The organism is Streptomyces sp. NPDC048383, from assembly GCF_040651775.1.
In the GTDB taxonomy this organism is placed as follows: domain Bacteria; phylum Actinomycetota; class Actinomycetes; order Streptomycetales; family Streptomycetaceae; genus Streptomyces.
This window is the reverse complement of record NZ_JBEZKS010000001.1, coordinates 86,749-312,938: the sequence shown is the minus strand read 5'-3', so window position 1 is coordinate 312,938 and position 226,190 is coordinate 86,749. Positions and strand designations below refer to the sequence as shown.

Below are 226,190 nucleotides of genomic sequence, written 5' to 3'. Positions count from 1 at the left end.
GGTTCCTCCAGGACGAGGCGGATCTCGGTGACCTCGTAGCCGGCCCGGTCGAAGGCGGCGGCCATGGGGAGGTTCACCACGTCGGTGGTCGCCGTGACGCGCTCGGCGCCGGCCGCGGCGTGGAAGCGGGTGATCTCGCCGAGGACCTCGTCGATCAGGCCCTTGCCGCGCTGCTCGGGGACGACGCCGAGGTAGCCGACGTTGCGGTGGTACGGGGTCGCGGAGGGGATCGCCATCCCGGCGAGCGTGCCGTCGGGCAGGTGCGCCAGCCGCCACCAGGAGCGTTCGCCGGGGCAGTCGAGGTAGTAGGCGAAGTCGGCGCGGGCGAACTCCTCCTCCGTCATCGTGGCGAGTTCCTGCCGGGTGTTCAGGTCGAGGCTGCCGCGGGAGAGGCGGGCGAAGACGTCGAGGAACTCCTCGTCGGTGCCCTCGCGGAAGACGAGCCGGCCGGTGGGCTCCGGGACCCCGGTGGCCGGGGTCCACTCGTAGCGCAGCCGCTCGACCTCCTGCGTCAGACCGGCCCGTCGGGCGGCCTCCTGGCGCCAGGCCACGGCTTCGACGAGCGCCGGGTCGGCGCGCCAGTCGCGCGGCAGGGAGAGGTTGTACAGGGGGGCCTTGCCGAAGGCGGCGTGCCCGGCGGCCAGCAGGCCGGCGGTGAGCGCGGCCGGGTCGGCGACGTCCTCGCGGACCTGGAGGCAGTCGAGGGCGACGGGACGCTCGCTGTCGGCCCGCCCCCACCACAGGGCGCGGGCGAGCACCTCGCCGTCGTCGTCCTCGGCGAACCAGATCCACTCGGGGCGGAACTGCCCGGCCGCGAGTTCCTCGCGGACGCGGTCGGCGGTGAGCGCCGCCACGGGGCCGTGCGCCGGGAAGGCGAGGGCCCGGTCGAGGTCGGCGGGGTCTGCGGGGTCTGCTGTGGCAGCGCGGAATGTCATCGGGGCGATGATCACACGGCGGATCCGGTCCTGACCAGGGGTTATCCACACCGACCCGCCCCGGCGGGCGGGGAACCCGCGGCCCGGACCGACGCACCGCCGAGGGCGACACACCGCCGAGGCCGACGCACCGCCGAGGCCGACGCACCGCCGAGGGCCGGCCTTCCCTGGGGAAGGCCGGCCCTCGGCGGATCGGTGCGCGCGCCCGGTCGTGGATCGGTGCGCGCCCGGTCTACGACCAGGTGATGAGCCGGCGGGGGTGTTCCAGGACCGCCGCGATGTCGGCCAGGAAGCGGGAGCCGAGCTCGCCGTCGATCAGACGGTGGTCGAACGACAGCGCCAGGGTGGTGACCTGACGGGCCTTCACCTTGCCCTTGTGGACCCACGGCTGGAGCTTGATCGCGCCGACCGCGAGGATCGCGGACTCGCCGGGGTTGATGATGGGCGTACCGGTGTCGACGCCGAAGACGCCGACGTTGGTGATGGTGATCGTGCCCTGCTGCATGTCGCCGGGGGAGGTCTTGCCGTCGCGGGCCGTGGCGACCAGTGAGGACAGCGCCTCGGACAGCTCCGGCAACGTCTTGGCGTGGGCGTCCTTGATGTTCGGGACGATCAGGCCGCGCGGGGTCGCCGCGGCGATCCCGAGGTTGACGTAGTGCTTGAGCACGATCTCCTGGGCCGCCTCGTCCCAGGACGCGTTGACGTCCGGGTTGCGGCGGATCGCCACGAGGACGGCCTTGGCGATGAGCAGCAGCGGGTTGATCCGCAGCCCGGCCAGGTCGGGATCGGCCTTGAGCTCGGTGACCAGCTTCATCGTCCGCGTCACGTCGAGGGTGATGAACTCGGTGACGTGCGGGGCGGTGAAGGCGGAGCCGACCATGGCTTGGGCGGTGACCTTGCGGACGCCCTTGACCGGGATCCGGGTCTCGCGCGCCGAGGGGTCCACGGCGACCGCGACGGCGGGCGCCGCGACGGCCTGCGCCGCCGGAGCGGCCACGGGCGCCGGGGCGACGGCCTGCGGGGTGATCGCCGCGGCGGCCGCGGCGTGCACGTCCTCGCGGGTCACGACGCCGCCCTGACCGGTGGGGACCACCGCGGCCAGGTCGATGCCGAGGTCCTTGGCGAGCTTGCGCACGGGCGGCTTCGCCAGCGGGCGCTCGCCCGTCGGCTGCGCCGGTACGGCGACGGCGACGGCGACCACGGCAGGAGCCGCGGCGGGAGCCGCCGGGGCCGGCGCGGTGCCGTTGCGGGCGGGCACGCCCTCGGCGGCCTTGCGCGGCCGGCGCTTGGTGGAGGCCGTGGACACGCCGTACCCGACGAGGACGGGCTGGCGGGCGGCGGGCTCCGGCTCGGCGGCCGCGGCGGCCTCCGAGCCCGTCGCGACGGCGGCGGCCACGGGGGCCTCGGCGACCGGGGCCGCCCCGTCCGCACCGGCGTCGGCGCCGGTCCGCACCGAGATGATGACCTGGCCGACGTCGACCGTGGTCCCCTCCTCGAAGAGGAGGGCGTGCACGACCCCGTCGAAGGGGATCGGCAGCTCCACGGCCGCCTTCGCCGTCTCGACCTCGCAGACGACCTGCCCGTCGGTGACGGTGTCACCGGGCTGGACGTACCACTTGAGGATCTCGGCCTCGGTGAGGCCCTCGCCCACGTCGGGCATCTTGAATTCGCGGATCGTCATCGGGGCACTCCTCAGTACGCCAGGGAGCGGTCGACGGCGTCGAGCACCCTGTCCAGGCCGGGCAGGTACTCGTCCTCCAGGCGGGCCGGCGGGTACGGCGCGTGGAAGCCGCCGACGCGCAGGACCGGCGCTTCGAGGTGGTAGAAGCAGCGCTCCGTGATGCGCGCCGCGATCTCGGAGCCCATACCGAGGAACACCGGCGCCTCGTGGACGACCACGAGCCGGCGGGTGCGCTCCACGGAGGCCTGGAGCCCGTCGAAGTCGACCGGGGACATCGAGCGCAGGTCCACGACCTCGATCGACTTGCCCTCCTCGGCGGCCGCGGCGGCGGCCTCCAGACAGACCTTCACCATGGGGCCGTAGGCCGCCAGGGTGACGTCGGTGCCGGAGCGGGCGACGCGCGCCTTGTGCAGCTCGCCGGGGATGGCCTCGACGTCGACCTCGCCCTTGTCCCAGTAGCGCCGCTTCGGCTCGAAGAAGATCACCGGGTCGTCGCTGAGGATGGCCTGTTGGAGCATCCAGTAGGCGTCGCTCGCGTTCGACGGCGAGACCACCTTGAGGCCCGGTACGTGCGCGAAGAGCGCCTCGGGGGACTCGCTGTGGTGCTCGACGGCGCCGATGCCGCCCGCGTACGGGATGCGGATGACGACCGGCATCTTGATCTTGCCGAGCGCCCGGGCGTGCATCTTCGCGAGCTGCGTGACGATCTGGTCGTACGCGGGGAAGACGAACCCGTCGAACTGGATCTCCACGACCGGCCGGTACCCGCGCAGGGCCAGGCCGATGGCGGTGCCGACGATGCCCGACTCGGCGAGCGGGGTGTCGATGACCCGCTCCTCGCCGAAGTCCTTCTGCAGCCCGTCGGTGATGCGGAAGACGCCGCCCAGCTTGCCGACGTCCTCACCCATGATCAGGACCTTGGGGTCCGTCTCCAGGGCCTTGCGCAGCGACTCGTTGAGCGCCTTCGCGATCGACATCTTTTCGATGGCCATGGTGGTCACTCCCCACCCTCGAAGGACGCGAGGTAGGAGGCGAACTGCGCCCGCTCCTCGTCGACGAGCGCGTGCCCGTCCGCGTAGACGTTCTCGAAGATCGCCATCGTGTCGGGGTCGGGCATGGCCCGTACGACCTCGCGCACGCGCTTGCCCAAGACCTCGCTCTCCGCCTCCAGCTCCGCGAAGAACGCCTCGTCGGCGCCCCCGGAGGCCAGCAGGTGGGCCTTCAGGCGCAGGATCGGGTCCTTCGCCTCCCAGGCCGCGGTCTCCTCGTCGCGCCGGTACTTCGTCGGGTCGTCCGAGGTGGTGTGCGCGCCCATGCGGTACGTGAACGCCTCGACCAGGGTCGGGCCCTCGCCGCGGCGCGCGCGCTCCAGCGCCCAGCGGGTGACCGCGAGGCAGGCCAGGACGTCGTTGCCGTCGACGCGGACGCCGGGGAAGCCGAAGCCCTGCGCGCGCTGGTAGAGCGGCACGCGCATCTGGCGCTCGGTGGGCTCGGAGATCGCCCACTGGTTGTTCTGGCAGAAGAACACGACCGGCGAGTTGTAGACGGCCGAGAAGGTGAAGGCCTCCGCGACGTCGCCCTGGCTGGACGCGCCGTCGCCGAAGTACGCGATGACGGCCGAGTCGGCGCCGTCCTTGGCCACGCCCATGGCGTAGCCGGTCGCGTGCAGCGTCTGCGAGCCGATGACGATCGTGTACAGGTGGAAGTTGTTGATCGTCGGGTCCCAGCCGCCGTGGTTCACACCGCGGAACATGCCGAGCAGGTTGGTCGGGTCGACCCCGCGGCACCAGGCCACGCCGTGCTCGCGGTAGGTCGGGAAGACGTAGTCGTCGTCCCGCAGGGCCCGGCCGGAGCCGATCTGCGCCGCTTCCTGGCCGAGCAGCGAGGCCCACAGGCCCAGCTCGCCCTGGCGCTGGAGGGCGGTCGCCTCGCCGTCGAAGCGGCGGGTCAGGACCATGTCGCGGTACAGCCCGCGCAGGTCGTCGGTGGTGATGTCCGCGACGAAGGGCGCGAACTCCGCGAGGTCCGGATGGTCCGCCACCTCGACCCGTTCTCCTTCGGGCGTCAGCAGTTGTACGAGCTGAGGCTCGGCGTCGTGCGGCTGTGCGGTGGCGGCGGCGGTCTTGCGGGCGCTCGCCGCGCCGGCTGCCCGCTTGGTGCCGCTGCTGCGTCGCGGCTTGCGCGCGGCAGTGCTCTCCACGGTCACGTGTGCTCCTCCGTCGGTCCGGCACCCGGGTTCTCCGGGGTCCAGTGCGGCTCACCTGCATCTGTACCCGCGCACGGGGTGGGTGCGCGTCGAGTACGGGATTCAGGCGTGACAGGTGCCCCGGCGAGTGCCCTGCGCAATGCACGTTACCCAGTGCGTCGTATAACCGCGAAACCCCGTTTGACCTGCGATTTTGCTTGGATATCCAAGTAAATCGGCGGGAGCGCGAACAACCACTGGTCACAGCCTTGCAGGGGGCCGGAACAACGGCACGTTATCCCGGGTAACTCCGGCAGGGAAGGGGTGAGTGTGTGAAACTGACTTCGTGCGCGAAGACGGAAAAATCAAGGTATTCCTCCTGGACGACCACGAAGTGGTACGTCGGGGTGTTCATGAGCTGTTGTCGGTCGAAGACGACATCGAGATCGTCGGTGAGGCCGGTACCGCGGCGGACGCGCTGGTGCGCATCCCGGCGACCCGCCCCGACGTCGCGGTTCTCGACGTGCGGCTCCCGGACGGCAGCGGCGTCGAGGTGTGCCGGGAGGTGCGCTCGCAGAACGAGGACATCAAGTGCCTGATGCTGACCTCGTTCGCCGATGACGAGGCCCTCTTCGACGCGATCATGGCCGGCGCCTCCGGTTACGTCCTCAAGGCGATCCGCGGCAACGAACTGCTGAGCGCCGTACGGGACGTGGCGGCCGGCAGGTCGCTGCTGGACCCCGTCGCGACCGCACGGGTGCTGGAGCGGCTGCGCGACGGCAAGAACGGCAAGGGCGACGACCGGCTCTCCAACCTCACCGAGCAGGAGCGCAAGATCCTCGACCTGATCGGCGAGGGACTGACGAACCGGGTCATCGGCGAGCGGCTGCACCTCGCCGAGAAGACGATCAAGAACTACGTCTCCAGTCTGCTCTCGAAGCTCGGCATGGAGCGCCGCTCCCAGGCCGCCGCGTACGTGGCCCGCCTCCAGGCGGAGAAGCGCGCGTAGCTCCCCCCGACCCCCGGGCCGATGACGCACGGTGACGGACCCCCGGGGGACGGTGCCCGACCCCGGGGCCGCCGGTGGCGCCCTCGGCGCTCTCGGCCCATTCGGGACCAACGTCCCCGATGATCGGGGCGGGATCCCCTTTCCCGACGCCGCGTCGGTGCCGGACAGTGGTCGCATGTCCCCTGAGGAACTCCACGCCATCGAACTGCTGCGCCGCGTGCCCTACGGCCGAGTCGCCACCAGCATGCGCGCGCTGCCCTTCCTCGCCCTCGCCCGCCACATCGTGGTGGACGACAAGGTCGTCCTGAGAATGCACGCCGGTTTCGGCCATCACCAGGCCTGCAACGGCAGTGTCGTCTCGTACGGGGCGGACAACTTCAATTCCCCCGACGAACGGTTGTGGTCGGTGCAGTTCACCGGCACCGCGGAGATCGTCGAACCGACCAACGGGGAACTGGAACTATTCGGTCCGGGCCCGCATTTCGTGGACGGCGCGGTCTTCGATCCGGTCTACATGCGCATCGAACCCCAACTCGTCACCGTCCACACCCTGGCCGGGAACACGAACCGCCGGGAACGGCAGTACCAACACGCATTGTGATCATCGGACGGACCGACCTCGCGCGCGGGTACGCGAAAGGGCCCGGCGGAATTGGTTCCGCCGGGCCCTTTCGCGTACTTCGGATGCGTTCGGGTGCCTACTCGACCGGGTTCGCCGGGCCGCCCGTGACGGGGTCCGTCGGCTCCTTCGTCGGAGGCTCCTTCGTCGGAGGCTCCTTCGTGGGGGGCTCCTTCGTGGGGGGTGTCGGGTCCACCGGCGTGGTCTTGCTCGCCGTCGGGGTCGGGCTCGTGCTGGCGCTCGCCGTCGGGCCCGTGCTCGGCGTGAACCTGTTGCTCTTGGTCGGGTTCGGCGCGTACGTCTCCTCGTACGTCTTCGAGGTCGACGGCGCCGAGGGGCTCGACTCGGGTTCCGGGCTGGTCTCCCCCGGCTTGCTCTGCGAGGCGCCCGGCGAGCTCTGGTTCGTGCTCGGGGTCTTGTCCTTGTTGCTGTTGTTCTCGCTGACGTTCTTCCACGCGTACGCCACACCGCCGGCGATGGCGAGCACCGCCACCAGCGCGAACAGCATCATCTTCCAGCGCCCGCCGCGCGGACGCTCGTCGTAGCCGCCGTAGCCGCCCTGACCGCCGCCCGGGCCGCCGTGACCGCCGCCGCCCGGGAACGCGGAGCCGTCGTCCGGGTTGAGCGGCGGCACCATCGGCTGCTGGAACTGCGAGGTCGTGGAGTGCGCCGAGTACTGGCCGCCGTTGCCGTTCGCCTGCATCGCCGTGGTCGGCGAGCCGGGCTGGCCGTGCGGGAGGGACATGGTGACCGGACCGGTGTTCCAGGTGCCGGTGTTCGCGCCCTGCTCCTGGAGCATCTGGAGCGCGTACTGGGTGAGTCCGCGCATCTCCTCGGCGCTCTGGAACCGGTCGTCCGGGTCCTTGGCGAGCGACCGCATGACCAGGCCGTCGAGTTCCTTCGGGATCGAACCGCCCTCGGGCAGCTGCGAAGGCGGCACCGGGGCGTCCTGCACGTGCTGGTAGACCACCGAGAGCGGGGTCTCGCCGGTGAAGGGGGGCCGCAGCGCGAGGAGTTCGTAGAGGAGGCAGCCGGTCGCGTACAGGTCGCTGCGGTGGTCCACGGCCTTGCCGAGGGCCTGTTCGGGCGACAGGTACTGCGGGGTGCCCATGACCATGCCGGTCTGGGTCATCGTCGACTGCACGCCGTGCAGGGCGCGGGCGATGCCGAAGTCCATCACCTTCACCGCGCCGGTGTTGGTGATGATGACGTTCGCGGGCTTGATGTCACGGTGCACGATGCCGTGCTGGTGGGAGTACGCGAGGGCTTCCAGCACGCCCGAGACGATGATCAGCGCCTGCTCGGGGCCCGGGGCCTCGGCGCTGATCAGCAGGTCGCGGATGGTGCGGCCCTCGACGAGCTCCATCACGATGTAGGGGACGACGTTCGGTCCGACCCGGTCCTCGCCCGAGTCGTACACGGCGACCACGGCGTGGTGGTTGAGGCCGGCGACGGACTGGGCCTCGCGCGTGAACCGGGCCTTGGACACCGGGTCCTCGGCGAGGTCGGCGCGCAGCAGCTTCACGGCGACGGTACGGCCCAGGCGCACGTCCTCGGCGGCGAAGACCTCAGCCATGCCGCCGCGGCCCAGGCGGTGGGTCAGCCGGTAGCGGCCGTCCCCGACGATGCCGCCCGCGCCCCAATGTTCAGGACCGTCGGCCATCCCGGCGCCGTTTCCCTCGGGTTCGGGTGCCATCAGTCCTCGCCGTCGTCTCTCTCGTCCGCTCTAGCGGTGGGTCCTCATCGGGTCCTCATCGGGTGCTCCGACGAACGCTACAGCCTCCGAACCGGTCACCGTCCGGACGAAGGCGGCGCGTGCCCCCGTGGTCACGGAACGGGTACCTGGCTTGACGTGTGCTTGCCCTCCGGCAGACTGGGCGCCACATGCGCTCAGCCGGACGCGTGGGGACGCAGCCCGAGGGGAAGCAACAGTCATGAGCCAGGACGGCACACAGGGCCGGTACGCAGGCGGCTCTCTGGCCGGCGGCCGTTACCAGCTAAGGGATTTGCTGGGTGAGGGCGGCATGGCGTCGGTCTACCTCGCGTACGACTCCGCGCTGGACCGGCAGGTGGCGATCAAGACCCTGCACAGCGAACTGGGGCGCGAGGCGTCCTTCCGCGAGCGGTTCCGCCGTGAGGCGCAGGCTGTTGCGAAACTGTCGCACACCAATATCGTCTCGGTCTTCGACACCGGCGAGGGCGAAGTCGTCTTCGGCGGCTCCGGCGGCGGCGACAGCACCGTGATGCCCTACATCGTCATGGAATACGTGGAAGGTCAGCCCCTGGGCTCCGCCCTGGAGGCCGACATCCGCCAGTACGGCGCGATGCCCGCGGACAGGGCGCTGAAGGTGACGGCCGACGTGCTGGCCGCGCTGGAGACCAGCCACGAGATGGGGCTGGTCCACCGCGACATCAAGCCCGGCAACGTGATGATGACCAAGCGCGGCGTCGTCAAGGTGATGGACTTCGGCATCGCCCGCGCCATGCAGTCGGGCGTCACCTCGATGACGCAGACCGGCATGGTCGTCGGCACCCCGCAGTACCTCTCCCCGGAGCAGGCCCTGGGCCGCGGCGTGGACGCCCGTTCCGACCTGTACTCGGTCGGCATCATGCTGTTCCAGCTGCTGACCGGGCGCATCCCCTTCGACGCGGACTCGCCGCTGGCCATCGCGTACGCGCACGTGCAGGAGGAGCCGGTGGCTCCGTCGACCATCAACCGGGCGGTCACCCCGGCGATGGACGCGCTCGTCGCCCGGGCGCTGAAGAAGAACCCGAACGAGCGCTACCCCACGGCCGCCGCCATGCGCGACGACCTGCTGCGGGTGCTGTCGGCCGGCCGGACGGGCGCGCCGGCGATCGTGCCCGGCGCCGTCACCGGGGGCAGCGGCGCCGGCGTGGGTTCGGCCGTGTTCCCGCCCGTCGACTCCGGGTTCCAGGCCCCGCCGCCGCAGTCGCTCCAGCAGCCCTACCAGGCGCCGTCCCCGTACGCGCCGACGCCCCCGCCGCAGCACCACCAGGGCGGGTACGCGTACCCGCAGCAGGGCGTGCACACGCCGGCGCCGCAGCAGTACGCGCCGCAGACGCCGGCGCCGTTCACCATCTCCCCGTCGCACCAGGGCGGCGCGACGGGCGGCTCGGGCGGTGGCCGGCGGAACACGCCGGTCGTGGTCGGCGCGATCGTCGTGGCCCTGCTGGCCGTCGGCGGTCTGATCGCGGCGCTCTCGATGAACGGCAAGGACGAGGACCCGCAGGCCGGCCCGGGGCCGAGCGCCTCCGCGTCGGCGTCCGCGTCCGGTTCCGCCAAGGCGGGCTTCAAGGGGCCGGACACCTCGCGCACGATCGACGTCGAGAAGTGCAAGAAGCCGTCCAAGGCCTACAAGGACGCGAACAAGGTCATCGCGCCCGACCTGCGGTACAAGAACCTCCGCTCGGTCAAGGAGTGCCTCCAGGCCGCCGGCTGGCGCTACGAGATCGAGACGCGGGACGAGGCGGTCTACGGCCAGGACACCGTCCTGGAGCAGCTGCCCGCGGCCGGTGACGACGTGGCGAAGGACGACACGGAGTTCAAGCTGATCGTCTCCAGCGGCAACCCGCAGTAGGACCCGCGGAGGGGCCCGTAGCAGGACCTGCGGGAGGACCCGTAGGAGGAACCGTAGGAGGAGACGGTCGGTCCGGGGCTTCCCGGGCGACCCGCACGACACACCCGGCATCCCGGGCCACCCCGATGGGCGGCCCGGGATGCCGCTTTTGCCCCACTATGTAAATCTGAGCACGAACCTGCCGCCGTCGGCCCGGTCATTCGGCCGCCCATTAGCCCGCCCGTCCGCCGCTCCGCCGCTCGGTCCTCGGTCTTCCGCTTTGCCGGATCTCGGTTTCCGCTTCCTCGGTCAACCGGAACGGGAGGGGCTCCCCGTGACTCATCGCCTCCGCGTCCCGCACTGGGCGGCCGGAGCCGCGCTCGCCGCCGCGCTGCTGGTCACGGCGCCGGCGAGCGCCGCCCTCGACGTCGCCGCGGCCACCGTCGCCGGTCGGACCACCGACGCCGACGGCGGGCCCCGCGAGGACCTCGCCGGCAGCGCCGCCGGGGAGGGGCGGGAGCGGCCCGGGCGCCCGGTCGGCGAACCGGCCTCCGTGGACGTGGCCCCGGTGTCGCGTCCGCTGCGGCCGGTCCACCCCGTCCGGCCCGCGCACCCCGTACGGCCCGCGCAGCCGCCGCCCGGCGAGCCGGTCCTCCCTCCGGAGGTCGCGCCCGAGCCGCGGCCGCCCGCCGCGGCGAGCCCACCGTCCTCCGTCACCGCGATGGGCACCGGGCCGAACGAGCGGGCCGCCGATCTGGCCGCCCACATACTGCCGCTCGGCACCGGGCTGGCCCTGATGGGACTGGGCCTCGGCTTCATGGGGATGCGGCTGCGGCGCGGCCGCTGACCGCCCCGGAACCGGCCTCCTCGGGGCCCGTGACCACCCCCGGATCCTCCCGGGGGTCCTTGCGAGCAAGGGCATACTCGGTATACATACTGAGTATGTCCATTCGCCACGGTCTTCTCGCCCTGCTGGAACGGGGCCCCCGGTACGGCTCCCAACTGCGTTCCGAATTCGAATCCCGCACCGGCTCCACCTGGCCCCTCAACGTCGGGCAGGTGTACACCACCCTCGGCCGCCTGGAGCGCGACGGACTCGTCGCCCCCGGCGGCGAGGACGCGGCCGGACACACCCTGTACGCCATCACCGACACCGGGAGCGCCGAACTGCGCGAGTGGTACGAGCGCCCCGTCGACCGCACCAACCCGCCGCGCGACGAGCTGTCCATCAAGCTCGCCATGGCCGTCGGCGCCCCCGGCGTGGACATCCGCGCCGTGATCCAGTCCCAGCGGCACGCCACCGTGCGCGCCATGCAGGACTACACCCGGCTCAAGGCCAGGGCCCTCGGCGCCATCGAGAGCGGCGAGGCCGACGAACGCGACGACCTCGCCTGGCTGCTCGTCCTGGAGCAGCTGATCTTCCAGACCGAGGCCGAGGCCCGCTGGCTCGACCACTCCGAGGCACGGCTCGTACGGCTCTCTCAGCAGGCCGGCCGGACACCCGCCGGGCCCGCCGCCCCCGCTCCGCCGGGGACCGCCACCGACGAGCCCGCCACCGAGCCCACCGCCGGCGCCACCGCCGGCCGGCCCCGTACCGCCCGACCGCGGCGGGGCTGACCACCGTTCCAAGGGGAACCCCTCATGCCCGACCAGCACACCACGCAACCCGTACTCCAACTGGACCGGCTCGTGCGCACCCACGGCAGCGGCGCCACCGAGGTGCACGCCCTGCGCGGGATCGACCTCGTCGTCCACCCCGGCGAACTCGTCGCCGTGATGGGCCCGTCCGGATCCGGCAAGTCCACGCTGCTCACCCTCGCGGGCGGCCTCGACACCCCGACCAGCGGCCGGGTCCTCGTCGAGGGCCTCGACATCACCACCGCGAGCCGCAAACAACTCGCCGCCATGCGCCGGCGCAGCATCGGCTACGTCTTCCAGGACTACAACCTGATACCGGCCCTCACCGCGGCCGAGAACGTGGCGCTGCCCCTCGAACTCGACGGCGTCCCCGCCCGCAGGGCCCGCGTCGCCTCCATCGCCGCGCTGGAGGAGATGGGCCTCGCGCAGCTCGCCCACCGCTTCCCCGACGAGATGTCCGGCGGCCAGCAACAGCGCGTCGCCATCGCCCGCGCGCTGGTCGGCGACCGCCGACTGGTCCTCGCCGACGAGCCCACCGGCGCCCTCGAATCCGAGACCGGTGAATCCGTACTGGCCCTGCTGCGCAACCGCTGCGACGCGGGCGCGGCCGGGATCCTGGTCACGCACGAACCCCGCTTCGCCGCCTGGGCGGACCGGGTCGTCTTCCTGCGCGACGGCACCGTCGTGGACGAGACCCTGCGCAGCGGCGCCGACTCGCTGCTCTCGGGGCGGGCGGCCGGCCTGTGACCTCCCCGTTCGGCTCCTGGTTCCACCCCTGGGTCGCGGCCCTGCGCATCGCCCGTCGCGACGCCTGGCGCGCCAAGGGCCGCAGCGCCCTCGTCCTGTCGATGATCGCCCTGCCGATCGTCGGCGTGAGCGCCGCGGACCTCGCCCTGCGCAGCGGCGAGCTCTCCCCGCAGCAGACCCTGACCCGCGAGCTCGGGGCGGCCGACGCCCGGATCACCGAATCCCACGTCGACGCCGCCGTGTTCCAGCACCCGGACGGCGAGCACTACGCGCCGGTCGGCGGCTACGACGCCTACCGGCCGGGCAAGCAGCCGCAGGCGCAGCCGCTGAAGGCCTCGGTCCCCGCGGGCGCCCGGTCCGTCCAGGACACCTCGGGCCACACCAAGGTGCACACCGCGCACGGCCTCCTCGCCACCGAACTGCGCGAGCTGGACGTGCACGACCCGCTGACCCGTGGCCTGATCACGCTCGACCGCGGCCGACTGCCCTCCGGGCGGGGGGAGGTCGTCGCCACCAACGCCTTCCTGAAGGCCTCCGGGCTGTACGTCGGCTCCTCGGTCACCCCGCGCGGCTCACCGACCGCGTACAAGGTGGTGGGGGCGTACGAGCTCCCCTCCGCGCTACGGACCACGGAGCTGCTCGCCCTCCCCGGCACCCTGTTCGCCCCGCTGAACAAGGCGCTCCAGGCCACCGGAGCGCCGGGGGTGACCGAGCGGACCTCGTACCTGGTCTCGGTCGGCGGCGATGGTTTCACGTGGAACATGGTCAAGGAGGCCAACACCAAGGGCGCGCTCGTGCGTTCCCGCGCCGTGGCGCTGAACCCGCCCGCCGACTCCGACGTCCCGCTGTTCCGGCAGACGCCCAAGGAGCAGTTCGAGCTGACCGACGCGGGCGGCACCCTCACCGAGCGGGCCGTCCTGGCCACCGTCATCGGCCTGACCATGCTGGAGGTGTGCCTGCTCGCCGGGCCCGCCTTCGCGGTCGGCGCCCGGCGCTCGCGCCGCCAGCTGGGGCTGCTCGGCGCCAACGGCGGCGACCGGCGGCACATCCGGGCCGTCGTGCTCTCCGGCGGCCTCGTGATCGGCGCCGTCGCGGCCGTGATCGGCACCGCGGTCGGTGTGGCCCTCACCGTCGGGCTGCGGCCCGTCCTGGAACAGCAGCTCGGCGCCCGCTTCGGCGGCTTCGACGTCCGCCCGCTGGAACTGCTCGGCATCGCCCTGCTCGCCGTGCTGACCGGGCTCCTCGCGGCGGTCGTGCCCGCCGTCACCGCCTCCCGACAGACCGTACTGGCCTCCCTGACCGGCCGTCGGGGCGTCCGCCGCGCCAACCGGGTGTTGCCCCTCGTCGGCCTCGCCGCCGTGGCCGGGGGCACCGCGATCGTCCTCTACGGAGCGACCCGCCAGGTCAGCACCACCGTCGTCGCCGGGGGCAGCGCCATCGCCGAACTGGGCGTCGTCGCCCTCACCCCGCTCCTCGTCGGCCTGTTCGGGCGGCTCGGACGCCTGCTGCCGCTCTCGCCGCGGCTCGCGCTGCGCGACGCCGTCCGCAACCGGGGGCGTACCGCGCCGGCCGTGGCCGCCGTACTGGCCGCCGTCGCGGGGACCGTGGCGGTCTCCACCTACGAGCACAGTCGTGACGTACAGGCCCGGCACGAGTACGTGGCCGAACTCCCCGCCAACGTCGGGACCCTGACCGCCAATGACAACACCGGGCACAAGGACGTCCCGGCCCTGCGCGCCACCCTCAGCAGCACGCTGCCGGTCGCCGTACGGGCCGATGTCGACCGCTTCGTGGTCGGCAACCCGAACTGCGAGATGCGCGACTCCGACCTGACCTGCGGACGCGTCGAACTCATCACCCCGAAGGAACAGCGCTGCCCGCTCCTCGAAGCACCCGGCGGGGTCGACTCCTTCGCCCCGGCGCAGGCCCGTGAACTGCGCAAGGACTCGCGGTGCGCACCGCGCACGCACTTCTCGGCGCCCGATGTGGTCATCGCCGACGAGAAGCTGATGACCGTCCTCGCGGTCACCGACCCCGGATCCACCGCCGCCCTCAAGGAGGGCCGGCCGGTCTCCTTCGAACCGCACGACGTGAAGGACGGGAAGATCACCCTGCGGGTCGTCACCGACCAGGCCGCCGTAGAGGAGGCAGCCGGGAAGAACGCCGAAGTCCCCGGCCGGGACACGGTGCTCGCCGTCCACACGGCCCCGCGTCCCGCCGAGGCCTGGGGCATCCGACTGGTCGTACCGCCGGCCGCCGCGAAGAACGCGGGCCTCGCCACGGCTCCCGTCGGCGCCTGGTTCAGCCTCGACGGGAAGGCGACCGGCGCGCAGCGGCAGACGCTCGACGGGGAGATCGACCGGATGGGCGCCGACGCCCGGTTCAGGATCGAGGAGGGCTACCAGAAGGAGAGCACCCTCGGCGTCCTCGTCCTCACCGTCTTCGCGGGGCTGATCACCATCGGCGCGGCCGGCATCGCCACCGGCCTCGCGCAGGCCGACGCCGAGGCCGACCTGAAGACGCTCGCGGCGGTCGGCGCGGCCCCGCGCGTGCGACGCACCCTGAGCGGCTTCCAGTGCGGGGTGGTCGCCCTGATGGGCGTGGTCCTCGGCTCCGCCGCCGGGATCCTGCCGGCGGTCGGGCTGCGGCTCACCCAGGAACGCGAACAGGAACGCCTGATCCGCAACGGCATCGAGAGGGGCTGGGCCACGGTGCAGGACACCGAGCTGTACGTGCCGATCGCCGTGCCCTGGCCCACGCTGGCCGGACTGCTGATCGTGGTCCCGCTGGGGGCGGCGCTGCTCGCGGCGCTGGTCACCCGGTCGAGCGGCGCACTGGCCCGCCGCGAGGCCGGCTGACCCCCGCGACGGGGGCCGGGCCGATGTTCCGGCCCCCGGACAGGGTGGATCACGCTCCCGCGGGGGCACACCGTGTGAGTACGCAGGTGTGCGAGAGAATGACGGCATGGAGATGCCGAGGAGTGAACGGTCGCAGGACAGCCCCCCGAACGTCCTGATCGTGGGACAGGACGGGATGGCGGTCGGCGGCGCCGATGACGAGTCGCGCGAGGTCCCGGTGACGGAAATGGTCGAACAGCCCGCCAAGGTCATGCGGATCGGCAGCATGATCAAGCAACTCCTGGAAGAGGTACGCGCCGCGCCTCTCGACGAGGCGAGCCGGGTCCGGCTCAAGGACATCCACGCCGCCTCCGTCAAGGAGCTCGAAGACGGCCTCGCACCGGAACTGGTCGAGGAACTGGAGCGCCTGTCCCTGCCGTTCACCGAGGAGGCCATTCCCTCCGAGGCGGAACTGCGGATCGCGCAGGCACAGTTGGTGGGTTGGCTGGAGGGCCTCTTCCACGGCATCCAGACGGCCCTGTTCGCGCAGCAGATGGCGGCGCGGGCCCAGTTGGAGCAGATGCGCCGCGCCCTGCCGCCCGGCGGATCGCACGAGGACGACGAGGACGGCCCCCACGGCGCGGTCCGCTCCGGCCCGTACCTCTAACCCCGCCCCACCCGGCGGGCCCGGAGCCCCAGGCCCCGAGCCCGCCACCACTCTGCGGGGGCGCGATCCGATCCCCCCGCCCCAGCCCTGCCGGCGTTTGAGGCGCGGGCCCGGGCAGCGCCCGATCCAGCCCCGCCGGCGCTTGGGGCGCGGGCCCGGGCGGCGACCAACCCAGCCCCGCCGGCGCTTGGGGCGCGGGCCCGGGCGGCGACCAATCCAGCCCCGCCGGCGTTTGAGGCGCGGGTCCGGGCGGCGCCCGGAAACCCCCGACCCCACCGCCCCCACGCGGCACAGGCCCGGTCACCCCCTTCCCGCCCCGCCAACACTTGAGGCGCGGGTCCGGGCGGCGCCCGGAAACCCCCGACCCCTCCAGCCCCGCCGGCGATTGAGGCGCGACCCCACGCCGCCGGTGGACAACCCCCGGCCCCCATACTCAAGGGCATGACCTACGACGCGATCGTCCTGGCCGGCGGCGCCGCCCGCCGCCTCGGCGGGGCCGACAAGCCGGGCCTGCGCGTCGGCGGCCGCGCCCTGCTGGACCGGGTCCTCGACGCGTGCGCCGACGCCGGGACCACCGTCGTGGTCGGCGGCCGCCGGGCGACGGCCCGCCCGGTGCGCTGGGCCCGGGAGAACCCGCCCGGCGGCGGCCCCGTGGCCGCGCTGGACGCCGGGCTGCGGGCCACGACGGCCGGGCTGGTCCTCGTACTCTCCGCCGACCTGCCCTTCCTCGACCGGGACACCGTCCGCGCGCTACTGACCGCCGACGGGCCGGACGGGGCCCTGCTCCGGGACCCCGACGGCCGGGACCAGCCGCTGGTCGCCGCCTACCGCGCGGAGCCCCTGCGCCGCGAGATCGCCCTGCTCGCCACCGAGCACGGCACCCTCAACGGGCTGCCGCTGCGCGCCCTGACCGCCGAGCTCGACCTGACCTCCGTCACCGCCACCGCACCCCTCGCCTCCTTCGACTGCGACACCTGGGAGGACCTGGCGTCGGCCCGGGCCCGGATCAGGGAGCATGGGACCGTGCTGGAGCAATGGATCAACGCCGCCAAGAACGAGCTCGGCATCGACGTCGACGTCGACGTCACGGCCCTGCTCGACCTCGCCCGTGACGCCGCCCACGGCGTCGCCCGGCCCGCGGCTCCGCTGACGACCTTCCTCGTGGGCTACGCGGCGGCCCGCGCCGAGGCGCAGGGCGCCGACCCGGCGCAGGCCGTCCTCGACGCCTGCCGCAAGACCGCCGAGCTGGCCCTGCGCTGGGCCGACGAAGCGACCCCCGCCGACGGCAAGCCCGCCGACGCCAAGCCCGCCGAGGCGGGCCCCGCCGATCCCCAGGAGAGCGGCTCAGGATGACCCGTACCGACGCCGACGGCGCCCTGGACGAAGCCCTTGCCCTGGTCAGCCGCGATGCCCGGGCCGGGGCCGCCGGAGGCCACCGCGCCACGGCCTGGCCGCACGCCCGGGCGGCGGCCGTCCGGGCCGGCTCGGGCGTACGCGGCCGCAGCCACCGGGTACCGCTCCCCGACGCGCTCGGCGAGGTGCTGGAGGCCCCCCTGGAGGCCCTCAGCGACCTGCCGTCCTTCGACACCTCCGCCATGGACGGCTGGGCCGTCGCCGGACCCGGCCCCTGGCGGACCCGCCCCGGCGGGGTCCTGGCCGGGACGGAGCCGCCGGCTCCGCTCGCCGACGGCGAGGCCGTCAGGATCGCCACCGGCGCCCGCGTCCCGGCGGACACCAGCGCCGTGATCCGCAGCGAGCACGTCCGCGAGGTCGGCGCCCAACTGCACGCCGAGCGGGCCGTCAGCACCGGCCAGGACATCCGTCCGCGCGGCCAGGAGTGCCGCTCCGGGGACCTGCTGCTGCCCGTCGGCTCCCTCGTCACCCCCGCCGTCCTCGGTCTCGCCGCGGCCGCCGGGTACGACGAGCTGGTCACCCGGCCCCGGCCCCGCGTCGAGGTGCTCGTCCTCGGCGACGAGCTGCTGGCCGAGGGCCGACCCCACGACGGACTGATCCGCGACGCCCTCGGCCCGATGCTCGGCCCCTGGCTCACCCGGATCGGGGCGCAGGTCACCGGTACGCGCCGGCTCGGGGACGACCCGGCCGGGGCGCAGGCCCTGTACGAGGCCGTCGCCGGCTCCTCCGCGGACCTGCTGATCACCACCGGCGGCACCGCGTCCGGTCCCGTCGACCACGTACACCCGGTGCTGGCCCGCGCCGGTGCCGAGCTGCTCGTGGACGGGGTCGCCGTGCGCCCCGGGCACCCGATGCTGCTGGCCCGCATCGGCGACCGGGCGGACGGGCGGCACGTCGTCGGCCTGCCCGGCAACCCGCTGGCGGCCGTCTCCGGGTTGCTGACCCTCGCCGAACCCCTGCTGCGCGCCCTCGCGGGCCGCCGGCAGCGGCCGCGCTACACCGCGCCGGTGCAGGGGGACGTGCCCGGCCACCCGCACGACACCCGGCTCGTGCCGGTGCTGCTGACCGACGAACATGCCGTGCCGCTGCGGTACAACGGCCCGGCGATGCTGCGCGGCGTGGCCGCCGCCGACGCGCTGGCCGTCGTACCGCCGCACGGCGCACGATCCGGGCAGGACCTCGAAATCCTCGACCTGCCCTGGGCTTCGGGGGGATGTTTCACGTGAAACTTCACGGCCAGGACGCCATGGCGCGCGGCGCGGACGAAAAACTCGTCTCGCGCCGCATCAAGCTGCCCAAACGCGTCGTCGAGAAGCCGCTGCGGCAGGTGAGCCGGCGGCTGCTGATGGCCCTGTTCGTGCTCTGTCTGACGGTTCTGATCGTCTGGCTCGACCGCGAGGGGTACCACGACAACGCGAACGGGTCGGTCGATCTCCTCGACTGCGTCTACTACGCGACCGTCACCCTGTCCACGACGGGCTACGGCGACATCGTCCCGCACAGCGACACCGCGCGGCTGGTCAACGTCCTGTTGATCACCCCGCTTCGGGTGCTGTTCCTGATCATCCTGGTCGGCACCACCCTGGAAGTGCTCACCGAACGCACCAGGGAAGAATGGCGGCTGAGTCGCTGGAGGAAGAACTTGCGCGAGCACACGGTCGTCGTCGGCTTCGGTACCAAGGGCCGTTCGGCGCTGCAGACCCTGCTGGCCACGGGCCTCAGCCGGGAACAGGTGGTCATCGTCGACCCCAGTGCCAAGGTCATCGACACCGCCAACGCGGAGGGGCTCACGGGTGTGGTCGGCGACGCCACCCGCTCGGACGTCCTGCTGCGCGCGGAGATCCAGAAGGCCCGTCAGATCGTCATCGCCACCCAGCGGGACGACACGGCGGTCCTGGTGACGCTGACGGCACGCCAGCTCAACCGGGGCGCGAAGATCGTCGCGGCGGTCCGCGAGGAGGAGAACGCGCCGCTGCTGAAGCAGTCCGGCGCGGACGCGGTCATCACCAGCGCGAGCGCGGCCGGACGGCTCCTCGGGCTGTCGGTGCTCAGCCCGAGCGCGGGCACCGTGATGGAGGACCTCATCCAGCAGGGCAGCGGCCTCGACCTGATCGAACGCCCCGTCAACAAGTCCGAGGTGGGCCGCAGCGTGCGGGAGACCGACGACCTGGTGGTGAGCGTGCTGCGCGGCCACCGTCTGCTCGCCTACGACGACCCGCACGCGAGCCCGCTCCAGTTGACGGACCGGGTCATCAGCATCGTGCGCGCCACGCGTCCGCTCTCGCCCAATGTGACGTTCGGCCCGGTGGAGTAGGCCCCCCGGACGGGTCGGTGCCGGGTCGGTGCCGGGGCCGCGCCGGGTCGGTGCCGGGTCGGTGCGGGGCCGCGCGCCGGGTCGTACGCGGCGGCGTCCTGCCGTCGCGGGGCGCCTTCGCGTAGCCTCCGGGCCATGCATGCGATCACGATCGAGCAGCCCGGTGGCCCCGAGGCCCTGGTCCGGGCCGACGTACCCGATCCGGTGGCCGGCGAGGGGGAGGTGATCGTCGCGGTCGCGGCGAGCGCCGTGAACCGCGCCGACGTCCTCCAGCGGCAGGGTTTCTACGATCCTCCGCCCGGCGCCTCCCCCTACCCCGGCCTGGAGTGTTCCGGCCGCATCGCCGCCCTCGGGCCGGGCGTGTCCGGCTGGTCGGTGGGCGACGAGGTGTGCGCGCTGCTGTCCGGCGGCGGTTACGCGGAGCGGGTGGCCGTCCCGGCGGGGCAGCTGCTGCCCGTGCCGGCGGGCATCGACCTGGTGACGGCCGCCGCGCTGCCGGAGGTCGTCGCGACGGTGTGGTCCAACGTGTTCATGGTCGCCGGGCTGCGTCCCGGCGAGACCCTGCTCGTGCACGGCGGCTCCAGCGGCATCGGCACGATGGCGATCCAGCTCGGCAAGGCGGTCGGCGCACGGGTCGCGGTGACCGCGGGCGGCAAGGAGAAGCTCGCGCGCTGCGCGGAGCTGGGCGCGGACATCCTCATCGACTACCGCGAGCAGGACTTCGTGGAGGAGCTGCGGTCCGCCACCGGCGGCGCCGGCGCGGACGTGATCCTCGACATCATGGGCGCGAAGTACCTGGCGCGGAACCTGGACGCGCTGGCCGTCAACGGGCGACTCGCCGTGATCGGGATGCAGGGCGGCGTGAAGGCCGAACTGAACCTGGGCACCCTGCTGGCCAAGCGCGCGGCCATCACCGCCACCTCGCTGCGGACCCGGCCGCTGGAGGAGAAGGCCGCCATCATCGCGGCCGTACGCGAACACGTGTGGCCACTGGTGGCTGCGGGGCGGGTGCGCCCCGTGGTGCACGCGACGTTCCCGATGGCCGAGGCGGCGCAGGCCCACCGGGTGCTGGAGTCCAGCGCCCATGTCGGCAAGCTGCTGCTGACCGTGTAGGGCCGGAACGCGTCCTGCGCCTCGGACGGGCGGAACTCGGACGCGCGGCGGAACGGGTGGTACGGCCGGGCGGGGTGGGGGTCCCGCCCGGCCGTGTTCCCGGGGCCGCCGCCCCGGGAGTCCTCGGCCGCGGCCCCGGCCGCCCGGTTCAGGACGGGCGGCCCGGGGCTGCGGATCGCAGGCCTCGGATCAGAGGCTTCGCACCGCAGGCCTCGCGATGGAGGCGTCGCGGCGGAGACCTCGCGGTGGAGGTCTCCGATCAGAGGCTGCGCAGCAGCACCGACGGGGATTCCACGCAGTCGGCGACGTACCGCAGGAAACCGCCGGCCGCGCCGCCGTCACAGACGCGGTGGTCGAAGGTCAGCGACAGCTGGACGACCTTGCGCACGGCCAGCTCCCCCTGGTGCACCCACGGCTTGGGGATGATCCGGCCCACGCCGAGCATGGCCGCCTCGGGGTGGTTGATGATCGGAGTGGAGCCGTCGACCCCGAAGACCCCGTAGTTGTTCAGCGTGAACGTCCCGCCCGTGAGGTCGGACGGTGCCAGCTTCCCCGCCCGGGCCAGCTCGGTCAGCCGGGCGAACTCGGCCGACAGGGACTCCGGGCTGCGGTCCTGCGCGTCCCGGACGACCGGGACCATCAGCCCCCGCTCCGTCTGCGCGGCGAAACCGAGGTGCACGGCCGGGAGCCGGACGATCTCGTTCGCCGCCAGGTCGACGGTGGAGTTGAGCTCGGGGTACTTGGCGAGCGCGGCCGTGCAGATCCGGGCGAGCAGCGCCAGCACCGAGATCTTCGGCCCGTCCACGGCGTTCATCGCGGCCCGGGCCGCCATCAGTTCGGTGGCGTCCGCGTCGACCCAGCAGGTGGCCTCGGGGATCTCGCGCCGGCTGCGCGAGAGCTTCTCGGCGACGGCCCCGCGCAGTCCCTTGAGCGGGATCCGCTCGCCTTGAAGGGCGGGTCGGGCCGCCGCGACGGGCGCCGCGGACGTGACGGACGGCGTGGGCGCGCCCGCCAGGGCCGCCTCGACGTCGGCCCGCAGGATCAGTCCCTGCGGACCGGATCCGTGCAGGGCCCGCAGGTCGAGCCCGTTGTCCCGGGCCAACTTGCGCACCAGCGGCGAGATCACCGGAACGGGCCCGCCGGCGACCACCGGAGCGGCCGCGGCCACGACCGCCGGGGCGGCCTGCGGAGCGGCCACAACCACCTCCGCCGGAGCGGCCTGCGCCGCACCCGCCGGACGGACCCGACGGCGCCGCGCCGGCCGGGAGTGGTCCGTGCCGTAGCCGACCAGCACGTTGCCCGACCCGGACGACTGCTCCGCCGGCTCCGGCTCCGGCATGGTGCCCGAACCGACGGCCACCGTGATCAGCGGGGCGCCGACCGGGAGTTCCGTACCCTCCTCGCCGAAGCGCGCGGTGACCACGCCGCCGTACGGGCAGGGCACCTCGACCATCGCCTTGGCGGTCTCGACCTCGACGACCGGCTGGTCGATCTCGACCACGTCGCCCACGGCCACCAGCCAGCGGACGATCTCCGCCTCGGTGAGCCCCTCCCCGAGGTCGGGCAGCTTGAACTCCAGTACCTGCGGCATCAGTTCTCCCACTGCAGGCGGGCCACGGTGTCCAGGATCCGGTCCACACCGGGCAGGTGGTGCTTCTCCAACATCGGCGGCGGGTATGGGATGTCGAAGCCCGTCACGCGCAGCACGGGCGCCTCCAGGTGGTGGAAGCACCGCTCCGTCACGCGGGCGGCGATCTCCGCGCCCGGTCCACCGAAGCCGCCGGCCTCGTGGACCACGACCGCGCGCCCGGTCCGGCGTACGGAGGCCACGACCGTGTCCTCGTCGAACGGGACGAGCGAGCGCAGGTCCACGACCTCCAGGTCCCAGCCCTCCTCGCGGGCCGCCTCGGCCGCCTCCAGACAGACCGGCAGCGACGGCCCGTAGGTGATCAGCGTGGCGCTCGTGCCCGCCCGGCGGACCAGCGCCTTCCCGATCCCGGGGACCTCGTCCGGGGCGTCCGGCGACCACGGCGACTTCGACCAGTACAGCCGCTTGGGCTCCAGGAAGACCACCGGGTCGTCGCTAGCGATCGACGCGCGCAGCAGCCCGTACGCGTCCTCGACGGTCGCCGGGGTGACGACCGTCAGACCGGGCGTGGCCACGTAGTACGCCTCGGAGGAGTCGCAGTGGTGCTCTACGCCGCCGATGCCCCCGCCGTACGGGACGCGGATGGTGATCGGCAGCGGCATCGCGCCCCGGGTGCGGTTGCGCATCTTCGCGACGTGCGAGATGAGTTGCTCGAAGGCCGGGTACGCGAACGCGTCGAACTGCATCTCCACGACCGGCCGCAGCCCGTACATGGCCATGCCGACCGCGGTGCCGAGGATCCCGGCCTCCGCGAGCGGGGTGTCCGTCACTCGGTCCTCGCCGAACTCCTTCACGAGGCCGTCCGTGATCCGGAAGACCCCGCCGAGCGCCCCGACGTCCTCGCCCATCACGTGGACGGTCGGGTCCTCGGCCATCGCGTCGCGCATGGCCCGGGTGAGGGCCTGCGCCATCGTCGCGGGCTTCACCGCCCGCTGTGCCACCGTGCTCACGCCTCTTCCTCGGCTTCCAGTTCGGCGCGCAGCAGGTCGGCCTGCTCGCGCAGTCGTCCGGTCTGCTCCGCGTAGACGTGCGCGAACAGGTCCATCGGGTCCACGACCGGTTCGGCGTTCATCCGCTCGCGCAGGTTCGCGGCCATCGCCTCGGCCGCGTCGCGCGCCTCCCGGATGCCGTCCTCGTCGAGGATCCCGCGGGCGGTGAGCTCGCGCTCCAGCAGTTCCACCGGGTCGTGCGCCTTCCAGGCCTCCACCTCGGCGTCGGTGCGGTAGCGGGTCGCGTCGTCCGCGTTCGTGTGGGCCTCCATCCGGTACGTGATGGCCTCGATGAGGGTGGGTCCGCCGCCGGCGCGGGCTCGCTGGACTGCCTCGGTGAGGACCTCGTGCATGGCCGCGACGTCGTTCCCGTCGACCAGTCGGCCGGGCATGCCGTAGCCGACGGCCTTGTGGGCCAGCGTGGGCGCCGCGGTCTGCTTGGCGAGCGGGACGGAGATGGCGAAGCCGTTGTTCTGGACCAGGAAGACCACCGGGGCCTGCCAGACGGCCGCGAAGTTCAGCGCCTCGTGGAAGTCGCCCTCACTGGTGCCGCCGTCACCGACCATGGCCAGCGCGACGACGTCGTCCCCGCGCAGCCGGGCGGCGTGGGCGACGCCCACCGCGTGCGGCAGCTGGGTGGCGAGGGGGGTGCACAGCGGGGCTATCCGGTACTCGCGCGGGTCGTACCCGGTGTGCCAGTCACCCCGCAGCAGCGTGAGCGCCTGTACGGGGTCCAGGCCGCGGGCCACGGCCGCCAGGGTGTCCCGGTAGCTCGGGAAGAGCCAGTCCTGCTCCTCCAGGACCAGCGCGGCCGCGATCTCGCAGGCCTCCTGGCCGACGGTGGACGGGTACACGGCGAGACGGCCCTGCCGGGTCAGCGCGGTGGCCTGCGCGTTGTAGCGGCGGCCGCGCACGAGTTCGGCGTAGTACCGGCGCATCAGCGCCGGGTCGAGGCGGTCGGCCGCCTCGGTGCCCAGCACCCGGTACGGCTCGGGGTCCGGAAGCAGCGCCGCTGCGTCCGTACGGGGCCTCCAGGCGGGCGGCGGGGTTACACGGTGGGACGCACCGGCACCGGGCAGCTCTTGGACCGTCATGGCGGCGTACACCTCCTCGTGGGAAGCGGGCAGGGAGTGCCCCGGATGTGAGGCCCCTCACCAACCGATTGTTCGGTTGTCCGGGCAATTTGGCTACAGGCGGCTCCAGGCTGTGGACAAACTGGCGCCGGGGCCGTGGGATGGGTGCAGGACGTCCAGGAGAGGGAGGCATCGGGCAATGCCGGATGAACAAATGGCCGGAGCCGGTTCCGGCCCGGTCCCGCCGGGGGCGGTCACGGGCGCCCCTCCGGTGCCTTCCCGCCCCCTGGATCCGATCGACCGGTCGATCATGCGGCTGCTCCAGGCCGACGGCCGGGCCTCCATACGCTCGGTGGCCGAGCAGGTCCACGTGTCGCGGGCCAATGCCTACGCCCGGATCAACCGGCTCATCGACGACGGGGTGATCCGTGGGTTCACCGCCCGGGTGAACCACGAACGAGCAGGTCAGGGCGCTTCCGCCTATATCACCCTGAAGATCGTCCAGAATTCCTGGCGGACGGTGCGCGAGCAGCTGCGCGAGTTGCCGGGCGCGGCGCACATCGCACTGGTCAGCGGCGACTTCGACGTACTGCTGCTCGTCCACACCCCGGACAACCGGACCTTGCGCGAGCTGGTCCTGACGCGTCTGCAGTCCATCCCGGAGGTCCTCTCCACGCGCACGCTGCTGGTTTTCGAGGAGACGGACCTCCTCGACCCGGGCCCCGCCACCGGGCCGGCCCTCACGGAGGAGTGAACGACCGCCCCGCACAGGACACCGGTACGACTGATCCGACCGGGTGGTGCGAGGGGGCGTTCGACAACGCGAGTGCGCCCCCCGGATTCCGGGGGGCGCACTCGGTCGCACTCACATCGCGGGTCGCGCCGCCGCGTCCCTACGAAGCGGCGTCGCGCCCCTTCGGGGTCGCGCGGAGCCCGTCGAGGGCCATGTGGACCACCGCGTCGGCGAGCTGCCCGTGGTCCGCGCCGGGGTGCGGGCGGTACCACTCGACGAGCGAGTTCACCATGCCGAACAGCAGCCGGGTGGCGAGCCGGATGTCCACGTCCGCACGCAGGTCCCCGTCGCCGGCGGCGGCCTTCAGCAGGTCGGCGACCCGGTGGTCGAACTCGCGGCGCCGCTCCAGCGCCCAGCGTTCGGTGCGCGTGTTGCCCCGGACCCGCAGCAGCAGCGTCACGTACGGCAGTTCGCCGAGCAGCACCTCGACCGTCCGCCGCGTCACGTACTCGACCCGCTCCACCGCCCGGCCGCGTACGGCGCCGGGTTCGTCGAGGACGGCGAAGAGGCCGTCCAGCGCGCGGCTGACGGCCCGCAGGAGCAGTTCCTCCTTGCCCGCGACGTGGTGGTAGATGGAGGACTTGGAGATGCCGGCCGCTTTGGAGAGGTGCTCCATCGACGTGCCGTCGTAGCCGCGCTCGTTGAAGACCTGGACGGCCACCGCGAGCAGCGTCTCCGGGGTGTAGGTGTCCCGCCTGACCGTGGTCATGCCGTGTCCTCCCCCTCGTCTTCCCCGCCCGCCGCGTAGCCCAGCCTGAACAGCGCCAGCGAGGGCGCGTAGCGGCCGCCGGGACAGCGTTCGTCCAGGTTGTGCAGCAGGTCGTACGCCCAGTCCGGGCCGAGCCGCTCGTGCCAGGCGGTCGGGCCCAGCGGGTAGTTGACGCCGAGCGTCATCGCGGTGTCGATGTCCGCGGCGTCCGCGACGCCCCGCGCCACGGCGTCGGCGGTCAGGTCGATCAGCATGGCGACGGTCCGGGCGACGATCATGCCGGGGACGTCGCCGATGACGGAGACCTTCTTGCCCAGCTTCTGGAAGAGACCGACGGCCTCCGCCAGGGTCCGCGCGCTGACGTCCTCGCTCGCGGAGAGCGCGACGCGGCCGGCGCCGCGGTAGTCCAGGGCGAGGTCGAAGTAGACGACGTCGGTGAACTCGACGGAGGTCTTGCCGTCCGCGAGCACCAGCTGGCCCTCACCGGGCAGCTGGATGTACGGACCGCCGTGTCCGGTGGCCGTCACCGCGATGCCGGCCTCCTCGATGAGCTCCGCCAGGACGGCGGCCGGGCCGAGGTCGCCGACCACGGTGACCTTGTCCGGCGCCTCCTCGGGCCCCGCGGTGTGCGGCTCGGGCAGCCGGACGTCCTCCCCGTACGGGAACCACCCCTGTCCGGACTTGCGGCCGAGCCGACCCGACTGGACCAGCCGGCGCTGGGCGAGCGAGGGGGTGAACTTGGGGCTGCGGAAGAACGAGTCCCAGACGGAACGGGTGACGGCCTCGTTGACGTCCTGGCCGATCAGGTCGGTGAGCTGGAACGGCCCCATCCGGAAGCCGCCGCTCTCGCGGAGCACGGCGTCGATGGTGGCCGGGTCGGCGCCGCGCTCCTCGTACACCGCGAAGGCCTCCGCGTAGAACGGGCGGGCGATCCGGTTGACGATGAATCCCGGGGTGTCGGAGCAGTTGACCGGGGTCTTGCCCCAGCCGAGCACCGTGCCGTGGGCGCTCTCGGCCACGGCGGGGTCGGTCGCGTGTCCGCTGACGACCTCGACGAGGGGCAGCAGCGGCGCGGGGTTGAAGAAGTGCAGGCCGAGGAAGCGGCCGGGGTGGCGCAGGTCGGCGGCGAGTTCGGTGACCGAGAGGGAGGAGGTGTTGGTGGCCAGCACCGCCTCGGGCGCGATCACCGCTTCCAGGGCCGCGAAGAGGGTGCGCTTGACCGTGGCGTCCTCGACGACGGCCTCGATGACGAGGGCCGCGTCGGCGAGGTCGGCGAGGGTGCGCGCCGCGCCGATCCGGCCGATCGCGTCCTCGGCCTCGGCGCGGTCCAGGCGGCCCTTGGCCGCCATCCGCTCGACGCGGTCGCGCACCAGGCCCGCCCCGGCCTCGGCGAAGGCGGGGTCGATGTCGTGGAGCAGCACCCGGTGACCGGCGAGGAGGGCGACCTGGGCGATGCCCTGCCCCATGGTGCCGGCGCCGACGACCGCCACAGTGCGGGACCGCTCGATTGCTGTCATGTCCTGATCCTCCCGCACCGACTTATCCACAGGCCTGCCGGGCCCTCTTGTCCCGACCGATCGTTCGGTTACTCTAACTGCAGTCTGCTCTTCTTCACCCGCCCCTGCCTGATCTCAGCCTGATCCTGCCCGGCTCAACGAGGAGTTGGTCCCTGATGGCCGCCGAGCTCACCCTCCCCCAGCTGTCCGAGAAGCACCGGCCCACCCTGGACCAGGCGCTGGCTGCCATCCGCAGCCGCGCCTACTGGTCCCCGCACCCCGAACACCCCAAGGCGTACGGGGAGACCGCCCCGGCCGACGGGCTCGCCGCCTTCGAGGCCGTCCGCGGCACCCGCTTCGACCTCGACCAGCCCGGCACCGACGGCTGGACGGGCGGCGAGGTCTCCCCGTACGGCCCGGAGCTGGGCGTCGAGTACCCGCACGCCGACCCGGACGTCCTGATCCCCGCGATGCGGGCCGGCATGAGCGCCTGGCGGGACGCCGGGCCCGAGGCCCGCGCCCTGGTCTGCGTCGAGATCCTGGCCCGGATCGGCGCGCGAACGCACGAATTCGCGCACGCGGTCATGCACACCAGCGGCCAGGCCTTCATGATGGCCTTCCAGGCGGGCGGCCCCCACGCCCAGGACCGTGGCCTGGAGGCCATCGCCTACGCGTACGAGGAGCAGACCCGGGTCCCCGGCCGGGCCGACTGGTCGAAGCCGCAGGGCAAGCGCGACCCGCTGGAGCTCGGCAAGACCTTCACGGCCGTCCCGCGTGGCGTCTCACTGATGATCGGCTGCAACACCTTCCCCACCTGGAACGGCTACCCGGGCCTGTTCGCCTCCCTCGCCACCGGCAACCCGGTGCTGGTCAAGCCGCACCCGCGCGCCGTCCTGCCGCTGGCGCTCACCGTCAAGGTGGCCCGCGAGGTCCTCGCCGAAGCCGGCTTCGACCCGAACCTGGTGGCCCTCGCCGTCGAGCGCCCGGGCGAAGGCATCGCCAAGACCCTCGCGCTGCGCCCCGAGGTCCGGATCATCGACTACACCGGCTCGACGGAGTTCGGGGACTGGCTGGAGACCAACGCCCGCCAGGCACAGGTCTACACGGAGAAGGCGGGCGTCAACACCGTCGTCGTCGACTCCACCTCCGACTACAAGGGGATGCTCTCCAACCTGGCGTTCTCGCTGTCCCTGTACAGCGGCCAGATGTGCACCACCCCGCAGAACCTGCTGATCCCGCGCGACGGCATCGGGACGGACGCCGGCCACAAGTCGTACGACGAGGTCGTCGCCGACCTCGCCGCCTCGGTCGGCGGCCTGCTGGGCGACGACGCCCGGGCCAACGCCCTGCTCGGCGCGCTGGTCAACCCGGACGTCAAGGCCCGCCTGGAGGCGGCCGCCTCCCTCGGCGAGGTCGCGCTGACCTCCCGCGAGGTGGTCAACCCGGAGTTCCCGGACGCCGTGGTGCGCACCCCGGTCCTGGTCAAGCTGGACGCCGGCAAGCCGGACCCGGACGCCGCCTACCTCTCGGAGTGCTTCGGTCCGGTCTCCTTCGCGGTCGCGGTGGACTCCACCGCCGACGCGCTGGAGCTGCTGCGCCGCACGGTGCGGGAGAAGGGCGCGATGACCGTGGGCGCCTACACGACGTCCCCGGACACCGAGCGGGCCATCGAGGAGGTCTGCCTGGAGGAGTCGGCGCAGCTCTCGCTGAACCTGACCGGCGGGGTCTACGTCAACCAGACCTCGGCGTTCTCCGACTTCCACGGCTCCGGCGGCAACCCGGCGGCGAACGCCGCCCTGTGCGACGGCGCGTTCGTCGCGAACCGGTTCCGGGTGGTGGAGGTCCGCCGCCAGGCGTAACCCGTACGGGGCGCCGGGCCGACCGGGACGCCCCCGGTCGGCCCAGGCCCCCGGTATCGGCCGGGGATCCCGGTCGGGGCGGGCCCCCGGTATCGGCCGGCCCCGACCGGGGCGGTCCCCGTACCGGCGGCCCGGCCGCCCCGGCTCAGCCGGGAAGACCGGCCGTCCGGGTCGTCGGACCCGTCGGCTCCTCCCGCTCCGAAGCCCGCGAGGAGCCGTCCAGCCGCGCCATCCTGCGCAGGGCCGCCGCGAACATCGCGTCGCCCATGACGATGCCGACCACGACCTCCTCGATGAGGTGCTCCCGCGCCGACCCCCGCGCCCCACGTGCGCCAGGTCGGCCCGCGCCACGGCCTCCGCCGCCGTCGCGTACGCGTCGAGCACCTCCGCGAAGCCGCCGTGCCCGATCCGGGACAGCGTCGCCGGCCCGGTGGCCAGGGCCCGCGCCTGCGGACTGTCGGGCGGGACATGCCAGTCCCGCTCCGTGATCCTGCGGCGCGGCCGCCCCTAGGCGTCCTCGCCGCCCTGCGCTCCGGCCGGGGGGCCGCCCCAGTGGAAGAGGGTCATGGCCACGCTGGTGGCCAGGTTGTAGCTGGAGACCTGGGGGCGCATCGGGAGGGAGACCAGGTGGTCCGCCCGGGCGCGCAGCTCCGGTGAGATGCCGTGCCGCTCGGAGCCGAAGGCGAGGAGGGCGTCGTCGGGGAGGGTGAGGCCGCGGATGTCCGCGCCCTCCGGGTCGAGCGCGTACAGCGGCCCGGCCGGCAGCTCCTCAAGGGCGAGCCGTTCGACCGTGGTGGCGTAGTGCAGGCCGGCGCCGGCCCGGACCACGTTGGGGTGCCAGGGGTCGAGGTCGCCACGGGTGACGACGCCCGTGGCGCCGAAACCGGCGGCGAGGCGGACGACGGCGCCGACGTTGCCGAGGTTGCGCGGGTTGTCGAGGACCACGATCGGCGCCGGCCGGGGCCGCCGGGCCAGCGCCGCCCGCCCGGCGGCCCGGTCGGGCCGGACGGCGAGCGCCGCGACGCCGGTCGGGTGGACGCGGGGCAGCAGGTCCTTGAGCGGGGCCCGCAGCACCAGCCGTCCCACCTCCGGGGCCACGTCCGGAGCCAGCTCTGCGGCCAAGGCGCGTACGGCGTCGGGGTCGTCGGCGACGACCGCCCGAATCTCCGCGCCGAAGCGCAGGGCGTGCTTCAGCGCGTGGAACCCGTCGAGCAGGACGGCCCCGTCCCGCCCCGCCTCCTCCCGCCACCGGCGCACGGTCTCCTCGGGACTCCGCTGCTCACTCATGCGCCGACCCTACGACGCCGGGGGCGGGGCGCCGGCCCCAGCCCCGCGCTCCACCACCGCTGCCGTCACCACCCCTGCCGTCACCGCCGCGGCCTCGGCCGCCGCCGCCTCCGTCGCCTCCGTCGCCGTCAGCGCGCCGGCGCGCCGGGTTCCGCCGCGACGGGCTCCTGCGGGGCCCGGGGCTCCTGCTCCGCCCCGGGCTCCCGCGCGACCGGCACCCGTACCCGCCCTCGGCCCGGCCCCCGCCCCCGTACGGGACGCAGCGCCGCGGCCCGCGCCCCGAGCCACACCAGGAAGGCCGTCGGCAGGAACACCGCGTCGGCGGCGATCATCGCCAGCGAGAAGAAGGGCAGCCCCAGCAGCAGCGCGATGCCCGCGTGCTCCAGCATCATCACCGCCAGCAGCACGTTCTTCACGCGCCGGTCGAACAGCGTGAACGGGAAGGCGACCTGCACCGCCACCGTCCCGTACGACAGCAGCATCACCAGCGTCCCGCTGCCCGCCAGCAGCCCGGACAGCCCCGGCCACGGCGTGAAGTAGTCCAACCCGAGCGGGTAGTACAGCGCGGTCCCGTCCTGCCAGCGCGACCCCTGGATCTTGTACCAGCCGGCCGTCGCGTAGATCAGGCACACCTCCGCCATGATCACCAGCATTCCGGCGTTGTGCAGCACGTTCGCCAGTACGTCGAGCACCGCCCGGGCGTCGCCGTCCGGCTCGAAGCGGTCGACCAGCCACCACAGCCCGAGCCCGACCCACAGCGCGGCGAACGCGGCCAGCCAACCGGTGCTGAACCGCCCGATCAGCGCCCCGTACGCCAGTACGACGCCCAGCACGCCCCACAGCACCGGCCCCGCCGCGCCCGCCGAGGCGCTGCCGCGCAGCCGGACCCGGCGCGCGTCCAGCGACCACACCTGAGCGCAGCGGGTGAGGACCAGGTAGATCGCCATCAGGTGGATGACGTTGTCCCCGCCGTCGCCCATGAAGACGCTGCGGTTCTGCAGGGACAACACGCCGACCATGAAGACCACGGACGTCGCACGGGTGCGCCAGCCCAGCACCAGCAGCAGGCTCGCGAGCACGGAGAGGGCGTAGACGATCTCGAACCACAGCGTGGAGTCCGACCACATCAGGACCGTGAACGCCCGGTTCGAAGCGATGAGCCGCTCGGCCAGCTGCCAGCTCCACGGGCTGTCGGGCCCGTACAGCTCGTGGCGGTTCGGGAGCTCGCGCAGCAGGAAGAACAGCCAGGTCCCGGCGAAGCCGATGCGGACCACGGCGCTCTGGTACGGGCCCAGCGCCCGCCCCGTCACCCGGGTCAGGGCGGCGGCCGCCCGGGCCCGGGGACCCGGCCGCTTCACACCGTCCACCACGGCAGCTCCCGGTAGTACGTCTGGGTGTCCGTCTTCTCGGTGCTCCAGCTCGGCGCCGCGACGGCGGCGGTCGCCGAGCGCAGCTGGATCCGCTCGATCCGGCGGCCGGCGGCGCCACTGCCCTCGCCTTCGGTGATCCGGTCCAGGGCGATCCGGCGCAGGTATTCCTCGGCGAGCGCGCCGCGGTCGCCGTTCGGGCGGTTGTTCTCGTCGTGGGAGCCCGTGAAGAAGTCCCAGGCGCGACGCAGCTCGTTCTGCTCGGTGTGGCTCGGCAGCAGGCTGTGCCGGATGGCAGCGCCGTCCTCGGCGGACAGGTCGCGCCAGCCTCCGGTGACCACATCGCCCCCGGGGGCGCGGACCTCGGCCCGCACCTGCACGGAGATGTTCTGCTGGAGGGGGTTGGGCGCGAAGAGCTTCCAGTTCTGTTCGAACTCGGGATAGACCCATCCGTCGACCAGGTCCGCGTGCTGCTTGCTCAGCGTGTTCGAGGGCGCGACGTGCAGGAAGACGAGCGCCAGGTGCAGGCCGGCGGCGACGGCCACGGCCGCCAGCCCCAAGGCCGCCACGATCCGGTACGGGGTGGGCAGGCCCGCCATGCCGGGGGTCCGGGGCGGCGCGGCGGGCCCGTCCGGCCCTTCGGACGGGGCCGGATCCGGGCCGGAATCCGGGGCGGGATCCAGTACGGGATCCGCGGCCTCCGGTGGCGCCGCGCGGGCGTCCTCCGCCGGGCCGGAAGGTGCCGGAACGGCCGTCGGAAGGACTCCTTCCGCAGGCCCGTGCTCGTTCGAAACCATCCCGCCCCGATCATCCGGCGTCCACAGGGTTGCCCACAGAGGTTGACACCCTACGGGCCGCCGTCTCACCATTGAAGAGGATGAACCGAACGATCGGTCGGTCGGGCGGACGGAAGAATCTGACAGGGAGCCGAGATGGTCGCAGTGACCCCGGAATCGGGCCCGGGCACGGCAGCGGCGGCAGGCGCGACGGGCGGCATCGAGGAAGACCTCGTCGCGCAGCTCGCCGCGGCCTTCGACGCCGCGGTGGCGGCGGACGAGCGCGTGGAGCCGCGCGACTGGATGCCCGACGAGTACCGCGCCTCGCTGGTCCGACAGATGGCCCAGCACGCCCACTCGGAGATCATCGGCATGCAGCCCGAGGCCAACTGGATCACCCGGGCGCCCTCGCTGCGCCGCAAGGCGATCCTGATGGCCAAGGTGCAGGACGAGGCGGGCCACGGCCTCTACCTCTACAGCGCCGCCGAAACCCTCGGCACCAGCCGCGACGAGCTGCTCGACAAGCTCCACGCCGGCAAGCAGAAGTACTCCTCGATCTTCAACTACCCCACCCTGACCTGGGCGGACGTCGGCGCGATCGGCTGGCTCGTGGACGGCGCGGCGATCACCAACCAGGTGCCGATCTGCCGCTGCTCCTACGGCCCGTACGCCCGCGCCATGGTCCGCATCTGCAAGGAGGAGTCCTTCCACCAGCGCCAGGGGTACGAGTTGCTCCTCGCCCTCTCGCAGGGCACCGAGGCGCAGCACGCGATGGCGCAGGACGCCGTGAACCGCTGGTGGTGGCCCTCCCTGATGATGTTCGGCCCGCCCGACGACGAGTCGGTCCACTCCGCCCAGGCGATGGCCTGGCGGATCAAGCGGCACTCCAACGACGAGCTGCGCCGGCGCTTCGTGGACATCGCCGTCCCGCAGGCCGAGTCCCTCGGCCTGACCCTGCCCGACCCCGACATCAAGTGGAACGAAGAGCGCGGGCACCACGACTTCGGCGCCATCGACTGGTCGGAGTTCTGGAACGTGCTCAAGGGCAACGGCCCGTGCAACGAGCAGCGGATCAACCAGCGTCGGACGGCGCACGAGGAAGGCGCCTGGGTCCGCGAGGCCGCGGCGGCCTACGCCGAGAAGCACACCAGCACCGGACGAGAGGTACAGGCATGACGCAGAACTGGCCCCTGTGGGAGGTGTTCGTGCGCTCGCGCCGCGGCCTCTCGCACACGCACGCGGGAAGCCTGCACGCCCCGGACGCGGAGATGGCCCTGCGCAACGCCCGCGACCTCTACACGCGGCGCGGCGAGGGCATCTCCCTCTGGGTCGTGCCCTCCACGGAGATCATCGCCTCCTCGCCGGACGAGCGGGACCCGTTCTTCGCGCCGTCCGCCGACAAGCCCTACCGGCACCCCACCTTCTACGACATCCCCGAGGGGGTGCGTCACCTGTGAGCAGCACCGACACCACCCTCCTCACCGGCTCGACGGCCGCGGCCGCGCTCGCCCTCGGCGACGATGCGCTGATCCTCTCCCACCGCCTGGGCGAATGGGCCGGTCACGCCCCCGTCCTGGAGGAGGAGGTGGCCCTCGCCAACATCGCCCTCGACCTGCTCGGCCAGGCGCGCGTCCTGCTGTCCATGGTGGGCGACGAGGACGAACTGGCCTTCCTCCGCGAGGAGCGGTCCTTCCGCAACCTCCAACTGGTCGAGCAGCCCAACGGCGACTTCGCCCACACCATCGCCCGGCAGCTCTACTTCTCCTTCCACCAGCACGAGCTGTACGGGGCGCTGGCCGCCGGGAACGGCCCGTTCGCGGCGCTGGCGGCCAAGGCCGTCAAGGAGACCGCCTACCACCGCGACCACGCCGAGCAGTGGACCCTGCGCCTCGGTGACGGCACGCAGGAGAGCCGCCGGCGGATGCGGGCCGGGCTCGACTCGCTGTGGAAGTACACCGGCGAGATGTTCCGGCCCCTCACCGGACTGGACGGATCCGACGGCCTCGACGGGTCCGACGGCCTCGGCCTGGACCGGGCCGACCTGGAGGCTCGCTGGCTGACCGCCGTGGGCGGCGTCCTGGAGCGGGCAGGCCTCGCCCTTCCCGAAGGGCCGCGTACGGGGGCCTGGGCCGCCGGCGCGGGCCGCGAGGGCCTGCACACCGAGCCGTTCGGGCGGCTCGTCGCGGAGATGCAGCACCTGCACCGCAGCCACCCGGGAGCGTCCTGGTGACCGGGACCGCGGGAGCCCTGGGCATGACCCGCCTGGAGGCGGAGCTGGCCGAACTCGCCGGCTCCGTCCCCGACCCGGAACTGCCGGTGCTCACGCTCGCCGAGCTGGGCGTGATGCGCGGAGTCCGAATGCACCCGGACGGGCACGCCGAGGTCACCCTCACCCCGACCTACACCGGCTGTCCGGCGATCGAGGCCATGTCGGCCGACATCGAGCGGGTGCTGACCGGCCACGGCATCCCCGAGGTGCGGGTCGTCACCGTGCTCGCCCCGGCCTGGTCGACCGACGACATCAGCGCCGAAGGCCGGCGCAAGCTGGCCGAGTTCGGCATCGCGCCGCCCCGTCCGCACGCCGCCGGCGGGGCGGTCCCGCTGACCCTGTCGGTGCGCTGCCCCCAATGCGGCTCCACCGACACCGAGCTGCTCAGCCGGTTCTCCTCCACCGCGTGCAAGGCGCTGCGCCGCTGCGTCGCCTGCCGCGAACCGTTCGACCACTTCAAGGAGCTGTAGATGGCCGTGTCTGTGCCCTCGGCGGACCCGGGCCCCACGCGCCCCGCACGCCACGGCGCCTTCCACGCGCTGACGGTGGCGGCGGTCGAGCGGCTCACCGACGACTCGGTGGCGCTCACCCTCGCCGTGCCCCCGGAACTGCGCGAGGAGTACCGGCACGCGCCCGGCCAGCACCTCACCCTGCGCCGCACCGGCTCCGAGGGCGGCGGCGTCCGCCGCACCTACTCGATCTGCTCGCCCGCCCCGACCGTCGCAGGCCCGGGCCCCGTCGCGCTGCGGGTCGGGGTGCGGCTCGTGGAGGGCGGCGAGTTCTCCACGTTCGCGCACAAGGAGATCGCTGCCGGGGACGTGCTCGACGTGATGGTCCCGGCCGGTCGCTTCGTGCTGGACCCCGCCGCGGCCCCGGCCGCCGCGCACTACGCGGCCGTCGTCGGCGGCAGCGGGATCACCCCGGTCCTCTCGATCGCCGCGAGCCTGCTCGCCGCCCGGTCCGACGCCCGCTTCTGCCTGGTCCGCAGCGACCGTTCGGCCGCCTCGACGATGTTCCTGGACGACGTGGCGGACCTCAAGGACCGCTACCCCGACCGCTTCCAGCTGGTGACCGTGCTGTCCCGCGAGGAGCAGGAGGCGGGCCTGCCGTCCGGCCGGCTCGACCAGGCGCGGTTGACGGCCCTGCTGCCCGCGCTGCTGCCGGTCGCCGAGGTGACGGGCTGGTTCCTGTGCGGACCGTACGGACTGGTCCAGGGCGCCGAGCGGGCCCTGGGCGAACTCGGCGTCGCCCGTACCCGGGTGCACGAGGAGATCTTCCACGTCGAGGACACCGCGCCGCAGACCCCCGCCCCGAGCGCCGCGCCGTCCCGCGTGCGCGTCACCGCCCGGCTCGACGGCCGGTCGGGCACCTGGCCCGTCCAGGAGGGCGAATCCCTGCTGGACGCCGTGCTGCGGGGCCGCGCGGACGCCCCGTACGCCTGCAAGGGCGGCGTGTGCGGCACCTGCCGGGTGTTCCTGGTCGGCGGCGAGGTCCGGATGGACCGCAACTTCGCGCTGGAGGCCGAGGAGACGGACGCCGGGTTCGTGCTGGCCTGCCAGTCGCACGCGGTGAGCGAGGAAGTGGAGATCGACTTCGACCGCTGACCCGCCGGCCGGTGACCGCTGAACCGCGGAGCTGCCGGACGGCAGCGGCGCGGGACCCGGGCCGCCGAGCGAACCCGGACGGCCCGGGCCCTCCCCCCTGTGCAATTCCTCCCGCCTGCTCTATCTTGACGGACCGTCAGATACGCGAGCGGGACCGCTCCGGTGCACGCGGGAGGACAGGCAGTGGACTTCACCTTCACCGAAGAACAGCAGGCGGCCGTCGAGGCGGCCAAGGCCGTGTTCGCGGACGTCGCCCCCGACAGCGTGCCGAGCCCCGCACTCACCCCGGGCGCCGTCGCCGACGAGTTCGACCGGCCGCTGTGGGGCAGCCTCGCGGGGTCCGACCTGCTGAGCCTCGTCCTCGCCGAGGAACACGGCGGCGCCGGCCTCGACACCATCGCCCTGTGCCTGGTGCTGCGCGAGGCGGCGAAGGTACTGGCCCGGGTACCGCTGCTGGAACACTGCGCCACCGCCATGGCCGTCCAGGCCCACGGCAGCCCCGAACTGGCCTCCGCCCTGCTGCCCGGCGCCGGCGCCGGCACGCTGGTCCTGACCGTCGCCGCGCACGGCCGCACCGGCCACGACCCCGCCGAACTCGCCGTCATCGCCCGCCGCGACGGCGCCGAATGGACCCTGGACGGGGTGCAGACCTCCGTCCCCTGGGCGCACAGCGCCGACTGGATCGCCGTACCCGCCCACCGGGGCGACGGCGAGGCCGTGCTCGCGCTCGTCCCGCGGCCCGCCGGCGGGCTCACCCTCGCCGACCAGTACTCCACCAACGGGGAGCGGCTCGCGGAACTGACCCTCGACGGGGTCCGGGTGCCCACGACCCACCTCATCGAAGCCCCCGGCGCCTGGGACCGGCTCCGTCAGCTCCTCGCCACCGGAACCTGCGCCCTCGCACTCGGCCTCGGCGAGAGCGTCCTCACCATGACCAGCGAATACACCGGCAAGCGGGAGCAGTTCGGCTTCCCCGTGGCCACCTTCCAGGCCGTCGCCGTACAGGCCGCCGACCGCTACATCGATCTGCGCGCCATGGAGGTCACCCTCTGGCAGGCCGCCTGGCGCCTCGACGCGGCGACCGACGGCGCGGGCGGCCCCCTGCCCAGTTCCGGTGACGTGGCGGTCGCCAAGATCTGGGCCTCCGAGGGCGTACGCCGGGTCGTGCAGACCGCCCAGCACCTGCACGGCGGCTTCGGCGCCGACACCGACTACCCGCTGCACCGCTTCCACGCCTGGGCCAAGCAACTGGAGCTGCAACTCGGGCCGGCCGCGGCGCACGAGGAGGCCCTGGGCGACCTGCTGGCCGCCCACCCCCTCGCCTGAACCGGCCCGCGAGGGTGCCCTAGCAGAGCGTCAGAGCACGTCAGAGCACGAAGGCCGGGTTCCCGTTGTCCGTGACCATCGGGCGCCCGGCGCCCTCCCAGGCCTGCATTCCGCCGTCCACGTTCACGGCGTCGATGCCCTGGCGCACCAGGTACTGGGTGACCTGGGCCGAACGGCCGCCGACCCGGCACATCACGTGCACCCGGCCGTCCTCCGCGATGGCCTCGGTCAGCTCACCGAAGCGCGCCACGAAGTCGCTCATCGGAATGTGCAGCGCGCCCTCGACGTGCCCGGCCGCCCATTCGTCGTCCTCGCGGACGTCCAGGACAAAGCCTTCGGAGGGCACCGCGGCGGCGTCCACCGAGGGGAGCGGTCCGAAGTTCATAGCTGTCGCCTTCTCTCTTCGCGGATCTGGCCTGCCAACCTACCCGGCGAGGGCCTTCAGCTCCGCCTCGCGCTCGGAGACCTGCGCGAGCAGCTGCTCCGCGATCTCCTCCAGCAGCCGGTCGGGGTCGTCCGGCGCCATCCGCAGCATCGACCCGATCGCACTGTCCTCCAGCTCCCGGGCCAGCACGGACAACAGTTCCTTGCGCCGGGCCAGCCACTCCAGCCGGGCGTACAGCTCCTCGCTCTCGCTCGGCCGCGCGGCCGCCGGCACCGGACCGGCCGCCCACTCCTCGGCCAGCTCGCGCAGCGACTGCTCCTCCCCGCGCCCGTAGGCGGCGTTGACCCGCGCGATGAACGCGTCCCGGCGCTCGCGCTCGGCCTCGTCCTGGGCGAGGTCCGGGTGCGCCTTGCGGACCAGCTCCCGGTAGAGCCGACGAACCTCCTCCGAGGGCCGCACCCGCTGCGGGGGCTTGACCGACCGGCCGGTGAGCATCGCGGACGCGTCGTCCGGCATCCCGTCGGAGTCCAGCCAGTCGTGGAACAGCTCGTCGACGCCGGGCATCGGCATCACCAGGGAGCGCGCCTCACCGGCCCGCCGCAGGTCCTCGGGATCCCCGCTGCGCTCCGCCTTGGCCTCCGCGATCAACGCGTCGAGTTCGTCGAGCCGCGAGTACATCGGCCCGAGTTTCTGGTGGTGGAGGCGGGAGAAGTTCTCGACCTCGACCCGGAAGGTCTCGACCGCGATCTCGAACTCGATGAGGGCCTGCTCGGCGGCCCGCACGGCCCGGTCCAGCCGCGCCTCCGGACGCTCGTCGGCGGAGTCCGGGGGAGCCGCCGAGGCCGCGGAAGCCTCGGGCCCGCCGGGGACTGCCGGCTCGGGGTGCTCAGTGCGCTCGGGGTGCTCGGTCTGCTCGCTCACCCGGCCAGCCTACGGCCCGTCCGCCCGGGCGGTGTTTCACGTGAAACACCGCCCGGTTTCACGTGAAACGTCCCCGCGGGCTTCATGACGCACGCTCCCGGGCTCCGCCGGCACTCCCTCAGACCCCGGCCTCCGCCGCGATCCGCCCGGCCCGGACGGCCGCCACCAGGTCGGCGTGGTCCGCCTCGGTCCGGTCGGCGTACGCCATCGCGAAGGCGGCCATCGCCTCGTCCAACTCCTCGTTCTTGCCGCAGTACCCCGCCAGCAGCCGCGGATCGGCGCTGTGCGCGTGCGCCCGGGCCAGCAGGGCGCCGGTCATCCGCCCGTAGTCGTCGAACTCCGCGGCGGTCAGCGCCGCCGGATCCACGCTGCCCTTGCGGTTGCGGAACTGGCGCACCTGGAAGGGGCGCCCCTCCACCGTGGTCCAGCCCAGCATGATGTCGGACACCACCTGCATCCGTTTCTGCCCGGCCACCACCCGACGGCCCTCGTGTTCCTCCACCGCCGCGTCGAAGCCCAGCCCGGGCAGGTACGGCAGCAGCACCGACGGCCGGGCCTCCTTCACCTGGAGCACCAGCGGATCACCCCGGTGATCGAGCAGCAGCACCACGTACGAACGCGTCCCGACACTGCCCGTCCCCACCACCCGGAACGCCACGTCCTGGATCGCGTAGCGCGCCAGCAGCGGCAGCCGATCCCCCGACAGGGTCTGCAGGTACGGGCCCAACGAGGCCGCCACGGCCCCCGCCTCCTCGTCACCGACGCGGCGCAGCACCGGCAGCGCGTCGACGAAGCACCGCCCGCCGTCGGCCCCGATCTCGGTGGACCTGGCGGCGAACCGGGCCGAGGTGTTGTTGCGGGCCTTCGCGGAGACCCGTTCCAGCGTGCCGAGCAGGTCCCGGGCGTCGGTGTGCGAGACGAGCTCCTCGTCCGCGATGGCGTTCCACGCGTCGAGCGCCGGCAGCTTCGCCAGCAGCCGCATGGTCCTGCGGTACGCGCCCGCCGCGTCCAGCGCCGCCGCCCGGCAGGTGTCCTCGTCCGCGCCCGCCACCCGCCCGGCCAGCACCAGCGAGGTGGCCAGCCGCTTCACGTCCCACTCCCACGGCCCGACGACGGTCTCGTCGAAGTCATTGAGGTCGATGACGAGCCGGCCGCTCGCGTCCCCGTACAGACCGAAGTTGGCCGCGTGGGCGTCGCCGCAGATCTGCGCCGCGACGCCGGTCACCGGGCCTCCGGACAGGTCGTGCGCCATCAGCCCGGCCGCCCCGCGCAGGAACGCGAAGGGGTTCGCGGCCATCCGGCCCACCCGTATCGGGGTCAGCTCGGGAACCCTGCCCTCGTTGGACTCCTCGACGGCCCGCACCGCGTCGGGCCGGTCGGTGGGAGCCCCGAAATGGGCGTGGGCCGCACGCGGCACCCGCCGGCGCAGGGCTTTGCCGGCCTCCTTGGCCGAGCCCGCCAGCGGCCGCGGAGCGAACCCCTCGACCTGCGGAATCCGCCCGCCCGCGGGCTCCGACGACGCCGCCGTGATCGCGGCCGCGACCCCGCCGGCTCTCCCGCCCACCGTGCTCTGCTCCGGTACCGTCACCATGTCCCGCCGCCCCCGCACCTGTCGCTCGTGTCGGCCGAGGCGGCCGACTCCCTGCCGGCCCGGCCGTTTTCGGCCCGACCGTATCTAGAGCCCGGCATCCCTGGCCAGCAGGGCCGCCTGTACGCGGTTGTCGCAGCCCAACTTCGCGAGGATCCGGCTCACGTACGTCTTCACGGTGGCCTCGCTCATGTGCAGCCGGCCGCCCGCGTCCGCGTTGGACAGGCCCTCCCCGAGCAGGGCCAGCACCCCGCGTTCGCGTTCGCTCAGTTCGGCCACCCGCCGCCGGGCGGCCTCGCCCCGGCCGGCGACCCGGCCGGTCGCCAACTGGTCGACCACGTGCCGGGTCGCCGAGGGGGAGAGGTAGGCGTCCCCGGCGGCGGCCGCCCGGACCGCGCCGATGAGCTCGCCCGGCGCCGAGTCCTTCAGCAGGAAGCCCGCGCCGCCCTCACCGAGCGCCCGCAGCACGTTCTCCTTCTCACCGAAGGTGGTCAGGATCAACGCCCGCACGTCCGGTACGGCCCGCCCCAGCTCGCCCAGCGCGGTCAGTCCGTCCATGACCGGCATCTGGATGTCGAGGAGCACCACGTCGGGCGCGTGGGAGCGGGCGAGTTCCACCGCCTCCCGGCCGTTCCCGCCCTCCGCGACGACCTCGATGTCCGGCGCGGAGGTCAGGATCATCCTGATGCCCGCCCGGATCAGTGGCTCGTCGTCGGCGATCACGACTCTGATCACTTTGGCTGTCACCGCGCTCCTACTGCTTGACCTCGTAGGTCTGCTTCTCGACGAGCTTGCCGTCCCTGAAGCAGAACCGGAACACGTCGTCGGTGGACAGGTCGTCCGAGTCGTCCTCCGACAACAGCGCCAGACACTCCGCCCCCTCGGGCCGGACGGGCCCCTTACGGTCGAGGCCCGACGTCAGGATGCTGTCCCCGGAGGGCAGCCGGTCCCGGATCGTCTGCTCCGCCTCGCCGATCCGCACCGCGTCGTACTCGTCGCGGCCGATCATCGCCTTGTTCGCGGAGCCCACCAACAACGCCACCCCGGCACCCACGACGATCATCAGCAGCACGAGGGCCGCGACGGCGATCCCACAGCCCAGGGCCCAGCCCCCCGTCCGATTGCGCAGGGGCGTCGCCAGTTCGCGGTCCACCGCCGCCCAGTCCAGCGGCGGCGCTCCCTTCGCCGCCGTCGCCACGGCCTGCGAACGCTGCCCGAAGTCGTCGGCGACGTCGTCGACCAACCCGGCCGGCTCCGCGCCGTACGGGAGCACCCCGGCCACCCGGAAGCCCCCGCCCTCGGCAGCGGCCGCGTGCACCATGCCGCCGACCAACCGGGCCCGTTCCCGCAGCCCGGTGAGCCCCTGCCCGCCCGACACCACCTCGCCGACCCCGGGGCCGGCCGCCGGCCCGTTGGCGATCTCCACCACCAGGGAGTCGTCCTCGTACCGCAGTTCCACGGTGATCGCGGCCCCCGGAGCGTGCTTGTAGGCGTTGGTCAGCCCCTCCTGCACGATCCGGTACGCGGCGTGGTCGCAGGCCGCGGCCAGGGGACGGGGTTGCCCCGTCACCGAAAGTCGTACGTCGGTCCCGGAGCCCCGCGCCGCCTCCACGATCCCGCCGATCCCGGCGACCCCACGGGCGGCGGGCTGCGCCTCCTCCGCGGGCAGCGGCGCCTCCACCCCGTCCCGCAGGATGCCGACGACCTCGCGCAGTTCGTGCATCGCCGCAACGGAGGCCTGCCGCAGCACGCCGACCGCCTCGCGCTGCCGCTCGGTGATCGCTGGATCCACCTCCAGCGCCCCGGTGTGCACGGAGATCAGCGCCAGTTGGTGGCCCAGGCTGTCGTGCATGTCCTGGGCGATCCGCTGCCGCTCCCGCAGCCTGGCCTGCCCGGCCACCATCGTCCGCTCGCGCACGAGCTGGGCGTTGCGTTCCTGAAGGGCGCTCAGCAGGGTCCGGCGCTGGTGCCAGTACCGGCTGGCCAGACCCGGCATGACCGTCGACGCCAGGAACATCAGCGTGGAGAACACGATCACCAGCAGCGGACGCAGCTGCGACCACTGGTCGATGAGGCTGATGCCCACTTCCGCGACGAAGGCGACGACGAAGACGCTCAGCGCCCGACCGACGCCGACGATCCGCCGGCCCGCGGACCAGCCCAGCACGATCGTCACGAGAAACACACCGGGCAGCAGCCCGCTGGCCGCGGCGCCCACGATCAGGGTCGTCGCGGGCAGCCGCCGGCGCAGCAGCGTGAGCGCGACCACGAGCACGGCGGCCGCGGTCGTCTTCAGCCCGGAGCTCTGGCTGAGTTCGTCGACGCCCACGCCGAGCAGCGCTATCACCGCGGCGATCGTCAGGTCCCCCGCGAACGCGCCCCGGGACCAGGGCTCCGGCCCTGTCAGCCAGTCCCAGCCCGCCCGCGCTCTCGCCCTCGTATCCACCCGAGCGACCCTAGACACCCGCCACACCTCCGGTCAGCCTCCTTTCGTCGCAGCCCGCGCGACGAAAGTCGGACGGCGGGCGGACCGCGGCCGACGGACGGAAAACCGAAGGAATTCGGGGCGGCCGTGGCCCCGGCGGCGAACCCGCCGCCGTCACTCGGCCGTGCCCTCCTCCACGGGAGGGGCCCGATGGCCGACAATGCAGGAAGCCCCGATCCGGATTCCGGATCGAGGCTTCCTCGATGTGGGCGAGGGGGGATTTGAACCCCCACGTCCCGAAGGACACTGGCACCTGAAGCCAGCGCGTCTGCCGTTCCGCCACTCGCCCGAGCAGCTCTCCAGTGGATCTTCCCTTTCGGGCCGTTCCCCTGGCGACGTCGAAAGATTAGCACGTCGGACGGGGTGGATTCACATCGCTTTTTCGGCACTCCGGCAGGGCGTCCGGGACGGCCCCTCCCGCACTCCCCGCCGGGTGCGGGACACTGTCACCTGAGCACCCCTACGATCCCTTGTGAGCACCAACACTCCTGCGCACGGGACCGGAGGGGAACCAGCCGAATCCGCCACGCGTGGATACGATCAGTAAGCAGTACAGGGCGACAACGACGGAGGAGGTGCCCCATGGGAGTTCTGAAGCGGTTCGAGCAGCGACTCGAAGGTCTGGTGAACGGCACCTTCGCCAAGGTGTTCAAGTCCGAGGTCCAGCCGGTGGAGATCGCCGGAGCCCTCCAGCGGGAGTGCGACAACAACGCCACCATCTGGAACCGCGAGCGGACCGTCGTCCCGAACGACTTCATCGTGGAGCTCAGCGCGGGCGACTACGAGCGCCTGAGTCCCTACTCCGGCCAGCTCGGCGACGAACTCGCGGGCCTCGTCCGCGACTACGCCAAGCAGCAGCGGTACAGCTTCATGGGCCCGATCAAGGTGCACCTGGAGAAGGCCGACGACCTCGACACCGGTCTGTACCGGGTTCGCAGTCGTACGCTGGCTTCCAGCACCTCCCAGGACGGACCGCAGGCCGGGCAGCAACAGCAGCAGGGTCAGCAGGGCGGATACGGCTATCCGCCGGTCGCCGCCCCGCCCATGCCCTCGGGACCGCCTCCGGGCGGACCCGGCAACCGCCCGGGACCGGGCGGCCCGGCTCCCACCGGCGCCCCCGGCACCACGCGCCGCTGGATCGAGATCAATGGCACACGCCACCAGATCTCGCGCTCCACGCTCGTACTCGGCCGAAGCACCGAGGCCGATGTGCGGATCGACGACCCCGGCGTATCGCGCCGGCACTGTGAGATCCGGACCGGAACACCCCCGACGATCCAGGATCTCGGGTCCACCAACGGCATCGTGGTGGACGGACAACACACCACCCGCGCTACGCTCCGCGACGGCTCGCGGATCGTCGTGGGCAGCACCACCATCATTTACCGGCAAGCCGAAGGGTGAAGCGGGGGCAATGTCAGAGCTGACCCTGACGGTCATGCGGTTGGGTTTCCTGGCCGTTCTGTGGCTGTTCGTCATCGTGGCCGTTCAGGTCATCCGCAGCGACCTGTTCGGCACGAGAGTGACCCAACGCGGCTCGCGCCGCGGCGGCGCCACCAGTGCGCCGCAGCAGGCCGGGCGGCAGTCCGCGCCACCCCAGCAGCGCCAGCGCCGGGGTGCGCCGACCAAACTCGTCGTATCCGAAGGCACCCTCACGGGCACCACGGTGGCCCTCGCCGGCCAGACGATCACGTTGGGCCGTGCCCACGACTCCACGATCGTGCTGGACGACGACTACGCCTCCAGCAGGCATGCCAGGATCTACCCCGACCGTGACGGCCAGTGGATCGTCGAGGATCTCGGGTCCACCAACGGCACGTATCTCGACCGGACCCGGCTCACCACCCCGACGCCCATTCCGCCGGGCGCACCGATCCGCATCGGCAAGACCGTCATCGAGCTGCGGAAGTAGTACGAGAATGAGCGAGCGGAGCGAGCGAGCCGCGGCGGTCCGTCCCACCGGGGACACGGACCCGAGCGCGCTCCCGACCGGAGGGTGGGCAGTGTGGCTCGAGACCGGTTGTACCCGGAGGCAGCGTCGACAGGGCAGGTGCGCATGAGTCTGTCCCTGCGTTTCGCCGCCGGATCGCACAAGGGCATGATCCGCGAGGGCAACGAGGACTCCGGCTACGCCGGTCCCCGGCTCCTCGCGATCGCCGACGGCATGGGCGGCCAAGCCGCCGGCGAGGTCGCCAGCTCCGAGGTGATCTCGACCCTCGTGCAGCTCGACGACGACGTCCCGGGCTCCGACATCCTCACCGCGCTCAGCGTGGCCGTGCAGCGGGCCAACGACCAGCTGCGCGTGATGGTCGAGGAGGACCCCCAACTGGAGGGCATGGGCACCACGCTCACCGCCCTGCTGTGGACCGGTCAGCGCCTCGGGCTCGTCCACGTCGGTGACTCGCGCGCCTACCTGCTCCGCGACGGCGTCCTCACCCAGATCACCCAGGACCACACCTGGGTGCAGCGCCTCGTCGACGAGGGGCGCATCACGGAAGAGGAAGCCACCACCCACCCGCAGCGCTCGCTCCTCATGCGGGCGCTGGGCAGTGGCGACATCGTGGAGCCCGACCTCTCGATCCGCGAGGTCCGGGCGGGTGACCGCTACCTCATCTGCTCCGACGGACTGTCCGGCGTCGTCTCCCACCAGACCATGGAGGAGACCCTCGCCGACTACCACGGCCCCAACGAGACGGTGCAGTCCCTGATCCAGCTCGCCCTGCGCGGCGGCGGTCCGGACAACATCACCTGCATCGTCGCGGACGTCCTCGACACCGACAGCGGCGACACCCTCGCCGCCCAGCTGAACGACACCCCGATCGTCGTCGGCGCGGTCGCCGAGAACCAGCACCAGCTCTTCGACGGCGGCAACGCCATGCAGACCCCGGCCGGACGCGCCTCCGGCCTCGGCCGGCAGGCCGCTCCGCCCGCCGGGTCCTTCGGCCCTCCCGGCAGCGGCGAGGCCCAGGGTTACGGACACCCCGACCAGAACCCGGGCGGCGGCGGTTACGGCAGCTTCGGCGAACCCGACGCCTACGAAGCCGACGCGCAGTACGAGGACACGTACGACCACCCGCGCAGGCGCCGCAGCAAAGGGCGCAAGTGGACCACCCGCACCCTGATCCTGCTGATCGTGGCCGGTGTCGTGGGTGGTGGGCTGTACGCGGCGCACCGGTGGACGCAGACCCAGTACTACATCGGCGTCAAGGGCGAGCACGTCGCGGTGTACCGCGGCATCAGCCAGAACCTGGCCTGGATCCACCTCTCCAAGGTGGAGACGGATCACCCCGACATCGAACTGAAGTACCTGCCGTCCTTCAAGCGCAAGCAGGTCGAGGCCACCATCACCGAAGGCAGTCTCAACGGCGCCCGCAAGAAGGTCGACGAGCTGGGCACCCAGGTCGCGGCCTGCAAGAAGGACGAGACCCGCCGCGCCGCCGAGGCGCAGAACAACCAGACGCCCGGCCCCGTTCTGACTCCCACGGAGCAGACGATGGCCGGTCTGTGCGAAAAGCAGTAGAGATACGCGGGCACAGGGGGCCTGCCACACCATGAGCGTTGTCACCAACACGACCACCATCGGCGCCATCGAGGCGCCGAGCCGGCGGAACACCGAGCTCATGCTGCTCGTCTTCGCCGTGGTCATCCCGATCTTCGCGTACGCCAACGTCGGCCTGGCGATCCACGACGAGCTCCCTCCGGGCATGCTGCTGTACGGGCTCGCCCTCGCCGTGCTCGCCGGCATCGCGCACTTCATCGTGCGCCGCTACGCGAAGTACGCGGACCCGCTGCTGCTGCCGATCGCCACGCTGCTCAACGGTCTGGGTCTCGTCCTGATCTGGCGGCTCGACCAGTCGGAGCGGTTGCAGAAGCTCGCCAAGAACAACTTCGGCGCCTTCTCGGAGTCCGCGCCGCGGCAGATGATGTACACGGCGATGGCCATCGCCCTGTTCGCCGTGGTGCTGCTGGTCCTCAAGGACCACCGCGTGCTCCAGCGGTTCACGTACATCTCCATGGCCGGCGCGCTGATCCTGCTGATCCTGCCGGTCGTCCCGGGTCTGGGCGCGGACGTCTTCGGCGCCAAGATCTGGATCAGCGTCGGTGGTTTCTCCATCCAGCCCGGCGAGTTCGCGAAGATCGTCATCGCGGTGTTCTTCGCGGGCTACCTCATGGTCAAGCGCGACGCCCTGGCGCTGGCCAGCCGCCGGTTCATGGGCCTCTACCTGCCGCGCGGACGCGACCTCGGCCCGATCCTGATGATCTGGGCGATGAGCCTGCTCGTCCTCGTCTTCGAGAACGACCTCGGCACCTCGCTGCTGTTCTTCGGCATGTTCGTGATCATGCTGTACGTGGCCACCGAGCGGACCAGCTGGATCGTCATCGGTCTGCTCATGTCGATCGGCGGGGCCGTGGTCGTCGCGTCCTTCGCGAGCCACGTCCAGGCCCGTGTCGACGCCTGGCTCGACCCCTTCGGTTGCTACGCGACGTCGGGGGCCTGCGAGCAGGTCGGCCAGTCGATCATGAGCTTCGGTTCCGGTGGGGTGCTCGGCACCGGCTGGGGACAGGGCAACTCCGACCTCATCGGCTTCGCCGCGAACTCCGACTTCATCTTCTCCACCGTCGGCGAGGAACTCGGCCTCACCGGCGTCATGGCCTTCCTCCTGCTCTACGGCCTGATCATCGAGCGGGGCGTGCGCACCGCCCTCGCCGCCCGCGACCCCTTCGGCAAGCTCTTCGCCATCGGGCTCTCCGGCGCCTTCGCCCTGCAGATCTTCGTCGTCGCCGGCGGCGTCATGGGCCTCATCCCGCTCACCGGCATGACCATGCCGTTCCTCGCGTCGGGCGGCTCCTCGGTCCTCGCGAACTGGGTGCTCATCGCGATCCTCATCCGGATCAGCGACACCGCACGCCGACCCGCCCCGGCCCCCGCCCCGTCCCCCGACTCCGAGATGACCCAGGTGGTCCGCCCGTCATGAACAAGCCCCTGCGCCGCATCTCGCTGTTCTGCGGGCTGCTCGTCCTCGCGCTGCTCATCCGGACCAACTGGCTGCAGTACGTCCAGGCCGAGGACCTCAGCACCCGCAAGGAGAACCGTCGGGTCCTGATCGCCCAGTACGCCACCGAGCGCGGCAACATCATCGTGCAGGGCGGGCAGCCCATCACGGGTTCCGCGGAGACCCCCGGCAGCGACTTCAAGTTCAAGCGGACCTACGTCGACGGCCCCCTGTGGGCGCCCGTCACCGGGTACGCCTCGCAGGTGTTCGGCTCCACCCAGCTGGAGAACATCGACGACGGCATCCTCACCGGCAACGACGACCGGCTGTTCTTCGACCGCACGATCGGCATGTTCACCGGCGAGAAGAAGCAGGGCGGCAACGTCGTCACCACCCTGAACGCGGCCGCCCAGAAGGCGGCCTTCACCGGTCTCGGCAACCGCAAGGGCGCCGTCGCCGCCATCGACCCGCGCACCGGCGCCATCCTGGCCCTGGCGAGCACCCCGTCCTACGACCCGTCCAGCTTCGCCGGGTTCTCCCAGGCCGACGGCAAGGCCTGGGCCGATCTGAACGCCAGCCCGGACAAGAACCTGGTCAACCGCGCCCTGCGCGAGACCTACCCGCCGGGCTCCACCTTCAAGGTGGTCACCGCCGCCGCCGCGCTCGAGAACGACGTCGTCACCGACATCAACGCGCCGACCGACACCCCCGAGCCCTACATCCTGCCCGGCACCCGCACGCCGATGGTCAACCACGCGAGCGGCTGCGAGAAGGCCAGCCTCAACGAAGCGCTCCGGGTGTCCTGCAACTCGGTCTTCGCGAACCTGGGCGACAAGGTCACCCGCGACAAGATGGTGCAGACCGCCGAGAAGTTCGGCTTCAACGACACCATCGACACCCCGGTCCGCGCCTTCGCGAGCGTCTACGACAAGACCATGGGCCGGGACGGCAACGCCCAGAGCTCCATCGGCCAGTTCAACACCGCCGCCACCCCCCTTCAGATGGCCATGGTCTCCGCCGCCATCGCCAACGACGGCAAGCTGATGAAGCCGTTCATGGTCGACCAGCTGACCGCGCCCAACCTCGACGTGATCGAGAAGCACGAGCCGCAGGAGATGAGCCGACCCCTCTCCGCCGCGAACGCGCAGAAGCTCCAGCAGATGATGGTCAACGTCGTCGACAAGGGCACCGGCAGCAACGCCAAGATCAAGGACACCGTCGTCGGCGGCAAGACCGGTACCGCTCAGCACGGCGAGAAGAACGCCAAGCGCCCCTACGCCTGGTTCATCTCCTACGCCGAGAACCCCGACGGCACCTCGCCGGTCGCGGTCGCCGTGGTCATCGAGGACAGCGGCGCCGACCGCGAGGACATCAGCGGCGGCGGTCAGGCGGCTCCCGTCGCCAAGGCCGTCATGGAAGCCGTACTGAAGAACAAGGGATGACACGCGGGGGCGGGGTCCGAGTGCCCGGTACCGGTCCGATATCAGCCTGTGGTCACGAACGGATCACCGACGATCGGCCGGTAGCCTTGCCGCGAACAGCACACCGCCGGACCACACACCGGTGCGGTCGGGACTGACGGAGAGGGCTGCAAACGTTATGGAAGAGCCGCGTCGCCTCGGCGGCCGGTACGAGCTGAGCCACGTGCTCGGCCGTGGTGGCATGGCCGAGGTCTACCTCGGCCACGACACCCGGCTCGGCCGTACCGTCGCCGTCAAGACCCTGCGCGCCGACCTCGCCCGCGACCCGTCCTTCCAGGCCCGGTTCCGCCGTGAGGCCCAGTCGGCCGCGTCGCTCAACCACCCGGCGATCGTCGCCGTGTACGACACCGGCGAGGACTACGTCGACAACATCTCCATCCCGTACATCGTGATGGAGTACGTCGACGGCTCGACCCTGCGCGAGCTGCTCCACTCCGGCCGGAAGCTGCTGCCCGAGCGGACCCTGGAGATGTGCATCGGCATCCTCCAGGCCCTGGAGTACTCGCACCGTGCCGGCATCGTGCACCGCGACATCAAGCCCGCCAACGTGATGCTGACCCGGACCGGACAGGTCAAGGTCATGGACTTCGGCATCGCCCGCGCCATGGGCGACTCCGGCATGACGATGACGCAGACGGCCGCCGTGATCGGCACCGCCCAGTACCTCTCCCCCGAGCAGGCCAAGGGCGAGCAGGTCGACGCGCGCTCGGACCTCTACTCCGCGGGCTGCCTGCTCTACGAGCTGCTGTGCGTCCGGCCGCCGTTCGTCGGGGACTCCCCGGTGGCCGTGGCCTACCAGCACGTCCGCGAGGAGCCCCAGCCCCCGTCGAACTTCGACCCCGAGATCACGCCCACGATGGACGCCATCGTCCTCAAGGCACTGGTCAAGGACCCCGACTACCGCTACCAGTCCGCGGACGAGATGCGGGCCGACATCGAGGCCTGCCTCGAAGGCCAGCCCGTCGCCGCCACCGCCTCCATGGGAGCGGCCGGGTACGGCTACCCCGACCAGGGCGGCTACGGCCACCAGGGCTACGACCAGCCCACCACCGCCCTGCGCTCCCCCGACTCGGGCCAGACCTCGATGCTGCCGCCGATGCCCCCGGGCGACAACGGCTACGGGGACCAGGGCCACGGCGGCGGCTACGACCAGAACGGCCACGGCCGCCGCCAGAAGAAGAGCCGGGCCTCCACGGTCCTGCTCGTCCTCGCCGGCGTGCTGGTCCTGGTCGGCGCGATCCTGATCGGCCAGGCCCTCTCCAGCAACACCGCCGACAACCGGCCCAACGTGCCGAAGTTCATCGGCGACACCCTCGAATCGGCACAGGGCCGGGCCCAGAGCGTGGGCCTCAAGGTGGTCAAGGAGGGCGACGAGCCCTGCGACAACCAGCCGAAGGGCAACATCTGTTCGCAGGTCCCGGCCGCCGACCTGAAGGTCGACAAGGGCACCGAGGTCAAGGTGAAGGTGTCCGCGGGCGCCCCCAAGGTCCCGGTGGTCGACGTGGTGCGCATGAAGTACGAGCTCGCCGAGTCCACGCTGAAGAGCAAGAACTTCCAGGTCGAGAAGGAACTCAGGGAGTCGTCCGACGCCAGCCCGGGCATCGTCCTGGAGCAGAACCCCAAGAGCGGGACCGAGGCCGAGAAGGGCTCGGTCATCAAGTTGATCGTCTCCAAGGAAGTCTCCAAGGGCACCGTCCCGGACCTCACCGGGAAGACCCGGGAGGAAGCGATCAAGCTGCTCACGGCCGCCAAGCTGAAGCTCGGCAGCACCACCGAGGTCGAGCAGCCCGGGGCGGCGCCCAAAACGATCGTCCAGCAGCAGTACCAGCCGGGTGAGCAGCTGACCAAGGACACCCCGGTCAACGTCAGCATCGCCAAGGCGGCGGCGGCGCCGACCCCGGTACCGCTGCTGTTCGGTCGGACGGTGGCCCAGGCCAAGGACGACCTCAAGCGGGCGGGCCTGGTCTTCGGATCGGTGCTGTCCGGCCCGGCGGACGAGAACGCCACGATCCTGCAGTCCGACCCCACGGCCGGTACCCCGCAGCCGGCGGGCACCGTCATCAACGTCCACACCTCGCCCGGCAGCGGCCAGGGCGGCCAGCAGGGCGGCGGGAACAACGGCGGCGGCGGAGGCTTCATCGGTGGCCTGGGCGGCCGCTGACCGCCCGCCCCACCCCGCACGAACAAGGCCCGGCCCCTCTCCACGGAGAGGGGCCGGGCCTGTTTCACGTGAAACGACGGAGACCCTGTCTCACGTGAACGGCTGAGGCCCCGTTTCACGTGAAACATGAGCCGACGGCACTCAGCGCAACTCCGCCGGCGGCGTCCGCTTGTCGTCCACCTTCTCCGTCCGCACCAGCTCGCCCCACACGATGTACCGGTACTTCGAGGTGTAGACGGGCGTGCAGGTGGTCAGCGTGATGAAGCGCCCGGGGGCCGTGCGGCCCGACTCCTTCGGGACCGGGCTGATGACGTCCACGTTGTACTTCGAGGTCTGCCGCAGCTCGGCGAAGACCTTGTACACGTACCAGGTGTCCCGGGTCTCGAAGACGATCGCGTCGCCGTTCTTCATCTTGTCGATGTTGTGGAACTTCGCCCCGTGCCCGTCACGGTGCGCGGCCAGCGAGAAGTTGCCCTTGGCATCCCAGGGCAGGGCGGACTTCACCGGCTCCGTGTAGTACCCGGCGACCCCGTCGTCCAGGGTGTCCGGTGCGGTACCCGGCTTGACCAGCACCTCGCCGTTCTTCATCGCCGGTACGTGCAGGAAGCCGATGCCGTCCCCGGTGTCGAGGGCGCCGGGTTCGGCGGGCGCGCCGGCGGCGGGCGGCGGGCTCTCCTGCCAGAGCTGGCGGATCTCGTCGCCGCGCGCCGAGGCCGCTCGGTCCGCGAGGACGTTCGTCCACCACAGCGAGTACGCCACGAACAGGGCCAGGACCAGGCCCGTCGTGATCAGGAGCTCCCCCAGCAGGCTCAGGAACCCGGCGATCACGCTGCGGTTTCGGGGCGGCGGTGCGGAGCGGCGGCGGGCACGAGACACTGCGGATTCGTCCTTACGGGCTGTTCAGCGCGGGCGGTGCGCCCTGACTGCGGGGGCGTTCTTCGGTCATCCTGCCCCATACGATCATCCGGTAGGTGCTCGTGAACTCGGGAGTGCAGGTCGTCAGTGTGATGTACCGGCCCGGGCCGGTGAATCCGGAGCCCTCGGGCACCGGCTTGATCACGGAGACGTTCGTCGGGGGAGTCTGCGGCAGGATCGAGGTCATCTCGTACGTGTAGAACGCGTCCCGCGTCTCCACGACGATCGGGTCCCCCGGCGCCAACCTGTTGATGAAGCGGAAGGGTTCGCCGTGCGTGTTCCGGTGGCCGGCCACCGCGAAGTTCCCCTGCGGGTCGGACGGCATCGCCGTCTTCAGCGCGCCCTCGCCGTAGTGCCCGACCATGCCCCGGTCCAGCACCTTCGGCTTGCTGATGCCCTCCGCGACCGGCACCTTCAGGTCCAGCTTCGGGACGTGCAGGATCGCGAACCCCTGCCCCGGTTCGAAGGCGGCCGGCGGGGGCGCGCTCCCGCCGGCCGTCGCCGGGTCCGGGGCGCGTTCCCAGGTCTGCCGCAGGGAGCCGGCGGCCCCGTTCGCGGTCCGCTGCGCCAGCAGGTTCGTGTACCAGAGCTGATAGGTGACGAACAGCAGCATCACCAGGCCGACGGTGATGAACAGCTCACCGACCGCCCGGCTCAGCACCACGACCGGCCCCCCGGAGCGTGGACGGCCGCGCCTGCGGCCCCGCCCGCCCCGGCGGCGCCCCCGTGCGTGCGAGCGCTTCGCGGCCTCCTGGGCGGCCTTGCGCCGCGCGGCCCGGCCCTCGGTGGGCGCGGACGGCGCGACCGTCGTCACGCGACGGCCTTGCCCACCACCGGGGCCAGCCCCACCGAGCGCTCGACGGCTCCCGCGTCCCCGCAGCGGACCAGCCAGTTCGCGAGCATCCGGTGCCCCCACTCGGTCAGGACCGATTCGGGATGGAACTGCACGCCCTCGACGTCGTGCTCCCGGTGCCGCAGGCCCATGATGATCCCGTCCTCGGTGCGCGCCGTGACCTCCAGCGCGTCGGGCAGGGTGAGGGGCTCGGCCGCGAGCGAGTGGTAGCGGGTTGCGGTGAAGGGGGAGGGCAGTCCGGCGAAGACGCCCAGGCCCTCGTGCACCACGGGCGAGGTCTTGCCGTGCAGCAGCTCGGGGGCCCGGCCGACGACGCCGCCGTAGGCGACGGCCATCGACTGCATGCCGAGGCAGACCCCGAACACCGGGACGCGGGTGTCGGCGCAGTGGCGGACCATGTCGACGCAGACGCCGGCCTCTTCCGGAGTGCCGGGTCCGGGGGAAAGGAGCACGCCGTCGAAGCCGTCCTGGGCGTGGGAGAGTTCGACCTCGTCGTTGCGCAGCACCTCGCATTCGGCGCCGAGCTGGTAGAGGTACTGGACCAGATTGAAGACAAAGCTGTCGTAGTTGTCGACAACCAGAATGCGCGCGCTCACGGAGTGGCTCCCGATCCCTCGTCCACCGTCACATCGTTGAACGGAAGGAGCGGCTCGGCCCACGGGAAGACGTACTGGAACAGCACGTACACCACCGCCAGGACCAGTACGAGTGAGATCAGCGCGCGCAGCCACGCATTGCCCGGCAGGTGCCGCCAGATCCAGCCGTACATTCCGTCCGCGTCCCTTTCGCTCCACGCACCGCGGGGGCGGTACCGCCACAGCCTAAAGGCAGCGGCCCCGCGGGGTGGGTCACCCGGACGATCCCCCTGCTCGGGCGGGCTCCGCGGAGCGGGTGTCCGTGAGTTCCGCCCAGACGACGAGACGGTGGCTGTGGCCCCACTCCGGCTCGCAGGTGGTCAGGGTGAGGTACTTGCCGGGCGCGGTGAAGGGGGACTTCTCCGGTACCGCGTCCACGACCCCCGTCTCGGTGGGCAGGACGCGCAGGGCGGGGGCGCGGACCGTGTACGTGTACCGGTGCGTGGCGTCCCGGACCTCCACGGTGTCCCCCGCCCGCAGCTTCGGGACGTCCTTGAACGGGTCTCCGTACGTCCGCCGGTGCCCGGCGACGGCGAAGTTGCCGGTTCCGCCGGGCAGGGCCGAGCCCGCGTAGTGGCCGAGGCCCTTCTTCAGCAGCTCGGGGTCCGTGCCCTCCAGGACGGGCTTGGTCCAGCCGGCGCCGAAGCGCGGGACGGTCATCTCGGCGAAGGCCCGGCCGCCCGTCGGAGGGGGCGCGGGGGGCGCGGTCGCGGCCGGGGCCGCGGCGGGTTCCCCGGGCCGCCGGGAGGGCGGGGACGGGGCCGAGGGAGCCCCCGGGGCCGCGGCGGCCCAGCCGGCGCGCAACCGGTCCCGTTCGCCGTCCATGGCGCGGTCGGCCTTCACCCCGGTCCACAGCAGCACGTAGGCGACGAAGAGGACGATGAGCGTGCCGACCGTCAGGCACACCTCGCTGAACGTCCGTACCACCAGGCGCAGTACGACGTCAGGGCGCGGCGGACTCCAGCGGCTTCGCATAGTGGAGGTCCACTGTGCCGGAGTAGCCGGGCAGTGTCAGCTTCTTCTCCTCGTCCACTTTCCAGCCCAGCCCGTAGGCGTTGACGTAGAGCTGGTAGTTCTGCAGCGCGGGGGAGTCCGCCAGGGCCTTGCGCAACGCGCCCGGGTCACCGACCGCCGACACCTTGTAGGGGGGCGAGTACACGCGGCCCTGCAGGATGAGGGTGTTGCCCACGCAGCGCACCGCGCTGGTGGAGATCAGCCGCTGTCCCATGACCTCGATGCCCTCGGCGCCACCGAGCCAGAGGGCGTTCACCACGGCCTGGAGGTCCTGCTGGTGGATAACGAGGTCGTTCGGCTGTGGTTCCGGCACGCCCGGGACGCGGGCCGTGGCGTTCGGCGGCGCGTCGTTCAGGGTGACGGTCAGACCCTTGCCGGAGAGCTCCTCGGTGCCCGAGGCTGTGCGCAGGGCGGCCAGCTTGGCGTCCTCGGCCTTGGTGCTGCCGTCGTCGCGGTCGGCGAGGGCGTCGACCTGGCGGCGCAGGGCCGCGGCGCTCCTCTCCAGCTCGGCGTTGTCGGCGCTGCGCTCGTGGATGAGGTCGGACAGCTTCAGCAGAGACGTGTCCGTGCGGATGTTCGTACCCTTGGACGTGTTGAAGCTGGTGACGAAAATGAGGCCGGCCAGGGCGAAAACGGCGGCCGTCAGCAGCCGGACCGATCCGGCCCGCATACGGGGACCCGCGGAGGAGTCGTCGGAATTGCTCAACGTACCCTTCTCCTTCAACGCCACAGGTCCACTACGCTAACGGACGCCCGGGGCAGGCAAGGTCCCCCAGCGCATCGACAGGAGAGCCCCTCGTGCCGAAGTCACGTATCCGCAAGAAGGACGACTACACCCCGCCGCCGGCGAAGCAGGCGCAAACGATCAGGCTGACGAACCGCAGCTGGGTCGCGCCGGTCATGCTGGCGTTCTTCCTCATCGGTCTCGCGTGGATCGTCGTCTTCTACGTGACCGATACCCAGCTGCCGGTCGAGGCCCTGGGCAACTGGAACATCGTGGTCGGTTTCGGCTTCATCGCAGCGGGGTTCGGCGTCTCCACGCAGTGGAAGTAGCACGCGTCCGGCGTCGGCCCGAGGCGCATCCGGCGCCGGAACGCAAGCTCTCCCCATGAGTTATCCACAGCGTCATCCACACCTGAGGAAAAGACAGAAGATCTGTGGATAACTCTGTGGAGAGTTGACGCCGGTGTGATCAGGTGAGTGCGGCCGTCCGGACCAGGACCACCGCCACCGCCAGTAGGAACACCGCCGCACACGTGCCCCACTGGATGAGTGTGCGCTTCCTGCCCGTGGCCGGGCCGAGCAGGCCCAGCGCCACCAGCGCACCGGTCACCAGCCCGCCGATGTGGGCCTGCCAGGACACCGACCAGCTGCCGCCGAACGGTACGAAGGTCACCACCAACATCAGCACCAGCGTGACCATCACCGGCCGCATCTCGTACCGCAGCCGGCGGGCGAGGACGACGGTGGCGCCGAGGAGTCCGCAGATGGCGCCCGAGGCGCCGAGCGTCGGGGTGTTCGGCGCGGTCAGCAGGTACACGAGCGCGCTGCCGCCGAGCCCGGACAGCAGGTAGAGCGCCAGGTAGCGGACGCGGCCCAGGGCCGCCTCCAGCGGGCCGCCGATCACCCACAGGGCCAGCATGTTGCCGATGATGTGCCACCACTCGACGTGCAGGAACGTCGAGGTCAGCAGCCGGTGGTACTGGCCGGTGGCGACCCCTTCGACGGGGGCTCCCCAGTACTCGACGTAGCGGCCCAGCAGCTCCAGCTGGATGGCCAGCCCCGGAACGAGGAACGCGGCGAGGAACACGGCCGCGTTGATCCCGATCAGGACCTTGGTGACGAGTACCGGATCGCCGGCGACGATCCCGCCCGCGACGGTGCGCGGGGTGTTGGCCGCGGCCGCGTGCCCCGTACCCGAGCCGCCGCGCACGCACTCGGGGCACTGGAAGCCCACCGAGGCGCTGATCATGCACTCCGGGCAGATGGGGCGCTCACAGCGGGCGCACGTGATGCCCGTGTCACGGTCCGGGTGGCGGTAGCAGCCCGGCAGACGGTCGGTGTCCATCGGTCCCCTCGATCGGCGGCGGGACAGCGGCGCCCCGCCGGTCCGGTACACAACCAGGACGGACGGGCGGGGCGGAAAGGTTCCCGGGAGGCGGGTCGGGGGAGCGGTCAGCCCTTGTCGAGGCTCGCGCCGCGCTTCTCGATGACGACGGACTGGATGATCACGTCGTCGACCGGCCGCTCGGTGCGCGGGTTGGTCGCGCCCGAGGCGATGTCGTCCACGACCTTGCGGCCCGCCGCGCTGCTGACCTCGCCGAAGATGGTGTGCTTGCGGGTCAGCCAGGCGGTCGGGGCGACCGTGATGAAGAACTGGGAGCCGTTGGTGCCCGGCCCGGCGTTGGCCATGGCGAGCAGGTAGGGCTTGGTGAAGGCAAGGTCCGGGTGGAACTCGTCGGCGAACTGGTAGCCGGGGCCGCCGGTGCCGTTGCCGAGCGGGTCGCCGCCCTGGATCATGAAGCCGCTGATGACGCGGTGGAAGACGGTGCCGTCGTAGAGCGGGGCCGTGGTCTTCTGGCCGTCCGTGGGTCGGGTCCACTCGCGGGCGCCCGTCGCGAGTTCCACGAAGTTGCGGACGGTCTTGGGGGCGAAGTTCGGCAGCAGCTCGATCTCGATGTCGCCGTGGTTGGTCTTCAGGGTGGCGTAGAGCTTCTCGGCCACGAGTCTGCCTTCCATAGTCATCACTGTCAGTCCCGATCCTCCCACGGAGGGCAGTGCCGTACAGAAATCCTCCACCCGTATGCCCTGTCACACATGCCCGGCGGCGTCAGGGCAGGCATGATCCGAGCAAGGGTGGAAAGGTGAACCGTGTCCGCCACCGAGGAGGAGAATCCCGTGACCCGCAAGGACAGCGTGCGCCTGGCCGCCGAAAGCGCCAGGGATACCGTCCGGCACGCAGCGGAAGTGGTGGCGCCGTACGCGGAAACCGCCAAGGACGCGGCTGTGCACTACGCACACGAGGCGAATGAGCGACTGGCGCCGATCATGTCGAACGCGGCCAACGAGGCCGCCCGGCAGGCCCGTACGACGTACGACAGCCATGTGCATCCACGCCTGAAGCAGGCGCGCACCCACGTACCGCCGGGCGTGGACCGGGCCGCGACGCAGGCCGTGGTCTCCACGCGCCACGCGGCGCGGCAGGCCGCCGACTACACCCAGCCGAGGATCGAGAGCGCCATCGCGGCCGCCACGCCCGTGGCGGAGGAGGCCGCTTCCCGGTCCACGGCCGCCTTCGCGGCGCTGCGCGGCCAGGTGTCGGCGAAGGAGGTCCAGAAGCTGGTGCGCCGCCACGAACGGCGCGCGAAGTGCGGTCGGGCGGCGCGCGGCGTCGCCCTGTTCGGCGTCGTGGCACTGGGCGCCTTCGCCGCCTGGAAGTGGTGGGACCGCCAGTCCAACCCGGACTGGCTCGTGGAGCCCCCGGCGGCCACTGAGCTGTCGGACCGCGACGCCGACCCGGCCGCTTTCGACGAGGAACTGGCGCAGAAGGAGCGCGAGGCGGGGGCCGACCCGGAGGGCACCCCCAACAAGCAGCTCTGACGAACGGTTCCGACGGCAGCGGCCCCCGCACGGGAGCGGCTCCGAGGAACGGCGGTACGCGAAGGGGCCCGGATCCACCAGGATCCGGGCCCCTTCGCGCGTCACGGCATCAGCCCGGGAGGGTGAGCACCATGCCCGGGTGGATGAGGTCCGGGTTGGGGCCGACGACGCCCCGGTTCATGGCGTAGAGCTCGCGCCAGCGGCCCTCGTTGCCGAGCTCGCGGCGGGCGATGGCGGACAGCGAGTCCCCGGCCCGGACCGTGTAGGTGCGCTTCTTCGCCGCCGCCGGCTTGGGCGCGGCCGCGGGCTTGGGAGACACCGGAACGGCCTTGTGCGCGGCCGAGGTCGGGCTGGGCGCCGCGGGGGCCCCGGGCGCGGTGCTCCTGGGCGGCGCCGCGGCGGACTTGGGCGTGCCCGGGGGCCGTGGCGCCACGGGCACCGCCTTGTGCGCGGCGGACGTCGGGCCGGGCGCGGCGTGCGTCGCGGCCGGCTTCGGCGGCGCGGCCGCGGCCATTCGGTCGGCGGCCGCCTTGGTGGCCGCCGCCGCGTCGGTGTACTTGGATCCGATGTCGGCCGGCGCGTTGGGCGCCGCGGGCGGGGAAGCCGCCGCGGACCGTTGTTCCACCTGTTCCCGCGTCTTCTCCGCCTCGTGTTCCTTCTTCTTGTCGGACTTCAGGAAATCGAAGAGTCCCATGTGCGTGCGCCTCCGGCGTGTGTGGCCCCCTGGCTCGGTGCCTGCCCCCACTCTCGGACACCCCGGGCCCGGCGGCCCTGCGACTGGGCCGTACGGGGGACACCCGCGGGCCCTTACTGACGGGCCCGGCGGGCCGGCCGCGGGCTCTCCGACGGGGTGCCCAGGGAGCCCCCGACGAGCAGCTTCAGCCCGCGCACGAGGGCTTCGCGGTCGGTCGCGGAGAGGGACCCGAGGGCCTCGGAATGCACCCGGTCGACGATCCGGGTGCTCTCGGCGGCGACGGCGGCACCCCGCTCGGTGACCGCGATGACCCGGGCCCGGCGGTCGGTGGCGGAGGGCCTGCGCTCGGCCAGTCCGGCCTGCTCCAGGGCGTCGACGGTGACGACCATCGTCGTCTTGTCCATGTCCCCGATCTCCGCGAGCTGGATCTGGGTGCGCTCCTCCTCCAGCGCGTGCACCAGGACGCAGTGCATCCGGGCGGTGAGGCCGATCTCGTCCAGGGCAGCGGCCATGCGGGTGCGCAGGACGTGGCTGGTGTGGTCCAGGAGGAAGGAGAGGTCGGGCTCGGTCCGGGTGGGCGCCATCGCTGTCATGGATCCAGGGTACAACTCGATCCGAAAAATATAGTCTGCAACGAAACTATCTGTTACGGTCACATCATTCGCCGAGCGCCGCACCGCCCCGCACACCCCGCGCCCCGTCCCGACTGGAGAGACCGATGCCCACCGCCATCGACGCCCGCACCACCCCCGCCGCCCCACCCGCCGGCGGCCTCCGCTCCCGCTGGACCGCCCTCGCCGTGCTCTCCACCGGCATGCTGATGACGATCCTCGACGGCAGCATCGTCACGGTGGCGATGCCCGCCATCCAGAGCGACCTGGGCTTCACCCCCGCCGGCCTCAGCTGGGTCGTGAACGCCTACCTGATCGCCTTCGGCAGTCTCCTGCTGCTGGCCGGCCGGCTCGGCGACCTGATGGGCCGCAAGCGGATGTTCCTCGCCGGCACCGCCGTCTTCACCGTCGCGTCCCTGCTCGCCGGCTTCGCGACCTCCCCCGGGATGCTGATCGCCGCCCGCTTCCTGCAGGGCGTGGGCAGTGCCATGGCCTCCGCCGTGAGCCTCGGCATCCTGGTCACCCTCTTCACCGAACCCCGCGAACGCGCCCGGGCCATCGCCGTCTTCTCCTTCACCGGAGCGGCCGGGGCCTCGCTCGGCCAGGTCCTCGGCGGAGTGCTCACCGACGCCCTCGACTGGCACTGGATCTTCTTCATCAACCTGCCCATCGGGGCCGCCGCGCTCGCCCTGGCCCTGCCCGCGCTGCCCTCCGTACGGGGCCTGGGGCTGCGCGCCGGAGCCGACGTACTGGGCGCCGTGCTGGTCACCTCGGGGCTGATGACGGGGATCTACGCCGTCGTCAAGGTCGAGGAGTACGGCTGGACCTCCGCGCACACCCTCGGGCTCGGGGCCCTCGCGGCCGCCCTGCTGGCCGGCTTCGTCGTGCGCCAGGCCAGGACCGCGAACCCGCTGATGCCGTTGCGGATCTTCCGCTCCCGCACCGTGACCGGTGCGAACCTGGTGCAGATGCTGATGGTGGCCGCGCTCTTCTCCTTCCAGATCCTGGTCGCCCTCCACCTCCAGCGGGTCCAGGGCTACGGCGCGGCCGAGACCGGCCTCGCGATGCTGCCCGCCGCCCTGGCCATCGGCGCCGTGTCCCTCGGCGTCTCGGCGCGACTGAACGCCCGCTTCGGCGAGCGGGCCGTCCTGCTCGCGGGGCTCGCCCTGCTCGTCGTCGGACTCGCCCTGCTCACCCGACTCCCGGTCGACGCCGACTACGTCACCGACCTGCTGCCGGTGATGCTGCTGGCCTCCGGCTTCGGCCTGGCCCTGCCGGCGCTCACCACCCTGGGGATGTCCGGCGCGGGCGAGGAGGACGCCGGCCTCGCGTCGGGTCTGTTCAACACCACCCAGCAGATCGGCATGGCCCTCGGGGTCGCCGTCCTCTCCACCCTGGCCGCCTCCCGCACCGAGGCCCTGACGGCCTCCGGACACGGCCCCGCCGAAGCCCTGACCGGTGGCTACCACCTCGGCTTCGCCGTCGGCGCCGGCCTGCTGATCGTCGCCACGGCCCTCGCGGCCGGCCTCCTGCGCACGGACCGACGCTCCTGAGCCCCGCTCGGCGCCGCCCCCGAACAGGGCCACTGAACAGGGCCGCAACCAGGCCCCGTTCGGCCCGTACGAGCCCGGAGCCGCCCGGGGTCGCCGTACGAAAAAAGGTCCCCTGACCAGCGTTTCCGCAGGTCAGGGGACCTTTTACACGTGGAGCCTAGGAGATTCGAACTCCTGACATCTGCCTTGCAAAGGCAGCGCTCTACCAACTGAGCTAAGGCCCCGTGAGGGGGTACGCGCCGCTCCCCCGGAAGGGAGAGGTCGTTCCGCAGGACAGAGTACCCGGTGTACCCCCTCATCCCGCAAAATGATAGGGACTCCCGCCCCGCGAGCACGCTCCGTAAGATGCTCGCGAGGTTCGCACCAGCGAAGGGGAGTAGTAAGAGTGGACGCAGTACAGCAAGAGGCCACGGCCAGAGCCAGGGAGCTTCAGCGCAGTTGGTACGGGGAGCCGCTGGGCGCGCTGTTCCGACGGCTCATAGATGACCTCGGACTCAACCAGGCCCGCCTCGCTGCCGTCCTCGGCCTGTCGGCGCCGATGCTGTCCCAGCTGATGAGCGGCCAGCGCGCCAAGATCGGCAATCCGGCCGTCGTCCAGCGGGTCCAGGCCCTCCAGGACCTCGCCGGCCAGGTGGCGGACGGAAGCGTCAGCGCGGCGGAGGCCACGGACCGGATGGACGAGATCAAGAACACCCAGGGAGGCTCCGTCCTCAGCAACAGCGGTCAGACCACGACGAGTTCCGGGGCTCCGACCGTCAAGCGCGTCGTCCGCGAGATCCAGTCGCTGCTGCGCTCGGTCTCGGCGGCCGGCGACATCATCGACGCGGCGGACACCCTCGCCCCCAGCCATCCGGAACTGGCAGAGTTCCTCCGGGTGTACGGCGCGGGCCGCACCGCGGAGGCGGTGGCCCACTACGAGGCCCACCAGAACTGACGCACGACGATGACGGGGGACGGGCACAGCGATGGGTGAGGTCTTCGCCGGCCGGTACGAACTGGTCGATCCGATCGGACGCGGTGGTGCGGGCGCCGTCTGGCGGGCATGGGACCACCGGCGGCGCCGCTACGTCGCCGCGAAGGTGTTGCTGCAGAGCGACGCCCACACCCTGCTGCGGTTCGTGCGCGAGCAGGCGCTGCGCATCGACCACCCGCACGTGCTGGCCCCCGCCAGCTGGGCGGCGGACGACGACAAGGTCCTGTTCACCATGGACCTCGTCGGCGGCGGCTCCCTCGCCCATGTGATCGGGGACTACGGCCCGTTGCCGCCCCGCTTCGTGTGCGCGCTGCTCGACCAGCTCCTGTCGGGGCTGGCGGCGGTGCACGCGGAGGGCGTCGTCCACCGCGACATCAAACCGGCCAACATCCTGATGGAGGCCACCGGAACCGGGCGGCCGCACCTGCGGCTGTCCGACTTCGGCATCTCGATGCGCAAGGGCGAGCCCCGGCTGACCGAGACCAACTACGTGGTCGGCACGCCGGGTTACTTCGCCCCGGAACAACTCATGGGTGCCGAACCCGACTTCCCCGCCGACCTCTACGCGGTCGGACTGGTCGCCCTGTACCTGTTGCGGGGCCGCAAGCCCGATTCCCAGGCCCTGGTCGAACACTTCCTGGCCCACGGCACCCCGGACGCCCCCGAGGGCGTCCCCGTGCCGCTGTGGGACGTCATCGCGAACCTCCTGCAACCCGACCCCCAGACGCGGTTCCGGACGGCCACGGGGGCCCGCAAGGCCCTCGCCGGAGCCGTCGAGCTGCTGCCGGCGCCCTCCCCCGAGTCGGACCCGGTGGAGGTGTTCGACCAACTCGGCCCGCTCCCGGCCGGTTTCGACCCCCAGGGCCCCCGGACCCCCCGGACCTCCCAGTCGGGCCAGGCCCCCCAGCCCCCCGCCGGCGTCACGAGCACCGACCCCACCGGCACCACGGCCCCCGCAGCCCCCACGGGCCCCCTGGCCGCGCCGGAGCCGTACGCCGCGCCCGCCACTCCCCCCGGCTCCGCAGCGGGCCCCACGGCCGATCCGGGCCCCGCCACGGCCCCGACGGCGGGCTCCTTCGGCGGCGCGCCCACCCGGGCCGACGATCCGCGCGGTACGCCCCCGGTCGCCGCCACCGCCGGCTTCGGACCCCCGCCCGGCTACGGGCCCTCGGAGACGGGCAGCTTCCACCTGCCGCCGCCGGTCCACCCGGGCTCGCCGGCCGAGCCGGCCACCACCCCGCACCCGGCCCCCGTACCGGCCCGCCGGAGCGGCATCGCCCCGCCTCCGACGAAGGTCACCGCCGGCATCCTCACGGCGGCGCTGCTCTGCTTCGCCCTGGGCATCTGGGCCCTCACCCAGGTCTGACCCCGGGCGCCGGACACCGGACACCGGCACCGGCACCCCGGTGCCCGTACGGCCGCCCTCAGACCGCCCTGCGCGCCCCGCCCCGCCGCGCCAGCAGCGTCCACGCGCCGAGCACCAGGAGCAGTACCGTCCCGGTCCCGAAGCCCGCGCCCGCCACGATCCGCATCACGGAGCGGTCGCCCTCGGCCGCGGCGGCCTCGGGAGCGGTGAGCCCCTCCTTCGCGGCGGTCCGGTCGGCGCCGCCGACCCCGAACCCGGCCGCGGTGAGGCTCTCCTTGTACGCGGGTCCCGAGCCCGGGGTACCCGTCACCTCCAGCCGCAGCGTCAGCGGCACCGGTGTGGCGTCCTCGGTGAACTCCCCCACCTTGCCGCCCATCGTGACGGCGAGGTAGTACCAGCCGGCCAGCCGCACGGGCCGCTGCTCGGCGCCGTCTGCGAAACGGTTCTCGTACGCCACCGGCGCGGTCTTCGGCAGCGTGACGGCCGCCTGCTTGCCGTCGTAGGAGGTGTCCTCGGAGTGCACGAGGGCGCGGTAGGGCGTGTACAGCGACACGGTGAGCCCGTTGGAGGCGGAGCCGTACTGCTTCGTCATCCTGGCCGCCGCGATCTCCGCGCCGACCCCCAGCTGTTGCCCCCAGTCCAGCGGCACCCGGTAGAAGCGCGTCTGCCCGGGCCGCAGGTCGTCGCGCCACACCCCGGAGTCCAGCGCCCGGGCGTCGTTGAAGCCGGTGCCGCCGCTACGGGCGACGGGGTCCGTACCGGGCAGCGTCGGCGCCGCCGAGGGCCAGACACTGGCGGCGGCGCTCGGCGCGGTCCCGGCGACGGGCGCCGGCTCGCGCTGGACCCGGATCTCCACCGGCCACGCGGCCCGGTCGGAGTCCTTCGCCGCGGACCGGGTGAGCTTCGCGTAGTAGGTCCCCCCGGCCTGGCAGTCGGCGTCCTCCTCCAGCCGCCGGGAGCCGACCGCCGCGATGGGCACCGCGTCGTAACCGAAGGAGATCCGGCCGGGGTTGGCGGGACAGGCCTTGCCGCCGGCGGTCATGACCTCGACCTCCAACCCGTCGCTGTAGCCCACCTTGGCGCCGGCGGGCGGGCGCAGCACCGCGGAGACGTACACGGTGGAGGTGCTGTCGAGGCCGAGCCGGTAGACGCGTTCGCCGGGCGCGAGGGTGTCCTCGTAGACCGCGCCGACGTCGAGCAGCGGGGCGTCCGCCGTGGAGGGCTTGCCCGCGACGGGGGTGGCGCCGTCAGCCGGTCGGTACTGCGGCAGCGGCGGCGGGGATCCGGGGCCGGCCGCGTACGCGGCTCCCGGCAGCCAGGCCAGCAACCCGAGGGCCGTCGCCCCGGCCAGCAGCGTCTTCCGCACGCGCACCATCAAGCCCACCCCGAGTTTGCTCACGCAAGTCAAAACTTTGCATACTGGAACAATTGCTCACAGCGCAGCACGAAGCCCCGGCAGCAGCGGCAGCCGGGGCTTCATGAGATCAACCGTGGGTCTCACACACCGGAACCAGAGGGCACGGAGTCAGTTGCCTCCGTCCACAGGTCCTGCTCGGCGCGATCCGCCTGGATCTGGCGGTACACGAGGAGCCCGCCGATGGCGGCCAGTGCGACCAGGAGCAGCTTCTTCACCGCGCGACCTCGTCCTTCGTTGACGTTGGGGACTTCTGGCCGCCAACAATACACACCGACCGATATCCGACCGGTGCCCGTCGGCCGACACCCGACCCCTCCACCGACCCAACGAAGAAGGACCCCCGGGCCGAGGCCCGGGGGTCCTTCTTCACTGTGGGGCTAACAGGATTTGAACCTGTGGCCTCATCCTTATCAGGGATGCGCTCTAACCAACTGAGCTATAGCCCCATCCGCGCCGCGCGCTGACTCCTGAAGATTAGCGCACGGAGCGGGTCGAGCCAAAATCCGTTCCCGCCGGCCTCCCCGCGGGCTTCCCCGCAGGTCAGTCAGTGGGTCGATCAGCAGGTCATTCGTCCTCGGCCAGCGTGAGTTCCACGCCGCCCACGAAGCCCGCCGACAGGTTGTAGATGAACGAGCCCAGCGTGGCCAGTGCCGTCATCAGCACCACGTCGATCACCGAGATGACCGACGTGAAGATCAGCACCCGCGGCAGCGACAGGAACGACTGGAGGTCGAACCCGTTGCTCTCGTTCGATCCGGTCGCCTCGCTGATCGTGCCGCCGACGGTCGAGAAGATGCCCATGGCATCCATGACCATCCACAGCACGGCCGCCGCCACGATCGTGCACACGCCCAGCGCGATCGACAGCAGGAAACTGACCTTCATCACCGACCACGGGTCCGCCTTGGCGACCCTCAGCCGCGCCTTGCGCGTCCTCGGTGCCGTACGGACTCCCGGCCGGGCTCCGCGCTGCGCACCGGGGCCCGCCGGCGCCGCGTAGGCCTGCGGGGGCTGGTACGGCTGGCCGTCACGGTCCTGGCCCTTGTCCGTCGGTGCCTTCGGCTGGGCCTTGGACTGAGCCTTCGACTTAGGTTCTCGGGTGTCCGTCACGGTTCCCCCCTGGGAGTCCGCGGCGGGGCCACGGGCACCGTTCGCTCCAGTTTTGGCCGGTCCGGCGCCCGTGGCTCCACTCACGCTTACTCCTCGTGCTCCCCTGCCGAGGGCTCCGTGCCCTCGGCGGCCTCGGCGGCCTGTCCGTCGGCTGCCCCGGCCTCGATGTCCGAGTCGATGTCCGACTCGATGTCATCGGCCTCATCAGCTTCCTGACCCGCCTCGGCGTTACGAGCGATGCCCACCACGGCATCGCGCTTGCCCAGGTTGATCAGCTGGACGCCCATGGTGTCACGGCCGGTCTCCCTGACTTCGTTGACTCGCGTGCGAATCACACCACCGCTGAGCGTGATGGCGAGAATCTCGTCCGTTTCGTCGACCACCAGCGCGCCGACGAGCGACCCGCGGTCCTCGACGATCTTCGCTGCCTTGATGCCCAGACCACCACGTCCTTGGACGCGGTACTCGTCGACCGGCGTCCGCTTGGCGTAGCCGCCGTCGGTCGCGGTGAAGACGAACGTACCCGGCCGGACCACGCTCATCGACAGCAGCTCATCGCTTCCGCGGAAGCTCATGCCCTTCACGCCCGAGGTCGCGCGGCCCATCGGACGCAGCGCGTCGTCGGTCGCGGTGAAGCGGATCGACTGCGCCTTCTTGCTGATGAGCAGCAGGTCGTCCTCGGCGGACACCAACTCGGCGCCGATCAGCTCGTCGTCGGCGCCGCTCTCCGTCTCGCGGAGGTTGATCGCGATGACGCCACCCGATCGGGGCGAGTCGTAGTCCTTGAGCGCCGTCTTCTTCACCAGGCCGCCCTTGGTGGCCAGGATCAGGTAGGGCGCCGCCTCGTAGTCGCGGATCGCGAGGATCTGGGCGATCTTCTCGTCCGGCTGGAAGGCCAGCAGGTTCGCCACGTGCTGACCGCGGGCGTCGCGGCCGGCGTCCGGCAGCTCGTACGCCTTGGACCGGTAGACGCGGCCCTTGTTCGTGAAGAACAGCAGCCAGTGGTGCGTGGTCGAGACGAAGAAGTGGTCGACCAGGTCGTCCTGCTTGAGCTTCGTGCCGCGCACGCCCTTGCCGCCGCGCTTCTGCGAGCGGTAGTCCTCGGTCTTGGTGCGCTTGACGTAGCCGCCGTGCGTGATCGTGACGACGATGTCCTCTTCGGCGATCAGGTCCTCCATGGACATGTCGCCGTCGAAGGGCACCAGCTTGGAACGCCGGTCGTCGCCGAACTTCTCGACGATGACCGCGAGTTCCTCGCTGACGATCTGCCGCTGGCGCTCCTCGGAGGCCAGGATCGCGTTGTACTCGTTGATCTTCGACTGGAGCTCGTCGTGCTCGGCGACGATCTTCTGCCGCTCCAGGGCCGCCAGGCGCCGCAGCTGCATTTCGAGGATCGCGTTGGCCTGGATCTCGTCGATCTCCAGGAGGCCCATCAGGCCCTCGCGCGCGATCTCGACGGTGTTGCTGCGCCGGATGAGGGCGATGACCTCGTCGATGGCGTCCAGGGCCTTCAGCAGACCGCGCAGGATGTGCGCGCGCTCCTCCGCCTTGCGCAGGCGGAAGCGCGTGCGCCGGACGATGACCTCGATCTGGTGCTGCACCCAGTGGCGGATGAAGGCGTCGATCGACAGGGTGCGCGGCACGCCGTCCACCAGGGCCAGCATGTTGGCGCTGAAGTTCGACTGCAGGTCGGTGTGCTTGTAGAGGTTGTTCAGCACGACCTTGGCGACCGCGTCCCGCTTCAGGACGATCACCAGGCGCTGGCCGGTCCGGGACGAGGTCTCGTCGCGGACGTCGGCGATGCCGCCGACCCGGCCGTCCTTCACCAGGTCGGCGATCTTCTGCGCGAGGTTGTCGGGGTTGGTCTGGTACGGGAGCTCCGTGACCACCAGGCACTGGCGGTTCTGGATCTCCTCGACCTCGACCACCGCGCGCATCGTGATGGAGCCGCGCCCGGTGCGGTACGCCTCCTCGATGCCCTTGCGGCCCACGACCAGGGCACCGGACGGGAAGTCCGGGCCCTTGATCCGCTCGATCAGCGCGTCCTGGAGCTCCTCGTGCGAGGACTCCGGGTGCTCCAGCGCCCACTGGGCACCGGCCGCGACCTCGCGGAGGTTGTGCGGCGGGATGTTGGTCGCCATGCCGACCGCGATGCCCGCGGAGCCGTTGACCAGCAGGTTCGGGAAGCGCGCCGGCAGGACCGTCGGCTCCTGGTTGCGGCCGTCGTAGTTGTCCGTGAAGTCGACGGTCTCCTCGTCGATGTCCCGGAGCATCTCCATGGCCAGCGGCATGAGCTTGCACTCGGTGTAGCGCATCGCGGCCGCCGGGTCGTTGCCCGGGGAGCCGAAGTTGCCGTTGGAGTCCACGAGCGGCATGCGCAGCGACCACGGCTGGGCCAGGCGGACCAGCGCGTCGTAGATCGAGGAGTCGCCGTGCGGGTGGTACGTGCCCATGACGTCACCGACGACGCGGGCGCACTTGTAGAAGCCCTTCTCGGGTCGGTAGCCGCCGTCGTACATCGCGTACAGCACGCGCCGGTGGACCGGCTTCAGGCCGTCCCGGACGTCGGGCAGGGCGCGGGAGACGATGACGGACATCGCGTAGTCGAGGTAGGAGCGCTGCATCTCCGTCTCGAGCCCGACGGGCTCGATCCGCAGCACGGGCTGCTCCTCCGCGGAATTCTCGGTGTTCTTGGCGGGCTGGGTGGTTTCGTCGGCCATTGCTGGTCAGAAGTCCTTTCAGGCGGTCATGAGAGCCGACTCAGATGTCGAGGAACCGAACGTCCTTGGCGTTGCGCTGGATGAAGGAGCGTCGGGCCTCGACGTCCTCTCCCATCAGCACCGAGAACAGGTCGTCGGCCTGCGCCGCGTCGTCCAGGGTGACCTGGCCGAGCACGCGGTGGTCGACGTCCATGGTGGTGACGCGCAGCTCCTCGGCGTTCATCTCGCCCAGACCCTTGAAGCGCTGGATCGAGTCTTCCCTGATCCGCTTGCCGTTCTGCTTGCCGAGCTCGACCAGGGCGTCGCGCTCGCGGTCCGAGTACGCGTACTCGAAGTCGTCGCGGCCCCACTTGATCTTGTAGAGCGGCGGGCGCGAGAGGTACACGTGCCCGGCCTCGACCAGCGGCCGCATGAAGCGGAACAGGAAGGTCAGCAGCAGGGTGTTGATGTGCTGGCCGTCGACGTCGGCGTCCGCCATCAGGATGATCTTGTGATAGCGGAGCTTCTCGATGTCGAAGTCCTCGTGCACACCGGTACCGAAGGCACTGATCAGCGCCTGGACCTCGGTGTTCTGGAGGATCTTGTCGATCCGGGCCTTCTCGACGTTCAGGATCTTGCCGCGGATCGGCAGGATGGCCTGGTACATCGGGTTGCGGCCGGACTTCGCGCTACCGCCGGCGGAGTCACCCTCGACGATGAAGATCTCGCACTTGGTCGGGTCGTTCGACTGGCAGTCGGACAGCTTGCCCGGCAGCGAGGCGCTCTCCAGCAGACCCTTGCGGCGCGTCAGGTCGCGGGCCTTGCGGGCCGCGACGCGCGCGGTGGCCGCCTGGATCGACTTGCGGATGATGTCCGAGGCCTCGACCGGGTTGCGGTCGAACCAGTCGTTCAGGTGCTCGTGCACGACCTTCTGCACGAAGGTCTTCGCCTCCGTGTTGCCCAGCTTGGTCTTCGTCTGGCCCTCGAACTGCGGCTCGCCCAGCTTCACCGAGATGATCGCCGTCAGACCCTCGCGGATGTCCTCGCCGGCGAGGTTGTCGTCCTTCTCGCGGAGCAGCTTCTTCTCCCGCGCGTAGCGGTTGACCAGGCCGGTCAGCGCCGCGCGGAAGCCCTCTTCGTGGGTGCCGCCCTCGTGCGTGTGGATCGTGTTCGCGAAGGAGTAGACGCCCTCGGTGTACTGCGAGTTCCACTGCATCGCGATCTGGACCGAGAGCATGCGCTCCTTGTCCTCGGCCTCGACGTCGATGACGGTCGGGTGGATCAGCTCGCCCTTGCGCGAGTTGAGGTACTTCACGAAGTCGACGATGCCGCCCTCGTAGTAGTACTTCACCGTGCGCGCGGGGGGCTCGGCGATGTCCGCGTCGGGGTCGTCCGCGCCGACCGTGGCCTTCGCCGACTCGCGCTCGTCGGTCAGCGACAGGGTCAGGCCCTTGTTGAGGAAGGCCATCTCCTGGAAGCGCCGCGAGAGCGTCTCGAAGGAGTACTCGGTCGTCTCGAAGATGTCGGGGTCGGCCCAGAAGGTGACCGAGGTGCCGTGCTCCTCGGTCTCCTCGTTCTTGGCGAGGGCGGCCGTCGGGGCGCCGAGCTTGTAGTCCTGGGTCCAGCGGAAGCCGTCGCGCCTGACCTCGACCGCGACCTTCGTCGACAGGGCGTTCACGACGGAGACGCCGACGCCGTGCAGACCACCGGAGACGGCGTAGCCGCCGCCGCCGAACTTGCCGCCCGCGTGCAGGACGGTCAGCACGACCTCCAGGGCCGGCTTGCCCTCGGAGGGGACGATGTCGACCGGGATGCCTCGGCCGTTGTCGATGACCCTGACCCCGCCGTCGGGCAGGATCGTCACGTCGATGGTGTCCGCGTGCCCGGCCAGCGCCTCGTCGACGGAGTTGTCGACCACCTCGTAGACGAGGTGGTGCAGGCCGCGCTCACCCGTCGATCCGATGTACATGCCGGGCCGCTTGCGGACCGCGTCCAGGCCCTCCAGGACCTGGATGTTGCTTCCGGTATACGAAGATCCACCGGCCTCGGCGACCTCGCCGCCGGCGGTGGACTCGTTCTTGTCGTTGGAGTTGCCGGAATCGGCCACGAAGCGCCCTTTCTGGCACAGCACAGGCCGTACTCCGGGCCAGCAGGCATGCAAGCAGGAGCGGCTGCGTCGATCTGCGTTGTCAGCGTTTGTCACCGGTACTCGACTGGTGATCCCGCAACCGGGCGGGATTGTCTCCAGTCTACCGGTACCACTGACATGAATGGGGGTTTGCCGGTACCTGAGTACGCATGTGCCGCCCTGAACCTCCTCTCTCCGACTCCCCATATCCGGGGAGGGGCTCAAAGTGGCTCACACGGGCATCCAGAGCTTCGGGCTGTCAACCCGCGACTACCGTGAGGGACACCACCCGCGACCGGGTCCCGCCGGCCCCGCCGCGGCCGGGCCGCGACAGGCCGGAAGCCGCCGCTCCCAAGGGAACGACGGCTTCGGGGAGGGGCGGGCGGGAGGCGCCCCGCGGCGCCGGCTCACCCGTACGTGTCGCCCGGGCCCCGACTGCCCGGGCTGCGCCAGGGTCCGTACCCCTTCGGCCGGCCGGCCGGCCCCTGCACCTTGATCAACCGGACGGTGCCCTGACCGAGGTCACCGTTGAGCCGCGCCACCAGCTGCGGGGCCAACAGCTTCAGCTGTGCCGCCCACGCCGAGGAATCGCAGCGCACGGCCAGCTCGCGGTCCTCGTAGCGCTCCGGCACGCAGTGCGCCGCGATCTCCGGGCCGACGATCTCGGGCCAGCGCTCCATCACCCCGGCCACCGCCATCGGCATCTCCCAGCCGCGCTCCGTGCGCAGCCGGTCCAGCGCGGCCATCAGCGGCATCGGGTCCCGACCGTCCGCCCGGGCGCCCGAGCGCAGCCCGGGTTGGTACGGGCGCTTCTTGCCGCTGACCGCGTTGCCCCGGGCCCGGGCCTGCTCCCGGGCGGCGGCGAGGGCCTGGCGCGCCAGGTCGACCCCGGAGGGTTCCGGGGTCCTGCGCTCCTCCTGCCCGCCGGCGTTCACAGTCGGGTCACCTCGCCGCCGGAGACCGCGAAGCGGGTCCCCGTCAGGACCGACGGCACGTCGTCGTCCACCGCCGCCGTCACCAGGACCTGCTCGCCGGGAGCGACCAGCTCCGCGAGCCGCTCGCGGCGCCGGGTGTCCAGCTCCGCGAACACGTCGTCGAGGACCAGCACCGGCTCGGCGCCCTCCGAGCGCAGCAGCTCGTAGGAGGCCAGCCGCAGCGCCAGCGCGTACGACCAGGACTCGCCGTGGCTGGCGTAGCCCTTGGCGGGCAGCTCGCCGAGGCGCAGCAGGACGTCGTCGCGGTGCGGGCCCACGAGGGTGACGCCGCGCTCGATCTCCTGCTTGCGGACCCCGGTCAGCGCGGCCAGCAGGACCTCGTGGAGCGCCTCGCGGGTGCGCGCGTCGCCGCTGTCGACGGGTTCGCCGGCCGAGGACCTGTAGCTCAGCCCGAGGGGGCCGCCGCCGGGCGCGAGCTGTTCGTAGGCCTTGTCGGCGAGCGGCAGCAGCGTCCCGATCAGGTCGAGCCGCTGGGCCAGCAGCTCCGCGCCGACGCGGGCCAGGTGCTGGTCCCACACGTCGAGGGTGGACAGGTCCATGGAGCGGCCGCCGTGCCGGCGGGCCATCGCCGCGGATTTCAGGAGGGTGTTGCGCTGTTTGAGCACCCGCTCGTAGTCGGAGCGGACGGCCGCCATCCGCGGCGACCGGGCGGTGACCAGGTCGTCCAGGAACCGGCGGCGCTCGCCGGGGTCGCCCTTGACCAGCGCGAGGTCCTCGGGGGCGAACAGCACGGTCCGTACGATTCCCAGTACGTCCCGGGGCCTGACCTGCGAGGACCGGTTGATGCGGGCGCGGTTGGCGCGGCCCGGGTTCAGCTCCAGCTCCACGAGCTGTTGCCGCTCGCCCTGGGTGACGGCTGCCCGGATGACGGCGCGTTCCGCGCCCATCCGGACGAGGGGCGCGTCCGAGGAGACCCGGTGGCTGCCGAGCGTGGCGAGGTAGCCGATGGCCTCGACGAGGTTCGTCTTGCCCTGCCCGTTGGGACCCACGAAAGCCGTGACGCCCGGACCGAGGGGTACCTCGGCCCGGGCGTACGAGCGGAAATCTGCCAGGGAGAGATGCGATACGTGCATGATGCGCCGACCTCCCCCGGCTTCCTGCTGTGGTGCTGTTCGTGCTCTTGGTGCTCTTCGGTACGGGTGCTGGTGGTGCTACTTCTTCTCGACCGCGTGGCCGCCGAACTGGTTGCGCAGCGCGGCGATCATCTTCATCTGCGGGGAGTCGTCCTGGCGGGACGCGAACCGCGCGAACAGCGAGGCGGTGATCGCCGGCAGCGGCACCGCGTTGTCGATGGCCGCCTCGACCGTCCAGCGGCCCTCGCCCGAGTCCTGCGCGAAACCGCGCAGCTGCTCCAGGTGCTCGTCCTCGTCCAGCGCGTTGACGGCGAGGTCCAGCAGCCAGGAACGGATGACCGTGCCCTCCTGCCAGGACCGGAACACCTCGCGGACGTCGGTGACCGAGTCGACCTTCTCCAGGAGCTCCCAGCCCTCGGCGTAGGCCTGCATCATGGCGTACTCGATGCCGTTGTGGACCATCTTCGCGAAGTGGCCCGCGCCGACCTTGCCCGCGTGCACGGCGCCGAAGTCACCTTCGGGCTTGAGGGCGTCGAACACCGGCTGGACGGCCGCGACGTGCTTCTCGTCGCCGCCGTACATGAGCGCGTAGCCGTTCTCCAGGCCCCAGACGCCGCCGGAGACGCCGCAGTCGACGAAGCCGATGCCCTTGGCCTTCAGCTCCTCGGCGTGCTTCTCGTCGTCCGTCCAGCGCGAGTTGCCGCCGTCCACGACGATGTCGCCGGGCGAGAGCAGCTCGCCCAGCTCGTCGACGGTGGACTGGGTCGCCGCACCGGCGGGGACCATCACCCACACCACGCGGGGGGCCTGCAGGCTGTCCACAAGTTCCCGCAGGGTGTGGACATCCGCGAGGTCCGGGTTGCGGTCGTATCCGATGACGGTGTGGCCTGCGCGGCGGATGCGCTCGCGCATGTTGCCGCCCATCTTGCCGAGACCGACGAGACCAAGCTCCATCAACTGGTTCCTTACGCGTTGTGGCCGTCGTTGCCGCAGGCTCCCCGGCGCACCGGGTCACCCACCGGATCCGAGCCTACGCCGGGGCGTGCACGGCGGCCCCACGGGCCGTGGCGTCCGTCCAGGGAGTTCCCAGGCGTTCTGGACTCCCCGGAGCCCGTCCTGTGGACGCCGTCGGGCCCGGCCCCGCGGCCTGCGGGAACGGGCCCGAAGGGCACGACGTCAGCCGGACAGGCGCACCGGCATGATCAGGTACTTGTAGGCCTCGTCGGCCTCCGCGTCGACCGCGGGGCGGCCGCTGAGCAGCGCCGGCTTGGTCGAGGTGGTGAAGCTCAGCTGCGCGACCGGCGAGTCGATCGCGCTGAGGCCGTCCAGCAGGAAGGTCGGGTTGAAGGCGATCGAGATGTCGTCGCCGTCCAGCTTCGCGTCGACGCGCTCCACAGCCTGTGCGTCGTCGCTGGAACCGGCTTCGAGGATCAGCACGCCCTGCTCGAAGCTCAGCCGGACCGGGGTGTTGCGCTCGGCGACGAGGGCGACGCGCTTGACGGCCTCGACGAACGGGGCGGTCTCGATCACCGCGATGGAGTTGAACTCCGTCGGGAAGAGGGTGCGGTACTTCGGCAGGTCGCCTTCGAGCAGCCGGGTGGTGGTGCGGCGGCCGGCGCCCTCGAAGCCGATGAGGCCCTCGCCCGCGCCGGAGCCCGAGAGCGCCAGCGTGACGGTGTCGCCACTGGTGAGGGACTTGGCGGTGTCCAGGAGGGTCTTCGCGGGCACCAGGGCCACGGCGGAGGCGTCCGGGTTCTCCGGCTTCCACAGGAACTCGCGGACCGCGAAGCGGTAGCGGTCGGTGGAGGCGAGGGTGACGCGGTCGCCCTCGATCTCGATGCGGACACCGGTCAGCACGGGCAGCGTGTCGTCACGACCGGCGGCGATGGCGACCTGGGCGGCGGCGGAGGCGAAGACCTCACCGGGCACGGTGCCGGTCGCGGTCGGCATCTGCGGCAGCGCCGGGTACTCCTCCACGGGCAGGGTGTGGAGGGTGAACCGCGAGGAGCCGCAGACCACGGTCGCCCGTACACCGTCTGTGGAAATCTCCACCGGCCGGTTCGGCAGGGCACGGCAGATGTCGGCGAGCAGGCGGCCGGACACCAGGACGGTGCCGTCCTCCTCGACGTCGGCCTCGACGGAGACCCGGGCCGAGACCTCGTAGTCGAAGCCGGAGAGGGACAGCTTTCCCTCCTCGGCCTTCAGCAGCAGGCCCGCGAGTACCGGCACCGGCGGCCGGGCCGGGAGGCTGCGGGCAGCCCAGGCCACCGCCTCTGCGAGTACGTCGCGCTCCACCCGGATCTTCACCGGAACCGCCTCCTGCTGTTGCTCGCTCGTCTGCCGGCCTCGTCGTCGGCTCGTCGGTGCCTCGACCGGTTGCCGGGGACCAGTCTGACGTACGGCGCCGACAGTCGGTGCGGCCGGCGGTCAAGTCGGGGACGAGGCGGCGGCGAGCTCGATCGACGAGTTGTGCACAGGACCTGCTTGAAAACCGAAACCGGGCTAACTCTCCATGGGGGTAGTAGTAGGGCCTGTGGAAACGGTGGATAAGCCCGTTTTCCCAGGTCAACCCCGGTTTTTTATCCCCACACCCTGTGGGCGGCACCGGTGGACAACACGGTGTCCCTGTGGAGAACGAAAACTTCTGCACAGGCCGTCCCCAGACGACCCTCACTACTCCACAGGTGCGTCCCCAGCTTTTCCCCAGTACTCCACAGCCCAAACGTCGACGTCCGTGTGACCGCTTTCACTCGGGGCGGTGACGGGAGGTGCCGCGTTGCCGAACAGTGGACAACGGTGTGGAGAACCCTGGGGAACCTGTGCACAGGGTGCGGGAACCTGTGGGCCGGCGGTGGACGAAGCCGTGGATGAGCCTGTGGATGAATTTTTTGTCCACAGGCTGTGGATCGGGCTTGCGCACAATTCCACAGGTGGCTGACCTGCCCTGATGGGCCCTCAACCTGCGGTCCTGTGGACAGATTGTGGGCGGCGGAAACTGTCCTCAGGCTGTGGACGGAAGAAAGTCGGCCAATCTGTGGATGAGTTGCTCTGCAGGGGGCGTATTCGAACAGAGCAGGGGCGCGCGATCGGAAAAGGGCGCCCCCGGTTCGGCCCGGAAGCGCCCCTGTTCTCGCGTGTGAAGGGCCCGGCACGGCTGCCCGGAGCCCGCGTCAGGCGTTCTTGATGCGGTTGGTGAGCTCCGTGACCTGGTTGTAGATGGACCGTCGTTCCGCCATCAGGGCCCGGATCTTGCGGTCCGCGTGCATGACGGTGGTGTGGTCCCGACCGCCGAACTGGGCCCCGATCTTGGGCAGCGACAGGTCCGTCAGCTCCCGGCACAGGTACATGGCGATCTGCCGCGCGGTGACCAGCACCCGGCTCCGGGAGGAGCCGCACAGGTCGTCCACGGTCAGCCCGAAGTAGTCGGCGGTGGCGGCCATGATGTCGGAGGCGGTGATCTCGGGCGCGCTGTCCTCGCCGCCCGGGATCAGGTTCTTGAGCACGTCCTCGGTCAGCCCGAGGTCGACCGGCTGCCGGTTGAGGCTCGCGAACGCCGTCACCCGGATCAGCGCCCCCTCCAGCTCGCGGATGTTGCGCGAGATGCGGGAGGCGATGAACTCCAGTACCTCCGGCGGGGCGTTGAGCTGCTCCTGGACGGCCTTCTTGCGCAGGATCGCGATGCGGGTCTCCAGCTCGGGCGGCTGGACGTCGGTGATCAGACCCCACTCGAAGCGGTTGCGGAGCCGGTCCTCAAGGGTGACGAGCTGCTTGGGCGGCCGGTCCGAGGACAGCACGATCTGCTTGTTGGCGTTGTGCAGCGTATTGAAGGTGTGGAAGAACTCCTCCTGCGTCGACTCCTTGCTCGCGAGGAACTGGATGTCGTCGACCAGCAGGATGTCCATCTCGCGGTAGCGCTTGCGGAAGGCGTCGCCCTTGCCGTCGCGGATGGAGTTGATGAACTCGTTGGTGAACTCCTCCGAGCTCACGTACCGCACCCGGGTGCCGGGGTAGAGGCTCCGCGCGTAGTGCCCGATGGCGTGCAGCAGGTGCGTCTTGCCGAGGCCCGACTCCCCGTAGATGAAGAGGGGGTTGTACGCCTTCGCGGGCGCCTCGGCGACGGCCACCGCGGCGGCGTGCGCGAAGCGGTTGGAGGCACCGATGACGAAGGTGTCGAAGAGGTACTTCGGGTTCAGTCGTGCGGTCGGCTCCAGGGGCCCCGTGGACCCGCCGGACGGGGACGGCGGCGGCGCGGGGCGGCCGGGCGCCGGGCGCGGCGAGGGCTGCTCGTACTGCTGGCTCTCGTACTTCTGGTTCCCGTACTTCTGCTGTTCGTACTTCTGCTGTTCGTAGGAGGACTGGTCCCCGTACTTGGACTGCTCGTAGGAGCCCTGGTCGTAGCCGCCGGGTTCGGGCTGCTGGAGGTAGCCCGGCTGGGGGGAGGCGTACGGGTCGCGCTCGGGGAAGCCGCCGAGCCGCTGCTGCTGCCAGCCGTAGTCGTCCTGCTGACCGCCGCGGGGCCAGGCGCCGGGCTCCGGCCGCTGCTGCTGGTAGTCCGGATAGGCGGGGCGGGCGGTGGGGAGGTCGTCGCCCGGGCCGGTGTGACCGGTGTGACCGCCGGGGCGCTGGCCGCCGTACGGCTCGTAGCCCTCGCGCTGCGCGGAGGGCGGGGAGGACGGCGCGGGCTCGCCCGCGGAGTCGTCGACGGTGATGGCGATGCGGATGGGCCGGCCGCACTCACGGCTCAGCGCGTCGCTGATCAGCGGGGCGAGGCGGCCTTCGAGGACGCGCTTGCCCCACTCGTTGGGGACGGCGAGCAACGCGGTGTCGGCGACCAGGGCCAGCGGCTGGCATCGTTCGACCCACTGCTTGTCCTTGGGCTCGATGCCTTGCTGACCCTCGCCGAGCAGCTTCTCGAGCACGCGTGGCCACACTGCGGCAAGATCGGCGGGTACGTCAGCCACAGAGCACGCTCTCTCACAGGGGGTCCCGTCCCACGAAGGTGTGGTTCTTTGGGACGGTCGGGACAAAAAACAGGGATCGGGCAACGGTAGTCAGGCCGATGGCCACGGTTCAAGTCGTTGTCCACAGCCTGTGCACAGTGTGCGTCAGACGAGCTCGGTTTGACCGGATGGCGTAGCCGCGCGTACCGTGACGAGGTCGAATTGTCGATGGCTGCTGCCGCCTGCCTACCGATGGGCGAAGGTCACGTCAGTGATCATTTAGCGGTGTCCACTCGGGCGAACACGCGAGTTCCTCGTGGGCGCACGGTGACAGCCAGGCGATGTACCGCCATAACGATTCATTCTCTGGAGCCCCCGAGTGAGCAAGCGCACCTTCCAGCCGAACAACCGCCGTCGTGCCAAGACCCACGGCTTCCGCCTGCGGATGCGTACCCGTGCCGGTCGCGCGATCCTCGCGAACCGTCGTGGCAAGGGCCGCGCCGCCCTTTCCGCGTAACAACGCGCAGGTCGTGACGTCGTGCTGTCTCCCGAAAATCGGCTGAGGCGGCGTGAGGACTTCGCGAGCGCGGTGCGCCGGGGTCGGCGGGCAGGACGCCCGCTCCTCGTCGTCCACCTAAGAACAAGCGGTGCAACGGACCCGCACGCGCCGGGGGAGATCCATCCCTCGCCGCGTGCGGGTTTCGTCGTCAGCAAGGCCGTCGGCGTCGCGGTCGTCCGTAACCGGGTGAAGCGTCGTCTGCGCCATCTTGTCCGCGATCGGCTGGCCCAGCTGCCCGCCGGTAGCCTGGTGGTAGTGCGGGCCCTGCCCGGATCGGGCGATGCCGGCCATGACGAGCTGGCCCGCGACCTGGACGCCGCCTTGGCGCGGCTGCTGGGAGGCGTCGCTCGATGAAGTACCCGCTGCTCGCTTTGATCAAGCTGTACCAGTGGACGATCAGTCCGCTGCTCGGGCCGGTGTGCCGCTATTACCCCTCGTGCTCGCACTACGGGTTCGCGGCCATCGACCGGCATGGTGCGGTGAAGGGGACGGTTCTGACCGCCTGGCGGATCCTGCGGTGCAATCCGTGGTCCCCGGGTGGTGTGGATCATGTCCCACCCCGGAAACGCCCGCGTTGGCACGAGCAGCTGCGCAGTGCGTTGCGTAGATCTCGCAATGCTCAAGGAGCCTGATTAGTGGACACGATTGCCAGTCTGTTCAGCTTTATCACCACACCCGTGTCGTGGATCATCGTGCAGTTCCACTCGCTGTACGGCGCGATCTTCGGTCCGGACAGTGGGTGGGCCTGGGGCCTGTCCATCGTGTCCCTGGTGGTCCTGATCCGTATCTGCCTGATCCCGCTCTTCGTGAAGCAGATCAAGGCGACCCGTGGCATGCAGGCGCTCCAGCCGAAGATGAAGGCGATCCAGGAGCGCTACAAGAACGACAAGCAGCGTCAGTCCGAAGAGATGATGAAGCTGTACAAGGAGACGGGCACCAACCCGCTCTCCTCGTGCCTTCCCATCCTGGCGCAGTCCCCGTTCTTCTTCGCGCTGTACCACGTGCTGGCGAGCATCGCCAACGGCAAAGAGATCGGCTACATCGACGGTCCGCTGCTGGCGAGCGCCCGCCAGGCGCACATCTTCGGTGCCCCGCTGGCCGCGAAGTTCATGGACAGCGCCGAGAAGGTCGCCGGCCTGGACGCCTCGATCACCGATGTGCGCATCGTCACAGCGGTCATGATCATCATGATGTCGCTGTCGCAGTTCTACACGCAGCGCCAGCTGATGCAGAAGAACGTCGACCTCTCGGTCAAGACGCCGTTCATGCAGCAGCAGAAGATGCTCATGTACATCTTCCCGGTGATCTTCGCGGTCATGGGCATCAACTTCCCCGTCGGTGTCCTCGTCTACTGGCTGACCACGAACGTGTGGACCATGGGCCAGCAGATGTACGTGATCAACCAGAACCCGACGCCGGGCAGCAAGGCACAGGACGAGTACCTGACCCGTCTGCTGAAGCGGGTCAGTGCGCACGGCGCCGTCAGGGGCCGGAGCAAGAAGAAGATCGTCGCGGCGATCGTGGCCAAGGGCCCGGAGCGCAACGACAACGAGCGGAAGTTCATCACCGCGCTCACCAAGCAGGGCATGGCCGCGCAGGCGGACGGCTCCGTGATCACGAGTACTGAGGCCACCGCGGACGCGGATGCGGCGAGCGGCGGTGTCGCGACCAAGCGGCAGCAGCCGAAGCGGCAGACGAAGGCGAAGCGTCAGACGCCCCCCAGCAAGCCCTCCAAGAAGTAAGAAGGAGTCCCTCCCGTGACGGAAGGCACCACCACCGCCGCCGCTGAGAGTGGCGACACCCTGACCCGCCTGGAGCAGGAGGGTGAGATCGCGGCCGACTACCTTGAGGGTCTGCTGGACATCGCCGACCTGGACGGCGACATCGACATGGACGTCGAGGCCGACCGGGCCGCGGTCTCCATCGTCAGTGACTCCTCCGGCCGCGACCTGCAGAAGCTCGTGGGCCGCGACGGCGAGGTCCTGGAGGCTCTGCAGGAGCTGACGCGCCTGGCCGTGCACCGGGAGACCGGGGACCGGAGCCGGCTGATGCTGGACATCGCCGGCTTCCGGGCGAAGAAGCGCGAGGAGCTCACGGCCCTGGGTGCCCAGGCCGCAGCGGACGTGAAGGGATCGGGCGAGCCGCTGAAGTTGGCTCCGATGACCCCGTTCGAGCGCAAGGTCGTCCACGACGCCGTGGCGGCCGCCGGTCTCAAGAGCGAGTCCGAGGGCGAGGAGCCGCAGCGCTTCGTCGTTGTGCTCCCGGCCTGACCGGAACATCATGTGGTCGGCCCCGTCTGTGTCGCAGGCGGGGCCGATGTTTGTAAGCCTGACAGTTGAACGACACGGTTTTGGCGTGAGCGGTTCTGTACGGAAGGACGGTCCCCGTGACGGAGGCAGCTGAGCTTCCCCCGGCGCCTGAAGAGGCGCGCGCGGTGTTCGGTGAGTTTTTCCCGGAAGCTGTGCGGTATGCGGAGCTGCTGGCGGACGCAGGAGTTCAGCGCGGTCTGATCGGACCGCGCGAGGTGCCCCGGTTGTGGGAACGGCACCTGCTGAACTGCGCGGTCCTGTCGGAGGTGGTGCCCGAGGGCGTCACCGTCTGCGACGTGGGCTCGGGCGCGGGTCTGCCCGGCATCCCGCTCGCCCTGGTCCGCCGGGACCTCAAGATCACCCTGTTGGAGCCCCTGCTCCGCCGCACGAACTTCCTCCAGGAAGCCGTGGAGCTGCTGGGGCTGGACCACGTGACGGTGGTGCGCGGACGGGCCGAGGAGATGCTCGGCAAGGTCCAGCCGGTGCACGTGGTGACGGCCCGCGCGGTGGCGCCCCTGGACCGCCTGGCGGGCTGGGGCGTTCCGCTGCTGCGTCCGTACGGCGAGATGCTGGCGCTCAAGGGCGACACGGCGGACGAGGAGCTGGTGGCGGCCAAGGTCGCGCTGGCCAAGCTCGGCGTGGTGAAGACCTCGGTGCTCCACGTCGGCGAGGGCATCGTGGATCCCCTGTCCACGGTCGTGCGCGTCGAGGTCGGAGAAAGCCCGGGCGGGGTGAGGTTCGCGGCCAAGCGGGCCAAGGCCGCGCGGACGAGCAGGACGCGCCGGCGCCGCTGAGTGTTGCCAAGGCCCTTCCATAAGGGGGGCGCGGTCGGGGATTTCGGGCGTGTTGGGCTCTATAGGTCGGGATTGCGGAGTGTCGTGACGGCCTGAAGACCCTGTCCGGGCATCGTGTTTCACGTGAAACGTCGCTCTTTGCTGCACGGAATCATCAGCCGCGGCCGTGCGGCTGCCGCCCCCCGTTCCCGCAAGGACACGGGGGGTACGGAGTTGTCCACAACGGTGGATTCATCCACAGGAGTACGGGCCCCGCTGGTTCGCGACCCCGGTGACATGGCAGGCTCTGTTCATCGCGAGCCCGCTGCCGAGGAGAGTGACACCGTGCGGTCCGACGCCAACCTCGCGGGGCCGATGACCGATCCGGTCCCAGGTCCCCGCTCTGCATCGCCAAGCGATGTTTCACGTGAAACATCGCCACCGCCCCTCGTCGACAACGACGACATCAGCGAGAGCCCCATCGGCCGCGCCGCGCACGTGGACATCGAGGGCCTGGGACGCTCCAGCGTGGCGCTGCCACGGCCCGCGGACACCCGCGTCATGGTGGTGGCCAACCAGAAGGGCGGCGTGGGCAAGACCACGACGACCGTGAATCTGGCCGCCTCGCTGGCCCTGCACGGTGCCCGGGTCCTGGTGATCGACCTGGACCCGCAGGGCAACGCGTCCACGGCACTGGGCATCGACCACCACGCCGAGGTCCCGTCGATCTACGACGTCCTGGTGGACAGCCGTCCGCTCATGGAAGTCGTGCAGCCCGTGGTCGACGTGGAGGGTCTCTTCTGTGCCCCCGCCACGATCGACCTGGCCGGCGCGGAGATCGAGCTGGTTTCGCTGGTGGCCCGCGAGAGCCGGCTCCAGCGGGCGATCCAGGCGTACGAGCAGCCGCTCGACTACATCCTGATCGACTGCCCGCCCTCCCTGGGCCTGCTGACCGTCAACGCCATGGTCGCGGGTGCGGAGGTGCTGATCCCGATCCAGTGCGAGTACTACGCGCTGGAAGGTCTCGGTCAGCTGCTGCGCAACGTCGACCTGGTGCGCTCGCACCTGAACCCGACGCTGCACGTGTCGACCATCCTGCTGACGATGTACGACGGCAGGACGCGGCTGGCCTCGCAGGTGGCGGAGGAGGTGCGCACGCACTTCGGCAAGGAGGTGCTGCGCACGAGCATTCCGCGCTCGGTGCGCATCTCGGAGGCCCCGAGCTACGGCCAGACCGTGCTCACGTACGACCCGGGTTCCAGCGGCGCGCTCTCCTACCTGGAGGCGGCGCGGGAGATCGCCCTGCGCGGTGCCGGAATCCATTACGACGGCCTGAACGCCCATGCGGGCGCGGGCACCAACAGTACGCAGAGTATGGCGGAGGGGATCCAGTGAGTGAGCGACGTAGGGGGCTGGGGCGGGGGCTCGCAGCGCTGATCCCGGCTGCTCCGCAGGAGAAGACGCCGGTCGGCGCCGGTTCGACGTCTCCGTCGGCGATGCCGGTGCTGACATCGGAGCGGGGCATCGCCGCGGCGAAGCTGGCTTCGCTGTCGCAGGCGGCTGTTTCACGTGAAACACCGGAGCCGGAGACGGCCGTGGATCGGGTGGCGGCGAGCGCCGCCGAGTCCACGGAGCCGGAGACCGGCGGAGCGGCGGTGGCGATGTTCGCCGAGCTGCCTCTGGAGCGGATCAAGCCCAACCCGCGCCAGCCGCGCGAGGTGTTCGACGAGGACGCCTTGGCGGAACTGGTGACCTCCATCCAGGAGGTGGGGCTCCTCCAGCCGGTGGTCGTCCGGCAGTCGGGTCCCGACGCCTATGAGCTGATCATGGGTGAGCGGCGCCTGCGGGCTTGCAAGGAGGCCGGACTGGAGCGGATCCCCGCGATCATCCGGGCGACCGAGGACGACAAGCTCCTGTTGGACGCCCTCCTGGAGAACCTGCACCGGGCACAGCTGAACCCCTTGGAGGAGGCGGAGGCGTACGACCAGCTATTGCACGACTTCAAGTGCACCCACGACCAGCTGGCGGACCGGATCGGGCGCTCGCGTCCCCAGGTCTCGAACACGCTGCGGCTGCTGAGGCTGCCGCCCAAGGTTCGGCTCAAGGTGGCGGCGGGCGTGCTGTCGGCGGGACACGCGCGAGCGCTGCTGCCGGTGGAGGACGCCGAGCAGCAGGAGCTGCTGGCGACCAGGATCGTGGAAGAGGGCCTCTCGGTCCGCACGGTCGAGGAGATCGTGTTCCTGATGGGCTCGGAGCCTTCCGGCCCGGCGAAGCCGAAGGGCCCGCGGGCCGGCGCGCGGGTGGCGCCGGCGCTCAGCGAACTGGCGACGCGCCTCTCGGACCGGTTCGAGACCCGGGTGAAGGTCGACCTGGGTCAGAAGAAGGGCAAGATCACCGTCGAGTTCGCGTCCATGGAGGACCTGGAGCGGATTCTGGGCACCCTGGCGCCCGGTGAGGGACGGGTCCTGGAGCAGGGGCCATCGGGGGAGTAGCCCGGATGGCCGAGGGACGGGCCGTGCCGGCGTGAGCCGGTGCGGCCCGCCCGCGCGTCAGCGCCTGATTTCGGCCCCCGTTTCCAGCCCCGCTTTGCGCAGCGACGCCATTCGGTGGCCGCCGGGAGCCGTCCGCACGTGAGGGGCGCGGGGGCTGTGGATACGATGCCGTCATGGGTCGTCGGCTGGTACCGCTCACCCTGGACAACCTCCAGGACCTGCCCAACCGTTGCCGGAACTGCGTGTTCTGGGAGCTGGATCCTGTCAGCGGTGGGGCCGCGGTCAAGGCGGGTACGTCGGAGGTTCAGAAGGAGGCCTGGATCTCCGCCGTTCTGCTGGACTGGGGTTCCTGCGGCCGGGTGGTCTACGTGGACGAGGTTCCGGTGGGCTTCGTCCTCTACGCCCCGCCGGCCTACGTGCCGCGGGCTGCCTCGTTCCCGACGAGTCCGGTGTCCCCGGACGCGGTGCAACTGATCACGGCATGGATCATGCCGGGTTACCAGGGCCAGGGCCTGGGCCGGGTGATGGTTCAGACGGTCGCCAAGGACCTGCTGCGTCGAGGCTTCAAGGCGATCGAGGCGTTCGGCGACGCGCGGTGGGAGCGGCCCGCGTGCCTGCTGCCCGCCGACCATCTGCTCGCCGTGGGCTTCAAGACGGTCCGTCCCCATCCCGCGCACCCGAGGCTGCGCCTGGAACTGCGGACGACCTTGTCCTGGAAGGAAGACGTGGAGCTGGCTCTGGACCGTCTGCTCGGCGGAGCGCGCAAGGAGCCGGCGCTGCGTCCGTTGTGAGTACGACCTGAACATGTGAAACGGTCCGCCCCTTGAGGGGGCGGCCCGTTTCACGTGCAACACCGCTGGATCAGCCGGCGGCCTTGACCTCGACGAAGTCCGAGAGGTCGCGCAGGATGGCGGCCTTCGGCTTGGCGCCGACGATGGTCTTGGCGACCTCGCCCGCCTGGTAGACATTCAGGGTCGGGATGGACATGACCCCGTACTTGGCGGCCGTGGCCGGGTTCTGGTCGATGTTGAGCTTGACGATCTCGATCTGATCGCCGTACTCGGCGGCAATGGCCTCGAGCGAGGGCGCGATCTGGCGGCACGGACCGCACCACTCGGCCCAGAAGTCCACCAGCACGGGCTTCTCGCTGGCGAGGACGACGGTGTCGAAGTCGGCGTCGGTCACGTTCTTCAGGTTGCCGGCCACAGCGGGCTCCTTCTTCCTGCGGGGTGTGGGGTGTGGGGAGGGAACAGCGGGTCAGACGGCCGCGTGCGCGTGCTCGGAGTCCGAGAGGGCGGCCAGGAAGCGCTCCGCGTCGAGAGCGGCGGAGCAGCCGGTGCCGGCCGCGGTGATCGCCTGACGGTAGGTGTGGTCCACCACGTCGCCGGCACCGAAGACACCGGTGACGTTCGTACGGGTGGAGGGCGCGGCCACCTTGAGGTAGCCCTCGTCGTCCAGGTCGAGCTGGCCGGTGAAGAGCTCGGTCCGCGGGTCGTGGCCGACGGCGATGAAGAGGCCGGTCACGGGGAGCTCGGAGGTCTCACCGGTCTTGGTGTTGCGCAGCGTGAGCCCGGAGAGCTTCTGCTCGCCGTGGATCTCCGCGACCTCGCTGTCCCAGGCGAACTTGATCTTCGGGTCGGCGAAGGCGCGGTCCTGCATGGTCTTGGAGGCACGCAGGCTGTCGCGACGGTGGACGATGGTGACCGACTTGGCGAAGCGGGAGAGGAAGGTGGCCTCCTCCATCGCGGTGTCGCCACCGCCGATCACGGCGATGTCCTGGTCCTTGAAGAAGAATCCGTCACAGGTGGCGCACCAGGAGACCCCGCGCCCGGAGAGGGCGTCCTCGTTGGGCAGGCCCAGCTTGCGGTGCTGCGAACCGGTGGTGACGATGACGGCCTTGGCGCGGTGCACCGTACCGGCGGTGTCGGTGACCGTCTTGATCTCACCGGTGAGGTCCACGGAGACGATGTCGTCGGGGATGAGCTCCGCGCCGAAGCGCTCGGCCTGGTCACGCATGTTGTCCATGAGGTCCGGGCCCATGATCCCGTCCCGGAAGCCGGGGAAGTTCTCGACCTCGGTCGTGTTCATGAGCGCGCCGCCGGCGGTGACGGCGCCTTCGAAGACCAGGGGGTTGAGCGAAGCGCGTGCGGTGTACAGGGCGGCCGTGTAACCGGCCGGCCCGGAGCCGATGATGATCACGTTTCGTACGTCGCTCACGGGTTCTTTCCTCGTCTCTGCGGACTGCGTGTTGCCTACCGGGGGCCGGTGCGGACTCTCACCCCACCCAACGGATCCTACGGCGCGCGCATTCCCCGCTTGTCCAGTAAGGAACCGGAACAGGTCAGCCGCGGGGATAGGTGCGCGTCAGGAGCGGCGTTCCCGGAGCTTTCGTGGCGGAGTCCGTGCAGGCGGCCGGCACCACGTACGCGTCCACGAGGGCCGGGTCGCCGGGGTGCGGCAGAACGACGAGGTAGACGTCCGTGCCCTCGTAGGTGCCACGGTCGGTGGCGAGCGGGGCGTCGACGCGGCCGGTGGACTGCTGGACACAGGGCGGTACGGGGTTCGCTTCCGCGGCGCCCCGGCGGTCGGAGGGGGCCGGCGCGGGGATGTTCTCCAACCCCATCGTCTTGTTGGTCGCGGCCGGCGGGGACTCCACGGCGTCGCCCGTCTTCGCGGTGTTCCCGGTGGTGCCGGTGTCTCCGGCGGCCAGGAGTCGGCGGACGCTGTCCTGGAGGCCCTGCGCGGTGTACCCCGCGCCCGGCGTACGCTCCGCGGCGGCCGAGGAGTCACCGCGAACGGCGGTGGCGGAGTCGTGGGAGGTGCTTCCGGTCAGCCCGTCGACGAGGAAGACGGCCAGCACGCAGACGGCTGCCCCGGCCAGCCCCGCGAGCACCGCGATGCGGCGACGGGCCCGGCGGCGACCTGGTCCGGTGGAGCCGGACGGGTGACCCGAGGGGTGGCTGGACGCACCTCGGCCCGTGGTGCGGTCGGAGCCTTCGGGCGATGTTTCACGTGAAACGCCGGTCGACACCCCCGCGGTCGGCGCCCCAGCGCCCTGCTCCCCATCACTCGGTGTGTGATCGCTCGGTGTTTCACGTGAAACGTCGGCATCCGCGTGGGCACGGTCGGAGGCCGGCGCGGGGGCGGTGGAAGCCGTGCGTGTGCCGGTCGAGTCGAGCAGCGCTTCGGCGGCGAGGGCCGCGTCGATCCGGCCTGCGATGGCGGCGGGCATCCTCGGCGGCCCCGGAAGGGTGCCGAGGAGGCCCCGGATCTCCTGGAGCGAGGTCAGGACATCCGCGCACAGGGAGCACTCCCCGAGATGGCGGCGCACTTCGGCGCCGCGCGACGGGGCGAGCAGTCCTTCGGTCAGGTCGGAGATCTCCGAGACCTCCGGGTGCCGGATCGTTCCGGTCGTGGGGCTCACGGTCGTCCACCTCCGCCCTTCACAGCGTCTGGGTCTGGGTCCCGGGGTTCTGCCGCTGGTGGGACGGGCGTCCCCGGCGTCCGGTTCCTTCCCCGCTCCGAGGTGCTGTTATCCGCGGCATTCGTGCGCAGATGAGTGAGCATCGGGACGAGTTTCGCCCGGCCGCGCGCGCACCGGCTCTTCACGGTCCCGGTGGGGACGTCCAGGATCCGGGCGGCTTCGGCGACGGGGTATCCCTGCATGTCCACGAGGACGAGGGCGGCCCGCTGATCGGCCGGGAGGGTGCCGAGAGCGGCCAGCAGCTGCCGGTGGAGGTCCTGGCGCTCCGCGGGAGCCTCGGCGGACTCGTGGGGCTCCAGGAGCCGCTCCAGGCGGTCCGTGTCGTTGAGGGGGGACGTTCGGCGGGAGGCGGCCTTACGGGCCCGGTCGAGACAGGCGTTGACGGTGATGCGGTGCAGCCAGGTGGTGACGGCCGAATCCCCGCGGAAGGTGTGGGCGGCCCGGTAGGCGGAGACGAGGGCGTCCTGCACGGCGTCGGCGGCCTCCTCGCGGTCGCCGAGGGTGCGCAGGGCCACGGCCCACAGCCGGTCGCGGTGGCGGCGTACGAGCTCACCGAAGGCGTCGGGATCACCGGCGACGTGCAGCGTCAGAAGTTCCTGGTCGCTGTGGTCGCCGGTCGTGGCGTGGTCCAACGGTGAGCCCTCCCCTGCCGTCCGTCAGCCCGTGAACTTCACATCCGTGATGCCCTGCTTGTAGCCGGCGCTGCTGAAGGCGTCGACGGGAGCCTCGGGCATGGCGGTGATCCACAGCAGTACGTAGCGCGACTTCACCGGCTTCTCGACGGTCAGGCGCACGTTCCGCTCCTTCGCCGTGGTGCCCGCCATCTTCTTGGCGGGCGCGACGGTCGTCTTCAGGTCCGGGTCCAGGGAGTCGGCCGCGTACAGCGCCAAGGTGGTGTGCTCACCCGTGAACCGCAGCCCTATCGACGCCTCGTTCACCTCGCGCTCGGCCCCGAGGTCGTAGACGATGCCGACGCCGCTCTTGATCGTCAGCTTCGGGCCCTCGAAGAAGCTCTTGGTCCGCCAGTACGAGGAGGCGTCACCGTCGTACGTCTTGGCGACGCCGTCGGAGTTCTGCGGGTTCCCGTCGGGGTAGTACTCCGCGGCGTCCTTGATCGAGAGCGGTACGGGGGCCTTCTTGACCGGTGCGTCGTCGTTGGACTGCTGCTGTTGCTGGTTGCCGTTGTTGCCGTTGCCCTGGTTGCGGTGCTCCAGGAGCGAGTCGGCGAGCTGCCAGCTGCCCAGGCCGAGTGCGGCGATCAACAGGGCGGCGACGCCCCACTTCAGGGCCCGGCCGGTACGGCTCTGCAGCGGCGGCGGCGGAATCGCCGCGACCTGGGCGGCGGGGCCGCCGGGCGCCAGGGGCCGACCGTAACTGCCCTGCTGGTACGTGGTGTGCTGGTACTCCGGGGGTGCCGTGAAGGCCGGCTCCGGCGGCCGGATGCGCGGCATCGCGGTGACGGCCCTGGACAGTTCCTCCGGCGTGGTGCAGGCGGGTTCCTGACGGGACGCGGTGGCCCCGTCGTTGGCGAGGGCGCGCATGGCGAGCTCGCCGAGGCCGCGGTGGACTCCGGCGCGGACCTGGTCGGGGGCGATCAGGCCCACGCCCTTGGGCAGGCCGGCGAGGCCATAGGCGTCCGTCTCGTACGGCCAGCGCTGGGTGAGCGCGGCGTACAGCAGCGCGCCGATGGCCTCCGTGTCCGCGCGCTGCGGGGTCTCGCTAGTGATGCCGCGCAGCGCGGCGTTCACCGCGAGGCCGCGGATGCGGTACTGGCCCGTGGAGGTGCGCAGTATCGCGCTGGGCGTCAGCCGCAGGTGGGCCAGCCCTTCGCGGTGGGCGGCGGTCATGGCCTGGGAGACCTGGCTGACGAGCTGGTAGGCCTCGTGGGACTCCAGCGGTCCGGCCGCGAGGATGGCGGTGAGTTCGGTGGCGTCGGGCAGCCACTCGTGGACGACGTAGACGAGGTCGTTCTCCTCCACGGCGTCGAGGACCTGGACGAACCGGGGGTCGCCGAGCAGGGCGGAGGAGCGGGCGGCGGCCAGCACCGTACGGGCCCTCGGGTGGTCGGCGGGCAGCAGGTGAACGCCGACGGCACGACGGAGCTTCTCGTCCATCGCGCGCCAGCTGCTGAATCCGTCCAGACGGGTGACGCACTCCTCCAGGCGGTAGCGTCTGGCGAGCTTGTGGCCGCTGTGGAGTTCCGGCGCGGCCACGGGGGCCGCGTGCGTGCGTTCGCCGTCCTTGTCGGGCATGGGTCCGTCCGCGGCTCGTCCGTTCTGGGTGTCCACCCCGTCGGCCGTGGCCTTGGCCGCTCCTGCGACCAGCGGCTCGTCGCCGCTGTTGTCGGCCACGTCGACGGCAGCCGTGCTACGTTCCGCCACCGTCGTCCCCGCCTCCCCATCCGTTACGCGCTGTCGGCCAGTCCGCGAAGCCATGCCAATTGTGCCCACAGTCCGGCGCTCTGCACGACACGCCAGGGAGGTCGGGTCCTGCGGTGGGCGTCCGCATCAGCGCCCCAGACGTCCACGGACCATCCCGACCATGGAGTTGAGCTCTTCGATCCGCATCCGCTTGGCGGCGATCAGGAACACCGCGCCCAGCGCGATGGTGCCGGCGACGAGAGCGGCGAGGGAACCGACGACTCCGCTGCCCAGCCACTGGGTGACCCCGTAGGCCACACCACCCGCGACGACGGCGGCCGGCACGCAGGCCCCGATGAGCCGCGTGTAGGTGCGCATGACGTGGGCGCCGTCGAGGTCGCCGCCGAGACGGTTCTTGAGTCGGCGCCAGGCGACACCGACGCCCACCGCGTAGCCCAGTCCGTAGGCGGCGGCCATGCCGACGACGGCCCAGCGGGCGGGGAGGACGAAGAAGGCGATGGTGGAGGCACCGGCGTTGACGGCGGCCACGATGACCGTGTTGAAGAAGGGGGTCCGGGTGTCCTCGTAGGCGTAGAAGCCGCGCAGGACGACGTACTGGACGGAGTACGGGATCAGGCCCAGACCGAAGGCCATGAGGACGAAGCCGATGTTGCGGGCGTCGTCCGCGCCGGACCCGGCGTACAACAGGGTGGCCATCGGGACGCCGAGCGCGAGGAACGCGAAGGCGCAGGGCACGATCGCGACGGCCGAGGTGCGCAGGCCGTAGGAGATGTCGTCACGGACCGCGGCGGCGTCACCGTCGTGCGCGGAGCGGGAGATGCGGGGCAGGACGGCCGTCATGACGGAGACGGTGATGATGGCCTGCGGCATCTGCCACAGCAGCAGGGCGTAGTTGTAGGCGGTGATACCGGTACCGCCGTGGCCCTGCGTACCGGCGAGCGATCCGGCCGTGGTGGCGAGCTGGGTGACGACGATCAGGCCGAGCTGGTTGACGAGCACGAAGAAGAAGGTCCACTTGGCGAGGCCCGCGGCCTTCCCGAGGCCGTGGCCCTTCCAGTCGAAGCGCAGGCGCGGCTTGAACCCGGCGTCGCGCAGGTAGGGCAGCATCGCGAGGGACTGGACGACCAGGCCCAGCAGGGTGCCGATGCCGAGCAGCCGGACGCCCTCGGGCGTGATGCTCCCCTCCGTCATGCCCGTGGAGGTGAAGCCGCCGAAGGCCCAGATGAAGGCGCCGAAGGTGGCGATGACGACGATGTTGTTGAGGACCGGGGTCCACATCATGGCGCCGAACCGGCCGCGCGCGTTGAGGATCTGACCGAGGACCACGTGCACGCCCATGAAGAACATGGTGGGCAGGCAGTAGCGGGCGAAGGCCACGGCCACGTCGAGCCGCTCGGGGTTGTCCGCGATGTCCTGCGACATCATCCCGATCAACAGCGGGGCGGCCAGGACGCAGACGGTGGTGACCGCGCCCAGCAGGACCACGACGAGGGTCAGCAGCCGGTTGGCGTAGGCCTCGCCGCCGTCGTCGTCGTTCTTCATGGCCCGGACGAGCTGGGGGATGAAGACCGCGTTGAGGGCGCCGCCGCCCACGAGCACATAGATCAGGGTCGGCAGGGTGTTGGCGACCTGGTAGCTGTCGTTGAGGGCGGCGACACCGATGGCGCCGGCGATCATCAGGGTGCGGGCGAAGCCGGTGAGGCGGGAGACGATCGTGCCGGCGGCCATCAGCGCGCTCGACTTGAGCAGGCTGGAAGCGCGCCCGGCGGGCTTGGTGGGGGCCGGGGCGGCCACCGGGGCCTCCTCGACCGGGGTGCGGGGGGCCGCCTGCTGGTCCCGGTACAGGTGGGCGAAGGCGTCCGGCTCCGGCGGGTCCTCGGCCGCCCCCGTCACCAAGGAGTCCACGCCGACGAACTGCGTGGTGGTGGCGTGGTCCCCGTACGGCAGGTGACGCGAGGGGCCGTCCGGCTCGGGCGGCGGCGTCTGGGCCCAGACGCGCGGGTCGGGGCCGTGGGAGGGCGCCTGCGGAGCCGCGTAGAGCGGGGCCGCTTCCTGGTAGGTGCCGGGGGGCGGCGGCGGGTGGGACGCCCGGTCGTACATGACCTCGGCGACCGGATCCTGCGCCGACAGGTCCTGCGCCCGGTACGGGTCGTAGGCGTAGGCGTCCTGGACGTAGGGGTCGTGGTCCGGCGCGGGCCCGGGCGCCGGAACCTGCCCGGGCACGGGAGTGCCCGGCGCAGTGCCCTGGGAGGGCGTTTGCCCACCAGCGCCCTGCGCGCGGTCACCGTCGTACGGCGCGTTCATCGCAACCCCACCTCATCGTCCCCAGGCCGACCGGCCACGGCATCGCTCAACGGTCCACTGTCTCACTCGGGCCGGACCCCTCGGCGCTTTGCGGTCCGGTGTCCGGGGACTCGTCACTCGGCTGCGTGCTCTCCTCCGCGGCCGTGCGGGCCGCGACACGCTTGCGGCTCGCGTACATCTTGATGCCTGCGAGGACCAGCAGCAGCACGCCGCCCGCCATGACCAGCATGACCGTGGGCGTGATCTCCGTCGCATCGACGGTGAAGGTGCGCTCCTTGCCGTACGGCACGCCGTCCTTGGTGAAGAGCTGCGCGGTGACTTCGACGGGCCCGCTCGCGGTGGCGTTGGCGATGAACTTCACCGTCTGGCTGTGCCCGCCCTGGACGTTCACCTCCTGCTGCGCCTCCCCGCTGTCGTCGAACATCAGGCGGGTGGGGTTGGCGGACTTCACGCGGAGCACCAGGTTGTGCACGTCCTGGACGAGGCTGTTCTGCACGCTGACGGGGATCGTCGCGCTGTGCCCGGACAGGGTCGCGTCGGACTTGGGGATGACCTTGACCTTCTCGGTGAGCCCGATCAGGTATTGCTGGACCTCCTCCCGGTAGAGGCGGCCCTCCTCGGGGCGGCCCCGCCAAGACGTGGACATCTCCCGGTTGGTCGTGTTGCCGAAGGGGATCTCGACCCGGTCCGGCGCCGTGAGGATGACCTTGAAGTGGTCCAGGGTGTTCTGGGTGGTGCGGATCTTCTCGAAGGCCGACACCGGGAGTTCCTGCTTGCTCAGGGACTCGGGGTACTGCCCGGCGCCCGGCACCTGGGTCGAGGCGCCCGGGTCGGGCTTGGCGGCGGCCGCCGCCTCCAGATCGGAGGGCTGGCTCCAGCGGGCGCCCTGGAGGCCGCGCAGCGCGAGGGCCATCGAGTCGGCCTGGCTGACGGTGGGCATGCGCTGGGGCGCGACCACGTAGCTGCGGGGCTCGTCGCCGTTGTGCAGGTTCAGCGCGAGGCTGTGCGCGAGGAACTGCTGCACGGCGAGCGTGGAGTTCGCGGCATGGGACATGTCGCCGCCGAAGGCGGTGGACAGCTCGGCGTCGGCGACCACGGCCGTGGTGCCGGCGCCGATGGGTCGGGCGGCCGAGGGCGTGTAGCCGAGGGCACCGCTCTCCTGGAGGCTGTCGCTGCGCGTAAGGACGTTGTGGGCTCCGGCCGAGGTGGCGACGTTCACGATCGCGGGGTCGATCGCGCCTTCCACGGGCCAGGAGAAGTCGGTGGACGGGGTGACGTGCAGCACCGTCTCGACGGCCTGCTTCGCCTTGTCGGTGGCGGGTCGCAGTTGACCGAGGGTTCCCGAGACGTCCTTGCCGTGGTGGGCCAGGGAGGCGATGTCCGGGTCGGCGAACGGCAGCGCGACGACCTTCTTGCCCTGGACGGCGTTCTCCAGGTCGCTCAGCCAGCGCTCGGCCACGGCCTTGTTCTTGCCCTGGACGGGCTTGCCGCCGGGTTCGGGGCTGCGGACCCGGTAGCCCTTGGTCATGGCGTCGACGGTGGTCAGCAGGTCGGGGTCGATGACCCAGGTGACGGGCAGGTCCTTGCCCAGCGCGACCATCCGTTCCAGCCGGCCGCCCGCCGCCAGCTCCTGGGCGAGGGAGTCGTCGAGGAACACCGGGGTCTGCAGTTCGTCCGAGCCGCTCTCCGCCGTGACGCGGGTCGTGGAGATCAGCGGCCACACGTAGGTGAGCGAGGAGCGCTTCGCGGCGGGATCCGGCTGCCAGGGGAGGAAGGTCCGCTGGATGCCGAGGACCCGCTCGGCGGGCCGGCTGTCGGTCGTCCCGGATACGGAGACCCCGAGCTGGTAGACGCCGTCCGCGCCCAGCTCCAGCTTGTTGACCGGCACCTTGATGGAGAACGGCTTGCCGACCTTGGAGGGGAGCGAGTCGAGCTTCACGGCGAAGGCGCTGTCGATCTCCCCGGGATCCACACCCGGCCGGAAACCCTTGCGTTCCGCGACCTCGTCGATGGCCGACCGGTCACTCACCATCGGTCCGACCCGCAGCCCGACGTGGGCGCCCTTGATCGTCTCGGAGCTGTTGTTGACCACGGTGCCGGAGATCGTCAGCGTGTCGCTCTTGACGGGAGCGCTGGGGCTCACCTCGTCCAGCTGGACGTCGACCGAGCCGTCGGCGGCCTGCGCCGGCGGGGCGGGAGCGTAGATCAGAGCGGCCAGCACCGGCGTCCCGGCGAGCAGGACCACCGCCCGCCGCAGCCAGCGGCGCCGGGCAGGGGTGGGAGTTCCCCCCTGGATTTCTGCCGCCTCGGCCACGCGCTCGCCCGTCCTCGAAGTGTCAGTGGTCGTCGTTTCTGCGTCCACGCATGGTAACGAGGCGCGCTGTGCGCGAGTGCCGCGCCTTGCTCCACATGATCGGGGGCGGCCCTCGGGCACCCCGGCGCCGGGGTGCCGTAAAACGAGGGAGCCCGTGCCGGGCGGGCCACGTACCCTTTTCTGTTGTGCCGAATGCCAATGAAGACACCCCCAGTGCCCTGAATCAGGTGCAGCGCCGCGCGGTCAGTGAACTGCTGCGGGTCGCTCCTGTCGCCGACGAGCTCGGCCGCCGGTTCCAGCAGGCGGGCTTCCGCCTCGCCCTGGTCGGCGGGTCCGTCCGCGATGCGCTGCTCGGGCGTCTCGGCAATGACCTCGACTTCACCACGGACGCGCGTCCCGAGGACGTCCTGAAGATCATCCGGCCGTGGGCCGACTCCCTCTGGGACGTCGGCATCGCCTTCGGCACGGTCGGGGCACAGAAGCAGGGCTTCCAGATCGAGGTGACGACGTACCGCTCCGAGGCGTACGACCGCACCTCCCGCAAGCCCGAGGTCTCCTACGGCGACTCGATCGAGGAGGACCTGGTCCGCCGCGACTTCACGGTCAACGCCATGGCCCTGGCCCTGCCGGAGCAGGAGTTCGTCGACCCGCACGGCGGCTTGGAGGACCTGGCCGCGGGCGTGCTGCGCACGCCCGGCACCCCGGAGGACTCCTTCTCCGACGACCCGCTGCGGATGCTGCGCGCCGCCCGGTTCGCCGCGCAGCTGGACTTCGAGGTCGCACCCGAGGTGGTCGCGGCGATGAAGGCGATGTCCGACCGGATCGAGATCGTCTCGGCGGAGCGGGTGCAGGGCGAACTGAACAAGCTGCTGCTGTCGGCCCACCCCCGCAAGGGGCTGGGACTGCTCGTGGACACCGGTCTCGCGGACCGCGTGTTGCCCGAGCTGCCCGCGCTGCGGCTGGAGAGCGACGAGCACCACCGGCACAAGGACGTCTACGACCACTCCCTGATCGTGCTGGAACAGGCGATCGTGCTGGAGGAGGACGGCCCCGACCTGGTGCTGCGCCTGGCGGCCCTGCTGCACGACATCGGCAAGCCCCGCACCCGCCGCTTCGAGAGCGACGGCCGGGTTTCCTTCCACCACCACGAGGTGGTGGGCGCGAAGATGACCAAGAAGCGCATGACCGCGCTGAAGTACTCCAACGACATGATCAAGGACGTGTCCCGGCTGGTGGAGCTGCACCTGCGCTTCCACGGCTACGGGGACGGCGAGTGGACCGACTCCGCGGTGCGGCGCTACGTCCGTGACGCGGGCCCGCTGCTCGGTCGGCTGCACAAACTGACCCGCTCTGACTGCACCACGCGCAACAAGCGCAAGGCCAATGCCCTGTCGCGCACCTACGACGGACTGGAGGAGCGCATCGCGCAGCTCCAGGAGCAGGAGCAGCTGGACGCGATCCGGCCCGACCTGGACGGCAACGAGATCCAGCAGGTACTGGAGGTCGGCCCCGGACCGGTCGTGGGCAAGGCCTACGCCTTCCTGCTGGAGCTCAGGCTGGAGAACGGCCCGATGGACCGCGAGGCGGCGGTGGCAGCCCTGAAGGAGTGGTGGGCCACTCAGGACGCGCAGGGCTGAAAGGAGTCCCGCCGGTGTTTCACGTGAAACGCGCTCGCTGTTTCACGTGAAACACCGGATCCGTTTCACGTGAAACGGCGGACGAGGACGGCGGTACGAGGGCGGTGTTTCACGTGAAACACCGCCCTCGGCGTTGCAGGAGCACGGCCGTGGCGGCGTAGAGCAGGGACACGGTGACGATGAGGGTGATCGAGCGACCGTCGGCCGGGAGCATGAGCGAGGCCACGGCGGCCGCTCCGACGAACGCCACGTTGAACAGGACGTCGTAGACGGAGAAGACCCGCCCGCGGAACGCGTCGTCCACCCGGGACTGCACGACCGTGTCGGTGGCGATCTTGGCGCCCTGCGTGGCGAAGCCGAGGACGAACGCGGCGACGAGCATCGGGCCGGGGGCGAAGAAGAGTCCGAGCGCGGGGACGAGGACGGCCGCACCGGCGGCGCAGACCGTGATGCAGCCCAGGGTTCCCAGCCGGGCCACCAGCCAGGGCGTGATGACGGCGGCGACGAAGAACCCGGCCCCCGAGACCCCGACGGCGATGCCCAACAGGGCCAAGCCGTCGGCCTCGTTGTCCGACCAGGCGTACCGGCAGAGCATCAGCAGCGTGACGGTGAGGGCCCCGTAGCAAAAGCGCATGAGCGTCATCGCGGTGAGGGCCAAGGCGGCGTCGCGCCGTTCGGCGAGGTGCCTGAGCCCCCCGGCCATGCCCCGCACGGTGAGGGCAGCGCCCTCGGCAAGTGACGGGTGAATTCGCCCGGGTGGGTGGTCGGGTCCGAGCAGATCCACGGCGAGGCGCAAGGAGGCCAGGGCCGCACACAGGTAGAGCCCGGCGCCGAGCAGCACGACGAGGGCGTTGCTGTCGGAGGCCAGGAGCCGGACGAGGAAGGCGAGGCCGCCCCCGCCCACGGCCGCGAGGGTTCCGGCGGTCGGGGAAAGGGCGTTGGCCGTGACCAGTTCGGCGGGTCCCACGACGCGGGGTAGCGAGGCGGCGAGGCCGGCCAGGACGAAGCGGTTCACCGCGGTGACGGACAGGGCCGAGGCGTAGAAGAGCCAGTCGGGTACCTGAGCGACGATCAGCATGCCGGTCACACAGGCGAGGAAGGCCCGCAGCAGGTTGCCGTGGAGGAAGACCTGGCGACGGCGCCACCTGTCCAGCAGCACCCCGGCGAAAGGACCGATCACCGAATACGGCAGCAGGAGCACCGCCATGGCCGAGGCGACGGCCGCGGGCGAGGTCTGCTTCTCCGGTGAGAAGACCACGTAGGTCGCGAGCGCGACCTGGTAGACACCGTCGGCGGCCTGCGAGAGCAGCCGAACGGCGAGCAGGTTGCGGAAGTCCCTCAGGCGCAGGAGTACGCGCAGGTCACGTACGACAGGCATGAGGGCAAGGGTCACACACGCCGAGGGTCCCCGGACACATTGTCCGGGGACCCTCGGCGGAAGAGCAGTCGAAGACCAGGTGTCCGCAGGACACGTGGGTGTGACTAGCGCTCGACCTCGCCCTTGATGAACTTCTCGACGTTCGCGTAGGCCTCGTCGTCGAAGTACTGCACCGGCGGGGACTTCATGAAGTAGCTCGACGCCGACAGGATCGGGCCGCCGACACCGCGGTCCTTGGCGATCTTCGCGGCGCGCAGGGCGTCGATGATGACACCGGCGGAGTTCGGGGAGTCCCACACCTCGAGCTTGTACTCGAGGTTCAGCGGGACATCGCCGAAGGCGCGGCCTTCGAGGCGGACGTAGGCCCACTTGCGGTCGTCGAGCCACGCCACGTAGTCGGACGGGCCGATGTGGACGTTCTTCTCGCCGAGCTCACGGTCGGGGATCTGCGAGGTGACGGCCTGGGTCTTGGAGATCTTCTTCGACTCCAGGCGGTCGCGCTCCAGCATGTTCTTGAAGTCCATGTTGCCGCCGACGTTGAGCTGCATGGTGCGCTCGAGTCGGACGCCGCGGTCTTCGAACAGCTTCGCCATCACGCGGTGCGTGATGGTGGCGCCGACCTGGGACTTGATGTCGTCGCCGACGATCGGGACACCGGCCTCGGTGAACTTGTCGGCCCACTCCTTGGTGCCGGCGATGAAGACCGGGAGGGCGTTGACGAAGGCGACCTTGGCGTCGATGGCGCACTGCGCGTAGAACTTCGCAGCGGCCTCGGAGCCGACGGGGAGGTAGCAGATCAGGACGTCGACCTGGCGGTCCTTGAGGATCTGGACGATGTCGACCGGGGCCTCGGCGGACTCCTCGATGGTCAGGCGGTAGTACTTGCCCAGACCGTCCAGGGTGTGACCGCGCTGGACCGTGACGCCCGCGTTCGGGACGTCACAGATCTTGATGGTGTTGTTCTCGCTGGCGCCGATTGCGTCCGAGAGGTCGAGGCCGACCTTCTTCGCGTCGACGTCGAACGCGGCGACGAACTCGATGTCACTCACGTGGTAGTCGCCGAACTGGACGTGCATCAGACCGGGGACCTTGGCCGCCGGGTCGGCGTCCTTGTAGTACTCGACGCCCTGCACCAGCGAGGCGGCGCAGTTGCCCACGCCGACGATGGCTACGCGAACCGAACCCATTCCGGTTGCTCCCTGTTTGTTCTCGGAACGAGGCCTGCGAGATGCAGGCCTCACTTTGCAGTTTCGTCGGACGGTCCGGGTCGTCTCCGATCCCGTCCCGCCCGCTCGCTCTCGATGAGCTCGTTCAGCCAGCGCACTTCACGCTCCACGGATTCCATGCCGTGTCGCTGCAGCTCAAGCGTGTAGTCGTCGAGACGCTCCCGTGTGCGGGCGAGTGAGGCGCGCATCTTCTCCAGACGCTCCTCCAGCCGGCTGCGGCGGCCCTCCAGTACCCGCATGCGTACCTCACGTTCGGTCTGACCGAAGAAGGCGAAGCGGGCGGCGAAGGACTCGTCCTCCCAGGTGTCGGGGCCGGTGTGGGAGAGGAGCTCTTCGAAGTGCTCCTTACCTGCGGCCGTCAACCGGTAGACGATCTTGGCGCGGCGCCCTGCGAGTGAAGCGGCGAGAGCGTCTTCCGGGGCGTTGCCCGGCTCTTCGATCAACCAGCCGTTGGCGACCAGCGTCTTGAGGCAGGGATAGAGAGTCCCGTAGCTGAACGCCCTGAACACCCCCAATGAGGTGTTGAGCCGCTTGCGGAGCTCGTAACCGTGCATGGGGGATTCGCGAAGCAGGCCGAGGACGGCGAACTCGAGGATGCCTGAGCGCCTGCTCATCCGCCTGCCCCTCTCTGCCTCTGAGTTTATGCCGAGCTGATGTATCGACTCGATACATCCAGACGATAGAACGGGCGGCCGTCCGCGACAAGGGGTGACGTGGTGACCGGCGTCACATCACCAATTCGCGCGACGCAAGGTGCCTGATTTGGGGTGAACTTCGGCACTGGTCGGGTTTTGGCCGTGCGTAGTCTGTGCGGCAACACAACGGGGGAACCGGAATTCACCAGCCGCTTCCAGGCCACTCGCCTGCCCGAGGAGTAGTCGTTCGATGAGCGAGCACCGCCGCAAACCGCCGCAGCCCCAGGGCGGCGGACGCGCCGCGTCCCGCCGGGCCGCGCAACCGCGCCCCGGAAGGGGTGCCGGGTCCGGGCATGACGTCCCCACGGCGTCACCCAGCGGACCCCACGCAGAGCAGACCGCACACGCCGGACGCGCGGACGCCCGCCGGGCCGGCCGGCGCGGAACCGCCGGCCCCGGCGGGAAGAGCAGGGGGGACCGGCTCGTCGACTACCCGCGCGCCGGGAAGGACGGCTGGAAGCGCTTCGTACCCTCCTGGAAGCTGGTCGGAGGCACGTTCCTGGGCTTCTTCGCCGTCATCGTGGCGGGCGCCGGCATCGGCATCGCCAGTGTCGGCACCCCGGACCCGAACAAGGCCGCCGAGGCGCAGAACAACGTGTTCCAGTGGGCGGACGGCACCCAGATGGTCGCCACCGGCGGTTCCACCAACCGGCAGATCGTGCCCATCGACCAGATCCCCCTGTCGATGCGCAACGCGGTGATCGCCGCGGAGAACGAGTCCTTCGAGACCGACAAGGGCGTCGACCCGACGGGCATCGTCCGCGCGGTGGTGAACATGGCCACCGGCGGGTCCACGCAGGGCGGCTCGACGATCACCCAGCAGTACGTGAAGAACATGTACCTGGACTCCGAGCAGACGCTCAAGCGGAAGGTCACCGAGCTCTTCATCTCCATCCGGCTCGGTGTCTCCGAGTCGAAGGACACCGTCCTCGCGGGCTACCTCAACACCGCGTACTACGGCCGCGACGCCTACGGGATCCAGGCCGCGGCCCGTGCCTACTTCGGGAAGGACGCCAAGGACCTCAACCCGTCCCAGAGCGCTTTCCTGGCGGCGCTCCTGAAGGGCCCCAACCTCTACAACCCGGACGGCGGCATCGGCACCGCCGCCACCCCCGAGGCCAACGAGAAGAGGGCCCGGGGACGCTGGGCCTGGGTGCTCGACCGCGAGGTCGCGGTGGGCCGCATGGAGCAGTCCGAGCGGGACAAGTACAAGGAGTTCCCGGCCCGGGTCGATTCCGAGCAGGCCCGCGGCATGTCCGGCCAGACCGGATACCTCGTCGAGGTCGCCAAGCAGTACGTCCTGAAGACCACGGGCATCACGGCCGAGAAGATGGCCCTGGGCGGCTACACGATCCGGACGACCTTCGAGAAGTCCAAGGTGGAAGCCCTGTCCAAGGCGGTGGAGGACACCCGCAACGACTTCCTCGACGAGAAGAAACGGCCCCAGTACGACACCTTCGTACAGTTCGGCGCCGCCTCCGTGGACGTGAAGTCCGGGGCGATCGTGGCGCTGTACGGCGGTCCCGGCTGGGACCACAAGCACTTCACCAACAACGCCAACACCTCGGGCGTGCCGGTGGGCTCGACCTGGAAGCCGTACGTGCTGGCCGCGGCCATGGAGTACGGCACCCAGAACTCCAAGGGCTCGGGCATCTCGGTCGACAGCAAGTACCTCGCCGACGACCTCACGGTGATCACCAACCGGCAGGGAAAGCCGCTGCGGGGCAAGGGCGGCGAGCCGTTCAAGCAGAAGAACGAGAGCCCGCAGGCCTTCGGCTACGTGACCCTCGACGAGGCGATGCGGCAGTCGATCAACGTCCCGTTCGCCCAGCTGATCTTCGACGTCGGCCACGACAAGGTCCGCGGGGTCGCCCGGTCCACCGGCATCCTCGACGAGTCGATGGACCCCGACGACAACGCCTCCTTCGCCCTCGGCACCTCGACGCCCAGCGCCATCCGGATGGCCGACTCGTACGCCACCTTCGCCGCCTCCGGTACCCACCACGAGCCCTTCTCCGTGACCAAGGTCACGGAGGACGGTCAGGACCTGCCCGGCTTCGAACCCCCCAAGTCGGTCCGGGCCATGGACGACGCCATCGCGGACAACATCACCAAGGTCCTGCGCAACGTCGTCGAGAACGGCACCGGCATCAAGGCGAAGAAGCTGGGGCGGCCCGCCGCGGGCAAGACCGGCACCACCGACCTCAACAAGTCGGCCTGGTTCGTCGGCTACACCCCGGAGCTCTCCACCTCGGTCACGTTGTTCCGCAACGATCCGAACTCCAAGGACAAGGCGCTGATGTCCATGAACAACGTGGGCGGCGTCGACTCCATCCACGGTGGTGACATCCCGGCCGTGATCTGGACGGAGTACATGCGCGAGGCCCTCAAGGGCACTCCGATCAAGCAGTTCCCGGAGCCGGAGGACATCGGCGTGACCGCCGACGCCTCCGGCGCGCCCACCCCGACGCCCCCGGCGCCCTCCTACTCGCCCTCCCCGACCCCGTCGGCCCCGCCGTCGAGCTCGGCGCCCCCGGTGTCGCCGTCCCCCTCCCGGGGCGGCAGGCCGTCCTGCAAGCCGTGGGCCGGTCTGTACTGCGACCCGGAGACCGCGGGCGGCACCACCGACGGGGCCGCGAACGGCGGCATCGGCGGCAACGGGGGGAACGGCGGGAACGGCGCCAACGGCGGCGGCCCGGGCGGTGACGACGGCGGAGCCGGCGGCTTCCCGGACGGCGGCGCCGGCGAAATGCCCTCCCCGTCCGGCTCGGGCCGGCCCGGCCGACCCGGCGGCTCCACGAACTGGGGCATGAACATGGGCGCCTCCGGCTGACCCGCCCCACCCTCCACACCGGCGAGGGCCGTCGCATCCGTGCGGCGGCCCTCCCGCGTGTCCGACCCGGTACGGCAGGATGAGCGCATGACCAAGGTGCACGAGGAGCGGCCCGTCCTGCCCACGGAGCAGGACGAGGTCGCCGCGGCAGGCAGCGAACTGATCGGCGGCCCCATCGGCCGCCATGCCCGCCTCGGCGGCCACTGGTTGGGACCGGTGCGCGTCGTGGTGCTGGTGGTCCTCGGGCTGTTCGCCCTCGGAATGGTGCAGAAGCTGCCCTGCTACGACTGGGCGTGGTTCCGCGGAGCGGCCTCCCAGTACACGCACGCCTGCTACTCCGACATCCCGCACCTGTACTCCGCGCGCGGCTTCGCCGACGGCCTCGTGCCGTACTTCGACCGCTTCCCGGACCAGGACCCGAAGTACGGCGACATGCAGTTCCTGGAGTACCCGGTGCTGACCGGGGCCTTCATGCAGGTCGCCTCCTGGCTGACGCCGACCTCGGGCTCCCTCCAGCACCGCGAGCAGATGTACTGGATGGTCAACGCGGGCATGCTGATGGCCTGCGCGGCCGTGCTGGCCGTCTGCGTGGCCCGGACCCACCGCCGCAGGCCCTGGGACGCGCTGCTCCTCGCCCTGGCCCCCGCCTTCGCACTCAACGCGACGATCAACTGGGACCTGCCGGCCGTGGCCCTCACCGCCGTCGCCATGTTGATGTGGTCGCGCAGCCGTCCGCTGGCCGCCGGCGTCTTCATCGGTCTCGCCACCGCCGCCAAGCTCTACCCCGCCCTGCTGCTCGGCGTCCTGTTCGTGCTCTGTTGGCGGGCGGGGAAGTGGCGGGCCTTCGGCGCGGCGGCCGGCGGGGCCGTGGTCGCCTGGCTCGTGGTGAACGCGCCGATCATGTTGTTCGCCTGGGACGGCTGGAAGCGGTTCTACGTGTTCAGCCAGGAGCGACCGATCGACTTCGGCTCCGTGTGGCTGCTGATCTCCCAGCGCAGCGGCAACCCGCTGGAGGGCGCCAACACGTACGCGACGCTCCTCACGCTGCTGATGTGCCTGGCCATCGGTCTGCTGACGCTGACGGCGCCCAGGCGCCCCCGGTTCGCGCAGCTGGCCTTCCTGGTCGTCGCCGCGTTCATCCTGGCGAACAAGGTCTACTCGCCGCAGTACGTGCTGTGGCTCATCCCGCTGGCCGCGCTGGCCCGCCCGCGCTGGCGGGACTTCCTGATCTGGCAGGCGGGCGAGGTCGCGTACTTCCTGGGCATCTGGTTCTACCTCGCCTACACGAGCAGTGGGGACAAGCACCAGGGCCTGCCCCTGGAGGGCTATCAGTTCGCCATCGCCGCCCACCTGGTGGGCACGCTCTACCTCTGCGCGGTCGTGGTGCGGGACATCCTGCTGCCCGAACGGGACGTCGTACGGCGCGACGGCTCCGACGACCCGTCCGGCGGTGTCCTGGACGGGGCCGAGGACAGGTTCGTGCTCCCGAACGCAACGAAGGCGCCGCGGGAAGCGGCGCCTTCGCGGGGACAGCGGGTCGACTGGGGCACGAACCCCGGCGACTGATCGGGTCAGGCGTCGAGCACCCGGTCGAACTGGGTGGTGGTGTGGCGCAGGTGCGCCACCAGCTCGTCGCCGACCTTGGGCTCGGTCGCGTCCGAGGGCACGAACAGGATCGACACCTGCATGTGCGGGGGCTCGGCGAACCAGCGCTGCTTGCCCGCCCACACGAAGGGCGAAAGGTTGCGGTTCACCGTGGCCAGGCCGGCGCGGGCGACGCCCTTGGCGCGCGGCATCACCCCGTGCAGGGCCTTGGGGGCCTCCAGCCCCACCCCGTGCGAGGTGCCGCCCGCGACGACGACCAGCCAGCCGTCGGAGGCGGCCTTCTGCTGACGGTAACCGAAGCGGTCGCCCTTGGAGACCCGGGTGACGTCCAGGACCGCACCGCGGTACTGGGTCGCCTCGTGGTCGCCCAGCCACAACCGGGTACCGATGCGGGCCCGGAAGCGGGTCTGGGGGAACTGCTGCTGGAGCCGGGTCAGTTCCTCGGCCCGCAGGTGGCTGACGAACATGGTGTGCAGCGGCAGCCGGGCCGCGCGGAGCCGGTCCATCCAGCCGATGACCTCCTCGACGGCGTCCGAACCGTCGGGGCGGTCGAGCGGCAGGTGCAGGGCGAAGCCCTCCAGCCGGACGTCCTCGATCGCCGTCTGGAGCAGGCCCAGGTCCTGCTCGGAGACGCCGTGGCGACGCATCGAGCTCATGCACTCGATGACGACGCGGGCGCCGACCAGGCCCCGGACCCCGTCCACCGAGGACACCGAGCGGATCACCCGGTCCGGCAGCGGCACCGGCTCCTCGCCCCGCCGGAACGGGGTGAGGACGAGCAGGTCGCCGCCGAACCAGTCCTTGATGCTGGCGGCCTCGTACGTGGTACCGACGGCCAGGATGTCGGCGCCCATGCGGGTCGCCTCCTCGCACAGCCGCTCGTGTCCGAAGCCGTAGCCGTTGCCCTTGCAGACGGGGATCAGTCCGGGGAACTGGTCCGTGATCTGCTTCTGGTGCGCACGCCAGCGCGCGGTGTCGACGTAGAGCGTGAGCGCCATGCCCGTCCGGAACCTCTCTTGGTGGCTGCTTGGTGCAGCGGTGCGATGTGTGGGTGAGGGAGGGGATCAGCGGCGGGACATATACATGTCGAGCGCCTTGTGCAGCAGCTTGTTCAGCGGGAAGTCCCACTCGCCGACGTACTCGACGGCCTCGCCGCCGGTGCCGACCTTGAACTGGATGAGGCCGAACAGGTGGTCGTTCTCGTCCAGCGTGTCGCTGATGCCGCGGAGGTCGTAGACGCTCGCGCCGAGCGCGTACGAGTCGCGCAGCATGCGCCACTGCATCGCGTTCGACGGGCGGACCTCGCGCTTGTGGTTGGCGGAGGCGCCGTACGAGTACCAGACGTGCTGGCCGACGGTGAGCATCGTGGCGGCGGCCAGCGGCTCCCCCTCGTGCGTGGCGATGTACAGCCGCATCCGGTTCGGGTCCTCGGAGTTGAGGGCCGTCCACTGGCGCTGGAAGTAACTGAGCGGGCGCGGGCGGAACTTGTCGCGCTCGGCGGTGATCTCGTAGAGGTGCTGCCAGGTGGGCAGGTCCTCGTAGCCGCCCTGGACGACCTCGACGCCAGCCTTCTCGGCCTTCTTGATGTTGCGGCGCCACAGCTGGTTGAAGCCCTTGAGGACGTCGTCCAGCGAGCGGTTCGCCAGCGGCACCTGGAACACGTAGCGGGGCTGCACGTCGCCGAATCCGGCGCCGCCGTCCTCGGCCTGCTGCCAGCCCATGCGGCGCAGCTTGTCGGACACCTCGAAGGCGCGGGGCTCGATGACCGAAGCCTCGACGTCACGCAGGCGCTTGACCTCGGGGTCCTGGATGCCGGCCTTGATGGCGGCCGAGTTCCAACGGCGGATGACGACGGGCGGGCCCATCTTCACGGTGAAGGCGCCCTGGTGCTTCAGGTGCGCCAGCATCGGCTGGAGCCATTCGTCCAGATTGGGGGCGTACCAGTTGATGACCGGGCCCTCGGGAAGGTACGCGAGGTAGCGCTTCACCTTGGGCAGCTGGCGGTACAACACGAGCGCGGCACCGACGAGTTCGCCGGACGCGTCGAACCAGCCCAGGTTCTCGGAACGCCACTCGTTCTTCACGTCGGCCCACGCCGGGACCTGGCAGTGGCTCGCCGAGGGCAGGCTCTGGAGATATCCCAGATGCTGCTCTCGACTGATGGTCCTCAGGGACAGGCTCATGCGGGGCGTCTCCTCCGGCGGCTTCGCTGGCTATGGCGCGAAGCCTACTGCGACGTGGGCGCCACCCATCTGGGGGACGGGCCGGGCCCGGGCCGGTGGAAGCCGGCGCCCCGTCGCGGAGGTCCCCCGGTCAGCCCAGCCAGCCGCCGAAGAGGCCGCCGTGCGCCATGCCGAGGAAGAAGCCGATGGCAGCCGCGCCAAGGCCGATGATCAGCACGAAGCGTTCGCGTGTCGTGATGGAGATGAACTGTCCGTAGCCGCCGGTCAGGATCCCGATCAGTCCGGCCCACGAGCTGATCAGGTGCAGGTGGTGCCAGAACGCCGTGATGAACGCCACGGCGCCGAGTACGAGGGTGGCCGCCATCAGGGTGTCCTGGAGCGGGTGGGGCTTGCCGTCCGTCGCGAGGAGAGAGATGGGGGACTGCGGTCGCATTGCCTGTGCCATCGGAAGGCACCTCCTGGCTGGAGCAGAGCGGTGGGACGGGGCTGCCGCCGGTAGGCCGGGGCATAGCACCGAGCACACCCGATGCATACAGATTGTGGCCCCCTCCCGGCGGATTTCAACCGGAAGGAGTCGACGGGGTAGTCTGTACGGTCTGCGCGGTGTCTGTTCTCGGACGCCGTGCGCACGCATCACGACCCTCCTGCCACGGAACGACCGTGGCCGCTGAGTCCAAAGGAGGTGGGTTCCACATGCGTCACTACGAAGTGATGGTCATCCTCGACCCCGATCTCGAGGAGCGCGCTGTCTCCCCGCTGATCGAGAACTTCCTTTCTGTCGTCCGTGAGGGCAACGGAAAGGTCGAGAAGGTCGACACCTGGGGCCGTCGTCGTCTCGCTTACGAGATCAAGAAGAAGCCCGAGGGCATCTACTCGGTCATCGACCTGCAGGCCGAGCCTGCGGTCGTCAAGGAGCTTGACCGCCAGATGAACCTGAACGAGTCGGTTCTCCGGACCAAGGTCCTTCGCCCCGAGACCCACTGAACTTCGGTTCAGCGGTAATCGGGACCGAGTAGTACACAGCAGCCCAGCAGCACATCCCCGCCGAGAGGTTCATCCATGGCAGGCGAGACCGTCATCACGGTCGTCGGCAATCTCGTCGACGACCCCGAGCTGCGCTTCACCCCCTCGGGTGCGGCGGTCGCGAAGTTCCGTGTCGCGTCCACTCCCCGCATCTTCGACAAGCAGACCAATGAGTGGAAGGACGGCGAAGGCCTGTTCCTGACCTGCTCGGTCTGGCGTCAGGCGGCCGAGAACGTCGCCGAGTCCCTTCAGCGGGGCATGCGCGTCATCGTGCAGGGCCGGCTGAAGCAGCGGTCGTACGAGGACCGTGAGGGTGTCAAGCGCACGGTCTACGAGCTGGACGTCGAGGAAGTCGGCCCCAGCTTGAAGACCGCCACGGCCAAGGTCGCCAAGACCTCGGGTCGCGGAGGCCAGGGTGGATACGGCGGCGGTCAGCAGCAGGGTGGCGGCGGCGGCAACTGGGGCGGAGCCCCCGGTGGCGGCGGTGCGCCCCAGGGCGGCGGAGGTTCCTCCGACGACCCGTGGGCGTCCAGCGCGCCGGCTGCCGGTGGCCAGCAGCAGGGTGGCGGCGGGGGCGGTTGGGGCGGAAGCTCCGGCGGCTCCGGCGGCTCCGGCGGTGGCTACTCGGACGAGCCGCCCTTCTAGGGCAGCTCGCATCCACTTCTTGATCACACAGGAGAGACACAATGGCGAAGCCGCCTGTGCGCAAGCCTAAGAAGAAGGTCTGCGCGTTCTGCAAGGACAAGACCGCGTACGTGGACTACAAGGACACGAACATGCTGCGGAAGTTCATTTCCGACCGCGGCAAGATCCGTGCCCGCCGCGTCACCGGCAACTGCACGCAGCACCAGCGTGACGTCGCCACGGCAGTCAAGAACAGCCGTGAGATGGCACTGCTGCCCTACACGTCCACCGCGCGATAAGGAAAGGGTGACCGAATAATGAAGATCATCCTGACCCACGAGGTCTCTGGCCTCGGCACCGCCGGCGATGTCGTCGACGTCAAGGACGGTTACGCTCGCAACTACCTGGTCCCGCGTGGTTTCGCGATCCGCTGGACCAAGGGTGGCGAGAAGGACGTGGCACAGATCCGCCGCGCCCGCAAGATCCACGAGATCGCGACCATCGAGCAGGCCAACGAGTTCAAGGCCAAGCTCGAAGGTGTGAAGGTCCGTCTGGCCACCCGCGCGGGTGACGCCGGTCGTCTCTTCGGTTCCGTCACGCCGTCCGACATCGCCACGGCGATCGAGGCGTCGGGTGGCCCGAAGGTCGACAAGCGTCGCGTGGAGCTGGGCGCCCCGATCAAGACCCTCGGTTCGTACCAGGTCTCCGTGCGTCTGCACGCCGAGGTCGCCGCGAACGTGGGCATCGAGGTCGTCGCCGCCTAAGGGCAGCGCATGAAGGGCCGCACCCCTCAGGGGGTGCGGCCCTTCGTCATTTCCTGGTGCGCTCGGGGCGAGGGCGGGGTGACTGTTTCACGTGAAACAGGGGTGGGGGTGTTTCACGTGAAACGAGGTCGACCCGGCGCTTCCTGTTTCACGTGAAACGAGCGCGTCCCTGTTTCACGTGAAACGGCCGATGCGTTTCACGTGAAACGGCGGCCGGCAGGCCCCCTCCGCGAACTGGTCAGCGGGTGGCTCCGGCCACCAGCCACCGCCCGGAGCGGGCGCGCAGCTGGAGCGTGATCATGCGGACCACCATCATCAGTGTCATCGCCCACCAGAGAGTGGTGAGGCCCCCACCGAAGACGGGTACGAGCAGGGCCGCCGGGGCGAAGACGGCCAGTGTCACCAGCATGGCGCGGGCGAGGTAGGGCCCGTCCCCGGCGCCCATCAGGACCCCGTCCAGCACGAAGACGATCCCGGAGACCGGCTGGGACACGGCCACGACGAGCAGGGCCGGCAGCAGGACGTCCTCGACCACGGGATCGCTGGTGAAGAGCGGGATGAAGACCGGGCGGGCGACGACGACCAGCAGGCCGAGGACGATGCCCGAGACGATCCCCCACTGGACCATGCGGCGGCAGACCGCCCTGGCGCCCTCGGTGTCCCCGGCACCCAGGTAGCGGCCGATGATGGCCTGCCCGGCGATCGCGATCGCGTCCAGGGCGAAGGCGAGCAGGCTCCACAGGGACAGCAGGATCTGGTGGGCCGCGATGTCGGCGTCACCGAGCCGGGCGGCGACGGCGGTCGCGATCATCAGGATGGCCCGCAGGGACAGGGTGCGGACCAGCAGGGGCGCTCCCGCCCGGGCGCAGGCCCGGATGCCGGCCTTGTCGGGGCGCAGCGAAGCGCCGTGCCGTCGTGCTCCGCGGACGACCACGAAGAGGTAGGCGGCCGCCATCGCGAACTGGGCGATGACCGTGCCCCAGGCGGATCCGGCGATGCCGAGGCCGGCGCCGTAGACCAGGGCCACGTTGAGGACGCCGTTGAGCGCGAAGCCGCCGATGGCCACGTAGAGCGGTGTACGGGTGTCCTGGAGCCCGCGGATGACGCCGGTGGCGGCCAGCACCATGAGCATGGCCGGGATCCCGAGGGCGGAGATCCGCAGGTAGGTGATCGCGTACGGGGCGACGGTGTCGGACGCTCCGAAGAGGGACACCAGCCCGGGCGCGGTGGGCAGGATCACGGCCGCCACGGCCGTACCGAGCAGGAGTGCGAGCCAGATGCCGTCCATGCCCTGTCGGATGGCGGCCGGGAGGTCGCCCGCTCCGACGCGCCGGGCCACTGCCGCGGTGGTCGCGTAGGCGAGGAAGACGAAGACGCTCACTCCGGTCATCAGGAGTGCGGCGGCGATGCCGAGGCCGGCCAGCTGGGGGGTGCCGAGGTGTCCCACGATGGCGCTGTCTGCCATCACGAACAGGGGTTCGGCCACGAGTGCGCCGAAGGCTGGGACGGCGAGGGCGAGGATCTCGCGATCATGCCGTCTCGGGGCAGCCTTGGCAGCTGGGGGGGCCTGTGTCATGCGCTCAATCCAATCTTCCACAGGTAATGGATGCAAGCTTTTTTGGATCCTTACCGAGGCGCTGACTTGCGGGTTCTTCGCACCCCATTGGAGGCGATCTTGAGACAGTGGCCAAGAATTTTCTCCCGCTGTCTCGCGGAGCGAGAAAACAGCAGGTCAGGCGGGGTGCTGACAGGGGTCGGGTGATTTTGTCCACAGCGTCGTCCCCCGGTCCGTACACAGCTTCTGGCGACTTACCCACAGCATTGGCGCCGTCGTCCACATCTCATCCACACAGCCTGTGGATAACAAGATTGGCTGACGCCGCCCGCGGCCCTACCGTTGAGCGTTGCCCGACGCGCCACAGCCGATCCGGGTGCCCCAAATGTCAGAGCCGTGTCGTAGAAAGAGTGGCACGGCGAGGTCCGCGCAGCGGACGGGAGGAGGCGGCCCGGTGAACATGCCCGAGCCCATGGACGACCCCTGGGCCGACAGCGGTCCCAGTGACCGTCTGCCCGCCCGTCAGCGCCGCGGCGGCGAGGGTGGTGGCCGCAGGGACAAGCAGGACGACGCCGGCCGCGAGGGCGGCTCCTGGGACGGCGGCGGGGGCGGCTTCGAGCGGGTTCCTCCGCAGGACCTCGACGCCGAACAGTCCGTGCTCGGCGGCATGCTGCTCTCCAAGGACGCCATCGCCGACGTGGTCGAGGTCCTCAAGGGCCACGACTTCTACCGTCCCTCGCACGAGACGATCTACCAGGCCATCCTCGACCTGTACGCCAAGGGCGAGCCGGCCGACCCGATCACCGTCGGCGCGGAGCTGACCCGGCGCGGTGAGATCAGCAAGGTCGGCGGGGCCTCCTACCTGCACACCCTGGTCCAGTCCGTGCCCACCGCGGCGAACGCGGAGTACTACGCGGAGATCGTCCACGAGAGAGCCGTCCTGCGGCGCCTCGTCGCCGCCGGTACGAAGATCACGCAGATGGGATACGCGGCGGACGGCGACGTCGACGAGATCGTCAACAGCGCCCAGGCCGAGATCTACGCCGTCACGGAACAGCGGACCTCCGAGGACTACCTGCCGCTGGGCGACATCATGGAGGGCGCCCTCGACGAGATCGAGGCGATCGGGTCCCGCAGCGGCCAGATGTCGGGCGTACCCACCGGGTTCACCGACCTCGACTCCCTCACCAACGGCCTCCACCCGGGCCAGATGATCGTCATCGCCGCACGTCCCGCGATGGGCAAGTCCACGCTCGCGCTGGACTTCGCGCGGGCCTGCTCCATCAAGGCCAATCTGCCCAGCGTCATCTTCTCCCTGGAAATGGGCCGCAACGAGATCGCGATGCGCCTGCTCTCGGCGGAGGCCCGCGTGGCGCTGCACCACATGCGTTCGGGCACGATGACCGACGACGACTGGACCCGACTCGCACGCCGGATGCCCGACGTCTCGGCCGCGCCGTTGTACATCGACGACTCCCCGAACCTGTCGATGATGGAGATCCGGGCCAAGTGCCGCCGGCTCAAGCAGCGCAGCGACCTCTCCCTCGTCGTCATCGACTACCTCCAGCTGATGCAGTCGGGCGGCTCCCGCCGTCCGGAGAGCCGCCAGCAGGAGGTCTCGGACATGTCCCGAAACCTCAAGCTGCTGGCCAAGGAGCTGGAGGTGCCGGTGATCGCGCTCTCCCAGCTGAACCGTGGTCCCGAGCAGCGCACCGACAAGAAGCCGATGGTCTCCGACCTCCGTGAGTCGGGCTCCATCGAGCAGGACGCCGACATGGTGATCCTGCTCCACCGTGAGGACGCCTACGAGAAGGAGTCCCCCCGCGCGGGCGAGGCGGACCTGATCGTGGCCAAGCACCGAAACGGCCCCACGGCCACCATCACCGTCGCCTTCCAGGGCCACTACTCCCGCTTCGTGGACATGGCCAACACGTAGACCGCGTCAGGCGCGGGTTCTCGGATCCCGCTGGAATCGTTGATCCGGCGGATCAACCGGACCAACGCCACCGTGGAGATGGGTCCGGACGGCACGCTCACCGATGCCCTTGCCCGCCGGGACGTGCTGAGGTTGCGTCACTCCGTGGTCACCGCGGCGGCGGACGCGGCGGCGGGCAAGGACGAGCGGGGATACGGGCGACAGCTTCGGTCCGAGTTGATGATGCTGTCCGCGCTTCCGGTCGCGGAACTGCGCGGTAGGCGGATGCGCTCGCCCGGGACATCCGTGAGATCGATATGCGGATCCAGCGTACGAACTGGGAGGCCGATCTGCTGGACTGAGCCGTCCGGCCGGTGGCGACGATGTGGAGCAGGTAGCAGTTTCGGGGGCGTGCACACACCGAGGGCTGGCGGTTCCCCAGCTCCTTCTTGGCGCGTGAAGAGCAACGCGGGGTTCGACTCCCCCTCAACAGCGCAGCTCAGCATCGCGTACAGGTAAAGGTGCACCACGCACAGCACATCACCACGTGCAGACCCGACACTGCGACGGTGGGTTCGGGGTCTTCCACATCGCAGCACCGCAGGGTGCGGGCCTACGGCCGGGCAGTCGTGCTGACCTCGGACGACGGGGGAAACGAGAGGTGCTCCTTCGCGCGGTTGTGGTACCCAGGGATCATGGACGCTCTCTCTGAAGACCTGGAACTGCTCCCCGAGACCCGGCGCGCGCTGCGGCACCGGATCGCCGTCGCGCAGAGCGAGGGCCGGGCGCCCTCCGTGGTGGCGGCGGTCGTGCGCGGCGGCGACGTGGTCTGGGAAGGGTCCCGTACCTCCGTCGAAGGACACGGACCGGACGGGAACGTGCAGTACCGGATCGGCTCGATCACCAAGACGTTCACCGCCGTCCTGGTGCTGAGGCTGCGCGACGAAGGGCTGCTCGGCCTGTCGGACCCGCTGGAGAAGCATCTGCCCGGGACGGGTGTCGGCGAGGTGACCGTCGCCCAACTGCTGTCCCATGCGGGCGGGCTGGCCGCCGAGACCCCCGGCGCGTGGTGGGAGCGCAGTCCGGCGACGCTGCGGCCGGAACTCGCCGACGTACTGGGTGACGAGCCGTTCAAGCACTCCCCCGGCAGCCGGTTCCACTACTCCAACCCCGGCTACACCTTGCTGGGTTCGCTGGTCGAGGCGCTGCGGGGGAAGCCGTGGGAGGACGTTCTGCGCGCCGAGGTGCTGGAGCCGCTCGGCCTGGACCGGACGAGCGGCAGGCCGCAGGCTCCGCACGCGGGGGGTTGGGCCGTGCACCCGTGGGCCGACGTGATGATGCCCGAACCCGTCGAGGACCTCGGCCTGATGGCCGCGGCCGGGCAACTGTGGTCCACGACGAAGGATTTGGCTCGCTTCGCCGACTTCCTGCTCCGCGGTGACGAACGGGTGCTGAGCGCCGCGACGGTACGGGAGATGCGGACCCCGGTCGCGCCGCCGGAGCCCGGCGCCGCGGATTCCGGGTACGGGCTCGGTGTTCAGCTGGCCACGAACGGGGGCCGCCGACTGGTCGGGCACGGCGGTTCCCTTCCGGGCTTCGTCGCCGGCCTGTGGCTGAGCGAGGCCGACGACCTGGCCGCCGTCGTGCTGGCGAACTGCACGTCGGGGCTGCCGCCGACGACCGTCGCCATGGACCTGCTACGGATCGTCGCCGACGCGGAACCGCGCCTCCCCGAGCCGTGGCGTCCCTCCGGAGAGGCCGACCGGGTGCCGGTGGAGCTGACCGGGCCCTGGTACTGGGGGACTTCGCCGCACGTGCTGCGGCTGCGGTACGACGGCTCCCTGGAGCTGGGCCCGGTGGGGGCCACCGGTCGCACGGCCCGCTTCCGTGCGGAGCCCGACGGGACGTGGACCGGTCTCACCGGCTACTACGCGGGCGAGACACTGCGGGCCGTACGCCGTGAGGACGGCTCGGTGAGCCACCTCGACCTGGCGTCGTTCGTCTTCACCCGGGAGCCCTACGACGCCCAGGCCCCGGTGCCCGGGGGCGTGGACCCCCAGGGCTGGCGGGGCATCGGCTGAATCCGGGGCGGGGACCAGGGGTGCGGGCTGTCGGCTGCGGGGCTCAGCCGACGAGTTCGCGCTCCAGCGGAGTGCGGAAGCGCGGGGTGACCCGGGCGTCGCCCACCCACGCGGCGAGCCGGTCGGCCTCGGCGGTGACCGCCTCCTCGGCGTCGCGGCCACGGTCGACGAGCAGTCGCCAGACGATCGCGCCGTTCGGCCGCTGGGCCCAGCCGCCGATGACCTCGCCGTTCCACCACACGGTCGGGCCGATGTTGCCCGCGTAGTCGAACAGGGCGCCGCGGTGGGCCGGGTCGAGATGGAAGCCGCGGTCGGACCAGCCCATGCCGCTGGGGTCGAGGCCGGGCAGCAGGGCCGCCCAGGGCTCGGGAGCGGGTTCGGGGGCGGTGTCCCCGGAGAGGACCAGGGCCGTCCCCCCGCCTTCCAGGAGGACCTGTTCGGGACCGACGGCGACCAGCGCCTTGCGTACGTCGGTCAGCGTCCAGCCGGTCCACCACTTCAGGTCGGCCTCGGTGGCCGGGCCGTAGGCATGGAGCCAGCGCCGGGCGATCTCGGCGCGTGCCTCGGCGGCCGGTACCTCGGGCCAGGGCCGGGTGTGGACCCAGCGGTACTGGCTCGACGTCCACGACCCGCGCGGGCGGTCCCGGCGGATGCGGCCGTCGGCGGCCAGGAGGCGTATGACGCGGGTGGTGACCCCGGTCTCGGTCTCGTACTTCTTGCCCCGGCCCACGGTGATCTTCTGCTGGAGGTCGGGGACGACGGCGGACAGCCCGCTGCCGGTCAGGGGGCCGTGGGCGTCGAGGGCGTCCAGGGCGGTGGCCTCGGTGCGGGCCAGCCAGTCGGCGTCCAGTCCCCGGCCGTCCTCGGCGAGGTGCTTGAGGAGGGTCCGCCGCTCCTTGGCGGCGATGCCCCGCGCGGTGGACGCGTCGACGTGGGGCGCGAGCTCCGCGGAGACGGCGAACAGCGTGTTGCGCATGCTGAGCAGGCGGACCAGGCTGACGTCCTCGTAGAGGGCCCGCTCGATCGTCTCCGGACCGCCTCCGACCAGCCGGGCACGGGCGGAGAGGTAGATCGTCGCGGCGTCGGTGGCGTGCAGGGCGACCACCGCGTCGGCTGCCTCGGGCACGGTGGCGGCGTGGGCCGAGGGGGCCAGCCGGTGGCGGCGGCCGAGCCGGTGGCGACGCTCGACGGTGGTCACGATCGGGAGGCTGGGGCTCATCCTCCCGATCGTAGGGCGGGCCGCCGCCGGGAGCCCGGCCCTTGCCGCGTCGCTCAGAGCTGGAACTTGAACCCGACGTGGGAGGCAGTGAAGCCGAGCCGCTCGTAGAAGCGGTGGGCTTCGGTGCGGGTCACATCGGAGGTGAGCTGCACCAGCAGGCAGTTCTCCTGTCGGGACCGGTCGATCGCCCATTCGATGAAGCGGGTGCCGAGGCCGCTGCCCCGTTCGTCGGCGTGGACGCGGACGCCTTCGATGATCGCGCGGGTGGCCCCCGTGCGGGAGAGTCCCGGGACGAAGGTGAGCTGGAGGGTGCCCACCACGCGTTCGCCGCGAACGGCGACGACGATGTGCTGGTTGGGGTCGTCGGTCAGGCGCTTGAGGGCGGCCACGTACGGCGCGAGGTCGTCCGGGGTCTCCCGGTCGGCGCCGAGCGGGTCGTCCGCGAGCATCTCGACGATGGCCGGCAGATCGGCCTCGGTGGCGGGGCGGATGCTCAGCTCGTGGGTTTCGGTCATGGTGCGCTGTTCCTTCTGTCAGCCGGCCGCGACGGTCAGGGGGGCCCAACGACGGGTCCAGTCGCCGGGCAGGCCGGGGATGTTCCGGGTCATGACGGCGTTGAACGCCACCGATGCGAGGCCCCGTTCCTTGAGCCAGGCGAGGAGTTCCTCGTGGCGTACGTCGACGTCGGTGCGCAGGGGCCGGTCGGTGGTGGCCGCCAGCGCGGTCACGAGTGCCCGGGCGCTCGCGGTGTCGCGGGCGATCAGCGGGCCCACGACATGGGTGTCCATGTTGGGCCAGATGGCCGCGTACCCGACGAGCTCGCCCCGACCGTTCTCCATGACGAGGATCCGGTCGGCGAACGCGGGCAGGCGAATGATCAGGTGGGTGCGGTCGGTGCCGAACACCTCGGTGTCCAGTCGGATGATGCCCGGGATGTCGTCGGAGGTGGCCGGGCGGACGGTTTCGCCGTTCGGGAGCGGATCACCGCCGGTGGGGCGGAAGGTGCCCACCAGCATTTCGGCACGACCCGTCGTGTCGAAGCCGAGCTCCTCGTACAGGGGCCGGCCGTACGGTGTGGCGTGCAGGGTGAGGGGGATGCCCGCCAGAACCTCGTCGCAGACGTGGGTCATCAGGCGGCGGCCCAGGCCCCTGCGGGCGTAACGGTCCGCGACGAGGACCATGCCGATGGCCGCGAGGTCCGGCTTGACCCTGCTGGGGCCGTAGCGGGTGACGACGCAGGCGGCGGCGAGTCCTTCGCCGTCGGGGGCGTCGATTCCGTAGGCGTCGCCCGCGGCGAGGAGCAGTCCCCACTTGTGGTTCTCGCGGGGCCAGCCGCGGTCCTCGGACAGATCGGCGCAACGACGGAGATCGTCCGTGGTGAGCAGGCGGATCGGCAGTTCGATGAGCGGTGGTGGTGTCACCTGCCCAGCCTGGATCATGGGCCGGGTGGCCGTCCAGGGGGTATGGCTGCGCGGCCGCCACCGACGTTTCACGTGAAACCGTTGAGGTTCAGGGGTACGCGGCCATCCTTCCCGTGACACAGTCGCTGGTTTCACGTGAAACAGGCGGCCCCGTTTCACGTGAAACACGCTGTTTCACGTGAAACGGAGCGGCTAGCCTCGACGACCATGACAGCGCTGCACCTTTTCGATCTCGACGGGACCCTGATGTTCGGCTCGGCCGCGCCGGTCGAGATCTCCCGGCAGCTCGGCATGGGGGTTGAAATCGCCCAACTGGAGCGGTCCTTCGCCGCATACGAGATCACCCCCCACCAGTTTTCGGCAGCGGTACGGGAGCTGTGGTCGGAGCTGACGCCCGCCCACGTGCGGGCGGCGTTCGACGGGTCTCCGTGGCTGGCCGGCATCCGGGACGTCTGGCAGGAGATCCGCGAGCGCGGGGACTACTGCGCGGTCATCTCGCTGTCCCCCTCGTTCTTCGTCGAACTCTTGCTGGAGTGGGGCGCCCATGCCGCCCACGGCTCGGTCTTCCCCCAGGTGCCCTTCACCCGGCCCGTCGACCTCGCGGGGATCCTGACACCCGAGGGCAAGGTGGGCATCGCCGACCAACTGTGCGCACGGTTCGGCGTGACCCGGGGCGACTGCGTCGCGTACGGGGACTCGCTGACCGACACCATGCTCTTCGAGGCCGTTCCGAAGTCGGTGGCGGTCAACGCTCGTCCGTACCTGGCCGAGCGGGCGACGTACGTCTACGAGGGCCGCGACCTCCGCGAGGCCTATCAGCTCGTGGGGGTGGCCCGCCCGTAAGTTGAGGCATCTTAAGGGGAAGGAGGGTTCGAAACGCAGATTTTTCCCATTCCCCCGCAGTGCTCTTGATCGGCCGGCACGCTGTGAACCCCGGAACCACGGATTCGAGGCCGTGGCGCGCGCACACCGACCGAGATGCTCGAAGCGAGGCACCGCATGGACGCTCCGCCCACCAGATCGGCCAGACCGACAGGCCGGATACCCTCCGGGGGCGGTGCGAAGGAGCCCTCCCCGGACGCCGTGCTCATCCACCGGACCCTTGCCGAGATCGCACCCGTCGCCGACAAAGTCACCTCGTACTTCTACGCCTTGGTCTTCACCGGGCACCCCGAGGTGCGGGGGATGTTCCCCGCCGCCATGGACATCCAGCGCGACCGGTTGCTGAAGGCGCTGCTGACCGCCGCCGAGCACATCGACGATCCGGACGTGCTCGTCCCGTACCTACGCCGACTGGGCACGGGGCACCGCAAGTACGGGACCATGGCCGGTCACTACCCGGCGGTGGGAGAGGCCCTGATCGGGGCGCTGTCCCGGTACGCCGAGTTCACCTGGGGGCCGGAGACCCAGGCGGCCTGGGTCCGCGCGTACACGGCCATCTCGCAGATCATGATCGACGCAGCGGCCGAGGACGAGGTGAAGGCGCCCGCCTGGTGGCACGCTGAGGTCGTCTCGCACGACCTGCGCACCTCGGACATCGCGGTGCTGACGGTCCGCCCCGACCAGCCGTACCCCTTCCTGGCGGGCCAGTACACGAGCCTGGAGACCCCGTGGTGGCCACGGGTCTGGCGGCACTACTCCTTCGCCTCGGCGCCGCGCGCCGACGGCCTCCTCTCCTTCCACGTCAAGGCCGTACCGGCCGGCTGGGTCTCCAACGCCCTCGTCCGACACGCACAGCCGGGCGACGTGCTGCGGCTCGGGCCGCCGGCGGGATCGATGGTGGCGGACCACACGACCGACAACGGCATGCTCTGTCTGGGCGGCGGCACGGGTATCGCCCCCATCAAGGCGTTGATCGAGGACGTCGCCGAGCACGGCGAGCGACGGCCCATGGAGGTCTTCTTCGGGGCGCGCAGCGACAACGACCTCTACGACAAGGACACCCTGCTGGGGTTGCAGCGCTCCCACCCGTGGCTGTCGGTGCGCCCGGTCGTGGGTGGTGGCCTGGACGGGCAGCTGCCACAGGCCGTCGGTGAGCACGGGCCCTGGAGCTCGTACGACGCCTTCGTCTCGGGGCCGCCGGCGATGATCCGCAGTGGTGTGGACGCCTTGAAGCGGATCGGCATCCCCGGGGAGCGGATCCGCTACGACGCGTACGAGGAGCTGGCGGGCGTAGCCGGCTGAGCCCGGTACGGGCCCGCCGGCTCCCCGGCGTGCTCAGCCCAGGTCGGGGGCGTGCATCGCGCGCACCCCCTCGATGTTTCCGTCGAGGTAGTGCCGCAATGACAGCGGTACGAGGTGGACGGCGGCGATCCCGACCCGGCTGAAGGGGACGCGGACGATCTCGTACTCGCCCTCGGGTTCGTCGATCTCGGGGCCGTGGCGCTGGGAGAGGTCCATCGATTCGAGATGGCAGACGAAGAAGTGCTGCACTTTCACGCCGGTCACTCCCCCGGCGGCGATGTGCTCGACGGTGTCGACGAAGCAGGGCACCACATCGGTGATCTTGGCGCCGAGTTCTTCGTGGACCTCGCGGTGCAGGGCTTCCACGACGGTGTCGTCCGAGGGCTCCACCCCGCCGCCCGGGGTGACCCAGTACGGGTCGAGGCCGGGCTTGGTGCGCTTGATGAGGATCAGGTCGCCACCGTCGAGCAGGATCGCGCGGGCGGTGCGTTTGACCACGGGTCGTTCGGTCATGGGAGAAGAGTGGCCCGGTGGGCACCGTCTGAAACGCACCGCAGTCCGAAAACGGGGGGCTCACCAGTGCGCGGCGGCGCGTAACCGGTGGGCGGGGTCGACGAGGGCGGCCCCATGGGGCACCGCGACCAGTACCAGTTCCTCGTCGCACGGGGTGGAAGCCGCGAACAGCCCGCCGCGTGGTCGGGACGTCGTGACGACGAGGTCGTGCCGGCCGGAGCCCAGCACGTCAGGGTCGCCTCCGCGCCGGTGTATTGGCCTTGTTCGTGTGGTTCTGCACTTCCGGAACCCGGGGCGGTCCGAGCCACCAGGGGGAGGCTCGGACCGTTTCCCGTGTCGTTCAGGACGTGGAAGCCGCGCGGTCAAGGGCCCGCAGCACATCGGCGACGAGGTCCTCGGGGTCCTCGGCTCCGGCGGAGAACCGGATGAAGCCCTCCGGCACGGCGTCGCCGCCCCAGCGCCCGCGCCGCTCGGCCGTGGAACGCACTCCGCCGAAGCTCGTGGCGTCCTCGACCAGGTGCAGGGCGGCCATGAAGCGTTCCGCGTGCGCGCGGTCGGGCAGTGTGAAGGAGACCACCGAGCCGAATCCGGACATCTGCCGGGCCGCCGTCTTGTGGGACGGGTCCGAGGGGAGGCCGGGATAGCGAAGGCCTGTCACCTCGGCGCGGTCGGCGAGAGCTTCGGCGAGCGCGAGGGCGTTGCCCCACTGGCGCTGGGCGCGCAGTTGGATCGTCGCCAACGAGCGGTGGGCGAGCCAGGCCTCCATGGGACCGGGAATGGCTCCGACGATCTTGCGCCAGCGGCGGACGCCCGCCGCGAGCGCGGGGTCCCGGCAGACGACGTAGCCCAGCAACAGATCGCCGTGGCCGGTGAGGCCCTTGGTACCACTGGCGACGGAGAAGTCCGCGCCGAGTTCCAGCGGCCGCTGCCCGAGCGGCGTGGCGAGGGTGTTGTCGACGGCGACCAGGGTGCCGCCGGCGTGCGCGGCCTCCACGAGACGGCGTACGTCGCACACGTCGAGCCCCGGATTGGAGGGGGTTTCGATCCACAGGAGGCGGGCGCCGTCGAGCACCGTCAGCTGGGCGTCGCCGCCGGTCGGGGCGGTGCGCACCACGATCCCGTACGCCTCCAGCTGCTCCCGGAGCAGCGGCAACGCCTGGTAGCCGTCGTCGGGCAGGACGACGGTGTCGCCGGTGCGGGCCTGGGAGAGGAGTACGGCGGAGATCGCCGCCATGCCGGAGGCGAAGACGATGGTCTCCACGCCGTCCTGCCCGGGAGCCTCCAGTTCGCCGATGGCGCGTTCCAGCAGGGTCCACGTGGGGTTGCTGTCTCGGCCGTAGGTGTACGGGCCCGTCACGTCCCCGGGGAGGTGGAAGTGGGCGGCGAACACGGGACCGGGCAGGGTCGGTTCGTTCTTCACGGCTTCCGGGAATCCGGCGCGCACGGCCCGGGTTCCGTCGCCGTACCGGTCCGTCGTGGCGCTCTCGCCGGCGGGATGGTCGTTCACGGGGTGTGCTCCTTCACCGCGGTGCGTACCGCGTCCAGCAGGCCGGGGCTCGCGGCCTCGACCAGTTCCAGGCATTCCTCGAACCCGTCGAACGGGCCGTAGTACGGGTCCGGTACGTCCAGTGCGTCCGGTGCGCGGTCCGGCGCGGCCGCGGGGTCGTAAGAGCGCAGCAGCCGGACCTTGGCGGCGGCCCCGGGGTTCGGCGCGAGGGTCCGCAGGTCCTTCAGGTGGCCGGCGTCGAGCGCGATGACGAGGTCGCGGCGGTCGAACCAGGAGGCCCGGAACTGTCGGGCCCGGTGGTCCTGCTCGTACCCGGCGGCCTCCAGCACGGCCACGGTGCGCGGATCGGCGCCGTCGCCCTCGTGCCATCCGCCGGTGCCGGCGCTGTCCACCTCGACCAGGCCCTCCAGCCCGGCCTCGACGACGTGGGCGCGGAAGACCGACTCGGCCATGGGCGAGCGGCAGATGTTTCCGGTGCAGACGAAACAGACGCGGTACATCGTCGGCCGGTCAGTTCTTGTCGGGCAGGGCCAGGTTCACGGCCCAGGAGACGACGGAGATGATCAGGCCGCCGAGGACCGCGGTCCAGAAGCCGTCCACGTGGAAGCTCAGGTCGAACTGCTGCGCCAGCCAGGAGGTCAGGAGCAGCATCAAGGCGTTCACGACCAGGGTGAACAGGCCCAGGGTGAGCACGAAAAGGGGGAAGGAGAGCAGCTTCACCACGGGCTTGACGAGGAAGTTGACCAGGCCGAAGACCAGCGCGACCAGGATCAGGGTGAGGGTGCGTCGGCCGGTGCTGCTGCCGTCGTCGAGCGTGATGCCCGAGAGCAGCCAGATGGCCACGGCCAGGGCCGCCGCATTGGCGACCGTCTTGACTACGAAATTCGTCATGTGTCTGATCGTGGCAGAGAAGATCCTGGTCGAACATCAGCGGATCCCACGGCAGTAGCGAACGAGGGGCACAGCAACCATGAAGGCCTTCCGGCTGGATGAGCTCGAAGCGGAGAGAGCGGCCAACGACGGCGCCTACCTGCAATTCCTGCGGGAACGGAACATGTCGGCGGGGCTCTACGCCCTCGACGCGGGTCAGAGCGATCCGCAGCAGCCCCACCAGCAGGACGAGGTGTACGTCGTCGTCAGCGGGCGGGCTTCGATCACGGTCGGGGAGGAAACGACGGTGGTGGCCAACGGCAGCGTCGTCTACGTACCGGCCGGGGTGCCGCACAAGTTCCACCACATCACCGAGCCCCTGAAGGTGCTGGTCGTGTTCTCCCCGCCGGAGGGCTGAGGGCGCGGGGCCGGGGCTGTCTTCCCGGGGGTCGGTGCCCGGCCCCCCTAGGGGGCGGATCAGGGGGTTCCGGGGGCTCCCGGCACCCCGGCCGTGGCCGCCGGCTCCTAGCATCGGGAGCAGGAAGTCACGGATGAGGAAGAGGTAGAAGACATGGACGGGATCCGAGCGGTATTCGCGGGCATGCCCTGGTGGGTCAAGTGGATCGCCGTTCCGGTGCTGGCCATCCTGGTGTTCGGCGGGGTGATCACCAGCATCATCGGCACGCTGATCGGCCTCGTCTTCAAGCTGCTGCTCTTCGTCGCGCTCGTCGGCGGTCTGATCTTCGTGGTCAAGAAGTTCACCGGCAGCGGATCGAAGGCCTCCTCTTCCTCCTCCGAGTGGTAACGAACCCGCGACCCGGGCGATAGGGATTGACCCAAGCGGGGGAACGCGACACGGCAAACCGCCCACACCGCTGGAATCGGCGGATAGGGTCGCAATCCGTGTCGCTCCCCTGGGCACGTCAGCCCGGTACTCCGCTCCGGACGGGCGGTCGGGTCCGGAGCGTCCGAGCAACACCCCCAGGAACGACGGCACACGCGGGGGCGGCCCCCGCAGGGCGGGCCCCCAAGCCCGCCGCCACGCCTGGGGGTGAGCTTTGTCTTCGGTTCACAATGCCGGTGTGCCGACTCTGATCGGTTCGGTGCAGCGAGCGCTGAGGCTGCTGGAAGCGGCGGGCTCCCACGCTGGGGGAGCTCCGGCGAAACAACTCGCGCGCGAAGCCGGGCTGCAGCTCCCCACCGCGTACCACCTCCTGCGCACCCTCACCCACGAGGGCTATCTGCGCCGCGAGGGAGGGGTGTTCGTCCTCGGACCCGCCGCCGGGCGGCTGGCCGGTGCCGGACTTCAGCAGAAACGTCGCAGCATGATCCTCGACTCCCTCGCGCACTTCCGTGACGCGATCGGAGCCCCCGTCTACTTCGCGGTCTACCGCGAGGGTGAGATCGAGGTCGTGGGCGTCTCGGACACACCCGCCTTCCCCGCCTGCGAGGAGTGGGCCGACTTCCGGGAGACCGGCCACGCGCACGCCATCGGCCAGTGCCTGCTGGGCCAGCTCGACGAAAAATCGCGCAAGGACCACTACGACCGTCACCCGGTCGAGGGCATCACCCCGTACACCGTGCGCGACCTCCACGCACTGGAACAAAGAATCGCTTCCCTGGAGCGGATGCAGCCGGTTACGGAGCGTCAGGAGTACGCGTTGGGTACGGTGTGCGCCGCCATCCCGATCACAGCGGGCGATACCGCCGCAACCATGGCCATTTCGCTCCCCGCGCACCAGGAAAACCGGTTGCCCCATGCGATGGAACGGCTGCGGAGTGAAGTAGGCGCGCTGTTGAGCACCCTCTCGTTCTCTATCAGTATCTGAAAACTCACTCCTTGTGATCTCCCAGCGCTTCCACCACTCTTGTCAAGAGGGCTTGGGGGACCATTCCTGGCCACTTCCACTACAGCGGGGTAGGCAATGCGCGAGTCGGTACAGGCAGAGGTCATGATGAGCTTCCTCGTTTCCGAGGAACTCTCGTTCCGAATCCCGGTGGAACTCCGGTACGAAGCTCGTGACCCCTACGCAGTACGCCTCACCTTCCACCTTCCCGGAGACGCGCCCGTGACCTGGGCGTTCGGCCGGGAACTGCTTCTCGACGGCATCAACAAGCCGTGCGGTGACGGCGATGTGCACATCGCCCCCAGCCACCCGGACGAGCTGTCCGACGTCCACATCCGTCTCCAGGTCGGCGGGGACCGGGCGCTGTTCCGCGCCGGCGCGGCGCCGCTCGTCGCCTTCCTCGACCGCACGGACCGGCTTGTTCCGCTCGGTCAGGAGCGCAACCTGGGTGATTTCGAGGGAGATCTCGACGAGGCGCTCGACAAGATCCTCGCCGAAGCCCAGCACAACGAACGGAACGCCGGCTGAGGGAGGCACCCCCCACCCGTCGCTCAGCGCTTGCGTCGCCGCCCCTTGCCGCCGCGGACCGGCCCCGAAGCCGCCGCGGCGGCCGGGGCGCCCGGCCGGTCCGCCGAGACCACCAGTGCGGCCAGGGCCGTCGTCACGGGCACCGACGCGACGAGGCCGATCGAGCCCACGAGGGTCCGTACGATCTCCTCCGCCACCAGTTCGCTGTTCGCCACCGCTCCTATGCTGCTGTTGGCGATCGAGAACAGCAACAACAGGGGCAACGCGGCGCCCGCGTAGGCGAGTACGAGGGTGTTCACCACGGAGGCGATGTGGTCGCGGCCGATCCTGATCGCCGCCCCGTACAAGGCGCGCGGCCCCATCTTCGGGTCGGCCTGGTGGAGTTCCCACACCGCCGAGGTCTGGGTGACCGTCACGTCGTCGAGTACGCCGAGCGAGCCGATGATCACACCTGCGAGCAGCAAACCGCTCATGTCGATGTCGGGGTAGAGACCGTGGATCAGGCCGGTGTTGTCATCGGTGTTGCCGCTCAGGAACGCCCAGTCGATGAACACCGAGCCCAACAGGCCGATCAGCAACAGCGAGACGAGCGTGCCGAGAACGGCGACCGAGGTCCTCGCCGTCAGCCCGTGGCACATGTAGAGGGCGATCAGCATGATCGCGCTGGCTCCGACGATCGCGACGACCAGGGGGTTCGAGCCCTGCAGGATCGCCGGGAGGATGAACAGGGTCAGGATCGCGAAGCTGATCACGAGGGCGATGAGGGCGAACAGTCCCCGCAGTCGGCCGACCACGACGACGGCCACCGCGAAGATGCCGGCCAACAGCGCCATCGGCAGCTTCCGGTTCACGTCGATCACCGAGTACTGGAGGTCCCGCGGGGCGTCCGGCGCGTGGGCGACGACCACCTCCTGGCCCTGCTCCAACTGCCGCGGCGCCCCCGGCTGGACGATCTCGAAGAAGGCGCGCCCCTTGTCCGGACCGCTGCCGACCACGACGGTGGCCTTCTTGCAGTCGCCGTTCTGCGCGGCGTCCGCCTCGCGGCCCTGGGGGGTCGTGAGGTCGCCCGTCGCCGGTACCTGCGAGGCGTTCACCGATTTGCAGTCGACGCTTTCGAGCGCGACGACCTGCCCCTGCTGGGTCTGCCGGTCGAAGCCCACGCCGGTCCGCTCGTGGGCGGGTGCGCCGCCCGGCCACAGGACCGCCATGCCGATGAAGACGGCCGCGGCGAAGGGGATCAGCACCGCGGCGATGACCTTGCGCAGGTGCTGGGAAACGGGAGCCGCCGGCCCGTGACTGTGGCTGTGGGAATGGCCTGGGGCGGGCACGGCCGCATGCCCGTGGGGTGCGGGCTCATGGTCGTGGTGACCCGTGGGTTCGGTGGGCTCGGTGGGGGGCTGCGGCGAGGACGTCACCGGCAGATCATCGCAAGAGATGAGGGGGCCCACTGTTCAGCACGCCACAGATGACGCTAGCGTGGGGGCACCTTTGCACAACGCGGGAGCTCGGAGCACCGGGCTGAGAGGGCGCTGATCACCGTACGCACATGAGAACGCGTACGGGAAGAGGCTGCGTCGACCGCCGAACCTGTTACCGGGTAATGCCGGCGTAGGGAGATACGGTCTCATGACCATTCAGGACGCACGCACGCCTGCCGTCAGCCAGGACGCCGACGGCGGGAACGAGCGCCAGCCGGGCTGGCACAAGGGTTACGTGGCGGGCTCCCGCCCCGACATCCGGGTGCCCGTCCGCCAGGTCCACCTCACCAACGGCAAGGACGTGACGCTCTATGACACGTCCGGGCCGTACACCGACCCCGGGATCGAGACGGACGTCCGTCGGGGCCTCGCGCCGCTGCGCGAGAACTGGATCATCAGCCGTGGCGACACCGAGGAGTACGCGGGCCGCCCCGCGCGCCCCGAGGACGACGGCATCAAGCACACCTCGCCCCGTGGCGGCCTCAAGAACCTGGACGCGGTCTTCCCGGGCCGTCCGCGGCAGCCCCGCCGCGGCCGTGGCGGGGCCGCCGTCACCCAGCTCGCGTACGCCCGACGCGGCGAGATCACTCCGGAGATGGAGTACGTCGCGATCCGCGAGAACGTCTCCGCCGAGGTCGTCCGCGAAGAGATCGCCGCAGGTCGCGCGGTCCTGCCGGCCAACGTGAACCACCCCGAGATCGAGCCGATGATCATCGGCAAGCGGTTCCTGGTGAAGGTCAACGCCAACATCGGAAACTCCGCGGTCACCTCCTCCATCGAGGAGGAGGTCGACAAGATGACCTGGGCCACCAAGTGGGGCGCCGACACGGTCATGGACCTCTCGACCGGCCGCAACATCCACACCACGCGCGAATGGGTGCTGCGCAACTCTCCCGTCCCGATCGGCACCGTGCCGCTCTACCAGGCGCTGGAGAAGGTCGACGGCCGCGCCGAGGACCTGACCTGGGAGATCTATAAGGACACGGTCATCGAGCAGGCCGAGCAGGGCGTCGACTACATGACGGTCCACGCCGGCGTGCTGCTGCCGTACGTGCCGCTGACCGCCCGGCGCAAGACCGGAATCGTCTCCCGCGGCGGTTCGATCATGGCCGCGTGGTGCCTGGCGCACCACAAGGAGAACTTCCTCTACACGAACTTCGAAGAGCTCTGCGACATCCTCGCGACCTACGACGTCACGTACTCGCTGGGCGACGGCCTGCGCCCCGGCTCCATCGCCGACGCCAACGACGCCGCGCAGTTCGCCGAGTTGAAGACGCTGGGCGAGCTGAACACCATCGCCAAGCGCCACAACGTCCAGACGATGATCGAGGGCCCGGGCCACGTCCCGATGCACAAGATCAAGGAGAACATCGACCTCCAGCAGGAGATCTGCGAAGAGGCGCCGTTCTACACGCTCGGCCCGCTGACCACGGACGTCGCGCCCGCCTACGACCACATCACCTCGGGCATCGGCGCCGCGATGATCGCCTGGTGGGGCACGGCGATGCTCTGCTACGTCACGCCCAAGGAGCACCTGGGCCTGCCGAACCGCGACGACGTGAAGACCGGAGTCATCACCTACAAGATCGCCGCCCACGCGGCGGACCTGGCCAAGGGGCACCCGGGCGCCCAGGAGTGGGACGACGCCCTGTCGGACGCACGGTTCGAGTTCCGCTGGGAGGACCAGTTCAACCTGGCCCTCGACCCGGACACGGCCCGTGAGTTCCACGACGAGACCCTGCCGGCCGAGCCGGCCAAGACCGCGCACTTCTGCTCGATGTGCGGTCCCAAGTTCTGCTCCATGAAGATCTCGCAGGACATCCGCCGTCAGCACGGCGGGGACCTGAAGGCCGACGAGATCGAGGCGGGCATGGCGGAGAAGTCCGCCGAGTTCGCCGCTGCGGGCAACCGCGTCTATCTGCCGCTGGCGGACTGACGCACTGTTCGGGGGGAGTGCTGCTCCCGCCCGGCGGATTTCCGTCGGTCGGGAGCAGCGCCATGTCCGGGCGCTGAGAGTTCGGGGGGCGGGAGTTCGAACGTACCGGCCCGGGAGCTCGACCCTTGACCTGGAGCGCGCTCCAGGTCCTAGAGTGCGGCCGCATGACCATGGGATACCGAAGTCTTGGCGGTACCGGCATCGAGGTGAGCGCCCACTGCCTGGGCACGATGATGTTCGGCGCGATGGGCAACCCGGACCACGAGGAGTGTGTGCGGATCATCCATGCCGCACTCGACCGGGGCATCAACTTCGTCGACACGGCGGACATGTACTCCGCCGGTGAGTCCGAGGTGATCGTCGGCAAGGCGCTCACGGCGCGGCGCGACGACGTGGTGCTCGCCACGAAGGTCCACTTCCGGATGGGCGAGGGCCGCAACCGCAGCGGCAATTCGCGGCGGTGGATCGTGCGGGCGGTGGAGGACAGCCTGCGCCGGCTGGACACCGACTGGATCGACCTCTACCAGGTGCACCGGCCGGACCACACGACCGATGTCGAAGAGACCCTGGCGGTCCTCGGCGACTTGGTCCGGGCCGGCAAGATCCGCGCCTTCGGGTGCTCGACGTTCCCCGCCGAGGAGCTCGTCGAGGCGCACCACGTGGCGGAGCGGCGGGCGTTGCCCCGGTTCCGCACGGAGCAGCCCCCGTACTCGATCCTCGCGCGGGGGATCGAGGCGGACGTGCTGCCCGTCGCGCTCCGGTACGGAATGGGAGTGCTGACCTGGAGCCCGCTCGCGTCGGGGTTCCTGAGCGGAAAGTACCGTCTCGGTGGGCCGATCGACCTGACCTCGGGACGGGCGGCGCTCACGCCGGCACGGTTCGACCCGGCGATCCCGGGCAACGTCGCCAAGCTGGAGGCCGTGGAACAGCTGGTCGAGCTCTCCGAATCCATCGGCTGCACGCTGCCCGAACTGGCCGTGGCCTTCCCCCTCGCCCATCCCGCCGTCACCTCGGTGATCATCGGGCCTCGCACGATGGAGCAGATGGAGTCCCTGGTGAAGGGCGCCGGGCTGGTGCTCGACAACGCGGTGCTGGACCGGATCGACGAGATCGTCGCGCCCGGCACCAACCTCTACCGCCCGGACGGCGTCTGGCGCCCGCCGGCCCTGGCGGACGCCGGCCGCCGCCGCCGGGCCCTGGGTGATCGCGCCGCCGCGTCCTAGAACGCGGCGGGCCGCGACGTTTCACGTGAAACGGGAGCCTTCGTTTCACGTGAAACCCCCGCGGACGGGGGGCAGAGGGCGGCTACGGCGAATGCGCGGTTGTCCTGCGTCTGGCGCCGGTACGCCTCCGGCAGGTCGGGCATCGCGAGCAGCCGGTCGCAGGCGCTGAGGGAGGCGTTCATGTCGCCGACCCAGTAGGCGTTGATCGAATGCTCGAAGAGCAGCCCCCACCGGTAGACCCAGGGCTGGACGAAGAGCAGATCGTCCGGTGTCGGCCGATCCAGTACGGCTGCGGTGATGGCATGCGCCGAGTGGTAGCGGCCGAGCATTCTGAGTCGGGCGGCGAGCTCGTAGCAGGCCTCCAGCCGGTCGGGACGCGAGTCCCAGGCCCGGGAGAGGGCGTCCATCGCGGCGGGCCAGTCGCCGGTCTCACCGTGCAGGACGCCGACTTGGAGCAGTGCGTAGTAGACCTCCTCGGCCCAACCGCCCATACCGGCGCGGCGCTCGTAGAGCTTGATCGAGGCTCCGGTGTCACCCATGTCCCGCAAGGTCTGGGCGAGGTAGAAGACGGTCCGGGTGTTGGCGGGGTCGCGCTGGAGTTCGGCGCCGAGCAGCCGGGCGTCCCGCTCAAACTTGTCGTGCCGGGAGCCGCCGTCGGCGTGGTCCTCGATGACGAGGGCGTCGAGGTTCTCCTGAAGGCCGGGGCGCTGGTCGTTCTCGTCGCGGCGATCGCAGGTCAGGTACTCGTGGGTGACGCCCTCGTACCGCCAGGGGAGATCGGCACGGACCAGGCGCTTGATGCGGTACTCGGTGGCGCCCGCGTGGCGGAGCATGTACGAGTCCGCGGTGAGGGTGGGCAGCGGCCCTTCGGGGCGCAGGACGTGGTCGGCGTCGAGGAGCAGGAGGTAGTCGGCCTTGCCGAGCCCGTGTCTGATGTTGAGGCTGCGGTTGTGCCCGAAGTCGACCCACGGTTCCTCGTGGAGCTCCCCGGGGATTCCCTCCAGGGCCGTTCGGATCAGTTGTCGGGTTCCGTCCGTGGATCCCGTGTCGGAGATGGCCCAGGTATCGATGAGCCCCCTCACCGACGCGAGGCAGCGTTCGATGACGGCGGACTCGTTCTTCACGATCATGCAGAGGCAAATCGTCGGCTTCACGGCCGCTGACCCTAGGGACGGTGCCGCCGGCGAGGGGCGAGGCACGCCGGAGCCCGAACCCGGGTGGCCCTCGCGGGAGGCCAATTGGACCCTCCCCGATGAGCCGTTCCGCTGACGCCAGGGCGCGTCGTCGCGCCGCGCGGCCGGGGGTGTCCTCAAGATGTCGCCCGGAGTCCGGGCCGATGTCCGAACTTCGGAGAAGCATTCGATCCCGTGCGCGCGAGGAGCGGCAGATGAGTTCTGAAGACAGGTCCCGATCCATTGCGAGGCCCTTGCCCCGACGAGCGGGCTGGCTGGCCGGAGGAACATTGGCCTCCGTCCCCCTGGTCCTGGTGGGAATCGTGGCTCCGACGGCCTTCGCCGTGTCGCCCACCGCGAACGTACCGAGCGTACGGAGCGGTGGCGGGGAGCCCTGCAAGCCGTCGAAGCAGAGACCGGACCGCGGTGACGACGCGGCGGCGGCCAAGGCGGACCCGGGCAGGGACGACTGCAAGGTCGGACCGACCGGACCGCGGGGCCCCCGAGGACCGAAGGGCGCGACGGGTGCGACCGGCCCCCAAGGTCCGACGGGTCCCCAGGGCCCGACCGGCCCGCAGGGTGCGACCGGCCCCTGTAGTGACATCGACAGCTACGCGCCTTCGAACACCGAGTCGTTCAGTGCGGCCCTCACGAACGGCATCGCCTACGCCGGCCGCTCCAGCTCCACGGGCGGGGCCCCCGTCTGGCAGGACCTGACGAACTCGGACAACCCGAACTACCCCTTCGGAACGGCCTGCAGCATTTCGATCATCGACCAGGGCAATGACGCCTACATCAGGGTCCTGACCACCGACGGCAGGGTCTACCAGACGCACGGTGACACCAACGGCAGCAACTTCATCTGGGACGAGGCCTGGATCGAACTCACCCCCGCCCCCACGCCGGGCACCCTGAGGGCCAAGCAGTTCAAGGGCGACCTGCCGCACGGAGCACCCCTGAACGCCGGTTCCTAGCCGGTCACTCCGGTTCGTGTCCCGGGCCGCCGAAGTCCGGGCTGGTGAAGTCCGGGGACGCGTAGCCCGGTCGGGGTCCCTGTGAGGCGGATCCGGGACTGGTGAAGTCGGGCCGGGTGTATCCCAACTGGGGGATGCGCCCGGCCCCCGGTGTGCGGGGGGTCGGATAGCCGTCGGCGCTCGGATCGGCCAGGGCGTCCCGCAGGAACGGGACGATGCCCCGCTCCAGCAGCGCGTTGCGCCACGCTTCCCGGGCCCGCGAGAGCTCTTCGGGGATCACCGCGGTCTCCACTGGGGCGACCTCCGTCGAACTGTTGCGCAGGGCGGTCACCAACAGTCCGATGACCGCGAACAGCAGGGCGGCCACGGTGAGGGCCCCGAAGAGCCAGCCGGCCGTCAGCATCGTCTTGGCGAAGGCCGGCTCGGGCTCGATCAGCTTCAGGCCGTAGCCCACCAGCAGGAAGATCAGCATGGCGGTACCGGCCAGGACGGGCGCCAGGACGGCGACCACGGCGCTCACCCCGGCCCCGTCGTCCCGGTCGCCCGTGGCGTACTCCCCACCGTCGGCGGAGGCCGACAGCGCCTCGCCGCGCAGTTCCGCGCGGACCTTCACGTAGTGGTCGTACTCGGCGGCCGCCGCAGCGGTCAGCAGCGCGATGGCGTTCAGTGCCATCGTGCGCAGTTGCTCGGCGTTCAGCCGTTCGCCCACGCCGGCGAGCTCGGGCCGCTCGTCCGCCGTGCGCAGTGTTTCGTCGAGGAGCCGATCGAACTCGGGTCGGTCTTCGGTCAGCAGGTGCGGAGCGCTGGTCATGTGCATCCCCCGATGCTCCGTACAAGCCGGTTTGCCCGCGTAGACCCCGGGCACCGGCACAAACGGAGGAGAGCCTGCTACGGATAGAGCGATGGTAGAGCGCCCCTGCCACGCCGTGACAGGGGCTTTGCCGAAATACCCCGCTCCGAGAACGCTCAGTCGCGCAGAGGTAGTTGAACGACGAGAAGTTTGCCCGCCATGGTGACGCCGCCGTCCATGGCGATGGCGAGGCCCTCCGCGTACACGTGCGGCCCGTCCACGGCCTCCGGGCCGCGGGACTCGTCGCCGTCCTCGGTGCCCACCTCGCCGAGCAGGTAGGGGATCGGGCTGTGACCGTGGACCACGCGGCCGCCGCCGTAGGTGCCGAGCAGTTCCCGTACGGCGTGCGGGCCCGTCTCCTCGTCGCGGAAGGCGAAGCGCTTGGTGAACTTGCGGAACAGGTCCCAGGTGATGTCGGCGTCGTTGCGGTTGAGGAGCTCGTGGATGGTGTCGTTGACGTCCTCGATGGAGTCGCCGTAGTCGAGGTACGCGGTGGTGTCGGAGTGCAGCAGCAGGTGGCCGTCCTCCAGCGTGGTCGCGTCCAACCGGGACATCCACTGCAGGTGGACGTCCTCCAGGCGCTCCATGTCGGTGCGTTGGCCACCGTTGAGCAGCCAGGCGGCCTGGAAGGTGGCCGTCCCCGCCCCCGATTGGACGGGGGTGTCGCCGAACCGCTTGGCGCCGATCAGCAGCAGCTCGTGGTTGCCCATGAGGGCCTTGCAGTAGCCGCCGGCCGCGGCGGCCTCGGCGGAGAGCCGCATGACGAGGTCGATCACGCCGATGCCGTCGGGCCCGCGGTCGGTGAAGTCGCCGAGGAACCAGAGCCGCGCGTTGCCGGCGGACCAGCGTCGGTCGGCGTCGATGAGGTCCTGCGCCTGGAGTTCCGTGACCAGTTCGTCGAGGTACCCGTGGACGTCGCCGACCACGTACAGCGGGCCCGGGCCGGAGGCGGGGGCCTCCTGGGGCACGTACTGGACCTGGACGGTGTCGTCGGGGCCGCCTTGGGCGCCGCGGCCGATGACGGGCAGGTCCCGCTGCGTGGGCGTGTAGCCGTCGTCGGGTTCGTCGTCCGCCGGCTCGGGTGCGTGGACGTCCGCGTGGGCCGCGGCCGTGCGCTGGTGCGGGACCGTCTCCGGCGCGGGCCGGGCCGTCGGCGCGGAACCGAGGTACTCGGGGTGTGCCGGCGCGTAGCCGGGCACCGGGGGCGCGGGCGTCGAGGCCCCGCCGTAGTACGCGGGATGCCCGCCGTACCCGGGTGCGTCCCCGGGTGGGTTGGCGGACGCCTTGTGCTGCGCGGGTTCGCTGACCGGCACCCGGAAGTCCCGCAGCGTGTCCGTCCGCATCGCGGGTCCCTGACCGGCCCCCTGAGTCATCGACCCCTCCACCACCGTCGCGCTGCCGTACACCTGCGGACCCTCCTGACCTCCGGGTCGGAGGGTCCGTGATGTCGTGCGCCCATCATAGGAATGCGGCTCGCGCTCTGTGACGCACCAGGGGTGGTGAATCCTGGCCGGGGCCTGTTGTTCCTACTGTTTGTCCGGATATCGGTGTTGCTGAAATCCTCGGCGGGGTCGTCGACCCCGCCGCGTCATGGTCCGGAGGTCAGTCCTGGGCCGGTGAACGGGGTGGACTGACGGTGGTTCGGGGCGTCCTGCGCTGTGAGGAAGTGCGGATGATGAGTTCGGTCGGAACGACCTGCTCGACGGGCCGTCCGGTGTCGACCCCCTCGATCGCGTCGATCAGCAACTGCACGACGGCGGTTCCGATGCGGCGCGGTTTCAGGGAGAGCGTGGTGATGGGCGGTTCGGTGGTGGCGTAGACGGTGGACTCGCTGCAGCACACGAGGAGCAGGTCCTCCGGAACGCGCAGGCCGTAACGCCGGGCCGCGGCGAGGAGGTCGGTGCCGTTGGGGTCGAAGAGGCCGTACACGGCATCGGGCCGGTCGGGCCGGGCGAGCAGTCGATCGGCGGCCACGGCCCCGGCGCACGGGTCGTGGGCGGGGTAGGACTCGTAGACCGGGTCCTGGCCCACGCGTTCGCACCAACTGAGGTAGGCGGTGGTGGAGAGCCGGGTGTAGGTGTCGGTGGTGGTGCCGGTCAGCAGCCCGATGCGGCGGGCGCCGGCGGCTGCGAGGTGGTCGAGGAGGCCGAGGACGGCCGCTTCGTGGTCGTTGTCGACCCAGGCGGTGACGGGAAGGGTGCCGGCGGGTCGGCCGTCGGAGACCACGGGGAGTCCCTGACGGACCAGCTCGCTGACCACGGGGTCGTGGTCGGACGGGTCGATCACGACGGTGCCGTCCAGGGCCACGTTGGACCAGACGTCGTGTCGTGAGGTGGCGGGGAGGATGACGAGGGCGTACCCACGGGCGAGCGCGGCGGAGGTGGCGGCCCGTGCCATCTCCGCGAAGTACGCGAATTCGGTGAAGGTGAAAGGTTCATCCCCGTACGTCGTCACGGTCAGGCCGATGAGGCCCGACTTGCCGGTACGGAGGGTGCGGGCGGCCGCGGAAGGGCGATAGCCCAGCCGGTCGGCCACCTCGCGGACGTGGCGGCGGGTGGCGTCCGGCAGCCGCCCCTTGCCATTGAGCGCGTCGGAGACGGTTGTGATGGAGACGCCCGCTGCGGCGGCCACGTCTCTGATGCCGGCCCGGCCCTGTCGGCCGCCGACTCGCCGGGTGGTCTCGGCCCGGCTCACCTGATGCTTCCCTGCTGCTGTCATGGCGAGCCGATAGTAGGGCTCGGTGGGGTGGGTGGTCCGGGTGCATATGCACGCGTTGACAGGCACGATTCTGCATGTTTCGCCACCCCCAATGACCTTGGAAGTGAAGGTCATTGGGGGTTTCGACCGAGGGTGCCGCTTGTCGTCGGGTCCGGGCATGCCAAAACGGAGCCGCCCCGGACGGGCTGCAACTCACCTTCACGAGGGACGCGCGCCACGGCGCAGGCCACCGGCGCGCGCATATATGCGTGCGCTCCCCCGGTGTTCCGGGCGCCCGCCATTCTCGGATCGACGGAATCCTCATAAGGTGAGCAGTATTGAGTCGACGGTGCCGTCGACGGGACGGTCGAGGAGGACCTGCGGTGAGCGAGAAGAGCCCGAAGCTGCGCGCCGAGCTGGACGGCATTCCCACCTACAAGCCCGGAAAGCCCGCTGCCACCGGCGGGCCCGTGGCGTTCAAGCTGTCCTCGAACGAGAACCCGTACCCGCCGCTGCCGGGTGTCCTGGAGAGCGCGGTCGCGGCCGCGGGCCGCTTCAACCGCTACCCGGACATGGCCTGCACCGAACTGGTGAACGAGCTGGCCGACCGGTTCGGGGTGCCGGTCGAGCACATCGCGACGGGCACCGGCTCCGTAGGAGTGGCCCAGTCGCTGATCCAGTCCACGGCGGGCCCCGGCGACGAGGTCATCTACGCCTGGCGGTCCTTCGAGGCCTACCCGATCATCACGCAGATCTCGGGTGCGACGTCGGTCCAGGTGCCCCTCACCGACGGGGACGTGCACGACCTGGACGCCATGGCCGAGGCCATCACGGACCGGACGCGCCTGATCTTCGTCTGCAACCCGAACAACCCCACCGGCACCGCGGTGCGCCGCGCCGAGCTGGAACGTTTCCTGGACCGGGTGCCCTCGGACATCCTGGTGGTGCTGGACGAGGCGTACCGCGAGTTCGTCCGCGACGCCGACGTCCCGGACGGCATGGAGCTCTACCGCGACCGCCCGAACGTCGCCGTGCTGCGCACGTTCTCCAAGGCGTACGGACTGGCCGGCCTACGGGTCGGATTCGCGGTCGCGCACGAGCCGGTGGCGGCCGCGCTGCGCAAGACGGCGGTCCCGTTCGGCGTCAGCCAGCTCGCCCAGGACGCGGCGGTCGCTTCGCTGCGCGCCGAGGACGAGCTGATGGGCCGGGTCGGTTCGCTGGTGGGCGAGCGCGCGCGGGTGCACGGCACGCTGCTGGCCCAGGGTTGGACGGTCGTCCCGGACACCCAGGCCAACTTCGTGTGGATGCGGCTGGGGGAGCGGACCGCCGAGTTCGCGGCGGCCTGCGAGAAGGCCGGTGTGGTGGTCCGGCCCTTCGCGGGTGAGGGCCTGCGGGTCACGATCGGTGAGACCGAGGCGAACGACCTCTTCCTGCACACGGCCGCGGCGTTCTTCAAGGAACTGTAGCCACGGCCTTCAAGGAGCTGTAGCCACGGCCGAGGTCCGGGAGCGCACGGCCGCGTGGCCGTGGCGCCGGACGGCGGCCCCAGCGGGGCGCGCTTACGCGAGCTCGACGCGGATGGGGTCGCCGTCGCGGACGGTGGACAGCAGGCGGGGGTCGCCGTCGAACGAGCCGAGGACGTTGCACGGGCTCGCCAGGCGGCTCTCGTCTCCGCGCGAGATGGGCGTGGGGCCGTAGGGCAGCGCGAGCGCGTCGCCCTCGGTCCAGAACGCGACGGTGCCCGGCGCGACGACCTGCTGGGCGTCGTGTTCCAGGGCGACGGACACACCGGTGTCGAAGTAGACCTCCTCGCCCCAGGTGTTGGCGGAGGCGGAGATCGGGAGGGCTTCGACGAGGGCCTTGCTGGTCGGGGTCTCGTCGAGGGTCGCGGTGAGCTGGCCCGAGGGCCAGGAGATTCGTATCTGCATGCGCCGCATTCAACAATCTGTTGAATGTCTTGGCTAGGGGGACCCCCGCCTCATGGACGCCCGAACCCGTGCGCCATAATGCTTGTGAATGTGAACGCGTTCACAAGCGTGTCCTGCTTATCCCGAATTGGGTGGGACGCAAACGGCAGACTGCCGCTGTTACCACGGTGACCCGAAGGAGACGAGGACGTGGACCTAGCTTTGGCGCCGGAGACGCTGGCGCGATGGCAGTTCGGCATCACCACCGTCTACCACTTCCTGTTCGTCCCCCTGACGATCTCGCTCGCCGCGCTCACCGCCGGCCTGCAGACCGCATGGGTGCGGAGCGAGAACGAGAAGTACCTCAGGGCCACCAAGTTCTGGGGCAAGCTCTTCCTGATCAACATCGCGATGGGTGTCGTCACCGGCATCGTCCAGGAGTTCCAGTTCGGCATGAACTGGTCCGACTACTCGCGCTTCGTCGGCGACATCTTCGGGGCGCCACTGGCCTTCGAGGCCCTGATCGCCTTCTTCTTCGAGTCCACCTTCATCGGCCTGTGGATCTTCGGCTGGGACAAGCTGCCCAAGAAGATCCACCTCGCCTGCATATGGATGGTGTCGATCGGCACCATCCTGTCCGCGTACTTCATCCTCGCGGCCAACTCCTGGATGCAGCACCCCGTCGGCTACCGGATCAACGAGGAACGCGGTCGCGCCGAACTCACCGACTTCTGGCTGGTCCTCACCCAGAACACCGCGGTGACCCAGTTCTTCCACACGATCACGGCGGCCTTCCTGGTCGGCGGCGCGTTCATGGCCGGCATCGCCGCGTACCACCTGGCGCGCAAGAAGCACGTGCCGGTCATGCGGAGCTCACTGCGCCTCGGCCTCATCGTCATGATCATCGCCGGTATGGGCACCGCCATCAGCGGCGACCTGCTCGGCAAGGTGATGTACAAGCAGCAGCCGATGAAGATGGCCGCCGCCGAGGCCCTGTGGGACGGCGAGGCACCCGCCCCCTTCTCCGTCTTCGCATACGGCGACGTCGACAAGGGGCACAACAAGGTCGCGATCGAGATTCCCGGCCTGCTGTCCTTCCTGGCCAACGACGACTTCACCTCCTTCGTCCCGGGCATCAACGACGTCAACAAGGCCCAGCAGGAGAAGTTCGGACCGGGCGACTACCGGCCCAACATCCCCGTCGCCTATTGGGGCTTCCGCTGGATGATCGGCTTCGGCATGGCCTCGACTGCCATCGGCGCCCTGGGCCTGTGGCTGACGCGCAAGAAGTTCCTGCTGCCGCAGGGTCTGCGCACCGGGCCGGACGAGGTGCCGAACCTGGTCCTCTTCAAGAAGGCGCTGAGCCCGCGTTTCGCCAACCTGTACTGGGTCGTCGCCCTCTGGACCATGGGCTTCCCGCTCATAGCCAACTCCTGGGGCTGGATCTTCACCGAGATGGGCCGCCAGCCCTGGGTCGTCTACGGGGTCCTGCGCACCCGGGACGCCGTCTCGCCGAACGTCACCCAGGCAGAGGTCCTCACCTCGATGATCGGCTTCACCCTGCTGTACGCCGTCCTCGCGGTGATCGAAGTCAAGCTGCTCGTGAAGTACGTCAAGCTCGGCCCTCCCGAACTCACCGAGGCCGACCTGAACCCGCCGACGAAGATCGGCGGGGACGACAAGAACCCCGACCGTCCGATGGCCTTCTCGTACTGAGACAGCGGAGACCACCCCATGCAACTCCACGACGTCTGGTTCGTCCTCATCGCCGTCCTGTGGATCGGCTACTTCTTCCTGGAGGGCTTCGACTTCGGAGTCGGCGTACTCACCAAGCTGCTCGCCCGTGACCGCACGGAGAAGCGGGTCCTGATCAACACGATCGGGCCCGTCTGGGACGGCAACGAGGTGTGGCTGCTCACCGCCGGCGGGGCGACCTTCGCCGCCTTCCCCGAGTGGTACGCCACGCTCTTCTCGGGCTTCTACCTGCCGCTGCTGATCATCCTGGTCTGCCTCATCATCCGGGGCGTCGCCTTCGAGTACCGGCACAAGCGGCCGGAGGACAAGTGGCAGACCAACTGGGAACACGCGATCTTCTGGACCTCGCTGATCCCCGCGTTCCTGTGGGGCGTGGCCTTCGCGAACATCGTGCGCGGAGTGAAGATCGACCAGGACATGGAGTACGTCGGCACCTTCCTCGACCTGCTCAACGTCTACTCGATCCTCGGCGGCCTGGTCACCCTCACCCTGTTCACCTTCCACGGCGCGGTGTTCACCTCGCTCAAGACGGTCGGCGACATCCGGGAGCGCTCGCGCACGCTGGCCACCCGGCTCGGCGTGGTCACCGCGGTGCTGGCGCTCGTCTTCCTGATCTGGACGCAGGCCTCGCGCGGTGACGGATGGAGCATGATCGCGATGGCCGTCGCGGTGCTCGCGCTGGTCGGAGCCCTGGGCTTCAACCTGGCGGGCCGTGAGGGCTGGTCGTTCGCGCTCTCGGGGGTCACCATCGCGGCCGCCGTCGCGATGCTGTTCCTGACGCTCTTCCCGAACGTCATGCCGTCCTCGCTGAACGACGCCTGGAACCTCACGGTCACCAACGCCTCGTCCAGCCCGTACACGCTGAAGATCATGACCTGGTGTGCGGCCGTGGCCACCCCGCTCGTCATGCTCTACCAGGGCTGGACCTACTGGGTGTTCCGCAAGCGGATCGGGACGCAGCACATCGTCGACGCGCACTGACGCGCACTGACGCCGAGGGGCCCGCTCCCGCCGATGCAGGTTCCTCCTGTTCGACCCGATGTCCGACTCTCCTGCTCGACCCTGCCGAGGAGATGTTTCACGTGAAACCGATCGACCCGCGCCTGCTGCGGTACGCCCGTTCCACCCGCCTCTTCCTGGGAGCGGTGGTGCTCCTCGGGCTTGCCGGAGCGGGGCTGGTCGTCGGCCAGGCGATGCTCATCGCCGAGATCGTGGTCGGGGCCTTCGAGCAGGGGCTCGGCGCCGGTGAGCTGCGCACCCCGCTGCTGCTCCTCGCGGCGGTGGCCGTGGGGCGCGCTCTGGTCGCTTGGCTCACGGAGCTGGCCGCACACCGGGCCGGGGCGGCGGTCAAGTCCGAGCTGCGGGTCCGGCTGCTGGACCGGGCCGCAGAGCTGGGCCCCGGCCCCGCCGGCGGCCGGCGGACCGGGTCCCTGGTGGCCCTGGCCACCCGGGGAGTGGACGCGCTCGACGACTACTTCTCCCGCTACCTGCCCCAGCTCGGCCTGGCCGTCGTCGTACCGGTGGCGGTCCTCGCCCGGATCGTCACCGAGGACTGGGTGTCGGCGGCCATCATCGTGGTCACCCTGCCGCTGATCCCCCTGTTCATGATCCTGATCGGCATGGCCACCCAGTCCCGGATGGACCGCCAGTGGCGACTCCTGTCGCGCCTGTCGGGCCATTTCCTGGACGTGGTCGCCGGACTTCCGACGCTGAAGGTGTTCGGCCGGGCCAAGGCCCAGGCCGAGTCCATCCGCAAGATCACCGACGACTACCGCCAAGCGACGATGCGCACGCTGCGCATCGCCTTCCTCTCCTCGTTCGCGCTGGAACTGCTCGCCACGCTGTCGGTCGCCCTGGTCGCGGTCACCATCGGCATGCGGCTCGTCCACGGCGAACTCGACCTCTACACCGGACTGGTCATCCTGATCCTGGCGCCGGAGGCCTACCTGCCGCTGCGCCAGGTGGGAGCCCAGTACCACGCGGCCGCCGAGGGCCTGGCCGCCGCGGAGGAGATCTTCGAGGTGCTGGAGACGGAGCCGCCCGCGACGGGTGGCGGCGTCCGGGTGCCGGACTCCGCGCTGCGGATCGAGTTCGACGGCGTCGAAGTCCGCTACGAGGGCCGGAGCGCGAGCTCACCCGGTCCGGTGTCGCTGGTGGTCGAGCCGGGCGAGTGCGTCGCCCTCACCGGGCCGAGCGGCGCGGGCAAGTCCACACTGCTGAACGTGCTGCTGGGCTTCGTCACGCCGACCGCCGGACGGGTCCGGATCGGGGCCGTCGACCAGACCGAGCTGTCCCTGGAGCAGTGGCGGGAGCGGATCGCGTGGGTGCCGCAGCGGCCGCACCTCTTCGGGGGGACCATCGCCGAGAACGTACGACTGGCCCGGGCCGACGCCTGTGACGAGGACGTGGAAGCCGCGCTCCGGGACGCCGGGGCGTGGGAGTTCGTCGCCGCGCTGCCCGGCGGAATCCGTACGGCGCTGGGTGAGGGCGGGGTCGGCCTGTCGGCGGGGCAGCGCCAGCGCCTCGCGCTGGCCCGGGCCTTCCTCGCCGACCGTCCGGTGCTGCTGCTGGACGAGCCGACGGCGGCCCTGGACGGGGAGACCGAGGCGGCCGTCGTGGACGCCGTACGCCGCCTCGCGGTGGGCCGGACCGTGCTGCTGGTGGTGCACCGCCCGGCACTGCTGGCGGTGGCCGACCGGGTGGTCGCGGTGGGCGAGGGCGCGGCCGACGCCGTGGGGCCTGTGGACGGGGACGCCGGGCCGGTCGACGGGTCCGTGACGTCGGAAACCGGGTCGGTGACCCCGGCCGACGGCCGGGGGGCACCGCCCGCCGCCGAGATGGCGCGCGGTCTGGTCCCGGTGGCGGACCCCGGGGAGTGGATCCTCGGGCCGACCGTCGAACGGGTCGCCGCCGCGGGCCGCACAGGGACGGGCGGTGGCGACCCGCTGAGCCGGGTACGGGCCACGGCCGCCGCCTGGCAGGGACGCTTCCGGCTCGGGCTGCTGCTCGGGGCGCTCGCCGTCGGGTGCAGCGTCGGGTTGCTGGCCGTGTCGGGATGGCTCATCTCACGCGCCTCCGAGCAGCCTCCGGTGCTCTACTTGATGGTGGCCGTCACGGCGACGCGGGCCTTCGGCCTTGGCCGGGCCGTGTTCCGCTATGCCGAGCGGCTCGTCTCGCACGACGCCGTCCTGCGGATGCTGGCCGACCTGCGCGTCTCCGTGTACCGCCGGCTGGAGCGGATCGCCCCCGCCGGACTGCGCGAGCAGCGGCGCGGGGACCTGCTGTCCCGGCTGGTGGCCGACGCCGACGCCCTTCAGGACTACTGGCTGCGCTGGCTGCTCCCCGCCGGTACGGCGGTGCTGGTCGGCACCGGGTCGGTGGCGTTCACGGCCTGGCTGCTGCCGGAGGCCGGTGCGGTCCTCGCGGTGGGGCTGCTCGCCGCCGGTGTCGGGGTCCCGCTGATCAGCGGTGCCTGCGCGCGGCGTGCGGAGCGGCGGCTGGCTCCGGCGCGCGGCGAGCTCGCCACCCGGGTCGCCGACCTGCTCACGGGTACGGCCGAGCTCACCGTCGCCGGGGCCTTGGCCGGCCGCAAGGACCTGGCGCGGGAGAGCGACGGGGTACTGACCCGGATCGCCTCGCGCGGCGCCTTCGCCACCGGCCTCGGTGGCGGCCTGTCCGCGCTGGTGTGCGGGCTGACCGTGGTCTTCGCCGCGCTCGCCGGCGCGGCCGCCGTCGCCGGCGGGCGGCTCTCCGGGGTGGCCATGGCAGTGGTCGTGCTGACCCCCCTCGCCGCGTTCGAAGCGGTCAACGGGCTTCCGCTCGCGGTCCAGTACCGCCAGCGGGTGCGTCGCAGCGCCGAGCGGGTCTACGAGGTCCTCGACGCGCCGGTGCCGGTCACCGAGCCGGCCGAGCCCCTGGAGGCACCGGTCGCGCCCTTCCCGCTGCGGTTGACCGGCCTTGCCGCACGCCACCCCGGGCAGGAACGGGACGCCCTTCACGGGACGGACCTGACCCTGGACGCCGGTCGCCACATCGCCGTGGTCGGGCCGTCCGGCTCGGGCAAGACCACGCTGGCGCAGGTCCTGCTGCGGTTCCTGGACCCGAGCGACGGTACGTACACCCTGGGCGGGATCGACGTACGGTCCCTCGACGGCGACGACGTGCGCCGCGCGGTGGGGCTGTGCGCCCAGGACGCCCACCTCTTCGACAGCTCGGTCCGCGAGAACCTGCGGCTGGCCCGTACCGGGGCGAGCGAGGCAGAGCTGCGCGAGGCGCTGGCGGCGGCCCGGCTCCTGGAGTGGGTCGAAGGACTTCCCGACGGGCTGGACACCCTCGTCGGTGAGCACGGTGAGCGGATCTCGGGCGGCCAACGACAGCGGCTGGCCCTGGCCCGGGCGCTGCTCGCGGACTTCCCCGTGCTGGTCCTGGACGAGCCCGCCGAACATCTGGACCTGGCGACCGCGGACGCGCTGACCGCGGACCTGCTGGCAGCGACCGAGGGCCGGACCACCGTACTGATCACGCACCGGCTCGCCGGACTGGACGCCGTCGACGAGGTGCTGGTCCTGGACCGGGGCGCCGTCGTCCAGCGCGGCGGATACGCGGAGCTGGCCGCCGTCGAGGGGCCGCTGCGCACGCTCCTGGACCGGGAGCGGGAGGCCGACAAGTTGTTGGCCGGCCGCGGCTGAGGTCCGCCGGACGGCTGTGCCGGGCCCGGTACGGGACGCGCCGTGTGACGCGTTCCGCACGCGGCGACTTTCACCACCAAAGGGGACTAACTAGGCTCAAGGGCATGTCAGCCCAGGAGTCCCAGGAAACACCGGAACCGACCCGCGGAGCACCGGACCCGCTGGAGGCCGCCACCCAGGCCACCCGGAGTCTGCAGGGGCTGTCCACCGAGCTGACCGCTCGGGTGCCGCAACTGCTGGAGGCCATGCGCTCGGTCGGTACCGGCCTCGAACTGCACTCCACCCTCGACCGCATCTGCGAGACGGCCGCCGAGCTCGCGGACGCCCGGTACGCCGCGATCGGTGTCGTCGACACGGAGGGGCGCGGCCTCTCGGACTTCGTCACCTTCGGCGTCAGCACGGAACTGGCCCGCCGGATCGGGCACCGCCCCGACGGCAAGCGGGGCCTGCTCGGCGCCCTCATCTCGCACCCCGACACGGTGCAGCTCGCCGACCTCACGAAGGATCCTAGGTCGGCGGGTTTCCCGGCGCACCATCCGCCCATGAAGACCTTCCTCGGCGTCCCGATCCGGGTGCAGGGCGAGATCTTCGGCAATCTGTACCTCGCCGAGAAGAACGGCGGCGTCGAGTTCAACGACTACGACGTCCACATGGTCCGGGTCCTGGCCACCGAGGCGGGCATCGCGATCGGCAACGCCCGGCTGTACGAGGCCGCCACCCAGCGCGAGCGGTGGATCGACGGCTCGGTGGCCGTCACCACGGCCCTGCTGTCCGGCGGCGACGCGGACGACGCCCTCTCGGTCGTCGCCGAACAGGCCCGTAGGCTCGCCGACTCCGCCGCCGGGATCGTGTTGCTGCCGGCGGAGGACGGCGGGATGGAGATCGTCGCCGTCTCCGCCGAGAACCCGGCCACCTCGCTGGGCGTGGTGATCCCGGCCGACAGCCCGGTGGTGGGACGACTACTGGAGGGCGAGCCGGTGTTCGTCGACGACGCGGCCGGTGATCCCCGCATGATCGGCAAGCTGACCAGCCAGTACGGCCCGTGCATGATGCTGCCGCTGCACAGCGGCGGGCGGGTGCTGGGCGCGCTGGTGACCCCCCGGGCCCGCGGCGGGCGGCCGTTCACCGAAGCGGAACGGACACTGGCCACGCAGTTCGCCTCACAGGCCGCGCTCGCGCTGATGATGGCCGAGGCACAGCGGGACCGGGAGCGCCTCGCGGTGTTCGAGGACCGCGACCGGATCGCCCGTGACCTCCACGACCTCGTGATCCAGCGGTTGTTCGCGACGGGGATGATGTTGGAGGGCGCCCAGCGCAGGTCCATCGTCCCGGAGGTCGTGGACGGGGTCGGCAAGGCCGTGGACGAGTTGGACGTGACGATCCAGGAGATCCGTACCGCGATCTTCGCGCTCCAGCAGGGACCGGCGGAGGCCCCGTCCGGGCTGCGCACCCGTGTGCTGCGGGAGATCAACATGGCTGCCGTGCCGCTGGGCTTCAAGCCGGCCCACCGGTTCCTCGGCCCGATCGACGCGGTGGTGGGCGAACTCGTCGGCAAGAACCTCATCGCCGCGCTGCGCGAGGCCCTCTCCAACGCGTTCCGTCACTCCGAGGCGTCCCGGATCGAGGTGGTGCTCGACTCGACCATCACCCTGGCCGACGGCCGGCCCGGAGTGCGTCTGGAGGTCGCGGACGACGGAGTGGGCATCGCGGAGGGCGGGCGCCGCAGCGGACTGCGGAACCTGCGCCGACGGGCCGAGTCCCTGGGCGGGTCCAGCTCGTACGGTCCGGGCATCGGGGAGGACGGGGGCGGGACCACCCTGCTGTGGGAGGCCCCGCTCTGACCTCCGCCCTCGTCGCGCTAGCGCTCGTGCGGAGTGCGTTCGGCGAGGATGCGCTCGATGACCACCGCGACCCCGTCCTCGTTGTTGGCGACCGTTCGGCCGGACGCGGCGGCGATCACGTCCGGGTGGGCGTTGCCCATCGCGTACGAGGTGCCCGCCCAGCGGAGCATCTCCACGTCGTTCGGCATGTCGCCGAAGGCGACGACCTCGGCGGCAGAAATGCCGCGCTCGGCGCAGCACAGCGCCAGAGTGCTGGCCTTGGAGATGCCCAGCCCGCTGATCTCCAGCAGGGAGGTCGGACTGGAGCGCGTGATCGCTGCGTACGCGCCGGCCGCCGAGCGGGCCAGGGCCAGGAAGTCGTCCGGGCCCAGTTCGGCATGGTGTGCGAGCACCTTCAGCACCGGCGCCGCACTGTCGTCCAGCTCTTCGCTCAGCAGCTTCTCGGCGGTGGCCACGGAGGCGCCCGGGTCCTGGAAGAACGGCGGGTACGTCGGCTCGTAGTTGATGCCGGTGGTCAGCTCGACGGCGAAGGAGGTACCGGGCGCGGCGGCGCGCAGGGTGTTCACCACCGTCAGAGCGGTGGCCCGGGGCAGCGCCCGGACCTCCACGAACTCTCCGCCGGAGCGGAGGTCGACGACGGCGGCGCCGTTCGCGCAGATCGCCAGGCCGTGGCCGTGCACGTGGTCGCTGACCACGCCCATCCAGCGGGCCGGGCGGCCCGTGACGAAGAAGACCTCGATCCCGGCTTCCTCGGCGGCGGCGAGGGCGGCGATCGTGCGGGGCGAGACGGATTTGTCGTCGCGCAGCAAGGTGCCGTCGAGGTCGGTGGCGATGAGCCGGGTCGCTGGGGTTGGCCCGTCCGGGCGCTGGGGAGCCGAGGTCACGGACCCATCTTCGCCCATGGTCACCTACCGTCCGACCACGTTCGGCTGGAGATGTTTCACGTGAAACCGATCTCGCTTCCATCGATGTTTCACGTGAAACGAGGTGCCCGTACGGCTCCGCTCGGGGGCGGGTGGTGCGAGATGTGCGGTTGGTGCACCCGTCGCCGTAGGCTCGAACGCATGAGTTTGCGTCTGAGCACTGTGATCCTCCCGGTCCGTGGCTGGCACGAAGGAGGCCGTGACCAGTGGCAGCGGGCCGAGCGGCTCGGGTTCCACACCGCCTACACCTATGACCACCTGAGCTGGCGGACCTTCCGCGACGGCCCGTGGTTCGGTGCGGTGCCCACCCTGACCGCCGCGGCCGCCGCCACCGAGTCGATCCGGCTGGGCACGCTGGTCACCTCGCCGAACTTCCGGCACCCGGTGACCCTCGCCAAGGACCTCATGACGCTGGACGACATCTCCGGTGGGCGCGTCACCCTGGGCATCGGGGCCGGTGGCAACGGCTTCGACGCCGTCGCCCTGGGCCAGGAGCAGTGGTCCCCCCGCGAGCGGGCCGACCGCTTCGCCGAGTTCGTACCGCTGCTGGACCGCCTGCTGACCGAGGGCGCGGTCACCCACCACGGCACGTTCTACTCCGCCGAGGAAGCCCGCAACATTCCCGGGTGCGTCCAGCGCCCGCGGCTTCCGTTCGCCATCGCGGCGACCGGTCCGCGCGGGGTGAAGCTCGCCGCGAGCCTGGGCCAGGCCTGGGTGACGGCCGGCGACCCGAAGGTCTTCGAGGGAACGCCCGAGCAGTCGCTGGAGGCGCTGCGGGCGCAGGTGGGCAAGTTGGAGAAGGCTCTGGTGGAGATCGGGCGGGAGTCCGAGACCATCGAGAAGGTGCTGCTGACCGGCTTCACCCCGGAGCGCGGCACGATGCTGGAGTCCGTGGACGCGTTCGTCGACTTCGCCGGTCGCCACCGTGAGCTGGGGTTCACCGAGCTCGTCATCCACGCACCGATCCCCGACTCCGACTTCGCCGCGGACGAGGCGGTCTTCGAGAAGATCGCCACCGAGGCGCTCGCGCAGCTGGACGCCTGACACGGAGCCGCGCCGCCGCAGGGCCGCGCGTCCGTGCCGACCACCGACGCTTGGCTGCACGGTTTCACCGGCCCCGGTCCGGGCACCGCACGAAGCGGTCCGGACCGGGGCCGGGGCGTGTCAAGCGTCGGGCGAGCGGTGCGCGACGCCCGGCGTCAGGCGCCCGCCGGGTCGGGCAGCAGGGCCGCCAGGGTTCGTTCCGCCTGCGGCAGCAACCACTCCGGGACGACCTCCGCGGGCAGGCTCTTGACCTCCTCGATCAGTGCCGCCATCCGCGCGGCGCCCGCCTCCGGCCGGCCCAGTTCCTGCTCGGTCCAGGCGGCGTTGTTCAGGCACTGGAAGCGGCCCGGCAGGTAGTCGATGCCGAGCGCGGCGTAGAGGGCGGCCGCCCGCTCCCACAGGTCGACCTCCTCCCGTCGCAGCGCCTCGATCCGGTCCGTGCCCAGCCTGGCGGGGGCCTCGGTGCCCGTCTCCCCCGAGCCCGCCTCCCCCGCGTCCTTCTCCCCCGCGTCCGCCCCGGTCGCGTCCTCCTCGTCGTGCTCACGCTCCAGTGCGTCGACCAGCCGGTCCAGGACCTGCGCGCTCTGGTGCCAGGTCTGCGCCAGCTCGGAGCGCTGCTCGCGCGCCTGCGGATCACCGGCCAGCGCCTCCTCCAGCACTCCGGTCGCCTCGTCCATCAGGAGCCGGGCCGCCGCCACCGACGTCTCGTCGACCCGCTCGCGCAGCTCCAGCCAGGCCAGCGACCGCAGGATCCGTACCTCGGGGATCACGGCTCCGCCGGCCTGCCGGTGCAGTTCCAGGGACCGCCGGTACGCGGCGACCGCCTCCTCCACCAGTCCGGCGTCGGAGAGGCAGTCGGCGGCCGACTGCGCGAACTCCGCCTGCGGCCGCGGGTCCTCCCACTCCTTCACCAGCTCGGCCGCCAGCAGGAACTGCTCCGCCGCCGGGCGGGACTCGCGCAGGTCCCGCAGCAGGTCGCCCAGGAACTCCCGGGCCGCCACCGCCTGGCCCTCGCCGTGCTCCAACAGGTCGGGCAGCGTCGACTGGAGCACCTCCGCCGCGTCCGCGTTGCGGCCGTCCTGCGCGTAGGCGCGGGCCAGTAGCAGGCGGGCCTGCGCTCCGCCGTCCGCGGTCAGGCCGGCCTGGTCGAACCAGTGTGCCGCCGTCAGGGAGTGCTCGGCCGCCTCCGCGGCCCCGTCGGGCCGGCGCAGCAGGACGTCCGCCAGCGTGAGCCGTACGACGGCCTGCTCCTGGGGGTCGGTCACCTCGGCGGAGTGCGCCAGCGCCTCGCGCGCCGCTGCCTCCGCCTCCTCGACCCGGTCCAGCGACCTCAGTACCCCGGCCCGCAGGACGAGGGGATCCACCGCCAACCACGGCCGTCCCGCTCCGACGGACCGGGCGGCGGAGCCGGCCAGCAGGTCCAGTGCGCGCTCGGTGTCGCCCTGGGAGAGGGACACCCGGCCCAGCAGTTCCTCGGCGTCCGAGGTCACGTCCGACAGCTCTGTTGCGGAGGCGTCGCTCTTCCCGTACGTGGCGACGAAGTCGGTCAGCTCCGCCGCGAGCACCGCGGTGCCGGGGCCGTGGTCGTGGCCGTGCCCGTGGCCCTGCCCGTGAGCGTCGGTGTCGGCGTGTTCCCGCGCGGCCTCAACGGACCGCAGGTACGGCTCCAAGCGGATCGCGGCGAGTTCCGCGAGGGCGATCCGGCGGGTCCGCTGCGGGTCGGCCGGGTCCAAGGCCCCGGCGGACCGGGCGGCCGTCGCCAGCAGGGTCCGTACCTCCCCCGGTTCCGCGCCGGCCTGCGCGGCGACGCTCGCCATCCGCAGCTCCGCGAGGGCCGCGCGCCCGGCCTGCCCCAGCTCCCGGTACGCGTCCCGGACCGAGGCCAGGAGCCGGCCCGCGTCCTCGGCGCCGGCCCGCGCCGCGAGAAGGGCCCGGTGGTCGGCCAGGTCCGCGGTCACCAGGGGTTCCACCTGCGATGCGGGGAGACCGGAGGCCCGTACGGACACCGCGGCCCACAGCGCGTCGGAGCCCGGGTGGCCCAGTTCCCGCGCGTCCCGGGCCCGTTCCACGAGCTCGGCGAAGCCCTCGGGGGCAGGCGCGCCGGCGGCCGGGGGCGTCGACGGAGAGGCCGACGTGGCCGCCGCCGGCCGCGGCAGCGCTGCGCTGCGCACCCCGAGCGGCAGGACGTCGACCAGCGGCGCCTGCGCGATCCGGGTCAGGAACCGCTCCGAGACGCGGGTGGTGCCGTTGCGGACGTCGAAGCGCTCCGCGATGTGCAGGGCCCCGGCGCGCAGGATGGCGTGCAACTCGTCGACCGTCCGGGCGGCGCCGTCGAAGGGCACCGTCGGGTCGGCGCCGTGACCGAGTTCGGACAGCCGCCGCAGCAGGACGAGGACCCCGCCCCAGAAGTCCATCTGCGTTTTGACGTCCGCGAGGGGACGCAGGTGGGTGCCGTGTTCGGCGAGGATCTCCACGCCGCGCGCCTCGTTGCCGGTGAGGGCGCAGAACTCGATGTGCTGACCGATCGCCCGCAGCAAGCCCTCCTTGCCGCGTGCCATGCGGTACCCACGCAGGTGGTGGGCGCGCGCGTCGTCGGCGCGGCCGAGGCGCAGCAGCGGACGCAGCGACCGGGCGAGGACCCGGTGCGGCTCCTCCATGCAGGTCTGCCCGCCGTCCAGCACGGGCTCCCAGACCTCGATGGCCTTGGCGTCCTCGCCCTTGCCGGCCCAGTAGGAGCCCTGGGAGTTGGTCTCGCAGGCGTGGCAGTCGCTCATCGCGTCGCGGTCGGCGGCCCGCCACCGGGCCATGGCCCGTTCGGCGCGCTCGTCGTCCCCGATGGCGTCCGCGAGGAAGTACTCGGACTGCCGCACGGCGCGCTCGCCGTACCCGGCGATCCGGTACCGCTTCTCCATGTCCTCCAGGTAGCCGGTGACGGCCGCGATGGGGACGTCGGGCGTGCTGATGATCTGCCCCGACACCCACTTGAACCGCCAGAAGAGGGAGTGGGCGTCGCGAGCGTCGAAGGCGCCGGGGTCGCGGTCGTACTCCTGCAGGAGGCGGGCGAAGGGGACCACCATGCGGCTGCGCTCGGAGCTGTACTCGTAGGCGTCGATCTGGGTGATCAGGGCCTGGCGGAACACGTCGGAGTCGCCGCAGGCCTCGGCGGCGGCGGTCAGGGCCTCGGCCTGCGCGTTGCGTGCGGCGCCCTGTGGCAGGCGGTGGTTGTCGTACAGGGCCTGTCGGATCTCTTCGACGGTCATGCTGCTCACCGGGCGTCCTTCGGGTTCTCGACGGAGTGGGTCGCCCATTCCAGGAGCCCGAGGAAGGCTCGGTTGAGCAGGATGGAGTCGGCCGGTCGCAGGGGCCGCTGGGACATCAACAGCGCCTGCCCGTAGAGCGATTCGACGGCGGTGCCGGTCAGGGTCGCGTCGGGCAGTCCCGCGATCCGTCGGATCAGCGGGTTGTTGTGGTTGAGCACCAGGCGGGCGCGCGGGCCGGAACCGCGCAGCGAGCCGAGGATGCCGCTCCACAGGCTGTCCGCGTTGTCGAGCGCCGCCGTGCGGTCGCGTTCCTGCCGCGCCTGCCGGTCGTCGAGGTAGAGGGCGGGGACGGAGACGGGCTGGAAGGCGCGCAGCACCACGTCGCAGGACTGGGGTTCCAGGCGGGTGCGGGCGGTGGACAGGAAGCCCGCGAGGGCCAGTTCGACGTCGGTGGGGACCGGGTCGAGGCGCTCGGTGACGGCGCCGGCGTCGAGTTCGGTGACCTTGAGGTCGGGCCGTACGGAGGGGAGCAGGGCGAGCAGGTCGGCGTCGTAGGTGTAGCCGGCGTTGATGACGCCCAGGCCGTGCGCCGCGGCGATCGGGGCGATCTGGCGGAACTCCTCGACGGTGGGCGTGAAATGGATGTCGCTGTGGGCCGCCGCGAACTCCTCCAGGCTCATCGAGCCGTCGCTGGTCTCGAACGGCAGCCACGGCAGCATCAGCCCGAGCAGGTCGGCGTCATGCCGGGCGAGGGACTTCACCCCGAGGTGATGGACGCTCAGGAAGGCCGCCAAACGCTCGGGTTCGCTCGCGGCGAGTTCGGTCAACCAGGCCCGGATGCGACCCCCGAGCGCTTCGCGCACGGCGGCCAGCGTTTCGTCGTCGTACAGGTTCTCGCGGGAGGCCGTGGGCCGCAGCGTGTCCGTGTCGAGGACGACGCGGACGAAGAACGCCCAGTCGGGCAGCAGGTTGGAGGCCTGGTCGGTGAGCAGCATGCCCTTGAGGTGGACGCGGTGTCCGGCCCGGTGGGCGGGGCTGGTCGGTTCGGGCAGGACGTACGCGACTCCGCGCACCCCCGCCACCGGCAGGTCGAGGTCGATGGTGTCGAGCGGGGTGAAGCCGAAGAGCCGCGCGCACTGGCCGGCGAGCGCCACGCGGCGGGCGGCGGGGGTGGGGAAGGGGCGGTCCCACACGGCGGGCCGGTCGGTGACCGGGCGGGGCGCTCCGCCTTCGCCGTCGTCGAAGGTGATGTCGTACGGGAGGAGGGAGCCGTAGTCACGGGCGAGCCGTTCGACCGTGGCGGCCCCGGTCCACTCCTCGGAGCCGGGGCGGCCCTCCAGGTGGACGGTGGTACCGGGCTCCGGGCGCGCCTCGTGGGGGAGTTCGCGGACCGTGTAGGAGCCGTCGTCCGTGGCCAACCATTCGACGGGCGCCGCTTCGGGATCGCGGGCGGACCGGGTGACGACGCGGATCCGGCGGGCGATGACGAAGCAGGCGAGGAGCCCGATGCCGAACTGGCCGAGGAATTCCTGGCGGGTGGTCTCCAGACCGTGCTCCCCGCCGCGCTTGGAGCTGCGGCCGATGGTGGCGAGGAGCGAGTGGGCCTCCGCGGCGGTCAGACCGATGCCGGAGTCCTCGATGGTGACCCGTCCGGCGGTGGCCGACAGCCGGATGTGGACGCGCGCGCCGGGTTCGTGGGCCTGGCGGGCGGTGACGGCGTCGACGGCGTTCTGCAGGAGCTCGCGGACGTAGACGCGCGGGCTGGAGTAGAGGTGGTGCGACAGCAGGTCGACCAGGCCGCGCAGGTCGACCTGGAAGCTGTTGACGGCGGCGGCGTCCGCGGAGGCGGACGGCGCGGGGGGTGTGGAGGGGGACGGGGGTGTGGACGTCATGAGGCGTCACCTCGCTGGCTCGCATGGGATGGTCGGCGATCGCGAGGTACCCCCCCTCACGGATCCCGGAGTGAGGAACAGAGTAGGGGGATGATCCGACAATTCCCCTGTGAATTGTGTGGGGTGGTTCCTACGAGAACCGCAGGAACCGCGGCGGTACCGCGTCCACCAGCCACACCCCGTTGGCGCTGATCCGGAACACGTGACCGGCGGCGCGCATCGCCCCCGCGTCCACGACGAGGACCACGGGCCGCCCCCTGCGCGCGCCCACCCGGGTCGCCGTCTCCCGGTCGGGCGACAGGTGCACGTGGTGTCGGGCCATCGGGCGCAGGCCCTCGGCGCGGATCGGGTCCATGGCGGCGGCCACGGTGCCGTGGTACAGGTACGCCGGGGGTTCGGCCTCCGGCAGATCGAGATCGACGGCGACGGTGTGGCCCTGGCTGGCCCGGATGCGGTCGCCCTCGACGGCGAAGCGCTGCTTGTCGTTGGAGGCGACGACGTGGTCGAGCTCGGCACGGCTGACGGGGAACCCGTGGGCCGCTGCGGCGGCGAGCAGGTCGTCGATCGCGACCCAACCGTGGGGATCGAGCGTCAGTCCGATCCGTTCCGGCTGGTGCCGCAGGTGTTTCGAGACGTATTTGGACACCTTCACGGTGCGTCTTTCATCCATGTCCCCAGCGTGCCGGGTCGGGCGGCGCTCCGGCAGGGATTTTTCGCCGGCGCCGACGGGTGGACCGCCTCTACCGCTCTTCCAAGATACGGAATACATTTTCCGCTGGACTGCTGCCCAGAGGGAGAAAAGATGACACACCAGGCTTCGCTGCTGCGGCGCACGACGGCCGAACTCGTCGGCACCGCGGCACTGCTCGTGGTGGTGATCGGCTCCGGGATCCAGGCCGACGCGCTCAGCCGCGACACCGGTGTCGCCCTCGTCGCCAACTCGCTCGTCTCGGCCATCGGCCTCGGGTTGATCATCACCCTCTTCGGGCCGCTGTCCGGTGCCCACCTCAACCCGGTCGTCACCCTCACCACCTGGTGGGCACGCCGATCCGGCCGGGACGGCCTCGCCGGGCGGGAGGCCCTGGCCTACGCCGCGGCCCAGATCACCGGGGCGATCGGCGGCGCCGTCCTCGCCGAGGCGATGTTCGGGCGGACCCCGGGGACCCTCGCCACGCAGGTGCGCGACGACGGGCACCTCCTGATCGGCGAGGTCGTCGCCACCGCCGGGCTGGTCCTGGTCATCGAGGGGTTGGGCCGGCTCGGCCGCGCGAAGCTGATCCCGGTCGCGGTCGCCGCGTACCTCGCGGCCGCGATCTGGTTCACCTCCTCGGGCTCCTTCGCCAACCCGGCGGGCACCGTCGGGCGGGCCTTCAGCGACTCCTTCACCGGCATCGCTCCACAGTCCCTGCCCGGCTTCGTCGCCGCCCAACTGCTCGGCGGCGCCCTCGGCCTCGGCCTCGCCACCCTGCTCTACGGGCGGGCGGGCCGCACGGGCGCTCCGGAGATCGCGCTGGTGGGCGTGCAGGGAGGCGGACGGGACGACGACGTTGTTCAGGGTGGTGCGCCTGACCGTGCTCAGAGGGGCGCGCGGGACGGCGATCAGGGTGCGCCGGCCGCCGACGGGGAAGATCCGGTGGCCGATATACCGCGCACCGGACCCACGTACGAAGCCGCCGTCTGAGGTTCCTTCCCCCTTGCCCACAGGAAAAGCGGACTTGTCCACAGCTCTTTGGGTGGTTTTGGGGGTCGCTTGCGTCATTCGCCCTGTGGACTACTGATCGAGCATTATCGGCCGCCCCGGCGGGCCAGATCGTTCATCGTCCGAGCCTGCAGCTCCCGTTCCGTCGCCGCCCGGACGAACTCCGCCACGTGATCGGCGCCCACCAGCTCCTGCACCGCCCGTACCGTGTCCGTCGGCAGGGCGACCGGCGTCGGTCCCGACGGCTGCGCGGTGCCGCTCGCGCCGAGGTGCCGCTGGAGGTGCCGGGTGGCGAACAACCGCATCGCCCGCGCGAGTTCGGCGTCCACCGTCTGCTGGGCCAGCGGCCGCAGTCTGCGTACCATCGTCGCCGCCTCGGCCGCGTCGGCGTCCGTCGGCGGCACCTCGCCGAGGTAGCGGGCGAAGACGTGCTCGGTGGTGAAGTCCAGGAAGCGCGAGGCGATGTGCTCGACCTGCCCGCGCAGTTCGCGCAGGTGCCCGGTGATCGCCGCCAGCGGCACCCCGGCCGCGTACAGCTCGGCGGCGACCGCCAACTCCTGCGGCGAGGGCACCAGGAACTCGTCCGGGCGGCCCGGTATCCGCTCCAGCACCCCCAGCTCGCAGGCCTGGTCCACCGCCTCCTCGTCGGGCCGGCCGCCGAACCGTTCGTCCAGTTCGGCCCGGCTGATCCGGGCGGCCTCCTCGTCGGTCCACGGTCCGTGCACCTCGGCGACCAGGCCCAGTACGCCGCCCAGGCCGCGCCCCGCGTCCCAGGCCTCCAGCAGTTCCTTGATGGAGGCCAGCGTGTAGCCGCGGTCCAGCAGGTCCGCGATCTGGCGCAGCCGCGCCAGGTGCGTGTCCCGGTACACGTTGGACCGGCCGCGGCGCTCCGGTTTCGGGAGCAGACCGCGGTCCTGGTACGCCCGGATGGTGCGTACCGTCGCACCGCTGTGATGGGCCAGATCCTCGATCCGGTACTCGGCCACCGCCTGATCGGACAATCCCGGCTCCCTACGACATGACGGCTCGGCCGACCGCGCCCGCCGCGGTCCGGGCGGCAGGAGGCGCCGCCAGGTACTCGACTGCCGTGCGCAGCGAGCCCTCCTGCGAGGGATGGTACGACCGTGGCAAGGAGCGGGACATGGCCGTGTCGAGCTGTATCCGGCTCGGCCGCGCTCCCCTGTCGTCGGCGCGGGCGCGGACGCACGGCGAACGACGCCACCGCGGGCTCGCCCCGTCGCTCGCGCCCACGCCGTCGGAGTCGGCTCCACCGGCCCCGTTCACAGCCGGGGTTCCAGCCGCGCGATCCGCCGCAGGGTACGCGGTGCGAAGCGGGACATCCACAGGGCGCCCTTGGACTCGGGCGTCACGGGCACGACCGCCTGGTTCTTCACCACGGCCAGCAGGATCGCGTCGGCGACCTTCTCCGGCGGGAAGTTGCGCAGCCCGTACAGCCGCGAGGAGCTGGCTTGGCGGCGCTTCTCCTCGGTCGGGTCCACCCCGGCGAACCGCGAGGTGGCGGTGATGTTGGTGTTCACGATGCCCGGGCAGATCGCGGAGACCCCGATCGACCGTGAGGCCAGCTCGGCGCGCAGGCACTCGCTGAGCATCAGGACCGCAGCCTTGGAGGTGCTGTACGCGGGCAGGGTGCGCGAGGGCAGGTAGGCGGCGGCGGAGGCGGTGTTGACGATGTGCCCGCCCTGGCCGCGCTCGGCCATCTGCTTCCCGAAGATCCGGCAGCCGTGGATGACACCCCACAGGTTGACGTCGAGGACCCTCTTCCAGTCCTCGGCCGTGGTCTCCAGGAAGGGCCCCGACAACCCGATCCCCGCGTTGTTGACCAACACGTCCACGATTCCGTACTCGACGGCGACCTTCGCGGCGAGCTTCTCCATCGCCTGCTCGTCGCTCACGTCGACGCATTCGCCCCAGGCCTCGGGGGCGCCGACGAGCCGGGCCATCTCGGCGGTGCGCGCCGCGCCCTCGCCGTCCCGGTCCACGGCCACCACCCGGGCGCCGGCCTCGGCGAACGCGAAGGCCGTGGCGCGTCCGATGCCGCTGGCCGCGCCGGTGACGAGTACCAGCTGACCGCTGAACCGGTCCGCGTACCTGCCCGGAGCCTTCTGCTCCGGCGCCCGCGTCGCGGGCTCCTCCCGGCTGGTCACGAACTCCGAGACCCACGCCGCGATCTGGTCGGGCCGGGTCCGCGGAACCCAGTGCTTCGCGGGCAGGGTGCGCCGCACCAGGTCCGGAACCCACAGCTCCAGGTCGTCGTAGAGCCGCTCGGAGAGGAAGTCGTCCTTGGTCGGCGTGATCAGTTGCACCGGTACGTGCGCGTAGGCGTCGGCGCGGGGCCGGCGCATGCGACCGCGGACGTTGTCGCGGTACAGCCAGGCACCGTGCGCGGCGTCGGAGGGCAGCGAGTCCGTCGGGTAGGTGCCGGTGGGGATGTTCTCCGCGCGCTGGAGGAGCTTCGGCCATTGCTTGCCGAGCGGCCCGCGCCAGAGCAGCTCGGGCAGGACGGGCGTGTGCAGCAAGTAGACGTACCAGGACTTCGCGCCCTGGTTCAGCAGTTGGGCGGCACGGCGCGGGGTGGGTCGCGTGGCCCGCTTCTTGATCCAGTGCCCGAAGTGGTCGAGCGAGGGGCCGGACATGGAGGTGAAGGAGGCGATCCGGCCCTCGGTACGGGCGACCGTGGCGAACTCCCAGCCCTGTACGGAGCCCCAGTCGTGGCCGACCAGGTGCACCGGCCGGTCGGGGCTGACCGCGTCCGCCACGGCCAGGAAGTCGTCGGTCAGTTTCTCCAGGGTGAAACCGCCGCGCAGCGGGACCGGCGCCGTCGACCGCCCGTGGCCGCGCACGTCGTACAGCACCACGTGGAAGCGGGTCGCCAGGCGTTCGGCGACCTCGGACCAGACCTCCTTGCTGTCCGGGTAGCCGTGTACCAGGACCACCGTCGGCCGGTCCGCGTCACCGAGTTCGACGACGCACAGCTCGATGCCGCCCGTGCTGATCCGGCGTTCCCGCGCGCCCGACAGTGCCGTACCGCTCATCCCGCTCATCCCGCCTTCTCCTCAGCCCAGCGCCGCACGTGCGGCAGGTCGTCGTCGAGCCAGTACGCGCTCTCCTCGGGGTCCCGGGAGTCGGTGACCACCAGGATCTCCTCGAACTTCGCGCCGGTGCCGCGGAAGCCCAGGTGCGGTTCCACGGCCCACAAGCCGGGCTGCGGCGCGTGGTCGGAGAACCGGTAGGGGCTCCACAGCGGGGACCAGCCGTCCCGGTGCCCGTGCAGGACGTCGGAGGCCAGCCCCTTCAGGGACTGCGTGCCGAATCCGAACGCCGTAGGGGACCAGCGCCGCTCCGGGACCCTGTCTATTTTGTGCGCGATCACCCCGAACGGGTAGGCCCGGTGCCGGTTGGCGTACCCCTGGCGCGTCATCAGCCGTTCGACGTTCTCGTAGATCTCGCGCAGCGGGCGGCGCTCGCGCACCTGCTCCAGGATCAGGTCGCGGTGCGGGCGCAGATCGGCCATCAGCCGGTCCTGTACCGGGTTGAGGCCGAGGCTGCCGGAGTAGCCGACATCGGCCGCGTAGCCCCGCAGGACCGGCGCCATGTCCAGGATGAACGGCATGCCCGGCTCCAACTTCCGGTTCGTCGGGAAGAACTGGAGGGGGATCCGGAAGCCCGCGAAGGCGGTGCGGTCCCCGAACCAGGCGAACGGCAGGTGGAACCAGTCCCGTACGCCGCGTTCGCGCAACCAGTCGCGCTGCATCCGCGCCGCCTCGCGCTCGGTCACACCAGGCCGCAACTGGGCCGCGACCGCCTCGGCGCACTCGTAGGCGAGGCGCTGCACCTCCTGGAAGCCGCGCAGCTCGGCGGAGAGCCGCCCGGCGGCCCGCGCGGTGCGTTGCTTCGTGTCCCCAGCCATACCAGCCGTCCGTCCTCATAGCCGACGCGCCCGTAACTTGACACTGATGAATGTGACAATGACCGGAGGTCACGTCAAGGGTCGTGCACGGACCTGTGGACAAACTTGTCCGGTTCGCGTCAGCCTGGGGTCAGGGTTCGTGCTCCCTCGTAGTCCTCAAGGCGGATACGGGTTCCCGCTCCAGGTCTGACGATCCGCGCCGACATCGGCACTAACGTCGAAGCCGTGACTGTCATCGCGACCGAAAGCCTGAGCAAGCGGTACCCCCGAGTGACCGCCCTCGACCGGCTCTCCCTGGACATCGGACCCGGCGTGACCGGGCTCGTGGGCGCCAACGGAGCCGGCAAGTCCACGCTGATCAAGATCCTGCTCGGACTGTCCCCCGCCACCGAGGGCCGTGCCGCCGTACTCGGACTCGACGTCGCCACGCATGGCAGCGCCATCCGTGAGCGCGTCGGCTACATGCCCGAACACGACTGCCTGCCACCCGACGTCTCGGCCACCGAGTTCGTCGTGCACATGGCCCGCATGTCCGGGCTCCCGCCGACCGCCGCCCGCGAGCGGACGGCCGACACCCTGCGCCACGTCGGGCTGTACGAGGAGCGCTACCGCCCCATCGGCGGCTACTCCACCGGCATGAAGCAGCGCGTCAAGCTGGCGCAGGCGCTCGTCCACGACCCCCAACTGGTGCTCCTGGACGAGCCGACCAACGGCCTCGACCCGGTCGGTCGGGACGAGATGCTCGGCCTGATCCGACGCATCCACACCGACTTCGGCATTTCGGTGCTGGTCACCTCGCACCTGCTCGGAGAGCTGGAGCGGACCTGCGACCACGTCGTGGTGGTCGACGGCGGCAAGCTGCTGCGCTCCAGCTCCACCAGCGACTTCACGCAGACCACCACGACCCTCGCGGTCGAGGTCACCGACTCCGACACCCACCCGGACGGCACCGCCGCCCTGCGCAAGGCCCTCGTGGCCGCGGGCATCACCCTGCACGCGGGCGAGGAGCAGGGGCTACCCGGAGCGGGCCACATCCTGCTGGTGGAGGCCGCGGGCGAGGAGACGTACGACACCGTCCGCGACACCGTCGCCGACCTCGGCATCGGCCTGGTCCGCATGGAGCAGCGCCGCCACCACATCGCGGAGGTCTTCCGCGACAGCGACCAGCAGGCCCAGCAGGCCCAGCAGGTCCAGCAGGTCCAGCAGATCCAGCAGATCCAGCAGCCCCAGCAGCCTCAGCCGGTCGGCCCGCAAGCCGCGCCTCCCGTCCACAACGTCCAGAAGAAGGGAGCCGGTTCCGATGGCGCCTGACACCTCGACCCAGATCCACAACATCGGCTACCGGTCCTACGACGGCCCCCGCCTCGGCCGCGCCTACGCCCGCACGTCGCTCTTCTCGCAGTCCCTGCGGGGCGCGTACGGCCTCGGGCGGTCCGCCAAGTCCAAGGTGCTGCCGATGATCCTCTTCGCGGTGATGTGCGTACCCGCGCTGATCATCGTCGCGGTGGCCATCGCCGTCCCCGGCTCCACCGACCTGCCGATCAAGTACACGACGTACGCCCTGACCACCCAGGTGATCATCGGCCTCTACCTCGCGTCGCAGGCACCCCAGTCGGTCTCCCGGGACCTGCGGTTCAAGACCGTGCCGCTGTACTTCTCGCGACCCATCGAGCGCGTCGACTACGTACTGGCCAAGTACGCGGCCATGGCCTCGGCCCTCTTCATCCTCACCGCCACCCCGCTGCTGATCATGTGGATCGGCTCGCTGCTGGCGAAGTTCGACTTCGGTGACCAGACCAAGGGATTCGGGCAGGGACTGGTGTCGGTACTGCTGCTGTCGCTGCTCTTCGCGGGCCTCGGCCTCGTCATGGCCGCGCTCACCCCGCGCCGCGGATTCGGCGTCGCCGCCGTGATCGGCCTGCTGCTCATCCCCTACGGCGCCGTCTCCACCATCCAGGCCGTGGCCTACTCGACCGGGAACACCGGGGCCATCGAGTGGATGGGCCTGTTCTCCCCGATCACCCTGATCGACGGCGTGCAGACCGCGTTCCTCGACGCCACCTCCGCCTTCCCCGGCGGTGAGGGCCCCTCCGCGGCCGTCGGCGTCGTCTACCTGCTCGTCGTCCTCGGCCTCATCGCCGGCTCCTACGCCGCCCTGATGGCCCGCTACCGGAAGGCCGGGCTGTGACCGTCATCGACATCGACCACACCTCCCGCTGGTTCGGCAACGTCGTCGCCGTCAACGACGTCACCATGCGCATCGGCCCCGGTGTGACCGGACTGCTGGGCCCCAACGGCGCCGGCAAGTCCACCCTCATCAACATGATGGGCGGCTTCCTCGCGCCCTCCACGGGCACCGTCACCCTCGACGGGGCGCCGATCTGGCGCAACGAGCAGGTCTACCGGCAGATCGGCGTCGTGCCCGAACGCGAGGCCATGTACGACTTCCTCACGGGCCGCGAGTTCGTGGTGGCCAACGCCGAACTGCACGGCCTCGACGACGAGGCCGCCCGGCGCGCGCTCGCCACCGTCGAGATGGAGTACGCCCAGGACCGCAAGATCTCCACGTACTCCAAGGGCATGCGCCAGCGCGTGAAGATGGCTTCCGCGCTCGTCCACGACCCGTCCGTGCTGCTCCTCGACGAGCCGTTCAACGGCATGGACCCGCGCCAGCGCATGCAGCTCATGGACCTGCTGCGCCGGATGGGCGACGAAGGCCGCACCGTGCTGTTCTCCTCGCACATCCTGGAGGAGGTCGAGCAACTCGCCTCGCACATCGAGGTCGTCGTCGCCGGGCGGCACGCCGCCTCCGGCGACTTCCGCCGGATCCGCCGCCTGATGACGGATCGCCCGCACCGCTACCTGGTCCGCTCCTCCGACGACCGGGTGCTGGCCGCGGCCCTGATCGCCGACCCGTCCACGGCAGGCATCGAGGTCGACCTCAAGGAAGGCGCCCTGCGCATCCAGGCCGTCGACTTCGGGCGCTTCACCGAGTTGCTGCCGCGGGTTGCCCGGGCGCACGGCATCCGGCTGCTCACGGTCTCGCCCTCCGACGAGTCCCTCGAGTCGGTCTTCTCCTACCTCGTCACGGCCTGAAGGAGCTGGCATGTACAACCCCACCGTCGCCCGGCTCACCTACCGGGCCCTGCTCGGCCGCCGCCGCGCGCTGATCCTCTTCGCGCTGCCCGCCCTGCTGATCGTCATCTCCATCGCCGTCCGCGCCTTCACCGGGGTGGACGACAAGGTCGCCGCCGACCTCCTCGGTGGTTTCGCCCTGGCGACGATGGTCCCGCTGATCGGCGTCATCGCCGGCACCGGAGCCATCGGCCCCGAGATCGACGACGGCTCGATCGTCTACCTGCTGTCCAAGCCGGTGAAGCGGCCCACGATCATCCTGACCAAGCTGATCGTCGCGATCGCCGTCACGATGGCCTTCTCCGCGATCCCCACCCTGATCGCCGGCTTCATCCTCAACGGCAACGGCCAGCAGATCGCGGTCGCCTACATGGTCGCCGCGCTCGTCGCCTCGATCGCCTACAGCGCGCTGTTCCTGCTGCTGGGCACCGTCAGCCGGCACGCGGTCGTCTTCGGCCTCGTCTACGCCCTGATCTGGGAGTCCCTCTTCGGCAGCCTCGTCTCCGGAGCCAAGACCCTGAGCGTCCAGCAGTGGTCCCTGTCCCTGGCCGAGAAGGTCGCCGGTCCGGGGTACGTGGACGCCAGTGTGGGCCTGCCCACCGCCGTGATCCTGCTCCTCGTGGTCACCATCGGCGCCACCGCCTACGCGGGCCAGAAGCTGCGCCGCCTGACCCTGGCCGGCGAGGAGTAGGCCCGCCGCCACTGGCCGTTCACCCCGTGCCCCGCGCGGCCCACCGGCCGGGCGGGGCACAGCTTCGCGCGGGATCATCGGGGCATGATCGAGCACACCGAGGCGGAACCGTCCAGACCCGTGCGGTCCTGGATACGGTCCTCGCCCGGGACGCACATCTGGCTGCTGATCATCGCCATCACCAGCCTCATCGTCGTGATCGCCCCGGACCGGGTCGAGCACGTGCTGCTCCACCGGAACAGCAGCAACATCCACGAACTGGTCCAGCACCCCATCCGCGCACTGATCAGCAGCGCGTTCTGGATCGAGAACCCGGCCTCGCTCGCCCTCTACGCCCTGCTCTTCGAGTGCTTCCACGCCCCCGTCGAGCGCTGGCTCGGCACCCTGCGCTGGCTCCTGATCGTCGCGACCGCCCACATCACGGCGACCCTGATCAGCCAGCAGGTCCTCCTGATGGCCATCGAGGACCACCGCGCGCCGCACAGCATGACCCACGTCGTCGACATCGGCGTCAGCTACGGCCTGGCGGCCTCCGTCGGTGTGCTGACCTACCGGCTGCCCCACCCTTGGAGATGGTTCTACCTGGCGGGCGCGGTCGCCTTCTTCGGCATCCCGCTCCTTAGCGACGCCGATTTCACCGACCTCGGCCACGCGATCTCGCTCGCCGTCGGCCTGCTCGCGTGGCCGCTCACCCGACACCCCGTTTCACGTGAAACATGACCCCCGTTCCACGCGACACACGACCGTCGCCTCACGCGGAACATGACCCCTGTTTCACGTGAAACACGCCGTGACTCCGTCGTCCTCCCTCGACTCACCGCCTCGCCGCACCCACCCTCGGCGCGGGGAAAATCGCTGGTACGCACCCTTCCCCCGGGGCACAGTGAGTGGTGCGGGGAGCAACAAAAGGTCCGGAGCAGCCGCTTCGAGCGCGCCTTGCGGCGCGGGCTGCTCCGGACCTCTCGAACGCTCGGTGCGGCTATGCGGAGCCCAACAGGCGTTCCAGGACCACCGCGATGCCATCCTCCTGGTTGGAGGTCGTCACCTCGTCGGCCACCGCCTTGAGTTCCTGGTGGGCGTTGGCCATGGCCACGCCGTGAGCCGACCATCCGAACATCGGGATGTCGTTGGGCATGTCGCCGAAGGCGATCGTCTCCGCCGCCTTCACACCCAGCCGCCGCGCCGCCAGCGACAGGCCGGTCGCCTTGCTCAGACCGAGCGGCAGGATCTCCACGATGCCGGGACCGGCCATCACGATGTCCACGAGGTTGCCGACGGTCTCCCGGGCCACCCTGACGAGTTCGTCCTCACCCATCCCCGGGTGCTGGATGTAGAGCTTGTTCAGCGGGGCGGTCCAGACCGCCGCCGTGTCCTCCAGGTAGAGCGCCGGCAGCCCATCCTGCACCTGGTACCCGGGACCGAACAGCACTTCGCCGTCCACCCCGTCCCGACTGGCCGCCAGGGCCAGCGGACCCACCTCGGCCTCTATCTTCGACAGCGCCAAGCCGGCCAGCTGCCGGTCCAACGTCACCGAGGTCAGCAGCCGGTGCGCCCCCGCGTCGTAGACCTGCGCGCCCTGCCCGCAGACGGCGATCCCCTGGTAGCCGAGGTCGTCGAGCACGTGCCGGGTCCACGGCACGGCCCTGCCGGTGACGATGATGTGAGCCGCGCCCGCCGCGGTGGCAGCGGCGAGCGCCTCACGGGTGCGCTCCGAGACGGTGTCGTCGTCACGCAGCAGCGTGCCGTCGAGGTCCGTCGCGACGAGCTTGTACGGGAACGGGGCCGGACTCACTTGGCGATCGGCTCCAGGAACTCGCGACCGCCCAGGTACGGACGGAGCACTGCGGGCACCCGTACCGTCCCGTCGGCCTGCTGGTGGTTCTCAAGGATCGCGACGATGGTGCGCGGAACGGCGCACAGCGTGCCGTTGAGCGTCGACAGCGGCGCGGTCTTCTTGCCCTCGCGGTAGCGGATCGACAGGCGGCGGGCCTGGAAGCCGTCACAGTTCGAGGCGGAGGTCAGCTCGCGGTACTTGCCCTGGGTGGGGATCCACGCCTCGCAGTCGAACTTGCGGGAGGCGGACGAGCCCAGGTCGCCGGTGGCTACGTCGATGACCTGGAACGGCAGCTCCAGGCTGGTCAGCCACTGCTTCTCCCAGTCGAGGAGGCGCTTGTGCTCGGCCTCGGCCTCCTCCGGCGCGACGTACGAGAACATCTCGACCTTGTCGAACTGGTGCACGCGGAAAATGCCCCGGGTGTCCTTGCCGTACGTACCGGCCTCGCGGCGGAAGCAGGGCGAGAAACCGGCGTACCGCAGCGGCAGCTTGTCCGCGTCGATGATCTCGTCCATGTGGTACGCGGCGAGCGGCACCTCGGAGGTGCCGACCAGGTAGTAGTCGTCCTTCTCCAGGTGGTACACGTTCTCCGCGGCCTGGCCGAGGAAGCCGGTGCCCTCCATGGCGCGCGGGCGGACCAGCGCCGGCGTCAGCATCGGGATGAAGCCGGCCTCGGTGGCCTGCGCGATCGCGGCATTGACCAGGGCGAGTTCCAGCAGCGCGCCGACGCCGGTGAGGTAGTAGAAGCGCGAACCCGACACCTTGGCGCCGCGCTCGACGTCGATGGCGCCGAGCGATTCGCCCAGTTCCAGGTGGTCCTTCGGCTCGAAGCCCTCGGCGCCGAAGTCGCGGATCGTGCCGTGCGTCTCCAGGACGGTGAAGTCCTCCTCGCCGCCGACCGGGACGTCGCTGTGGACGATGTTGCCCAGCCGGAGGAGGAGCTGCTTGGCCGCTTCGTCGGCCTCGTTCTGTTCGGCCTCGGCGGCCTTCACGTCCTGCTTGAGCCGTTCGGCCTTGGTCAGCAGCTCGGCCCGCTCCTCCGGGGAGGCCTTGGGGATGAGCTTGCCGAGCGACCTCTGCTCGTTGCGCAGTTCGTCGAAGCGCGTGCCGGAGGACCTGCGGCGCTCGTCGGCGGAGAGCAGTGCGTCGACAAGGCCGACGTCCTCTCCACGGGCGCGCTGCGAGGCGCGGACACGGTCAGGGTCTTCACGGAGCAGCCGAAGGTCAATCACCCCTCCAGGCTACCGGGCCGGCCTTCCTGGGATCACACCGATATCACGCTGCGTGTCACTATGTCCCAATTGGTACGAATGGAAATCTCTTGTCCGGCGACCGGAAGTGGGCTGCGGCGGGGAGCAGATAAAAGCGGCCCCATTCGCCGAAATGGGGCAGCGGGCCGGTCGGCGGTCGGGTTCTGATCAGCCCTGGGGAGGCTTCTTTGTCCACAGGAATTCGCTCTGTGAGCGTCTTATCCACAGGCTGTGCGCTAGATCTGTGGACACGGAATTAGCTCCATGGGGATCGGCGCCCAGCCGGGGCCGATCAGGGCTCAAACCGCCCTCACACACTCATTCGGGTGGGAATGACTCGCTCCAAAGAGTTGATTGCTGATACAGGGGTGACAGCGTTCACCTGTCGCTCCCCAGCGCGAAACCTGAGCCCCCGAGTGATTTGTCGACCTTGTCGCATCACCGTGTCGACTTGTCCCCAGGTCTCCCCCCAGCCCTGTGGATAACTCTGTGGACAGTGGACAACGCCCTACGCGCGACCGTCGAGGCAGCGCGTCAGCCAGTCCGACGCCTCCGTGAAGTCGCCGTCGGAGGTTCCCGGCCGCGCCGCGCGCACCTCACTCAGAGCGACACCGGCCCTCGGGTAGGAGCCGAGGAAACGGACCTGGGGGCAGGTTCGCTTCAGACCCATCAGGGCCTCGCTCACCCGGCGGTCGGAGATGTGACCCTCGGCGTCCACGGCGAAGCAGTAGTTGCCGATGCCCTGGCCGGTCGGCCGGGACTGGATCAGCATCAGGTTCACACCCCGCACCGCGAACTCCTGGAGGAGTTCCAGCAGCGCACCTGGGTGGTCGTCGCCGAGCCACAGCACCACGGACGTCTTGTCGGCGCCGGTCGGCGCCGCCGGCCGGGCGGGACGCCCGACGAGTACGAACCGGGTCTCGGCGTTCTCCGCGTCGTGGATCTCCTTGACCAGCGCTTCCAGTCCGTACGTCACGGCGGCGAACTCACCCGCGAAGGCCGAGTCGAAGCGCCCCTCCTGCACCAGCCGGGCGCCGTCGGCGTTGGACGCGGCCGACTCCCACACCGCGTCGGGCAGGTGCCTGCGCAGCCAGTTGCGCACCTGCGGCTGCGCGACGGGGTGCCCGGTGACGGTCTTGACGTCCGACAGCTTGGTCCCCGGCCGCACGAGCAGCGCGAACGCGATCGGCAGCAGCACCTCGCGGTAGATCATCAGGGGCTCGCCGGAGGACAGCTCGTCGAGGGTGGCGGTGACCCCGCCCTCCACCGAGTTCTCGATCGGCACCAGAGCCGCCGCCGCCTCGCCGTTGCGCACTGCGTCCAGCGCCGCGGGGACCGACACCATCGGGACGAGCTCCCGGGTGGCGGCTTCCGGCAGCGTACGGAGGGCGGCTTCGGTGAACGTGCCCTCGGGACCGAGATAGGTGAAGCGGGTGGCCGACATGCGGTCAGCCTAATGCCGGGCAGGCCGCCTCCGCCGGGCCGTTCACCCTTCGAGCAACCGCTGTCCGACGTACTCCCCGGCCCGCGGGCCGGGCGGAACGGCGTACAGCCCACTGGACTCGTGCCGGATGAACGCGGACAGGGCGTCCCCCCGGTCGAGCTTGCGCTGCACGGGGACGAAGCCGCGCAGCGGATCGGCCTGCCAGCAGATGAAGAGCAGCCCGGCATCCGGAGTGCCGTCGGGGGCGATCCCGTCGTGGAAGGAGAACGGCCGGCGCAGCATGGCGGCCCCGCCGTTCTGCTCGGGAGCCGAGATCCGGGCGTGGGCGTTGGAGGCGATGACGGGCTTGCCGTCGGCGCCGAGCTTGTCCAGGGCCATCTCCGTGGTCTCGCCACCACCGGTCAGCGGGGCCCCGGTCGCCTTGGTGCGGCCGATAACCTGCTCCTGAGCGGCCTGGGACTGCTTCTCCCAGTCGTCGAGCAGCATTCGGATCCGGCGCACGACGGCGTACGAGCCCCCGGCCATCCAGGAGTGCTCGGCCGGTCCCGGCCCGGCGCCCGGAACGAAGATGCGCTTGTCGAAATCGGGTTCGGCGCGCTTGGGGTTCCCGGTGCCGTCGACCTGGCCCATCAGGTTCCGCGCGGTCATCGGCTTCGCGGTGGCGCCCGGGGACCGGTTGAAGCCGTTCATCTGCCAGCGCACGCGCGCCGCGTCCCCGGCGGCCTTCTGCAGGGCGCGCAGGGCGTGGAACGCGACGAGGCCGTCGTCCGCGCCGATCTGGACCCACAGGTCACCGTTGCTGCGCTGGGCGTCGAGCCGGTCCGAGGAGAAGTCCGGCAACGGATCGAGCGCCACGGGGCGTCGGGCCGTCAGGCCGGTGCGCTCGAAGAAGGAGTGCCCGAACCCGAAGGTGACGGTGAGGGAGGACGGCCCCGCGTCGAGGGCGATGCCGGTGTCGGCGGTCGGCGCGGTCCCGCCCGCCATCAACCGCCGGGCGGTGTCCGACCAGCGGCGCAACAGCGCGGCGGCCTCGGAGCGGCCGGCGCCGGGCGCCAGGTCGAAGGCGAGCACGTGGCCCTTGGCCTGGAGCGGAGTGGTGATCCCGGCCTGGTGGTCCCCGTGGAAGGCGACTTCGGTGGCGCCGAGGGAGCCGGGCGCCCCGGCCGCGCCGGGGGCACCGCCCGCGGAGTCGGCGACGGCGGCGTGGACGAGGGCCCCGCCGGCCCCGCCGAGGGCGAGTCCGGCGGCGCCGGCGGCGCCCACGGTGCCCAGCAGCCTGCGCCGGGAGATCTCGATGTCCGGGTTGCTCCCGGTGCTGTCGGTCACGCTGCTCAGCCGATCTTCACGTTCTTCTGGACGGTCGTCTGGTCGATGTCGGAGGTGCGGACGGTCACGTCGATGCGCCATTCACCCGTGAGTGGCAGCTGCACCCCGGACGCGGTCCAGTGTCCGGGACCGGCACGGTCCGGGGCGACCGGCAGCGGGCCGATCTTCTTGGCCGGGAGGGTGAGGGCGACCTTGATCTCGGGCAGGTCGAGGGGCTTGCCGTCCGGGTCCTCCGCCCACAGGTGGAGGGTGTTGGCACCGACCCGGCCCGGGTCGAGCTCCAGTCGTACGGTGCCCTTGCCATTCTGGCCGCCGGTCTCGAACGGCAGGGTGATTTTGACGGCCCGGTTGGGCACGGCGGTGGAGGCCGAACCCCTACCGGTCTCCTGCTCCATGGCCCGCCCCGGCTCCGTGCTGGTCAGGACGGTGGTGACGGCGAGCAGGACCACGGCCACGGCCGCCTCGGCGAGCACGGACCGACGCAGACCCGCCCGGCCGGGATCGGCGTCGCGCACCTGGTGCTTGCGCGCCTTCTCGCGGGCGGCGTGCTGACGGGCGAGCTGGGCGGCGCGCCGCGGGTCGGCGGGGTCGGCGTCGGCAGCGCTGGTGGCACCAGTGGCGGGAACGTCGTCGGCGGCGCCCGTTTCACGTGAAACATCGCTGCCCGTTCCTCGTGAAACCCCAGAGCCCGTTTCACGTGAAACATCGCTCGCCGTTTCACGTGAAACGCCCGTCCCGGAGGGCACGGCGGCCGGCTCGTCGGCGGCGGCCTCCGTCGGAGCGTCCGCCAGTCGCGCGGTCCACTTCCGCGAGAGCCAGGCGATGCCGAGGAGGACGAGGACCAGCCCCACCTTGATCATCAGGAGTCGGCCGTAGCTGGTGTCGGTGAGGGCCGACCAGCTGCCGAGCTGACGCCAGGACTGGTAGACGCCGGTGACGACGAGGACCGCGACGCTGACGAAGGCGACCTTGGAGAAGCGTCGTACGGCGTCCCGCTCGATGTCCGGCACCTTGTACAGGGCGACCAACAGCGCGGTGAGACCGCCGAGCCAAGTGGCTACGGCCAGCAGGTGGAGGACGTCGGCCGGCATTGCGATGCCGGTCTGGATGCCCGTGGAGGCGTGCTCGGACAGGGCCCAGGTGGCGGCGATGCCGGCGGCCACGACGGCTCCGCCGATCCCGAGGCCGAAGGCCAGGTCGTTCGGCTGCTTCTTGCCCTCGCCGGCCGGACCATCCGGACCATCCGGACCATCCGGACCGGCCGAACCGGCTTCCCCGGAACCCGACGCCTGTTGGTGGCGCGCGTACGCCCCGAACAGTACGGCGACGAACAGCGCGGCGGCTCCGAGGAGGAGGAGCCGGGAGACGAACGAGGCGCCCGTCTTGGTCTCCAGTACGGCTTGCAGCCCGGCGAGGTCGAAGACGTCGGCGAACTTGCCCGAGCCGGTGTACGGGTTGCGGAGCGCCAGCATCACCAGGGTGGCCGCGGTGAGGGTGACCCAGCCGCGCACCACGAGCTTCTGCAGCGACGGTTGCGCGGACCCGCGGCGCCAGCAGAGCAGGATGAAGGCGGCCCCGCCGACGAGAACGGTGAATCCGGCGTAGGCGGCGTAACGGGCGATCCCGTAGACGACGCCGACGGGTCCGCCGCCCGCCTGCTGCGTGGGCAGGGCGACGTTGGTGGCCGAGGGGGCGCCGATGGAGAAGGTGAAGGCGCCGGAGATGGGGTGGCTGTCGGCGGAGACGGCCTGCCAGGCGACGGTGTACGTGCCGTTGGGCAGGCCGGTGTGCAGGGCGGTGCCGTACCGGATGATCGAGCCGCTGCACATGTCGCGGAGCTCGCCGGTGTCCACGCGTCGGCCCTGCGGGTCCATGACGCGGATGGAGTCGTCGCCCATGGCGACCTGCTCCGAGAAGGAGAGGGTGACCTGGGCGGGTGCCGTGGCGACCACCGCCCCGTCCTGCGGGTCGCTCGCGGTGAGTGCGGCGTGTGCCGTGGCCGGCGCGGCCGCGGTGAACAGGGTTGCCAGCAGGGCTGCGAGAACCAGCGCGAGCCGCGGCAGGAGTGCCGTGATGCGGACCCGGGCGGGGGAAGGGGCGGGGGCGGTGGCCGTCATGGCGTGTCAGTTCCTCGGTCCGTCAGTGGGCGTTGGAGTTCTCTGCGTTGTACGTCCGCTCTTTCACTTCGACCTCGACCTTGACCGGGCCGGCCTTCTCGAACCGGAGCTCGACGGTGACCTTGTCCCCGACGGCCGGCTTGTTCTTCAGACCCATGAACATGACGTGGTCGCCGCCCCGCGCCAGCTTCAGCTCACCGTTGGCGGGCACGTCCAGCGACTGGACCTGCTGCATCTTCTGGTCCTTGGTCTCGTGGATCTGGAGATCGTCCGAGAGGGGACTGGTGACGCCGGTCAGCTTGTCGGCGATCTTCGATCCGTTCTTGATGACCATGAAGGCGCCGGCCATCTTGTCGTTGACCGGTTCCGGCATGAAGGCGCCGCTGACCGTCAGCTCGGGCTTCTCGCCGTCGGCACCCGAGGAATCCGCGGAGTCGGACGAGCAGCCGGATATGGCGAGCGCGGCCGTCAGGGAGAGGGCGGCGGCGAGGGTGCGGGTGGTGCGGCGGTTCACGGGTTCTCTCCCTTGACGAGCTTCGGCAGGTCCTTGGTGTAGTCATCGACGGTGGTGCCCTCGCCGTAGAGGGCGTAGCCCTCGTCGGTCTTGGGCGAGAACGCGATGACCTGGGCACCGTGCATGGAGACGACGTTGCCGTTGGCGTCCTTCGTGGCGGCCTCGATGCCGATGCCGAGCGAGCGGGCGGCGGCCTGGATGGTCGCGAAGTCCCCGCTGAGTCCGACGAAGGACGGGTCCTGGGCCTTGAGCCACGCGCCGAGGGATTCGGGAGTGTCCCGTTCGGGGTCCGTGGTGACGAACACGACCCGGAGGTTGTCCTGGTCCGCCTTGGGCAGCGCCTTCTTGGCGACGGCGATGTTGCTCATCGTCAGGGGGCAGACGTCCGGGCAGTTGGTGTAGCCGAAGTAGATGAGCGTCGGCTTGCCCTTGGTCTGCTCGCGCAGGTTCCACGGCTTGCCGGTGGTGTCCGTGAGGACGAGTTCGGGCTTGTCGAAGGGCCGGTCGAGGACCGTGGCGGCCCCGGCCTTCTTCTCACCGGTGATCTGGGTGACCGAGCCGGTGTTCTCGGTCTTCCCACCGCCGCAGGCGGTGAGTGCGAGGGCGGTCGCCACCGCGAGGGCGGCGACCGTCACACGTGTGGTGCGCATGGAGGAATGTCCCTGTGATCGGGGATGGTACGGATGTTCTCGGAACGAAACGGCCTGCGTGCGCGACGGGTCAGGAAGCGCGCCGACGCGAGGCGATGCCGAAGGCGACGCCGCCCAGGCCGATGACGATGCCCGCGACGCCGAGGACCCGGGCGGTCGTGTCGGAGCTCTTTGCGGCCTCGTCGTGGTGGTCGCCGGCCGCCTTGTCGTCCTTGCCGGAGGCCTTCGCCTCCTCGGCCTTCTTGTCACCGGCGTCGTGGTGGTCGTCGCCCTTGGCGGCGGTCAGCTTCAGGACCGGCGCGGGGGTCTGCGGCTCGGGGGCGCCTTCCTTGGCCTCCTCGATCCAGCGGACGACCTCGTTGTTGTCGTACGTCTGGATCGCCTTGAAGACCATCTGGTCGGCGTTCTCCGGGAGCTTGCCGACGGAGACGGGGAACTGCTGGAACTTGCCGGGCTCGATCTTGCCGCCGGACCAGGTCACCTTGGTGACGGCCTCGTTGATCTGCTTGCCGTGCACGGTGAGCGGCTTGTCGAGCTTGCTCTTCTCGACGCTCACCGTCCAGCCGGGGATGTCCTGCGGCATGACGGACGTGAGCGGCTGGTCGATCGGGAAGCTGACCTCCAACTGCGTGGTCGACGCGTTGTCGCGCTCGTTGGGGACCTTGAAGTTGATGGTCGCGTAGCCGCCCTTGGTGGCCTCGCCGGGCTGCACGCCGACGTGCGCGAAGGCGGGGGCGGACAGGACGAGGACGGTGCCGGCGGCGAGGGCGGCGGCGAAGGAGACGCGAGAGGTCTTCATGGCGGGAACACTCCACGGAAGCAGGGGTGACGGGCTCCGCGCACGGGCGCGCGCGGAGGTCGCGGCACCGGTGCTCCCGTGGCTGTTGCTCCGGGGCGTGGGCGCCGCGTCAGGCTGCGAGGGAGAGCGCCGCGGGGGGCCCGCGCCTGATCACCGTGTGCTGGAGCGCCTCGCGCCCGGTCCCCGCCGCGGGTGCGGCGGCGCCGAGCCCGGTGCGCCGGGTACGGACGGGCGCGCCGGGGATCCCGGCGGCGAGTGCGCGTACGAAGGCCAGCGCGGCGCGCAGCGGACGTACGGGGTCGGCTTCGGTGGAGAGCCGGGACAGTTCGAGGAGCCGGAGCAGCGCGGCGTCCCCCCGGCCCAGCAGCCAGCCGACCGCCAGCGCGGCCACCAGGTGCCCGGCGAGCATGGCCGGGCTGAACAGCCCGGTCGCCTGGTGCCCGGCGGCCTCCGCCACGTGCTCGTGCGCCGCGTGGCCCTGTGCGACGGCGGCCTGTCCGGCCAGGGCGACCGGGTCGAGGCCGGCGGTCTCCAGGATCCGCCGGGCGTCGGCCGGGCTGAGCGGTACGGAGTTGCCCCCGCAGACCAGCCGGGCGGCCAGCGCCGCGAGGGAGGTGTCGGAGTCCGCGGCCGTCGCCCGAGCGGCGGCTTCGCCGTGCTGGCCGAGGCCGAAGAGGGTGTGCAGCCCGACCTGTCCGAGGGCGAGCACGGCGGCGATGCCGCCGGGCGAGCGCCGACGTCCGGAGAGCGGGGCCGCGACCGCGAACACGGCGGCGAAGGCGGAGACCAGCGCCCACCAGGGCACGGCCGCGCAGGAGGCCACGACGTGACCCACCGCGGACAGCACGACGCAGACCGCGGCGAACACCGCGGCCCGGGTCGTCCGGAGGCCGGCTCCGGTGCGCGTCGTGTGGGGGGCAGTCATGGCCGGGCCATCATCGCACTGGGCTCAGGTCCTGCATACGGCAGGTACGCAAGGGACCTCTGCGCTCCGGCCTCCGGTCAGGCCGAGGTCAGCGGCGGCGCCGGCGAAGGAGTCGGGGAGGGACCGGCCGGGGGGCAGTGCGCGTCACCCGACGGCCATCGCCGCCACGGATTCCCGGGAGTACCGCATCGGCCGAAAGAGGGCTCGGGTGGCCGTGGGGGGCTTACGGCCCACCCGGGGCGGCAATAGGTAACCGTATGAGCATCTGGTGGTCTCTCCACTTGAGGCGCGAAGCCGCGAGCGTGCCGCTCGCCAGGCGACTGCTGTTGGGGACGATGGAGACCGCGGGGGTGGACCCGGACATCTCCTTCGACCTGTCGATGGCACTGACCGAGGCGTGTGCGAACGCGGTGGAGCACGGCGGCCGCGGGGCGGGCCCCCGCTGCGGCACGTCCGGCGTCGGCACCCCGGACGGTTCCGTCGACGGTGACGGGGAGGGCCGCGACGATCCGGACGGGACCGGGGCGTACCACGTCACGGCCTATCTGGACGGGGACCGCTGCCGCATCGAAGTGTCCGACTCCGGCCCGGGGTTCCCGGCCGCGACGGTGGCCCGTCGCAGACCCTCCCTGGCCGAGAACGGCCGGGGCCTGCACCTGATCGAGGAACTCGCCGACCACGTCCGCTTCCGCAACCGACCCGGCCGGGGAGCCGTGGTGAGCTTCGACAAGATGCTGAAGTGGCGCGACGACGCGCTCCTGAAGGTCTCGTAACAGCCCCCGAAGCCGCTCCCTCCGCAAGCCCCGCCCGCCGCGCAACGCGCCGGTGGGCGGGACCTCCCGCAGGAGGTCCCGCCCACCGTGTGTCGCGGGCCGGCGTCGGACGCCGGTCGTCGACCCCTTGAATGCTCGGCTCAGCCCTTGAGGCGGGCCATCCACGCCTCGACGTCGTCCGACGTGCGCGGCAGGGCGGCCGACAGGTTCCGGTTGCCGTCCTCGGTCACGAGGATGTCGTCCTCGATCCGGACGCCGATGCCCCGGTACTCCTCGGGCACGGTCAGGTCGTCGGCCTGGAAGTACAGGCCCGGCTCGACGGTCAGGCACACGCCCGGCACCAACGTGCCGTCGACGTACGCCTCGGTGCGCGCGGCGGCGCAGTCGTGGACGTCCATGCCGAGCATGTGGCCGGTGCCGTGCAGGGTCCAGCGGCGCTGCAGGCCCAGTTCCAGGACGCGCTCGACCGGGCCCTCCAGCAGGCCCCACTCGACCAGCTTCTCGGCGAGCACGTGCTGGGAGGCGTCGTGGAAGTCGCGGAACTTGGCGCCCGGCTTGACGGCGGCGATGCCGGCTTCCTGGGAGGCGTACACCGCGTCGTAGATCTTGCGCTGGATGTCGGTCCAGTTGCCGCTGATGGGCAGGGTGCGCGTGACGTCGGCGGTGTAGAGGGAGTGGGTTTCCACGCCGGCGTCGAGCAGCAGCAGGTCGCCGGAGCGGACGTCGCCGTCGTTGCGGACCCAGTGCAGGGTGCACGCGTGCGGGCCGGCGGCGCAGATGGAGCCGTAGCCGACGTCGTTGCCCTCGACGCGGGCGCGCAGGAAGAAGGTGCCCTCGATGTAGCGCTCGGACGTGGCCTCGGCCTTGTCGAGGACCCTTACGACGTCCTCGAAGCCGCGGACGGTGGAGTCGACGGCCTTCTGGAGCTCGCCGATCTCGAAGTCGTCCTTCACCGCGCGGGCCTCGGAGAGGTAGACGCGCAGCTCCTCGTCGAGCTCCTTGGTCACCTTGTCGGTGAGGGCGGTCTCGATGACGGAGTCGTGACCGCGGACGTTGCGGACCGGGCCCTCCGCCTCGGCGAGGGCCTCGGCGAGTTCGCGGACGTCCTTGGCCGGGATGCCCAGCAGCTGCTCGGCCTCGGCCAGGGAATGGCGGCGGCCGACCCACAGTTCGCCCTGGCCGGAGAGCCAGAACTCGCCGTTCTCGCGGTTGGAGCGGGGCAGCAGGTAGATCGTGGCGGTGTGCCCGGTCCCGCCCGTGGGCTCCAGGACCAGGACGCCGTTCTCGGTCTGGTCGCCGGTGAGGTAGGCGTACTCGGTCGAGGCGCGGAAGGGGTACTCGGTGTCGTTCGAGCGGGTCTTCAGCCGGCCGGCCGCGATGACGAGGCGGTCGCCGGGGAAGCGCGCGGACAGCGCGGCGCGACGCGCGGCCGTGTGCGACGCCTGGGCGATGGGCTCCAGGCCGCGCAGCTCGGTGTCGGCCCAACCACCGCGCATGCTCTCCGCGAGTTCTTCGCTGACGCCCGGGTACAGCCCGTTCTTGCGCTGCTTGTGCTTCTTCTGGGGCTGCTCTTCTTCCGGGGTCTCCGGGGTGAGCTCGTCAGCCACGTCTTCTCCTCAGCTGCTACGACATGCGGGTACCGGGTACGGACCTCATCCATCGTATGTGCGAGGAGAAGACGCCCGGCGTGACTTGTGACATATCAGTCAAACCGGACGATCGTCTTCCGTGGCGGCACGTGCCCCCGCCCCCACCGCACCGGATCTCAGTCGAACCGGACGGCGAGCAGCACCACGTCCTCGTCCGGATCCGCCGAGGGTGCGGCCGGGTCCTCGCCGGGCAGCACGGTCCGCAGGATGTGGTCGCAGATCGCCCCCGGGTCGTCCCGGACCGTACGGGGAACCCCCGCCGCCGCCGCGTGCAGCCGGGCGTACGCCCGGTCCATGGCGTCACCGGTCCGCCGCAACAGCCCGTCCGTGTAGAGCAGCACCGTTTCTCCCGACGCGGGCTCGATCTCCACGCTGGGCGCCTCCCAGCAGGCCAGCATCCCGAGCGGCGCGGAGAGCGAGGTCTCCACGTACTCGGTGCGCCGCTCGCCGATCAGCAGGGGCGGGGCGTGCCCGGCCCCGGCGAGGATGATCTTTCGCGCGGCGGGCTCGCAGTACGCGAAGAGCGCGGTCGCCGAGCGGGCCGGCTCGGTCAGGCGCAGCAGCAGTTCGAGGTCGGACAGGACGGCGACGGGGTCTTCGCCCTCCATGACGGCGTACGCGCGCAGCGATGCCCGCAGCCGTCCCATCGCGGCGACGGCGCTCGGCCCGGAACCGGTGACGGAGCCGACGGCCAGGCCCATGGCGCCCTCGGGCAACGGGAGGGCGTCGTACCAGTCGCCGCCGCCGCGCGGTCCGGTGTGGTGCCGGGCGGCGAGCTGGACCCCGGCGATCCGGGGGAGCCGGCTGGGCAGCAGCTCCTCGGCGACGGTGGCCAGCCGGGTGCGCGAGCGGTCCACCTCGACCATCCGCGCCAAGTGCTCGGCGGCGTGCCGCACGTAGAGCCCGGCGAGGTCGCGCTGACGCTCGCTCGGCTCGGCCTGTTCGTCGTAGAGCCAGACGGCCGCGCCGAGCCGGCCGGTGGCGTCGGCGGTCAGCGGCAGCGCGTAGCTGGCCGCGTAGCCGAGTCGGGCCGCGACCTCGCGGTGGCGGGGGTCGACGGGGGGTTCGTGGGCGCCGGGTCCGGGCGCCGTCGGCGCGCTGCCCGGCTCGGGGAGCACCTCGGAGCCGCCGTGGGCGTCGGGGAGTCCGTCGAGGATGCGGCCGTAGGAGGTGGCGCTGCGCGGCACCGTCTCGATGTGACCGAGGTCCGCGCGCCCCAGACCGAGGCCGATCGTGGTGGTGGGGCCGAGTCCGTCGGAGGGCTCCAGGACGACCAGGCCGCGACGCGCGCCGACGAGGGCGGCTCCGGCCCGCAGGAACTCCTGGAGGGAGGAGTCGAGGTCACGGGCCCGGGCGAGGCGTTCGGTGAGTTCGTGGAGCGTGGTGAGGTCCGAGACCATGCCCGCCAGCCGGTCCTGGATGACGCTGCTCGCGGCAGGCTGGGCGGCCTGCGCGGGGGTGGTGCGTACGGGCGTGGAAGCGGGCGTGGGCGCCGGAGTCTGCGCTGACGCTGTAACTGCTGGATCGATTCCAGCCACTTTCGGTAGATGCGGGGCGCTCATGGCGTCCGCCTTTCCACCTGGTGCGATTCGCCATATAGCATCGCAAACCCCCAGATCGTGCTGCGCCGCCATCGATGGATCCACATCTACACGCACACGAGGAGCGATGTCCAGCATGGCACCAGCGGGAATATCGGTGTCCGAGGGACGACAACTCACTGTCCGGCCAGGGGTAAAACTTGGCCGGAAAAAGCTGGAAGCGTACGGTTTTTGCGATCGACTGAGCGGGCGTCGCAGTGGCCTCGGGTACGTAATCGGTAGTGCCCAGGGCCAGTTGACGCCTTCCGGCACCGCCGGGAACCGCCCGGCACGCGCCGCCGTCCTTAGCGGCGGAGCCGGTCTCGACACCGGTGCGGGTCGCTCTCCGCCCCCGCCGGACGTTTGATGGACCCGTAAGAAAACTGCACGAAGCGTGTGAACCTGCTTCCGGCGAACGGTGCCGCGAAACCTGTACGTGTGGTGAGACACCGCTCACATGGTGTGATGTGGCCCCTTGGCGTTCAACGGAAAGGAACGAGCGCTCATGCGCGAGATCCTCGGAAGGCGTCTCCAGCGGCTCCGCGACCGGTGGAAGTCCCCGCGCGCCGCGTCCCGCGCGGCCTCGGCAGCGGCGGTTCCGTCCCTGCTCGACGCGGCGCTCACCTGCGCCACCCTGCGGAAGTGGCCCGTGCTGCCCGGAGTGGGCCGGGCCGGCGCGGACGGTGCGCGCTGCGCGTGCCCGGACCCCGACTGCGCGGTGCCCGGCGCGCATCCCTTCGACCCCGGACTGCTCGCCGCCACCACCGACCCCCGGATGGTGGCCTGGTGGTGGGCCAGGCGGCCCAGTGCCCCGCTGCTCCTGGCCACCGGTGGCGCCGCGCCCTGCGCGGTGAGCCTGCCGGCCGCCGCCGCCGCGCGTGCCGTCGTACGACTGGACGCGCAGGGCATGCGGATCGGGCCGATCGTCGCCACGCCGACCCGGTGGGCGCTGCTGGTGGCGCCGTACTCGCTGGAGCGCCTCGGTGAACTCCTCTACGCCAAGGACCACGTGCCCGCCTCGCTGCGGTTCCACGGTGAGGGCGGCTACCTGTTGCTGCCGCCCTCCACCGCTTCCGGTGGCGGGCAGGTCCACTGGGAACGCGAACCCGCGACGGGCCCCGACGGCCCGTGGCTGCCGGACGTCGAAGCGGTCGTGGACGCGCTCGTCGAGGCCAGCAGCGGCGCCCCGGGCGGCGGCAGCCGGCTCGCCTACTGAGCACGGCGTCCCCGGGTGACCACGGCGGCCTCGGGGAGGGAACGTACGGCTAGGCGCGGGAAGATCCCGGCGGCGGCCGCATCACTCGTACGGGTGCCAGCAGGGCCGGATTACAAGGGAATTGGGCGCGGGGATCTCCGGGGCCCTTTCCGGCGTCGCTATCTTCGGCGAATGAATCTCCGCCTGATCGGTATCGGCGCCGGTGTGCTCGTCATCTTGTCGCTCCCCCTCGCCGGGGCGATCGCCGGGCCGGATCTCGCCGGTCAGGATGACGGAAAAGGCGGGGGGTTGCTCTCCTCGCTCGGCCTTTCCGGCCCTTCCCGTACGCCGGTCGCGGCCCGGAACCCGGATGCGACGCGATCCGTCGCGCGCGAGGCGCTCCCGTCGGAGCCCGGGCCGGACGTGCGGACGCGTACGGACACCCGGTGCGGTCCCGAACTCTCCTCCCCGCACGGGGTGGAGGCGCAGACCTGTGTCCTGGAGAGCGGGGGCCGGACCTGGGGGCGGACCTACTACCGCAACACCAGCGGACGGATCCTGGACGCGGTGCTCACCGTCATGGGACCCGAGGGGCGCACGGTGCGGATCCGCTGCGTCGTGGGAGCGGGGGACGAACCGGGATTGTGCGAGACGCCCCAGGAGGACTCGGCCGGAAAGACGGCCGACTACTCGGCGGTAGCGGAATTTGCAGTTCCGGATGATGAAGGGCAGCTGCTCCTGCGGTCCGGGAGCAACTCACCGGACCCGGCAGACGGTTGACCGCAGCCTGAAATGGAAGGGCCCGGTCGCTGGCGACGGGGGATGCACCAGCGACCGGGCTACAAGAACGGTAACAAGAGATCGCCTGTTCGCAAATTCGATCTCTGATATTCGGACACGGATTTGCAGGCGATTAGGGGGAGTTGCGGTCGCCGTCACCGCTCCCGCGGGCGCGCGGGCGTCAGCTGAGCGTCACCTGGCGGTTGGTGAGGCCACCGCGCGCGCGGCGCTCCTCGGCGGTGAGCGGGGTGTCCGTGGCCAGGGCCGCGGCGAGCCGCTCCGCGAACTCGGCGGCCGGCTTCTCCACGTCGTCGGCGGAGACTCCGGTGGGCAGGTCCCAGACGGGAACGACGAGGCCGTGCGCCCGGAAGGAGCCCACGAGTTTGGTGCCCTCGCCGAGCGAGGAGGTGCCCGCGGCGTGCAGCCGCGCCAAGGCGTCGAGGAGCTTCTCCTCGGCGTGCGGCATGACCCACCGCAGGTGGTTCTTGTCCGGCGTCTCGCACCAGTAGGCCGCGTCGACGCCCTCCAGCTTGACCGTCGGGATGGCGGCTGCGTTGGCGCGTTCCAGCGAGGCGGCGATCTCCGGGGCGGAGGTCTGGGCGCTCTCCGACTCCGGAATCCAGAATTCGAAGCCGCTGTGCACAACCGGCTCGAAAACGCCGTCGAGGTCGAGCAGATCCTGAAGACGGGTGCCCTCGGCCGGAACTCGACGTGCCGCGACCGGCGTTCCGGGCTCGGCCACGAGCGCGCGCTCCAGGGTGTCGGCCATGTCGCGGGCCAGGTCACCGGTGGTCGAGTCGTTCTGCAGGCCGAGCAGGACGGAGCCGTCCTCGCGGCGCAGGGCCGGCCACGCCATGGGCAGTACGGTCACCAGCGTGACGGACGGGACGCCCTCGGGCAGTCCGGCCTTGAGGGTCAGCGGGATGGTGGCCGCGGGCACGAGCTCGCGCAGCGCCACCCAGTCGCACTCGCCCGGCAGCCCCTCGAAGGGGCGCCGCACGTGCTCGGTGACGGCGTGCGCGGCGGCCGCGCCGTGGCAGGCCTTGTAGCGGCGACCGGATCCGCAGGGACAGGGCTCGCGCGCGCCCACCACGGGGATCTCCCCGTTGTTGAGCTGCGGCTTCGCGGTCTTCGCGGCGGGGCGCTTCTTGGCCATCGTGGGTGTCTCCCGGTTGCGGCGGTACGGCGGTCTCTCTGGTCGCGAGCCTAGCCGTTCGTACCGCCGGAACCGGTGGGGTACGGCCGGGAGCACGGTCGGCGTGCGCTCCCGGACGGCCGCCTGCGCGGATGACCGGTACTGCGGGGATCGATGCGGGTGGTGCGGGTGAAACGGGCTGGTGCCCGCGGACGGATGCGGATACGGATGCGGATATGGATGCGGACGCCGCCGGTGACACGGATGCGCGTATGCGCGGACGCCCGGATGTGCGGATGTGCGGATGTGCGGACCGTTCACGGATCCAGGTCGTCGAAGGCCGATGCGTAGCCGATCGCCGGGGCTGTGACGCGCGTAGCGAAATCCTCGTGCCGCGCCCCTCGGGCGACGATCACCCACACGGTGACCTCACCCGCCGCCCCGTCGCGGACGCCCCAGTCCTGGGCCAGCGCGTTGATGATGTTGAGCCCGCGGCCGCCCCGGGCGGTGACCGAGGGGGTGGACGGAACCGGGCGGGTGGGACCGCCGCCGTCCGTGACCTCGACCGTCAGCCGGCCCGCCTTGTCGACGCGCCACGCGGCGCGTATCTCCCCGTCGCCGATCTCCCGCGCGCCCAGGGGCCGGCCGTGTCGGCAGGCGTTGCTGAGCAGTTCGGAAAGGATCAGTACGGCATCGTCCACGACCGATTCGGACAGACCGCTGATGCGTAGGTGTTCGCGCATGCGGTGTCTCGCCTCGCCCACGCCCGCCGGCCCATGGGACACGTCCATGCACGAAGACGTGGGCACTTCTTGTGCCATCACCAACGCCACCCCCGGTACCTCCTTAGCCCCACGCCATGATCTGGATGCCCCAATGGCCTGGACCGGAAACCGCCACGACCGGGCCCTCTGACGCATTCATGACCATTGATTGCGGAGCGGATGCGCCGGAGCACACCCTGTCACGCGGGGTTCATCTGTGACGGGTGTGCAAATAGGGACGTCAGCGTCCCAGTTGTGACAGAACTTGGCGGGGCCTGTTCGTGATGATCGCTTCCACACCCAGATCAGCGCACAGCTGAACGTCTTCGGGCTCGTTCACGGTCCATACGTGGACGGAGTACCCCGCGGCCTGGAGCTTGCGGACGAATCCGGGGTGGCCACGCACGATCCGCATCCCCGGTCCGGCGATCCGGACCCCGGCGGGCAACCGGCCGTCGCGCATCCGGGGCGAGATGAACTGCATCAGGTACACGGTCGGGATCGTGGGGGCGGCGGACCGCACCCGGTGCAGGGAGCGGGCGGAGAAGCTCATGACGCGGACCGGGTGCGGCCCGTCGGCCGGCGGGGCGTCCAGACCGAAGCGCTTGAGCAGGAAGAGGAGGCGCTCCTCCACCTGTCCGGCCCAGCGGGTGGGGTGCTTCGTCTCGATGGCGAGCTGGACCGGCCGGCCGGCGTCGGACACCAGCTCCAGCAGCCTCTCCAGGGTGAGGACGGAGGTGCGCTCGGGGTCGGCGTCCCAGTCGGGGGACTCCTCGCGGTCCTTCCAGGACCCGAAGTCGAGGGCGGCGAGATCGGCCAGCTCCAGGGCCGATACGGCGCCGCGGCCGTTCGACGTACGGTTCACCCGGCGGTCGTGGACCAGGACCAGATGGCCGTCCGCGGTCAGTCGGATGTCGCATTCGAGGGCGTCGGCGCCGTCCTCGATGGCCTTCCGGTAGGCGGCCAGGGTGTGCTCGGGGGCATCCTCCGAGGCGCCGCGATGGGCGACGACCTGGATGGGGCGCGGCGTTGCGTGGGTCACCCGGTCATGGTGCCATCGTGGCGCACCCGCGCGTCGGGGCGAGTCCTGCGGATGCGTCCGAAATGTCGGGGATAAAGGATGGGGGGAGACGCACAGGTCCGGCTTACAGTGCTCTGACGGGTCATGGGAAAGGCTTCGCCCTGGAACTTGTGCGGCGCGTCGAACGTTTAGTCGGACCGATGTCGGGTCGATATCGCCAGATATTTCCAGCAGCTGTTTCAGCAGTGCCAGTCGGGTCAGCTGTGACGTGATGTGTCAGCCGTATAGACCGTGTCCAAGCCGTGTGTGACGAGGAGAGAGCGCTGTGAGCACCGAGAACGAGGGCACCGCGGCCCAGACGCCCCCCGCGGCCCCGTCAGCACCCCCCGTGCCGGTGGCCGCTCCGACGCCCGTCGGGGCGCCGGGCGCTCCGGCCCCGGGCGCTCCGGCCCCGGGGGTCGAGCAGACCCAGCAGCTTCCGCCGACCGCACCTCCGCCCGCGCCGCCGCAGGCACCGGCCCACGCGCCGGCCGCTCCCGCCCACCCGGGCGCGCCGGCTCAGGGCTACGCCCAGGCCCCGCCGTACGGTGAGCCGGCCCCCGCGGCCGCGTACGGCGCCGAGGGCTGGCCCCCGCCCCCGCCGGCGGTTCCCGCGTACGAAGGCGGCGGCCACGGAGGCGGTGCCTGGGGCGCACCGCTCACCCCGGACGGCACCCCGCCTCCCAAGGGCAAGGGCAGGGGCAAGGGCGGCCTGATCGCGGCCGTACTCGTGGCGGCGCTCCTCGCGGGCGGCGTCGGCGGCGGCATCGGCTACTGGGCCGCCGAGCGCAGCGAGGGCGGATCGGGCTCGACGACGATCAGCGCGAGCACGCCGAAGGACCTCAAGCGGGACTCCGGCTCGATCGCCGGACTCGCCGCAGCCTCGCTGCCCAGCGTCGTCACCATCGAGGCCTCGGCCTCGGCCTCGGCCGGGGACGGCGAGGGCGGCACCGGCACCGGCTTCGTCTACGACCAGCAGGGCCACATCCTCACGAACAACCACGTGGTGGCCTCCGCGGCGAACGGAGGCAAGGTCTCCGCGATCTTCTCCGACGGCAAGAAGTACGAGGCCGAGGTGATCGGCCGGGCCCAGGGCTACGACGTCGCCGTCCTGAAGCTGAAGAACCCGCCCGCCGGCCTCAAGCCGCTGGCTCTCGGGGACTCCGACAAGGTGGCCGTCGGCGACGCGACCATCGCGATCGGTGCTCCGTTCGGCCTCTCCAACACGGTCACCACCGGCATCGTCAGCGCCAAGAACCGTCCGGTGGCCTCCGGCGACGGCTCCGGCAGCAAGAACTCGTACATGAGTGCCCTGCAGACGGACGCCTCGATCAACCCGGGCAACTCCGGCGGTCCGCTGCTCGACGGCCGCGGCGCGGTCATCGGCATCAACTCGGCGATCCAGTCCGCGGGCAACGGCGGATTCGGCGGCGGCCAGGCCGGCTCGATCGGCCTCGGTTTCGCCATCCCGATCAACCAGGCCAAGAACGTCGCCGAATCGCTGATCAAGACGGGCAAGCCGGTCTACCCGGTGATCTCGGTCTCCGTCGACCTCCAGGCGAAGACCGACGGCGCGAAGGTATCCGAGCAGGGCGCCCCCGCCAACGAACTGGTCGACCCGAACGGTCCGGCCGGCAAGGCGGGCCTCAAGCCCGGCGACCTGATCACCGAATTCGGCGGCAAGCCGGTCGACAGCGGGCCGACCCTGATCAGCATGATCTGGACGTACAAGCCGGGCGACACGGTGAAGCTGACCTACCAGCGCGACGGCAGGCCCACCACGGTCGACATCACGCTCGGCTCGCGCGTCGGCGACAAGTAGCGGGCGGTCCCGCCCGGTGGACCACGCGTCCACCCGGCGAGGAGACCGGCTCGATGGGAGGGGCCGTGGGCGGGAATCCGCTCACGGCCCCTCCCAACATCCGCTTATGCTTCGGTCGTGTTCGATTCACGGCACATACGGACATTCCACGAAGTGGTCGCCGCGGGCTCGTACTCGGCGGCCGCGCGCGTCCTGGGCTACACCCAGCCGGCGATCACCCAGCAGATGAAGGCACTCGAACGCGCCGTCGGCACACCGCTGTTCACCCGCGTGGGCCGGACGATGAAACTCACCGAGGCCGGCGAGTCCCTCGCCCGCCACGCCGAGTCCATCCTGGGCAGCCTCTCCGCCGCCGAGGCCCAGCTGAAGGCCTACACGCGCCTGCGCACCGGCCGCGTACGGGTCTGCGGCTTCCCCAGTGCCAACGTCACCCTCGTCCCGGAAGCCCTCAGCGGACTCGCCAAGGACCATCCCGGCGTGCAGGTCGAACTGCTCGAAGGGGAACCGCCCGAGTCGCTGCGCCGGCTCCAGCGCGGCGAGTGCGACATCACCCTGGCCTTCACCTATCCGGGCCTGCACGAGGAGATCCCCGAGGACGTCGCCGAGGTGAGGCTGATGGAGGACCAGCTGACGGTGCTACTTCCCACCGGGCATCCGCTCGCCCGCCGCCGGGCGGTGAACCTGGCCGACCTCGCCGAGGAACGGTGGATCGCCGGCTGTCCGCGCTGCCGGGCGAACCTGCTGCACGAGTGTGCGGAGCTGGGCTTCGTCCCCGACATCCGGTTCGCGACCGACGACAACCTCGTGGTGCAGAGTCTGGTCGCGCAGGGCCTGGGCGTGGCGATGATGCCGGCGCTGGTGCTGCCCTCGCTCTCGCTCAACCGGGTCTGCGGTCGCGTGCTCCAGCCGGCGGCGCGCCGCCACATCGCCGCGTACGTGTACCGCGACCACCTGCGGATCCCGGCGACGGCCGTGGTGCTGGACGCGCTCAAACAGGTCGCCGCGAACCGCGTCGGCTGCTGATCCTGCCGCGCCGGCGCGGCCCAACCCATAAGCGGAGCTTGGGTTTTCGGGTCAGAACTGGTGTTGGACGTGATGGGCGCCCGGGCGGACGCTGCTCGCATGACCACCACCACGCCGGCCCGAACGACAGCGAGGATGGCCGCCCTCGTCAGTGAGATACGCAGGGTCGTGGACCGGGGACTGGCCCCCGACCTGACCGCCTACCTGGTCGGAGAGCGGCTCGCCCCGCACCTGGGCACGCCCGACCTGCTCACCGCGGGGCAGCGCGAAGGCCACCCCGACCGGTACCGGCAGCACATCCTGCACACGGAACCGGACGGCGGCTTCTCGGTGGTCGCCCTGGTGTGGCTGCCCGGCCAGGAGACCTCCATCCACGACCACGTCTCCTGGTGCGTCGCCGGGGTGCACGAGGGCGCGGAGAGCGAGATCCGCTACCGCCTCGCCCCCGCCGCGTCCCCGACGCGGCCCGCGCGGCTGGTGGCGACCGAGCAGGTGGTCAACGGCCAGGGCGACGTGTGCGGCTTCGCCCCGCCCGGCGACATCCACAAGGTGCGCAACTCCTGTCGTACGACGGCGATCTCGCTGCACGTCTACGGCGCCGACGTGGCCCGCCTGGGCAGCAGTGTCCGCCGGGTCTACCCGGAGCCGGTGGACTGATGGCCCTGCTGAACCGCATCCCGCACCGGCCGGAGCGGGTGCGGCTGCTCGACGTTTCACGTGAAACACGGAGTTCCCGGCCCGGGTTGCTCCTGGCCGCCGCCGGCGCGCTGGTGGCGTGGGGCGTGCACCTGCTGGTCCCGGCGGTGCCGATGCTCACCGCCGCCGTCGTACTCGGCATCGCCGTCGCCCACCTGCCCCGCCTGCGCGACGTCGTCCGCGGACCCGCCCGCCCCGGCCTGTCCCTGGCGGGCCGGCGACTGATGCGGATCGGCATCGTCCTGCTCGGCCTGGGACTGGGCCTCGACCAGGTGGTGAAGCTGGGCTGGGCGACCGTGCTGATGGTGACCGGCGTCGTCGCGGCAACCTTCTTCGGCACCCTCTGGCTGGGCCGCCGCCTCGGACTCCCCGGCGACCAACCCCTGTTGATCGCCACCGGCTACTCGATCTGCGGCGCCTCCGCGATCGGCGCGGTGAGCCAGGTCTCCGGCAGCGACGAGGAGGACGTGGCCTCCTCGGTGGCCCTCGTCACCCTCTGCGGAACCCTCGCCATCGCCGTCCTCCCGCTCCTCCAGAGCCCGTTGGCGCTCTCCGACCCGGCCTTCGGGCGCTGGGTGGGCGCGAGCGTCCACGACGTCGGGCAGGTCGTGGCGACCGCGCAGACCGCCAGCCCCGGCGCGCTCGGCGAGGCCGTCCTCATCAAACTGATGCGGGTGGCCCTGCTGGCCCCGCTGGTGGCGGCCGTGGCCTTCTCGCTACGGGCCCGCCGACGCGGCGTACGCACCCCGTCGGGGCGCAGGCCCGCCCCGGTACCGCTGTTCGTGACCGGGTTCCTGGCCGCGGCCGCGCTGCGCGCCACGGGCACGCTGCCCGACGTGGCGCTGGAATGGGCGCACACGACCCAAGAGGCACTCCTGGCGGCCGCCCTGTTCGGCCTCGGGAGCGCGGTGCACCTGCCGACGCTGGCCCGGACGGGCGGGCGGGCCGCGCTGCTGGGGCTGGGGGCGTGGGTGATGGTGGCGGGGGTCTCGTACGTGGGCGTCCTGCTCACGATGTGACGCGCGGGGAGCGTGCGATGGGCGGGGGCGGTGTGAGGCTTGGGCACGACAAAGTGAGTAGGAGCAAGCGGAGTTGGCCATTTCATGGCCGGAACCGACCGAACGTTCAGACTGCCCGCTGACATCTCACCGCCCCCGTGCGATTCTGCCCCGGCCACGCGCGGCAGCACGGCGGATCCGTACGCCCGCACGGCTGCGCATCCGCACACCTGCACACCCGCACGTCCGCACACTGCAAATGTCCGCACACCTGCACGTCCGCACAGCCGATCCGCACCGACAGATCCGCACCGACAGCGCTCTTCACCCCCACCCTGCCCGGGCCCGACCGGTCCGGGCACGGCAGAAGGAGTCCTGCGTGAATCGTCATCGCACGGCGGCGTCCGTCCTCCTCGCCGCGGGCACCCTGCTCGCGGGAGCCCTGACGGCGGCCACCCCCTCGGTCGCGGCGGAACCCACGCCCACCTCGTTCCGACAGCAGCACAGCCAGGGGTTCTGGACCGCGGAACGGATGCGCCAAGCCGTCCCGCTCGACGTGACGGCCGCCCCCGGCTCCGTCCGCTCGGCTCCCTCGGCAGCCGGCCGGCCCACCCTCGTGGCCCCGACGGCCGCCTCGACCTCCTCCCCCGCGAGGGCCTCGACCTCGGCCTCCCCGACGGCGTTCCCGCAGGCGGGCGGCGCCTGGACGGGCGGCGGGGCGATCGTGAAGACCTCGGGCCGGGTCTTCTTCACGATGGGCGGCCGGACCGCGTCCTGTTCCGGCGACTCGGTCACGAGCGCCAACGGCAGCACGGTCATCACCGCCGGCCACTGCGTGAAGTACCAGGGCGCCTGGCACACGAACTGGGTCTTCGTGCCCGCCTACGACAACGGCAACGCGCCGTACGGCCAGTGGTCCGCGACCAAGACCTTCGCCACGGACCAGTGGGCGGCGAGCGAGGACATGAACATGGACGTCGGCCTCGCCGTCGTAGCCCCCCTGAACGGCCAGAAACTCAGCCAGGTCGTCGGCGCCCAGGGCATCCTCTTCAACGGCGGCTACAACAAGAAGATGTACTCCTTCGGCTTCCCCGCGGCCGCGCCCTACGACGGCTCCAAGCTCGTCTACTGCAGCGGGAACAGCAACAAGGACTTCCTGCTCACCAAGGACCACGGCCTGGGCTGCAACATGACCGGCGGCTCCAGCGGCGGCCCCTGGTTCCAGGACTTCAACGAGGCGACCGGCCTCGGCACCCAGGTCTCGGTGAACAGCTTCGGCTACGTCTTCCTGCCGAACCGGATGTACGGCCCCTACTTCGGCAACGAAGCCAAGGCGGCCTACGACAGGGCCCAGACGTCCTGACCCGCCCCACCCCGCCCCCGCCGGGAACACCCACCCCACCCACCCCCACATCCCGGTACTCTGTACCGGCCAGGTGGGTTGCCCGAGCGGCCTAAGGGAACGGTCTTGAAAACCGTCGTGGCAGCGATGTCACCGTGGGTTCAAATCCCACACCCACCGCGGAGAGCGGCCCCTGACCCGGATATGTGGTCAGGGGCCGTTCGCATGGCGGGCGGGGGTTCGGGCGGTGCCGGGGGCGGTGGGGTCAGGTGAACCGGACGACCATGCGGACGGCGCAGGCGCCGTGGCGGTCGGCCAGGGTGCGCATGGCCGTGCGGACGGCGCCCCGGTCGGTGTCCGGGACCGCTCGGGCGCGGGTGAGGCGGCCGACGCGGACGAGGCGGTCGCGTCGGGCCATTCCGTGCCTTCGGGGTACGACCTGCCGGCGCGGTGCAGGGCGACCGGGTCGGTCACGCCGGCGAGCTCGGCGAATCGGGCGAGGTCGGTGTTGCGGCCCCGGAACTCCCAGGATCCGTCGGGTGCGGCCGTCGTAGCGGTGCGCGAGGTTGATGGCCCCGTGCCGGTCGCGGTCGTCCTCGTCGAGGTGTTCGTTCCATCGGCATTCGATGAAACCGTCAGGTCCGTGCCCACGGCCGGGACTGTTCCCCGTCGGGGTAACGGGGGCGAGCGGGTTTTCGGGTTGCCGGGCCGCCTCGGGCGTGCGGGACGACGCTCCTACCGCTCGCGGTCCTGCGCGAGGTCGGTCCAGGGGAGCGAGAGCAGGGCGGCGTCGGCCGAGCTGAGCTTCATGTCGTTCAGGCGGGAGAAGGGGTAGCTCTCCAGCATGTCGCCGTAGGTCGTGGTGAGACGGATGTCGGCGACGCCGGTGGTTCGCCCGCACGCGAGCGTGAGGTGGGTGAGCGACACGGTCGGCATCCTCGCGGTGGTCGGGTGGTCGGGGCGTCAGCGGTCGCGGGGGAGGCCGAAGCCAGCGATTTCCTTCTCCTCGTACGAGAGGAAGCCCAGGTCGCGGTAGAAGGCGTGGCTGACCTTGCCCTCGGGGGACGCGGCGTGGTCCGTGGAGAGGAGGAAGAAGCGGCAGTGCCGGTAGCGGTCCTTGAGTGCTTCGAGCAGCGCGCGGCCGATGCCCTTGCGGTGGTGGGCCGGGTCCACGAGCAGGTCCTGGACATAGCAGACGTGCTCGTCGTCGGAGATCGTCCGGGCCAGACCCATGAGCTGCCCCGACTCGTCCCGAGCCGTCAGGACCAGATGCGAGTTGGTCACGCCGCGGCGCAGGCGCTCCGGGTCCGAGGTGTAGCCCACCCACTCGACCGACTCGTAGAGGGCCAGCAACTCCTGTGTGTTGAAAGAGAGTTCCTGCTGAATGATCATGCGCTGCCCCTGTCTCATCGGTGTCCGGGTGCCGGTCGTTCCATGATCTTGTCAGATGTGAAAGGGCGCTTTTGGGCCTTTCGAGTGGTGTTTGTCGGAAGATCGGCGCGCGTTGAGGGGGCTCTCCGGTTGCGACCACATCATGACGAATGTATTCAGATCCATCCGTCGGAACATCGGGAAATGAGGCGCTCGTCATGAACCACCGCAGCACCGTCACGTCGATCTGGTCCACCGTCCTCGCCGCTCTGGTGGCGCTCCTCGGCCTCCTCGGCCTCGCCTCGAAGGCCGCCCCGGTGGCAGCCGCCGCCGCGGCCGCTCCCGCGGTTCCCGCCGTGCGCCGACCGGCCGTCGAGGCGCGGCGGACGTGGCGGGCGATGATGCGGGGCGGGTCGCTGCCGCCGACGATCAAGCAGCGGATCCGCGCCGAGGCCCACGGCAAGACCCCGTCCGTCCGCCGCTCGACCACTGCTGCCGCGCTCGCCGGGAACTCCGGAACCGCCGGTGCCGTTCGTACGGGCGCTGGAACCGAGCCCGCCGCGACGGTGCCTTCCGGTCCGGTCGCCGTGACGACCCACCGCGCTGCGGGCCGGGGACAGCTGGGGCTGGCCGCGTAGGAGAGTTCGTCCGCAGTCCGCCGTGGTGTGGCCGGGAACGGTGCCGGGCGCGAGGGCGGGTGTGTGAGGTCGGTGCGTACCCGAGTGAGTGAGTACGTGGCGCCAGTGAGTACGTGAGTGCTTGAAGGGTTGGGCCGTGGGAGCAGGCGCCACGGAAGTGGGAACGGTGGCCATGGGGCCGCCGGTGCCGGACGACCGCTGGTCGTCGGGTCAGAGGTCGTAGTGCCGGAGGTGGCGGGTCGGTGGTAGTGCGACCCGAGCGGGCGGGAGCCGAAGGCGTAGGACCCGAAGCTGTGCAGTCGCAAGCGGTGGAGTCGGAAGTGGCGTAGCCGTGCGCGGTGGGATCCGAAGTGGCAGGAACGGAACGGTGTCGGACAGGTTGCTGCGCCCGTGGGACCGGACGCTGTGGTCCCGGAATAGGCAGGCGCGGTCGGCGTGAAGCCGCCTGGGCGAGGCATACAGCGCGACGCATGAAGCGCGGAGCGTGAAGCGTGGCGCACGAGGCGCGGAGCGTGAAGCGTGGCGCACGAGGCGCGGAGCGTGAAGCGTGGCGCACGAGGCGCGGAGCGTGAAGCGTGGCGCACGAGGCGCGGCGACGCGTGACGAGTGACGTACGAAGCACGCAGTCGGATGTGTGACGTGCGAAGGGTGACGTACTTAAGGCGAAGTGCGCAGCACGCAGTGCCAAGGGTGTCAGCCCGTACGACGTAGGAAACGCGAGGCGCTTGAGCCCGGTCGGTCGTGGCCGTGGATCGCGTCGCGCAGTGCTCCGGGATCGGGGCACGGTTGGTATGCCCCGGCGGGCGCCGGGGGCGCGCAGGGGGCGTGAAGGTTGGTATCGCAGGGCCGCATGCCCGGGAGACGGTCGGGTTCCCGGATGACGCGGCTCTCTTCGGCATGTCCGGGGCGGGCGGGTTTGGCGTAACGCTTCGCCCCTTGTGCGGCACGGGTTTCGCCGCTGCTCGGGGCGCTGATCCGCGGCGTCGGCGGAGCGAACCGGGTTTATCCCGGGTTGGTCATGCTTGCGGGGGAATCGGTTACTGCGGGGTGGTTCGCCGGGGATTCGGTGGGCAACTCTGGTTCCGCGACGTCGTCAGCAACGCAACGACCGGGGCGGTCGGCCAACTGCCCCGCAGTACACCCGACTTCGGTTCCTGGAGGATTCAGACATGGCAAGCATCCGTACCGCCCGCGTCATCGCCGCCGTCGCCGCTCTCCCCCTCGCCGCCACCCTCTTCGGCGGGGTGGCCGCAGCTGACAACGGCTCCTTCGCGAACGACGGATCGAATGCGAGCGTCGCGAGCATCATCGGCAGTGGTGTGGGCGGCAACAACAACGGCAACTCCTCCACCTCGCAGCAGGTGGCCACCGGCTCCGGTGCGTCGAACCAGAACAACACCGCGCAGGTCAACGGTTCGGCCTTCACGGCGATCCAGCAGGGCAACTCGAACATCGCGGTGAACTTCTTCCCCTGGTGACCGTGGTCCCGCGGGCCGCTCGGGCGGCCACCTACCGCTGAGGGCGCCCGTACGACCGGACCGGCTGGGGTCCGGTCGTACGGGCGCTCCCGCGTGTCCGCAGCCCGTCCGTCGCCGGCCGCGGCCCGTCCGTTGCGGGCCGGCACCCGCCGCTCGACCTCGGTTCCCGACCTTGACATCGCCATCAAATCTGACGGACAGTCAGGTTCATTCTGTCGATGTCCCGCCGGGAGGCCAAGCGCCGTGCACCTCGCCCCGACCGAAGGTCAGTTGCGGCTGCGCGCCGAACTGCGCGCGTACTTCAAGAACCTGCTGCCGGACGGGGTGCCCGAGGGCCTCGAAGCGCAGCGCGCGGTCCTGCGCCGGATCGGCGCGGACGGACTGCTCGGCCTCGGCTGGCCCGTGGAGTACGGCGGGCAAGGCCGGGGCGCGGACGAGCAGTTCGTGTTCTTCGACGAGGCCTACCGGGCGGGCGCACCCGTCTCCATGGTCACGCTCAACACCGTCGGCCCCACCCTCATGAAGTACGGGACCGAGGAGCAGAAGGCCTACTTCCTGCCCCGGATCCTCCGGGGCGACATCGTCTTCGCCATCGGCTACTCGGAGCCCGAGGCGGGCACCGACCTCGCCTCGTTGCGCACCCGGGCCCTGCGCGAGGACGACGCGTGGGTGATCGACGGGCAGAAGGTCTTCACGTCCAACGCCCAGAACGCGGACTGGATCTGGCTCGCCTGCCGGACCGATCCCGAGGCCCCGAAGCACAAGGGCATCTCGATCGTCCTGGTGCCCACGGACAGTCCTGGCTTCGGCTGGACCCCGATCGAGACGGTCGGCGGGCTCACCACCACGGCCACGTACTACGACTCCGTGCGCGTGCCTGCCGGTCACCTCGTCGGCCCCGAGCACGGGGGCTGGAGCCTGATCACCAACCAGCTGAACCACGAACGCGTCGCCCTCGCCGCCATCGGCATGCAGGCCGAGGACTTCTACGGGGCGGCCCTGCGGCACGCCCGGACCCCGGACCCGGCCACCGGTGACCGCCCGGCCGACCGGCCCTGGGTGCGCTCCCGGCTCGCCGAGGCGCACGCCCGGCTGGCCGCCGTACGCCTCCTCAACTGGCGCCTCGTCCAGGACGTGGGCGCCGGCGCCCTCGCCCCGGGCGACGCCAGCGGGGTGAAGTTCCTCGGCACCGAGTCCACCGTCGAGGTGTACCGGATGTGCCAGGAGGTGGTCGGCGAGGACGCCCTGGTCCGGGGGCCCGACGCGTTCGCCGGGGGCGAGCTGGAGCGGATGAACCGGGCCGCCCAGATCAACACGTTCGGCGGCGGGGTCAGCGAGGTCCAGCGGGAGATCGTCGCGATGATGCGGCTCGGCATGAAGGGGAGGAAGCGATGACCGGGGCACCGGCCGCCGACGGGGCGGACCCGTTCCACGAGCGGCTGAAGGCGTTCGAGGGGCGGCCCGCCGCCACCGGGGGGCGGGCCAAGGACGCGGTCAACGAGCCGATGATCCGGCATTGGTGCGAGGCGATGGGGGACACGAACCCGGCCTACACCGGGCCCGGCGCCGTCGCACCGCCCACCATGCTCCAGGCGTGGACCATGGGTGGGCTGTCCGGCCACACCGACCGGTCCTCCGCCTACGACGAGCTGCTCGGCCTCCTCGACGGCGCGGGCTGCACCTCCGTGGTCGCCACCGACTGCGAGCAGGAGTACCTGCGGCCGCTGCGCCCGGGGGACGCGGTGACCTTCGACGCGGTGATCGAGTCGGTCTCGGCGCGCAAGACGACGAAGCTGGGCAGCGGGCATTTCGTGACGACCCGGATGGACGTCCACGCGAACGGCGTACTCGCCGGAACACACCGCTTCCGCATCCTCAAGTACGCCCCGGCGGCCAGGGCCGCGGCCGTCCGGGCGCCCGCAGCGGTGCCCCCGGCCCCCGCCGACCGGAAGTCCGCCGACCGACAGCCCGCCGCCCGCCGGCCCCGCCCGGTCATCAACCGGGACAACCGCGGGTTCTGGGACGGGGTCGCACAGCACCGGCTCCTCATCCAACGCTGCACCGGCTGCGCCACCCTGCGCTTCCCGTGGCTCCCCGGCTGCAACGCCTGCGCCTGCCCCGACTGGGACACCGTCGAGGCCGCGGGCGTCGGCACGGTGTTCTCGTACGTCGTGATGCACCACCCGCCGTTCCCGGCCTTCGCGCCGCCCTACGCGGTCGCGCTCGTCGAACTCGCCGAAGGGGTCCGGATGGTCAGCAACATCACCGGGGTCCCCTACGACAAGGTGCGCATCGGGATGCCCGTCCGGTTGGAGTTCCTGCGGGTCGACGAGGAACTCGAACTGCCCGTCTTCCGAGGGAGCGAGGGCTGATGGACTTCCACCCCACCGAGGAACAGGCCGCCGCGGCCGACCTCGCCGCAACGATCTTCGCAGACCTCGCCACCCACGAACGCCTCGCCGCCGCGGGCACCGGCAGCGACGCCGAACTGTGGAAGGCCCTCACCGCCGCCGGACTCACCGCCGCGGTCGAGGACGTCGGCCTGCTCGGCCTCGTCCTGCTGCTGGAGGAGCAGGGCCGCACCACCGCCCAGGTCCCGTACGCGGCCACCTGCGCGTACGGGATCCTGCCCCTGACCCGGCACGGCAGCGACGCGCAGCGCGCCCGACTGCTGCCTGCCCTCGGTACCGGCGAGGCCGTGGTGTGCGGAGCCTTCCCCGCCCGCGGCCGGATCAGCGCCTCCCCGGCGGGACGGCTCACCGGTACGGCGCCGTTCGTGCCCTGGCTGCGGGACGCCACGCACGTCCTGGTCCCGGACGCGGACCGCGCCCTGTGGCTCGTACGGGCCGACGCGCCCGGCGTGCGGACCACCCCGGTGGAGACCACCGCCCCCTGGGCCGCCGGACGGCTGGAGCTCACCGACGCCGACGGGGAGCGCCTCGGCGACGGCCCCGGGGCGTACGAGGACACGCTCGCGGTGGCCCGTACCGCCTTCGCCGGCCTCCAGGCGGGCGTCTGCGCCGGCTCGCTGGCCCGGGCCGTGGAGTACACCTCCACCCGGGAACAGTTCGGCCGGCCGCTGTCCACCAACCAGGGCGTCATGCTGCGCGCCGCCGACGCGTACATGGACACCGAGGCGATCCGGGTCACTGCGTACGAGGCGGCCTGGCGCATCGACGCGGGGCTCCCGGCGGACCCCCATGTCCTCACGGCGGGGTGGTGGGCCTCGGAGGCCGGAAAACGGGTCGTGCACGCGGGGCAGCACCTGCACGGCGGCATGGGCGCCGACCTGGACCACCCGGTGCACCGGCACTTCCTGTGGGGGCGCCAACTGGACGCGTACCTGGGCTGCGGCAGCGAGCTGCTGGCCGAGCTGGGCACGCTCCTGGCCGACGCCCCGGACCCGGCCGACGCCCCGGACCCGGCCGACGGGACCGCCCCGGCCGACCCGCCCCACCCGCCCGACAACGGTGCGGTGGCCGCCGCGATCCCGGCCACCGGAAGGGACCACGCATGAACGCCGGCGAGACACCGCTGAAGGTCGGCGACACACTGCCGCCCCTGGAGATACCGGTGACCCGCACCCTGATCGTCGCGGGCGCTATCGCCTCCCGTGACTACCAGGACGTGCACCACGACGCCGAACTGGCCCGGGAGAAGGGCTCCCCCGACGTCTTCATGAACATCCTGACCACCAACGGCCTCGTCGGCCGGTACGTGACCGACCGGCTCGGCCCGCACACCGTGCTGCGCAAGGTGGCCATCCGGCTGGGCGCTCCCAACCACCCGGGCGACACCATGACCCTCACCGGCACCGTCACCGCCCTCGACGGGGACACCGCCGAGATCGGGATCGTCGGCGCCAACGGCCTCGGCCGACACGTCACCGGCACGGTCACCGTGACCCTGCGCCCGGGGGCCACCGCATGAGCGTCCGCACCCGCGACCAGCTCGGCGGCCGGGCCGCCATCGCCGGCATCGGCGCGACGGAGTTCTCCAAGGACTCCGGCCGCAGCGAACTCAAGCTCGCCGTCGAAGCCGTGCAGGCCGCCCTCGACGACGCCGGACTGACCCCCGCCGACGTGGACGGCATGGTCACCTTCACGATGGACACCAGCCCCGAGATCACCGTCGCCCAGGCGGCCGGCATCGGGGACCTCTCCTTCTTCTCCCGGATCCACTACGGCGGCGGCGCGGCCTGCGCCACCGTCCAACAGGCGGCGCTGGCCGTCGCCACCGGGGTGGCGGAGGTCGTCGTCTGCTACCGGGCCTTCAACGAGCGCTCGGGCCGCCGCTTCGGCTCCGGCGTCCAGCAACGGGAACCCTCGGCGGAGGGCGCGGCCCTCGGCTGGTCGCTGCCCTGGGGCCTGCTCACCCCGGCTTCCTGGGTGGCGATGGCCGCCCAGCGCTACCTGCACACCTACCACCTCACCCCCGAGGCGTTCGGCCACGTCGCCGTCACCGATCGGCGGCACGCCGCCAACAATCCGGCCGCCTACTTCCACGGCAAGCCCATCACCCTCGCCGACCACGCGGCCTCGCGATGGATCGTGGAACCGCTGCGGCTGCTGGACTGCTGCCAGGAGACCGACGGCGGCCAGGCCCTCGTCGTCACCACCACCGAGCGGGCCCGGGACCTGCGGCAGGCGCCCGCCGTGATCACCGCCGCCGCGCAGGGCGCGGGGCGGCGCCAAGAGGCGATGACCTCCTTCTACCGGGACGGCCTCTCCGGGCTCCCGGAGATGGACGTGGTCGCCCGTCAGCTGTGGCGGACCAGCGGTCTGCGTCCCTCGGACATCGACGTCGGGATCCTCTACGACCACTTCACCCCCTTCGTGCTGATGCAGTTGGAAGAGTTCGGTTTCTGCCGGCCCGGCGAGGCCGCCGACTTCGTCGCCGCCGACGCGCTGCCGCTCAACACCCACGGGGGCCAGCTCGGAGAGGCCTACCTGCACGGCATGAACGGCATCGCCGAGGCCGTCCGTCAACTGCGCGGCACCTCCGTCAACCAGGCCGAGGGAGCCGCGCACGCCCTGGTCACGGCGGGTACCGGGGTGCCGACCTCGGGGCTGATCCTCGGTGTGGACCGCTGACGTACGGGTGCCGGGGGCGACGCCGCCCGGGTGTCGGGGACGCCTGCGTCGCCCACGGGAGGCGGGCCGCGTCCCTCCACCTTCAGGAGGTGGGGCACGCCCCCGTCCTACAACCTGAGACGGACCCAGCTTCGGCACCTGGGGCCGATCCGGTGGGCGCGGTCCGCTCCTAGCGTGGACCCATGACCACGCCTGTGTGCACGCTCGCCTCGAACCCGACGCCGTACCCGTCGTTCTCGGCTTACGTACGGACCCGCGGCACGGTCCTGATGCGCACCGCGCGCTCGCTCACCGCCAACCCGTGCGATGCCGAGGACCTGCTCCAGACGGCCCTCGCCAAGACGTACGTCGCCTGGGACCGGATCGAGGACCACCGGGCGCTGGACGGCTACGTCCGGCGGGCCCTGGTCAACACCCGTACCTCCCAGTGGCGCAAGCGCAAGGTCGACGAGTTCGTCTGCGACGAGCTGCCGGAGACCGAGGAGCGGCCCGCCGCCGATCCTGCGGAGGCGCAGGCCCTGCGGGACGCGATGTGGCGTGCCGTGACCCGGTTGCCCGACCGCCAGCGGGCCATGGTGGTCCTGCGCTACTACGAGGACCTGAGCGAGGTGCAGACCGCCGAGGTGCTCGGGGTATCCGTCGGCACGGTCAAGAGCGCCGTCTCCCGGGCCCTGGTCAAGCTCCGCGAGGACCCGGAACTCACCCCGGTGCGCTGAACAGCCTCTTGTTTCACGTGAAACAGCCGCTGGTTCCACGGGAAGCAGCCACCCGTTTCACGTGAAACAGACCCTTCGTTTCACGTGAAACACCGGCGCCGCCGCCGACCTCGTTTCACGTGAAACACCGCCACGCGCGACTCCGCACAGTGATCGCCGCAGCTGTTTGTACTCCCGGGTAGTGACAGACCGACCGGTACGTGCGCAGAATCGGCAGCATCCGTACGCCGCCGCAGCGCCGCAGCGCTCACCGGGAGGACGCTTTGCTGAGCACCATGCAGGACGTACCGCTCCTCGTCACCCGCATACTTCGACACGGGATGACGATCCACGGGAAGTCCCAGGTCACGACCTGGACCGGGGAGGCCGAGCCGCACCGTCGCAGCTTCGCCGAGATCGGTACCCGCGCCAACCGTCTGGCCACCGCCCTGCGCGACGAACTCGGCGTCCGGCAGGACGACCGCGTGGCGACGCTCATGTGGAACAACGCGGAGCACGTGGAGGCGTACTTCGCCATCCCGTCCATGGGCGCGGTCCTGCACACGCTCAATCTGCGGCTGCCCCCCGAGCAGCTCGTCTTCATCGTGAACCACGCCGTGGACAAGGTCGTCCTGGTCAACGGCACCCTGCTGCCGCTCCTCGCGCCGCTGCTGCCGCACCTGCCGACCATCGAGCACGTCGTCGTCGCCGGCATCGGCGACCGCTCCGCGCTCGACGGCCTCGACGTGCGCGTGCACGAGTACGAGGAGCTCATCGAGGGCCGCTCCGACCGCTACGAGTGGCCCGAGCTGGACGAGCGCCAGGCCGCGGCCATGTGCTACACCTCCGGCACCACCGGCGACCCCAAGGGCGTCGTCTACTCGCACCGGTCCATCTACCTGCACTCCATGCAGGTCAACATGGCCGAGTCGATGGGGTTGAGCGACAAGGACACCACCCTCGTCGTCGTCCCGCAGTTCCACGTGAACGCCTGGGGCCTGCCGCACGCCACCTTCATGACCGGCATCAACATGCTGATGCCCGACCGGTTCCTCCAGCCCGCCCCGCTCGCCGAGATGATCGAGCGCGAGAGGCCCTCCCACGCGGCGGCCGTCCCCACCATCTGGCAGGGGCTGCTGGCCGAGGTCACCGCCCAGCCGCGGGACCTGACCTCGATGAAGCAGGTCACCATCGGGGGCTCGGCCTGTCCGCCCTCCCTGATGGAGGCCTACGACCGGCTCGGCGTCCGGCTGTGCCACGCCTGGGGCATGACCGAGACCTCGCCGCTGGGCACCATGGCGCATCCCCCGGCCGGCCTGAGCGCCGAGGAGGAGTGGCCCTACCGGGTCACCCAGGGCCGTTTCCCGGCGGGTGTCGAGGCCCGCCTCGTCGGCCCCGGTGGCGATCACCTGCCCTGGGACGGCGAGTCCGCGGGCGAACTGGAGGTGCGCGGTACCTGGATCGCGGGCGCCTACTACGGCGGCGCGGCCGGCGAGCCCGAACGTCCCGCGGACAAGTTCAGCGCCGACGGCTGGCTCAAGACCGGGGACGTCGGAGTGATCAGCCCCGACGGCTTCCTCACCCTGACCGACCGCGCCAAGGACGTCATCAAGTCGGGCGGCGAGTGGATCTCCAGCGTCGAGCTGGAGAACGCGCTGATGGCCCACCCCGAGGTGGCCGAGGCGGCGGTCGTCGCCGTTCCGGACGACAAGTGGGGCGAGCGCCCGCTGGCCACCGTCGTCCTCAAGGAGGGCGCCACCGCGGACTACGCGGAGCTGCGCGACTTCCTCGCCGCGTCGATCGCCAAGTGGCAGCTGCCGGAGCGCTGGAGCCTGGTCGCCGCCGTGCCGAAGACCAGCGTCGGCAAGTTCGACAAGAAGGTGATCCGCAAGCAGTACGCGGACGGCGCCCTGGACGTCACCACCCTGGGGTGACCGGGCCGGGGGGACGTCAGCCGCGCGTGAGCCACGGCCGCAGCAGCCTGCTGACGGCCGGCATGGCCACATAGGTCATCAGGGTGCTGAAGACGACCGCGAACGCGGCCGTCCGCAGCACGAAGTGCAGGTCCACCAGGTACGGCCCGAGCACCGCGTTGCCCACCAGCGAGATCGGGAAGATGGCCAGCCCCGAGCTGACCACCATCTTCCAGCGCGGCGGCGCGGGCCGGGTCGTGCCCGGCTTGGCGAACCAGGTCTCCATGCCGTGCAGTTCGCGCCGGGCTATCTCGGTGTGGTGGTGGCCGAGGCAGTTCGAGAACCACTGCGCCCGCTCGGGCGAGTCCTGCCAGCGCGCCAACGCGTCCTGGTTGCGGAAGCGGTGCACGAGGAACCACGGCCCGCCCTCCACCGCGGGCCGGAACAGCCCGTACCCGAGGTGGTCGGGGAAACCGGCGGCCGTCTCCAGGATCCCGTGCGCCCACGCCTCGAACGTCTCCTCGTGGCCCGCCTCCACCTGCCGGGCGATCAGGAGGCTCACTTCGCCGTTGTCGGCGGGGACGGTCTGCTCGGACGTGTCGGTGATGGCCATCGGCCCAGGATGACTAGTTGGTGCCGATCTTGGCCAGCAGGTCCACGATGCGGCCCTGCACGTCCGCGGTGGTGGCCCGCTCGGCGAGGAACAGGACGCTCTCCCCGGACGCCAGCCGCGGCAGTTCGGACGCCTCGATGCCGGCGGTCGTGTAGACGACCAGCGGCGTGCGGTTCAGCTGCCCGTTCGCGCGCAGCCAGTCCACGATCCCGGCCCGTCGGCGCCGGACCTGCATCAGGTCCATGACCACAAGGTTGGGCCGCATTCGGCTCGCGAGTTCCACGGCGTCGGTGTCGGCGCCCGCCCGCGCGACCTGGAGGCCGCGCCGCTCCAGCGCCGCGGTCAGGGCGGTGGCGATCTCCGTGTGCTCCTCGATCAACAGCACCCGGGAGGGGTGCTGCTCGCTGTCGCGCGGCGCGAGCGCCTTCAGCAGCACGGCCGGATCGGCGCCGTACGCCGCCTCCCGCGTGGCATGGCCCAGCCCGGCCGTGACCAGGACGGGCACCTCGGCGGCCACCGCGGCCTGACGCAGGGACTGCAGCGCGGTCCGGGTGATCGGGCCGGTCAGCGGGTCGACGAACAGGGCCGCGGGGAAGGCCGCGATCTGCGCGTCGACCTCCTCACGGGAGTGCACGATCACCGGACGGTAGCCGCGGTCGCTGAGTGCCTGCTGGGTCTGGGCGTCGGGCGCCGGCCACACCAGCAGCCGGCGCGGGTTGTCCAGCGGCTCCGGCGGCAGCTCGTCGTCCACGGGCCGCGGCGCGGGCCGGTTGACCACCTCGACGGCCCCACCGGGGCCGTCCAGCGGCTCGGGGCCCTCGGCGGAGCCCGCCTCGGGCGCCCCTATGGCGAAGGCGCGTCCCTGGGGGGCAGGTTCGGACAGCCGACGACGCCGGCCCGAGCCGGAACCGCCCTGCCCCGCACCGTTGGTGTCACCCGCACCCGGGTCCACGGAGATGCCCTGCCCCAGGGTGCCGAGCGCGCGCACGCTGATCGGCTGCCCGGCCGGCGCCGGGGCGCCGGCGGGCCGACGCGCGCCGGGGACGGCGGCCGGAGCGGCCGCGGCCTGCTCCGACTCCTCGGAAGCGGTACGGGCCGATGGCACGGGCCAGGCCGGGGCGGCGGGCACCCCGCGGCGCCTGCCGGTCGGGTGCGCGGGATCCTCGGCGTCCTCGGCGGAGACCTCGGGGGCCTCGGGATCGGCGCCCGCGGGTGCCCCGAGCACCCGGCGACCGCGCCGGCCCGACGCGTCGGCGTCGGCCTCGGCGGGAGCGGGGGCCGAACCGGCCATCGCGGGGGCCTGCGGGGCGGCCGGAGTCGGACCGGCGGGCAGCGCGAAGCCGCCCTCGGGAGCGATGGGTCGGGGCGCCGCGAGCCCGGCCGCCGACACGGGACCACCGGGCTGCGCCGCCGGAGCGACGGGGCCCAGCGCCCGGCGGCGTCCGGCCGGATGCTCGGTGACGGGGACCGGGGGCACCGTCGGTACGGGAGGCAGCGCGGGCATGGCGTTGCCCTGCGGGGGCACGGGCCGGCCGGCTCCGCCGCGCTCGGCGTCGGCGCTGCCGTCGCCGTCCCGGCCGCGCCTGCGCCCGGTGCCGAGCCCGGCGGGGTTCACCGGGGACTGCGCGAGTTCCGCCGGACCGGAGTCGGCGGGGCTGCCGTCCGCCCGGCGCCGCCCGGACGGCAGCGCGAGCGCGCCCCCGCCCGCACGGGCCGCGGGGGCCTTCGCCCCGTCGGACCCGGCGTCCGGGTCGGCCCCGTCGGCCGCGTCATCGAGGAAGGCGTCCACTCCGCGCCGGGCCCGGCGGCCACCGGGGCCGTTGCCGTCCGACGCGCTCGCGGCGCCCGCGTCGGCCTCCGGCGTCGCCGGCTCCTCGGGGGGCTCCGGCAGGGTCACCGTCCCCGCGCCCGAGCCGAGCGGCAGTTCCAGTACGTACGCCCCACCGGGCGCTCCGGGCACCTCCACGGTCTGCAGGACTCCGCCGTGCGCGGCGACGATGCCCCGTACGACCGGTTCGTGCACGGGGGTGCCGCCCTCGTGGGGGCCGCGCACCTCGATCCGTACGACCTCGCCGCGTTGGGCGGCGGCGACCACGATCGTGGAGTCCCCGTACCCGCTGCCCTGGGCGGTCTTGCCGGTGGCGTCCACTCCGGCGACGTCGGCGACCAGGTGCGCGAGGGCGGTCGCGATGCGTTCCGCGTCCACCTCGGCCTCGATGGTCGGGGCGTGCACGGCGAACTGCACCCGGCCGGGACCGATCAGTTCGACCGCGCCGTCGATGCCGTCCGAGACGACCGTGTTGATCAGTACGTTCTTCTTCTTGAGCTTCTCGGCGCCCGCGTCGAGCCGCTGGAAGGCGAGCACGTTGTCCACCAGCGCGGTCATCCGCGAGTACCCGGCGGCCAGGTGGTGCAGCAACTGGTTCGCCTCGGGCCACAGCTGGCCCGCGTCGTCGGCGGCCAGGGTGGCCAGTTCCCCGCGCAGTTCGTCGAGGGGACCGCGCAGCGACTCCCCGAGGACGGCCAGCAACTGGGCATGGCGCGCCGCGAGGGCGTCGTAGGCCCGCCGGTCGGTGAACGTCATGACGGCGCCGACGAGCAGCTCCCCGTCCCGTACGGGCGAGGTCGTCAGGTCGACGGCGACGGGCTGTCCGGACTTGTTCCACAGCACCTGCCCGCGAACCCGGTGCTTGCGGCCGCTGCGCAGGGTGTCGGCGAGGGGGGACTCGTCGAAGGGGAAGGGCGATCCGTCGGCGCGCGAGTGCTGGACCAGCCCGTGCAGCTCGCGGTTGCCGAGATCGGTGGCGCGGTAGCCGAGGATCTGCGCGGCGGCCGGATTCACCAGCACGACCCGACCGTCGGTGTCGGTGCCGACGACGCCCTCGGCGGCGGCCCGCAGGATCATCTCGGTCTGCCGCTGCGAGCGGGCCAGCTCGGCCTCGGTGTCGACGGTTTCGGAGAGGTCCCGCACGACGAGCATCAGCAGCTCGTCACCGGTGTAGGCGGGCTGGGGCTCGCGGTAGGCGTCCCGGCCGTCGAGGTGGGCGCTGGTGAGCTCCACCGGGAACTCGGAACCGTCGGTGCGGCGCGCGGTCATCCGCTTGGGCTTGGAACGGCCCTCGTCGTTGTCGCCGGGCCGGCGCATCGAACCGGGGATCAGCTTGGAGTCGAACTCCGGCAGCAGGTCCAGTACGCCGCGTCCGACGAGCCCCGTGCCGGGGCTCTCCATGACCGCGAGGGCGATCGAATTCGCGTTGACGACCGTGCCGTTGGCGTTGACGAGCAACAACGCGTCGGGAAGCGCGTCGAGTATTGCTGCGAGGCGAGCAGCGCCTCGGGATGGCCTGCTGCTCACGACGAGCTTCCTCCCTGACCACGACTACCGGCATGTCACGGGAGGAGTCTAAGCGCACGGCCCCGCGGCGAGGTGGCGGATGTACGGGGGAAACCGCGCATCCGGCGCATACTCCCAGGTCAGGAACGCGCACTCGGAAGCACAGGTTCCAACTCGTTCCACCGGGCGATGTCGCATCCGTTCTGCCGACGGAACGTGCTGTCCACCTTCTCGCCGCGCCAACTACCGGTGACGCGGGCGGTCGCGGGACCGCCGTCCTGGAAGGTGCAGATCTGTCGCTTCGGCTCGGCCGCGAAGGGGTTCTTGCCCTGTCGGGCGAGTTCGTCGAGGCGCGCGCAGGCCTTCTTGGCCTCGGGGTGCGTACCGCCGACGGGGTCGCACTCCAGGCGGTACTCGCCGTCGAGGTACCGGTTGCCGGTCGCGGAGACGGCGATGGTGAGGTGGTCGGGGTCAGGGGCAGGGGCGGACAGCAGTCGTGCCACCGGCAGGGACGGCAGCGGCGGCAGGGGGCCGGCGGCCGCTGCGGCCAGGGCTGAGGTGACGGCGAAGGCGGCGAGACGCAGCATGGGGCACTCCAGGTCGTCCGTACGTCGTACCCCCCACCAACGACGCGCCCGCCCCGATGTTGCGTACGGGGGCGGGGATGCGCGCGGACGTGTGCCGCACGCGGATTCGAGGGCGGGGACTTTTCGAGGAGCGGGCTTAAGGCTTTGCCCTGTGCCCCCGGCTCCTTGTACCGTGGGAGCGGATTGGTGAGCGGCCCTACGGCTGTGTCATCATCTGCACGCACCTTCGTACGCGGGGGTGTGCTGGAGGCGTCGCCTAGTCCGGTCTATGGCGCCGCACTGCTAATGCGGTTTGGGGCTTACCCCCCATCGAGGGTTCAAATCCCTCCGCCTCCGCACCTGACGAAGCCCCGGTCCACACGGACCGGGGCTTCGGTGCGTTCCGGGGCGTTGACGCCGGGCGCCCGAGTCCGGTCGGCTCCGGGGGCTCGCCCGACGGAGGCCCCTGTACGGGGGCGCGCGGCACTCCCCCGAGAACCTCCGGATGATCTTCTTCCGGGGTGTTTTCCCAGGTCAGAAGGGGTGGAGCTAATGGATTTCGCGTCCCGCCGAGGTCCATGTATTGTTGTTCTCGCAAGGCCAACCGGGCGGAAAACCCCGAGAAGCCCAAGCACTCGTAGCTTAACGGATAGAGCATCTGACTACGGATCAGAAGGTTGCAGGTTCGAATCCTGCCGAGTGCACAGCCGAAAAGGCCCCCCAGTTCACTGGGGGGCCTTTTGCGTTGCCTTGACATCGCCGTCGCTAGCCTTCGAAGGACTGTTGATCGTTTCGATCCTTCGAGGGGGGACCCATGGGTCTGTTCGGGAACGCGCACACCGTCGATCCGGTGTCGGCGCAGCGGGACTACGCCCGGCTGTTGGGCAACGGCGAGCAGGTGCACGCCGCCTATCTGCTGATCCGGGACACGATCCTGTTCACCGACCGGCGGCTGGTGCTCGTCGACAAGCAGGGGCTCACGGGGAAGAAGGTGGAGTACCACTCGATCCCCTACCGGAGCATCACGCACTTCTCCGTGGAGACCGCCGGCCACTTCGATCTCGACGCCGAGTTGAAGATCTGGATATCGGGCACCCCGACGCCGATCGAGAAGACGTTCACCAAGGGCGTGGACATCTACGAGGTGCAGGCGGTCCTGACCCAGTTCGTCGCGCGGTAGGCGGGACCGGCGTCGCGACCGGGGCCGCTTGCTCGCGGCCCCGGTCGGTGGTCCACCCGGTGGTCGGCTCGAGTGGTCAGGTGCGCACGCGCGGCAGGCCCGTCACCGACATCACCAGCGAGTAGAGCGAGGTGGTGGCGGTGATGAAGAGGCGGTTGTTCTTCGGGCCGCCGAAGGTGATGTTCGAGACGGGTTCGGGGACGCGCAGGCGGCCGATCAGGTCGCCGTCCGCCGCGTAGCAGTGCACGCCCGATTCGATCGCGGCGGCCCACAGCCGGCCCTCGTCGTCGAAACGGATGTTGTCGGCCCGGGGGCAGGTCGTGAAGACGCGGTCACCGCTGAGGGTGCCGTCCGGATCGACAGTGAAGGCTCGGATGTGGCCGGCGCGGGTGTCCGCCGCGTACAGCTCGCTCTCGTCCGGGGAGAAGACCAGGCCGTTCGGGCCGAGGAAGTCACCCGCGACGAGGCGGACCTCGCCCGTGGCCGGGTCGGCCCGGTAGAGGTTGCAGGCGCCGATCTCGCTCGGCGCGCGGTGGCCCTCGTAGTCGCTGGTGATGCCGAAGTCCGGGTCGGAGAACCAGACGGAGCCGTCCGAGCGGACCACCGCGTCGTTCGGGCTGTTGAGCCGCTTGCCGTTCCAGCGGTCGGCGATGACGGTGATCCGGCCGTCGTGTTCGGTCCGGGTGACGCGGCGGTTGCCCTGCTCACAGGTGATCAGGCGGCCTTCGCGGTCCAGGGTGTTGCCGTTGGCGTGGCCCGCCGGGGAGCGGAACACCGAGACCACGCCGGTGGTCTCGTCCCAGCGCAGCATCCGGTCGTTCGGGATGTCGCTCCACACCAGCTGGCGCCAGGCCGGCAGGTACAGCGGCCCCTCGGCCCAGCGGCAGTCGTCGTGCAGGCGCTCCAGGCGCATGTCGCCGTTGGCGCAGCGGCCGGTACGGAAACGACTGTCCAGGATCTCGTACAAGGCCTGGTCGGCTATGGCTGACATTCTTCCCCCTGAGTTCCACTGTGCCGAATTCTGTTCGGTGTGATGGTGAGATTGCAGGATCAGGTACCGTCTTCGCAAGAGCTGCCGGCTCATGAGAGGAAGATCGCGTGGACGACATCGACCGGGCGCTCGTCCTGTGTCTCCAGCAGGACGCGGGTCAGTCGTACGCAGCCCTCGGCGCCGCCGTCGGGCTCTCGGCCGGGGCGACCCACGAACGGGTGCGCAAGCTCCGCGAGCGCGGGGTCATCCGGCGGACCACCGTCGACGTCGACCCGGCCGCCGTGGGCAGCGGGGTGCTGGCCTACGTGATGGTCGACTCCCGGGTCTGGATGGGCGAGTCCGGGCCCGCGTTCGAGGCGATCCCGGAGATCCAGGAGGCCCACGTCATCGCGGGCAGCGCCTCCGTACTGGTCAAGGTGCGTACCGCGTCCACCGGGCAACTGCAGGACGTACTGCGCCGGCTGTACGCGATCGAGGGGGTCAGCGGCACGCACGCCACCGTCGTCCTCGACACCTTCTTCGAGCGGCCGCTCCCGCTGTGACCTGGAGGTGCACCGGGATCCGGTGGTCGGACGGGCGGCCCGACATCGGATGGACCGGCCGCGAGGACCGCGACAGCCCCCTCGCCCCCGGGCAGCGCCTGGCCTTCACCGCCGTGGGCGAGCGGCGCTGCCTGGGCGTGCGCCGGGCCGGGAAGCGCACCCCCTGCCCGACCGGCCTGGCCGTCCCGGGCCGTACGGGGAACGCCCAGTGCCCCGAGTGCGCCCGCCTGGACCGGTCCTTCTCGGTGGCCGCCGACACCAACGCCGCCGATCCGCGCCCCTACCGGGTCTACCTCGCCTGGTTCGGCCCGGACACGGTCAAGGTCGGCATCACCGCCGAGGAACGCGGCCCGGTCCGGCTGCTGGAGCAGGGCGCGGTGACGTGGACCTGGCTGGGGCGGGGCCCGCTGATGGCCGCGCGCCGCACCGAGGAGCTGCTGCGGGCCGCCCTCGGGGTGCCCGACCGGATCGCCTACGCCCGCAAACGGGTCCTGCGCGGCCTGCTGCCCGCCGCGTCCGAGCGGGCCCGGGAGGTTGCCGAGCTGTACGACCGGTCCGCAGCGCTGCCCGGGTGGCCGGAGTCCCTGGAACGGCTGCCCCGCGCCGTCGTCGACCACGCCGTGCCGTTCGGACTCGCCGGGCTGCCGGTCCCGGCCCGGGTGGTCACGGAGATGGTGCCGGGCGGGACGGTGGTGGGCGTGCTGGCGGGCGCGGCCGGGCCGGACCTGCACCTCGCCGACGGGCTCGTGGTGGACACGCGGCTGCTGGCCGGCTGGGAACTGGCCCCCGTACCCGGGGCGGTGGCGGCCGTCACCGACGTGCCGCTCGCGGACATCGCCCCGCCGGCGCCGGACGCCGCGCAGGACGGGCTGTTCTGACCGACGGGGTCCGGCGCCGGCGGCCGGCCGTGACGGCCCCGGGTCAAAACTTGGATCCCTTCGGCCTCCCGGGGCCGATTGCGGTGGACACGCCGGAGCGGTCCACCGAGGCTGGTGGGCATGAGCATCCAGCCCGTCCAGGCGTTCGAACCGCCGTACGTCATGGCCGTCTTCAGCAGTGTCCGCACCCCCGATGTCCGCACCCCCGACGAGAGCGGATACCCGGAGACCAACGCCCGGATGAACGAGATCGTCGCGCAGAACCCCGGTTTCCTCGGCTACGAGTCCGCGCGCGGCCCCGGCGGCCTCGGCATCACCGTCGCCTACTTCCGCGACCACGATTCCCTCGCCGTCTGGCGGGACGACCTGGAGCACCGGGCGGCCATGGAGCAGGGCCGCGCCCACTGGTACGACAGCTACACCCTGCACGTCGCGACGGTCGATCGGAGCCACGGCTTTGTCCGCAACGGCTGACACGGTCCGGGCGGTACGGACCTTCCGGGAACGGCTCGGGCTGCCGGGACTGGTCGACGTCCACACGCACTTCATGCCCGAGCGGGTCCTGGACAAGGTGTGGGAGTACTTCGACGCGGCCGGTCCGCTGACCGGCGTCGCCTGGCCCATCACCTACCGGCACGAGGAGGAGCGGCGCATCGCCCTGCTGCGGGAGTTCGGCGTGCGGGCCTTCACCGCCATGCTCTACCCGCACAAGCCCGCGATGGCCGCCTGGCTCAACTCCTGGTCCGTCGACTTCGCCGCCCGCACCCCCGACTGCCTGCACACCGCGACCTTCTTCCCGGAGGACGGCGTCGCCGGGTACGTCACCCGGGCGCTCGACGCCGGCGCCCGCGTCTTCAAGGCGCACCTTCAGGTCGGCGGCTACGACCCGAACGACGACCGGCTCGAACCGGTCTGGGGACTGCTCGCCGAGGCGGGCGCCCCCCTCGTGATCCACTGCGGTTCGGGCCCGGTGCCCGGCAAGCACACCGGCCCCGAGCCGATCGCCCGACTGCTGGCCCGCCACCCGAGGTTGCCGCTGATCGTCGCGCACATGGGCATGCCCGAGTACGTCGACTTCCTGGACCTGGCCGACCGGTACCCGGAGGTCCGCCTCGACACCACGATGGCCTTCACCGACTTCTCCGCGCAGTTCGGCGAGTTCCCGGCCGGGGACCTCGGACGGCTCGCGGACCTCGGCGACCGCATCCTGCTGGGCACCGACTTCCCGAACATCCCCTATCCCTACGAGCACCAGCTCCAGGCCCTGGAACGGCTCGGCCTCGGCGACGACTGGCTGCGCGCCGTCTGCCACGACAACGGCGCCCGGCTGTTCCGCCTCGACGGCTGAGCCGCGGGGTCGCCCGGGACGTCACGGCCCGGGACCCCGCCGGCGATTCTCAGGAGATTCACAGGAAGGGGCAAGAACGCTCTCAGAGGCGACGGCCAGCGTGAACGCATGACTGCGACGACCACCTCCCACGCGTCCACGTCCACCGGCAACCCGACGGCCCTCGTGCGCCCCGACGGGGGACCCTGCCGGGTCCTCGTCGTCGACGACGAGGCCTCCCTCTCCGAGCTGCTGTCCATGGCCCTGCGCTACGAGGGCTGCGAGGTCCGCAGCGCCGGCGACGGGGCGGGCGCCGTCCGGGCGGCGCGCGCGTTCCGCCCGGACGTGGTCGTGCTGGACATCATGCTCCCGGACATGGACGGCCTGGCGGTCCTCGGCCGGCTGCGGCGGGAGATCCCGCAGGTGCCGGTGCTGTTCCTGACGGCCAGGGACTCGGTCGAGGACCGGATCGCGGGCCTGACGGCCGGCGGCGACGACTACGTCACCAAGCCGTTCAGCCTGGAGGAGGTCGTGGCCCGGCTGCGCGGCCTGGTCCGCCGGTCGGGCGCGGCGCAGGCCGCACGCGGCGGCTCCGTCCTGTCCGTCGGCGACCTGCGCCTCGACGAGGACAGCCACGAGGTGGTCCGGGGCGGCCAGGAGGTCCACCTGACCGCCACCGAGTTCGAGCTGTTGCGCTACCTCATGCGCAACCCGCGCCGCGTGCTCAGCAAGGCGCAGATCCTGGACCGGGTCTGGTCCTACGACTTCGGCGGCCAGGCCAACGTGGTGGAGCTCTACATCTCCTACCTGCGCCGCAAGCTGGAGGCGGGCACCGGCCTGCCCCCGATGATCCACACCCGGCGCGGCGCCGGTTACCTGATCAAGCCGGCCGAGTAGTGCCCGTGCGCCTCCCCCTGCGGACCCGCCGGTCCGGCCGCCGCTCCGCTCGTTCCTCCGGCCGCCGGCCGTGGTCCCTGCGGACCCGGCTGGTGGTCTCGGCGGTGGCGCTGATCGCGGTCGTCGGCGCGGCCATCGGCACGGTCACCACCCTCGCGCTGCGCTCCTACCTGGTCGACCGGCTCGACGAGCAGCTGACCGTCTCCCTGGGCATCGCCCTGCGGGGCCCCGGGGCGGGCAAGGCCTCCCGGGACAACCCGCTCGGCTTCGTACTGGCCCCCGGCAACCCGCAGAACACCGCCGGGATCCGCCTCGACCCCACCGGCGCCGTCATCGGTACCGCCCGCAGCACGCCCGCCGACGGCTCGGCGGCCGACCACCTGCGTGCCCTCACCGAGGCCCAGACCGAGGCCCTGGCCGGCGTCGCCCGCCGAGCCGCGCAGGGCGGCGGCGCCCCCGTGGAACTGGAACTTCCCGGTCTCGGGGGCTACCGGGCGCAGGCCGCGCCCGGCGGCAGCCTGGTCCTCGCGCTCCCGCTCCGTGACGTCGACCGTACGGTGCACACCCTGATCGGGGTCGAGGTCTCCGTCACCCTGGCCGGGCTGATCGCGGCCTCCCTCGCCGGACAGGCCCTGGTCGGGGTCGCCCTGCGACCGCTGCGCCGCGTCGCCACCACCGCCACCCGGGTCTCCGAACTGCCCCTGCACAGCGGGGAACCCGCACTGCACGAACGGGTCCCCGACGCGGAGGCCGACCCCCGCACCGAAGTGGGGCAGGTCGGCGCCGCCCTCAACCGGATGCTGGGCCACGTCTCCTCCGCGCTCACCGCCCGCCAGGAAAGCGAAACCCGGGTCCGGCAGTTCGTCGCCGACGCCAGCCACGAGCTGCGCACCCCGCTCGCCTCCATCCGGGGCTACGCCGAACTGACCCGCCGGGGACGCGAGGAGCCCGGCCCCGACACCCGGCACGCCCTGGGCCGGATCGAATCCGAGGCCACCCGGATGACGGGCCTCGTCGAGGACCTCCTGCTGCTGGCCCGGCTCGACGCCGGCCGGCCGCTGTCCGCCGACGCCACCGACACCGACCTCGCCCCGCTCGTCGTGGACGCCGTCAGTGACGCCCGCGCCGCCGGCCCCGGACACCACTGGCGGCTCGACCTGCCCGACGAGCCCGTACCCGTACGCGTCGACCCGGCCCGCATCCAGCAGGTCCTGGTCAACCTCCTCGCCAACGCCCGCACCCACACCCCGCCCGGCACGACGGTCACCGCCCGTGTTTCACGTGAAACACGCGTCGTCCGGCTGTGGATCGAGGACGACGGGCCCGGCATCCCGCCCGAGCTGCTGCCCCACGTCTTCGAACGGTTCGCCCGGGGAGACGCCTCCAGGTCCCGGGCCGCCGGCTCCACCGGCCTCGGGCTCGCCATCGTGCACGCCGTGGTCTCGGCGCACGGCGGAGGGGTCGGCGTACGCAGCGCACCCGGCCGGACCGCCTTCGAGGTACACCTGCCGCTCGCCGGGGAACCCGACAACGCCACGGACTCACAGACGGGCCACAGGCTCAGCACACAGCGGTGACAGGCCGGCCCGCGAGGGTCGTCCCATGTCAACCGACGCCTCTCCCGGGGCCCTTCCGGCACGGACGCCCCTCGCGCCCCTGCCCGGTGTGCCCGTGCTCGACGTGGTGATCCCGGTCTTCAACGAGGAGAAGGACCTCGGCCCCTGCGTCCGCCGGCTGCACGCCCACCTCACGCGCACCTTCCCCTACCCCTTCCGCATCACCATCGCCGACAACGCGAGCACCGACCGCACCCCCGAGGTCGCGTCCGCCCTCGCCGTCGGCTGCCCGGAAGTACGCAGCACCCGGCTGGAGGAGAAGGGCCGCGGTCGGGCCCTGCGCACCGTTTGGTCCCGCTCGGAGGCGCCCGTCCTCGCGTACATGGACGTGGACCTCTCCACCGACCTGAACGCCCTGCTGCCGCTGGTCGCCCCGCTGATCTCCGGCCACTCCGACCTCGCGATCGGCACCCGGCTCGCCCGCTCCTCGCGGGTGGTGCGGGGCGCGAAGCGGGAGTTCGTCTCGCGGGCCTACAACCTGCTGCTGCGCTCGTCGCTCGCCGCCCGGTTCAGCGACGCCCAGTGCGGGTTCAAGGCCATCCGTGGCGAGGTCGCCGAACGGTTGCTGCCCCTGGTGGAGGATTCCGGCTGGTTCTTCGACACCGAACTGCTGGTGCTCGCCGAGCGGGCCGGCCTGCGGATCCACGAGGTTCCCGTGGACTGGGTCGACGACCCCGACTCCACCGTCCACATCGCGCGCACCGCCGCCGAGGACCTCAAAGGGGTCTGGCGGGTGGGGCGCGCCCTGGCCGTCGGCGCGCTCCCCCTTGACCGGCTCGCCCGCCCCTTCGGCGACGACCCCCGCGACCGCACCGCCCTGCCCGGAGTCCCCCGCGGGCTGGCCCGCCAGCTCCTGGGCTTCTGCGCCGTCGGGATCCTGAGCACCCTGCTCTACCTGCTGCTCTACTCCGCCCTGCGCGGGGCGGCCGGACCACAGGGCGCCAACGCGGCCGCCCTGCTGCTGTGCGCCGTCGCCAACACCGCCGCCAACCGGAGGCTGACCTTCGGTGTGCGCGGCCGGGCCCGGGCGATCCGTCACCAGGCCCAGGGACTCGTCGTGTTCGGCATCGGGCTGGCCCTGACCAGCGGCTCGCTGGCCGCGCTGGGGGCGGCGAGCGCCGAGCCCTCGCACGGCACCGAACTGGCCGTCCTGATCACCGCGAACCTCGCCGCCACCGTGCTCCGCTTCCTGCTCCTTCGGGCCTGGGTCTTCCCCGACCCGCCCGCGCGGCCCACGACCCCGAACCACCGCACGCGCCCCGTGCCCGTCGCGGCTCCCACGCCCCCCATCCGCCCGATGACCGTGACGACCCCGATCCGCCCGACGACCGACCCGACCCCGACGGACCCGACCACCGTCACCCCGACGACCCAGGAGGGCCCGTGACCACGGCCGCACAGCCGCTCTTCCCACCCGCCGCACCCGAACCCGCACCCGTCACCCTCCCCGCGGCGGCCGTGCGGCCGCGCTGGGAACGCCCCGCGTACGCCGCCCTGCTCCTGGGCACGGCCCTGCTGCTGCTCTGGAACCTCGGCTCCTCCGGCTACGCCAACTCCTTCTACTCCGCGGCCGTCCAGGCCGGCTCCGAGAGCTGGAAGGCCTTCTTCTTCGGCTCCTCCGACGCCGGCAACTCCATCACCGTCGACAAGCCCCCGGCCGCCCTGTGGCCCATGGCGCTGTCCGTCCGCCTCTTCGGGCTCGGCTCCTGGCAGATCCTCGTCCCGCAGGCCCTGATGGGCGTGGGCACCACCGCGCTGCTGTACGCCTGCGTACGCCGCCAGTTCGGACCCGCCGCGGCCCTGCTCAGCGGCAGCGCCTTCGCGCTCACCCCGGTCGCCGCGCTCATGTTCCGCTTCAACAACCCGGACGCGCTGCTCACCCTCCTGCTGACCGTCACCGTGTACTGCGTACTGCGCGCCCTGGAGGGGGCGCACACCCGCTGGCTCGTCTGGGCCGGCGTCGCGGTCGGCTTCGCCTTCCTGACGAAGACCCTCCAGGCCTTCGTCATCCTGCCGCCGCTCGCCCTGCTGTACGCGGTCTGCGCGCCGACGCGGCTGCGCCGGCGGCTGGGCCAGTTGCTGCTGGCGGGCGTGGCCGCCGTGGTGGCGGGCGGCTGGTGGGTCGCCGTGGTGGAGCTGTGGCCCGCCGCCTCCCGGCCGTACATCGGGGGCTCGCAGAACAACTCCTTCCTGGAACTGACCCTCGGCTACAACGGTCTGGGTCGGATCAACGGGAACGAGACCGGCAGCGTCGGCGGCGGCGGACGCCCGGGCGGAGGCGGTGGCGGCTGGGGCGAGACCGGCATCGACCGGCTCTTCTCGGCCAATGTCGGCGGGCAGATCTCCTGGCTGCTGCCCGCCGCGCTGATCCTGCTGGTCGCCGGTCTCGTCATCACATGGAAGGCCCGTCGGGCGGCCGACTCCCTTCAGGGCATGGCCCGTGCGGTCTTCCTGGCCTGGGGTGGCTGCCTGCTGATCACGGCCGTCGTCTTCAGCTGGATGCAGGGCATCTTCCACGAGTACTACACCGTCGCCCTGGCCCCGTTCGTGGCCGCCCTGATCGGGGCGGGCGTGGGCGTGCTGTGGGAGGAACGGGGCTCACGGGCCGCCGCGTTCACCCTCTCCGGGACCCTCGCGGTGACCGCGTACTGGTCCTTCGTCCTGCTCGGCCGGGCCGACGGCTACCTGCCCTGGCTGCGCTGGGCGGTCCTGGTCACGGGCGGGCTCGCCGCGCCGGCGCTGCTCCTCGCCGGCCGCCTCGACCGACGGCTGCTGCGCGCGACGGCGGCCCTGGGCCTGGCGGCCTCGCTGGCCGGGCCGCTCGCGTACTGCCTGACCACGGTGAGCGCCGGCCACACGGGCTCCATCGTGACGGCGGGCCCGGCCGTGGCGGTCGGTCGGGGCGGCCCCGGCGGGATGCGCCAAGGCGCCGGCCCCGGCGGCGAGGCCCCGCCCGGGGGCTTCCCGGCGGGCGCACCGGGCACCGACGGCCGCGGCGCCGCGGGCGGCGACGGTACGGGCGGTACAGGCGGTACGGGAGGCCCGGCCGCCACCGACGGCCGGCCCGGACGGGGTCTCCCGGGCGCCGCCGGCGGCGCGGCCCGCGGCCCCGGCGGCGGCGCGGGAGGCACGGGTGGCGGCATGGGCGGACTGCTCGGCGGCACCCGCGTCGGGGCGGAGGCGACGAAGGCCCTCCGGGCGGACGCCGACCGCTACACCTGGGCGGCTGCGGCCGTCGGATCGCAGAACGCGGCGAGCTACCAGCTGGCCTCCGGCGAGCCGGTGATGGCCATCGGCGGCTTCAACGGCAGCGACCCCTCCCCGACCCTGGAGCAGTTCCAGGCGTACGTGAAGGCGGGCCGCATCCACTGGTTCATCGCGCAGTCGGGATCCCAGAACGGATCCCAGAACGGATCCGAGGCCGGAGCCCCCGCAGCGGCGGGAGCGGCGGGAGCAGCAGGCCCCGGAACCACCACCGGCGGCGGCCGCCCCGGCGGGGCCGCGGGTTCCGCCATCGAGAGCTGGGTCCGGGCCGGCTTCAAGGCCACCACCATCGGCGGGACCACGTTCTACGACCTGACGGCCGCGTCCTGATCCGGACCCGACCGGCCGACCGACCCGACCGGCCGACCCGACCGGCTGACCGACCCGACCGACCCCGCCGGGCGGGACCCCTGGCCGGACCGGCTGCGGGAGCCGGCCCGCGGCTACCGCGAGCTGCCGGCGGGGCACCCGTGGGTGGTCCCGCTCAGCGTCGTCCACCCGAACACCGGCCCGCACGCACGGGCCCTCGACACGGCGTTGCGCCGGTTGCCGGTCGAAGCGGGAACGGTGGGTGCCGGTCGTACCGGCGCCCACCCGGCCGTGTCCCGGTTCCTCACCCGCAGCTGGCCGAACGGCTGCGGCGGGCCGGGCCGCCGGGCTCCCGACGCGGACTTCGAGCCGGCGCTCGACGTCCTGATCGCGGGCATCCGGGCCACGGTTACCGCCGCCGGAGCCGTCTCCGACAAGGACTGACTAGGATCCGGCGGACCCCTTGCCCGCCTTGCTCAGGGCGACGGCGTCCACGCCGGCGCCGGCCTGTGCCGTTACCGGGGCCGCGGCCGTGGAGCCCTCGGCCGCCGGTGCGTGCGCGGCCGGCTTCGACTTGAGCGCGACCTCCTTGATGAACAGCACCAGCACCAGGGAGAGCAGCGCGAACGGGGCGGCGTAGAGGAAGACGTCGCCGACGCCGTGGCCGTACGCGGCCTCGATGACGGTTCGGAACGGCGCGGGCAGCTTGTCGAGGTCGGGGATGCCGCCCCCGCCGGTGCCGCCGTGTCCCATCGCCGCGGCCTTCGGGCCGAGGGCGGTGAGGCCGTCCTGGACGTAGTGGGTGACCCGGGTGGCCATGACCGCGCCGAGCGCCGAGACGCCCATGGCGCCGCCGAGCGAGCGGAAGAAGGTGACGACGGAGCTGGCCGCGCCGAGGTCCTCGGGGGCCACCTGGTTCTGCGTCGCGAGGACCAGGTTCTGCATCATCATGCCGAGGCCGAGGCCGGTCAGCGCCATGTAGACGGCGATGTGCCAGTACGGGGTGTCGTAGCGCAGGGTGCCCAGCAGGCCGAGGCCGACGGTGAGCAGGACGGCGCCCGAGACGAGCCACGCCTTCCAGCGGCCGGTCTTGGTGATGACCTGGCCGGAGACGGTGGAGGAGACGAACAGGCCGGCGATCATCGGGATGGTCAGCACGCCGGACATGGTGGGGGACTCGTCGCGGGCCAGCTGGAAGTACTGGCTGAAGAAGACCGTGCCGGAGAACATCGCGATGCCGACGAACAGCGAGGCCGCCGAGGCCAGGGTGATGGTCTTGTTGCGGAACAGCCGCAGCGGGATGATCGGGTCGCTCGCACGGGACTCGACGAGGACGAACAGCAGGCCGAGCGCCACGGCGCCGCCGGTCATCGCCCAGGTCTGCCAGGACATCCACGCGTAGGAGTCGCCGGCCTGGGTGACCCAGATCAGCAGCAGCGAGACCGAGCCGCTGATCAGGAAGGCGCCCAGCCAGTCGACCTTGACGTCGCGGCGTACGACCGGGAGGTGCAGGGTCCGCTGGAGCACGATCAGCGCGATGATCGCGAAGGGCACGCCCACGTAGAAGCACCAGCGCCAGCCCAGCCACTCGGTGTCGGTGATGACACCGCCGAGGAGCGGGCCGCCGACGGTGGCGACGGCGAAGACGGCGCCGAGGTAGCCGCTGTAGCGACCGCGCTCGCGCGGGGAGATCATCGCGGCCATCACGATCTGGGCGAGGGCGGAGAGACCGCCGACGCCGATGCCCTGGACCACGCGGCAGGCGATGAGCATGCCGGTGTTCTGGGACAGGCCGGCGACGACGGAGCCCAGCACGTAGATGACGAGGGATATCTGGACGAGCAGCTTCTTGCTGAAGAGGTCGGACAGCTTGCCCCAGAGCGGGGTGGCGGCCGTCATCGACAGCAGGGCCGCGGTCACGACCCAGGTGTAGGAGGACTGGGTGCCGCCGAGGTCGTTGATGATCTGCGGCAGCGCGTTGGAGACGATCGTGGAGGACAGGATCGCCACGAACATGCCGAGCATCAGCCCGGACAGTGCCTTCATGATCTGCGGGTGGGTCATCGGCGCGCTGTCGGACGTGGTCTCCGACCGGCCGCCTTCCCGCACACCGTCGGGTGTGGTCGTAGCCATGCGTTTCCTTAGTACTAGAAGCTCGATCGGAGTCGGGCCAGCAGGGTGTTGAGTACGTCGATGTCCGCGGCCGACCAGTCGGCCAGGGCCGTTTCCAGCGCGCCGGTGTAGCGCGCGCCGAGCTCGTCGAGCAGCGCGCGCCCCGCCGGGGTGAGGCGCAGGATCCGGCAACGGCCGTCGACCGGGTCGGTCTCCCGTTCGATCCAGCCGCGCTGGGCCACGTGGGCCACGTGGCGGCTGGTCACCGAGATGTCGACGGCCATGAACTCGGACAGCCGGCTCAGCCGCATCTCCCCGTGCCGGTCGAGCACGGTCAGGACGGCGGCGGAGCCGGGCGGGCAGTCGTGGGGCAGGATCCGGGCCAGGTCGCGTTTGACCGCTCCGATTCCGGTGAGCTGGCGGGCCAGCTCCTCGTAGCGGGTACCGCTCCGCGCTGTCGGCGTGGTCACCGGCATGCCCCCCATCTTGTTGCTTAGGGCAACCATAGAAGCGGATGGTTGCTACAGGCAAATGAATCCGGGGGGTCCGGCGGTAAAGGAATCGGAAAACCCGCCGGCGGCGGAAAACCCGCTAGGGTCCTGGGCCATGGCTGCGAACCATGACGCTTCCGAGCCCGAGCCCGGCTACGACCCCGCGGGCAGTACGCAGATGTTCCGCGCGTTCGTCGACGAGGCCGCCCCGGCCCGCACCCCGTCCGTTCCGGGGGCCCGACGCCGCCGCAAGGCCGCCGGGAAGGGCAACGGGATCAAGCTCGCCCTGGCCCTCGCCCTGCTCCTGGTGGTCGCCGCCGCCCTCTGGCTGATCCTGCGCTGACCCGCCCGACCGACGGCCGACCTGGCTGACCCGCCCGACCAACGGCCGACCGGGCTGACCCGCCCGACCGACGGCCGACCGGGCTGACCCGGCCGGGCCCGCACAGGGCCGGCCGTCCGGGCCGATCCGCACTAGCTCCAGGACGCGGTGACCTTGCGGGTCTCCACCCGCATGCCCAGCGGGACCCGCCAGGCCTCCACGCACACCGTGTACGTCTGCGTCCTCGCGGCGCCCGCCGCGATCGGGCCGGGCAGCGGCTGGGAGGTGTGGATCGTGGCCCAGTCGACGCCGAGCGCGCCGATGATGTGGGTCTCGAAGCCGACCGTGCCCGAACGGGTCGCCGTGCCGCCGGTGTTGGTGAAGGTGACCGTGACGCGCTCGCACCGGCGCTCGGACGCCGCCCCGCGCGTCGGCGCGCTCAGCGAGAGCCTCGCCGCGGTGGCGGGCGGAGGCGGAGGCGGGGCGGGCGGCGGTGGGGTGGGCGTGCCGGTGCCGGGCTGCGGCGCCGGCGGCGCGGGGGTGCCCGGCGTGCCCGGGGGCGTCCCCGGTCGCCCGGGCGGGGTGCCGGCGGGCGGGGTGGGTCGGCCCCCCTCAGGCGGAGCGCCGGGGGGCGGCGCGGAGCCGCCCGGGGCGGTGTCCGTCCCTCCGCCCTCGCCGGAGCTCCCGGGGGACCGTGACCCCGGGGCGCCGGGCATCGTAGGGCCGTGGTCGGAGGGGCTGCCCGGCACGGGGACGGACGCCGAGGCGGAGGACGCCGCCGGGGCGTCCGGCAGCGGCGCCGCGAGCGGCTGGAACTCCACTCCGGCGCGGGGCGCGACGTTCTCCCCCGCTCCCCGCTCGGGCCCGGGGGCGGCCGCGCCCACGGCGAGGTAGCCGTCCCGGGCCGGGCCGCCGCAACCGGTGAGGGCGGCGGCGGCCGTGCAGCACAGGGCGAGGACGAGCGCCGCGCGGGATCCCGTTCGCATCGCGCCAGTTTTCCTGACGACACGTCAAATAGGAACCCCGTGCGAAGGTTCGGCCCTCCGCTCGGGAGGGCCGAAGCCCCTACTCGCCGATCAGGCCCACGCGGAGCTGCGCGAGCGTGCGCGTCAGCAGTCGGGAGACGTGCATCTGGGAGATGCCGACCTCCTCGCCGATCTGCGATTGGGTCATGTTCGCGAAGAACCGCAGCATGATGATCTGCCGTTCCCGGGGCGGCAGTTTGGCCAGCAGCGGCTTCAGGGACTCGCGGTACTCGACACCCTCCAGCGCGGTGTCCTCGTACCCCAGCCGGTCCGCGAGGGAGCCCTCGCCGCCCTCGTCCTCGGGGGAGGGCGAGTCGAGCGAGGAGGCGGTGTAGGCGTTGCCGACGGCCAGACCGTCAACGACCTCCTCCTCGGTGACCCCGAGCACGGCCGCGAGCTCGGGGACGGTCGGCGACCGGTCGAGCCTCTGGGCGAGGTCGTCGCTGGCCTTGGTCAGCGCGAGGCGCAGTTCCTGGAGCCGGCGCGGGACGCGGACCGACCAGGACGTGTCCCGGAAGAACCGTTTGATCTCGCCCACGACGGTCGGCATCGCGAACGTCGGGAACTCGACCCCGCGTTCGCAGTCGAAGCGGTCGATCGCCTTGATCAGGCCGATCGTGCCGACCTGGACGATGTCCTCCATCGGCTCGTTGCGGCTGCGGAAGCGGGCCGCCGCGTAGCGCACGAGCGGGAGGTTCAGCTCGATCAGGGTGTCGCGTACATAGGTCCGTTCGGGGCTGTCCGCGTCCAGGGCGGCAAGTCGCCGGAAGAGGGAGCGGGAGAGGGTGCGGGTGTCGATGGCTTCCGAGCGGTCGGACACTGCCGGCTGCTCACGCTTGACGAGCGTGAGCACTTTGGAGCTGCCCTGGTCTACGGACATGCCACCCCCTTGAGGTCGCGGACGGTCGCGTGTTCTGCGCGCCCGTCGGAGGAACGCAGCCTCCACCTGAATACCGGAGGCGGGGCTGCGGCAAACGCGGTTCCAGCAGAATGTCACATGTCGGCAACACGCTGTAGCGTCATGTCGACAAGTATCTCCAGCGACAGAGCGCGGACCGACCGGAATGAGCCGTTTCTGTAGGGAAACGCGGGAATGCCTCCACCCGATCCGGTTAGGCCTCGATCCTGTTTGCGGATCTCAGTCGGGCGAAGCTCCGGGCGAGCAGGCGGGACACGTGCATCTGGGAGACGCCGAGCTCGGCGCTGATCTGCGACTGGGTCAGATTGTTGTAGTACCGCAGGAGCAGGATCCGTTGCTCGCGCTCGGGCAGCTGGACGAGCAGGTGGCGGACGAGGTCGCGGTGTTCGACCCCGGCCAGCTCCGGGTCCTCGTAGCCGAGCCGGTCCAGCAGGCCGGGCATGCCGTCGCCCTCCTGGGCGGCCTCCAGGGAGGTCGCGTGGTAGCTCCGGCCGGCCTCGATGCAGGAGAGCACCTCGTCCTCGCCGATCCGCAGCCGCTCGGCGATCTCGGGCGTGGTCGGGGTGCGGCCGTGGAGGGTCGTGAGGTCCTCGGTGGCGGCGTTGACCTGCACCCACAGCTCGTGCAGCCGGCGCGGTACGTGCACGGTGCGGACGTTGTCACGGAAGTATCGTTTGATCTCGCCCACCACGGTCGGCATGGCGAAGGTCGGGAACTGCACTCCGCGCTCCGGGTCGAAGCGGTCGATCGCGTTGATGAGCCCGATCGTGCCGACCTGGACGACGTCCTCCATCGGCTCGTTGCGGCTGCGGAAGCGGGCCGCCGCGTACCGGACGAGGGGGAGGTTCGCCTCGATCAGGGCCGCCCGCACCCGGCGGTGCTCGCCGGTGCCCGGCTGCAGGCCCTTCAGCTGGCCGAAGAGCACCTGGGTGAGGGCCCGGGTGTCGGCGCCCCGGCTCTGCGGCCGCGGCGCGGCCGGAGGCTCTTCCTGGACGTCCTGCTGGGGTGGCACCTGAGGCGCAGTACTGGCCGGCACGGTCACGCCACCCCTTCAGTCAAGTCATCCGTCAAAAGCGGTCATAGCATCACAAGAGATGTGCACTATACGCAAGCACCGTATATCGCCGTGTTGAGGGCAAGTTGGGCATATGCGGACAATCTCGTGGAGTCGCGGGAATGCAAAAGACCCCCCACCCGTCGGAGTGGGGGGCCGGGAAGTCCGGAAACCGCTTCAGCGTACGGGCTCAGCTCACCAGTTCGGTCATGAACTCGCCGATACCGGAGGCGGCATCCGAGATTCCCTGGAAACCTATTTGGACGAAATCAGCTGCTTTGACCGGCTGGGTGATGATCACGTAGAGCACGAAGACGACGAGCGCGCCCATGATGATCTTCTTGGTGTCCATGTGCGGTGACGGCCTCCCCAACCGGTCCTGCAAAGTCGGGTGAGTCTAACCGGTCAGGTTGGGACACTCACCTGCCCTTTAAGGACCAATGACCCGGCCGTACGGGCCCTTTGTCGGACCGTTTCCGGTCGTGGAAGGCGCAGGATTGAACACGAGCCCACCGGTTCTGGCAGGAAATCGGTGGGTGAGGGACAGGGCCTCACTGCGGGGTCCGAGCCGCAGGCTTCCCCCCTGACTGCGGCTCGGACTGGCGGGTTCCGTCCTGACCGGGGGAAGTGGCTTGTCCCCCCGATGCCACTTCCCCCGTCCAACACGTCGAAGGTCCCGACTCCGGTCGGGGCCTTCTTCGTGTGTCCGGGGGCTGTCGGGCCGGTCGCGGCTACTCGATCCCGCCGGCGAGGTCGGTGATGGGTTGGACGGGGGCGATGACGGGGGCCAGCTGGTTCGGCAGCTCCATCAGCTGGTTGAGCTGGTTGGCGCCCTCGCTGACCTTCCCGCCGATCTCCTGGACGGAACGCGGCTGCCCGCCCTGCGGCATGCCCGGAGTGGCCGTCGGCAGGTCCGGGAGGGTGAGCGGGGCGAGGGGCGCCGCGGTGGCCGCGGGGGCGGCGAGGCCCGCGGCGGCCCCCGCGAGGGCGATGGCGGCGAGCATGCGCTGGGTCTTGGTCATGCCGTGACAACGGCCGAGCGGGCGGCCGGTCACGCGGATGTCCCCCGGAGAGCCCCCGGAACCCCGCCCGGCGGCCCCCGACCGGCGTCCCCTCCGACCCCGGGGAAACGCCGAAAGCCCCGACCCTTGCGGGGCGGGGCTTTCGATCGGAGCGGTAGCGGTGGGATTTGAACCCACGGATAGCTTGCACCATCACACGCTTTCGAGGCGTGCTCCTTCGGCCGCTCGGACACGCTACCGAGAGAGAGCTTAGCCCACAGAGCACGCTGAGCCGAAATCCGTATCCGCAGGCCCCTCCAACGGCCCACCGGGGCCGCCGGAGCCCGTCTCACAGGTCGCGGAAGAAGTCCCTGAGTTGCCGCGCGCACTCGGCTTCGAGCACCCCGCGGATCACCTCCGGGCGGTGGTTGAGCCGACGGTCACGGACGAGGTCCCAGAGGGACCCCGCCGCGCCCGCCTTCTCGTCCCCGGCCCCGAAGACCACCCGGGCCACGCGGGACTGCACCAGTGCGCCCGCGCACATCACGCACGGCTCCAGGGTCACCACGAGGGTGCACCCCGTCAGCCGCCACTCCCCGAGCCGGGCGGCCGCCCGGCGCAGCGCCAGTACCTCGGCGTGCGCCGTGGGGTCGCCGGTGGCCTCGCGCTCGTTGTGCCCGACGGCGAGGAGTTCCCCGGTCGGGCCGAGCAGGACGGCACCGACCGGCACGTCGCCGGCCGGCACCGCGAGGGCCGCCTCCTCCAGCGCCAGGCGCATGGAGTCCCGCCAGGGGTCCCGTACGGGATCGGGTCCGTACGTGGTGTCGTGCGCGGTGCTCACTAGCGGACGGCCTCCAGGACCTCGGTGGCGCCGAGGGAGTCGGCGATCTCCGAGAGGGCGTCCCCGTCGAGGGTCATCAGTTGCTTGTTGCTGACTCCGAGGTCGTCCAGCAGCCGGGGGTCGCCGAGCGGACCGGCCGGGACGGGCTCGGAGCCCGGTACCGCCCTGTCGTCCGCGTCGTCGTCCTCGTCCGTGAACGAGGCGACCGGTTCGTCCTCGCCGTCCTCGGTCCCGTCCAGGTCCAGTACGTCGAGTTCGTCGTCCTCCTCGTCGCTGCCCAGCAGCTCTTTGGTCAGCATCGATCCGTAGGAGCTGCGGTCGGCTGCGGAGGCGTTCGATACGTAGTACCGGGGGTCCTCCTCACCGTCCACGCGGACGACGCCGAACCAGGCGTCCTCCTGCTCGATGAGGGCGACCACCGTGTCGTCGTCGACAGCGGCGGAACGGGCGAGATCGATCAGATCACTGAGGGACTCGACGTCGTCGAGTTCCAGGTCGCTCGCTTCCCACCCGTCTTCGGTGCGCGCGAGCAGTGCGGCGAAGTACACCGTGACTCTCCCACTGGTCATAGGCGTGCCGGTTGGAGGTCCCCCCGGCCGGAGGATGGGGTGGGATCAACCCTGACGCAGGCCGTTCCGTACCCCGCCCAATCGGCATCGTGGCAGAAACAGCGGCTTTGCGAGAGGTCTTCCGCGCGGCGGCCGTGTCGCGGCGCCCGCCGCCACGCCGGTCGCGCCGCCGCTCACCAACGGAACGTACGCATCCGCATTTGCTGACGCATGCGGGCCGCGCGGGCGCGCCGGGGCTGTACGCGGTCGCGCAGTTCGCGGGCCTCGTTCAGGTCGCGGAGGAACTGCGCCCGCCGCGCCCGGCGCGCTGCCGCGCTTTCGGGCGTTTCGAGCGGCTCGCTCCCGGTATCGCTCCCGTCGCTCTGATCACTGACTCGGCTCGACTGCGTCTCGGGCATCGGCAACCACCCCGGTCCGGTCGTCCTCCTCCGCCGGCGCGAAGCAGACCCCCCGGGTCCCACCTTCCCCCGGGTGGCGCGATTGATGCCGGCCCTTCCCAAATCGCTCCAGGTCAGGGCCCCGGGCGGAGGGACCGCTTCCGGCTGCTGCCGGCGGCGGCTCAGCCCTTCGCCTCGTCGGTGGTGTCCGTGGCGTCGGTGTCGTCGGTGAGGTCCGGTACGACGGCCACCGGGCCGTGCGCGTGCTGGAGCACGGCATTGGCCACCGAGCCCATCAGCAGGGACCGGCGGCGCGGATGGTGGCGCCCCACCACGACCAGCGCGGCCGACCGGGAGGCCGTCACCAGGCGTCCCGCCGGGTCCCCGGGCACGGAGGCCTGTTCCACGGGCACGTCCGGCCACCGGGCCCGCAGCGGCTCCAGCCTGCGCGTCTGCGCGCGCAGCATCTCCCGTTCGGCGGGCACGGCGTCCCCGTCGTCGGCGAGCGCCTCGGGCGGGACCACCGCGAAGGGGCTGTCGATCAGCAGCGTCGGGGAGGGCGGCAGGTCGTACGCCGAGACCACCTGGACGGTGGTCCCCCGCGCGGCCGCTTCCGCGAACGCGAAGGTCAGTACGTCCTCGGGCGTCTCGGCGGCGTGCAGCCCGAGGACCACCCGGCCGGCCGACGGCTCGGCCGCGGCGGCGGCCGCGTCCCGGTCGGCGTGCGGGACCACGACCACCGGGCAGGTCGCGGTGGTGGAGACGGCGCGGCTGTTCGAGCCGAGCAACAGCGTGGCGAACCCGCCGCGCCCCCGGGAGCCCATGACGAGCATCAGCGGTCGGTTCTCGTCGGCGATCACCCGCAGGGCCTCGGGTACGGAGCCCTCCAAGGCCTCGTAACGGACCTCGCGGGGCAGCTCGGGGGAGGCGTCCAGCACGTGGCGGATGTGGTCGCCGACCGGGTCGGGATACCGCTCGGGTTCGTTCGGATGGCGCAGCGCGGAGCGGCGGCCCGCGTACAACTGGGAGGCGTCGGGCAGTACGTGGGCGACCATCAGGGCGGCGTCGTGGCGCAGGGCGGCCTTGCGGGCCCACTCCAGCGCCCGGAGGCTGTGCTCGGATCCGTCGACCGCCGCGATCACCAGTCCATTGCTCACCCGTCCAGCGTGCTGGGCATCGGGGCGGGCCGCATCTCCGCGCCCGGGAGGGGGCGGTCGCGGCCGTGGACACCGGGCGGTCGTCGCACCGCGTAGCCTTTTGGGTGTGGGTCGCGAACAGCGGCCGTTGTCGCAGGTAGCAGGGTCGCAGGTCGTAGGTCGAAACCCGGCTGAGTCTTGGAGGATGTTGTGCGTTTGCAGGTAGTCGATCACCCCTTGGTGGCGCACAAACTCACCACGCTGCGCGACAAGCGCACCGACTCACCCACCTTCCGGCGCCTCGCCGACGAGCTGGTGACCCTCCTCGCGTACGAGGCCACCCGCGACGTGCGCACCGAGCAGGCCGACATCGAGACCCCGGTCGGCCCCACGACCGGCGTGAAGCTCTCGCACCCGCGCCCGCTGGTCGTACCGATCCTGCGCGCCGGTCTGGGCATGCTGGACGGCATGGTGCGGCTGCTGCCGACCGCCGAGGTGGGCTTCCTGGGCATGGTCCGCAACGAGGAGACCCTGGAGGCCTCCACGTACGCGACGCGCATGCCGGAGGACCTCTCGGGCCGGCAGGTGTACGTGGTGGACCCGATGTTGGCCACCGGCGGCACGCTGGTCGCGGCCATCCAGGAGCTCATCAAGCGCGGCGCCGACGACGTGACCGCCGTGGTGCTGTTGGCCGCGCCCGAGGGCGTCGAGGTCATGGAGCGCGAGCTGGCGGGCACGCCGGTGACGGTGGTGACGGCCGCCGTGGACGAACGCCTCAACGAGCACGGCTACATCGTGCCGGGCCTGGGTGACGCGGGCGACCGCATGTACGGCTCCGCGGAGTAGGAGCCGCGGCGGACACGTCGGCTCCGCCGCGGAGTGGAGCCGCAGCGGACACGTCGGCTCCGCGCGGTGGAGAGCCGGCGGGCCGCGCGGGGCGTCAGCCGTGACCGGTCCCGGTCCGGTCCGGGGGACCGGATCGGACCGGGATCAGCACTTTCCGCTGGGTGCGGGCGCGGGGTTGGCCAGCAGGGCCACGGCCCGGTCCGCCTCCACCTTGGGCTTCAGTTCTTTGAAGGCGTCGCCGAGGATCAGGTCGATGTCCGCGCCTTCGCGCGTGTCGTTCTGCTGGGTGAGCCCGTCGACCTGGGTGCCGAGGACGGCGTAGGCCGCCTTGTCGGTCGTGGGAGCGCCGAGCAGTATCCCGATGCCCGGGACCTTCTTGTCGAAGGTGGGCGGGGCGTTGCCGACCTGGCCGATGACGAAGCCGCGTTTCTCCAGCTCGTCACGGACCGCCTTGGCGAGGCCCGGGCGCGGGGTCGCGTTGTAGACGTTGACCGTGATCTGGCCGGGTTGGGGAAGCGCGACCGCGGGCGAGGCGGAGGTGGCGGGTCCCGGTTGGGGAGCGAAGGCCGGTTGCGCGGCCTTGGCGGGCGTCGCGGACGCCGTGGGGCAGTCCTTGCCGGCCGCCGCCGCATTCCGCTTACCGCCGCCGTCGCCCCGGAACACCCCGATGAGCTGGAGCGCCCCGTAGCCGAGCAGGGACAGCGCGAGGAGCGAGCCGAGCACGGCGAGGACGACCTTCCGGCGTCGGGGCCGGCGGCTCATGCGGGGGTAGGCAGCTCCCGTAACGCGGTACTTTCCGCCCATGCCGGGGGGAGTGAGCATGCTCATGGGCGCAGCGTAGTGCCGCGTCGTGACGATGCCTACTAAATGATCTATTGATCGGGCAAGGCTGACCCGAAAGGCGCAATCAGTCCATTTCCAGGACGCGTGCGTGCAGCACCTGTCGTTGTTGGAGGGCCGCGCGCACCGCGCGGTGCAACCCGTCCTCCAGGTACAGATCGCCCTGCCACTTCACGACGTGCGCGAAGAGGTCGCCGTAGAAGGTGGAGTCCTCGGCGAGCAGCGTTTCGAGGTCCAGCTGTCCCTTGGTCGTGACGAGCTGGTCGAGCCGGACCGGGCGCGGGGCTACGTCCGCCCACTGCCGGGTGGTTTCCCTGCCGTGGTCGGGGTACGGCCGCCCGCTTCCGATGCGCTTGAAGATCACACGGAAAGCCTACCGGGCCCGTGCCTCCGGGCGCAGCCTCGTGCCGTGGGTGCAAAAGTGACGGACAGGGCT

The 226,190-nt window shown here is 71.4% G+C and carries 205 protein-coding genes, 7 tRNA genes, 3 pseudogenes and 1 riboswitch (1 of these 216 running past the window's edge); of the genes and pseudogenes, 103 read left to right on the top strand and 112 right to left on the bottom strand.

Annotation, left to right across the window (positions count from 1 at the left end; all coding sequences use genetic code 11):
- From AB0D46_RS01490 to pdhA (AB0D46_RS01475), 4 genes are all read right to left on the bottom strand, one after another.
- Positions 1-935, bottom strand: the 5' portion of a protein-coding gene (locus AB0D46_RS01490) for a GNAT family N-acetyltransferase (RefSeq protein WP_362875200.1). Its footprint begins 13 nt before the window's first position; 935 of the gene's 948 nt are visible here — the first part of the coding sequence; its start codon is at positions 933-935; the stop codon falls past the left edge of the window.
- Between the two features lie 232 nt (positions 936-1,167).
- Positions 1,168-2,616 carry a dihydrolipoamide acetyltransferase family protein gene (locus tag AB0D46_RS01485; protein ID WP_362875199.1) on the bottom strand — a complete coding sequence of 483 codons (1,449 nt, stop codon included), beginning with the start codon at positions 2,614-2,616 and terminating at the stop codon, positions 1,168-1,170.
- Between the two features lie 11 nt (positions 2,617-2,627).
- Positions 2,628-3,608 carry an alpha-ketoacid dehydrogenase subunit beta gene (locus AB0D46_RS01480; protein WP_362875198.1) on the bottom strand — a complete coding sequence of 327 codons (981 nt, stop codon included), beginning with the start codon at positions 3,606-3,608 and terminating at the stop codon, positions 2,628-2,630.
- Between the two features lie 5 nt (positions 3,609-3,613).
- Complete coding sequence (pdhA, locus tag AB0D46_RS01475; RefSeq protein ID WP_362875197.1) at positions 3,614-4,822, bottom strand: pyruvate dehydrogenase (acetyl-transferring) E1 component subunit alpha; 1,209 nt, start codon at positions 4,820-4,822, stop codon at positions 3,614-3,616.
- Positions 4,823-5,147: 325 nt separating this feature from the next.
- On the opposite strand from pdhA (AB0D46_RS01475), the gene AB0D46_RS01470 reads away from it, so the two are divergent.
- Together AB0D46_RS01470 and AB0D46_RS01465 are read left to right on the top strand one after the other, a co-directional pair.
- Entirely contained in the window at positions 5,148-5,810 is a 663-nt protein-coding gene (locus AB0D46_RS01470; protein WP_362875196.1) for a response regulator transcription factor, read from the top strand.
- 175 nt (positions 5,811-5,985) lie between these two features.
- The gene (locus tag AB0D46_RS01465; protein ID WP_362875195.1) at positions 5,986-6,411 is read left to right on the top strand and encodes a pyridoxamine 5'-phosphate oxidase family protein; all 426 of its coding nucleotides are present in this window, start codon (positions 5,986-5,988) and stop codon (positions 6,409-6,411) included.
- 97 nt (positions 6,412-6,508) lie between these two features.
- Here the strand turns inward: AB0D46_RS01465 and AB0D46_RS01460 are convergent, their stop codons facing one another.
- Positions 6,509-8,125 (bottom strand): protein kinase, encoded by a 1,617-nt coding sequence (locus AB0D46_RS01460; RefSeq protein ID WP_362875194.1) that lies wholly within the window; start codon positions 8,123-8,125, stop codon positions 6,509-6,511.
- A 238-nt stretch (positions 8,126-8,363) separates the two neighbouring features.
- Here AB0D46_RS01460 and AB0D46_RS01455 point away from each other — a divergent pair, with 238 nt between their 5' ends.
- The 10 genes from AB0D46_RS01455 (at position 8,364) to AB0D46_RS01410 (ending at position 20,736) form a co-directional block, all read left to right on the top strand.
- The gene (locus AB0D46_RS01455) at positions 8,364-10,028 is read left to right on the top strand and encodes a protein kinase (protein ID WP_362875193.1); all 1,665 of its coding nucleotides are present in this window, start codon (positions 8,364-8,366) and stop codon (positions 10,026-10,028) included.
- Positions 10,029-10,341: 313 nt separating this feature from the next.
- Complete coding sequence (locus AB0D46_RS01450) at positions 10,342-10,854, top strand: hypothetical protein (RefSeq protein ID WP_362875192.1); 513 nt, start codon at positions 10,342-10,344, stop codon at positions 10,852-10,854.
- Between the two features lie 95 nt (positions 10,855-10,949).
- A complete protein-coding gene (locus AB0D46_RS01445; protein ID WP_362875191.1) occupies positions 10,950-11,624 on the top strand; it encodes a PadR family transcriptional regulator in 675 nt (224 codons plus the stop codon).
- 24 nt (positions 11,625-11,648) lie between these two features.
- A complete protein-coding gene (locus AB0D46_RS01440; protein ID WP_362875190.1) occupies positions 11,649-12,392 on the top strand; it encodes an ABC transporter ATP-binding protein in 744 nt (247 codons plus the stop codon).
- 101 nt (positions 12,393-12,493) lie between these two features.
- A complete protein-coding gene (locus AB0D46_RS01435; RefSeq protein ID WP_362875467.1) occupies positions 12,494-15,250 on the top strand; it encodes an ABC transporter permease in 2,757 nt (918 codons plus the stop codon).
- A 106-nt stretch (positions 15,251-15,356) separates the two neighbouring features.
- Positions 15,357-15,896, top strand: a complete 540-nt coding sequence (locus AB0D46_RS01430) for a bacterial proteasome activator family protein (RefSeq protein ID WP_281211160.1) — start codon at positions 15,357-15,359, stop codon at positions 15,894-15,896.
- Positions 15,897-16,337: 441 nt separating this feature from the next.
- Entirely contained in the window at positions 16,338-17,249 is a 912-nt protein-coding gene (locus AB0D46_RS01425; RefSeq protein ID WP_362875189.1) for an NTP transferase domain-containing protein, read from the top strand.
- Positions 17,246-18,535: a molybdopterin molybdotransferase MoeA gene (locus AB0D46_RS01420; RefSeq protein WP_362875188.1), complete on the top strand. Its 1,290-nt coding sequence runs from the start codon at positions 17,246-17,248 to the stop codon at positions 18,533-18,535. The genes AB0D46_RS01425 and AB0D46_RS01420 overlap by 4 nt, the downstream gene beginning before the upstream one ends.
- A complete protein-coding gene (locus AB0D46_RS01415; protein ID WP_362875187.1) occupies positions 18,523-19,623 on the top strand; it encodes a potassium channel family protein in 1,101 nt (366 codons plus the stop codon). The genes AB0D46_RS01420 and AB0D46_RS01415 overlap by 13 nt, the downstream gene beginning before the upstream one ends.
- Before the next feature lie 135 nt (positions 19,624-19,758).
- The gene (locus tag AB0D46_RS01410; RefSeq protein WP_362875186.1) at positions 19,759-20,736 is read left to right on the top strand and encodes an NAD(P)H-quinone oxidoreductase; all 978 of its coding nucleotides are present in this window, start codon (positions 19,759-19,761) and stop codon (positions 20,734-20,736) included.
- Positions 20,737-20,995: 259 nt separating this feature from the next.
- Here the strand turns inward: AB0D46_RS01410 and AB0D46_RS01405 are convergent, their stop codons facing one another.
- The 3 genes from AB0D46_RS01405 to pdhA (AB0D46_RS01395) are packed head-to-tail and all read right to left on the bottom strand — an operon-like array spanning position 20,996 to position 24,467.
- Complete coding sequence (locus AB0D46_RS01405; protein ID WP_362875185.1) at positions 20,996-22,327, bottom strand: dihydrolipoamide acetyltransferase family protein; 1,332 nt, start codon at positions 22,325-22,327, stop codon at positions 20,996-20,998.
- A complete protein-coding gene (locus tag AB0D46_RS01400; RefSeq protein WP_362875466.1) occupies positions 22,327-23,295 on the bottom strand; it encodes an alpha-ketoacid dehydrogenase subunit beta in 969 nt (322 codons plus the stop codon). Before AB0D46_RS01400 ends, AB0D46_RS01405 begins: the two co-directional genes overlap by 1 nt.
- A gap of 35 nt (positions 23,296-23,330) precedes the next feature.
- Complete coding sequence (gene pdhA, locus AB0D46_RS01395) at positions 23,331-24,467, bottom strand: pyruvate dehydrogenase (acetyl-transferring) E1 component subunit alpha (protein ID WP_362875184.1); 1,137 nt, start codon at positions 24,465-24,467, stop codon at positions 23,331-23,333.
- A gap of 193 nt (positions 24,468-24,660) precedes the next feature.
- Here pdhA (AB0D46_RS01395) and AB0D46_RS01390 point away from each other — a divergent pair, with 193 nt between their 5' ends.
- Complete coding sequence (locus AB0D46_RS01390; protein WP_362875465.1) at positions 24,661-25,200, top strand: Lrp/AsnC family transcriptional regulator; 540 nt, start codon at positions 24,661-24,663, stop codon at positions 25,198-25,200.
- A 139-nt stretch (positions 25,201-25,339) separates the two neighbouring features.
- Here AB0D46_RS01390 and AB0D46_RS01385 read toward each other — a convergent pair whose 3' ends face one another.
- Together AB0D46_RS01385 and AB0D46_RS01380 are read right to left on the bottom strand one after the other, a co-directional pair.
- Positions 25,340-25,948, bottom strand: a complete 609-nt coding sequence (locus AB0D46_RS01385; protein ID WP_362875183.1) for a TetR/AcrR family transcriptional regulator — start codon at positions 25,946-25,948, stop codon at positions 25,340-25,342.
- Positions 25,945-27,465 carry a 3-hydroxyacyl-CoA dehydrogenase gene (locus tag AB0D46_RS01380; RefSeq protein ID WP_362875182.1) on the bottom strand — a complete coding sequence of 507 codons (1,521 nt, stop codon included), beginning with the start codon at positions 27,463-27,465 and terminating at the stop codon, positions 25,945-25,947. The genes AB0D46_RS01385 and AB0D46_RS01380 overlap by 4 nt, the downstream gene beginning before the upstream one ends.
- Positions 27,466-27,620: 155 nt before the next feature.
- Here AB0D46_RS01380 and paaN point away from each other — a divergent pair, with 155 nt between their 5' ends.
- Positions 27,621-29,303 (top strand): phenylacetic acid degradation protein PaaN, encoded by a 1,683-nt coding sequence (gene paaN / locus AB0D46_RS01375; protein ID WP_362875181.1) that lies wholly within the window; start codon positions 27,621-27,623, stop codon positions 29,301-29,303.
- A gap of 145 nt (positions 29,304-29,448) precedes the next feature.
- Here paaN and AB0D46_RS01370 read toward each other — a convergent pair whose 3' ends face one another.
- The 4 genes from AB0D46_RS01370 to AB0D46_RS01355 all read right to left on the bottom strand — a co-directional run bounded on the left by AB0D46_RS01370 (position 29,449) and on the right by AB0D46_RS01355 (position 32,826).
- Entirely contained in the window at positions 29,449-29,586 is a 138-nt protein-coding gene (locus AB0D46_RS01370; RefSeq protein ID WP_362875180.1) for a hypothetical protein, read from the bottom strand.
- Between the two features lie 224 nt (positions 29,587-29,810).
- On the bottom strand, positions 29,811-30,590 hold the full coding sequence (locus AB0D46_RS01365) for an RNA methyltransferase (protein ID WP_362875179.1): 780 nt from the start codon (positions 30,588-30,590) through the stop codon (positions 29,811-29,813).
- A 128-nt stretch (positions 30,591-30,718) separates the two neighbouring features.
- Positions 30,719-31,948, bottom strand: coding sequence for an HTTM domain-containing protein (locus AB0D46_RS01360; RefSeq protein ID WP_362875464.1), 1,230 nt, complete (start codon positions 31,946-31,948; stop codon positions 30,719-30,721).
- Complete coding sequence (locus AB0D46_RS01355; protein ID WP_362875178.1) at positions 31,945-32,826, bottom strand: DUF5819 family protein; 882 nt, start codon at positions 32,824-32,826, stop codon at positions 31,945-31,947. The genes AB0D46_RS01360 and AB0D46_RS01355 overlap by 4 nt, the downstream gene beginning before the upstream one ends.
- 63 nt (positions 32,827-32,889) lie before the next feature.
- On the opposite strand from AB0D46_RS01355, the gene paaA reads away from it, so the two are divergent.
- From paaA to AB0D46_RS01325, 6 genes are all read left to right on the top strand, one after another.
- Positions 32,890-33,909 carry a 1,2-phenylacetyl-CoA epoxidase subunit PaaA gene (gene paaA, locus AB0D46_RS01350; RefSeq protein ID WP_362875177.1) on the top strand — a complete coding sequence of 340 codons (1,020 nt, stop codon included), beginning with the start codon at positions 32,890-32,892 and terminating at the stop codon, positions 33,907-33,909.
- Complete coding sequence (paaB, locus tag AB0D46_RS01345) at positions 33,906-34,190, top strand: 1,2-phenylacetyl-CoA epoxidase subunit PaaB (RefSeq protein WP_362875176.1); 285 nt, start codon at positions 33,906-33,908, stop codon at positions 34,188-34,190. Before paaA ends, paaB begins: the two co-directional genes overlap by 4 nt.
- Complete coding sequence (gene paaC, locus AB0D46_RS01340; RefSeq protein WP_362875175.1) at positions 34,187-34,963, top strand: 1,2-phenylacetyl-CoA epoxidase subunit PaaC; 777 nt, start codon at positions 34,187-34,189, stop codon at positions 34,961-34,963. Before paaB ends, paaC begins: the two co-directional genes overlap by 4 nt.
- A gap of 23 nt (positions 34,964-34,986) precedes the next feature.
- Positions 34,987-35,472 carry a 1,2-phenylacetyl-CoA epoxidase subunit PaaD gene (gene paaD / locus AB0D46_RS01335; protein WP_362875463.1) on the top strand — a complete coding sequence of 162 codons (486 nt, stop codon included), beginning with the start codon at positions 34,987-34,989 and terminating at the stop codon, positions 35,470-35,472.
- Entirely contained in the window at positions 35,473-36,606 is a 1,134-nt protein-coding gene (locus AB0D46_RS01330) for a 2Fe-2S iron-sulfur cluster-binding protein (protein WP_362875174.1), read from the top strand.
- A 183-nt stretch (positions 36,607-36,789) separates the two neighbouring features.
- Positions 36,790-37,932: an acyl-CoA dehydrogenase family protein gene (locus AB0D46_RS01325; protein ID WP_362875173.1), complete on the top strand. Its 1,143-nt coding sequence runs from the start codon at positions 36,790-36,792 to the stop codon at positions 37,930-37,932.
- A 40-nt stretch (positions 37,933-37,972) separates the two neighbouring features.
- Here AB0D46_RS01325 and AB0D46_RS01320 read toward each other — a convergent pair whose 3' ends face one another.
- The 6 genes from AB0D46_RS01320 to AB0D46_RS01295 all read right to left on the bottom strand — a co-directional run bounded on the left by AB0D46_RS01320 (position 37,973) and on the right by AB0D46_RS01295 (position 43,600).
- Positions 37,973-38,317 carry a rhodanese-like domain-containing protein gene (locus tag AB0D46_RS01320; RefSeq protein ID WP_362875172.1) on the bottom strand — a complete coding sequence of 115 codons (345 nt, stop codon included), beginning with the start codon at positions 38,315-38,317 and terminating at the stop codon, positions 37,973-37,975.
- Between the two features lie 39 nt (positions 38,318-38,356).
- Positions 38,357-39,112 carry a J domain-containing protein gene (locus AB0D46_RS01315; RefSeq protein ID WP_362875462.1) on the bottom strand — a complete coding sequence of 252 codons (756 nt, stop codon included), beginning with the start codon at positions 39,110-39,112 and terminating at the stop codon, positions 38,357-38,359.
- Positions 39,113-39,356: 244 nt separating this feature from the next.
- Complete coding sequence (locus tag AB0D46_RS01310; protein WP_362875170.1) at positions 39,357-40,829, bottom strand: DUF2252 domain-containing protein; 1,473 nt, start codon at positions 40,827-40,829, stop codon at positions 39,357-39,359.
- A gap of 84 nt (positions 40,830-40,913) precedes the next feature.
- Positions 40,914-41,573, bottom strand: a complete 660-nt coding sequence (locus AB0D46_RS01305) for a response regulator transcription factor (protein WP_362875169.1) — start codon at positions 41,571-41,573, stop codon at positions 40,914-40,916.
- Between the two features lie 7 nt (positions 41,574-41,580).
- The gene (locus AB0D46_RS01300) at positions 41,581-43,272 is read right to left on the bottom strand and encodes a histidine kinase (protein WP_362875167.1); all 1,692 of its coding nucleotides are present in this window, start codon (positions 43,270-43,272) and stop codon (positions 41,581-41,583) included.
- Between the two features lie 245 nt (positions 43,273-43,517).
- Positions 43,518-43,600: transfer RNA gene (locus tag AB0D46_RS01295), tRNA-Leu, on the bottom strand.
- A 293-nt stretch (positions 43,601-43,893) separates the two neighbouring features.
- On the opposite strand from AB0D46_RS01295, the gene AB0D46_RS01290 reads away from it, so the two are divergent.
- The 6 genes from AB0D46_RS01290 (at position 43,894) to pknB (ending at position 51,947) form a co-directional block, all read left to right on the top strand.
- Entirely contained in the window at positions 43,894-44,715 is an 822-nt protein-coding gene (locus AB0D46_RS01290; protein ID WP_362875166.1) for a DUF3662 and FHA domain-containing protein, read from the top strand.
- Between the two features lie 10 nt (positions 44,716-44,725).
- A complete protein-coding gene (locus AB0D46_RS01285) occupies positions 44,726-45,223 on the top strand; it encodes an FHA domain-containing protein (RefSeq protein WP_329382467.1) in 498 nt (165 codons plus the stop codon).
- Between the two features lie 144 nt (positions 45,224-45,367).
- Positions 45,368-46,831: a PP2C family serine/threonine-protein phosphatase gene (locus AB0D46_RS01280; protein ID WP_362875164.1), complete on the top strand. Its 1,464-nt coding sequence runs from the start codon at positions 45,368-45,370 to the stop codon at positions 46,829-46,831.
- 31 nt (positions 46,832-46,862) lie between these two features.
- Positions 46,863-48,287: an FtsW/RodA/SpoVE family cell cycle protein gene (locus AB0D46_RS01275; protein ID WP_362875163.1), complete on the top strand. Its 1,425-nt coding sequence runs from the start codon at positions 46,863-46,865 to the stop codon at positions 48,285-48,287.
- Entirely contained in the window at positions 48,284-49,747 is a 1,464-nt protein-coding gene (locus AB0D46_RS01270; RefSeq protein ID WP_362875162.1) for a penicillin-binding transpeptidase domain-containing protein, read from the top strand. Before AB0D46_RS01275 ends, AB0D46_RS01270 begins: the two co-directional genes overlap by 4 nt.
- A 157-nt stretch (positions 49,748-49,904) precedes the next feature.
- Entirely contained in the window at positions 49,905-51,947 is a 2,043-nt protein-coding gene (gene pknB, locus AB0D46_RS01265) for a Stk1 family PASTA domain-containing Ser/Thr kinase (RefSeq protein WP_362875161.1), read from the top strand.
- A gap of 141 nt (positions 51,948-52,088) precedes the next feature.
- Here the strand turns inward: pknB and AB0D46_RS01260 are convergent, their stop codons facing one another.
- From AB0D46_RS01260 to AB0D46_RS01235, 6 genes and pseudogenes are all read right to left on the bottom strand, one after another.
- Positions 52,089-52,823 carry a class E sortase gene (locus AB0D46_RS01260; RefSeq protein ID WP_362875160.1) on the bottom strand — a complete coding sequence of 245 codons (735 nt, stop codon included), beginning with the start codon at positions 52,821-52,823 and terminating at the stop codon, positions 52,089-52,091.
- Between the two features lie 13 nt (positions 52,824-52,836).
- Positions 52,837-53,652, bottom strand: a pseudogene (locus AB0D46_RS01255) (class E sortase); the annotation flags it as partial.
- Between the two features lie 20 nt (positions 53,653-53,672).
- Positions 53,673-54,311, bottom strand: a complete 639-nt coding sequence (locus tag AB0D46_RS01250) for an aminodeoxychorismate/anthranilate synthase component II (protein ID WP_362875159.1) — start codon at positions 54,309-54,311, stop codon at positions 53,673-53,675.
- Positions 54,308-54,484: a hypothetical protein gene (locus AB0D46_RS01245; protein ID WP_362875158.1), complete on the bottom strand. Its 177-nt coding sequence runs from the start codon at positions 54,482-54,484 to the stop codon at positions 54,308-54,310. Before AB0D46_RS01245 ends, AB0D46_RS01250 begins: the two co-directional genes overlap by 4 nt.
- A 79-nt stretch (positions 54,485-54,563) precedes the next feature.
- Positions 54,564-55,325: a class E sortase gene (locus AB0D46_RS01240; protein ID WP_362875157.1), complete on the bottom strand. Its 762-nt coding sequence runs from the start codon at positions 55,323-55,325 to the stop codon at positions 54,564-54,566.
- On the bottom strand, positions 55,294-56,070 hold the full coding sequence (locus tag AB0D46_RS01235; protein ID WP_362875156.1) for a DUF881 domain-containing protein: 777 nt from the start codon (positions 56,068-56,070) through the stop codon (positions 55,294-55,296). The genes AB0D46_RS01240 and AB0D46_RS01235 overlap by 32 nt, the downstream gene beginning before the upstream one ends.
- Positions 56,071-56,162: 92 nt before the next feature.
- Between AB0D46_RS01235 and crgA the strand changes: the two genes are divergently transcribed.
- Positions 56,163-56,417: a cell division protein CrgA gene (gene crgA, locus AB0D46_RS01230; protein WP_030225155.1), complete on the top strand. Its 255-nt coding sequence runs from the start codon at positions 56,163-56,165 to the stop codon at positions 56,415-56,417.
- A 139-nt stretch (positions 56,418-56,556) separates the two neighbouring features.
- Here the strand turns inward: crgA and AB0D46_RS01225 are convergent, their stop codons facing one another.
- Together AB0D46_RS01225 and AB0D46_RS01220 are read right to left on the bottom strand one after the other, a co-directional pair.
- Positions 56,557-57,432 (bottom strand): rhomboid family intramembrane serine protease, encoded by an 876-nt coding sequence (locus AB0D46_RS01225; RefSeq protein ID WP_362875155.1) that lies wholly within the window; start codon positions 57,430-57,432, stop codon positions 56,557-56,559.
- A 107-nt stretch (positions 57,433-57,539) separates the two neighbouring features.
- Complete coding sequence (locus AB0D46_RS01220) at positions 57,540-58,088, bottom strand: peptidylprolyl isomerase (RefSeq protein ID WP_362875461.1); 549 nt, start codon at positions 58,086-58,088, stop codon at positions 57,540-57,542.
- 147 nt (positions 58,089-58,235) lie between these two features.
- On the opposite strand from AB0D46_RS01220, the gene AB0D46_RS01215 reads away from it, so the two are divergent.
- Positions 58,236-58,964, top strand: coding sequence for a DUF5324 family protein (locus AB0D46_RS01215; protein WP_362875154.1), 729 nt, complete (start codon positions 58,236-58,238; stop codon positions 58,962-58,964).
- A 109-nt stretch (positions 58,965-59,073) separates the two neighbouring features.
- On the opposite strand, the gene AB0D46_RS01210 is transcribed toward AB0D46_RS01215, so the two are convergent.
- Both AB0D46_RS01210 and AB0D46_RS01205 read right to left on the bottom strand, forming a co-directional pair.
- A complete protein-coding gene (locus AB0D46_RS01210; protein ID WP_362875152.1) occupies positions 59,074-59,658 on the bottom strand; it encodes a LysM domain-containing protein in 585 nt (194 codons plus the stop codon).
- 113 nt (positions 59,659-59,771) lie between these two features.
- Positions 59,772-60,251: a MarR family transcriptional regulator gene (locus AB0D46_RS01205; RefSeq protein ID WP_362875151.1), complete on the bottom strand. Its 480-nt coding sequence runs from the start codon at positions 60,249-60,251 to the stop codon at positions 59,772-59,774.
- 125 nt (positions 60,252-60,376) lie between these two features.
- On the opposite strand from AB0D46_RS01205, the gene AB0D46_RS01200 reads away from it, so the two are divergent.
- Positions 60,377-61,822: an MFS transporter gene (locus AB0D46_RS01200; RefSeq protein ID WP_362875150.1), complete on the top strand. Its 1,446-nt coding sequence runs from the start codon at positions 60,377-60,379 to the stop codon at positions 61,820-61,822.
- Positions 61,823-61,973: 151 nt separating this feature from the next.
- Here the strand turns inward: AB0D46_RS01200 and AB0D46_RS01195 are convergent.
- A tRNA-Ala gene (locus tag AB0D46_RS01195) sits at positions 61,974-62,046 on the bottom strand.
- A 161-nt stretch (positions 62,047-62,207) separates the two neighbouring features.
- Here AB0D46_RS01195 and AB0D46_RS01190 point away from each other — a divergent pair.
- Positions 62,208-62,756: a DNA-binding protein gene (locus AB0D46_RS01190; protein WP_362875149.1), complete on the top strand. Its 549-nt coding sequence runs from the start codon at positions 62,208-62,210 to the stop codon at positions 62,754-62,756.
- Positions 62,757-62,787: 31 nt separating this feature from the next.
- Complete coding sequence (locus tag AB0D46_RS01185; protein ID WP_362875148.1) at positions 62,788-64,161, top strand: protein kinase; 1,374 nt, start codon at positions 62,788-62,790, stop codon at positions 64,159-64,161.
- Between the two features lie 58 nt (positions 64,162-64,219).
- Here the strand turns inward: AB0D46_RS01185 and AB0D46_RS01180 are convergent, their stop codons facing one another.
- From AB0D46_RS01180 to dnaA, 11 genes are all read right to left on the bottom strand, one after another.
- The gene (locus AB0D46_RS01180) at positions 64,220-65,536 is read right to left on the bottom strand and encodes a hypothetical protein (protein ID WP_362875147.1); all 1,317 of its coding nucleotides are present in this window, start codon (positions 65,534-65,536) and stop codon (positions 64,220-64,222) included.
- Positions 65,537-65,658: 122 nt separating this feature from the next.
- Entirely contained in the window at positions 65,659-65,793 is a 135-nt protein-coding gene (locus AB0D46_RS01175) for a DLW-39 family protein (RefSeq protein WP_208809277.1), read from the bottom strand.
- A 157-nt stretch (positions 65,794-65,950) separates the two neighbouring features.
- Positions 65,951-66,024: transfer RNA gene (locus tag AB0D46_RS01170), tRNA-Ile, on the bottom strand.
- A gap of 118 nt (positions 66,025-66,142) precedes the next feature.
- Complete coding sequence (locus AB0D46_RS01165; protein WP_362875145.1) at positions 66,143-66,772, bottom strand: DUF3566 domain-containing protein; 630 nt, start codon at positions 66,770-66,772, stop codon at positions 66,143-66,145.
- Positions 66,773-66,774: 2 nt separating this feature from the next.
- On the bottom strand, positions 66,775-69,408 hold the full coding sequence (gyrA, locus tag AB0D46_RS01160) for a DNA gyrase subunit A (protein WP_362875144.1): 2,634 nt from the start codon (positions 69,406-69,408) through the stop codon (positions 66,775-66,777).
- Positions 69,409-69,448: 40 nt separating this feature from the next.
- On the bottom strand, positions 69,449-71,518 hold the full coding sequence (gyrB, locus tag AB0D46_RS01155; protein ID WP_362875143.1) for a DNA topoisomerase (ATP-hydrolyzing) subunit B: 2,070 nt from the start codon (positions 71,516-71,518) through the stop codon (positions 69,449-69,451).
- Positions 71,519-71,922: 404 nt separating this feature from the next.
- Positions 71,923-72,450 carry a DUF721 domain-containing protein gene (locus AB0D46_RS01150; RefSeq protein ID WP_362875142.1) on the bottom strand — a complete coding sequence of 176 codons (528 nt, stop codon included), beginning with the start codon at positions 72,448-72,450 and terminating at the stop codon, positions 71,923-71,925.
- Positions 72,447-73,583 (bottom strand): DNA replication/repair protein RecF, encoded by a 1,137-nt coding sequence (gene recF, locus AB0D46_RS01145; RefSeq protein ID WP_362875141.1) that lies wholly within the window; start codon positions 73,581-73,583, stop codon positions 72,447-72,449. Before recF ends, AB0D46_RS01150 begins: the two co-directional genes overlap by 4 nt.
- 78 nt (positions 73,584-73,661) lie before the next feature.
- Entirely contained in the window at positions 73,662-74,576 is a 915-nt protein-coding gene (gene gnd / locus AB0D46_RS01140) for a phosphogluconate dehydrogenase (NAD(+)-dependent, decarboxylating) (RefSeq protein ID WP_362875460.1), read from the bottom strand.
- A 183-nt stretch (positions 74,577-74,759) separates the two neighbouring features.
- A complete protein-coding gene (dnaN, locus tag AB0D46_RS01135; RefSeq protein WP_362875140.1) occupies positions 74,760-75,890 on the bottom strand; it encodes a DNA polymerase III subunit beta in 1,131 nt (376 codons plus the stop codon).
- 863 nt (positions 75,891-76,753) lie between these two features.
- Entirely contained in the window at positions 76,754-78,544 is a 1,791-nt protein-coding gene (gene dnaA, locus AB0D46_RS01130; protein WP_362875139.1) for a chromosomal replication initiator protein DnaA, read from the bottom strand.
- A 358-nt stretch (positions 78,545-78,902) separates the two neighbouring features.
- Here dnaA and rpmH point away from each other — a divergent pair, with 358 nt between their 5' ends.
- The 9 genes and pseudogenes from rpmH to AB0D46_RS01085 all read left to right on the top strand — a co-directional run bounded on the left by rpmH (position 78,903) and on the right by AB0D46_RS01085 (position 85,447).
- Positions 78,903-79,040 (top strand): 50S ribosomal protein L34, encoded by a 138-nt coding sequence (gene rpmH, locus AB0D46_RS01125; protein ID WP_008741645.1) that lies wholly within the window; start codon positions 78,903-78,905, stop codon positions 79,038-79,040.
- Positions 79,041-79,061: 21 nt separating this feature from the next.
- A complete protein-coding gene (gene rnpA, locus AB0D46_RS01120; protein ID WP_362875138.1) occupies positions 79,062-79,436 on the top strand; it encodes a ribonuclease P protein component in 375 nt (124 codons plus the stop codon).
- Positions 79,433-79,687 (top strand): annotated as a pseudogene (gene yidD, locus AB0D46_RS01115) (membrane protein insertion efficiency factor YidD); the annotation flags it as partial. The gene rnpA and the pseudogene yidD, both read left to right, overlap by 4 nt.
- 30 nt (positions 79,688-79,717) lie before the next feature.
- Positions 79,718-80,824: a membrane protein insertase YidC gene (yidC, locus tag AB0D46_RS01110; protein WP_362875137.1), complete on the top strand. Its 1,107-nt coding sequence runs from the start codon at positions 79,718-79,720 to the stop codon at positions 80,822-80,824.
- A 15-nt stretch (positions 80,825-80,839) separates the two neighbouring features.
- Entirely contained in the window at positions 80,840-81,352 is a 513-nt protein-coding gene (locus AB0D46_RS01105; RefSeq protein ID WP_362875136.1) for a R3H domain-containing nucleic acid-binding protein, read from the top strand.
- Positions 81,353-81,468: 116 nt separating this feature from the next.
- The gene (gene rsmG, locus AB0D46_RS01100; protein WP_362875135.1) at positions 81,469-82,185 is read left to right on the top strand and encodes a 16S rRNA (guanine(527)-N(7))-methyltransferase RsmG; all 717 of its coding nucleotides are present in this window, start codon (positions 81,469-81,471) and stop codon (positions 82,183-82,185) included.
- A gap of 276 nt (positions 82,186-82,461) precedes the next feature.
- Entirely contained in the window at positions 82,462-83,559 is a 1,098-nt protein-coding gene (locus AB0D46_RS01095) for a ParA family protein (protein WP_362875134.1), read from the top strand.
- The gene (locus AB0D46_RS01090; RefSeq protein WP_362875133.1) at positions 83,556-84,656 is read left to right on the top strand and encodes a ParB/RepB/Spo0J family partition protein; all 1,101 of its coding nucleotides are present in this window, start codon (positions 83,556-83,558) and stop codon (positions 84,654-84,656) included. The genes AB0D46_RS01095 and AB0D46_RS01090 overlap by 4 nt, the downstream gene beginning before the upstream one ends.
- 173 nt (positions 84,657-84,829) lie before the next feature.
- Positions 84,830-85,447, top strand: coding sequence for a GNAT family N-acetyltransferase (locus AB0D46_RS01085; RefSeq protein ID WP_362875132.1), 618 nt, complete (start codon positions 84,830-84,832; stop codon positions 85,445-85,447).
- Between the two features lie 70 nt (positions 85,448-85,517).
- Here the strand turns inward: AB0D46_RS01085 and trxA are convergent, their stop codons facing one another.
- The 7 genes from trxA to AB0D46_RS01050 form a co-directional block, all read right to left on the bottom strand.
- Positions 85,518-85,862, bottom strand: a complete 345-nt coding sequence (gene trxA, locus AB0D46_RS01080; protein ID WP_362875131.1) for a thioredoxin — start codon at positions 85,860-85,862, stop codon at positions 85,518-85,520.
- A gap of 51 nt (positions 85,863-85,913) precedes the next feature.
- Positions 85,914-86,873, bottom strand: coding sequence for a thioredoxin-disulfide reductase (gene trxB, locus AB0D46_RS01075; RefSeq protein WP_362875130.1), 960 nt, complete (start codon positions 86,871-86,873; stop codon positions 85,914-85,916).
- Between the two features lie 124 nt (positions 86,874-86,997).
- On the bottom strand, positions 86,998-88,080 hold the full coding sequence (locus tag AB0D46_RS01070) for a hypothetical protein (protein WP_362875129.1): 1,083 nt from the start codon (positions 88,078-88,080) through the stop codon (positions 86,998-87,000).
- Positions 88,077-88,772: an RNA polymerase sigma factor SigM gene (gene sigM, locus AB0D46_RS01065; RefSeq protein ID WP_362875128.1), complete on the bottom strand. Its 696-nt coding sequence runs from the start codon at positions 88,770-88,772 to the stop codon at positions 88,077-88,079. The genes AB0D46_RS01070 and sigM overlap by 4 nt, the downstream gene beginning before the upstream one ends.
- A 24-nt stretch (positions 88,773-88,796) precedes the next feature.
- A complete protein-coding gene (locus tag AB0D46_RS01060) occupies positions 88,797-90,521 on the bottom strand; it encodes a protein kinase family protein (protein WP_362875127.1) in 1,725 nt (574 codons plus the stop codon).
- Between the two features lie 126 nt (positions 90,522-90,647).
- Positions 90,648-92,825, bottom strand: coding sequence for a murein biosynthesis integral membrane protein MurJ (murJ, locus tag AB0D46_RS01055; protein WP_362875126.1), 2,178 nt, complete (start codon positions 92,823-92,825; stop codon positions 90,648-90,650).
- Between the two features lie 46 nt (positions 92,826-92,871).
- On the bottom strand, positions 92,872-95,139 hold the full coding sequence (locus AB0D46_RS01050; protein WP_362875125.1) for a DUF6049 family protein: 2,268 nt from the start codon (positions 95,137-95,139) through the stop codon (positions 92,872-92,874).
- Positions 95,140-95,324: 185 nt separating this feature from the next.
- Between AB0D46_RS01050 and AB0D46_RS01045 the strand changes: the two genes are divergently transcribed.
- Positions 95,325-96,776, top strand: a complete 1,452-nt coding sequence (locus AB0D46_RS01045) for a CCA tRNA nucleotidyltransferase (protein WP_362875124.1) — start codon at positions 95,325-95,327, stop codon at positions 96,774-96,776.
- A gap of 109 nt (positions 96,777-96,885) precedes the next feature.
- On the opposite strand, the gene AB0D46_RS01040 is transcribed toward AB0D46_RS01045, so the two are convergent.
- From AB0D46_RS01040 to AB0D46_RS01030, 3 genes are all read right to left on the bottom strand, one after another.
- Positions 96,886-98,154: an MFS transporter gene (locus AB0D46_RS01040; RefSeq protein WP_362875123.1), complete on the bottom strand. Its 1,269-nt coding sequence runs from the start codon at positions 98,152-98,154 to the stop codon at positions 96,886-96,888.
- Between the two features lie 104 nt (positions 98,155-98,258).
- A complete protein-coding gene (locus tag AB0D46_RS01035; protein WP_362875122.1) occupies positions 98,259-99,341 on the bottom strand; it encodes an inositol-3-phosphate synthase in 1,083 nt (360 codons plus the stop codon).
- Positions 99,342-99,391: 50 nt separating this feature from the next.
- Positions 99,392-99,994 carry a PadR family transcriptional regulator gene (locus AB0D46_RS01030; RefSeq protein WP_281204955.1) on the bottom strand — a complete coding sequence of 201 codons (603 nt, stop codon included), beginning with the start codon at positions 99,992-99,994 and terminating at the stop codon, positions 99,392-99,394.
- 271 nt (positions 99,995-100,265) lie between these two features.
- On the opposite strand from AB0D46_RS01030, the gene AB0D46_RS01025 reads away from it, so the two are divergent.
- Positions 100,266-102,908 (top strand): transglycosylase domain-containing protein, encoded by a 2,643-nt coding sequence (locus tag AB0D46_RS01025; protein ID WP_362875121.1) that lies wholly within the window; start codon positions 100,266-100,268, stop codon positions 102,906-102,908.
- Between the two features lie 87 nt (positions 102,909-102,995).
- Complete coding sequence (locus AB0D46_RS01020) at positions 102,996-104,474, top strand: glycosyltransferase 87 family protein (protein ID WP_362875119.1); 1,479 nt, start codon at positions 102,996-102,998, stop codon at positions 104,472-104,474.
- Positions 104,475-104,479: 5 nt separating this feature from the next.
- On the opposite strand, the gene AB0D46_RS01015 is transcribed toward AB0D46_RS01020, so the two are convergent.
- The 3 genes from AB0D46_RS01015 to AB0D46_RS01005 form a co-directional block, all read right to left on the bottom strand.
- On the bottom strand, positions 104,480-105,511 hold the full coding sequence (locus AB0D46_RS01015; protein ID WP_362875118.1) for an alanine racemase: 1,032 nt from the start codon (positions 105,509-105,511) through the stop codon (positions 104,480-104,482).
- A gap of 66 nt (positions 105,512-105,577) precedes the next feature.
- Positions 105,578-106,696 carry a peptidoglycan bridge formation glycyltransferase FemA/FemB family protein gene (locus AB0D46_RS01010; RefSeq protein WP_281204951.1) on the bottom strand — a complete coding sequence of 373 codons (1,119 nt, stop codon included), beginning with the start codon at positions 106,694-106,696 and terminating at the stop codon, positions 105,578-105,580.
- Between the two features lie 130 nt (positions 106,697-106,826).
- On the bottom strand, positions 106,827-107,141 hold the full coding sequence (locus tag AB0D46_RS01005; protein WP_362875117.1) for a hypothetical protein: 315 nt from the start codon (positions 107,139-107,141) through the stop codon (positions 106,827-106,829).
- A gap of 248 nt (positions 107,142-107,389) precedes the next feature.
- Between AB0D46_RS01005 and rpsF the strand changes: the two genes are divergently transcribed.
- The 4 genes from rpsF to rplI all read left to right on the top strand — a co-directional run bounded on the left by rpsF (position 107,390) and on the right by rplI (position 109,107).
- Positions 107,390-107,680, top strand: coding sequence for a 30S ribosomal protein S6 (gene rpsF / locus AB0D46_RS01000; protein WP_004950685.1), 291 nt, complete (start codon positions 107,390-107,392; stop codon positions 107,678-107,680).
- Positions 107,681-107,755: 75 nt separating this feature from the next.
- Positions 107,756-108,364: a single-stranded DNA-binding protein gene (locus AB0D46_RS00995; protein ID WP_362875116.1), complete on the top strand. Its 609-nt coding sequence runs from the start codon at positions 107,756-107,758 to the stop codon at positions 108,362-108,364.
- Between the two features lie 41 nt (positions 108,365-108,405).
- A complete protein-coding gene (gene rpsR, locus AB0D46_RS00990) occupies positions 108,406-108,642 on the top strand; it encodes a 30S ribosomal protein S18 (protein ID WP_005315025.1) in 237 nt (78 codons plus the stop codon).
- Between the two features lie 18 nt (positions 108,643-108,660).
- Positions 108,661-109,107, top strand: a complete 447-nt coding sequence (gene rplI, locus AB0D46_RS00985; RefSeq protein ID WP_327415001.1) for a 50S ribosomal protein L9 — start codon at positions 108,661-108,663, stop codon at positions 109,105-109,107.
- A gap of 238 nt (positions 109,108-109,345) precedes the next feature.
- On the opposite strand, the gene AB0D46_RS00980 is transcribed toward rplI, so the two are convergent.
- Entirely contained in the window at positions 109,346-110,683 is a 1,338-nt protein-coding gene (locus tag AB0D46_RS00980; protein ID WP_362875115.1) for an MATE family efflux transporter, read from the bottom strand.
- Positions 110,684-111,134: 451 nt separating this feature from the next.
- Between AB0D46_RS00980 and dnaB the strand changes: the two genes are divergently transcribed.
- The 3 genes and pseudogenes from dnaB to AB0D46_RS00965 all read left to right on the top strand — a co-directional run bounded on the left by dnaB (position 111,135) and on the right by AB0D46_RS00965 (position 114,658).
- Positions 111,135-112,598, top strand: a complete 1,464-nt coding sequence (dnaB, locus tag AB0D46_RS00975) for a replicative DNA helicase (RefSeq protein ID WP_362875459.1) — start codon at positions 111,135-111,137, stop codon at positions 112,596-112,598.
- 30 nt (positions 112,599-112,628) lie between these two features.
- A pseudogene (locus AB0D46_RS00970) lies at positions 112,629-112,939 on the top strand (DIP1984 family protein); the annotation flags it as partial.
- Between the two features lie 333 nt (positions 112,940-113,272).
- Positions 113,273-114,658: a serine hydrolase domain-containing protein gene (locus AB0D46_RS00965; protein WP_362875114.1), complete on the top strand. Its 1,386-nt coding sequence runs from the start codon at positions 113,273-113,275 to the stop codon at positions 114,656-114,658.
- 43 nt (positions 114,659-114,701) lie between these two features.
- On the opposite strand, the gene AB0D46_RS00960 is transcribed toward AB0D46_RS00965, so the two are convergent.
- Genes AB0D46_RS00960 through AB0D46_RS00950 form a run of 3 tightly spaced genes read right to left on the bottom strand, consistent with a single transcriptional unit; the run spans position 114,702 to position 117,316 of the window.
- Positions 114,702-115,877 carry a winged helix DNA-binding domain-containing protein gene (locus AB0D46_RS00960; RefSeq protein WP_362875113.1) on the bottom strand — a complete coding sequence of 392 codons (1,176 nt, stop codon included), beginning with the start codon at positions 115,875-115,877 and terminating at the stop codon, positions 114,702-114,704.
- Between the two features lie 53 nt (positions 115,878-115,930).
- On the bottom strand, positions 115,931-116,392 hold the full coding sequence (locus AB0D46_RS00955) for a GNAT family N-acetyltransferase (protein WP_362875112.1): 462 nt from the start codon (positions 116,390-116,392) through the stop codon (positions 115,931-115,933).
- 18 nt (positions 116,393-116,410) lie between these two features.
- Positions 116,411-117,316: a GNAT family N-acetyltransferase gene (locus AB0D46_RS00950; protein WP_362875111.1), complete on the bottom strand. Its 906-nt coding sequence runs from the start codon at positions 117,314-117,316 to the stop codon at positions 116,411-116,413.
- 189 nt (positions 117,317-117,505) lie between these two features.
- Between AB0D46_RS00950 and AB0D46_RS00945 the strand changes: the two genes are divergently transcribed.
- Positions 117,506-118,141 carry a haloacid dehalogenase-like hydrolase gene (locus AB0D46_RS00945; protein WP_362875110.1) on the top strand — a complete coding sequence of 212 codons (636 nt, stop codon included), beginning with the start codon at positions 117,506-117,508 and terminating at the stop codon, positions 118,139-118,141.
- Between the two features lie 135 nt (positions 118,142-118,276).
- Positions 118,277-119,482 carry a globin domain-containing protein gene (locus AB0D46_RS00940; RefSeq protein ID WP_362875109.1) on the top strand — a complete coding sequence of 402 codons (1,206 nt, stop codon included), beginning with the start codon at positions 118,277-118,279 and terminating at the stop codon, positions 119,480-119,482.
- 33 nt (positions 119,483-119,515) lie between these two features.
- On the opposite strand, the gene AB0D46_RS00935 is transcribed toward AB0D46_RS00940, so the two are convergent.
- The 5 genes from AB0D46_RS00935 to AB0D46_RS00915 all read right to left on the bottom strand — a co-directional run bounded on the left by AB0D46_RS00935 (position 119,516) and on the right by AB0D46_RS00915 (position 122,393).
- Complete coding sequence (locus AB0D46_RS00935) at positions 119,516-119,995, bottom strand: NUDIX hydrolase (protein ID WP_362875108.1); 480 nt, start codon at positions 119,993-119,995, stop codon at positions 119,516-119,518.
- Positions 119,996-120,055: 60 nt separating this feature from the next.
- Positions 120,056-120,223 carry a hypothetical protein gene (locus tag AB0D46_RS00930; protein WP_362875107.1) on the bottom strand — a complete coding sequence of 56 codons (168 nt, stop codon included), beginning with the start codon at positions 120,221-120,223 and terminating at the stop codon, positions 120,056-120,058.
- Between the two features lie 112 nt (positions 120,224-120,335).
- On the bottom strand, positions 120,336-121,502 hold the full coding sequence (locus AB0D46_RS00925; protein WP_362875106.1) for a cystathionine gamma-lyase: 1,167 nt from the start codon (positions 121,500-121,502) through the stop codon (positions 120,336-120,338).
- Positions 121,499-122,002, bottom strand: a complete 504-nt coding sequence (locus AB0D46_RS00920; RefSeq protein WP_362875105.1) for a low molecular weight protein-tyrosine-phosphatase — start codon at positions 122,000-122,002, stop codon at positions 121,499-121,501. Before AB0D46_RS00920 ends, AB0D46_RS00925 begins: the two co-directional genes overlap by 4 nt.
- 10 nt (positions 122,003-122,012) lie before the next feature.
- The gene (locus AB0D46_RS00915; RefSeq protein ID WP_362875104.1) at positions 122,013-122,393 is read right to left on the bottom strand and encodes a phage holin family protein; all 381 of its coding nucleotides are present in this window, start codon (positions 122,391-122,393) and stop codon (positions 122,013-122,015) included.
- A gap of 79 nt (positions 122,394-122,472) precedes the next feature.
- On the opposite strand from AB0D46_RS00915, the gene AB0D46_RS00910 reads away from it, so the two are divergent.
- The 4 genes from AB0D46_RS00910 to AB0D46_RS00895 all read left to right on the top strand — a co-directional run bounded on the left by AB0D46_RS00910 (position 122,473) and on the right by AB0D46_RS00895 (position 124,747).
- Positions 122,473-122,790, top strand: a complete 318-nt coding sequence (locus tag AB0D46_RS00910; protein WP_362875103.1) for a cupin domain-containing protein — start codon at positions 122,473-122,475, stop codon at positions 122,788-122,790.
- Between the two features lie 153 nt (positions 122,791-122,943).
- Complete coding sequence (locus AB0D46_RS00905) at positions 122,944-123,177, top strand: DUF5326 family protein (RefSeq protein ID WP_362875102.1); 234 nt, start codon at positions 122,944-122,946, stop codon at positions 123,175-123,177.
- A gap of 286 nt (positions 123,178-123,463) precedes the next feature.
- Positions 123,464-124,201 (top strand): helix-turn-helix domain-containing protein, encoded by a 738-nt coding sequence (locus tag AB0D46_RS00900; RefSeq protein ID WP_362875458.1) that lies wholly within the window; start codon positions 123,464-123,466, stop codon positions 124,199-124,201.
- Positions 124,202-124,297: 96 nt separating this feature from the next.
- Positions 124,298-124,747: an SsgA family sporulation/cell division regulator gene (locus tag AB0D46_RS00895; protein WP_362875101.1), complete on the top strand. Its 450-nt coding sequence runs from the start codon at positions 124,298-124,300 to the stop codon at positions 124,745-124,747.
- 23 nt (positions 124,748-124,770) lie between these two features.
- Here the strand turns inward: AB0D46_RS00895 and AB0D46_RS00890 are convergent, their stop codons facing one another.
- A complete protein-coding gene (locus tag AB0D46_RS00890) occupies positions 124,771-126,162 on the bottom strand; it encodes a YibE/F family protein (RefSeq protein WP_362875100.1) in 1,392 nt (463 codons plus the stop codon).
- A gap of 72 nt (positions 126,163-126,234) precedes the next feature.
- A riboswitch (TPP riboswitch) is annotated at positions 126,235-126,379 on the top strand.
- Here AB0D46_RS00890 and thiC point away from each other — a divergent pair.
- Positions 126,374-128,161, top strand: coding sequence for a phosphomethylpyrimidine synthase ThiC (gene thiC, locus AB0D46_RS00885; RefSeq protein ID WP_362875099.1), 1,788 nt, complete (start codon positions 126,374-126,376; stop codon positions 128,159-128,161). (Overlaps the previous riboswitch by 6 nt.)
- A gap of 170 nt (positions 128,162-128,331) precedes the next feature.
- Entirely contained in the window at positions 128,332-129,384 is a 1,053-nt protein-coding gene (locus AB0D46_RS00880) for an aldo/keto reductase (protein ID WP_362875457.1), read from the top strand.
- On the opposite strand, the gene AB0D46_RS00875 is transcribed toward AB0D46_RS00880, so the two are convergent.
- Complete coding sequence (locus tag AB0D46_RS00875; RefSeq protein WP_362875098.1) at positions 129,381-130,514, bottom strand: glycosyltransferase; 1,134 nt, start codon at positions 130,512-130,514, stop codon at positions 129,381-129,383. The genes AB0D46_RS00880 and AB0D46_RS00875 overlap by 4 nt on opposite strands.
- A gap of 332 nt (positions 130,515-130,846) precedes the next feature.
- On the opposite strand from AB0D46_RS00875, the gene AB0D46_RS00870 reads away from it, so the two are divergent.
- On the top strand, positions 130,847-131,530 hold the full coding sequence (locus AB0D46_RS00870; RefSeq protein WP_362875097.1) for a hypothetical protein: 684 nt from the start codon (positions 130,847-130,849) through the stop codon (positions 131,528-131,530).
- A 4-nt stretch (positions 131,531-131,534) separates the two neighbouring features.
- On the opposite strand, the gene AB0D46_RS00865 is transcribed toward AB0D46_RS00870, so the two are convergent.
- The 3 genes from AB0D46_RS00865 to AB0D46_RS00855 form a co-directional block, all read right to left on the bottom strand.
- Positions 131,535-132,347, bottom strand: a complete 813-nt coding sequence (locus AB0D46_RS00865; RefSeq protein WP_362875096.1) for a hypothetical protein — start codon at positions 132,345-132,347, stop codon at positions 131,535-131,537.
- 149 nt (positions 132,348-132,496) lie between these two features.
- Positions 132,497-133,768, bottom strand: a complete 1,272-nt coding sequence (locus tag AB0D46_RS00860; RefSeq protein ID WP_362875456.1) for a metallophosphoesterase — start codon at positions 133,766-133,768, stop codon at positions 132,497-132,499.
- A 214-nt stretch (positions 133,769-133,982) separates the two neighbouring features.
- Positions 133,983-135,098, bottom strand: a complete 1,116-nt coding sequence (locus AB0D46_RS00855; RefSeq protein WP_362875095.1) for a LacI family DNA-binding transcriptional regulator — start codon at positions 135,096-135,098, stop codon at positions 133,983-133,985.
- Between the two features lie 362 nt (positions 135,099-135,460).
- Here AB0D46_RS00855 and hisC point away from each other — a divergent pair, with 362 nt between their 5' ends.
- Positions 135,461-136,543 (top strand): histidinol-phosphate transaminase, encoded by a 1,083-nt coding sequence (hisC, locus tag AB0D46_RS00850; protein WP_362875093.1) that lies wholly within the window; start codon positions 135,461-135,463, stop codon positions 136,541-136,543.
- Between the two features lie 93 nt (positions 136,544-136,636).
- On the opposite strand, the gene AB0D46_RS00845 is transcribed toward hisC, so the two are convergent.
- On the bottom strand, positions 136,637-137,005 hold the full coding sequence (locus tag AB0D46_RS00845) for a cyclophilin-like fold protein (protein WP_362875092.1): 369 nt from the start codon (positions 137,003-137,005) through the stop codon (positions 136,637-136,639).
- A gap of 189 nt (positions 137,006-137,194) precedes the next feature.
- Between AB0D46_RS00845 and AB0D46_RS00840 the strand changes: the two genes are divergently transcribed.
- The 4 genes from AB0D46_RS00840 (at position 137,195) to AB0D46_RS00825 (ending at position 145,268) form a co-directional block, all read left to right on the top strand.
- Entirely contained in the window at positions 137,195-138,700 is a 1,506-nt protein-coding gene (locus tag AB0D46_RS00840; RefSeq protein ID WP_362875091.1) for a cytochrome ubiquinol oxidase subunit I, read from the top strand.
- Positions 138,701-138,718: 18 nt separating this feature from the next.
- A complete protein-coding gene (cydB, locus tag AB0D46_RS00835; RefSeq protein WP_362875090.1) occupies positions 138,719-139,720 on the top strand; it encodes a cytochrome d ubiquinol oxidase subunit II in 1,002 nt (333 codons plus the stop codon).
- A 101-nt stretch (positions 139,721-139,821) separates the two neighbouring features.
- Complete coding sequence (cydD, locus tag AB0D46_RS00830; protein ID WP_362875089.1) at positions 139,822-143,427, top strand: thiol reductant ABC exporter subunit CydD; 3,606 nt, start codon at positions 139,822-139,824, stop codon at positions 143,425-143,427.
- 104 nt (positions 143,428-143,531) lie between these two features.
- Positions 143,532-145,268 (top strand): GAF domain-containing protein, encoded by a 1,737-nt coding sequence (locus AB0D46_RS00825; protein WP_362875088.1) that lies wholly within the window; start codon positions 143,532-143,534, stop codon positions 145,266-145,268.
- 17 nt (positions 145,269-145,285) lie between these two features.
- Here the strand turns inward: AB0D46_RS00825 and AB0D46_RS00820 are convergent, their stop codons facing one another.
- Positions 145,286-146,170, bottom strand: a complete 885-nt coding sequence (locus AB0D46_RS00820; protein ID WP_362875087.1) for a Cof-type HAD-IIB family hydrolase — start codon at positions 146,168-146,170, stop codon at positions 145,286-145,288.
- A gap of 162 nt (positions 146,171-146,332) precedes the next feature.
- On the opposite strand from AB0D46_RS00820, the gene AB0D46_RS00815 reads away from it, so the two are divergent.
- Positions 146,333-147,235, top strand: coding sequence for an LLM class flavin-dependent oxidoreductase (locus AB0D46_RS00815; protein ID WP_362875086.1), 903 nt, complete (start codon positions 146,333-146,335; stop codon positions 147,233-147,235).
- Between the two features lie 155 nt (positions 147,236-147,390).
- Here AB0D46_RS00815 and AB0D46_RS00810 read toward each other — a convergent pair whose 3' ends face one another.
- The 3 genes from AB0D46_RS00810 to AB0D46_RS00800 all read right to left on the bottom strand — a co-directional run bounded on the left by AB0D46_RS00810 (position 147,391) and on the right by AB0D46_RS00800 (position 153,057).
- Positions 147,391-150,504 (bottom strand): tetratricopeptide repeat protein, encoded by a 3,114-nt coding sequence (locus AB0D46_RS00810; protein WP_362875085.1) that lies wholly within the window; start codon positions 150,502-150,504, stop codon positions 147,391-147,393.
- Positions 150,501-152,387 (bottom strand): HSP90 family protein, encoded by a 1,887-nt coding sequence (locus AB0D46_RS00805; RefSeq protein ID WP_362875084.1) that lies wholly within the window; start codon positions 152,385-152,387, stop codon positions 150,501-150,503. The genes AB0D46_RS00810 and AB0D46_RS00805 overlap by 4 nt, the downstream gene beginning before the upstream one ends.
- A 130-nt stretch (positions 152,388-152,517) precedes the next feature.
- Complete coding sequence (locus tag AB0D46_RS00800) at positions 152,518-153,057, bottom strand: RNA 2'-phosphotransferase (protein WP_362875083.1); 540 nt, start codon at positions 153,055-153,057, stop codon at positions 152,518-152,520.
- Positions 153,058-153,189: 132 nt separating this feature from the next.
- Here AB0D46_RS00800 and AB0D46_RS00795 point away from each other — a divergent pair, with 132 nt between their 5' ends.
- On the top strand, positions 153,190-154,068 hold the full coding sequence (locus AB0D46_RS00795) for an aquaporin (RefSeq protein WP_362875082.1): 879 nt from the start codon (positions 153,190-153,192) through the stop codon (positions 154,066-154,068).
- Positions 154,069-154,172: 104 nt separating this feature from the next.
- Here AB0D46_RS00795 and AB0D46_RS00790 read toward each other — a convergent pair whose 3' ends face one another.
- From AB0D46_RS00790 to AB0D46_RS00780, 3 genes are all read right to left on the bottom strand, one after another.
- A complete protein-coding gene (locus tag AB0D46_RS00790; protein WP_362875081.1) occupies positions 154,173-155,087 on the bottom strand; it encodes a MerR family transcriptional regulator in 915 nt (304 codons plus the stop codon).
- 279 nt (positions 155,088-155,366) lie between these two features.
- Entirely contained in the window at positions 155,367-157,139 is a 1,773-nt protein-coding gene (locus AB0D46_RS00785; protein ID WP_362875455.1) for an SDR family oxidoreductase, read from the bottom strand.
- Between the two features lie 5 nt (positions 157,140-157,144).
- Positions 157,145-158,014: a M24 family metallopeptidase gene (locus AB0D46_RS00780; protein WP_362875080.1), complete on the bottom strand. Its 870-nt coding sequence runs from the start codon at positions 158,012-158,014 to the stop codon at positions 157,145-157,147.
- A gap of 225 nt (positions 158,015-158,239) precedes the next feature.
- On the opposite strand from AB0D46_RS00780, the gene AB0D46_RS00775 reads away from it, so the two are divergent.
- From AB0D46_RS00775 to AB0D46_RS00755, 5 genes are all read left to right on the top strand, one after another.
- Complete coding sequence (locus AB0D46_RS00775; protein ID WP_362875079.1) at positions 158,240-159,325, top strand: ABC transporter ATP-binding protein; 1,086 nt, start codon at positions 158,240-158,242, stop codon at positions 159,323-159,325.
- Positions 159,315-160,202, top strand: a complete 888-nt coding sequence (locus tag AB0D46_RS00770; RefSeq protein WP_362875078.1) for an ABC transporter permease — start codon at positions 159,315-159,317, stop codon at positions 160,200-160,202. The genes AB0D46_RS00775 and AB0D46_RS00770 overlap by 11 nt, the downstream gene beginning before the upstream one ends.
- The gene (locus tag AB0D46_RS00765) at positions 160,199-161,110 is read left to right on the top strand and encodes an ABC transporter ATP-binding protein (RefSeq protein WP_362875077.1); all 912 of its coding nucleotides are present in this window, start codon (positions 160,199-160,201) and stop codon (positions 161,108-161,110) included. Before AB0D46_RS00770 ends, AB0D46_RS00765 begins: the two co-directional genes overlap by 4 nt.
- Before the next feature lie 10 nt (positions 161,111-161,120).
- Positions 161,121-161,840 (top strand): ABC transporter permease subunit, encoded by a 720-nt coding sequence (locus AB0D46_RS00760; RefSeq protein WP_362875076.1) that lies wholly within the window; start codon positions 161,121-161,123, stop codon positions 161,838-161,840.
- A gap of 84 nt (positions 161,841-161,924) precedes the next feature.
- Positions 161,925-162,560 carry a rhomboid-like protein gene (locus AB0D46_RS00755; RefSeq protein ID WP_362875075.1) on the top strand — a complete coding sequence of 212 codons (636 nt, stop codon included), beginning with the start codon at positions 161,925-161,927 and terminating at the stop codon, positions 162,558-162,560.
- A gap of 259 nt (positions 162,561-162,819) precedes the next feature.
- Here the strand turns inward: AB0D46_RS00755 and AB0D46_RS00750 are convergent, their stop codons facing one another.
- From AB0D46_RS00750 to AB0D46_RS00710, 9 genes are all read right to left on the bottom strand, one after another.
- A complete protein-coding gene (locus AB0D46_RS00750) occupies positions 162,820-163,632 on the bottom strand; it encodes an HAD family hydrolase (RefSeq protein ID WP_362875073.1) in 813 nt (270 codons plus the stop codon).
- Positions 163,629-164,906: a serine--tRNA ligase gene (gene serS, locus AB0D46_RS00745; RefSeq protein WP_362875072.1), complete on the bottom strand. Its 1,278-nt coding sequence runs from the start codon at positions 164,904-164,906 to the stop codon at positions 163,629-163,631. Before serS ends, AB0D46_RS00750 begins: the two co-directional genes overlap by 4 nt.
- Positions 164,907-165,432: 526 nt before the next feature.
- Positions 165,433-166,368: a prephenate dehydratase gene (pheA, locus tag AB0D46_RS00740; RefSeq protein WP_362875071.1), complete on the bottom strand. Its 936-nt coding sequence runs from the start codon at positions 166,366-166,368 to the stop codon at positions 165,433-165,435.
- Positions 166,369-166,410: 42 nt separating this feature from the next.
- Positions 166,411-167,694, bottom strand: coding sequence for an iron uptake transporter deferrochelatase/peroxidase subunit (efeB, locus tag AB0D46_RS00735; protein ID WP_362875070.1), 1,284 nt, complete (start codon positions 167,692-167,694; stop codon positions 166,411-166,413).
- 5 nt (positions 167,695-167,699) lie between these two features.
- Positions 167,700-169,811, bottom strand: coding sequence for a copper resistance protein CopC (locus AB0D46_RS00730; protein WP_362875069.1), 2,112 nt, complete (start codon positions 169,809-169,811; stop codon positions 167,700-167,702).
- A 22-nt stretch (positions 169,812-169,833) separates the two neighbouring features.
- The gene (locus AB0D46_RS00725) at positions 169,834-170,325 is read right to left on the bottom strand and encodes a copper chaperone PCu(A)C (protein ID WP_362875068.1); all 492 of its coding nucleotides are present in this window, start codon (positions 170,323-170,325) and stop codon (positions 169,834-169,836) included.
- Complete coding sequence (locus AB0D46_RS00720; protein ID WP_362875067.1) at positions 170,322-170,975, bottom strand: SCO family protein; 654 nt, start codon at positions 170,973-170,975, stop codon at positions 170,322-170,324. Before AB0D46_RS00720 ends, AB0D46_RS00725 begins: the two co-directional genes overlap by 4 nt.
- A 70-nt stretch (positions 170,976-171,045) precedes the next feature.
- The gene (locus AB0D46_RS00715; RefSeq protein WP_362875066.1) at positions 171,046-171,774 is read right to left on the bottom strand and encodes a YcnI family protein; all 729 of its coding nucleotides are present in this window, start codon (positions 171,772-171,774) and stop codon (positions 171,046-171,048) included.
- A 109-nt stretch (positions 171,775-171,883) separates the two neighbouring features.
- Entirely contained in the window at positions 171,884-172,699 is an 816-nt protein-coding gene (locus AB0D46_RS00710) for a hypothetical protein (protein WP_362875065.1), read from the bottom strand.
- A gap of 257 nt (positions 172,700-172,956) precedes the next feature.
- On the opposite strand from AB0D46_RS00710, the gene AB0D46_RS00705 reads away from it, so the two are divergent.
- Complete coding sequence (locus AB0D46_RS00705) at positions 172,957-173,472, top strand: ATP-binding protein (RefSeq protein ID WP_362875064.1); 516 nt, start codon at positions 172,957-172,959, stop codon at positions 173,470-173,472.
- A gap of 140 nt (positions 173,473-173,612) precedes the next feature.
- Here AB0D46_RS00705 and AB0D46_RS00700 read toward each other — a convergent pair whose 3' ends face one another.
- The gene (locus AB0D46_RS00700) at positions 173,613-175,079 is read right to left on the bottom strand and encodes an aminopeptidase P family protein (protein WP_362875063.1); all 1,467 of its coding nucleotides are present in this window, start codon (positions 175,077-175,079) and stop codon (positions 173,613-173,615) included.
- 158 nt (positions 175,080-175,237) lie between these two features.
- The gene (locus tag AB0D46_RS00695; protein ID WP_362875062.1) at positions 175,238-176,800 is read right to left on the bottom strand and encodes a PP2C family protein-serine/threonine phosphatase; all 1,563 of its coding nucleotides are present in this window, start codon (positions 176,798-176,800) and stop codon (positions 175,238-175,240) included.
- Between the two features lie 406 nt (positions 176,801-177,206).
- Here AB0D46_RS00695 and AB0D46_RS00690 point away from each other — a divergent pair, with 406 nt between their 5' ends.
- Together AB0D46_RS00690 and AB0D46_RS00685 are read left to right on the top strand one after the other, a co-directional pair.
- The gene (locus tag AB0D46_RS00690) at positions 177,207-177,917 is read left to right on the top strand and encodes a bifunctional DNA primase/polymerase (protein ID WP_362875061.1); all 711 of its coding nucleotides are present in this window, start codon (positions 177,207-177,209) and stop codon (positions 177,915-177,917) included.
- Between the two features lie 171 nt (positions 177,918-178,088).
- Positions 178,089-178,676: a hypothetical protein gene (locus AB0D46_RS00685; protein WP_362875060.1), complete on the top strand. Its 588-nt coding sequence runs from the start codon at positions 178,089-178,091 to the stop codon at positions 178,674-178,676.
- 181 nt (positions 178,677-178,857) lie between these two features.
- Here the strand turns inward: AB0D46_RS00685 and AB0D46_RS00680 are convergent, their stop codons facing one another.
- From AB0D46_RS00680 to AB0D46_RS00670, 3 genes are all read right to left on the bottom strand, one after another.
- On the bottom strand, positions 178,858-179,832 hold the full coding sequence (locus tag AB0D46_RS00680) for a DUF5926 family protein (RefSeq protein ID WP_362875059.1): 975 nt from the start codon (positions 179,830-179,832) through the stop codon (positions 178,858-178,860).
- Positions 179,833-180,128: 296 nt separating this feature from the next.
- A complete protein-coding gene (locus AB0D46_RS00675) occupies positions 180,129-180,731 on the bottom strand; it encodes an ATP-binding protein (RefSeq protein WP_362875058.1) in 603 nt (200 codons plus the stop codon).
- Positions 180,732-180,816: 85 nt separating this feature from the next.
- Positions 180,817-181,617: a glycerophosphodiester phosphodiesterase gene (locus AB0D46_RS00670; protein ID WP_362875057.1), complete on the bottom strand. Its 801-nt coding sequence runs from the start codon at positions 181,615-181,617 to the stop codon at positions 180,817-180,819.
- A gap of 304 nt (positions 181,618-181,921) precedes the next feature.
- Between AB0D46_RS00670 and AB0D46_RS00665 the strand changes: the two genes are divergently transcribed.
- The 6 genes from AB0D46_RS00665 to AB0D46_RS00640 all read left to right on the top strand — a co-directional run bounded on the left by AB0D46_RS00665 (position 181,922) and on the right by AB0D46_RS00640 (position 187,696).
- Positions 181,922-183,457, top strand: a complete 1,536-nt coding sequence (locus AB0D46_RS00665) for a trypsin-like peptidase domain-containing protein (RefSeq protein WP_362875056.1) — start codon at positions 181,922-181,924, stop codon at positions 183,455-183,457.
- 117 nt (positions 183,458-183,574) lie between these two features.
- Complete coding sequence (locus AB0D46_RS00660; protein WP_362875055.1) at positions 183,575-184,480, top strand: LysR family transcriptional regulator; 906 nt, start codon at positions 183,575-183,577, stop codon at positions 184,478-184,480.
- A gap of 99 nt (positions 184,481-184,579) precedes the next feature.
- The gene (locus AB0D46_RS00655; RefSeq protein WP_362875053.1) at positions 184,580-185,137 is read left to right on the top strand and encodes a cysteine dioxygenase family protein; all 558 of its coding nucleotides are present in this window, start codon (positions 184,580-184,582) and stop codon (positions 185,135-185,137) included.
- Positions 185,137-186,195 (top strand): putative sulfate exporter family transporter, encoded by a 1,059-nt coding sequence (locus tag AB0D46_RS00650; protein WP_362875052.1) that lies wholly within the window; start codon positions 185,137-185,139, stop codon positions 186,193-186,195. Before AB0D46_RS00655 ends, AB0D46_RS00650 begins: the two co-directional genes overlap by 1 nt.
- 358 nt (positions 186,196-186,553) lie before the next feature.
- Positions 186,554-187,537, top strand: a complete 984-nt coding sequence (locus AB0D46_RS00645; protein WP_362875051.1) for a peptidase — start codon at positions 186,554-186,556, stop codon at positions 187,535-187,537.
- 72 nt (positions 187,538-187,609) lie between these two features.
- Positions 187,610-187,696: transfer RNA gene (locus AB0D46_RS00640), tRNA-Ser, on the top strand.
- An 85-nt stretch (positions 187,697-187,781) separates the two neighbouring features.
- On the opposite strand, the gene AB0D46_RS00635 is transcribed toward AB0D46_RS00640, so the two are convergent.
- From AB0D46_RS00635 to AB0D46_RS00625, 3 genes are all read right to left on the bottom strand, one after another.
- Positions 187,782-187,934 (bottom strand): hypothetical protein, encoded by a 153-nt coding sequence (locus tag AB0D46_RS00635; RefSeq protein ID WP_362875050.1) that lies wholly within the window; start codon positions 187,932-187,934, stop codon positions 187,782-187,784.
- 317 nt (positions 187,935-188,251) lie between these two features.
- A complete protein-coding gene (locus AB0D46_RS00630) occupies positions 188,252-188,443 on the bottom strand; it encodes a hypothetical protein (RefSeq protein WP_362875049.1) in 192 nt (63 codons plus the stop codon).
- A gap of 36 nt (positions 188,444-188,479) precedes the next feature.
- The gene (locus tag AB0D46_RS00625; RefSeq protein WP_362875048.1) at positions 188,480-188,908 is read right to left on the bottom strand and encodes a GNAT family N-acetyltransferase; all 429 of its coding nucleotides are present in this window, start codon (positions 188,906-188,908) and stop codon (positions 188,480-188,482) included.
- Positions 188,909-189,105: 197 nt separating this feature from the next.
- Between AB0D46_RS00625 and AB0D46_RS00620 the strand changes: the two genes are divergently transcribed.
- The 9 genes from AB0D46_RS00620 (at position 189,106) to AB0D46_RS00580 (ending at position 198,725) form a co-directional block, all read left to right on the top strand.
- Positions 189,106-189,525 (top strand): DUF6344 domain-containing protein, encoded by a 420-nt coding sequence (locus AB0D46_RS00620; RefSeq protein WP_362875047.1) that lies wholly within the window; start codon positions 189,106-189,108, stop codon positions 189,523-189,525.
- Positions 189,526-190,694: 1,169 nt separating this feature from the next.
- On the top strand, positions 190,695-191,003 hold the full coding sequence (locus AB0D46_RS00615; protein ID WP_362875046.1) for a hypothetical protein: 309 nt from the start codon (positions 190,695-190,697) through the stop codon (positions 191,001-191,003).
- Positions 191,004-191,246: 243 nt separating this feature from the next.
- Positions 191,247-192,398: an acyl-CoA dehydrogenase family protein gene (locus AB0D46_RS00610; RefSeq protein WP_362875045.1), complete on the top strand. Its 1,152-nt coding sequence runs from the start codon at positions 191,247-191,249 to the stop codon at positions 192,396-192,398.
- Entirely contained in the window at positions 192,395-193,375 is a 981-nt protein-coding gene (locus AB0D46_RS00605) for an OB-fold domain-containing protein (protein WP_362875044.1), read from the top strand. Before AB0D46_RS00610 ends, AB0D46_RS00605 begins: the two co-directional genes overlap by 4 nt.
- Positions 193,375-194,520: an acyl-CoA dehydrogenase gene (locus tag AB0D46_RS00600; RefSeq protein ID WP_362875043.1), complete on the top strand. Its 1,146-nt coding sequence runs from the start codon at positions 193,375-193,377 to the stop codon at positions 194,518-194,520. Before AB0D46_RS00605 ends, AB0D46_RS00600 begins: the two co-directional genes overlap by 1 nt.
- 17 nt (positions 194,521-194,537) lie before the next feature.
- Positions 194,538-194,933 carry a MaoC family dehydratase gene (locus tag AB0D46_RS00595; protein WP_362875454.1) on the top strand — a complete coding sequence of 132 codons (396 nt, stop codon included), beginning with the start codon at positions 194,538-194,540 and terminating at the stop codon, positions 194,931-194,933.
- On the top strand, positions 194,930-196,096 hold the full coding sequence (locus tag AB0D46_RS00590; RefSeq protein WP_362875042.1) for a lipid-transfer protein: 1,167 nt from the start codon (positions 194,930-194,932) through the stop codon (positions 196,094-196,096). Before AB0D46_RS00595 ends, AB0D46_RS00590 begins: the two co-directional genes overlap by 4 nt.
- Positions 196,097-196,278: 182 nt before the next feature.
- Complete coding sequence (locus AB0D46_RS00585) at positions 196,279-196,812, top strand: SigE family RNA polymerase sigma factor (RefSeq protein ID WP_362875041.1); 534 nt, start codon at positions 196,279-196,281, stop codon at positions 196,810-196,812.
- Between the two features lie 263 nt (positions 196,813-197,075).
- Positions 197,076-198,725: a long-chain fatty acid--CoA ligase gene (locus AB0D46_RS00580; protein ID WP_362875040.1), complete on the top strand. Its 1,650-nt coding sequence runs from the start codon at positions 197,076-197,078 to the stop codon at positions 198,723-198,725.
- 16 nt (positions 198,726-198,741) lie between these two features.
- On the opposite strand, the gene AB0D46_RS00575 is transcribed toward AB0D46_RS00580, so the two are convergent.
- The 3 genes from AB0D46_RS00575 to AB0D46_RS00565 form a co-directional block, all read right to left on the bottom strand.
- Complete coding sequence (locus tag AB0D46_RS00575) at positions 198,742-199,317, bottom strand: antibiotic biosynthesis monooxygenase (RefSeq protein WP_362875039.1); 576 nt, start codon at positions 199,315-199,317, stop codon at positions 198,742-198,744.
- A 13-nt stretch (positions 199,318-199,330) separates the two neighbouring features.
- Complete coding sequence (locus tag AB0D46_RS00570; RefSeq protein ID WP_362875038.1) at positions 199,331-202,672, bottom strand: PAS domain-containing protein; 3,342 nt, start codon at positions 202,670-202,672, stop codon at positions 199,331-199,333.
- 119 nt (positions 202,673-202,791) lie between these two features.
- The gene (locus AB0D46_RS00565) at positions 202,792-203,238 is read right to left on the bottom strand and encodes an SSI family serine proteinase inhibitor (protein ID WP_362875036.1); all 447 of its coding nucleotides are present in this window, start codon (positions 203,236-203,238) and stop codon (positions 202,792-202,794) included.
- A 245-nt stretch (positions 203,239-203,483) separates the two neighbouring features.
- Here AB0D46_RS00565 and AB0D46_RS00560 point away from each other — a divergent pair.
- The 3 genes from AB0D46_RS00560 to AB0D46_RS00550 all read left to right on the top strand — a co-directional run bounded on the left by AB0D46_RS00560 (position 203,484) and on the right by AB0D46_RS00550 (position 204,397).
- Positions 203,484-203,574, top strand: a tRNA-Ser gene (locus tag AB0D46_RS00560).
- Between the two features lie 274 nt (positions 203,575-203,848).
- Positions 203,849-203,921, top strand: a tRNA-Arg gene (locus AB0D46_RS00555).
- 110 nt (positions 203,922-204,031) lie between these two features.
- Positions 204,032-204,397, top strand: coding sequence for a PH domain-containing protein (locus AB0D46_RS00550; protein WP_362875035.1), 366 nt, complete (start codon positions 204,032-204,034; stop codon positions 204,395-204,397).
- Between the two features lie 76 nt (positions 204,398-204,473).
- On the opposite strand, the gene AB0D46_RS00545 is transcribed toward AB0D46_RS00550, so the two are convergent.
- Positions 204,474-205,388 (bottom strand): SMP-30/gluconolactonase/LRE family protein, encoded by a 915-nt coding sequence (locus tag AB0D46_RS00545; protein WP_362875034.1) that lies wholly within the window; start codon positions 205,386-205,388, stop codon positions 204,474-204,476.
- A 107-nt stretch (positions 205,389-205,495) separates the two neighbouring features.
- Here AB0D46_RS00545 and AB0D46_RS00540 point away from each other — a divergent pair, with 107 nt between their 5' ends.
- The 9 genes from AB0D46_RS00540 (at position 205,496) to AB0D46_RS00500 (ending at position 214,665) form a co-directional block, all read left to right on the top strand.
- Positions 205,496-205,930: an Lrp/AsnC family transcriptional regulator gene (locus AB0D46_RS00540; RefSeq protein WP_362875033.1), complete on the top strand. Its 435-nt coding sequence runs from the start codon at positions 205,496-205,498 to the stop codon at positions 205,928-205,930.
- A complete protein-coding gene (locus AB0D46_RS00535; RefSeq protein WP_362875032.1) occupies positions 205,927-206,808 on the top strand; it encodes a DUF2797 domain-containing protein in 882 nt (293 codons plus the stop codon). The genes AB0D46_RS00540 and AB0D46_RS00535 overlap by 4 nt, the downstream gene beginning before the upstream one ends.
- A gap of 120 nt (positions 206,809-206,928) precedes the next feature.
- Positions 206,929-207,282, top strand: a complete 354-nt coding sequence (locus AB0D46_RS00530) for an antibiotic biosynthesis monooxygenase (protein WP_362875031.1) — start codon at positions 206,929-206,931, stop codon at positions 207,280-207,282.
- A complete protein-coding gene (locus AB0D46_RS00525) occupies positions 207,266-208,156 on the top strand; it encodes an amidohydrolase family protein (RefSeq protein WP_362875030.1) in 891 nt (296 codons plus the stop codon). Before AB0D46_RS00530 ends, AB0D46_RS00525 begins: the two co-directional genes overlap by 17 nt.
- A gap of 108 nt (positions 208,157-208,264) precedes the next feature.
- Positions 208,265-209,032 carry a response regulator transcription factor gene (locus AB0D46_RS00520; RefSeq protein ID WP_362875029.1) on the top strand — a complete coding sequence of 256 codons (768 nt, stop codon included), beginning with the start codon at positions 208,265-208,267 and terminating at the stop codon, positions 209,030-209,032.
- A 5-nt stretch (positions 209,033-209,037) separates the two neighbouring features.
- Positions 209,038-210,609, top strand: a complete 1,572-nt coding sequence (locus AB0D46_RS00515; RefSeq protein WP_362875028.1) for a HAMP domain-containing sensor histidine kinase — start codon at positions 209,038-209,040, stop codon at positions 210,607-210,609.
- Between the two features lie 25 nt (positions 210,610-210,634).
- Positions 210,635-212,035 carry a dolichyl-phosphate beta-glucosyltransferase gene (locus AB0D46_RS00510; protein ID WP_362875027.1) on the top strand — a complete coding sequence of 467 codons (1,401 nt, stop codon included), beginning with the start codon at positions 210,635-210,637 and terminating at the stop codon, positions 212,033-212,035.
- Positions 212,032-214,242: a glycosyltransferase family 39 protein gene (locus AB0D46_RS00505; protein ID WP_362875026.1), complete on the top strand. Its 2,211-nt coding sequence runs from the start codon at positions 212,032-212,034 to the stop codon at positions 214,240-214,242. Before AB0D46_RS00510 ends, AB0D46_RS00505 begins: the two co-directional genes overlap by 4 nt.
- Before the next feature lie 144 nt (positions 214,243-214,386).
- Complete coding sequence (locus tag AB0D46_RS00500) at positions 214,387-214,665, top strand: hypothetical protein (protein ID WP_362875025.1); 279 nt, start codon at positions 214,387-214,389, stop codon at positions 214,663-214,665.
- Here AB0D46_RS00500 and AB0D46_RS00495 read toward each other — a convergent pair whose 3' ends face one another.
- Entirely contained in the window at positions 214,666-216,354 is a 1,689-nt protein-coding gene (locus AB0D46_RS00495) for an MDR family MFS transporter (protein ID WP_362875024.1), read from the bottom strand.
- Positions 216,355-216,368: 14 nt separating this feature from the next.
- Positions 216,369-216,809: a MarR family winged helix-turn-helix transcriptional regulator gene (locus tag AB0D46_RS00490; RefSeq protein ID WP_362875023.1), complete on the bottom strand. Its 441-nt coding sequence runs from the start codon at positions 216,807-216,809 to the stop codon at positions 216,369-216,371.
- A gap of 130 nt (positions 216,810-216,939) precedes the next feature.
- Between AB0D46_RS00490 and AB0D46_RS00485 the strand changes: the two genes are divergently transcribed.
- Positions 216,940-217,167: a hypothetical protein gene (locus AB0D46_RS00485; protein WP_362875022.1), complete on the top strand. Its 228-nt coding sequence runs from the start codon at positions 216,940-216,942 to the stop codon at positions 217,165-217,167.
- A 131-nt stretch (positions 217,168-217,298) separates the two neighbouring features.
- Here AB0D46_RS00485 and AB0D46_RS00480 read toward each other — a convergent pair whose 3' ends face one another.
- From AB0D46_RS00480 to AB0D46_RS00435, 10 genes are all read right to left on the bottom strand, one after another.
- Positions 217,299-218,132, bottom strand: a complete 834-nt coding sequence (locus AB0D46_RS00480) for a hypothetical protein (RefSeq protein WP_362875021.1) — start codon at positions 218,130-218,132, stop codon at positions 217,299-217,301.
- Positions 218,133-218,211: 79 nt separating this feature from the next.
- Positions 218,212-219,051, bottom strand: coding sequence for an RNA polymerase sigma factor SigF (locus AB0D46_RS00475; RefSeq protein WP_362875020.1), 840 nt, complete (start codon positions 219,049-219,051; stop codon positions 218,212-218,214).
- Positions 219,052-219,283: 232 nt separating this feature from the next.
- Positions 219,284-220,126: an RNA polymerase sigma factor SigF gene (locus AB0D46_RS00470; RefSeq protein WP_362875019.1), complete on the bottom strand. Its 843-nt coding sequence runs from the start codon at positions 220,124-220,126 to the stop codon at positions 219,284-219,286.
- Positions 220,127-220,334: 208 nt separating this feature from the next.
- On the bottom strand, positions 220,335-220,496 hold the full coding sequence (locus AB0D46_RS00465) for a hypothetical protein (RefSeq protein ID WP_362875018.1): 162 nt from the start codon (positions 220,494-220,496) through the stop codon (positions 220,335-220,337).
- 379 nt (positions 220,497-220,875) lie between these two features.
- The gene (locus AB0D46_RS00460) at positions 220,876-221,166 is read right to left on the bottom strand and encodes a hypothetical protein (RefSeq protein WP_362875017.1); all 291 of its coding nucleotides are present in this window, start codon (positions 221,164-221,166) and stop codon (positions 220,876-220,878) included.
- Positions 221,167-221,318: 152 nt separating this feature from the next.
- Positions 221,319-221,405 (bottom strand) — tRNA-Ser (locus AB0D46_RS00455).
- Positions 221,406-221,494: 89 nt separating this feature from the next.
- Positions 221,495-221,923, bottom strand: coding sequence for a tRNA adenosine(34) deaminase TadA (tadA, locus tag AB0D46_RS00450; RefSeq protein WP_362875453.1), 429 nt, complete (start codon positions 221,921-221,923; stop codon positions 221,495-221,497).
- 62 nt (positions 221,924-221,985) lie between these two features.
- Positions 221,986-222,534, bottom strand: a complete 549-nt coding sequence (locus tag AB0D46_RS00445; protein WP_362875452.1) for a hypothetical protein — start codon at positions 222,532-222,534, stop codon at positions 221,986-221,988.
- Positions 222,535-222,728: 194 nt separating this feature from the next.
- On the bottom strand, positions 222,729-222,953 hold the full coding sequence (locus AB0D46_RS00440; RefSeq protein ID WP_362875016.1) for a hypothetical protein: 225 nt from the start codon (positions 222,951-222,953) through the stop codon (positions 222,729-222,731).
- A 161-nt stretch (positions 222,954-223,114) separates the two neighbouring features.
- A complete protein-coding gene (locus AB0D46_RS00435; protein WP_362875015.1) occupies positions 223,115-224,089 on the bottom strand; it encodes a universal stress protein in 975 nt (324 codons plus the stop codon).
- A 189-nt stretch (positions 224,090-224,278) separates the two neighbouring features.
- Between AB0D46_RS00435 and upp the strand changes: the two genes are divergently transcribed.
- A complete protein-coding gene (gene upp, locus AB0D46_RS00430; protein WP_214353071.1) occupies positions 224,279-224,914 on the top strand; it encodes a uracil phosphoribosyltransferase in 636 nt (211 codons plus the stop codon).
- Positions 224,915-225,058: 144 nt separating this feature from the next.
- Here upp and AB0D46_RS00425 read toward each other — a convergent pair whose 3' ends face one another.
- Both AB0D46_RS00425 and AB0D46_RS00420 read right to left on the bottom strand, forming a co-directional pair.
- On the bottom strand, positions 225,059-225,742 hold the full coding sequence (locus AB0D46_RS00425; protein WP_362875014.1) for a LytR C-terminal domain-containing protein: 684 nt from the start codon (positions 225,740-225,742) through the stop codon (positions 225,059-225,061).
- Positions 225,743-225,821: 79 nt separating this feature from the next.
- Entirely contained in the window at positions 225,822-226,118 is a 297-nt protein-coding gene (locus AB0D46_RS00420) for a type II toxin-antitoxin system VapB family antitoxin (RefSeq protein WP_008740979.1), read from the bottom strand.
- Positions 226,119-226,190: the final 72 nt, after the last annotated feature.

Excerpts from the sequence above, each read along its gene's own strand:
- AB0D46_RS00905 (WP_362875102.1), top strand. The coding sequence starts at position 122,944 with ATGGACGGGATCCGAGCGGTATTCGCGGGCATGCCCTGGTGGGTCAAG.
- AB0D46_RS01085 (WP_362875132.1), top strand. The coding sequence starts at position 84,830 with ATGGGTCGTCGGCTGGTACCGCTCACCCTGGACAACCTCCAGGACCTG.
- recF (WP_362875141.1), bottom strand. The coding sequence starts at position 73,583 with ATGCACGTATCGCATCTCTCCCTGGCAGATTTCCGCTCGTACGCCCGG.
- AB0D46_RS01270 (WP_362875162.1), top strand. The coding sequence starts at position 48,284 with ATGAACAAGCCCCTGCGCCGCATCTCGCTGTTCTGCGGGCTGCTCGTC.
- AB0D46_RS00565 (WP_362875036.1), bottom strand. The coding sequence starts at position 203,238 with ATGCTGCGTCTCGCCGCCTTCGCCGTCACCTCAGCCCTGGCCGCAGCG.
- AB0D46_RS01020 (WP_362875119.1), top strand. The coding sequence starts at position 102,996 with ATGACCAAGGTGCACGAGGAGCGGCCCGTCCTGCCCACGGAGCAGGAC.
- tadA (WP_362875453.1), bottom strand. The coding sequence starts at position 221,923 with ATGCGCCTGGCGCTGGAGGAGGCGGCCCTCGCGGTGCCGGCCGGCGAC.
- AB0D46_RS01425 (WP_362875189.1), top strand. The coding sequence starts at position 16,338 with ATGACCTACGACGCGATCGTCCTGGCCGGCGGCGCCGCCCGCCGCCTC.
- AB0D46_RS01440 (WP_362875190.1), top strand. The coding sequence starts at position 11,649 with ATGCCCGACCAGCACACCACGCAACCCGTACTCCAACTGGACCGGCTC.
- AB0D46_RS00795 (WP_362875082.1), top strand. The coding sequence starts at position 153,190 with ATGACACACCAGGCTTCGCTGCTGCGGCGCACGACGGCCGAACTCGTC.
- AB0D46_RS01280 (WP_362875164.1), top strand. The coding sequence starts at position 45,368 with ATGAGTCTGTCCCTGCGTTTCGCCGCCGGATCGCACAAGGGCATGATC.
- AB0D46_RS00520 (WP_362875029.1), top strand. The coding sequence starts at position 208,265 with ATGACTGCGACGACCACCTCCCACGCGTCCACGTCCACCGGCAACCCG.
- AB0D46_RS00635 (WP_362875050.1), bottom strand. The coding sequence starts at position 187,934 with ATGGCCCGACGCGACCGCCTCGTCCGCGTCGGCCGCCTCACCCGCGCC.
- rpsF (WP_004950685.1), top strand. The coding sequence starts at position 107,390 with ATGCGTCACTACGAAGTGATGGTCATCCTCGACCCCGATCTCGAGGAG.
- AB0D46_RS00485 (WP_362875022.1), top strand. The coding sequence starts at position 216,940 with ATGGCTGCGAACCATGACGCTTCCGAGCCCGAGCCCGGCTACGACCCC.
- AB0D46_RS00460 (WP_362875017.1), bottom strand. The coding sequence starts at position 221,166 with ATGACCAAGACCCAGCGCATGCTCGCCGCCATCGCCCTCGCGGGGGCC.
- AB0D46_RS01355 (WP_362875178.1), bottom strand. The coding sequence starts at position 32,826 with ATGGTGAGACGGCGGCCCGTAGGGTGTCAACCTCTGTGGGCAACCCTG.
- paaN (WP_362875181.1), top strand. The coding sequence starts at position 27,621 with ATGGCCGCCGAGCTCACCCTCCCCCAGCTGTCCGAGAAGCACCGGCCC.
- AB0D46_RS00620 (WP_362875047.1), top strand. The coding sequence starts at position 189,106 with ATGAACCACCGCAGCACCGTCACGTCGATCTGGTCCACCGTCCTCGCC.
- AB0D46_RS00880 (WP_362875457.1), top strand. The coding sequence starts at position 128,332 with ATGGGATACCGAAGTCTTGGCGGTACCGGCATCGAGGTGAGCGCCCAC.
- paaD (WP_362875463.1), top strand. The coding sequence starts at position 34,987 with ATGACCCGCCTGGAGGCGGAGCTGGCCGAACTCGCCGGCTCCGTCCCC.
- AB0D46_RS00625 (WP_362875048.1), bottom strand. The coding sequence starts at position 188,908 with ATGATCATTCAGCAGGAACTCTCTTTCAACACACAGGAGTTGCTGGCC.
- AB0D46_RS01015 (WP_362875118.1), bottom strand. The coding sequence starts at position 105,511 with ATGGCGCTCACGCTCTACGTCGACACCGCGCGCTGGCGTGCGCACCAG.
- AB0D46_RS00865 (WP_362875096.1), bottom strand. The coding sequence starts at position 132,347 with ATGCACATGACCAGCGCTCCGCACCTGCTGACCGAAGACCGACCCGAG.
- AB0D46_RS00530 (WP_362875031.1), top strand. The coding sequence starts at position 206,929 with ATGAGCATCCAGCCCGTCCAGGCGTTCGAACCGCCGTACGTCATGGCC.
- AB0D46_RS00510 (WP_362875027.1), top strand. The coding sequence starts at position 210,635 with ATGTCAACCGACGCCTCTCCCGGGGCCCTTCCGGCACGGACGCCCCTC.
- rplI (WP_327415001.1), top strand. The coding sequence starts at position 108,661 with ATGAAGATCATCCTGACCCACGAGGTCTCTGGCCTCGGCACCGCCGGC.
- AB0D46_RS00650 (WP_362875052.1), top strand. The coding sequence starts at position 185,137 with ATGGCCCTGCTGAACCGCATCCCGCACCGGCCGGAGCGGGTGCGGCTG.
- AB0D46_RS01245 (WP_362875158.1), bottom strand. The coding sequence starts at position 54,484 with ATGTACGGCTGGATCTGGCGGCACCTGCCGGGCAATGCGTGGCTGCGC.
- AB0D46_RS01290 (WP_362875166.1), top strand. The coding sequence starts at position 43,894 with ATGGGAGTTCTGAAGCGGTTCGAGCAGCGACTCGAAGGTCTGGTGAAC.
- AB0D46_RS00495 (WP_362875024.1), bottom strand. The coding sequence starts at position 216,354 with ATGGCTACGACCACACCCGACGGTGTGCGGGAAGGCGGCCGGTCGGAG.
- AB0D46_RS01445 (WP_362875191.1), top strand. The coding sequence starts at position 10,950 with ATGTCCATTCGCCACGGTCTTCTCGCCCTGCTGGAACGGGGCCCCCGG.
- AB0D46_RS00820 (WP_362875087.1), bottom strand. The coding sequence starts at position 146,170 with ATGGGCGAAGATGGGTCCGTGACCTCGGCTCCCCAGCGCCCGGACGGG.
- AB0D46_RS01240 (WP_362875157.1), bottom strand. The coding sequence starts at position 55,325 with ATGCGAAGCCGCTGGAGTCCGCCGCGCCCTGACGTCGTACTGCGCCTG.
- AB0D46_RS01030 (WP_281204955.1), bottom strand. The coding sequence starts at position 99,994 with ATGAGCAGGCGCTCAGGCATCCTCGAGTTCGCCGTCCTCGGCCTGCTT.
- AB0D46_RS01385 (WP_362875183.1), bottom strand. The coding sequence starts at position 25,948 with ATGACCACGGTCAGGCGGGACACCTACACCCCGGAGACGCTGCTCGCG.
- AB0D46_RS01365 (WP_362875179.1), bottom strand. The coding sequence starts at position 30,590 with ATGAGTGAGCAGCGGAGTCCCGAGGAGACCGTGCGCCGGTGGCGGGAG.
- AB0D46_RS00600 (WP_362875043.1), top strand. The coding sequence starts at position 193,375 with ATGGACTTCCACCCCACCGAGGAACAGGCCGCCGCGGCCGACCTCGCC.
- AB0D46_RS01185 (WP_362875148.1), top strand. The coding sequence starts at position 62,788 with ATGGGTGAGGTCTTCGCCGGCCGGTACGAACTGGTCGATCCGATCGGA.
- AB0D46_RS01460 (WP_362875194.1), bottom strand. The coding sequence starts at position 8,125 with ATGGCACCCGAACCCGAGGGAAACGGCGCCGGGATGGCCGACGGTCCT.
- AB0D46_RS00845 (WP_362875092.1), bottom strand. The coding sequence starts at position 137,005 with ATGCAGATACGAATCTCCTGGCCCTCGGGCCAGCTCACCGCGACCCTC.
- AB0D46_RS00945 (WP_362875110.1), top strand. The coding sequence starts at position 117,506 with ATGACAGCGCTGCACCTTTTCGATCTCGACGGGACCCTGATGTTCGGC.
- AB0D46_RS00675 (WP_362875058.1), bottom strand. The coding sequence starts at position 180,731 with ATGCGTCAGAGGGCCCGGTCGTGGCGGTTTCCGGTCCAGGCCATTGGG.
- AB0D46_RS01435 (WP_362875467.1), top strand. The coding sequence starts at position 12,494 with ATGATCGCCCTGCCGATCGTCGGCGTGAGCGCCGCGGACCTCGCCCTG.
- AB0D46_RS00875 (WP_362875098.1), bottom strand. The coding sequence starts at position 130,514 with ATGATCGTGAAGAACGAGTCCGCCGTCATCGAACGCTGCCTCGCGTCG.
- paaB (WP_362875176.1), top strand. The coding sequence starts at position 33,906 with ATGACGCAGAACTGGCCCCTGTGGGAGGTGTTCGTGCGCTCGCGCCGC.
- AB0D46_RS01320 (WP_362875172.1), bottom strand. The coding sequence starts at position 38,317 with ATGAACTTCGGACCGCTCCCCTCGGTGGACGCCGCCGCGGTGCCCTCC.
- AB0D46_RS01415 (WP_362875187.1), top strand. The coding sequence starts at position 18,523 with ATGTTTCACGTGAAACTTCACGGCCAGGACGCCATGGCGCGCGGCGCG.
- AB0D46_RS01210 (WP_362875152.1), bottom strand. The coding sequence starts at position 59,658 with ATGGGACTCTTCGATTTCCTGAAGTCCGACAAGAAGAAGGAACACGAG.
- thiC (WP_362875099.1), top strand. The coding sequence starts at position 126,374 with ATGACCATTCAGGACGCACGCACGCCTGCCGTCAGCCAGGACGCCGAC.
- AB0D46_RS00695 (WP_362875062.1), bottom strand. The coding sequence starts at position 176,800 with ATGCTGGACATCGCTCCTCGTGTGCGTGTAGATGTGGATCCATCGATG.
- AB0D46_RS01040 (WP_362875123.1), bottom strand. The coding sequence starts at position 98,154 with ATGCCTGTCGTACGTGACCTGCGCGTACTCCTGCGCCTGAGGGACTTC.
- AB0D46_RS01405 (WP_362875185.1), bottom strand. The coding sequence starts at position 22,327 with ATGCCGCAGGTACTGGAGTTCAAGCTGCCCGACCTCGGGGAGGGGCTC.
- AB0D46_RS00855 (WP_362875095.1), bottom strand. The coding sequence starts at position 135,098 with ATGACAGCAGCAGGGAAGCATCAGGTGAGCCGGGCCGAGACCACCCGG.
- AB0D46_RS00760 (WP_362875076.1), top strand. The coding sequence starts at position 161,121 with ATGTACAACCCCACCGTCGCCCGGCTCACCTACCGGGCCCTGCTCGGC.
- AB0D46_RS01455 (WP_362875193.1), top strand. The coding sequence starts at position 8,364 with ATGAGCCAGGACGGCACACAGGGCCGGTACGCAGGCGGCTCTCTGGCC.
- AB0D46_RS01485 (WP_362875199.1), bottom strand. The coding sequence starts at position 2,616 with ATGACGATCCGCGAATTCAAGATGCCCGACGTGGGCGAGGGCCTCACC.
- AB0D46_RS01420 (WP_362875188.1), top strand. The coding sequence starts at position 17,246 with ATGACCCGTACCGACGCCGACGGCGCCCTGGACGAAGCCCTTGCCCTG.
- AB0D46_RS00585 (WP_362875041.1), top strand. The coding sequence starts at position 196,279 with ATGACCACGCCTGTGTGCACGCTCGCCTCGAACCCGACGCCGTACCCG.
- AB0D46_RS00755 (WP_362875075.1), top strand. The coding sequence starts at position 161,925 with ATGATCGAGCACACCGAGGCGGAACCGTCCAGACCCGTGCGGTCCTGG.
- AB0D46_RS00590 (WP_362875042.1), top strand. The coding sequence starts at position 194,930 with ATGAGCGTCCGCACCCGCGACCAGCTCGGCGGCCGGGCCGCCATCGCC.
- AB0D46_RS00770 (WP_362875078.1), top strand. The coding sequence starts at position 159,315 with ATGGCGCCTGACACCTCGACCCAGATCCACAACATCGGCTACCGGTCC.
- AB0D46_RS00490 (WP_362875023.1), bottom strand. The coding sequence starts at position 216,809 with ATGCCGGTGACCACGCCGACAGCGCGGAGCGGTACCCGCTACGAGGAG.
- murJ (WP_362875126.1), bottom strand. The coding sequence starts at position 92,825 with ATGAACGCGCCGTACGACGGTGACCGCGCGCAGGGCGCTGGTGGGCAA.
- AB0D46_RS01025 (WP_362875121.1), top strand. The coding sequence starts at position 100,266 with ATGAGCGAGCACCGCCGCAAACCGCCGCAGCCCCAGGGCGGCGGACGC.
- AB0D46_RS01400 (WP_362875466.1), bottom strand. The coding sequence starts at position 23,295 with ATGGCGCAGGCCCTCACCCGGGCCATGCGCGACGCGATGGCCGAGGAC.
- AB0D46_RS01275 (WP_362875163.1), top strand. The coding sequence starts at position 46,863 with ATGAGCGTTGTCACCAACACGACCACCATCGGCGCCATCGAGGCGCCG.
- AB0D46_RS01225 (WP_362875155.1), bottom strand. The coding sequence starts at position 57,432 with ATGGACACCGACCGTCTGCCGGGCTGCTACCGCCACCCGGACCGTGAC.
- AB0D46_RS00615 (WP_362875046.1), top strand. The coding sequence starts at position 190,695 with ATGGCAAGCATCCGTACCGCCCGCGTCATCGCCGCCGTCGCCGCTCTC.
- AB0D46_RS00475 (WP_362875020.1), bottom strand. The coding sequence starts at position 219,051 with ATGTCCGTAGACCAGGGCAGCTCCAAAGTGCTCACGCTCGTCAAGCGT.
- AB0D46_RS00955 (WP_362875112.1), bottom strand. The coding sequence starts at position 116,392 with ATGACCGAAACCCACGAGCTGAGCATCCGCCCCGCCACCGAGGCCGAT.
- AB0D46_RS00825 (WP_362875088.1), top strand. The coding sequence starts at position 143,532 with ATGTCAGCCCAGGAGTCCCAGGAAACACCGGAACCGACCCGCGGAGCA.
- AB0D46_RS00655 (WP_362875053.1), top strand. The coding sequence starts at position 184,580 with ATGACCACCACCACGCCGGCCCGAACGACAGCGAGGATGGCCGCCCTC.
- AB0D46_RS00685 (WP_362875060.1), top strand. The coding sequence starts at position 178,089 with ATGAATCTCCGCCTGATCGGTATCGGCGCCGGTGTGCTCGTCATCTTG.
- AB0D46_RS00935 (WP_362875108.1), bottom strand. The coding sequence starts at position 119,995 with ATGACCGAACGACCCGTGGTCAAACGCACCGCCCGCGCGATCCTGCTC.
- AB0D46_RS00920 (WP_362875105.1), bottom strand. The coding sequence starts at position 122,002 with ATGTACCGCGTCTGTTTCGTCTGCACCGGAAACATCTGCCGCTCGCCC.
- AB0D46_RS00785 (WP_362875455.1), bottom strand. The coding sequence starts at position 157,139 with ATGAGCGGTACGGCACTGTCGGGCGCGCGGGAACGCCGGATCAGCACG.
- AB0D46_RS01205 (WP_362875151.1), bottom strand. The coding sequence starts at position 60,251 with ATGACAGCGATGGCGCCCACCCGGACCGAGCCCGACCTCTCCTTCCTC.
- AB0D46_RS01200 (WP_362875150.1), top strand. The coding sequence starts at position 60,377 with ATGCCCACCGCCATCGACGCCCGCACCACCCCCGCCGCCCCACCCGCC.
- AB0D46_RS00780 (WP_362875080.1), bottom strand. The coding sequence starts at position 158,014 with ATGGCTGGGGACACGAAGCAACGCACCGCGCGGGCCGCCGGGCGGCTC.
- AB0D46_RS00940 (WP_362875109.1), top strand. The coding sequence starts at position 118,277 with ATGCTCGAAGCGAGGCACCGCATGGACGCTCCGCCCACCAGATCGGCC.
- AB0D46_RS00895 (WP_362875101.1), top strand. The coding sequence starts at position 124,298 with ATGCGCGAGTCGGTACAGGCAGAGGTCATGATGAGCTTCCTCGTTTCC.
- AB0D46_RS01005 (WP_362875117.1), bottom strand. The coding sequence starts at position 107,141 with ATGGCACAGGCAATGCGACCGCAGTCCCCCATCTCTCTCCTCGCGACG.
- AB0D46_RS00730 (WP_362875069.1), bottom strand. The coding sequence starts at position 169,811 with ATGACGGCCACCGCCCCCGCCCCTTCCCCCGCCCGGGTCCGCATCACG.
- AB0D46_RS00710 (WP_362875065.1), bottom strand. The coding sequence starts at position 172,699 with ATGACTGCCCCCCACACGACGCGCACCGGAGCCGGCCTCCGGACGACC.
- AB0D46_RS01285 (WP_329382467.1), top strand. The coding sequence starts at position 44,726 with ATGTCAGAGCTGACCCTGACGGTCATGCGGTTGGGTTTCCTGGCCGTT.
- AB0D46_RS00800 (WP_362875083.1), bottom strand. The coding sequence starts at position 153,057 with ATGGATGAAAGACGCACCGTGAAGGTGTCCAAATACGTCTCGAAACAC.
- dnaB (WP_362875459.1), top strand. The coding sequence starts at position 111,135 with ATGGACGACCCCTGGGCCGACAGCGGTCCCAGTGACCGTCTGCCCGCC.
- AB0D46_RS00965 (WP_362875114.1), top strand. The coding sequence starts at position 113,273 with ATGGACGCTCTCTCTGAAGACCTGGAACTGCTCCCCGAGACCCGGCGC.
- AB0D46_RS00915 (WP_362875104.1), bottom strand. The coding sequence starts at position 122,393 with ATGACGAATTTCGTAGTCAAGACGGTCGCCAATGCGGCGGCCCTGGCC.
- AB0D46_RS00705 (WP_362875064.1), top strand. The coding sequence starts at position 172,957 with ATGAGCATCTGGTGGTCTCTCCACTTGAGGCGCGAAGCCGCGAGCGTG.
- AB0D46_RS00680 (WP_362875059.1), bottom strand. The coding sequence starts at position 179,832 with ATGGCCAAGAAGCGCCCCGCCGCGAAGACCGCGAAGCCGCAGCTCAAC.
- AB0D46_RS00805 (WP_362875084.1), bottom strand. The coding sequence starts at position 152,387 with ATGACGTCCACACCCCCGTCCCCCTCCACACCCCCCGCGCCGTCCGCC.
- gyrA (WP_362875144.1), bottom strand. The coding sequence starts at position 69,408 with ATGGCCGACGAAACCACCCAGCCCGCCAAGAACACCGAGAATTCCGCG.
- AB0D46_RS01380 (WP_362875182.1), bottom strand. The coding sequence starts at position 27,465 with ATGACAGCAATCGAGCGGTCCCGCACTGTGGCGGTCGTCGGCGCCGGC.
- AB0D46_RS01330 (WP_362875174.1), top strand. The coding sequence starts at position 35,473 with ATGGCCGTGTCTGTGCCCTCGGCGGACCCGGGCCCCACGCGCCCCGCA.
- AB0D46_RS01035 (WP_362875122.1), bottom strand. The coding sequence starts at position 99,341 with ATGGGTTCGGTTCGCGTAGCCATCGTCGGCGTGGGCAACTGCGCCGCC.
- AB0D46_RS00425 (WP_362875014.1), bottom strand. The coding sequence starts at position 225,742 with ATGAGCATGCTCACTCCCCCCGGCATGGGCGGAAAGTACCGCGTTACG.
- AB0D46_RS00950 (WP_362875111.1), bottom strand. The coding sequence starts at position 117,316 with ATGATCCAGGCTGGGCAGGTGACACCACCACCGCTCATCGAACTGCCG.
- rpsR (WP_005315025.1), top strand. The coding sequence starts at position 108,406 with ATGGCGAAGCCGCCTGTGCGCAAGCCTAAGAAGAAGGTCTGCGCGTTC.
- AB0D46_RS00480 (WP_362875021.1), bottom strand. The coding sequence starts at position 218,132 with ATGCGAACGGGATCCCGCGCGGCGCTCGTCCTCGCCCTGTGCTGCACG.
- AB0D46_RS00440 (WP_362875016.1), bottom strand. The coding sequence starts at position 222,953 with ATGCCCGAGACGCAGTCGAGCCGAGTCAGTGATCAGAGCGACGGGAGC.
- pheA (WP_362875071.1), bottom strand. The coding sequence starts at position 166,368 with ATGTCGGCCACCCGCTTCACCTATCTCGGTCCCGAGGGCACGTTCACC.
- AB0D46_RS00550 (WP_362875035.1), top strand. The coding sequence starts at position 204,032 with ATGGGTCTGTTCGGGAACGCGCACACCGTCGATCCGGTGTCGGCGCAG.
- AB0D46_RS00815 (WP_362875086.1), top strand. The coding sequence starts at position 146,333 with ATGAGTTTGCGTCTGAGCACTGTGATCCTCCCGGTCCGTGGCTGGCAC.
- AB0D46_RS00910 (WP_362875103.1), top strand. The coding sequence starts at position 122,473 with ATGAAGGCCTTCCGGCTGGATGAGCTCGAAGCGGAGAGAGCGGCCAAC.
- AB0D46_RS01010 (WP_281204951.1), bottom strand. The coding sequence starts at position 106,696 with ATGAGCCTGTCCCTGAGGACCATCAGTCGAGAGCAGCATCTGGGATAT.
- AB0D46_RS01410 (WP_362875186.1), top strand. The coding sequence starts at position 19,759 with ATGCATGCGATCACGATCGAGCAGCCCGGTGGCCCCGAGGCCCTGGTC.
- AB0D46_RS00960 (WP_362875113.1), bottom strand. The coding sequence starts at position 115,877 with ATGAGCCCCAGCCTCCCGATCGTGACCACCGTCGAGCGTCGCCACCGG.
- AB0D46_RS01095 (WP_362875134.1), top strand. The coding sequence starts at position 82,462 with ATGGCAGGCTCTGTTCATCGCGAGCCCGCTGCCGAGGAGAGTGACACC.
- AB0D46_RS00465 (WP_362875018.1), bottom strand. The coding sequence starts at position 220,496 with ATGGACACCAAGAAGATCATCATGGGCGCGCTCGTCGTCTTCGTGCTC.
- AB0D46_RS01465 (WP_362875195.1), top strand. The coding sequence starts at position 5,986 with ATGTCCCCTGAGGAACTCCACGCCATCGAACTGCTGCGCCGCGTGCCC.
- pknB (WP_362875161.1), top strand. The coding sequence starts at position 49,905 with ATGGAAGAGCCGCGTCGCCTCGGCGGCCGGTACGAGCTGAGCCACGTG.
- pdhA (WP_362875184.1), bottom strand. The coding sequence starts at position 24,467 with ATGACGGTCCAAGAGCTGCCCGGTGCCGGTGCGTCCCACCGTGTAACC.
- AB0D46_RS01180 (WP_362875147.1), bottom strand. The coding sequence starts at position 65,536 with ATGGTGCGCGTGCGGAAGACGCTGCTGGCCGGGGCGACGGCCCTCGGG.
- AB0D46_RS01430 (WP_281211160.1), top strand. The coding sequence starts at position 15,357 with ATGGAGATGCCGAGGAGTGAACGGTCGCAGGACAGCCCCCCGAACGTC.
- AB0D46_RS00575 (WP_362875039.1), bottom strand. The coding sequence starts at position 199,317 with ATGGCCATCACCGACACGTCCGAGCAGACCGTCCCCGCCGACAACGGC.
- AB0D46_RS01480 (WP_362875198.1), bottom strand. The coding sequence starts at position 3,608 with ATGGCCATCGAAAAGATGTCGATCGCGAAGGCGCTCAACGAGTCGCTG.
- AB0D46_RS00980 (WP_362875115.1), bottom strand. The coding sequence starts at position 110,683 with ATGACACAGGCCCCCCCAGCTGCCAAGGCTGCCCCGAGACGGCATGAT.
- AB0D46_RS01310 (WP_362875170.1), bottom strand. The coding sequence starts at position 40,829 with ATGGTGACGGTACCGGAGCAGAGCACGGTGGGCGGGAGAGCCGGCGGG.
- cydB (WP_362875090.1), top strand. The coding sequence starts at position 138,719 with ATGCAACTCCACGACGTCTGGTTCGTCCTCATCGCCGTCCTGTGGATC.
- AB0D46_RS00715 (WP_362875066.1), bottom strand. The coding sequence starts at position 171,774 with ATGAAGACCTCTCGCGTCTCCTTCGCCGCCGCCCTCGCCGCCGGCACC.
- AB0D46_RS00605 (WP_362875044.1), top strand. The coding sequence starts at position 192,395 with ATGACCGGGGCACCGGCCGCCGACGGGGCGGACCCGTTCCACGAGCGG.
- AB0D46_RS00995 (WP_362875116.1), top strand. The coding sequence starts at position 107,756 with ATGGCAGGCGAGACCGTCATCACGGTCGTCGGCAATCTCGTCGACGAC.
- AB0D46_RS00720 (WP_362875067.1), bottom strand. The coding sequence starts at position 170,975 with ATGCGCACCACACGTGTGACGGTCGCCGCCCTCGCGGTGGCGACCGCC.
- AB0D46_RS00545 (WP_362875034.1), bottom strand. The coding sequence starts at position 205,388 with ATGTCAGCCATAGCCGACCAGGCCTTGTACGAGATCCTGGACAGTCGT.
- AB0D46_RS00690 (WP_362875061.1), top strand. The coding sequence starts at position 177,207 with ATGCGCGAGATCCTCGGAAGGCGTCTCCAGCGGCTCCGCGACCGGTGG.
- paaA (WP_362875177.1), top strand. The coding sequence starts at position 32,890 with ATGGTCGCAGTGACCCCGGAATCGGGCCCGGGCACGGCAGCGGCGGCA.
- AB0D46_RS01390 (WP_362875465.1), top strand. The coding sequence starts at position 24,661 with ATGGCCGGAGCCGGTTCCGGCCCGGTCCCGCCGGGGGCGGTCACGGGC.